General features: G+C 66.9%; 221 protein-coding genes, 4 tRNA genes and 5 pseudogenes (2 of these 230 running past the window's edge). 74 read left to right on the top strand and 156 right to left on the bottom strand.

The genetic code is table 11. The annotated features are described in order from the left end of the window. Together AC1U2B_RS14800 and AC1U2B_RS14805 are read right to left on the bottom strand one after the other, a co-directional pair. Positions 1-298, bottom strand: the beginning of a protein-coding gene (locus tag AC1U2B_RS14800) for an S-(hydroxymethyl)mycothiol dehydrogenase (RefSeq protein ID WP_043986999.1). 788 nt of this gene lie to the left of the window's left edge; the window shows 298 of its 1,086 coding nt (coding positions 1-298); its start codon is at positions 296-298; its stop codon lies off the left edge, out of view. A gap of 35 nt (positions 299-333) precedes the next feature. Next, the gene (locus AC1U2B_RS14805; protein WP_480217390.1) at positions 334-2,382 is read right to left on the bottom strand and encodes an oxidoreductase; all 2,049 of its coding nucleotides are present in this window, start codon (positions 2,380-2,382) and stop codon (positions 334-336) included. A 164-nt stretch (positions 2,383-2,546) separates the two neighbouring features. Here AC1U2B_RS14805 and AC1U2B_RS14810 point away from each other — a divergent pair, with 164 nt between their 5' ends. Together AC1U2B_RS14810 and AC1U2B_RS14815 are read left to right on the top strand one after the other, a co-directional pair. Continuing rightward, positions 2,547-3,944, top strand: a complete 1,398-nt coding sequence (locus tag AC1U2B_RS14810) for an L-serine ammonia-lyase (protein ID WP_480217391.1) — start codon at positions 2,547-2,549, stop codon at positions 3,942-3,944. Between the two features lie 27 nt (positions 3,945-3,971). Next, a complete protein-coding gene (locus AC1U2B_RS14815; RefSeq protein ID WP_260937575.1) occupies positions 3,972-4,211 on the top strand; it encodes a hypothetical protein in 240 nt (79 codons plus the stop codon). 24 nt (positions 4,212-4,235) lie between these two features. Here AC1U2B_RS14815 and glmM read toward each other — a convergent pair whose 3' ends face one another. The 14 genes and pseudogenes from glmM to eccCb form a co-directional block, all read right to left on the bottom strand. Then, positions 4,236-5,573 (bottom strand): phosphoglucosamine mutase, encoded by a 1,338-nt coding sequence (gene glmM, locus AC1U2B_RS14820; protein ID WP_480217392.1) that lies wholly within the window; start codon positions 5,571-5,573, stop codon positions 4,236-4,238. An 88-nt stretch (positions 5,574-5,661) separates the two neighbouring features. Continuing rightward, a complete protein-coding gene (gene rpsI / locus AC1U2B_RS14825; RefSeq protein ID WP_377042051.1) occupies positions 5,662-6,117 on the bottom strand; it encodes a 30S ribosomal protein S9 in 456 nt (151 codons plus the stop codon). Positions 6,118-6,161: 44 nt separating this feature from the next. After that, positions 6,162-6,605, bottom strand: coding sequence for a 50S ribosomal protein L13 (gene rplM, locus AC1U2B_RS14830; RefSeq protein ID WP_064859820.1), 444 nt, complete (start codon positions 6,603-6,605; stop codon positions 6,162-6,164). Positions 6,606-6,781: 176 nt separating this feature from the next. Further along, entirely contained in the window at positions 6,782-8,002 is a 1,221-nt protein-coding gene (locus AC1U2B_RS14835) for an HAD family hydrolase (RefSeq protein WP_480217742.1), read from the bottom strand. A 70-nt stretch (positions 8,003-8,072) separates the two neighbouring features. Continuing rightward, the gene (eutC, locus tag AC1U2B_RS14840; protein ID WP_260937567.1) at positions 8,073-8,855 is read right to left on the bottom strand and encodes an ethanolamine ammonia-lyase subunit EutC; all 783 of its coding nucleotides are present in this window, start codon (positions 8,853-8,855) and stop codon (positions 8,073-8,075) included. A gap of 1 nt (position 8,856) precedes the next feature. Continuing rightward, positions 8,857-10,266, bottom strand: coding sequence for an ethanolamine ammonia-lyase subunit EutB (locus AC1U2B_RS14845; protein WP_043986993.1), 1,410 nt, complete (start codon positions 10,264-10,266; stop codon positions 8,857-8,859). Further along, the gene (gene eat / locus AC1U2B_RS14850; RefSeq protein ID WP_051955298.1) at positions 10,263-11,708 is read right to left on the bottom strand and encodes an ethanolamine permease; all 1,446 of its coding nucleotides are present in this window, start codon (positions 11,706-11,708) and stop codon (positions 10,263-10,265) included. Before eat ends, AC1U2B_RS14845 begins: the two co-directional genes overlap by 4 nt. 140 nt (positions 11,709-11,848) lie before the next feature. Then, positions 11,849-13,330 (bottom strand): annotated as a pseudogene (gene adh / locus AC1U2B_RS14855) (aldehyde dehydrogenase); the annotation flags it as partial. 114 nt (positions 13,331-13,444) lie between these two features. Beyond that, positions 13,445-14,737: a GAF domain-containing protein gene (locus AC1U2B_RS14860; protein WP_043401943.1), complete on the bottom strand. Its 1,293-nt coding sequence runs from the start codon at positions 14,735-14,737 to the stop codon at positions 13,445-13,447. Between the two features lie 125 nt (positions 14,738-14,862). Then, positions 14,863-15,138 (bottom strand): hypothetical protein, encoded by a 276-nt coding sequence (locus AC1U2B_RS14865; RefSeq protein WP_480217393.1) that lies wholly within the window; start codon positions 15,136-15,138, stop codon positions 14,863-14,865. Positions 15,139-15,513: 375 nt separating this feature from the next. Continuing rightward, entirely contained in the window at positions 15,514-15,810 is a 297-nt protein-coding gene (locus AC1U2B_RS14870) for a WXG100 family type VII secretion target (RefSeq protein ID WP_480217394.1), read from the bottom strand. A gap of 13 nt (positions 15,811-15,823) precedes the next feature. Beyond that, positions 15,824-16,147 (bottom strand): WXG100 family type VII secretion target, encoded by a 324-nt coding sequence (locus AC1U2B_RS14875; protein WP_480217395.1) that lies wholly within the window; start codon positions 16,145-16,147, stop codon positions 15,824-15,826. A 74-nt stretch (positions 16,148-16,221) separates the two neighbouring features. Continuing rightward, positions 16,222-17,361: a type VII secretion-associated protein gene (locus tag AC1U2B_RS14880; RefSeq protein ID WP_480217396.1), complete on the bottom strand. Its 1,140-nt coding sequence runs from the start codon at positions 17,359-17,361 to the stop codon at positions 16,222-16,224. Beyond that, positions 17,358-20,897 carry a type VII secretion protein EccCb gene (gene eccCb / locus AC1U2B_RS14885; RefSeq protein WP_480217397.1) on the bottom strand — a complete coding sequence of 1,180 codons (3,540 nt, stop codon included), beginning with the start codon at positions 20,895-20,897 and terminating at the stop codon, positions 17,358-17,360. The genes AC1U2B_RS14880 and eccCb overlap by 4 nt, the downstream gene beginning before the upstream one ends. Positions 20,898-21,006: 109 nt before the next feature. On the opposite strand from eccCb, the gene eccD reads away from it, so the two are divergent. Both eccD and mycP read left to right on the top strand, forming a co-directional pair. After that, on the top strand, positions 21,007-22,278 hold the full coding sequence (gene eccD, locus AC1U2B_RS14890; protein ID WP_480217398.1) for a type VII secretion integral membrane protein EccD: 1,272 nt from the start codon (positions 21,007-21,009) through the stop codon (positions 22,276-22,278). Next, positions 22,275-23,579, top strand: a complete 1,305-nt coding sequence (gene mycP, locus AC1U2B_RS14895) for a type VII secretion-associated serine protease mycosin (RefSeq protein WP_480217399.1) — start codon at positions 22,275-22,277, stop codon at positions 23,577-23,579. Before eccD ends, mycP begins: the two co-directional genes overlap by 4 nt. 223 nt (positions 23,580-23,802) lie before the next feature. Here the strand turns inward: mycP and AC1U2B_RS14900 are convergent, their stop codons facing one another. The 6 genes from AC1U2B_RS14900 to AC1U2B_RS14925 all read right to left on the bottom strand — a co-directional run bounded on the left by AC1U2B_RS14900 (position 23,803) and on the right by AC1U2B_RS14925 (position 30,163). Then, positions 23,803-24,243 (bottom strand): DUF4265 domain-containing protein, encoded by a 441-nt coding sequence (locus AC1U2B_RS14900; protein ID WP_480217400.1) that lies wholly within the window; start codon positions 24,241-24,243, stop codon positions 23,803-23,805. A gap of 318 nt (positions 24,244-24,561) precedes the next feature. Continuing rightward, positions 24,562-24,897 carry an Imm51 family immunity protein gene (locus AC1U2B_RS14905; protein ID WP_480217401.1) on the bottom strand — a complete coding sequence of 112 codons (336 nt, stop codon included), beginning with the start codon at positions 24,895-24,897 and terminating at the stop codon, positions 24,562-24,564. 32 nt (positions 24,898-24,929) lie between these two features. Continuing rightward, positions 24,930-25,871, bottom strand: a complete 942-nt coding sequence (locus AC1U2B_RS14910; protein WP_480217402.1) for a leucine-rich repeat domain-containing protein — start codon at positions 25,869-25,871, stop codon at positions 24,930-24,932. Positions 25,872-26,565: 694 nt separating this feature from the next. Further along, a complete protein-coding gene (locus AC1U2B_RS14915; protein WP_480217403.1) occupies positions 26,566-26,988 on the bottom strand; it encodes a hypothetical protein in 423 nt (140 codons plus the stop codon). A gap of 43 nt (positions 26,989-27,031) precedes the next feature. After that, positions 27,032-28,693 carry a NucA/NucB deoxyribonuclease domain-containing protein gene (locus AC1U2B_RS14920; protein WP_480217404.1) on the bottom strand — a complete coding sequence of 554 codons (1,662 nt, stop codon included), beginning with the start codon at positions 28,691-28,693 and terminating at the stop codon, positions 27,032-27,034. A 738-nt stretch (positions 28,694-29,431) separates the two neighbouring features. Further along, entirely contained in the window at positions 29,432-30,163 is a 732-nt protein-coding gene (locus tag AC1U2B_RS14925) for a Type 1 glutamine amidotransferase-like domain-containing protein (RefSeq protein WP_480217405.1), read from the bottom strand. A 164-nt stretch (positions 30,164-30,327) separates the two neighbouring features. Here AC1U2B_RS14925 and AC1U2B_RS14930 point away from each other — a divergent pair. Continuing rightward, a pseudogene (locus tag AC1U2B_RS14930) lies at positions 30,328-30,735 on the top strand (S8 family serine peptidase); the annotation flags it as partial. Positions 30,736-30,863: 128 nt separating this feature from the next. On the opposite strand, the gene AC1U2B_RS14935 reads toward AC1U2B_RS14930, so the two are convergent. Both AC1U2B_RS14935 and AC1U2B_RS14940 read right to left on the bottom strand, forming a co-directional pair. Beyond that, a complete protein-coding gene (locus AC1U2B_RS14935) occupies positions 30,864-32,336 on the bottom strand; it encodes an APC family permease (protein WP_480217406.1) in 1,473 nt (490 codons plus the stop codon). Between the two features lie 688 nt (positions 32,337-33,024). Continuing rightward, a complete protein-coding gene (locus tag AC1U2B_RS14940) occupies positions 33,025-34,521 on the bottom strand; it encodes a gamma-aminobutyraldehyde dehydrogenase (RefSeq protein ID WP_480217407.1) in 1,497 nt (498 codons plus the stop codon). A gap of 114 nt (positions 34,522-34,635) precedes the next feature. Between AC1U2B_RS14940 and AC1U2B_RS14945 the strand changes: the two genes are divergently transcribed. Continuing rightward, on the top strand, positions 34,636-35,157 hold the full coding sequence (locus AC1U2B_RS14945) for an Lrp/AsnC family transcriptional regulator (protein WP_043401886.1): 522 nt from the start codon (positions 34,636-34,638) through the stop codon (positions 35,155-35,157). Then, positions 35,154-36,539 carry an aspartate aminotransferase family protein gene (locus tag AC1U2B_RS14950; RefSeq protein ID WP_480217408.1) on the top strand — a complete coding sequence of 462 codons (1,386 nt, stop codon included), beginning with the start codon at positions 35,154-35,156 and terminating at the stop codon, positions 36,537-36,539. The genes AC1U2B_RS14945 and AC1U2B_RS14950 overlap by 4 nt, the downstream gene beginning before the upstream one ends. A gap of 45 nt (positions 36,540-36,584) precedes the next feature. Here AC1U2B_RS14950 and eccB read toward each other — a convergent pair whose 3' ends face one another. The 3 genes from eccB to AC1U2B_RS14965 all read right to left on the bottom strand — a co-directional run bounded on the left by eccB (position 36,585) and on the right by AC1U2B_RS14965 (position 40,237). Beyond that, complete coding sequence (gene eccB, locus AC1U2B_RS14955; RefSeq protein WP_480217409.1) at positions 36,585-37,934, bottom strand: type VII secretion protein EccB; 1,350 nt, start codon at positions 37,932-37,934, stop codon at positions 36,585-36,587. A gap of 115 nt (positions 37,935-38,049) precedes the next feature. Then, a complete protein-coding gene (glpK, locus tag AC1U2B_RS14960; protein WP_480217410.1) occupies positions 38,050-39,567 on the bottom strand; it encodes a glycerol kinase GlpK in 1,518 nt (505 codons plus the stop codon). Between the two features lie 115 nt (positions 39,568-39,682). Continuing rightward, entirely contained in the window at positions 39,683-40,237 is a 555-nt protein-coding gene (locus AC1U2B_RS14965; RefSeq protein ID WP_480217411.1) for a CGNR zinc finger domain-containing protein, read from the bottom strand. 120 nt (positions 40,238-40,357) lie between these two features. On the opposite strand from AC1U2B_RS14965, the gene AC1U2B_RS14970 reads away from it, so the two are divergent. From AC1U2B_RS14970 to AC1U2B_RS14990, 5 genes are all read left to right on the top strand, one after another. Next, entirely contained in the window at positions 40,358-41,335 is a 978-nt protein-coding gene (locus AC1U2B_RS14970) for an EamA family transporter (protein ID WP_480217743.1), read from the top strand. A 15-nt stretch (positions 41,336-41,350) separates the two neighbouring features. Then, positions 41,351-42,019, top strand: a complete 669-nt coding sequence (locus AC1U2B_RS14975; RefSeq protein ID WP_480217412.1) for a cutinase family protein — start codon at positions 41,351-41,353, stop codon at positions 42,017-42,019. Between the two features lie 56 nt (positions 42,020-42,075). Further along, positions 42,076-42,741 carry a cutinase family protein gene (locus AC1U2B_RS14980; protein WP_081936855.1) on the top strand — a complete coding sequence of 222 codons (666 nt, stop codon included), beginning with the start codon at positions 42,076-42,078 and terminating at the stop codon, positions 42,739-42,741. Between the two features lie 114 nt (positions 42,742-42,855). After that, positions 42,856-43,461: a cutinase family protein gene (locus AC1U2B_RS14985; protein ID WP_480217744.1), complete on the top strand. Its 606-nt coding sequence runs from the start codon at positions 42,856-42,858 to the stop codon at positions 43,459-43,461. A gap of 20 nt (positions 43,462-43,481) precedes the next feature. Then, positions 43,482-44,219: a cutinase family protein gene (locus tag AC1U2B_RS14990; RefSeq protein WP_480217413.1), complete on the top strand. Its 738-nt coding sequence runs from the start codon at positions 43,482-43,484 to the stop codon at positions 44,217-44,219. A gap of 9 nt (positions 44,220-44,228) precedes the next feature. Here AC1U2B_RS14990 and truA read toward each other — a convergent pair whose 3' ends face one another. The 8 genes from truA to infA form a co-directional block, all read right to left on the bottom strand. Further along, a complete protein-coding gene (gene truA / locus AC1U2B_RS14995; RefSeq protein ID WP_480217414.1) occupies positions 44,229-45,092 on the bottom strand; it encodes a tRNA pseudouridine(38-40) synthase TruA in 864 nt (287 codons plus the stop codon). A gap of 16 nt (positions 45,093-45,108) precedes the next feature. Then, a complete protein-coding gene (rplQ, locus tag AC1U2B_RS15000; protein WP_480217415.1) occupies positions 45,109-45,660 on the bottom strand; it encodes a 50S ribosomal protein L17 in 552 nt (183 codons plus the stop codon). Between the two features lie 63 nt (positions 45,661-45,723). Continuing rightward, the gene (locus AC1U2B_RS15005) at positions 45,724-46,776 is read right to left on the bottom strand and encodes a DNA-directed RNA polymerase subunit alpha (RefSeq protein ID WP_020101463.1); all 1,053 of its coding nucleotides are present in this window, start codon (positions 46,774-46,776) and stop codon (positions 45,724-45,726) included. A gap of 84 nt (positions 46,777-46,860) precedes the next feature. Next, a complete protein-coding gene (gene rpsD / locus AC1U2B_RS15010; protein WP_043401870.1) occupies positions 46,861-47,466 on the bottom strand; it encodes a 30S ribosomal protein S4 in 606 nt (201 codons plus the stop codon). A 14-nt stretch (positions 47,467-47,480) separates the two neighbouring features. Beyond that, positions 47,481-47,897 carry a 30S ribosomal protein S11 gene (gene rpsK, locus AC1U2B_RS15015; protein ID WP_020101461.1) on the bottom strand — a complete coding sequence of 139 codons (417 nt, stop codon included), beginning with the start codon at positions 47,895-47,897 and terminating at the stop codon, positions 47,481-47,483. Between the two features lie 4 nt (positions 47,898-47,901). Next, on the bottom strand, positions 47,902-48,276 hold the full coding sequence (rpsM, locus tag AC1U2B_RS15020; protein WP_043401867.1) for a 30S ribosomal protein S13: 375 nt from the start codon (positions 48,274-48,276) through the stop codon (positions 47,902-47,904). Positions 48,277-48,434: 158 nt separating this feature from the next. Beyond that, positions 48,435-48,548 (bottom strand): 50S ribosomal protein L36, encoded by a 114-nt coding sequence (gene rpmJ, locus AC1U2B_RS15025; protein ID WP_003879483.1) that lies wholly within the window; start codon positions 48,546-48,548, stop codon positions 48,435-48,437. A gap of 97 nt (positions 48,549-48,645) precedes the next feature. Then, a complete protein-coding gene (gene infA / locus AC1U2B_RS15030; RefSeq protein WP_003886926.1) occupies positions 48,646-48,867 on the bottom strand; it encodes a translation initiation factor IF-1 in 222 nt (73 codons plus the stop codon). Between the two features lie 265 nt (positions 48,868-49,132). Between infA and AC1U2B_RS15035 the strand changes: the two genes are divergently transcribed. Genes AC1U2B_RS15035 through AC1U2B_RS15050 form a run of 4 tightly spaced genes read left to right on the top strand, consistent with a single transcriptional unit; the run spans position 49,133 to position 54,070 of the window. Then, positions 49,133-50,833, top strand: a complete 1,701-nt coding sequence (locus tag AC1U2B_RS15035; RefSeq protein WP_043401863.1) for an NAD(P)/FAD-dependent oxidoreductase — start codon at positions 49,133-49,135, stop codon at positions 50,831-50,833. 12 nt (positions 50,834-50,845) lie between these two features. Next, a complete protein-coding gene (locus tag AC1U2B_RS15040) occupies positions 50,846-52,318 on the top strand; it encodes an ATP-binding protein (protein WP_043401861.1) in 1,473 nt (490 codons plus the stop codon). Positions 52,319-52,375: 57 nt separating this feature from the next. Further along, complete coding sequence (locus AC1U2B_RS15045; protein ID WP_480217416.1) at positions 52,376-53,206, top strand: LLM class F420-dependent oxidoreductase; 831 nt, start codon at positions 52,376-52,378, stop codon at positions 53,204-53,206. Positions 53,207-53,221: 15 nt separating this feature from the next. Next, positions 53,222-54,070 carry an LLM class F420-dependent oxidoreductase gene (locus tag AC1U2B_RS15050; RefSeq protein WP_480217417.1) on the top strand — a complete coding sequence of 283 codons (849 nt, stop codon included), beginning with the start codon at positions 53,222-53,224 and terminating at the stop codon, positions 54,068-54,070. 13 nt (positions 54,071-54,083) lie between these two features. Here AC1U2B_RS15050 and AC1U2B_RS15055 read toward each other — a convergent pair whose 3' ends face one another. The 3 genes from AC1U2B_RS15055 to AC1U2B_RS15065 all read right to left on the bottom strand — a co-directional run bounded on the left by AC1U2B_RS15055 (position 54,084) and on the right by AC1U2B_RS15065 (position 56,650). Further along, positions 54,084-54,644 carry a hypothetical protein gene (locus tag AC1U2B_RS15055; RefSeq protein WP_480217418.1) on the bottom strand — a complete coding sequence of 187 codons (561 nt, stop codon included), beginning with the start codon at positions 54,642-54,644 and terminating at the stop codon, positions 54,084-54,086. A 120-nt stretch (positions 54,645-54,764) separates the two neighbouring features. Next, on the bottom strand, positions 54,765-56,216 hold the full coding sequence (locus AC1U2B_RS15060; protein ID WP_480217419.1) for an RNA polymerase sigma factor: 1,452 nt from the start codon (positions 56,214-56,216) through the stop codon (positions 54,765-54,767). A 179-nt stretch (positions 56,217-56,395) separates the two neighbouring features. After that, entirely contained in the window at positions 56,396-56,650 is a 255-nt protein-coding gene (locus tag AC1U2B_RS15065; RefSeq protein ID WP_480217420.1) for a hypothetical protein, read from the bottom strand. Between the two features lie 154 nt (positions 56,651-56,804). Here AC1U2B_RS15065 and AC1U2B_RS15070 point away from each other — a divergent pair, with 154 nt between their 5' ends. Then, positions 56,805-57,524: a hypothetical protein gene (locus AC1U2B_RS15070; RefSeq protein ID WP_480217421.1), complete on the top strand. Its 720-nt coding sequence runs from the start codon at positions 56,805-56,807 to the stop codon at positions 57,522-57,524. 316 nt (positions 57,525-57,840) lie between these two features. Here the strand turns inward: AC1U2B_RS15070 and AC1U2B_RS15075 are convergent, their stop codons facing one another. Next, the gene (locus AC1U2B_RS15075; RefSeq protein WP_480217422.1) at positions 57,841-59,172 is read right to left on the bottom strand and encodes an RNA polymerase sigma factor; all 1,332 of its coding nucleotides are present in this window, start codon (positions 59,170-59,172) and stop codon (positions 57,841-57,843) included. A gap of 19 nt (positions 59,173-59,191) precedes the next feature. Further along, a complete protein-coding gene (locus AC1U2B_RS15080; RefSeq protein ID WP_131630669.1) occupies positions 59,192-59,518 on the bottom strand; it encodes a hypothetical protein in 327 nt (108 codons plus the stop codon). A gap of 269 nt (positions 59,519-59,787) precedes the next feature. On the opposite strand from AC1U2B_RS15080, the gene AC1U2B_RS15085 reads away from it, so the two are divergent. The 4 genes from AC1U2B_RS15085 to AC1U2B_RS15100 all read left to right on the top strand — a co-directional run bounded on the left by AC1U2B_RS15085 (position 59,788) and on the right by AC1U2B_RS15100 (position 64,462). Next, positions 59,788-61,308, top strand: a complete 1,521-nt coding sequence (locus AC1U2B_RS15085; protein WP_260937499.1) for a CoA-acylating methylmalonate-semialdehyde dehydrogenase — start codon at positions 59,788-59,790, stop codon at positions 61,306-61,308. Between the two features lie 15 nt (positions 61,309-61,323). Continuing rightward, complete coding sequence (locus AC1U2B_RS15090; RefSeq protein WP_480217745.1) at positions 61,324-62,490, top strand: acyl-CoA dehydrogenase family protein; 1,167 nt, start codon at positions 61,324-61,326, stop codon at positions 62,488-62,490. Positions 62,491-62,515: 25 nt separating this feature from the next. After that, positions 62,516-63,388 carry a 3-hydroxyisobutyrate dehydrogenase gene (mmsB, locus tag AC1U2B_RS15095; RefSeq protein ID WP_480217423.1) on the top strand — a complete coding sequence of 291 codons (873 nt, stop codon included), beginning with the start codon at positions 62,516-62,518 and terminating at the stop codon, positions 63,386-63,388. 162 nt (positions 63,389-63,550) lie between these two features. After that, positions 63,551-64,462 carry a hypothetical protein gene (locus AC1U2B_RS15100; RefSeq protein WP_480217424.1) on the top strand — a complete coding sequence of 304 codons (912 nt, stop codon included), beginning with the start codon at positions 63,551-63,553 and terminating at the stop codon, positions 64,460-64,462. 65 nt (positions 64,463-64,527) lie between these two features. Here AC1U2B_RS15100 and AC1U2B_RS15105 read toward each other — a convergent pair whose 3' ends face one another. Further along, positions 64,528-65,298 carry an HAD family hydrolase gene (locus tag AC1U2B_RS15105; protein WP_480217425.1) on the bottom strand — a complete coding sequence of 257 codons (771 nt, stop codon included), beginning with the start codon at positions 65,296-65,298 and terminating at the stop codon, positions 64,528-64,530. Between the two features lie 176 nt (positions 65,299-65,474). Here AC1U2B_RS15105 and AC1U2B_RS15110 point away from each other — a divergent pair, with 176 nt between their 5' ends. From AC1U2B_RS15110 to AC1U2B_RS15120, 3 genes are all read left to right on the top strand, one after another. Further along, complete coding sequence (locus AC1U2B_RS15110; RefSeq protein ID WP_043401826.1) at positions 65,475-66,152, top strand: response regulator; 678 nt, start codon at positions 65,475-65,477, stop codon at positions 66,150-66,152. Then, positions 66,149-67,345: a GAF domain-containing sensor histidine kinase gene (locus tag AC1U2B_RS15115; RefSeq protein ID WP_260937489.1), complete on the top strand. Its 1,197-nt coding sequence runs from the start codon at positions 66,149-66,151 to the stop codon at positions 67,343-67,345. The genes AC1U2B_RS15110 and AC1U2B_RS15115 overlap by 4 nt, the downstream gene beginning before the upstream one ends. Positions 67,346-67,467: 122 nt before the next feature. Continuing rightward, on the top strand, positions 67,468-69,789 hold the full coding sequence (locus tag AC1U2B_RS15120) for a putative bifunctional diguanylate cyclase/phosphodiesterase (RefSeq protein ID WP_480217426.1): 2,322 nt from the start codon (positions 67,468-67,470) through the stop codon (positions 69,787-69,789). 5 nt (positions 69,790-69,794) lie between these two features. Here AC1U2B_RS15120 and AC1U2B_RS15125 read toward each other — a convergent pair whose 3' ends face one another. The 10 genes from AC1U2B_RS15125 to secY all read right to left on the bottom strand — a co-directional run bounded on the left by AC1U2B_RS15125 (position 69,795) and on the right by secY (position 78,838). After that, positions 69,795-70,283 (bottom strand): MarR family winged helix-turn-helix transcriptional regulator, encoded by a 489-nt coding sequence (locus AC1U2B_RS15125; RefSeq protein WP_260971239.1) that lies wholly within the window; start codon positions 70,281-70,283, stop codon positions 69,795-69,797. Between the two features lie 69 nt (positions 70,284-70,352). Beyond that, positions 70,353-71,396: a pyridoxal phosphate-dependent aminotransferase gene (locus tag AC1U2B_RS15130; protein ID WP_480217427.1), complete on the bottom strand. Its 1,044-nt coding sequence runs from the start codon at positions 71,394-71,396 to the stop codon at positions 70,353-70,355. Then, positions 71,393-72,412 carry a 3-oxoacyl-ACP synthase III family protein gene (locus AC1U2B_RS15135; RefSeq protein ID WP_110788949.1) on the bottom strand — a complete coding sequence of 340 codons (1,020 nt, stop codon included), beginning with the start codon at positions 72,410-72,412 and terminating at the stop codon, positions 71,393-71,395. The genes AC1U2B_RS15130 and AC1U2B_RS15135 overlap by 4 nt, the downstream gene beginning before the upstream one ends. Positions 72,413-72,420: 8 nt before the next feature. Continuing rightward, positions 72,421-73,068 (bottom strand): DUF8713 domain-containing protein, encoded by a 648-nt coding sequence (locus AC1U2B_RS15140; protein WP_260937481.1) that lies wholly within the window; start codon positions 73,066-73,068, stop codon positions 72,421-72,423. Beyond that, positions 73,049-74,764 (bottom strand): thiamine pyrophosphate-binding protein, encoded by a 1,716-nt coding sequence (locus tag AC1U2B_RS15145; RefSeq protein ID WP_480217428.1) that lies wholly within the window; start codon positions 74,762-74,764, stop codon positions 73,049-73,051. The genes AC1U2B_RS15140 and AC1U2B_RS15145 overlap by 20 nt, the downstream gene beginning before the upstream one ends. Positions 74,765-74,837: 73 nt before the next feature. Then, the gene (locus tag AC1U2B_RS15150; protein WP_260937478.1) at positions 74,838-75,566 is read right to left on the bottom strand and encodes an anti-sigma factor family protein; all 729 of its coding nucleotides are present in this window, start codon (positions 75,564-75,566) and stop codon (positions 74,838-74,840) included. Beyond that, complete coding sequence (locus AC1U2B_RS15155; protein ID WP_043401806.1) at positions 75,563-76,087, bottom strand: sigma-70 family RNA polymerase sigma factor; 525 nt, start codon at positions 76,085-76,087, stop codon at positions 75,563-75,565. The genes AC1U2B_RS15150 and AC1U2B_RS15155 overlap by 4 nt, the downstream gene beginning before the upstream one ends. 51 nt (positions 76,088-76,138) lie before the next feature. After that, positions 76,139-76,942, bottom strand: a complete 804-nt coding sequence (gene map / locus AC1U2B_RS15160) for a type I methionyl aminopeptidase (protein ID WP_043984461.1) — start codon at positions 76,940-76,942, stop codon at positions 76,139-76,141. Between the two features lie 28 nt (positions 76,943-76,970). Further along, positions 76,971-77,516, bottom strand: a complete 546-nt coding sequence (locus tag AC1U2B_RS15165) for an adenylate kinase (protein WP_043401800.1) — start codon at positions 77,514-77,516, stop codon at positions 76,971-76,973. Beyond that, complete coding sequence (secY, locus tag AC1U2B_RS15170) at positions 77,513-78,838, bottom strand: preprotein translocase subunit SecY (RefSeq protein WP_260937474.1); 1,326 nt, start codon at positions 78,836-78,838, stop codon at positions 77,513-77,515. Before secY ends, AC1U2B_RS15165 begins: the two co-directional genes overlap by 4 nt. Before the next feature lie 328 nt (positions 78,839-79,166). On the opposite strand from secY, the gene AC1U2B_RS15175 reads away from it, so the two are divergent. From AC1U2B_RS15175 to AC1U2B_RS15190, 4 genes are read left to right on the top strand one after another with little or no spacing between them, the layout of a single operon-like run. Next, positions 79,167-80,096 (top strand): class I SAM-dependent methyltransferase, encoded by a 930-nt coding sequence (locus AC1U2B_RS15175; protein ID WP_480217429.1) that lies wholly within the window; start codon positions 79,167-79,169, stop codon positions 80,094-80,096. Between the two features lie 21 nt (positions 80,097-80,117). Beyond that, positions 80,118-81,020 (top strand): class I SAM-dependent methyltransferase, encoded by a 903-nt coding sequence (locus tag AC1U2B_RS15180; protein WP_260971233.1) that lies wholly within the window; start codon positions 80,118-80,120, stop codon positions 81,018-81,020. Between the two features lie 14 nt (positions 81,021-81,034). Continuing rightward, positions 81,035-81,946, top strand: coding sequence for a class I SAM-dependent methyltransferase (locus AC1U2B_RS15185; protein WP_480217430.1), 912 nt, complete (start codon positions 81,035-81,037; stop codon positions 81,944-81,946). Positions 81,947-81,951: 5 nt separating this feature from the next. Next, positions 81,952-82,872 (top strand): class I SAM-dependent methyltransferase, encoded by a 921-nt coding sequence (locus tag AC1U2B_RS15190; RefSeq protein WP_480217431.1) that lies wholly within the window; start codon positions 81,952-81,954, stop codon positions 82,870-82,872. Between the two features lie 9 nt (positions 82,873-82,881). Here AC1U2B_RS15190 and sppA read toward each other — a convergent pair whose 3' ends face one another. Further along, entirely contained in the window at positions 82,882-84,669 is a 1,788-nt protein-coding gene (gene sppA, locus AC1U2B_RS15195; protein WP_418005012.1) for a signal peptide peptidase SppA, read from the bottom strand. A gap of 107 nt (positions 84,670-84,776) precedes the next feature. Here sppA and AC1U2B_RS15200 point away from each other — a divergent pair, with 107 nt between their 5' ends. After that, positions 84,777-86,003, top strand: coding sequence for a serine hydrolase domain-containing protein (locus tag AC1U2B_RS15200; RefSeq protein WP_480217432.1), 1,227 nt, complete (start codon positions 84,777-84,779; stop codon positions 86,001-86,003). A 121-nt stretch (positions 86,004-86,124) separates the two neighbouring features. On the opposite strand, the gene rplO is transcribed toward AC1U2B_RS15200, so the two are convergent. From rplO to AC1U2B_RS15265, 13 genes are all read right to left on the bottom strand, one after another. Then, the gene (gene rplO / locus AC1U2B_RS15205; protein ID WP_043401780.1) at positions 86,125-86,568 is read right to left on the bottom strand and encodes a 50S ribosomal protein L15; all 444 of its coding nucleotides are present in this window, start codon (positions 86,566-86,568) and stop codon (positions 86,125-86,127) included. After that, positions 86,568-86,747 carry a 50S ribosomal protein L30 gene (gene rpmD / locus AC1U2B_RS15210; RefSeq protein ID WP_020101428.1) on the bottom strand — a complete coding sequence of 60 codons (180 nt, stop codon included), beginning with the start codon at positions 86,745-86,747 and terminating at the stop codon, positions 86,568-86,570. Before rpmD ends, rplO begins: the two co-directional genes overlap by 1 nt. Positions 86,748-86,749: 2 nt before the next feature. Then, positions 86,750-87,418: a 30S ribosomal protein S5 gene (rpsE, locus tag AC1U2B_RS15215; RefSeq protein WP_043401777.1), complete on the bottom strand. Its 669-nt coding sequence runs from the start codon at positions 87,416-87,418 to the stop codon at positions 86,750-86,752. A 34-nt stretch (positions 87,419-87,452) separates the two neighbouring features. Beyond that, on the bottom strand, positions 87,453-87,854 hold the full coding sequence (gene rplR / locus AC1U2B_RS15220; protein WP_043401775.1) for a 50S ribosomal protein L18: 402 nt from the start codon (positions 87,852-87,854) through the stop codon (positions 87,453-87,455). Positions 87,855-87,856: 2 nt separating this feature from the next. Then, positions 87,857-88,396 carry a 50S ribosomal protein L6 gene (gene rplF, locus AC1U2B_RS15225; protein ID WP_043401772.1) on the bottom strand — a complete coding sequence of 180 codons (540 nt, stop codon included), beginning with the start codon at positions 88,394-88,396 and terminating at the stop codon, positions 87,857-87,859. Between the two features lie 12 nt (positions 88,397-88,408). Then, positions 88,409-88,807: a 30S ribosomal protein S8 gene (gene rpsH, locus AC1U2B_RS15230; RefSeq protein ID WP_043401769.1), complete on the bottom strand. Its 399-nt coding sequence runs from the start codon at positions 88,805-88,807 to the stop codon at positions 88,409-88,411. Positions 88,808-89,209: 402 nt separating this feature from the next. Continuing rightward, positions 89,210-89,395, bottom strand: a complete 186-nt coding sequence (locus AC1U2B_RS15235; RefSeq protein WP_005197641.1) for a type Z 30S ribosomal protein S14 — start codon at positions 89,393-89,395, stop codon at positions 89,210-89,212. Between the two features lie 2 nt (positions 89,396-89,397). Beyond that, entirely contained in the window at positions 89,398-89,961 is a 564-nt protein-coding gene (gene rplE, locus AC1U2B_RS15240) for a 50S ribosomal protein L5 (RefSeq protein WP_133759585.1), read from the bottom strand. A 1-nt stretch (position 89,962) separates the two neighbouring features. After that, positions 89,963-90,280 carry a 50S ribosomal protein L24 gene (gene rplX / locus AC1U2B_RS15245; RefSeq protein ID WP_043401761.1) on the bottom strand — a complete coding sequence of 106 codons (318 nt, stop codon included), beginning with the start codon at positions 90,278-90,280 and terminating at the stop codon, positions 89,963-89,965. Further along, on the bottom strand, positions 90,280-90,648 hold the full coding sequence (gene rplN / locus AC1U2B_RS15250) for a 50S ribosomal protein L14 (protein WP_020101420.1): 369 nt from the start codon (positions 90,646-90,648) through the stop codon (positions 90,280-90,282). Before rplN ends, rplX begins: the two co-directional genes overlap by 1 nt. A gap of 232 nt (positions 90,649-90,880) precedes the next feature. Then, positions 90,881-92,020 carry a YeiH family protein gene (locus tag AC1U2B_RS15255; RefSeq protein ID WP_480217433.1) on the bottom strand — a complete coding sequence of 380 codons (1,140 nt, stop codon included), beginning with the start codon at positions 92,018-92,020 and terminating at the stop codon, positions 90,881-90,883. Positions 92,021-92,024: 4 nt separating this feature from the next. Next, the gene (locus AC1U2B_RS15260) at positions 92,025-92,150 is read right to left on the bottom strand and encodes a hypothetical protein (protein ID WP_260937446.1); all 126 of its coding nucleotides are present in this window, start codon (positions 92,148-92,150) and stop codon (positions 92,025-92,027) included. Positions 92,151-92,269: 119 nt separating this feature from the next. After that, positions 92,270-92,860 carry a TetR/AcrR family transcriptional regulator gene (locus AC1U2B_RS15265; RefSeq protein WP_480217434.1) on the bottom strand — a complete coding sequence of 197 codons (591 nt, stop codon included), beginning with the start codon at positions 92,858-92,860 and terminating at the stop codon, positions 92,270-92,272. 99 nt (positions 92,861-92,959) lie between these two features. Between AC1U2B_RS15265 and AC1U2B_RS15270 the strand changes: the two genes are divergently transcribed. Then, positions 92,960-93,613, top strand: a complete 654-nt coding sequence (locus tag AC1U2B_RS15270; protein WP_480217435.1) for an FMN-dependent NADH-azoreductase — start codon at positions 92,960-92,962, stop codon at positions 93,611-93,613. Further along, on the top strand, positions 93,610-93,930 hold the full coding sequence (locus AC1U2B_RS15275) for a DMT family transporter (RefSeq protein WP_480217436.1): 321 nt from the start codon (positions 93,610-93,612) through the stop codon (positions 93,928-93,930). Before AC1U2B_RS15270 ends, AC1U2B_RS15275 begins: the two co-directional genes overlap by 4 nt. Before the next feature lie 13 nt (positions 93,931-93,943). Here the strand turns inward: AC1U2B_RS15275 and AC1U2B_RS15280 are convergent, their stop codons facing one another. The 16 genes and pseudogenes from AC1U2B_RS15280 to rpsJ all read right to left on the bottom strand — a co-directional run bounded on the left by AC1U2B_RS15280 (position 93,944) and on the right by rpsJ (position 105,023). Continuing rightward, positions 93,944-94,657 carry a hypothetical protein gene (locus tag AC1U2B_RS15280; protein WP_480217437.1) on the bottom strand — a complete coding sequence of 238 codons (714 nt, stop codon included), beginning with the start codon at positions 94,655-94,657 and terminating at the stop codon, positions 93,944-93,946. A gap of 10 nt (positions 94,658-94,667) precedes the next feature. Then, complete coding sequence (locus tag AC1U2B_RS15285; protein WP_480217438.1) at positions 94,668-97,019, bottom strand: arylsulfatase; 2,352 nt, start codon at positions 97,017-97,019, stop codon at positions 94,668-94,670. Between the two features lie 117 nt (positions 97,020-97,136). Further along, positions 97,137-97,823, bottom strand: a complete 687-nt coding sequence (locus AC1U2B_RS15290; protein WP_480217439.1) for an anti-sigma factor — start codon at positions 97,821-97,823, stop codon at positions 97,137-97,139. Continuing rightward, positions 97,820-98,383, bottom strand: a complete 564-nt coding sequence (locus AC1U2B_RS15295; protein ID WP_480217440.1) for a sigma-70 family RNA polymerase sigma factor — start codon at positions 98,381-98,383, stop codon at positions 97,820-97,822. The genes AC1U2B_RS15290 and AC1U2B_RS15295 overlap by 4 nt, the downstream gene beginning before the upstream one ends. Before the next feature lie 30 nt (positions 98,384-98,413). Beyond that, positions 98,414-99,586: pseudogene (locus AC1U2B_RS15300) on the bottom strand (cytochrome c biogenesis protein/redoxin); the annotation flags it as partial. A 119-nt stretch (positions 99,587-99,705) separates the two neighbouring features. Beyond that, complete coding sequence (rpsQ, locus tag AC1U2B_RS15305; protein WP_043401747.1) at positions 99,706-100,002, bottom strand: 30S ribosomal protein S17; 297 nt, start codon at positions 100,000-100,002, stop codon at positions 99,706-99,708. A 2-nt stretch (positions 100,003-100,004) separates the two neighbouring features. Continuing rightward, positions 100,005-100,235 carry a 50S ribosomal protein L29 gene (rpmC, locus tag AC1U2B_RS15310; RefSeq protein ID WP_043401744.1) on the bottom strand — a complete coding sequence of 77 codons (231 nt, stop codon included), beginning with the start codon at positions 100,233-100,235 and terminating at the stop codon, positions 100,005-100,007. After that, positions 100,235-100,651 (bottom strand): 50S ribosomal protein L16, encoded by a 417-nt coding sequence (rplP, locus tag AC1U2B_RS15315; protein ID WP_020101406.1) that lies wholly within the window; start codon positions 100,649-100,651, stop codon positions 100,235-100,237. The genes rpmC and rplP overlap by 1 nt, the downstream gene beginning before the upstream one ends. A 2-nt stretch (positions 100,652-100,653) precedes the next feature. Continuing rightward, entirely contained in the window at positions 100,654-101,469 is an 816-nt protein-coding gene (gene rpsC / locus AC1U2B_RS15320; RefSeq protein WP_133759579.1) for a 30S ribosomal protein S3, read from the bottom strand. Further along, positions 101,469-101,933, bottom strand: a complete 465-nt coding sequence (rplV, locus tag AC1U2B_RS15325) for a 50S ribosomal protein L22 (RefSeq protein ID WP_043401738.1) — start codon at positions 101,931-101,933, stop codon at positions 101,469-101,471. Before rplV ends, rpsC begins: the two co-directional genes overlap by 1 nt. Beyond that, complete coding sequence (gene rpsS / locus AC1U2B_RS15330; RefSeq protein WP_043401734.1) at positions 101,933-102,214, bottom strand: 30S ribosomal protein S19; 282 nt, start codon at positions 102,212-102,214, stop codon at positions 101,933-101,935. Before rpsS ends, rplV begins: the two co-directional genes overlap by 1 nt. Positions 102,215-102,232: 18 nt before the next feature. Then, positions 102,233-103,072, bottom strand: coding sequence for a 50S ribosomal protein L2 (gene rplB / locus AC1U2B_RS15335; RefSeq protein ID WP_043401731.1), 840 nt, complete (start codon positions 103,070-103,072; stop codon positions 102,233-102,235). 29 nt (positions 103,073-103,101) lie between these two features. After that, on the bottom strand, positions 103,102-103,404 hold the full coding sequence (rplW, locus tag AC1U2B_RS15340; RefSeq protein ID WP_043401728.1) for a 50S ribosomal protein L23: 303 nt from the start codon (positions 103,402-103,404) through the stop codon (positions 103,102-103,104). Then, a complete protein-coding gene (rplD, locus tag AC1U2B_RS15345; RefSeq protein ID WP_043401726.1) occupies positions 103,404-104,051 on the bottom strand; it encodes a 50S ribosomal protein L4 in 648 nt (215 codons plus the stop codon). The genes rplW and rplD overlap by 1 nt, the downstream gene beginning before the upstream one ends. Then, positions 104,051-104,704, bottom strand: a complete 654-nt coding sequence (gene rplC, locus AC1U2B_RS15350) for a 50S ribosomal protein L3 (protein ID WP_043401723.1) — start codon at positions 104,702-104,704, stop codon at positions 104,051-104,053. The genes rplD and rplC overlap by 1 nt, the downstream gene beginning before the upstream one ends. 13 nt (positions 104,705-104,717) lie before the next feature. Continuing rightward, on the bottom strand, positions 104,718-105,023 hold the full coding sequence (gene rpsJ / locus AC1U2B_RS15355; RefSeq protein ID WP_003883485.1) for a 30S ribosomal protein S10: 306 nt from the start codon (positions 105,021-105,023) through the stop codon (positions 104,718-104,720). Between the two features lie 594 nt (positions 105,024-105,617). Between rpsJ and AC1U2B_RS15360 the strand changes: the two genes are divergently transcribed. Beyond that, complete coding sequence (locus tag AC1U2B_RS15360; RefSeq protein WP_260937391.1) at positions 105,618-106,091, top strand: hotdog fold domain-containing protein; 474 nt, start codon at positions 105,618-105,620, stop codon at positions 106,089-106,091. Between the two features lie 59 nt (positions 106,092-106,150). Here AC1U2B_RS15360 and AC1U2B_RS15365 read toward each other — a convergent pair whose 3' ends face one another. Together AC1U2B_RS15365 and AC1U2B_RS15370 are read right to left on the bottom strand one after the other, a co-directional pair. Further along, complete coding sequence (locus AC1U2B_RS15365) at positions 106,151-106,504, bottom strand: nuclear transport factor 2 family protein (RefSeq protein WP_480217441.1); 354 nt, start codon at positions 106,502-106,504, stop codon at positions 106,151-106,153. 59 nt (positions 106,505-106,563) lie between these two features. After that, positions 106,564-108,201: a carboxylesterase/lipase family protein gene (locus tag AC1U2B_RS15370; RefSeq protein WP_480217442.1), complete on the bottom strand. Its 1,638-nt coding sequence runs from the start codon at positions 108,199-108,201 to the stop codon at positions 106,564-106,566. A 124-nt stretch (positions 108,202-108,325) separates the two neighbouring features. Here AC1U2B_RS15370 and AC1U2B_RS15375 point away from each other — a divergent pair, with 124 nt between their 5' ends. Next, on the top strand, positions 108,326-109,576 hold the full coding sequence (locus tag AC1U2B_RS15375; protein ID WP_480217443.1) for a cytochrome P450: 1,251 nt from the start codon (positions 108,326-108,328) through the stop codon (positions 109,574-109,576). Here the strand turns inward: AC1U2B_RS15375 and AC1U2B_RS15380 are convergent. Continuing rightward, entirely contained in the window at positions 109,542-110,183 is a 642-nt protein-coding gene (locus tag AC1U2B_RS15380; protein WP_480217444.1) for a TetR/AcrR family transcriptional regulator, read from the bottom strand. The genes AC1U2B_RS15375 and AC1U2B_RS15380 overlap by 35 nt on opposite strands. Positions 110,184-110,266: 83 nt before the next feature. On the opposite strand from AC1U2B_RS15380, the gene AC1U2B_RS15385 reads away from it, so the two are divergent. Next, positions 110,267-111,823, top strand: a complete 1,557-nt coding sequence (locus tag AC1U2B_RS15385) for an MFS transporter (RefSeq protein ID WP_480217445.1) — start codon at positions 110,267-110,269, stop codon at positions 111,821-111,823. Here the strand turns inward: AC1U2B_RS15385 and mftG are convergent. The 7 genes from mftG to mftA form a co-directional block, all read right to left on the bottom strand. Continuing rightward, complete coding sequence (gene mftG / locus AC1U2B_RS15390) at positions 111,820-113,226, bottom strand: mycofactocin dehydrogenase MftG (RefSeq protein WP_480217446.1); 1,407 nt, start codon at positions 113,224-113,226, stop codon at positions 111,820-111,822. The genes AC1U2B_RS15385 and mftG overlap by 4 nt on opposite strands. Next, positions 113,223-114,641: a mycofactocin biosynthesis glycosyltransferase MftF gene (mftF, locus tag AC1U2B_RS15395; protein WP_480217447.1), complete on the bottom strand. Its 1,419-nt coding sequence runs from the start codon at positions 114,639-114,641 to the stop codon at positions 113,223-113,225. The genes mftG and mftF overlap by 4 nt, the downstream gene beginning before the upstream one ends. A gap of 13 nt (positions 114,642-114,654) precedes the next feature. Next, positions 114,655-115,425, bottom strand: coding sequence for a mycofactocin biosynthesis peptidyl-dipeptidase MftE (mftE, locus tag AC1U2B_RS15400; protein ID WP_480217746.1), 771 nt, complete (start codon positions 115,423-115,425; stop codon positions 114,655-114,657). 138 nt (positions 115,426-115,563) lie between these two features. Then, entirely contained in the window at positions 115,564-116,739 is a 1,176-nt protein-coding gene (gene mftD, locus AC1U2B_RS15405) for a pre-mycofactocin synthase MftD (RefSeq protein WP_480217448.1), read from the bottom strand. A gap of 3 nt (positions 116,740-116,742) precedes the next feature. After that, positions 116,743-117,933, bottom strand: a complete 1,191-nt coding sequence (gene mftC, locus AC1U2B_RS15410; protein WP_480217449.1) for a mycofactocin radical SAM maturase — start codon at positions 117,931-117,933, stop codon at positions 116,743-116,745. Then, complete coding sequence (gene mftB, locus AC1U2B_RS15415; RefSeq protein WP_480217450.1) at positions 117,930-118,310, bottom strand: mycofactocin biosynthesis chaperone MftB; 381 nt, start codon at positions 118,308-118,310, stop codon at positions 117,930-117,932. The genes mftC and mftB overlap by 4 nt, the downstream gene beginning before the upstream one ends. Further along, positions 118,295-118,390 (bottom strand): mycofactocin precursor MftA, encoded by a 96-nt coding sequence (gene mftA, locus AC1U2B_RS15420; protein WP_071287456.1) that lies wholly within the window; start codon positions 118,388-118,390, stop codon positions 118,295-118,297. The genes mftB and mftA overlap by 16 nt, the downstream gene beginning before the upstream one ends. 101 nt (positions 118,391-118,491) lie before the next feature. On the opposite strand from mftA, the gene mftR reads away from it, so the two are divergent. Genes mftR through AC1U2B_RS15435 form a run of 3 tightly spaced genes read left to right on the top strand, consistent with a single transcriptional unit; the run spans position 118,492 to position 120,962 of the window. Continuing rightward, the gene (gene mftR, locus AC1U2B_RS15425; RefSeq protein ID WP_480217451.1) at positions 118,492-119,124 is read left to right on the top strand and encodes a mycofactocin system transcriptional regulator MftR; all 633 of its coding nucleotides are present in this window, start codon (positions 118,492-118,494) and stop codon (positions 119,122-119,124) included. Positions 119,125-119,172: 48 nt separating this feature from the next. Then, entirely contained in the window at positions 119,173-119,688 is a 516-nt protein-coding gene (locus tag AC1U2B_RS15430) for an RNA polymerase sigma factor (RefSeq protein ID WP_480217452.1), read from the top strand. A gap of 2 nt (positions 119,689-119,690) precedes the next feature. Then, positions 119,691-120,962 (top strand): VOC family protein, encoded by a 1,272-nt coding sequence (locus AC1U2B_RS15435; RefSeq protein WP_480217747.1) that lies wholly within the window; start codon positions 119,691-119,693, stop codon positions 120,960-120,962. Here the strand turns inward: AC1U2B_RS15435 and AC1U2B_RS15440 are convergent. The 3 genes and pseudogenes from AC1U2B_RS15440 to AC1U2B_RS15450 form a co-directional block, all read right to left on the bottom strand. Then, positions 120,912-121,881: pseudogene (locus AC1U2B_RS15440) on the bottom strand (type IV toxin-antitoxin system AbiEi family antitoxin domain-containing protein). The gene AC1U2B_RS15435 and the pseudogene AC1U2B_RS15440 sit on opposite strands and share 51 nt — an antisense overlap. Positions 121,882-121,970: 89 nt before the next feature. Then, complete coding sequence (locus tag AC1U2B_RS15445) at positions 121,971-123,146, bottom strand: NAD(P)/FAD-dependent oxidoreductase (RefSeq protein WP_480217453.1); 1,176 nt, start codon at positions 123,144-123,146, stop codon at positions 121,971-121,973. 89 nt (positions 123,147-123,235) lie between these two features. Continuing rightward, the gene (locus AC1U2B_RS15450; RefSeq protein WP_260971222.1) at positions 123,236-123,700 is read right to left on the bottom strand and encodes an Rv2324 family transcriptional regulator; all 465 of its coding nucleotides are present in this window, start codon (positions 123,698-123,700) and stop codon (positions 123,236-123,238) included. Between the two features lie 121 nt (positions 123,701-123,821). Here AC1U2B_RS15450 and ddaH point away from each other — a divergent pair, with 121 nt between their 5' ends. The 3 genes from ddaH to AC1U2B_RS15465 are packed head-to-tail and all read left to right on the top strand — an operon-like array spanning position 123,822 to position 126,727. After that, positions 123,822-124,700, top strand: coding sequence for a dimethylargininase (gene ddaH, locus AC1U2B_RS15455; RefSeq protein WP_480217454.1), 879 nt, complete (start codon positions 123,822-123,824; stop codon positions 124,698-124,700). Beyond that, positions 124,694-125,941, top strand: coding sequence for an ornithine--oxo-acid transaminase (gene rocD, locus AC1U2B_RS15460; protein ID WP_480217455.1), 1,248 nt, complete (start codon positions 124,694-124,696; stop codon positions 125,939-125,941). The genes ddaH and rocD overlap by 7 nt, the downstream gene beginning before the upstream one ends. A 9-nt stretch (positions 125,942-125,950) precedes the next feature. After that, a complete protein-coding gene (locus tag AC1U2B_RS15465) occupies positions 125,951-126,727 on the top strand; it encodes a hypothetical protein (RefSeq protein WP_480217456.1) in 777 nt (258 codons plus the stop codon). Between the two features lies 1 nt (position 126,728). Here AC1U2B_RS15465 and AC1U2B_RS15470 read toward each other — a convergent pair whose 3' ends face one another. The 9 genes from AC1U2B_RS15470 to AC1U2B_RS15510 form a co-directional block, all read right to left on the bottom strand. After that, complete coding sequence (locus AC1U2B_RS15470; protein ID WP_043402174.1) at positions 126,729-127,580, bottom strand: mycofactocin-coupled SDR family oxidoreductase; 852 nt, start codon at positions 127,578-127,580, stop codon at positions 126,729-126,731. Positions 127,581-127,670: 90 nt separating this feature from the next. Next, entirely contained in the window at positions 127,671-128,498 is an 828-nt protein-coding gene (locus AC1U2B_RS15475; protein WP_480217457.1) for an SHOCT domain-containing protein, read from the bottom strand. A gap of 53 nt (positions 128,499-128,551) precedes the next feature. Further along, positions 128,552-129,271 carry a PP2C family protein-serine/threonine phosphatase gene (locus tag AC1U2B_RS15480; protein ID WP_480217458.1) on the bottom strand — a complete coding sequence of 240 codons (720 nt, stop codon included), beginning with the start codon at positions 129,269-129,271 and terminating at the stop codon, positions 128,552-128,554. A gap of 226 nt (positions 129,272-129,497) precedes the next feature. Next, the gene (gene tuf, locus AC1U2B_RS15485; protein ID WP_043401684.1) at positions 129,498-130,688 is read right to left on the bottom strand and encodes an elongation factor Tu; all 1,191 of its coding nucleotides are present in this window, start codon (positions 130,686-130,688) and stop codon (positions 129,498-129,500) included. Between the two features lie 89 nt (positions 130,689-130,777). Then, positions 130,778-132,880 carry an elongation factor G gene (fusA, locus tag AC1U2B_RS15490; RefSeq protein ID WP_043401682.1) on the bottom strand — a complete coding sequence of 701 codons (2,103 nt, stop codon included), beginning with the start codon at positions 132,878-132,880 and terminating at the stop codon, positions 130,778-130,780. A gap of 133 nt (positions 132,881-133,013) precedes the next feature. After that, positions 133,014-133,484, bottom strand: a complete 471-nt coding sequence (gene rpsG, locus AC1U2B_RS15495) for a 30S ribosomal protein S7 (RefSeq protein WP_020101372.1) — start codon at positions 133,482-133,484, stop codon at positions 133,014-133,016. Continuing rightward, on the bottom strand, positions 133,484-133,858 hold the full coding sequence (gene rpsL / locus AC1U2B_RS15500; RefSeq protein WP_020101371.1) for a 30S ribosomal protein S12: 375 nt from the start codon (positions 133,856-133,858) through the stop codon (positions 133,484-133,486). The genes rpsG and rpsL overlap by 1 nt, the downstream gene beginning before the upstream one ends. A 299-nt stretch (positions 133,859-134,157) precedes the next feature. Further along, on the bottom strand, positions 134,158-135,339 hold the full coding sequence (locus AC1U2B_RS15505; RefSeq protein ID WP_480217459.1) for a SecDF P1 head subdomain-containing protein: 1,182 nt from the start codon (positions 135,337-135,339) through the stop codon (positions 134,158-134,160). 15 nt (positions 135,340-135,354) lie between these two features. Further along, positions 135,355-135,996: a TetR/AcrR family transcriptional regulator gene (locus AC1U2B_RS15510; protein WP_043402168.1), complete on the bottom strand. Its 642-nt coding sequence runs from the start codon at positions 135,994-135,996 to the stop codon at positions 135,355-135,357. 241 nt (positions 135,997-136,237) lie between these two features. Between AC1U2B_RS15510 and AC1U2B_RS15515 the strand changes: the two genes are divergently transcribed. Both AC1U2B_RS15515 and AC1U2B_RS15520 read left to right on the top strand, forming a co-directional pair. Beyond that, a complete protein-coding gene (locus AC1U2B_RS15515) occupies positions 136,238-136,606 on the top strand; it encodes a DUF3060 domain-containing protein (protein WP_237162731.1) in 369 nt (122 codons plus the stop codon). 48 nt (positions 136,607-136,654) lie between these two features. After that, a complete protein-coding gene (locus AC1U2B_RS15520) occupies positions 136,655-137,089 on the top strand; it encodes a DUF3060 domain-containing protein (protein WP_418004983.1) in 435 nt (144 codons plus the stop codon). Between the two features lie 7 nt (positions 137,090-137,096). Here the strand turns inward: AC1U2B_RS15520 and AC1U2B_RS15525 are convergent, their stop codons facing one another. The 4 genes from AC1U2B_RS15525 to AC1U2B_RS15540 form a co-directional block, all read right to left on the bottom strand. Further along, positions 137,097-137,861, bottom strand: coding sequence for a crotonase/enoyl-CoA hydratase family protein (locus AC1U2B_RS15525; RefSeq protein WP_480217460.1), 765 nt, complete (start codon positions 137,859-137,861; stop codon positions 137,097-137,099). Continuing rightward, entirely contained in the window at positions 137,858-138,574 is a 717-nt protein-coding gene (locus tag AC1U2B_RS15530; protein WP_480217748.1) for a PaaX family transcriptional regulator C-terminal domain-containing protein, read from the bottom strand. Before AC1U2B_RS15530 ends, AC1U2B_RS15525 begins: the two co-directional genes overlap by 4 nt. Before the next feature lie 14 nt (positions 138,575-138,588). Further along, positions 138,589-139,506, bottom strand: coding sequence for a crotonase/enoyl-CoA hydratase family protein (locus AC1U2B_RS15535; RefSeq protein ID WP_480217749.1), 918 nt, complete (start codon positions 139,504-139,506; stop codon positions 138,589-138,591). 102 nt (positions 139,507-139,608) lie between these two features. After that, a complete protein-coding gene (locus AC1U2B_RS15540; RefSeq protein ID WP_480217461.1) occupies positions 139,609-141,231 on the bottom strand; it encodes an acyl-CoA dehydrogenase family protein in 1,623 nt (540 codons plus the stop codon). Between the two features lie 161 nt (positions 141,232-141,392). On the opposite strand from AC1U2B_RS15540, the gene AC1U2B_RS15545 reads away from it, so the two are divergent. Further along, the gene (locus AC1U2B_RS15545; RefSeq protein WP_480217462.1) at positions 141,393-142,187 is read left to right on the top strand and encodes an MBL fold metallo-hydrolase; all 795 of its coding nucleotides are present in this window, start codon (positions 141,393-141,395) and stop codon (positions 142,185-142,187) included. A gap of 27 nt (positions 142,188-142,214) precedes the next feature. Here the strand turns inward: AC1U2B_RS15545 and AC1U2B_RS15550 are convergent, their stop codons facing one another. Further along, positions 142,215-143,627 (bottom strand): amino acid permease, encoded by a 1,413-nt coding sequence (locus AC1U2B_RS15550; RefSeq protein WP_480217463.1) that lies wholly within the window; start codon positions 143,625-143,627, stop codon positions 142,215-142,217. 31 nt (positions 143,628-143,658) lie between these two features. Further along, positions 143,659-144,408: a deoxyribonuclease IV gene (locus AC1U2B_RS15555; RefSeq protein ID WP_480217464.1), complete on the bottom strand. Its 750-nt coding sequence runs from the start codon at positions 144,406-144,408 to the stop codon at positions 143,659-143,661. 78 nt (positions 144,409-144,486) lie between these two features. On the opposite strand from AC1U2B_RS15555, the gene AC1U2B_RS15560 reads away from it, so the two are divergent. From AC1U2B_RS15560 to AC1U2B_RS15570, 3 genes are read left to right on the top strand one after another with little or no spacing between them, the layout of a single operon-like run. Then, positions 144,487-145,545, top strand: coding sequence for a type III polyketide synthase (locus AC1U2B_RS15560; protein WP_480217465.1), 1,059 nt, complete (start codon positions 144,487-144,489; stop codon positions 145,543-145,545). Positions 145,546-145,549: 4 nt separating this feature from the next. After that, positions 145,550-146,059, top strand: coding sequence for an isoprenylcysteine carboxyl methyltransferase family protein (locus tag AC1U2B_RS15565; protein WP_480217466.1), 510 nt, complete (start codon positions 145,550-145,552; stop codon positions 146,057-146,059). Further along, complete coding sequence (locus AC1U2B_RS15570; RefSeq protein ID WP_480217467.1) at positions 146,056-147,072, top strand: NAD(P)/FAD-dependent oxidoreductase; 1,017 nt, start codon at positions 146,056-146,058, stop codon at positions 147,070-147,072. The genes AC1U2B_RS15565 and AC1U2B_RS15570 overlap by 4 nt, the downstream gene beginning before the upstream one ends. Before the next feature lie 74 nt (positions 147,073-147,146). Here the strand turns inward: AC1U2B_RS15570 and AC1U2B_RS15575 are convergent, their stop codons facing one another. From AC1U2B_RS15575 to AC1U2B_RS15610, 8 genes are all read right to left on the bottom strand, one after another. Next, positions 147,147-151,097 carry a DNA-directed RNA polymerase subunit beta' gene (locus AC1U2B_RS15575; RefSeq protein WP_480217468.1) on the bottom strand — a complete coding sequence of 1,317 codons (3,951 nt, stop codon included), beginning with the start codon at positions 151,095-151,097 and terminating at the stop codon, positions 147,147-147,149. Between the two features lie 59 nt (positions 151,098-151,156). Continuing rightward, a complete protein-coding gene (rpoB, locus tag AC1U2B_RS15580; RefSeq protein WP_260937337.1) occupies positions 151,157-154,660 on the bottom strand; it encodes a DNA-directed RNA polymerase subunit beta in 3,504 nt (1,167 codons plus the stop codon). Positions 154,661-155,267: 607 nt separating this feature from the next. Continuing rightward, positions 155,268-156,290 carry an ABC transporter ATP-binding protein gene (locus AC1U2B_RS15585; RefSeq protein WP_480217469.1) on the bottom strand — a complete coding sequence of 341 codons (1,023 nt, stop codon included), beginning with the start codon at positions 156,288-156,290 and terminating at the stop codon, positions 155,268-155,270. Between the two features lie 259 nt (positions 156,291-156,549). Then, entirely contained in the window at positions 156,550-156,936 is a 387-nt protein-coding gene (gene rplL / locus AC1U2B_RS15590) for a 50S ribosomal protein L7/L12 (protein WP_043401646.1), read from the bottom strand. Positions 156,937-156,984: 48 nt separating this feature from the next. Further along, positions 156,985-157,512: a 50S ribosomal protein L10 gene (rplJ, locus tag AC1U2B_RS15595; protein WP_043401643.1), complete on the bottom strand. Its 528-nt coding sequence runs from the start codon at positions 157,510-157,512 to the stop codon at positions 156,985-156,987. Between the two features lie 280 nt (positions 157,513-157,792). Beyond that, positions 157,793-158,704, bottom strand: coding sequence for an ATP-grasp fold amidoligase family protein (locus AC1U2B_RS15600; RefSeq protein WP_480217470.1), 912 nt, complete (start codon positions 158,702-158,704; stop codon positions 157,793-157,795). Positions 158,705-158,708: 4 nt separating this feature from the next. Beyond that, on the bottom strand, positions 158,709-159,647 hold the full coding sequence (locus AC1U2B_RS15605) for a methionyl-tRNA formyltransferase (protein ID WP_480217471.1): 939 nt from the start codon (positions 159,645-159,647) through the stop codon (positions 158,709-158,711). Between the two features lie 130 nt (positions 159,648-159,777). Further along, entirely contained in the window at positions 159,778-160,215 is a 438-nt protein-coding gene (locus AC1U2B_RS15610; protein WP_480217472.1) for an anthrone oxygenase family protein, read from the bottom strand. Between the two features lie 78 nt (positions 160,216-160,293). Between AC1U2B_RS15610 and AC1U2B_RS15615 the strand changes: the two genes are divergently transcribed. Then, positions 160,294-160,722, top strand: coding sequence for a winged helix-turn-helix transcriptional regulator (locus tag AC1U2B_RS15615; RefSeq protein WP_133759533.1), 429 nt, complete (start codon positions 160,294-160,296; stop codon positions 160,720-160,722). Here the strand turns inward: AC1U2B_RS15615 and AC1U2B_RS15620 are convergent. Genes AC1U2B_RS15620 through AC1U2B_RS15635 form a run of 4 tightly spaced genes read right to left on the bottom strand, consistent with a single transcriptional unit; the run spans position 160,623 to position 167,346 of the window. Continuing rightward, positions 160,623-161,531 (bottom strand): ROK family protein, encoded by a 909-nt coding sequence (locus AC1U2B_RS15620; RefSeq protein WP_480217750.1) that lies wholly within the window; start codon positions 161,529-161,531, stop codon positions 160,623-160,625. The genes AC1U2B_RS15615 and AC1U2B_RS15620 overlap by 100 nt on opposite strands. 7 nt (positions 161,532-161,538) lie before the next feature. Next, positions 161,539-162,150: a DUF7158 domain-containing protein gene (locus AC1U2B_RS15625; RefSeq protein WP_480217473.1), complete on the bottom strand. Its 612-nt coding sequence runs from the start codon at positions 162,148-162,150 to the stop codon at positions 161,539-161,541. Further along, complete coding sequence (locus tag AC1U2B_RS15630) at positions 162,147-166,343, bottom strand: glycoside hydrolase family 38 N-terminal domain-containing protein (RefSeq protein ID WP_480217751.1); 4,197 nt, start codon at positions 166,341-166,343, stop codon at positions 162,147-162,149. The genes AC1U2B_RS15625 and AC1U2B_RS15630 overlap by 4 nt, the downstream gene beginning before the upstream one ends. Positions 166,344-166,386: 43 nt before the next feature. After that, positions 166,387-167,346, bottom strand: coding sequence for a helix-turn-helix transcriptional regulator (locus AC1U2B_RS15635; protein WP_480217474.1), 960 nt, complete (start codon positions 167,344-167,346; stop codon positions 166,387-166,389). 61 nt (positions 167,347-167,407) lie between these two features. Here AC1U2B_RS15635 and AC1U2B_RS15640 point away from each other — a divergent pair, with 61 nt between their 5' ends. Then, positions 167,408-167,923, top strand: a complete 516-nt coding sequence (locus AC1U2B_RS15640; protein ID WP_480217475.1) for a DinB family protein — start codon at positions 167,408-167,410, stop codon at positions 167,921-167,923. A gap of 2 nt (positions 167,924-167,925) precedes the next feature. Continuing rightward, positions 167,926-168,525: a DinB family protein gene (locus tag AC1U2B_RS15645; RefSeq protein ID WP_480217476.1), complete on the top strand. Its 600-nt coding sequence runs from the start codon at positions 167,926-167,928 to the stop codon at positions 168,523-168,525. Between the two features lie 49 nt (positions 168,526-168,574). Here the strand turns inward: AC1U2B_RS15645 and AC1U2B_RS15650 are convergent, their stop codons facing one another. Next, entirely contained in the window at positions 168,575-169,177 is a 603-nt protein-coding gene (locus tag AC1U2B_RS15650) for a TetR/AcrR family transcriptional regulator (RefSeq protein WP_043401625.1), read from the bottom strand. Positions 169,178-169,251: 74 nt separating this feature from the next. Between AC1U2B_RS15650 and AC1U2B_RS15655 the strand changes: the two genes are divergently transcribed. The 4 genes from AC1U2B_RS15655 to AC1U2B_RS15670 all read left to right on the top strand — a co-directional run bounded on the left by AC1U2B_RS15655 (position 169,252) and on the right by AC1U2B_RS15670 (position 173,810). Further along, positions 169,252-170,250, top strand: a complete 999-nt coding sequence (locus tag AC1U2B_RS15655) for an oxygenase MpaB family protein (protein ID WP_480217477.1) — start codon at positions 169,252-169,254, stop codon at positions 170,248-170,250. Between the two features lie 73 nt (positions 170,251-170,323). Further along, on the top strand, positions 170,324-171,688 hold the full coding sequence (locus tag AC1U2B_RS15660; RefSeq protein ID WP_260937315.1) for an ABC1 kinase family protein: 1,365 nt from the start codon (positions 170,324-170,326) through the stop codon (positions 171,686-171,688). 87 nt (positions 171,689-171,775) lie between these two features. Further along, positions 171,776-172,702 (top strand): alpha/beta fold hydrolase, encoded by a 927-nt coding sequence (locus AC1U2B_RS15665; protein ID WP_480217478.1) that lies wholly within the window; start codon positions 171,776-171,778, stop codon positions 172,700-172,702. A gap of 211 nt (positions 172,703-172,913) precedes the next feature. Continuing rightward, positions 172,914-173,810, top strand: coding sequence for a cyclopropane mycolic acid synthase family methyltransferase (locus AC1U2B_RS15670; RefSeq protein WP_418004963.1), 897 nt, complete (start codon positions 172,914-172,916; stop codon positions 173,808-173,810). Between the two features lie 67 nt (positions 173,811-173,877). Here the strand turns inward: AC1U2B_RS15670 and AC1U2B_RS15675 are convergent, their stop codons facing one another. Beyond that, complete coding sequence (locus tag AC1U2B_RS15675) at positions 173,878-175,518, bottom strand: cellulase family glycosylhydrolase (RefSeq protein ID WP_480217479.1); 1,641 nt, start codon at positions 175,516-175,518, stop codon at positions 173,878-173,880. Here AC1U2B_RS15675 and AC1U2B_RS15680 point away from each other — a divergent pair. Both AC1U2B_RS15680 and AC1U2B_RS15685 read left to right on the top strand, forming a co-directional pair. Then, on the top strand, positions 175,517-175,759 hold the full coding sequence (locus tag AC1U2B_RS15680) for a hypothetical protein (protein ID WP_480217480.1): 243 nt from the start codon (positions 175,517-175,519) through the stop codon (positions 175,757-175,759). The genes AC1U2B_RS15675 and AC1U2B_RS15680 overlap by 2 nt on opposite strands. A gap of 212 nt (positions 175,760-175,971) precedes the next feature. Continuing rightward, positions 175,972-176,913, top strand: coding sequence for an endonuclease/exonuclease/phosphatase family protein (locus tag AC1U2B_RS15685; protein ID WP_480217481.1), 942 nt, complete (start codon positions 175,972-175,974; stop codon positions 176,911-176,913). A gap of 1 nt (position 176,914) precedes the next feature. Here AC1U2B_RS15685 and AC1U2B_RS15690 read toward each other — a convergent pair whose 3' ends face one another. Both AC1U2B_RS15690 and AC1U2B_RS15695 read right to left on the bottom strand, forming a co-directional pair. Then, entirely contained in the window at positions 176,915-177,577 is a 663-nt protein-coding gene (locus tag AC1U2B_RS15690; protein ID WP_480217482.1) for a M15 family metallopeptidase, read from the bottom strand. 80 nt (positions 177,578-177,657) lie between these two features. Continuing rightward, positions 177,658-178,377, bottom strand: coding sequence for a TetR/AcrR family transcriptional regulator (locus tag AC1U2B_RS15695; RefSeq protein WP_480217483.1), 720 nt, complete (start codon positions 178,375-178,377; stop codon positions 177,658-177,660). 188 nt (positions 178,378-178,565) lie between these two features. Between AC1U2B_RS15695 and AC1U2B_RS15700 the strand changes: the two genes are divergently transcribed. From AC1U2B_RS15700 to AC1U2B_RS15720, 5 genes are read left to right on the top strand one after another with little or no spacing between them, the layout of a single operon-like run. Next, positions 178,566-179,423, top strand: a complete 858-nt coding sequence (locus AC1U2B_RS15700) for an SDR family NAD(P)-dependent oxidoreductase (protein ID WP_071285812.1) — start codon at positions 178,566-178,568, stop codon at positions 179,421-179,423. Continuing rightward, positions 179,420-180,283: an SDR family NAD(P)-dependent oxidoreductase gene (locus AC1U2B_RS15705; protein WP_480217484.1), complete on the top strand. Its 864-nt coding sequence runs from the start codon at positions 179,420-179,422 to the stop codon at positions 180,281-180,283. Before AC1U2B_RS15700 ends, AC1U2B_RS15705 begins: the two co-directional genes overlap by 4 nt. Before the next feature lie 5 nt (positions 180,284-180,288). Beyond that, the gene (locus tag AC1U2B_RS15710) at positions 180,289-181,815 is read left to right on the top strand and encodes a flavin-containing monooxygenase (RefSeq protein WP_480217485.1); all 1,527 of its coding nucleotides are present in this window, start codon (positions 180,289-180,291) and stop codon (positions 181,813-181,815) included. Then, the gene (locus tag AC1U2B_RS15715; RefSeq protein WP_480217486.1) at positions 181,812-183,341 is read left to right on the top strand and encodes a flavin-containing monooxygenase; all 1,530 of its coding nucleotides are present in this window, start codon (positions 181,812-181,814) and stop codon (positions 183,339-183,341) included. Before AC1U2B_RS15710 ends, AC1U2B_RS15715 begins: the two co-directional genes overlap by 4 nt. Next, positions 183,338-184,366 (top strand): alpha/beta hydrolase, encoded by a 1,029-nt coding sequence (locus AC1U2B_RS15720; RefSeq protein WP_480217487.1) that lies wholly within the window; start codon positions 183,338-183,340, stop codon positions 184,364-184,366. The genes AC1U2B_RS15715 and AC1U2B_RS15720 overlap by 4 nt, the downstream gene beginning before the upstream one ends. Positions 184,367-184,718: 352 nt before the next feature. Here AC1U2B_RS15720 and rplA read toward each other — a convergent pair whose 3' ends face one another. From rplA to AC1U2B_RS15775, 11 genes are all read right to left on the bottom strand, one after another. Further along, positions 184,719-185,429: a 50S ribosomal protein L1 gene (rplA, locus tag AC1U2B_RS15725; protein WP_043401608.1), complete on the bottom strand. Its 711-nt coding sequence runs from the start codon at positions 185,427-185,429 to the stop codon at positions 184,719-184,721. A gap of 85 nt (positions 185,430-185,514) precedes the next feature. Further along, positions 185,515-185,946, bottom strand: coding sequence for a 50S ribosomal protein L11 (rplK, locus tag AC1U2B_RS15730; RefSeq protein ID WP_043401604.1), 432 nt, complete (start codon positions 185,944-185,946; stop codon positions 185,515-185,517). 71 nt (positions 185,947-186,017) lie between these two features. Next, positions 186,018-186,836, bottom strand: a complete 819-nt coding sequence (gene nusG, locus AC1U2B_RS15735) for a transcription termination/antitermination protein NusG (RefSeq protein ID WP_480217488.1) — start codon at positions 186,834-186,836, stop codon at positions 186,018-186,020. A gap of 52 nt (positions 186,837-186,888) precedes the next feature. Next, entirely contained in the window at positions 186,889-187,347 is a 459-nt protein-coding gene (gene secE / locus AC1U2B_RS15740; protein ID WP_071285743.1) for a preprotein translocase subunit SecE, read from the bottom strand. A gap of 63 nt (positions 187,348-187,410) precedes the next feature. Further along, positions 187,411-187,483 (bottom strand) — tRNA-Trp (locus tag AC1U2B_RS15745). Positions 187,484-187,627: 144 nt separating this feature from the next. Continuing rightward, positions 187,628-188,140, bottom strand: a complete 513-nt coding sequence (gene hadC, locus AC1U2B_RS15750) for a (3R)-hydroxyacyl-ACP dehydratase subunit HadC (protein WP_071285744.1) — start codon at positions 188,138-188,140, stop codon at positions 187,628-187,630. Between the two features lie 3 nt (positions 188,141-188,143). Further along, positions 188,144-188,572 carry a (3R)-hydroxyacyl-ACP dehydratase subunit HadB gene (gene hadB, locus AC1U2B_RS15755; protein ID WP_071285745.1) on the bottom strand — a complete coding sequence of 143 codons (429 nt, stop codon included), beginning with the start codon at positions 188,570-188,572 and terminating at the stop codon, positions 188,144-188,146. Continuing rightward, positions 188,559-189,038: a (3R)-hydroxyacyl-ACP dehydratase subunit HadA gene (hadA, locus tag AC1U2B_RS15760; RefSeq protein ID WP_043401587.1), complete on the bottom strand. Its 480-nt coding sequence runs from the start codon at positions 189,036-189,038 to the stop codon at positions 188,559-188,561. The genes hadB and hadA overlap by 14 nt, the downstream gene beginning before the upstream one ends. A 9-nt stretch (positions 189,039-189,047) precedes the next feature. Then, positions 189,048-189,215 (bottom strand): 50S ribosomal protein L33, encoded by a 168-nt coding sequence (rpmG, locus tag AC1U2B_RS15765; protein ID WP_003881823.1) that lies wholly within the window; start codon positions 189,213-189,215, stop codon positions 189,048-189,050. Between the two features lie 37 nt (positions 189,216-189,252). Then, a tRNA-Met gene (locus tag AC1U2B_RS15770) sits at positions 189,253-189,329 on the bottom strand. A 67-nt stretch (positions 189,330-189,396) separates the two neighbouring features. Beyond that, a tRNA-Thr gene (locus tag AC1U2B_RS15775) sits at positions 189,397-189,469 on the bottom strand. A 251-nt stretch (positions 189,470-189,720) separates the two neighbouring features. On the opposite strand from AC1U2B_RS15775, the gene AC1U2B_RS15780 reads away from it, so the two are divergent. The 6 genes from AC1U2B_RS15780 (at position 189,721) to recD (ending at position 200,608) form a co-directional block, all read left to right on the top strand. After that, entirely contained in the window at positions 189,721-190,434 is a 714-nt protein-coding gene (locus AC1U2B_RS15780) for an MBL fold metallo-hydrolase (protein WP_480217489.1), read from the top strand. 121 nt (positions 190,435-190,555) lie between these two features. Further along, positions 190,556-191,392 (top strand): DUF8453 domain-containing protein, encoded by an 837-nt coding sequence (locus AC1U2B_RS15785; protein WP_480217490.1) that lies wholly within the window; start codon positions 190,556-190,558, stop codon positions 191,390-191,392. Between the two features lie 77 nt (positions 191,393-191,469). Beyond that, positions 191,470-192,168 (top strand): crotonase/enoyl-CoA hydratase family protein, encoded by a 699-nt coding sequence (locus tag AC1U2B_RS15790; RefSeq protein WP_480217491.1) that lies wholly within the window; start codon positions 191,470-191,472, stop codon positions 192,166-192,168. Between the two features lie 72 nt (positions 192,169-192,240). Then, positions 192,241-195,537 carry an exodeoxyribonuclease V subunit gamma gene (gene recC / locus AC1U2B_RS15795; RefSeq protein WP_480217492.1) on the top strand — a complete coding sequence of 1,099 codons (3,297 nt, stop codon included), beginning with the start codon at positions 192,241-192,243 and terminating at the stop codon, positions 195,535-195,537. After that, positions 195,537-198,848, top strand: a complete 3,312-nt coding sequence (locus AC1U2B_RS15800) for a UvrD-helicase domain-containing protein (RefSeq protein WP_480217493.1) — start codon at positions 195,537-195,539, stop codon at positions 198,846-198,848. Before recC ends, AC1U2B_RS15800 begins: the two co-directional genes overlap by 1 nt. A 41-nt stretch (positions 198,849-198,889) precedes the next feature. After that, entirely contained in the window at positions 198,890-200,608 is a 1,719-nt protein-coding gene (gene recD / locus AC1U2B_RS15805) for an exodeoxyribonuclease V subunit alpha (RefSeq protein WP_480217752.1), read from the top strand. Here the strand turns inward: recD and AC1U2B_RS15810 are convergent. Then, positions 200,605-201,075, bottom strand: a complete 471-nt coding sequence (locus tag AC1U2B_RS15810; RefSeq protein ID WP_071285751.1) for a carboxymuconolactone decarboxylase family protein — start codon at positions 201,073-201,075, stop codon at positions 200,605-200,607. The genes recD and AC1U2B_RS15810 overlap by 4 nt on opposite strands. Before the next feature lie 83 nt (positions 201,076-201,158). On the opposite strand from AC1U2B_RS15810, the pseudogene AC1U2B_RS15815 reads away from it, so the two are divergent. Further along, positions 201,159-202,124 (top strand): annotated as a pseudogene (locus AC1U2B_RS15815) (pirin family protein); the annotation flags it as partial. An 18-nt stretch (positions 202,125-202,142) separates the two neighbouring features. Continuing rightward, positions 202,143-202,472 (top strand): GNAT family N-acetyltransferase, encoded by a 330-nt coding sequence (locus tag AC1U2B_RS15820; protein WP_480217753.1) that lies wholly within the window; start codon positions 202,143-202,145, stop codon positions 202,470-202,472. A gap of 12 nt (positions 202,473-202,484) precedes the next feature. On the opposite strand, the gene usfY is transcribed toward AC1U2B_RS15820, so the two are convergent. From usfY to AC1U2B_RS15850, 6 genes are all read right to left on the bottom strand, one after another. Further along, on the bottom strand, positions 202,485-202,790 hold the full coding sequence (usfY, locus tag AC1U2B_RS15825; protein ID WP_133759506.1) for a protein UsfY: 306 nt from the start codon (positions 202,788-202,790) through the stop codon (positions 202,485-202,487). Positions 202,791-202,890: 100 nt separating this feature from the next. After that, positions 202,891-204,207, bottom strand: a complete 1,317-nt coding sequence (locus AC1U2B_RS15830) for a L,D-transpeptidase (RefSeq protein WP_480217494.1) — start codon at positions 204,205-204,207, stop codon at positions 202,891-202,893. Between the two features lie 58 nt (positions 204,208-204,265). After that, the gene (locus AC1U2B_RS15835) at positions 204,266-204,481 is read right to left on the bottom strand and encodes a hypothetical protein (protein WP_480217495.1); all 216 of its coding nucleotides are present in this window, start codon (positions 204,479-204,481) and stop codon (positions 204,266-204,268) included. A gap of 52 nt (positions 204,482-204,533) precedes the next feature. Next, a complete protein-coding gene (locus tag AC1U2B_RS15840; RefSeq protein WP_480217496.1) occupies positions 204,534-205,586 on the bottom strand; it encodes a hypothetical protein in 1,053 nt (350 codons plus the stop codon). A gap of 120 nt (positions 205,587-205,706) precedes the next feature. Continuing rightward, positions 205,707-206,177: a cyanase gene (gene cynS, locus AC1U2B_RS15845; RefSeq protein ID WP_260937216.1), complete on the bottom strand. Its 471-nt coding sequence runs from the start codon at positions 206,175-206,177 to the stop codon at positions 205,707-205,709. Between the two features lie 57 nt (positions 206,178-206,234). Then, the gene (locus AC1U2B_RS15850; RefSeq protein WP_480217497.1) at positions 206,235-206,462 is read right to left on the bottom strand and encodes a hypothetical protein; all 228 of its coding nucleotides are present in this window, start codon (positions 206,460-206,462) and stop codon (positions 206,235-206,237) included. A gap of 104 nt (positions 206,463-206,566) precedes the next feature. On the opposite strand from AC1U2B_RS15850, the gene cynR reads away from it, so the two are divergent. Further along, a complete protein-coding gene (cynR, locus tag AC1U2B_RS15855) occupies positions 206,567-207,475 on the top strand; it encodes a transcriptional regulator CynR (protein WP_480217498.1) in 909 nt (302 codons plus the stop codon). Between the two features lie 184 nt (positions 207,476-207,659). After that, positions 207,660-208,088: an NAD(+)--rifampin ADP-ribosyltransferase gene (arr, locus tag AC1U2B_RS15860; RefSeq protein ID WP_480217499.1), complete on the top strand. Its 429-nt coding sequence runs from the start codon at positions 207,660-207,662 to the stop codon at positions 208,086-208,088. Between the two features lie 52 nt (positions 208,089-208,140). Here the strand turns inward: arr and AC1U2B_RS15865 are convergent, their stop codons facing one another. Continuing rightward, a complete protein-coding gene (locus AC1U2B_RS15865) occupies positions 208,141-210,486 on the bottom strand; it encodes a cellulase family glycosylhydrolase (RefSeq protein WP_480217500.1) in 2,346 nt (781 codons plus the stop codon). Between the two features lie 722 nt (positions 210,487-211,208). Between AC1U2B_RS15865 and AC1U2B_RS15870 the strand changes: the two genes are divergently transcribed. After that, entirely contained in the window at positions 211,209-211,790 is a 582-nt protein-coding gene (locus AC1U2B_RS15870; RefSeq protein ID WP_480217501.1) for a TetR/AcrR family transcriptional regulator C-terminal domain-containing protein, read from the top strand. A 71-nt stretch (positions 211,791-211,861) separates the two neighbouring features. On the opposite strand, the gene AC1U2B_RS15875 is transcribed toward AC1U2B_RS15870, so the two are convergent. From AC1U2B_RS15875 to AC1U2B_RS15885, 3 genes are all read right to left on the bottom strand, one after another. Beyond that, positions 211,862-213,052 carry a permease gene (locus tag AC1U2B_RS15875; protein ID WP_480217502.1) on the bottom strand — a complete coding sequence of 397 codons (1,191 nt, stop codon included), beginning with the start codon at positions 213,050-213,052 and terminating at the stop codon, positions 211,862-211,864. 120 nt (positions 213,053-213,172) lie between these two features. Further along, the gene (locus AC1U2B_RS15880; RefSeq protein WP_480217503.1) at positions 213,173-214,090 is read right to left on the bottom strand and encodes an alpha/beta fold hydrolase; all 918 of its coding nucleotides are present in this window, start codon (positions 214,088-214,090) and stop codon (positions 213,173-213,175) included. 103 nt (positions 214,091-214,193) lie between these two features. Further along, positions 214,194-214,276 (bottom strand) — tRNA-Tyr (locus tag AC1U2B_RS15885). A gap of 114 nt (positions 214,277-214,390) precedes the next feature. Between AC1U2B_RS15885 and AC1U2B_RS15890 the strand changes: the two genes are divergently transcribed. After that, the gene (locus AC1U2B_RS15890; protein ID WP_043401524.1) at positions 214,391-214,882 is read left to right on the top strand and encodes a YajQ family cyclic di-GMP-binding protein; all 492 of its coding nucleotides are present in this window, start codon (positions 214,391-214,393) and stop codon (positions 214,880-214,882) included. A gap of 3 nt (positions 214,883-214,885) precedes the next feature. Here the strand turns inward: AC1U2B_RS15890 and AC1U2B_RS15895 are convergent, their stop codons facing one another. Further along, entirely contained in the window at positions 214,886-215,290 is a 405-nt protein-coding gene (locus AC1U2B_RS15895; RefSeq protein ID WP_480217504.1) for a lipoprotein LppJ family protein, read from the bottom strand. 109 nt (positions 215,291-215,399) lie between these two features. Continuing rightward, positions 215,400-217,253 (bottom strand): alpha/beta hydrolase, encoded by a 1,854-nt coding sequence (locus AC1U2B_RS15900; protein WP_480217505.1) that lies wholly within the window; start codon positions 217,251-217,253, stop codon positions 215,400-215,402. A 115-nt stretch (positions 217,254-217,368) separates the two neighbouring features. Between AC1U2B_RS15900 and AC1U2B_RS15905 the strand changes: the two genes are divergently transcribed. After that, a complete protein-coding gene (locus AC1U2B_RS15905) occupies positions 217,369-218,394 on the top strand; it encodes an NAD(P)H-dependent glycerol-3-phosphate dehydrogenase (protein WP_043401519.1) in 1,026 nt (341 codons plus the stop codon). A 24-nt stretch (positions 218,395-218,418) separates the two neighbouring features. On the opposite strand, the gene AC1U2B_RS15910 is transcribed toward AC1U2B_RS15905, so the two are convergent. The 4 genes from AC1U2B_RS15910 to AC1U2B_RS15925 all read right to left on the bottom strand — a co-directional run bounded on the left by AC1U2B_RS15910 (position 218,419) and on the right by AC1U2B_RS15925 (position 221,835). Beyond that, complete coding sequence (locus tag AC1U2B_RS15910) at positions 218,419-218,976, bottom strand: hypothetical protein (RefSeq protein WP_231575692.1); 558 nt, start codon at positions 218,974-218,976, stop codon at positions 218,419-218,421. A 49-nt stretch (positions 218,977-219,025) separates the two neighbouring features. Then, on the bottom strand, positions 219,026-219,322 hold the full coding sequence (locus AC1U2B_RS15915) for a hypothetical protein (protein ID WP_480217506.1): 297 nt from the start codon (positions 219,320-219,322) through the stop codon (positions 219,026-219,028). A 139-nt stretch (positions 219,323-219,461) separates the two neighbouring features. Continuing rightward, positions 219,462-221,033: a sensor histidine kinase gene (locus tag AC1U2B_RS15920; protein ID WP_234711383.1), complete on the bottom strand. Its 1,572-nt coding sequence runs from the start codon at positions 221,031-221,033 to the stop codon at positions 219,462-219,464. A gap of 19 nt (positions 221,034-221,052) precedes the next feature. Beyond that, on the bottom strand, positions 221,053-221,835 hold the full coding sequence (locus AC1U2B_RS15925) for a response regulator transcription factor (protein WP_043984926.1): 783 nt from the start codon (positions 221,833-221,835) through the stop codon (positions 221,053-221,055). 464 nt (positions 221,836-222,299) lie between these two features. Between AC1U2B_RS15925 and AC1U2B_RS15930 the strand changes: the two genes are divergently transcribed. Next, positions 222,300-224,477, top strand: coding sequence for a SulP family inorganic anion transporter (locus AC1U2B_RS15930; protein ID WP_480217507.1), 2,178 nt, complete (start codon positions 222,300-222,302; stop codon positions 224,475-224,477). Between the two features lie 95 nt (positions 224,478-224,572). Here AC1U2B_RS15930 and AC1U2B_RS15935 read toward each other — a convergent pair whose 3' ends face one another. The 3 genes from AC1U2B_RS15935 to grcC1 form a co-directional block, all read right to left on the bottom strand. Then, positions 224,573-225,283 carry a DUF1326 domain-containing protein gene (locus tag AC1U2B_RS15935; RefSeq protein ID WP_480217754.1) on the bottom strand — a complete coding sequence of 237 codons (711 nt, stop codon included), beginning with the start codon at positions 225,281-225,283 and terminating at the stop codon, positions 224,573-224,575. Between the two features lie 287 nt (positions 225,284-225,570). Continuing rightward, on the bottom strand, positions 225,571-226,434 hold the full coding sequence (gene htpX, locus AC1U2B_RS15940) for a zinc metalloprotease HtpX (RefSeq protein WP_043401512.1): 864 nt from the start codon (positions 226,432-226,434) through the stop codon (positions 225,571-225,573). Positions 226,435-226,534: 100 nt separating this feature from the next. After that, positions 226,535-227,412, bottom strand: the 3' portion of a protein-coding gene (grcC1, locus tag AC1U2B_RS15945; protein ID WP_480217508.1) for a nonaprenyl/(2E,6E)-farnesyl/geranylgeranyl diphosphat synthase. The gene runs 130 nt beyond the window's last position; only the last 878 of its 1,008 coding nucleotides appear in the window; the start codon falls outside the window, past its right edge — the gene reads right to left on this strand; the stop codon is at positions 226,535-226,537.

The raw sequence follows: 227,412 nt of genomic DNA on the forward strand, positions 1-227,412 counted from the left end.
TGCACGCCCGGCACTGGCCGCACACCGCGCGCCAGTTGAGGATCACGAAGTCGCCGACCGCCACCGATTCGACGCCGGGGCCGACCTCTTCGACGATGCCGGCCGCCTCATGCCCGAGCAAGAAGGGGTACTCGTCGTTGATGCCGCCCTCGCGGTAGGTCAGGTCGGTGTGGCAGACGCCGCACGCCTGGATCTTCACCACCACCTCACCGGGGCCTGGGTCCGGAATCACGATGGTGGTGACTTCGACCGGGGCGCCCTTGGAGCGAGCGATGACGCCTCGAACGTGTTGCGGCATAGGGATACTCCTTGTTTGTCAGGGGATGGTGGTGGTCAGAGAACCAGGCAGAGCCGGAACGCGTCGTAGATCGCCGCGTGGATGTTGCGGCTGGCGACGGCGTCACCGATTCGGAAGAGCTGGTAGCCGCCGCCGGGGTTGCGGACGACGTCTTGCGGTTGCAGGTTGAGCAGAGCCTGCTGGTCGACCTCACCGAGATTGGTGGAACCCGCGACCAGCCCGAAGTACAACTCGTCCGACGGCAGGGTGCCGTGTTCGACGACGACGTGGTCGACCATGCGCTGCCGGGTGGCGTGCGCGTATTCGTTGTACAGGTCCACTTCGAGCCGACCGTCCTTGCGACGCACTGCAGTCAGCCGCTCGTTGAGCGTGACGTGCACGTCGTGCTCGGCGAACACCTTGAAGTAGCCGGGGTAGTTCACGCCACCGACGTCAGGCGCCAAAGTCCGCTCCGGCGTGACGAATTCGACGGCGACGCCGCTGCGGGCCAGCACCTCGGCGGCATCCAACCCGGGGTGGCCACCGTTGTCGTCGTAGAGCATGACCTCGCCGCGCGGATGCACCGCACCGCAGAGCACATCCCAGCCGTCGGTCACCAGATTGGCGCCCTCGGTGAGGAATTCGGTGTTCGGCACTCCCCCGGTGGCGACCACGACGATGTCGGGATTCTCTGCCAGCACTTCGTCGGTATCGACGTAGCGGTTGGTGCGGATGTCGACCCCGAGCAGCTTGCACTCGTCCAGCCGCCACTCGATGATGCTGATGAGATCACGCCGGCGTGGTGACGACGCCGCGATCCGGACCTGTCCGCCTGCCGCGTCGGCGGCCTCGAACACGACGACCCGGTGGCCCCGCTCGCCGAGCACCCGCGCGGCTTCCAGTCCTGCCGGTCCTGCCCCGATGACCACCGCGGTCCGCGCCGGCCCGGTCGCCTTGGACACGTGATGCGGTAGCCGATCCTCGCGGCCGGTGGACGGGTTGTGCACACACTTGGCGTCGCGATTCTGGTAGATCTCGTCGAGGCAGTAGGTCGCGCCGACGCAGGGACGAATCCGATCCTCCTCGCCCGCTTGGATTTTCGCGACGATGTGCGGGTCGGCGATATGCGCGCGCGTCATGCCGACGAGGTCGAGGAGGCCGTCGCGGATCGCATGCCGGGCGGTGGCCACGTCGTTGATCCGGGCAGCGTGCATGACCGGGATGCCGAGTTCCTTCTTGACCTGCCCGGCGAACGACAGGTGCGGCGCGACCGGGGTACCCATCGGCGGGATGACGCGCGACAGCGCCTCGTCACTGGCCATGTAGCCCTTGATCACGCTGATGAAGTCGATGCCCTCGGGCACCAGGCGTTTGGCGATCTCGATACCGTCCTCGTACTGCAACCCGCCGGGCAGGTCCTCGTCGAGTGACATCCGGATTCCGACCGCGAAGTCCGGTCCGGCGGCCTCGCGGACGGCGCGAATCACCCTCAGCGGGAAGCGAAGTCGATCCTCCATGCTCCCCATGCCGTACTCGTCGTCGCGGTGGTTGGTCAGCGGCGACCAGAACGCGTCGAGCAGATGTGTGTAGGCCTCGAGTTCGATGCCGTCCAGGCCGGCCGCGCGGCACCGTGCGGTGGCGTCGGCGTAGGCCTTGACGATGCGGTCCATGTCCCACTCCTCGGCCACCTTGGGGAAGGACCGGTGGGCGGGCTCGCGGATGGCGGACGGGTACACGACGGGCAGCCAGTCGCCGTCGTAATTGCTGGTCCGGCGGCCCAGGTGGGTGATCTGGCACATGACGGCGGCGCCGTGCTCGTGGACGCCGTACGCCAGCTCGCTCAGCCACGGCACGATCTCGTCTTTGTAGACGTGCAGATTGCCGAAGGCAGACGGGCTGTCCGGCGCGACGACGGCCGAGCCACCCATCATGGTCAGCGAGATGCCGCCCTTGGCCTTCTCCTCGTGGTAGAGGCGGTAGCGGCGCTTGGGCATGCCGTCCTCGGTGTAGGACGGTTCGTGCGACGTGCTCACCACGCGATTGCGCAGGTTCATGTTCTTCAGCTGGAAAGGCTGCAGGAGCGGATCGATGAGCTGATGCGCCATGGGCGAGTCCGTTTCTTTCTGATGGTTCGGACGTGCTTCACACGTCGTCTTCAACCCCACAAGTACCCCTTGACCAGCGACGAATGCTGATCTACCGTATGTGAGATAACTAATATATCACTCGTCTATCAACCCGTCTACGGACTTCAAAGGGGGAGATTCCGATGACCATCAGCGTGTTCGACCTCTTCTCGGTGGGCATCGGTCCGTCGAGTTCACACACCGTCGGACCGATGCGGGCAGCCGCCCGATTCGTCGACGATCTGCACACCCTCGGAGCCTTCGAGGGTGCCACCGGAGTCGCGGCCGTCCGTGTCGATCTCTACGGCTCATTGGCCGCCACCGGCGCCGGCCACGGCACCATGACGGCGATCCTGCTCGGACTCGAAGGCAACCGTCCCGAGGAACTCAGGACCGATGTCATGGAACAGCGCGTCGAGGAGATCCGGGCCGGCGGCCACATCATGCTCGGCGGCCTGCGCCCGATCCCGCTCACCGAGGCCGACATGACCCTGCGCCCGTTGACGGTGCTGCCCTTCCATCCCAACGGCATGACACTGACCGCGCTCGATGCCCACGGTGCCGAGTTGCACCTGCAGACCTACTTCTCCATCGGCGGCGGATTCGTCGTCACCGAAGCGGAGAGCCTGGAACCGGCCGCGCGGACCGCCGCGACCCACACCCTGTCCTTCAACTCGGCCAAGGAGATGCTGGAACTCTGCCACCAACGTGGTTGCAGCATCAGCGATCTCATGCTCGCCGTCGAATGCGAGACCCGAACCGCCGATGAGGTCCGGGCCCGGCTATTGCATATCCGCGACGTGATGGTCGAATGCGAACAGCGCGGTATCGCCCGCGACGGCTACCTGCCCGGGTCGATGCGAGTGCGCCGCCGGGCGAAAGACTGGTACGAACGTCTCAATGCCGAGGATTGGAACAAACAGCCCGAATTCGCCGAGGACTGGGTCAATCTCGTCGCGCTGGCCGTCAATGAGGAGAACGCGTCCGGCGGCCGGGTCGTCACCGCGCCCACCAACGGCGCGGCCGGCATCGTGCCCGCGGTCATGCACTACGCCGTGCACTACACCCGGGCCGGCCGCCGGGACCCGGACGGCACCGCGGTCCGTTTCCTGCTGACGGCCGGGGCCATCGGTTCGCTCTACAAGGAGCGGGCATCCATCTCCGGCGCCGAGGTCGGGTGCCAGGGCGAGGTCGGCTCGGCCGCGTCGATGGCCGCGGGTGCACTCGCCGAAATCCTCGGCGGCACAACCGAACAGGTCGAGAACGCCGCCGAGATCGCCATGGAGCACAGCCTCGGGCTCACCTGCGATCCCATCCAGGGCCTCGTCCAGGTGCCGTGCATCGAGCGCAACGCCATCTCGGCCGGTAAGGCCATCAACGCGGCGCGGATGGCACTGCGCGGCGACGGCGCCCATTACGTCTCCCTGGATCAGGTCATCGAGACCATGCGGACCACGGGTGCCGACATGCTGTCCAAGTACAAAGAAACGTCCACCGGCGGCCTCGCGGTCAACGTGCCGGTGAACTACGTCGAATGCTGAATGTTGGTGTAGGAGAGGGAGACAACCATGCACCTCGACTGGTACGACCGGGGCATCCTCGCCTTTGTGCTGGGTTGCGCGTCGGGTTCAGGACCATCCGACGACGCGTCCCTGGCACAGTTCGGGATCACCACGCCCCGGGTGATGCGCCGCTTCGACGCTGTCCTCGACACCGTCAGATCACACCAGATCCCGCTCGATGACGCTGACCTGACGCTCGTCCGTCAGGCCGTCGACTATCGAGACCACATGCCGCGCACGGGGTAACCCGGCCACTCCCGCAAAAACGCGCTAGGGCTGGTCGCTGACCGACTCCGCGACGCGGAACGCCACCATCCGCGCGGTGTCCTCGTCGGCGGCTTCCACCATGACCCGGACCACCTGTTCGGTTCCGGAGGGCCGCAACAGGATTCGGCCGGTATCGCCGAGTTCGGCCTCGGCCTCGGCGACCGCGGTCTGCACTGCCGGCGCCTGCGCGACCGTGGTCTTGTCGGCCACCTCGACGTTGATCAGCACCTGCGGCAACGTCTTCATGGGCGCACACAGCTGAGCCAGGGACTCCCCCGTCTGCGCCATGCGCGACATCAGCCGCAGTCCGGTGACGATGCCGTCACCGGTGGTGCCGAGCTCGGGCATCACGATGTGGCCCGACTGTTCGCCGCCGAGGGCGAACCGGCCGGCGCGCAGCTCCTCGAGCACGTACCGGTCCCCCACGCCCGTGGTGCGAACCTCGATGCCGGCTTCGCGCATGGCCAGGTGCAGACCGAGGTTGCTCATCACGGTGGCCACCAACGTGTTCGAGACCAGCTCGCCCGCATCGCGCATGGCCAGCGCCAGCACCACCATGATCGCGTCACCGTCGACCAGCGCGCCCGACGCATCGACGGCCAGACAGCGGTCGGCGTCGCCGTCATGGGCCAGGCCCAGGTCGGCCCCGTGCTCGATGACGGCCTGCTGCAGCTGCGCCATGTGGGTGGAACCGCAGCCGTCATTGATGTTGAGTCCGGTCGGCTCGGCGCTGATCGCGATGACGGTCGCGCCCGCGGCCCGGTACGCCTGCGGGGCCGCGGCCGAGGCGGCGCCATTGGCGCAGTCGACGACCACTTTCAGCCCGGCCAGCGGCGCAACCGCGGCCTTGGCGGCGTGGGTGAGGTAGCGGTCCAGCGCGTCGGCGGCGTCGAGAACGCGTCCGATGCCGGCGCCCGTCGGCCGGGTACCCGGACCGGCAGCGACCAGTTCGGCGATGCGGTCCTCGGTGTCGTCGTCGAGCTTGTGCCCGCCGGCGCCGAAAATCTTGATGCCGTTGTCCGGCATGGGGTTGTGCGAGGCGGAGATCATCACGCCGAGTTGCGCGTCATAGGAGGCGGTCAGATACGCCACCGCGGGGGTCGGCAGCACGCCGGCCCGCAGCACGTCGACGCCCTCGCTGGTGATGCCGGCGATGACCGCGGCCTCCAGCATCTCGCCGCTGGCCCGGGGATCTCGTCCGACCACCGCGACGCAACGGCCGGCTCCCGAGGTCGAGCACAGCCGTCGGGCGGCGGCCGAACCCAGCGCCAGCGCCAACTCAGCCGTCAGATCACGGTTTGCGACGCCACGTACGCCATCGGTGCCGAACAGCCGACTCATAGACCCGCTTTCCTCCAGAGATGTCCTCATGAAACGCCGAAGGCGGGCGTGTCCAGACTGCGACACGCCCGCCCACGAGCAGAAACGATCAGCGCTTGCTGTACTGAGGCGCCTTACGGGCCTTCTTGAGGCCGTACTTCTTGCGCTCGATGGCACGCGGGTCACGGGTCAGGAACCCGGCCTTCTTCAGTGCCGGACGATCCTCAGGCTGAACAATGATCAGCGCACGGGCGATGGCCAGACGCAGCGCGCCGGCCTGGCCCGAGGGGCCGCCACCGTCGAGGTGGGCGTAGATGTCCACCGTCTCGACGCGGTCGACGGTCACCAGCGGGGCCTTGATCAGCTGCTGGTGCACCTTGTTCGGGAAGTAGTCCTCGAGCGAACGGCCGTCCAGGTTGAACTTGCCGGTGCCGGGCACCAGGCGAACGCGGACGACGGCTTCCTTGCGGCGACCGACGGTCTGGATCGGACGGTCGATGTACACGGGCTCGCGGGGGGCCGACTCTTCGGCCGCCTCGAACTCGGGCGCTTCGGGCGCTTCAATCGCTTCTTCGGTCACTTCGGTCACTTCAGTCACGTCAACTTCAGTCACTGGGCCACCTGCTTGATCTCGAAAGGAATCGGCTGCTGAGCGGCGTGCGGATGGTCAGGACCCGCGTACACCTTCAGCTTCTTCTGCACCTGGCGCGACAGCTTGTTGTGCGGGAGCATGCCGACGATCGCGTTCTCAACGGTGCGGGTCGGGTGCTTCACCAGCTGTTCGCCAATGGAGCGCTTGCTCAGACCGCCCGGGAAACCCGAGTGACGGTAAGCAAACTTGTCGGTGAGCTTCTTGCCCGACAGGGCAATCTTCTCGGCGTTGATGATGATGACGAAGTCACCCTCATCGGAGTTCGGCGTGAACGTCGGCTTGTGCTTGCCGCGGAGCAGCTTGGCTGCTTCGACGGCGAGCCGGCCGAGCACCACGTCTTGGGCGTCGATGACGTACCACTTACGTGTGGTGTCACCCGCCTTCGGCGTGAATGTAGGCACAGCTATACCTCTTCTTCTCGGGTTGAGTCCCGGTGCTATCCGGGTGTCGGTCAAGTGCGCGACCTGGTATTTCCCGGCGACCGACGGTGACCCGGGAACCACTGGCCTGACGGCCTGCAGCGCACCAACGTGGGAGCTTACCCGCGGGCGTCACCGCAGGTCAAAACGCGCAGCGGTCAGTACACCCGGTCCTGCTGGTCAGGCACGACGCTGCCGTCCGGCCGGTGCAGCGGCCCCTTGGCGCCCGTCGGCTCGATGTAGCCCTTCGTCGCGCAGGCGTACGGCTCGCTCTGCTTCTTGGGGTCGATGAACATCGGGTTGACCAGCCAGTTTCCGCCCGCGTTGTCGTACGCCGTGCACATCAACTCGGTCTTGTTCCGGTTGAGTACCAGCCGCAGGGCAGTGGCGTCGGTCAGGAACGTGACGTCGGTGTCGGAGTCGCCGGCGGCGAACGCCGCGCGCTTGGGCTCGGGCTGTTGGGTGAACGCGGCCGGGCCGCTGACCCCGAACACCTCTTCATTGACCCGGCAGCGCTTGCCCTCGATATAGGTGATAGCGGTTTCGCCGCCGCAGGGCACCAGCCGCGGCGTCAGCACATCGCCGTCGCGTTCGGTCCGCACACCCATCACGTGATCGGCGGGGATACCGAGTTCTTCGGCCCACACCCGGGCAATCAGTTCAGGCGAGGCCGAGATGACCCGCACGTCGAATCCGTTGGCGTGCAAGGTTTCCACGAGGTCGCGCATCTGCGGGTAGTAGCGCACCCAGGCGGTCTCCACCCCACTGCCGATCTTCTGCTCGGCGCCGACCGGGGCATCGAGGTTCTCCGTGCGGGCCGCCTTCGCGAATTCGGCCAGCTCGGATTCCGACCAGCCGGCGAGCATCTGCGCGTTCCAGGCGTAGGCCGGCTCGACTCGGCGGGCGTTGAACCCGGCGAATGCGGGTTCGCCGGCTTTCGTCTCGCTGCCGGTGTAGACCGAGATGATCTCGTCGGCGCATGCGGTATCGGTGTCGGTCGCCATCGGCTGGCCCGGCTTGGCCGCGGCGCAGGCCCGGCCGAGGGCCGAGACGGCCTGCGGAGTCAGGAACGTGCTGGTGGACGCCCAATTGCCGTCGGCCGGTGCCCGCAGCTTGCCGTTGCGCACCATCCAGAAGAACGTGGCGTCGCCGATGTCGTTCTTGACCAGGGTGTTGTCCCAGTCGAACAACGCCAGGGGCGCACCCGCGTTCACCGAACCGGTCGCGCCGCACGTGCCCAGCTTGGCGAGCATGGCGTCGATCCGGTCGCGGTTGTCGCCGTACCAGGCCGCGCTCTCCGCCAGCGTCCGGCACGACGCCTTGCTGGTGGCCGGCGATTGCGCCGCCGGGGTGCTGTCGTGGCTGCTGCAGCCGGACATGGCGAGGAGGCCGGCCAGGGCAGCGGCACCGGCCAGTCGGGTCAAGCGGGTCACGGTTCTCCTGGTGGTGTCAGGTCAGTTCGGCGGCGCTGGGCGCCTCGAGCGAGGTGTCACGTGAGGTGTCCTTGAGGTCGACGCCGGACCGGCCCAAGGCGCGGGCACCGGACACCAACCCCGCGGCGACCCTCGCGGCCTCGGTGTAGCCGAGGCCCTCGGGCGGATGGATGTTCGAGATGCAGTTGCGGTCGGCGTCGGTACGCCCCGGGATGGGCAGATGCGTCAGGTAGATGCCCAGGCTGTCGGCGACGGACAGGCCCGGCCGCTCCCCGATGATCACCAACAAGGTCCGCACTTTCGCCGCCGCGCCGATGTGGTCGCCGAGGGCGACGCGGGCCTGGGTGGCGATCACCGGCGGCGCCAGCGTGTAGTCGTCACGCAGGGTGGCCACCAGTTCGGCGAGCAACGCCGGGCCGTGTTTGGCCAGGGCGTAGGGCGAGAGCCCGTCGGCCAGCACGAAGCCGATGTCGGCCGGGGTCTCGGGGACGTCCATGGGCTCGGCCGGGATCCGGCCCAGGTCGGGACGGCGCAGGTATTCGCTGCGGGACTCGGCCTGGCTGCGGACCACCGCGGGTTCACCGAGGCCGATGTCCCGGACCCGGGCCGCAAGGGTGTCGACGTCGAGCGGCTCGTGCACGGCGTCCCGGGCAGCGGCATGGGCCGCCGCCAGTTCGAGCACCTCGCGGGTGGGCAGCGCGTTGCCGGCGCGGCCCAGCCCGATGCGGGCCTGGGTGGTCTTGCGGAGCTCGTCCCAAAACTGTTGGACGGCAACGGCTTCAGAGTTCTCCGAGGTCATGTCAGCCCGCCGCCGTCAGCGCACGCAGCGCCGAGCGCTGCAGATCGAAGTTGGTGAGCTTGCCGGCGTCGTCGGTCATGCCGACCTTCTTCAGCCAGGCCTCGAACTCGGGCGCGGGCTTCAATCCCAAGGTGCGACGGACCGCCACGACGTCGTGGAAGGACAGGCTCTGGTAGCCGAGCATGACGTCGTCGGCGCCGGGCACCGTGATCACGAAGGCGCAGCCCGCCGCGGCGAGCAGGGTGAGCAGGGTGTCCATGTCGTTCTGGTCGGCTTCGGCGTGGTTGGTGTAGCAGACGTCGACGCCCATCGGCAGGCCGAGCAGCTTGCCGCAGAAGTGATCTTCGAGCCCGGCGCGGATGATCTGCCGGCCGTCGTAGAGGTACTCGGGGCCGATGAAGCCGACGACGGTGTTGACCAGCAGCGGGTCCAGGGCGCGGGCGACGCCGTAGGCGCGGGTTTCCAGGGTCTGCTGATCGACGGGCCGGCCGCCGGTGCCGAGGTGGGCACCAGAGCTCAGAGCCGAGCCCTGCCCCGTCTCCAGGTACATGACGTTGTTGCCGACAGTGCCGCGGTTCAGGGACCGGCCGGCCTCGTTGCCTTCCCGCAGCAGCGCCATGTCGACACCGAAGGCCTTGTTCGCGCCCTCGGTTCCGGCGACGGACTGGAACACCAGGTCCACCGGAGCGCCGGCCTCGATGAGACCGATCGTGGTGGTGATGTGGGACAGCACGCAGGACTGCGCCGGGATGTCGTAACGGCTGCGGATGTTGTCGAGCAGGTGCAGCAGGTCGGCGGTGGCCTGCGGCGAGTCGGTGGCCGGGTTGATGCCGATGACGGCGTCGCCGCAACCCATCAGGAGACCGTCGAGCACCGCGGCGGCGATGCCGCGGGGGTCGTCGGTCGGGTGGTTGGGTTGCAGCCGGGTGGCCAGGGTGCCCGGCAGCCCGATGGTGCTGCGGAAGGCCGCGTGCACCTGGGTGGCCGCGGTGACGGCGATCAGGTCCTGGTTGCGCATGATCTTGCTGACCGCGGCAGCCATCTCCGGCGTGATGCCGGGTGCGACGGCCGCGATCCGGCCTGCGGCGTCGTCGCCGGCCACCGCGTCCAGCAGCCAGTCCCGGAACGCTCCCACCGTCAGGTGGGAGATTTCCGAAAATGCCTGCTGGTCATGGGAATCCATGATCAGACGGGTGACCTCGTCGGTCTCGTAGGGCACCACCGCGTCATTGAGGAAGGTGTCCAGCGGAAGCTCGGCCAGCGCCCACGCCGCGGCGGCCCGCTCGGCGTCGCTGTGGGCCGCGCACCCGGCGAGTTCGTCACCGGAGCGCAGCGGCGTGGCCTTGGCCATCAAGTCGACAAGCCCGTCGAAGGTGTAATTCACCCCCGAAATCCGCTGGTGGTACTTCATTTCAGCTCGTCCTCGGCTTCTGCGAGCATCGCGAACTCTTCATCAGGAGAGTTTGCCACCAAACGGTGCCGGCTGTAGAGCGCGAAGTACAACATGAACGCGCAGAACACCAGGAGGCACAGACCGGCGGCGACCGGGTTCACCAGGAAGGTCGCGATAACTGCGACAACCGCGATCACGAGAGCGAACGACGTGGTCACGATGCCACCCGGGGTGCGGTACGGCCGCGGCATGTTCGGCTCGCGACGACGCAGCACGATGTGGCTGACCATCATCAGGACGTAGCTCACCGCAGCGCCGAAGACGGCCATGTTCAGCAGCAGGTCACCCTTGCCGGTCAGCGACAACAGGAAGCCGATGACGCCGGGGACGATGAGCGCGAGCGTCGGCGCCTTGCGCGAGTTGGTCACCGACAGCTGGGTCGGCAGGTAGCCCGCCCGGGACAGGGCGAACAGCTGGCGCGAGTAGGCGTAGATGATCGAGAAGAAGCTCGCGATGAGGCCGGCCAGGCCGATGTAGTTGACCAGCTTGGCTCCGGCGCCGGAACCGAGTGCCTCGACGAGCGGGTTGCCCGAGCCCGACATCTGTTGGGCCCCACCGACACCCGTGGTGAGGATCAGCACGACGGCACAGGTGACCAGCAGGACCGTCATTGCCGCGATGATGCCGCGCGGCACGTTCTTCTCCGGGTTGGCGGTCTCTTCGGCGGCCAGCGGCACACCTTCGATGGCCAGGAAGAACCAGATGGCGAACGGGATGGCGGCCCAGATGCCGAGGTATCCGTGCGGCAGGATGTCGGAAGCGCCGGCCGCTCCCGTGTCGACGGCGATGGTGGTCAGGTTCGAGATGTCGAACTGCCCGATGGCACAGACCGCGAAGATCACCAGGCCCAGCAGCGCGATGGCGGTGATCACGAACATCACCTTGAGCGCCTCACCGACGCCGGACAGGTGGATGCCGATGAAGAAGGCATAGGCCGCGAGATACACCCACCAGCCGTTGTGAATCCCGAAGAGTCCCAACGATTCCACGTAGGCGCCGATGAACGTCGCGATGGCGGCCGGGGCGATCGAGTATTCGATCAGGATCGCGGTGCCGGTGGCGAAACCACCCCATGGCCCCAGGGCGCGGCGGGCGAAGGTGTAGCCGCCGCCCGCGGCGGGCAGCGCCGAGGACAGCTCGGCCATGCCCAGCACCAGGGCCAGGTACATGCCGGCGATGATGACGGCCGCGATGGCGAGGCCACCGAAACCGCCTTGCGCCAGACCGAAATTCCAGCCGGAGTAGTCGCCGGACACCACGTAGCTGACACCGAGGCCGGCGAGCAGCAGCCAGCCCGCCGTGCCCTTCTTCAGCTGACGTTTCGCGAGGTATTCGTTGCTCTCGACGTGTTCTTCGACGCCGTGAGCGGAGTGCTCACTGGGTGGATTGGTGATGGACACTGCAAACTCCTGAGGGGGATGGCGGGATGCCGAGGCGGCCTGCCCCCAGGAGCTATCTGGTGCCGGCCGGAATCATTTTGTCGCCGTACGCATTTGAGATGCGCCGACCGAGCCCGAAGCGAGCGCCCGCGTATTCGGGGGTTACGCGTCTGCTGGTAGTGGTCCAGCATCATCTTGTGGTTCTCCCGGCCGATGCCGGACTGCTTGTAGCCGCCGAACGCGGCGTGCGCGGGGTACATGTGGTAGCAGTTGGTCCACACGCGACCGGCCTTGATGTCCCGGCCGGCCCGGTAGGCGACGTTGCCGTTGCGCGACCAGACTCCGGCACCCAGGCCGTACAGGGTGTTGTTGGCGATGGAGATGGCGTCGTCATAGTCCTTGAACGACGTGACCGACAGGACCGGCCCGAAGATCTCCTCCTGGAAGATGCGCATGCCGTTGTGACCGGAGAAGACCGTCGGCGTCACGTAGTAACCGCCGCTGAGGTCGCCGCCGAGCTCGGCCCGCTCACCACCGGTGATCAGCTGGGCGCCTTCGGATTTGCCGATCTCGATGTACGACAGGATCTTCTCGAGCTGGTCGTTGGAGGCCTGCGCGCCGATCATGGTCTCGGTGTCCAGCGGGTCGCCCTGGCGGACGGCCTTGGTGCGGATCGCGGCCAGCGCCAGGAACTCGTCGAAGATGTCGGCCTGGATGAGGCTGCGCGACGGGCAGGTGCAGACCTCGCCCTGGTTCAGCGCGAACATGGTGAAGCCTTCCAGGGCCTTGTCCTGGAAATCGTCGTTGGCGGCCATGATGTCGCTGAAGAAGATGTTCGGGCTCTTGCCGCCCAGCTCCAGGGTGACCGGGATCAGGTTCTGGCTGGCGTACTGCATGATCAGCCGGCCGGTGGTGGTCTCACCGGTGAAGGCGATCTTGGCGATGCGGTTGCTCGACGCCAGCGGCTTGCCGGCCTCGACGCCAAAACCGTTGACCACGTTGACAACACCCGGCGGCAGCAGGTCGCCGATGAGCGAGAACAGGAACATGATCGAGGCCGGGGTCTGCTCGGCGGGCTTGAGCACGATGGCGTTGCCGGCGGCGAGCGCGGGGGCCAGCTTCCAGACGGCCATCAGGATCGGGAAGTTCCAGGGGATGATCTGGCCGACGACGCCGAGGGGCTCGTGGAAGTGGTAGGCGACGGTGTCGTCGTCGATCTCGGAGAGCGAGCCTTCCTGGGCCCGCAGCACGCCCGCGAAGTAGCGGAAGTGGTCGACTGCCAACGGGATATCGGCATTGAGGGTCTCGCGCACCGGCTTGCCGTTGTCCCAGGACTCGGCGACGGCGATGGCCTCGAGGTTCTGCTCCATGCGGTCGGCGATCAGGTTGAGCACCCGGGCGCGGGCGGCCGGCGCGGTCTTGCCCCAGGCAGGAGCGGCGGCGTGCGCGGCGTCCAGCGCCTTCTCGATGTCGGATTCGTCCGAGCGGGCGATCTCACAGAACACCTGGCCCGTCACCGGGGTACGGTTCTCGAAGTAGCGTCCGGCAGCGGGTGCCACCCACTCGCCGCCGATGAAGTTGTCGTAGCGGGCCGGGTAGGTCATCACCGAACCCTCGGCACCGGGACGCGCGTAAACAGTCATGGGTTCACTCCTCGCAATGGGTGACAAACACAGATGTGCTGCTGATCACTTACGGTACGCAGAAGTGGGTTGCAACACAGTTGCATCGTTCAACGCGGTCGAACCGGGACCGCGTCAGCCGAGGTCGGCGTCCAGTCCCGCCAGATGTCCAACGGCCTGCGCGCGCACGACCGGGTCGGCCGACGGGTGGTTGCGCAGCAGTTGCCAGCCGTGCCGGTCGTCGCGCCCGTCGGGCAGGGCCAGCCAGCGGCGCAACAGTCCGACGTGTCCGGCCGCGGACGCCGACAGCACCGCGGTGCGCAGGCTCTCCCCCAACTCGGTGCGCAGCCGGGCGATCGCCGGCGACACCGACTGCGGCAGCAGCGCACCCGAGTAGTGCGACAGGGCCGCGTCGACGTCGCCGCGGTGCAGCGCGGCGAAGACCTCGGCGACGTCGCTCTCGATCGGGGTGAGCAGCCGGTAGGGCCGCGACGCCACGTACTGCGCGCCGATCACGCGGCGCAGGCGGGACATCTCGACGCGGATGGTGACCGAGTCAAGATCGTTGTCGTCCAACAACATTGCGAGATGGTCGGCGCTCAGGCCCTCGGGATGGCGGCTCAGCAGGACCAGGATGTCGGCGTGCCGGCCGCTGAGGGTGTGCTGGTGGGGTTGTCCGTCATCGCCGGTGGCGATCCAGCGCGGACGGTCGCCGCCCAGCACCGTCAGGCGGGCCGCGGTCACCGGGTTCGCGGCCGGCTGGAGCAGCCGTTGCAGGGCCAGGTGGTTCTCGATGGCCATCACCGTGGCGCGCACCAGTCCCAGGGTCTGCGCGGAGGCGATCTGGCTGTCCCCGGTCAGGTCGACGCAGCCGATGAGTTCGCCCGTCGTCGGGTCGTGCACCGGCACCGCCGTGCAGGTCCACGGCTGCACCAGCCGGGCGAAGTGCTCCGAGCCGTGGATCTGCAGTTCCCGGTCCAGGGCCAGCGCGGTGCCCGGGGCGTTGGTGCCGGCACTGCTCTCGCTCCAGTTGGCGCCGGGGACGAAGTTCATGGCCTCGCCCTTGCTCAGGGCCGTCGGGTCGCCTTCCACCCAGAGCAGGGTGCCGTCGGCGGCGGCGACCGCGACCATGACGCCGCTGTCCTTGGCGTCCTCGACCAGCAGCTTGCGGATCACCGGCAATGCGGCGGAGATGGGCTGGTCGGCGCGGATCTGATCCAGGGTCTTCGGCACGACGGGCGTGAACTGCGCACCGCCGCGGTCCGGGTCGACGCCCGTGGCCAAGCTCCGGCGCCAGCTGTCGGCGATGACGGGCCGGACCGCTGCGGGGTCCAGGTGCTGGGCGTCGATCTCACCGGTGACGAACCGCTGGTGTACCGCGCGCAGCACTGAGCCGGCCGGCGACCCCTTGGTGCGGCTGGTTCCCACGACACTCACACTCCTCGCAGGTCGGATACACACCTGCGTGGCCGCCAGGGTAGTCGACCTGGGTGTTCTACGACACGATCTTGCCCTCGGGCGGTCGGTTTGGCGACGGCCCACTCAACCGGCTGCTAGGCGGCGCTGCCTGCCGAGCGCTGCTCGATGCGTTTGAGCGCCGCCCCGACCAGCACTCGTAAATCGGTACGCGGATTGAACCCAAGCTGTTCGAATGCGTTGCGCACACTACGAACAACGTCTGCCGACAGCACGACCTGCTGCTGGTCTGCGAGGGCAATGGCATCCATGAGCGCGCCATCCGGATCGCCGCTGTCGCGCTGATCAACTACTCCGCGACTCAACTTCACGCCTGCCGCGGCGAGGGCATCGAGGGCCTCAATCATCGCCACCATCCCAGTTTAACAATCCGTCCAGGTCAAACGGTCGATCTCGACGGAGACCTTCGAGGTTGACGCCGACTCCGTCGCCGTTGACCGGAAAGATCGTGATCGGATTGCCGCGACGATCCAAAACGACTTGAACGACCATCGAGCAGCGTCGAATACTGACCATCCGCCCTTTACGGCTGCGCCAACGAAGTACTGGTAATCCCATTCATCAAGCGACGCGACATCGGCGGGTCCAAATGGGATTTCGCTGCCATCGGGCAACTTGGGGAACTGGGCTGTCATCGATTCGGCCCGTCAAGAAGACCGGGGATGACTGTGTGGCCCCGCCCCCGGCTCTCCATTCCAGGGGCAGGACCACACAGAGCTTCTGGTGGGCTAGAAAACCCAGTCGCCGGCCGCGCGCCGGTCGGTGGCCGCAATGTCGTCGGCGCCGTCCCGGACGGCGTTGCCGAGGCTGTGCAGAATCTCGTTGAGGGCGGCCGCCGACTGGTTCCAGCGGGCCTGCTCGGCCTGGAACGCCTCGGCGGCTTCGCGGGTCCACGTCTGTTGCAGTGGCGCGACCAATTGCCGAAGTTGTTCCAGGGACGTGTTCATCCGTGCCGACGTGGCGTGGATTTGTTGGCGGACGGTGAATTCGATCTCGCCGAAGTGGTAGGACAGCGCCGATTGCATGTGCTGTGTCCCGTCAGATCGTGTGGCTGGTAGCGCCGATGCGCTGGGCGTGCGTGTCGGCCGCCTGACTCAGCACCGTGGCATTCGATCGGATGGTTTCGGCGATACGTTGAAGCGACGCGTGCAGTTTCATCGACTCGCCGTTCCACCGGTTCACCACGTCCTGGAATCGGGTCGCCGCGACACCGCCCCACACCGTCGGTGGGATGGCCGTCATCTGGCCGATGAAGTTGCCGAGCATGGCCCTGATCTCCTCGTTCCGGACCTCGACCTTGCCTGCGATACCCGTCATCAGGTCGAAATCCGTAGTCAGGGTGCCACTTTGCGGAGCTGTCATGATTTCCTCTCCATTGGGTTTGATTGTTTAGACGTTTCCGGGGAACGTTCGGTTCCATTGCCGCCCAAGTTTTTTCAATCGGTTCGGCGGGCAGAGCGGATGGCGGTGTCACAGGCTGCGCGGACCGCAGCGCCCTGGCATCCCACGGCGATGCGCACCGGGCCATCGAGCACCACCGTCCACTCGACGACCCGCCTGCCCCGCACCTCGCGGTACCGCACGGCCGCGCGTCCGGCACTGACACCGACGTCCTCGAAGTCGACGATGACTCCGCCCGGCAGCTTCGTCGCCGCCGCTCGCAACGACCGCGCGGCCACGTCCAGCGTCTGGTCCGGCGCCACCACCGATTGGGTGAGGTGAATGATCTGGCCGCGATCATCGGGCGAAATGATCTGCAGCCGAGCCGATCCCGTGCCCGTCAGGGTCCGCTCGACCGGCCAGCGTGCCGGGACCTGTACCGCGATACGGCCTTCCACGAGCCACGTGAGGTCCGGATCTACGGCGGTGACGACTGCCGCCGGGGTGTCCCGGCTCGACAGCCCCAGTCCCACGGCGCAGACAACCGCGACGGCGGCCATGGCGACAATTGCGATGCGACCCCGCACAGAGCGCGATCCGGCTGCAGCGGGAGTGCCGTCCGGATCGCGATGGTCGAGCAAGTCGTCGCAACTCAAGATCTGAGCGGTGACGCCTTGATCCTGCAGCAGCGCCCGTATTTCAGCGGCCAGGGCCGCGGCACCGGGGACGCCGATCGGCGCGTCGATCACCACAGGTGTGCCCCACGCAGTTCGGGCAATGACGGCCTCTGCGGTGGCGCCGTCGGTGCGTCGCACGACGGACGAGGCGGTTCCTGGCCGGGAGATCGTCACGAGGTCCTCCCCCAGTTCGACCACCGCGCAATCGGATTCGCCGGTGGCCGCACGGAGCGCCTCGGTCCGGTGCTGGATGACGACGCGCGAGCCGCCGGCGTGGGCAGCGGTGCGTATCCGGTCGACCCTCGACGCCGACCACCAGATCGGGCACACCACCGTGACGGCTGGTGCGGCACCGATCGCCGTGGTCATCGCTTCGTGCCAGATGCGTTCGGCGGGCAGGACTGCCGCGTCCAGGAGACCCAATTGCTCGTCGATGCACTCCAATGCGGACGCAACAAGTTCGGCGTCGATATCTCCCGGTCCGATGATGGTCGCCGGCCCCACCACCACAACCGTCATGGCGGATCGGTCCAACCGATTTGGACCAGCTGATCGGGCCGCCCACGACGCGTCACGACGGCCCGGCCGGGCGGAAGCGTCATCGGGCGCGCGGTGCCCAGCAGCGGCCCATCCTCGGGACTGGTGCTCATGATGATGCCGGTGGCGCCCAGGTCACGCATGCGCGACAGGAGCGGGTCGAACATGGCGCGCGCGGCCCCGCTGGAGCGGCGTGCGACCACCACGTGGAGTCCGATGTCCGATGCGTGCGGCAGCAGGTCGAGCAAGGGGCTCAACGGATTTCCCGCCGCACTCGCAACCAGGTCGTAGTCGTCGACTACGACGTGGATTTCGGGACCCGACCACCAGGATCGGTCCCGCAGTTGCTGCTGAGTGATGCCGGGTCCCGGCAGCCGGGCGGTGAGCAGTGACAGCGCAGCCGCCAATTCTGCGGCCGCCGTGACAGTCGACATCGCATAGCCGAACAGATGCGGCGGCTCCACCACGCCCAGCAGCGATCGCCGGAAGTCCACGATCAGCAGCTGGGCCCGATCCGGATCCGTCTGTCCGATGATCGCGTGGCACAGCGTCCGCAGCGCGGATGTCTTGCCGCAACCTGTGTCGCCCAACAGGATCAGATACGGATCGTCGTCCAAATCGAGTGCGAACGGTTGCAGTTCCTCCTCGGCCACTCCGACGACGTACCGCGGCGGCGCTTCCGCGTCGGCCACCAGCTCCGCGTAGTCGACATGCGATGGAAGCAGTTCGATGACCGGCGCGGGACCCGAGGGATCGGTCGACATCCGGTCGCGCTGTGGCAGCGCGACCACGAACTCCTTCCCGTCTCTGGTGAGGCCGCGACCGGGTGGGCACGTGCTGAGCAGCTGGGCACGACGACGGTCCATTTCGGACTCCGTCGGGTCACCGAGCCGCAACTCGATCCGGGTGCCTATGTGGTCTTTCAGCATGGGGCGCAGCTCAGCCCACCGACTGGCCGTGAGCACCACGTGGACGCCGACCGACAGCCCCTGCGCCACCACTGCGGTGATGGTGTCCTCGAGCGCATCGAAGTCGCGGCGCAGCACGGCCCAGCCGTCCACCGCCAACACGACCTCACCGTAGTCATCCGGAAAAGGCACCCCAGGTCCGTGCTGCTGCCGAAAGTCCTGGCGACGGCGGCACAGGGTGAAAAGTTGAGACGCGATGCGCCGCAGTAATTCTGGCTCGTTCCGGCCGGCGACGGCGCCGACCCGAGGATGCCGCCGCAACGCCGTGAGCGCACCGTCACCCAGATCCAATCCGTAGACGCTGAGCCGTGGCGTTGTTGCGGACAAGCCGAGCACCAGTGTCTGCAACGCAGTCGATTTTCCGGAGCGCGGGCCGCCGACGATCGCCACATGTCCACCGGAGCCACTGAGGTCGACGATCAGCGGGTCGCGGCGCTGCTGAAATGGGTTGTCCACCAAACCGATCGGAACACGCAACGGATGGTCCGTGCCGGCCGCCAGCAACTCGGACAATGCGGGCGAACCCGTCAGCGGTGGCAGCCAGACCTGATGGGCTTTCGCGCCGAGCCCGGTCAGCCGGTCCAAGGTCGTGTCCATCAGGGTCGGGCCGGCCGACGGCTCCGGCGGCACCGCCGGGACTCCGACGGTGAACAGTCCGGGCACCGGATCGTCGTTCTCGCTCGATGGGGCCGGCCCGGAGACGAACGCGGACTGAAATCGCAACAACTTTCCGTCCGCGGTCCGCAGCAAGCCGGCACCCGGCGTACCGGGCAACTCATGCGCGTCGGTGACCCCGACGACCGTACGGGACTCGGCCGCCGAGAAGGTCTTGAGGCAGACCCGATACGAGAGGTGGGTGTCCAATCCACGCAGGCGGCCTTCGTCCAGTCGCTGGCTGGCCAGCAGCAGATGAATGCCCAGTGATCGGCCGAGTCGTCCGATGGCGACGAACAACTCCGCGAAATCCGGATGCTGGCTGAGCAATTCGGAGAACTCGTCGACCACGATGAACAATGCGGGCAGCGGTGCCAGGTCGGCACCCGCCGCGCGGGCCCGGCGGTAGTCGCCGATGCCGGACAGGTTCCCGGCCGCCCGCAACAGCCCTTGGCGCCGGGTCAGCTCGCCGGCGAGGGCGTCGTGCATCCGGGCGACCAGATGTGCCTCTTGCGCCAGGTTGGTGATGACCGCCGCGACGTGGTTCACCTTCTCAAAACCGAGAAACGTTGCGCCGCCTTTGAAGTCGACGAGGATCAGGTTCAGCTCGTCGGGCGAGTGTGTGCTGATCAGCCCCAACGTCAGCGTCCGCAAGAGCTCGGATTTCCCGGAACCTGTTGCGCCGATGCACAAACCGTGCGGACCCATGCCGTGCTCGGCCGGCTCTTTGAGGTCGAGTTCGACCGTCGCTCCGGTGTCGTCGGTGCCGATCGGCACGCGCAGACGTTGCCGGGCCGGCCGGGACGACCAAGATGGCGCCCAATCATGTTGCCGCCGCGCAATGTCCGCGCTGCCGGCCAGTTTGTAGCGCGCCAGTCTGCGCGCACAGGTCTCCGCTTGTGCTGCCGTCAGCGTGTCGGCGGTCGAGCAGGGCGGGAGCGTCGACGCTGAATCCCGGCCACCGACCACCAGCAGCGTCACCGCCGCCGTGTCCTCGAACCGCACGGCCAGGGCGGCGTCCACCAGCACCACCAGGTGGCAACCGGCGATGGCAGACACGGCGCCGAGTTGCGGGAAGCGCAGCGGCACCCCACCGAGGACGCCCGAACGGTAATGGTGCGGTAGCCATTTCAGCCAGTCCCACTCGCCTGATCGGGTGACTACGGCGATCTTCACCTGATCCGGTCCGTGCCACAACGCCAGTTGGCAGACCATGGCGCGTACCCGTCCCGGGGCATCGCCGCCGCCGATGTCGATACGGCGATACCGGTTCACGGCGACGGTCACCGGGACATCGGGCACTGTGGCGGCGGTGCGCAGCAGCCGATCGAGTGCCGAGGTGGTCAGCGGGTCGGCGACCCCGTCATTGGCGGCTGGTGTCGGGACCAGCGTGGTGCGGAGCGGGCGCTCGCCGATGCCGACGCGGATCTCGGTGAAATCGGCGTCGTTCCAACCGCGTTGCCACATCCGTTTGGTGCCGGCCACGGTCCACAGCGCGCCGGGCGGTGGATGCTTGTGATGCAGCCAACGATGCTGTTCGGCGGCAGTGCGGCCCGCGCATTCACCGATCGCGTCCAGATACAGCAGGTACTCACGACGATCGGCGTCGATCTCACCGGCCCGAAGCGCACCGCGCGACCCGAGAACGGCGCTACCGATCATCGACAGCACCATCATGGCCGGGAAGAGCAGGAACATCGGGTTCCGTCCCGCCACCGAACCCGACCGGAAGTAGAACACCATCATCCCGGCCATTGCCAACAGCATCAGCACGGGTGCGAGGCGGGTGACGACGTTGCCCGACGACAGCCGCGGCACCTGTGGTGGCGTGCGGACCTCGATGTCTCCTTCAGCCGGTTCGGCTGCGGGAGATCGCGCGACTCTGATGAATTCCATCGAACTATCAGACGCACACGGAGGTCGTTCGGTTCCATCGATTTTCGTGTCGGGCAGGGGTTCGACGGGCGGTTACCGTGAGATCGGGCATGTCGATCCGGGGGGTGCGATGTCCGAGTCTCTTTGTCGGCTTTCGGTGCGATTCCACGGCGAACGCACCAGCGAGACGACCGATCTGGTCTTGCCAGCGGGTGCCGCGGTGGACTCGCTACTACCTGACATCGTGGCGCTGGCTCATCCGCAGGAGTCGCCCGATGGCGTGAGCTGGTGCCTGGACCGGGCTGCCGGCGACCCGATCGACGGCTCATTGTCGTTGAGACAAAACGGCGTTCACGACGGCGACGTGCTGCAACTGCTGCGCAGCACGACCCCGGAACTCGGCGTGCTGCGGACGCACACGGCGAAGATGGCCGCCGACCACGCCCCTGCTGGTCCGACCGCTCATCTGGTCGGGCCCGTACTCGGGGTGTGGGCAGTGAGCGTCGCCGCCGTGATCTTGATCTGGTCCGCCATGCACGGTGATCAACCCACAGCAGCCGTGGTCAGCTGTGGTGGCGCGCTGGCCGCGCTGACGGTGGCGTGGCGGTCCGGCCATGGGCAGTGGCCGGTCGCTGCCGTGATACTCGCTTTCGCGGCCGGGTTCTCGGCCGTTCCGGACGGACCGGCGGCCTCGAATGTCCTCCTCGGTTCCGCGGCGGCATTCGCGGTGGCCTTCGTCCTGCTGCGGATCGGCGCATATCACGTATCTATTGCGGCCGCTTCGTTTTCGGCGCCGATTATCGTGGCGACGGCGGCGGCGAGCGTCTGGTCGCTACCGATGACCAGTACCGGCGTGGCCGTGACCGCGGTGGCTTTGTTAGCGCTGTCGGCCGCACCGCGGAGCGCTGTCACCGTCGCCGGACTCACGCCGCCTTCGGCTACGGTCGCGGACGGCGACGCTGAGCGGGTCGCACGTGCGCATCTGGTGCTCACGGCGTTGGTGATCGGCGCGGCTGCGGCCGCGGCGATCGGCGCGATCGTGGTGGCGGTGGCCGCCGTGCACCGGCCCAGCACCGCGACGTTGGTGTTCAGCTGGGTGGTGGCCGCAGCGATCGCATTGCGAGCGCCGTCCTACCAGCTTCCGGCACGCCGATGGAGTGTCCTGATCGCGGGAATGATCTGCACCACTGGGGCTTTGGTCGTCACTGTGATGGTGTTTCTCAGCTCGGCGGCCTGGCTCGGGGGCGGCGTCATGGCGGTGGTTCTGGGTGCCCAGCGGATCGGGCCGGTGAGCGCCACGACGGGCCGGCGCCTGGTGTATCTCGAATACGCGGCGCTGGTCGCGATGGCTCCGTCGGCGCTCTGGGCCGCAGACGTTTTCAGATTCGTACGCGGCGGATGAGACACCGCGATCAGGTGATCGCCGTCGCGTTGACGGTCGCGATGACATCCGCGGCTCCGTGCGCATATGCCATTGCCCCGAAGCCGGTTGATCACAGTCAACTACCCGGACCTGCGGCACCGGCACCGCCCGGCAGAACCGAACAGTCTGACCGGTGCTCGACGGCGAAGTCGGTCGACGCACGCCCCGCAGGGCAGCTCGACATGCTCAATCTTGCTGCGGTGTGGCCGCTTTCCCGCGGCAACGGACAGACGGTAGCGGTGATCGATACTGGCGTCGCCCGGCACCGATTGCTACCGCACCTGGTCGCGGGCGGTGATTACGTCTCTTCCGGTGACGGTACTGAGGACTGCGACGGCCACGGCACCGCAATCGCCGGCCTGATCGGCGCCACGGCCACCGAACCTGGCACCTTCAGCGGTGTGGCGCCCGATGTGGCCATCATGACGATTCGCCAGTCCAGCAACAAATTCCGGCTTTCCGACGATCATGAGGTATCCGGTGTCGGCGATGTCGAGACACTCGCCCGCGCCGTCCGCTCGGCAGCCGACGCGGGCGCCACCGTCATCAACATCTCGTCCGTGGCCTGCATGCCCGCCGCAGACCCGCTCGACGACCGGTCGCTGGGTGCCGCACTGGCCTACGCCGTAGATGTCCGCAATGTCGTGGTGGTCGCCGCAGCCGGCAACGCCAGTGGTGAATGCGCACAACAGAATCCACTGTCCGATCCCAAACGTCCGGGCACGCCGGACTGGGACACCGTGCACACCGTGGTCAGCCCGGCGTGGTACGACGACTACGTGCTGACCGTCGGTTCCGTCGGCCCGACCGGTGCGCCATCACCATTCAGCCTGGCGGGGCCCTGGGTCGACGTCGCCGCGCCGGGCGAATCGGTGGTGTCACTGAGCGCGCAGGGCGACGGTCTCGTCGACAGCCGGCCAGACTCCCGCCCGCTGTCCGGGACCAGCTACGCCGCACCCGTCGTCAGTGGTGTTGTCGCACTGATCCGTTCGCGACTGCCACAACTTTCTGCCCGACAAGTGATGGCCCGCATCAAGGACACCGCACGCCATCCCGCCGACGGCTGGAACGCACAGGTCGGACGCGGTGTTGTCGACCCGTTGGCCGCGGTAAGCGGCGGTACGCCGGCACCTGCCCCCGCGCGGGTCGCCGCCGCACAGGCACCACCTGCGTCCGGTCCCGACCATCGGCCGTCGCGCCGAATCGCCTTCCTCGGCACCGCCATCTGCATCGCGGTCGCCGCCGGCGCCGTGACCGGGCGCCGGCGATCATCGCGATAACTCATCGAAAGTGGCGTTCTCTGTGGTCAATTCAGAGATGATGTCGGCGACCTCCTTGCCGCGGCGCCAGGCCCAGCGTAGCCGGATGGCCCCGTTGCCCTACTTCGCCACCAACGTCGAACTCCTACAGGCGTTGCGAATCGGTGACCGCAATGCACGGGAAGACTTGAATGGTTAAGCGCCAGTTTCGGTAGGTGAGGCAACCAGCCGAGGCCTTTTGGCGTCAACGTAGGAAGCTGTCAGGCAGACATGCTTCCTCAAGTTCTAAGGCACCGCTAAGCGCTTTACCCGTCAGATAAGCATGTGCTCGCTCGACGACTTCGCCGTCGGAAATATCAACTGCAATGATCTGACGCAATCTCTCATAAGAGCATCCCATATCACTCAGTGTTGAAAGGATTTCATCCTCGTCCGAAAAAACGACAATTCGTACAGTTGAACGTCCCGACCATTCCAGGCGACTAGAAAACCAAACTAAATCGCTACTGGGATCTGATCGCTGACCTCGGACGATATCGTTTACAGCGAGCGGCTTGACGAAGAACGGGATATTGTCGACGCGGTATCGATCCTTGCCAAGCGCTTCTACCCACATGGTTTCAACCGCGTATGGAGGCCAGGGGTGGTCAGGATCATCGTCTTCTACGGGCAAGTGGAAAGCCATTCGTCGGTACCGATTTCCATGGAGCACCGTTGGTTCATGCTCTGCACTTTGCCGATCCATCAATATTCACTTCCCTCCAGAGACCGAACCATCGCCTCAGTTGGCATAGGTGCGCTGACTCGATAGCTTCGTTTGTCCGCTCCTAGATTGGCGTCGATGCACTCAAGGGACAGATGGCCTGCGAACACGGTGAACGCCTCGGGTTGCAGGGTGTCACTTTGCCAACCACACATATCGCAGAGCGGGCGCTTGCGCGAGCGGACACAGATCATCGAGCACCTTGAGGTCGACCTGAAGCACTTTGAGATTCGTTTGTTCCTAGCCGTCGAATTCGTGGCCAGCCGCGGTGGCAGTAGAGATGAGCGCTCCGATCGCATCGGAGTCGGTCACCGCAGGGCGCATCAGGTCGGCCAGTGCCAGCAGCTGGTCACGATTACCGTACGCGGCGAATGTTCCTGCCTCTGGGTCGAATTCGAACACATCGGACAGATCTGGGCGGTAGTTGCTGATCAGGTATTCGGCGACCCCTGTCCAGAAGTCGCCGTTGGGTGTATGGCCGTGCGCTTCCACGGCCGTGTCTACGGTCAGATCGCCCGTGCTCAGCAGCAGGGCCACGGATGCGGGGTCTTCGTCGTCGAGGAAGAACGGGTCCACTGGCGAAACCTCTGATTCTCGTTGTGTGTGTTTTATTGTTCGCCGCTGATGCGGGCGGCGAGTTCGTGTTTAAACGCCCTCTGGTAGTACGGGTTGGTGGCGTCGCGGTCCAGATCGAGCATCTGGTTGACCTGGTAGCTGAGCTTGTCCGTGCGCAGGTTCGCGTCGATCACCTCCAAGGTGGGGTGGCCCGCCAGCACCATGAAATCTTCTGGCTGCAGGGTTTTGCTTTGCGCCCGCAGATACCGCAGGTGCGGGGCGCGTGCGATCGGGGTGAGATCATCGAGACCTTTGAGTTTCTCGACTTCCATCGAAATCAACTCGCGGAGGTCGCGCAGGTCGGGCAACACCCCGACCGGTAGCGATTCCAGAAACACGTGCACAAGGGAAGTGCATTCCCCGATCGGGGCCAGATCTGTGATTTTCGTGCGATATATGACCAACGACATCAGGTGTGGCAGACGTGTCAGTGCAGACAGATCACTGACACGCCCCAACGTGATGGCCACCCATCTCAAAGATGTTGCACCGGTGAGGAATTCCAAATCGTCGCGTTTGACGCTGGTCAAGCTCACCGACCGCAGCCCGCGAATCCGGCCGAGAACATCGACCTCGGGGGAATGATCAGTGATCGACACATCCGTCAACTGAGGTAGTTCGATCAGCACCTCCAGCGATACCCGCCGCTTCGTCGGCCCCAAATCCAGCGATTCCAACTGTCGTAGACGCCGCAAGCCCTCCACCGACTGCAGAGCCATGCATTCCACGGTCAGTGTTTTCAGCCATCCGAACTCGGCAAGGAAGTCCAGGTTGGTTACCTCGTCGCCGAAGATACTCACGAACAGGCCCAGGTGAGGGTGCCGCGACATGTAGTCCGCCAGCAGTTGCCAGTCAGCGGCCGACGGTGTGTCGCCGGTATCTCGGACGATGATCCGGCGGAATTCTGGGTGTTCGGGCAATTGGTCCGTGGTCACCGGGCACCGCACAGAATGGGATACCGGCGGCCGCGCCTTCGGGACTGCCGGAGGTTGATTGGAACTCATCTCGTTTCCCGCCTTGGTGTGCATATTCCCCGGTCGGCGATGCTACCGCCGACCGGGGAATATTCGCCGCTCTCGTTTGCCCTACGGATGGTTATGATGCGACTTACTCTTACGCCGTTTCGGCTTCTGTCTGCCCTTCGAGCTCTTGCCTTCCGTATGGCCGGATGCCGATGAGCCGCTCTGGGATTCTCCCCGGCGGGACTCGTTGGCTCCGTGCGCCGATCCCACGGCCTCGGACCGCTGCTGGTCCGCGCTGGCCTGCGAGCGGGTTCGCTGATCCAGACGCTGCCGCGGCGCCGGAGGGCTTGTCGGTGTAAACCCGGTCCTCGTCCACGCCGGCGCCGGTGAGCACCGTCAGTTGCGTGTCGAGGCCTTGGCCGATGGTGCTGCCAAGGGCGTACCCCAGGATCGTCGCCATACCTGGTGACTGCCTCATTGCCTACGACAGCGGGGATGTGAGGCACGCGGTGTGAGACAAGAAAATGAGACACCACGACCTGGGCCGATGAACGGCGACGAATAGGCCCGTTGCCGTGTCTCGTTTCTCTAGTAACGAGACACAGACCTGGTGCTCAAGTGCCCCGACGAAGAGCGCGAACTTCCGCTGCATCTCCCTAGGTTTCAACTACGTCGTGTCGTTGATCAAAATGTTGAGATCTGTTGGATCAGGGAATACTTCTGGAATGGTGTTGCGCCAGTAGACCTGTAGCCGAACGGGGCCGGTCCGATTGATGGCCACGTGATGGTGGTCTTCGACGTCGATGAGGATTTCACCCACGGCCAGATTGGGCTCTGAAAATGTCAGAGTGCCGTCGAACGCGAGTTCACCCAGCCCTGTGGGGTCGGTCCCTCGGTACACCCGAACGGCGACGTTTCGGCCCAGTTCATCAGCCATGTCGGCGGACATCGTGATCACCATCAGGGTGTGATCACTGGCGGTGGCCATGTTGACCCCCCATGTTGGTACATCATCTGGCACCACGATCTCACCGGCGTCCCCGATTAGGACGCTGCCGTGATCAGGGAAGACGTCGAATTCGGCGAGCAACTCGTTAGGGGATGTCATTCGCTCACGAACCTTTCGGCGGAGGTCATTTTTGGCCTTTGCGGTGCTTCTTGTTGGTGCTTTGTTTCTTGTTTTTCTTGCCGCCGTTCTTCTTGCCGCCGTTCTTCGAACCACGCGAGTTGTTGCGGTTTCCGCCATGACGGCTGGTGGCGTCTTGAGTGTTGTTGGTGACATTGGTTTGTGAGGCACTGCGCTGAGTGGATGTCGACGGACTGGCCGTGCCCTGTTCCCGGACGTTGGCCTGGGCCCGTGCGTGTGCGGCTTCTGCGGCGGCGTCCTGCCCGTTGCGACGGTCGATTGCACACGGTGCACACCGTACTTGGCCGTCATCGCCTCGGAAGACCCGATCATAGGGATCGCCGTCGCCAATCTTTTGATCTCTATAGGTTCTTTGGAGTTGGTTGCCCTCCCGGTCGCCCTCCCATTTGGGGGTGTAGGTCAGGCGAGCTCCTTGCCCACCTTCTTTGGTGGAGGCGGGGTTGTCTTCTTCGAGCACATAATCCCTTCCCCCCTTGGGAACGCCGTCTTGTGCAGCGCGCCGATTCCGATCAATCTGCCCCTTGTCGGTCTCTCGGTGCACGGTCGCTGATGACTGACCGTTTTCGATACCTGACAGCTTGTTGTCGTAGGTCTCCGGTGTCCATTCTTGGCTGTAGATGGTGGCGGGGTTCTCGCAGGTGTGGGCGCAGTCATTCCGAGTGCCGGCAGGCTGCGACACACTCGGCGGCTTGTAGTCAGTCGGAGGCTTGACCGGGCCAAAAGGTGGGGGCTCCAACGGGATACGATCATCGGCCGAGCGCAGCGGCCCTGCCGGAGGTCCGGTAGGCACTGCCGGAGTGCCCACGCCCGGCTTGGGCGTCAGGGCGCCGGCGATGTCGTTGGCCAGTTGCGGTGACGGAGTCGGGGTGACCGGTTTGGCCGCCGCAACATCACGCAGGGCACCTTCGGCGACATCGTCGCCGAGTTTCTGCGCGCCTCGTTCGACGATCGCAGTCAGACCTTTTTGCACGCTGCGAGCGGGGCTGATGTAGTTGGTAACTTCCAGAGCGTCGCCGGCGGCGGCCAGGACCTGGTTTGTCGGATCAGCGGCAGCGGCTTTCTGCACCAGGCCGGTGGTGCCCGAGAGCACCAGGCTGGCGCCGAACCCGGTCCCCACACCGGTGACCATGAGCACCGACCCGCCGACGATCTCGGCGGACTCCAGCGGGTTGTTCTTCACGAACGTCCCCACAGCTTTGGCGCCGACCACCGTGGCATCGGCGACCGTGTGGGCTGCGGATACGACGCTGTCGACCATGCAGGAAAAGCAGGGGTCGGCGTACACCGGCCATGCCGTGGCGGCGTCGGGGTGGATCACTTGCACCAGCAGATACAGACCTGGCCGGATCTGTTGGGTCACAAAGGCACTCGGCACAACGCGGCCTTGACTGTCGCGAGCCTGCGGGGCGGCGATCGTCGCAATGGTGGTTGCCGCCGGCATGGCCTGATTGACGGTGATGACGCCGTCGGTGTGGGCCAGCATCACCGTGTGCGCAGGGGTGCGCAGGAACATCGGCACCATCGGCAGCACCTGCCCGTCAGCGCTGGTTACCGCCGCCGAGGAGCCCGGCGCTGGCGCAGTGCTGGTCACTGGTTGGGGGATGCGGGTGATGGTGCGCCCACCTTGGCCCTGGTTCTCGGCGATCACACTGAAACCCGCGCCGCGGTCGGGGTACACGACCTGGCCGGTCGGGGTGTGCTCGGCGGCCCCCAGGCCGGCGGGCAGGACCAGTTGGGCGCTGCGACCGTCGGCGGTGGGCAGATCCCAGCCAGCCACCGGATCAGATGGGATGTTCGCCGAGCGCGCCGCAGCGCTGAGCGTGCCATCGGAGGCCAGGGCAGTCCCGGCGAACGCAGCGGACGCCGTAGCAGCCACTGCCTGTGCATCCGAGGGCGCACGATCGCCAGCGGTGGTGGGCTCGGCGGGGGTCAACAGGTGCACCCCGCCGACCACCAAAGCCAGCGTGGCCACCAACGTGATGGCTAACTGTGCCCAGCGTCGAGCACCCCACAACGGCCGGTCGCCCGGCAAAAAATCCCCCACGACCAATCCCCCCTACTTACAACAGAATCCGGCGTTCGGCAGCAATGACGAACTCTTGTAAGGGGTAGTCGGAGACAACGCCTGGGACCGAATGTCAGCGAACAGTGATCTCCCACACACTGAGCGAAGCGACCTGGCACGCCACGTGCGCCCACGCCGCAACCAACGACGAATTAGCCGCAGCCCTGACGTCACGCGTACCCCGACCCGCTTTTCACGTCGGTGAGCTGTCGGCGCGCTCGTTGAATCTGAGCGCGCCGAAGCAGCAATTCGCCCGCCGCCTGGCCGCTCCCCATGTGCGGAACCGAAGACCGAACCATTTTGACGAGACTGATCGAGGTGTCAGTGGTGCAGCCGTCGGACGTCGAGGGCGGTTTCCGTGACTGCTGTGCCACGTCGTTCGACGAAATATGCTCCCGCTGCGGAGTTTTCGGCGACGGCCTCCACGAAATGAGTGCCGTGGTAAACGAGGCCGGCACCGTCATCGGTGGCAAACGCGGATGGCAGAACTCCGGTACCAACCAGGTCATGCAATAGCGGCCGGCGCTGCGCTTCGGAGTCGTAGTGAACGCCGTTGGCGTAAGGCAGGAACCCCAGTCCGTTGGTGACAGGCCGTAGTCGTGGGCCGAACGAATCGGTGGTGCCGCCGGCGTGCCAGCAGATCGAGCCGGCAGAGATGCCAGTCAGTACTACCCCGGCCTGCCATGCAGTGCGGAGTGCTTCACCCACGCCGTGCAGTCGCCACATCGCCAGTAGTCCCGCGACGCTTCCACCGAACACCCAGACGACATCCTGCGCCAGCAGATGCGCGGTGACATCGTCGACCGTGGGCATCGGGAACAACGCCAGGTGCGACGGGATGAAGCCACGGACCTGCGCCGCCTCTGTGAGGGAATGCAGTAAGGCCTTATCGTCACCCATCGCCGTTGCCAGGAGGCAGACGCGCGGCGGCCGCCCGGTGACACCGGAAAGCTCGACCGCGTAGTCGGTCATGGCGGTGAACTCGAACCGCGTGCGCTGACCTGTGCCTATTCCGCCGCTGGTCGCGAGAATTGTGGGTGTGTCTGCTGGCATAGCCTCGACGGTAGGCGGCCCGTCCGCTGGCGGACAATCAAGTTTTGGTTGACATGGCGGCGGCATCACCATCGGGAGTCGCCATCATCAGTTGTTGTTGTGACATTGCGTGAGATCTGGAGTTACTTGTGACATCGGTGTGACATCCGTTTTGAGAACGGACAGTGGTCGCCGCAGCCGGTAACGCCAACGGTGAATGCGCACAACAGAATCCACTGTCCGATCCTAAACGCCCAGGCACGCCGGACTGGGACACCGTGCACACCGTGGTCAGCCCGGCGTGGTACGACGACTACGTACTGACCGTCGGCTCGGTCAGCACTGCCGGTGCGCCATCACCATGCAGCCTGGCCGGACCCTGGGTCGACGTCGCCGCGCCAGGCGAATCGGTGGTGTCACTGAGCGCACAGGCCGACGGTCTCGTCGACAGCCGGCCAGACTCCCGCCCACTGTCCGGCACCAGCTACGCCACGCCCGTCGTCAGTGGTGTTGTCGCACTGGTACATTCGAGACTGCCGCAACTGTCCGACCGGCAGGTGATGGCCCGCACCAAGGACACCGCGCGCCATCCCGCCGACGCCCGGTCCCGACCATCGGCCGTCGCGCCGAATTACCTTCCCGGCTCCGCCATCTGCATCGCGGTGGCCGCCGTCGCCGTGACCGGGCGCCGGCGATCACGGCGCTAGCTGGTCGAACACCGTCACCTCGCGGGCTCGGGCGCCGGCTCCGCGGCCAACGACGATTCGCGGGTCTGCCTGCGGGCGATGCGGGCTGGTCCTGCGACATACCACGCGGCCGCGGCGAGCAGCACGGCCAGGAAAATCCATGGGATCACGTCTGCTGGCCAGTCCGGGATCGGATACACGTTGCGGTAAAAGACGTACGCAAGGCAGGCCGTGACGGTCAGCCCGATGATGGCGGCGACGCCAACGCTGGTCTGTGGCGCCAAGCGCCGCACCAGAATCGGGATACCCAGACCCATCAGCATGTAGGCAATCATGTAGCCGAAGGTTCCCATGGTTCCGGTGTAGGAATACACATCGAGCTCGTTGATTCCGCTGACTCCCAAGCCGAGTGCCGCGATCAGTGCGGCCGCACTGAGCAAGATGATCGCAACATGCGGGGTCTTACGGGTGGGATGCGTCGCGGCGAGCTTGCTGTGCACCAACTGCGACTCACCCATCGATCGCAGTACCCGACTGGCCGCTGTCAGTGAGCCGGCCACACAGGCGAAGTTGGAGGCCACCGCACCCAGATCGATGGCCAGACCGAGCCAGTGCACGCCAAGGCCGTCGGCCAATGTGTTCAAAGGCGTTGCGTCGGCAACCAGATTGTCGGCACCACCGAATCCGACGATCTGCGCGTAAGACCCATACAGGTAGAGCGCACCGGCCAGTAGCGCACTGCCCGTGACTGCCCGCGGGATTGTCCGTTGTGGGTCTTTCGCCTCGACGGACAAACAAGCGGCAGACTCGAACCCGACGAAACCCAGGGTTGCCAGTACCATGCCGCTGACCACCTGTTGCATCGTGATTCCGGTGGGCATCAGCGGCGCGAGACTGAACCCGTGCCGAAGCAAAACCATGGTGAGCACCACCAGAATTGCTCCGATAGAGAGCACCTCGAGCACCACACCGGTCCATGCGGAGATCCGGACGCCGCGGATCATCATCCAAGCCGCGCAGAGCACACACACGATTTCCAAGACCACTGTGACCGAAATCGAAGTAGCGGGCACTCCGGCGCTCGCCGGTGGAGCCACTCCGAGAAGGGGTTTGGCGTACTGCGAGAATTGGGCGACGCAGCCGACGGAGATGAGCAGGTACCCGAAGGCGAGGCCGGTCGACCCGACGAACCCGACCGCTCTACCGAACGCGGCGGTGATATGTGAGAGCAGGTCTTCGCCCGGCCGCAACCTCGCGGCCCGGGATACGCACCAGCCCACCAAGAGCAGCACACACAAGGAGATGGCGTAGGAATACAAGGTTCCTGCGCTCGCACTGGCAGCCACAAGGGTTGCGCCAGACACCATTACGGCGCTTGGTGCGATGCCGGCGGTCGACTGTGCGACAAGCTCGACACCGCTCATACTGGCGGCCGCAAGTCCGGTATCTGCATTCTGCTGAGAATCTCTGAGTTCCTCGAGCCGCTCGACATTGGATATTGACGGCATTGATCGGCCTCCTCAATGGTGATTTGGTCGGTCCACGAACACGGCGCGGACCGCATGCCGGCTACGGTGCCGACGGCTGATGTGTGTACAGGGCGAAGTGACCCAGCAGGACAACCGCTTTCGCTCTACTACTACCCTCCGACAACTTTAGGGTCGGGTTGTTACTAATAGTTACGACGAGTGTTAAATGTGCTAACAAGACCGCTCTGTTATTCGTGGCATTCGTCACAGAAGTCGGTCATGGTTGGCCATCGTTGAGCGCGTTCGTGATTACCTTCGCCCGCCGCATGTCGGGAAGCGAAACAACCTAGCCGAAGATTCCGCTCATATCGTTATTCCGACGCTGGGTCGAGCAGAATTGGACATCCGAGATCGGTGTCGAGTAGATATGTGTCCGCGGCGAGACGGCGCACGTGTCCCAGAATATCGACAAGGCGCCCATCGCCCAGTTCTGGATTCAGCGAGCTGGCTGTCGATGAGGGACTGTAGGGCGGAATAGTGTTGCGGCGCATCGATATCCGGACGCGACGCGTCGACTTCTGCACCTTCGGAAACACTTCATGACAGGCGGGCCGGGCGAGACGTTGTTGACGTTAATTCCGCGCACTCCGAATTCCTCGGGCGCTGCACGAGTGAAGTGCTCCGCAAGGCTTTCGACGCCTCGGGTTGGCGTCGACGATCGCGCGGGCTACGACCTCTTGGCGAAGATAATTCGGTGCCAGTCCTTTTCGGCAGCCGAGGTGATGTCGCTCATCACGTGTTTGATGGTCAGGTATTCCTCGAATGAATACGCGCTCATATCTTTGCCGAACCCGGAAGCACCGAAACCGCCATGTGGCATTTCGGAAATGATCGGGATGTGATCATTGATCCACACACAGCCGGCCTGGATTTCGCGCGCTGCCCGCTGGGCCCGGTATACGTCGCGAGTCCATGCCGAGGCCGCGAGCCCGTACTCGGTGTCGTTGGCCTGCCGCAGTGCGTCATCGTCGTCGATGAAGGGCCGCACGGTCAGCACAGGACCGAAAATCTCATCGCGGTAGATCTCGGAGTCTTCCGCGACATCGGCAATCAGTGTCGGCGGGTAGAACGTGCCGGAACCCTCGGGCATTGTTCCGCCCGTCACGATCCGCCCGCCTTGCCGCTGCGCCCGCTCCACCATGCCGGCGATCTTGGTCCGGTGTGGCGTCGAGATCACCGGCCCCAGATCGGTATTCGGGTCATGCGGGTCTCCGGTGACGACCTTGCCGAACAGTTCGGCAACTCCGGCCACGAAGTCGTCGTACAACGGTTGCGCCACGATGGCGCGGGTCGCCGCGGTGCAATCCTGGCCGGTGTTGATCAGGGATGCCGCCACCGCGCCATGGATCGCGGCGTCCAAGTCCGCGTCATCGAAGACCACGAACGGAGCCTTGCCGCCGAGTTCGAGTTGAGTGCGGTGGCCGTGGACGGCCGCCGCTGTCATCACCCGTCGCCCGACCGCCGTCGAGCCGGTGAACGTCACCATGTCAACGTCACGATGCCCGGCAAGGGCTGCGCCGACGTCCGCGCCCAGCCCCGTCACAACATTGAACACACCTTCGGGCAGTCCCGCTTCGCCGGCCAATCGGGCCAGCGTGAGCGTGGTCAGCGGGGTGATCTCAGCAGGCTTGATCACCACGGCACAACCAGCTGCCAACGCGGGCAATACCTTCCAGACCGCCATCTGCAGCGGGTAGTTCCACGGCGTGATGGTGGCGACCACTCCGACCGCCTCACGTCGGATGCTCGACGTGTGATCAGCCGAGTACTCGGCAGTGGCCTTGCCTTCAAGGTGTCGCGCGGCACCGGCGAAGAAGTCGATGTTGTCGATGCTGCCGGGGACGTCGAAGTTTGCCGCCAGCCGGACCGGTTTACCGGTCTGGCTGACCTCCTGAGCCACGAGTTCGTCAGCGTTCTCGGCGGCCAGTCGGGCCAACCGCGCCAGAACCGTGGCTCGCTCGGCCGGAGTTGCCCGGGCCCAGCTCGGCTGCGCGGCGCGAGCCGCGGCCACTGCAGCGTCCACATCGGCGGGCGTCGCCAGCGCATATGACGCCACGACAGCACCCGTCGCCGGATTGATGATCTCGAACGGTCTCCCGGCCGTTGTCACGATCTTTCCGTTGATGAAGCTACCTGCGATGACCTGGCCTCCACCTGCGCTCACGATCCCGAACGCTACCCCAACATAGCTGCGGATTCCACTCGAAATCACGTGACATTCGACTGATTCCGTCGAACATATTGTGCTGAACGACGGAATCCGTGCACAATTGACGCCATGGCCATCCCAGATGCACCGCCCGATGCCGCTGCGATGACTGCGCGCAGTAGCCAACCGAGGGGCGGCACCGCATTCCAGCTCGACGAACTCTCGAAAGAGATCATCGAGCAACTGCAGCAGGATGGCAGGCAGTCCTACGCCGCCATCGGTAAAGCGGTCGAGCTGTCGGAAGCAGCTGTGCGCCAACGGGTCCAGCGCATGATCGACTGCGGCGTCATGCAGATCGTCGCCGTGACGGACCCTGTTCAAATGGGCTTCGGACGCCAGGCCTTGATCGGCGTTCGCTGCACCGGCGATACCACCAAGGTCGCCGACCAACTTGCCGCCATCGCGTCCGTCGACTACGTCGTGCTGACCGCCGGCACCTTCGACATCATCATCGAAGTCGTCTGCGAAGACGACAGCCACCTGCTCGACCTGCTCAACAGCAAGATTCGAGCGGTACCCGGGGTGCTGTCCACCGAAACGCTCGTCTATCTCAAGCTCGTCAAACAGCAATACAACTGGGGCACGCGATGACAACAATCAATGCAGCACAAGCACTTTCAACCGACCTGGCGGCCAAGGCCAAGCGGCATCTGTGGGGCCATTTCGCCCGTCATGGCACCGACATCGCCCCGCCCATCATCACCCGGGGCGAGGGCGTCACCATCTTCGATGACCGGGGCAAGAGCTATATCGACGGACTTTCGGGCCTGTTCGTCGTGCAGGTCGGGCACGGCCGCGAGGAGCTCGCGGCGGCAGCTGCCCGCCAGGCCGAGCAACTGTCCTTCTTCCCGTTGTGGTCCTACGCAACGCCGCCCGCGATCGAACTGGCCGAGCGCATCGCCAACTATGCGCCGGGCGACCTGAACCGGGTCTTCTTCACCACCGGCGGCGGCGAAGCGGTGGAGAGTGCCTGGAAGCTGGCCAAGCAGTTCTTCAAGCTGACCGGAAAACCCGGCAAGCACAAGGTCATTTCGCGTTCCATCGCGTATCACGGAACCCCTCAGGGCGCCCTGGCGATCACCGGGATCCCGGCATTCAAGGCGCCATTCGAACCGCTCACCCCCGGCGGCTTTCGCGCACCGAACACCAACTTCTACCGGGCGCTCGATGCCTACGCACACGACCAGGAGGCATTCGGTCGGTACTGCGCCGACCGCATCGCCGAGGCCATCGAATTCGAGGGTCCCGATACCGTTGCCGCCGTATTTCTAGAGCCGGTGCAGAACGCGGGCGGCTGCTTCCCACCACCACCTGGGTACTTTCAGCGAGTCCGTGAGATCTGCGACCGGTACGACGTACTCCTGGTGTCCGACGAGGTGATCTGCGCCTACGGCCGCATCGGCTCGATGTTCGCCTGCGACGATTTCGGCTACATCCCCGACATCATCACCAGCGCAAAGGGTTTGACATCCGGCTACTCCCCCATCGGCGCGATGATCGCCAGCGACCGCCTGTTCGAACCGTTCAACGACGGCAAGACGATGTTCGCCCACGGCTATACCTTCGGCGGACACCCGGTGTCGTCCGCGGTGGCGCTGGCCAACCTCGACATCTTCGAGCGCGAGGGCATCAATACTCATGTGAAAGCGAACGCCCCGATATTCAGGGCAACGCTAGAGAAGCTGTACGACCTTCCCATCGTCGGCGATGTCCGCGGTGAGGGATTCTTCTACGGCATCGAACTCGTAAAAGACAAGGCCACCAGGGAGACGTTCAACGCCGAAGAGTCCGAGCGCCTGCTGCGCGGCTTCCTGACCCCCGCACTGTGGGAGGCGGGTCTGTACTGCCGCGCGGACGATCGTGGCGATCCGGTGATCCAGCTGGCTCCGCCGCTGATCAGCGGCCAAAAGGAGTTCGACGAGATCTACAGCATCCTGCACAACGTCCTCGACGAAGCGGGGCGCCGGCTCTAGATCCTTGAGGCGGGCCGAGACCGGATTTCGCGGGATCATCGGCCGCTACGGCGCCAGTCCGTCCCGCAACACTTCAGCCGCCGGCACGCTCAGCTCAGGTCCTCCGGGCAGCCGGGCCAGCAGCGGCCAGGGTGCCGGCAGCGGCTCACCCTCCACACCAAGGTATTTCGCCGTATCGGCGTCGTGGAGGCCGAACCGGACGCCGGTATCCGCCACCAGGTACAGCGGGCCGGTCACCGATCCACCGGTAACCCCGGTGGCATGCACGTACGCGTACCGTCCCGGCGGTATTGCCACCGCATCGATGTTCGGACCGTCGCCGTCGGCTTGCACCAGCGCCACCTCACGCGCTGCCGGTTTCCCCGGTACGACAGCGGTATTCACGCGACCCGAATCCGATTGCCATTGTGCGCACACCGGAACCTCGCTCGGCAGAGGCGCAAGGGCCTGCTCCGGGAAGGTCGACACCGCAAGGTCGTGGACCGCCGGGATGGCGGCAATGTCCGCCGGTCGCACGGTCCGAAGGTCGCCGTCAGCCACGCCGTGGGCGAACCGGATGACGTCGGCCGCAACGTCGCCGACGCGTTGCAGACCGCCCGCGAGAACCACATGGTGCTCCGCGGCGTCGGCGCGGTTGACTCGAAGTACCTGTCCGACAAGGAAACCGCCGGGCCCCGTTGTACCAAGACCCGGGATGCCTGGCGCCCCAATGGCGGGGACTTCGGGCAACAGGTCGAGAAAGGACCGCGACAGCGGCCGGGGCGTGACGCCGTCGAGTCGCAGTGCCCGGACCACAGCGAGATCCCGTAGGTCGACTTCGGCCCGCCTGCCGTCGTACACCAGATACGTCGTCGCATGGTGCTCGCCCGCTGCCGTCGCCAGGATCGGCCGCGCCCGCTCGTGCCCGCCGGTGTCCTGGCCGGCGAGCAGTACTGTCCGGCCGCTATCGCAGACCTGCCACGCTGCCGCGGTGAGCGGTCGGCCCAATTCGGCTGGGGCACCGGGTATTCCGACGAGCGGCCCGCGCGGCGCGGCGGCGATCGCGTCAGCATTGACCGGCACCGGGTTGACCGCGGACTTGGCGACGAGCCGCGCCGACGCGAGATTGAGCGCTGGATGCCACGTCGAGCCGATGCGCACGTACAGCGCGCCGGTGTCCCGGACCATGACGATCGGCGCCTCCCCCAGTCCGCCGGCCGGTGACGCGATCGCGATGACAGCGCACACCGCGACCGCCAGCAGTCCGGCGAGCCATCCCGACGCATACGAAATCGATTGCGCGCGAATCGGTTCATCGACCATCGCGGTATCACCACGCACCAGTGCGTGGATCAGTCGACGCATCTGAAAGCGCCGGCCGCTGGCCTCTAGTTGCGCACCCTGCCCCCGAGCCATGTCAATCCCCCGGCTAGCAGCCTAACCGCGGGCGGACACACGTCCCGACGCCAATTCTCCCCGGTGATTTATGCACGATTTTCCGCGCTCGCCGCGGAAAATCGTGCACAAATCGCTAGGAGACGTCGACCCAGTCCAGGGTACGGCCGACGGCCTTCTGCCAGCCGGCGTATCCGGCCGCGCGCTGGCCGTCGTTCCACGACGGTGCCCAGCGTTTGTGCTCCAGCCAGTTGGCACGCAGCTCGTCGGGGTTCGACCAGAACCCGACCCCGAGCCCGGCCGCGTAGGCCGCACCGAGCGCAGTGGTCTCGGCGACAACGGGTTTCACCACCTCGACGCCCAGCACGTCGGCCTGAATCTGCATGCACAGTTCGTTGGCGGTGATGCCGCCGTCGACCTTGAGCACCTCCAGGTGCACGCCGGAATCCGCGGCCATGGCGTCGACCACGTCGCGGCTCTGATAGCAGATGGCCTCCAGCGTGGCCCGGGCCAGGTGGGCGTTGGTGTTGAACCGCGACAGCCCGACGATGGCCCCGCGCGCATCCGAACGCCAGTACGGCGCAAAGAGTCCCGAGAACGCCGGCACGAAGTACACGCCGCCGTTGTCCTCGACCTGGCGGGCCAGCGTCTCACTGTCGGAGGCACCGGCGATGATGCCCAGCTGGTCCCGCAGCCACTGCACGGCCGAACCGGTGACGGCGATCGAACCCTCCAGTGCGTAAACGGGTTTCGCGTCACCGAAGCGGTAGCACACCGTGGTCAGCAGCCCGTGCTCCGAGCGCACGATCTTCTCGCCGGTGTTGAGCAGCAGGAAATTGCCTGTGCCGTAGGTGTTCTTGGCTTCCCCCGCCGACAGACACACCTGCCCCACCATGGCGGCCTGCTGGTCGCCGAGGATGCCGGTGACCGGCACCGGCGCGCCCAGCGGACCGTCGGCCGCGGTCAGACCGTAGGGCTCGGACACCGACGACGACGCGATGGTCGGCAGCATCTGGCGCGGAATCCCGAAGAACGACAACAGTTCGTCGTCCCAGTCGAGGGTCTCCAGGTTCATCAGCATGGTGCGGCTGGCGTTGGTGACGTCGGTGACGTGCACGCCGCCGCGGGTGCCGCCGGTCAGGTTCCACAGCACCCAGGTGTCACAGGTGCCGAAGATCGCGTCACCGCGTTCGGCGGCTTCGCGCACACCGTCGGCGTTCTCGAGGATCCACTGAATCTTGCCGCCGGAGAAGTACGTCGCCGGCGGCAGACCGGCCTTGCGGCGGATGACATCGCCATGGCCCTCGCGTTCCAGCGCTGAGGCGATGCGGTCGGTGCGGGTGTCCTGCCACACGATCGCGTGGTAGTACGGGCGCCCGGTGTGCTTGTCCCACACCATCGTCGTCTCACGCTGATTGGTGATCCCGAGCGCGACCAGATCGGACGCCGCCAGCCGCGTCTTGTTCAGCGCGGTCTGCAGCACCGAGCCGGTGCGCTCCCAAATCTCGACGGGATTGTGCTCGACCCAGCCGGCCCGCGGCAGGATCTGCTCGTGTTCGAGCTGGTGGCGTCCGACCTCACGACCTGAGTGATCGAAGATCATCGCCCGGGTGCTGGTGGTGCCCTGGTCGATGGCCGCTACGAATTCGGCCAATGGCCCGTCCTTCCGCTCAAACACTGCATCCGCTGTCGGTCATCACGGTAGGAGACGGACGCGCGTGACGCGATGCATTGCCGCAACCAAGACGGGCGCGTCGGACGGCCGGGCGTCAGTTCTCGCGCGCGCGGCGTTCGCGGTACGCCGCGACGTGCTGGCGGTTTCCGCAGTTGCCGGTGTCGCAGAAGATGCGGGATCGGTTGCGCGACATGTCGATCAGCACGGCGGTGCAGTCCGCTGCCGTGCACGTCTTGAGCCGGCGCAGTTCACCGGCCCGGATGAGGTCGGCGAGGGCCATCGCCATCTCGGCGCCCATGCGCTGCACGAGTGGGTCCTGGTCGGCCGCCAGGTGCAGATGCCATTCCGGCATCTCCGGGTGCCGCGTCAGCCAGGGCATGGCGCGATTGTCGCTGAGCAGGGCATTGACCTGACCGACCACCGCCTCCTCGTCGCCTGACGCGGCCCACAGCAAGCCGAGGCGCGCGCGCAGACCGTGTACCGCCGCCAGCTCGTCGGCGTCGCGGTCGCGCCGCCCGGTCCAGCCGAACTCGTTCAGATACCCGTCGAGGGCCGCCAGATCGGCCAGCTGATCACCGTCGACGCGGTCACTGTTGACCAATACACATGCCGCGCGCAGCGTGAGCTCCGTGTCATGACTGAAATTCATTTGACTCGTTACACCCACCCTCCGTAGCGTCATGACCAATCTCAACTTCACTCATTACACCATCGGAGGTGGCCCGTGACTGCGTCGAACGGCACCGCAGCCGGTCACTTCCGGACCGGCATGATCTTCGCGGTCACGTCCGCCTTCACCTTCGGGATGGCGGGCGCCCTCGGCAAGTCCCTGATCGAGGCCGGCTGGAGCCCTACCGCGGCAGTGGTCGCCCGGCTGACCGGCGGCGCGCTGGTCATGGCCGTGGTCGCGACCGTCCTGCGCCGCGGCTGGGTGCGCGAAGCCCTGAGCCACAAAGGGACGGTCATCGCCTACGGCGCCGTCCCGATCGCGGGCGCCCAGCTGTGCTACTTCAACGCCGTCACCTACCTGCCGGTCGGCGTGGCGCTGCTGCTCGAGTACGCCGCACCCTTGCTGGTGGTGGGTTGGGTATGGGCGACGACCCGTCGCCGCCCCAGCACCCTGACCCTGGCCGGCGTCGCGATCGCCATCGCCGGCATCACCCTGGTGCTCGGGCTGATCGGACCCGGCAGTCACGCCGGAGCCCAGATCAGCCTCGCCGGCATCGCCTGGGGCATGGGCGCCGCCGTCTGCGCCGCCTGCTACTTCGTCATGTCCGACAAGGCCAGCGCCGACGGCACCGGCCTGCACTCCATCACCCTGGCCACCGGCGGCCTGATCGTCGGCGCGGTGACGGTCGCACTCCTCGGCGTCTCCGGCATCATGCCGCTCGCCTTCACCGCCCACGACACCACGCTGGCGGGCCTGACCACCTCCTGGCTGGTCCCCGTGATCGCGCTGGCCATCGTGCCGACCGCGATGGCGTACACCTTCGGCATCATGGGCATCGCCCGCCTGCAGCCGAGGTTCGCGTCCCTGGTCGGCCTGTCCGAGGTGATGTTCGCCGTGCTGTCCGCCTGGGCATTGCTGGGCGAGGCCATCACCGGGATCCAATTGCTGGGCGGTGCGGTGGTGCTGGCGGGCCTGGCGCTCGCCCGCCAGGGTGACCGCGGTGAGGCCAGCTGGCACGACGACTGGCCGGACAGCCCGGAGGGTTTGCCAGCAGGGCAAACGATTGGCCGTAGCTGAGCGCGATATGTGAAGATGGCCCGCGTGACCTTGCTCAGCACGTCGGTCCGCGTGGCCGCGATCGCCGCCGCCGTCATCTCCAGTTCCGCGCTGCTGCCGTCGGCACCGGCCAAGGCAGACCCCTGCCCGAACATCGAGGTGATCTTCGCGCGCGGCACGCACGACGACCCCGGCATGGGCCGCGTCGGCTCGGTACTGGTCGACGCGCTGCAGCCCCTGGTCGGGAGCCGCACCGTCACTGGCTACGCCGTCGACTACCCGGCGTCCTATGACTTCCTCACCGCGCAGGACGGCGCCACAGACGCACAGAACCGCATCGCCCTGATGGCGCAGCAATGCCCCAGTACCAAGATCGTGCTGGGTGGTTACTCGCAGGGCGCCGCAGTGGTCGACATGCTGGCGGGCATTCCGCCGCTCGGCGACCGGATCGGCGAAGTCGGCTCGGCACCGCCGCTGCCCGCCGGCCTCGCGAGCCGAGTCGCGGCCGCCGCGGTATTCGGCAATCCGTCAGCCAAGTTCAGCCACCCGCTGGATTCAATGGGACTGTTCTCCAACCGCTCGGTCGATCTGTGCCTGTTGGGCGACCCGATCTGCTCGCGCGGCCGCAACCCGTTCGCACACTCGCGCTACGAGACGTCCGAGTACATCGGGCAGGCCGCACAGTTCATCGCATCCCGCCTCTGACCGGCGGCTAAGCGTCTGGCGCGGAACCGCATCCGGAACCGCGGTTAAGATTCGGTGTGATCATCAGTGCACTGCGCCGCGTCTTCGCCGGCACCGCAACCACCGTAGTCATCGCCGGCGTCACCGTGCTGACACCGCCATCCCTGGGTGCCGTCGGCGTCGCCGCTGCCGCTAACTGCCCCGACATCGAGGTGACCTTCGCGCGCGGCACGTCCGAAGACCCCGGCCTGGGCAGGGTCGGCGGAGCGTTCGTCAACCAGTTGCGCAACAAGGTCGGCGGCCGGTCCGTCGGGTCCTACGCCGTCGTCTACCCGGCGTCGTACGACTTCCTGGCTGCCGCTGACGGCGCCAACGACGCCAGCGCCCACATCCAGTGGATGGCCGACAACTGCCCGGGCACCCGACAGGTGCTCGGCGGCTACTCGCAGGGCGCGGCCGTGATGGACGTCATCGGCGCCATCCCGGTTCCGGGCGTCGGCTTCAACAACCCGCTGCCGCCCGAGGCCGCCGGTCACGTCGCCGCGATCGCGGTGTTCGGCAATCCGTCTGCCAAGCTGGGCCTGCCGTTGACGGCCAGCCCGGTGTGGGGCGGCAAGGTCATCGACCTGTGCAACGCGGGTGACCCGATCTGCCAGACCGACGGTCAGGTCGTAGACGCGCACAAGACGTACGCGGGTGGCGCGACCAACGCCGCGGCCAATTTCGTCGCCGGATTGTTGTAAGGCTGGCATCTTTTCTCGACGAGACCGTCAATTCGTCGAGATACCATCGGATTTGTGATTGGCCGCCGTACGTCTGCTGTGCTGATCACCGCTCTGACTGTCGGCGCCGCACCAATGTCCGTGTTACTCACGGACATTGGTGTGGCGAACGCCGCCGCCAATTGCGCACCAGCGGAAGTCGTGTTCGCCCGGGGCCGGATGGAACCGCCCGGCCCCGGACAGGTCGGGGCCGCGTTCGTCACCGCGCTGCGCCAGCTCCGCGGCCCGAATATCACTCTGTACTCGGTGAATTACCCGGCGGACACCCAGGTCGACATGGGCGCCAATGACATGAGCCGGCGCGTGCAATGGCTTGCCCGCAACTGCCCCGCTACCAAGATCGTGCTCGGCGGTTACTCATTGGGCGCTGCCGCCACGGATCTGGTTATCGCGGTGCCCATTTCGGCGTTCACCTACAACAGCCCGTTGCCCCGCGGCACCGATCAGCACATCGCGGCGGTGGCCCTGTTCGGCAACGGCGTCAACTGGGCAGCTCCCATCACGGCATTCAGTTCGACGTACCAGAACCGCACCATCGACCTCTGCCATTCCGATGACCCGGTCTGCAATCCGAGCAGCCCCTCCAGGTGGCGTGCCGAGTGGCAGGACCACCTCGCGCCCGGGTACATCAAGTCCGGCATGGTGAACCAGGCCGCGAAGTTCGTAGCGGCGCGATTGTGACGCGCGGCTAGACTCCAGCCATGGTCCCCCGCTCCGTCCTGAATTCCGTTCGGTCTGCCGTCGCCGTGGTTGGCGCGGCAGCGTCCGTCGCCACTGCGCTGGTGGTGTCGACGACCGCCGCGCCGTCGGTATTCATCGGCGCCGCGTCGGCCGACCCCTGCCCGCAGGTGGAGGTGGTCTTCGCCCGCGGCCGCAATGAACGCCCCGGCATCGGCCGGGTGGGAACCGCCTTCGTCGACGCGTTGCGCGCCAAAACACCGCTGAATGTCGGGGTCTATGCGGTGAACTACCCGGCCAATATCGAAATCCCGCAGGGCGCCAACGACATCAGCTCACGCATTCAGGACATGGCGTCGCGGTGTCCCGACACCAGGCTGGTGATCGGCGGATACTCGCTGGGCGCGGCGTCCGCAACCATGGCGTTGTCCTCGGACAACAAGGGATTCGGGTTCGACAGGCCGTTGCCGCCCGGGATGGACTCTCACATCGCCGCGGTGGCGCTGTTCGGCAACTTCACCCACCGCATGGGTGGCGGCAACATCAGCCCGGCCTACGGGGATCGGACCATCGACCAGTGCAATGGCACCGATCCCGTCTGTATGGACGGACTTCCCCAGACCATCACGCAACTGCAGGCCGATTGGTCAAATCACTTGCAGGACGGGTACATCGGGTCCGGCATGGTCGCCCAGGCGGCCGACTTCGTCGCGGCCCGATTGGCACCACCGCCGGCCCCACCGGCTCCTCCGGCCCCTTAGCCGCGACGGTCAGTCGAGCGTGCGCAGGTCGCGGGTGACGTTGATGCGCGACGCCAATTGATCGTCGGGCGGGTAGTCCACCGACACCAGTGTCAGGCCCCGCGCCGGGGCGGCGGTGTACTCGCTGGACCGGCTGTCGGCCGCCAAAAGGCCTGCGATCCAACCGGGTTCACGACGACCCACCCCCACCGCGAGCAGCGCACCGACCAGCGAGCGCACCATGTTCCAGCAGAAGGCGTCGGCCGTCACGTAGGCGGTGACCAGGTCACCCGAGCGCTGCCATTCCAGCCGTTGCAGGTCCCGGATGGTCGTCGCCCCCTCCCGGAATCGGCAGAAGCCCGCAAAATCCTGCAGCCCCAACAACTCCTGCGAAGCCGCCGTCATCGCGTCCAGATCCAACGGTCGCGGCCATGGCGTGATGAAGCGGGTCTGCTGCGGCTCTACCCCATACGGCGCCAACGACAGCCGGTATTCGTAGTGTCGCCGCAACGCGGAGAACCGGGCGTCGAAACCGGGTGCCGCACGGACGATCTGGCGTACCCGTACATCGGCGGGCAGGAACCGCGCGAGCCGGCGCACCAGCGGCAGAAACTCGGGGTCACCATCGCGACGGGTGCGCGGATAGGCGAAACCCAGTGCGGCAGACGGCACATCGACGTGCGCGACCTGACCAGTCGCATGAACTCCGGTGTCGGTACGACCGGCAGTGACCAACCGCACCGGCTCGCGGAACACCGTCGACAGCGTCTCCTCGATGACACCGGCGACCGTGCGCTGCCCGGCCTGCGGTGCCCAGCCGGCGAATTCGGTGCCGTCGTACGAGATATCCAGGCGTAAACGAACATGCCCGCCATCGGATTCGATGGCGGGCATGTCGTTCACAACCTGATTAGGACTTGGCCTCATCCTCGGTCGCCTCAGCCTCGGCCTCAGCGGTCTGAGCATCGGCGATGCCCTCGTCGGCAGCCTCGACCTCGGCAACCGGAGCTTCGGCAGCGGCTTCCTCAGCCGGAGCCTCGACCGGAGCGGCAGCAGCCTGAGCGGCGGCGGCGCGACGGGCGCGGTCGGCCTCGGAGGCGACGGTCTTCTCCCGGACCAGCTCGATCACGGCCATGGGGGCGTTGTCGCCCTTGCGGTTCTCGACCTTGATGATGCGGGTGTAGCCGCCCTCGCGGTCCGCGAAGTGCGGTGCGATCTCGGCGAACAGGGTGTGCACCACGTCCTTGTCGCGGATCTTCTTCATCACCTCGCGCCGGTTGTGCAGCGCGCCCTTCTTGGCGTGGGTGATGAGCTTCTCGGCGTACGGACGCAACGCCCGGGCCTTGGCATCGGTGGTCTTGATGCGGCCGTGCTCGAACAGCGAGGTGGCCAGGTTGGCCAGGATCGCCTTCTGGTGTGACGACGACCCGCCGAGGCGAGCACCCTTTGTGGGCTTAGGCATTGCAACTTCTCCTAATTGGGGCCGGCCCCCGTATCAGGTAGGGCCGGGACGGAACTTCTCTGTTTAAAGCTGTTCGGTTTCGGCGTAGTCCTGGTCGGCGTCCAGGTCGTAGCTGGCATCGCTGTTCCAGGTGCCGGTGGCCACGTCGTAGCCGGCGACCTGCGACGGGTCGAACGTGGCCGGGCTGTCCTTGAGCGACAGACCCAGCTGGTGCAGCTTGATCTTGACCTCGTCGATGGACTTCTGACCGAAGTTACGGATGTCCAGCAGGTCCGACTCGGTACGCGAGACCAGCTCGCCGACGGTGTGCACACCCTCGCGCTTGAGGCAGTTGTACGACCGCACGGTCAGCTCCAGGTCGTCGATCGGCAGCGCGAACGAGGCGATGTGGTCTGCCTCGGCCGGCGACGGGCCGATCTCGATGCCCTCGGCCTCGACGTTGAGCTCGCGGGCCAGACCGAACAGCTCGACCAACGTCTTGCCGGCCGAAGCCAGGGCGTCACGCGGGGCGATCGAGTTCTTGGTCTCGACATCGAGGATCAGCTTGTCGAAGTCGGTGCGCTGCTCGACGCGGGTGGCCTCCACCTTGTAGGTGACCTTCAGCACCGGCGAGTAGATCGAGTCGACCGGGATACGGCCGATCTCGGCACCCGAAGCCTTGTTCTGCACGGCCGGGACGTAACCGCGACCGCGCTCGACGACGAGCTCGACCTCCAGCTTGCCCTTGTCGTTGAGGGTGGCGATGTGCATGTCCGGGTTGTGCACCGTCACACCGGCCGGGGGCACGATGTCACCGGCGGTGACGGCGCCCGGGCCCTGCTTGCGCAGGTACATGGTGACCGGCTCGTCCTCTTCCGAGGAAACGACCAGGCCCTTGAGGTTCAGGATGATGTCGGTGACGTCTTCCTTGACCCCGGGGACGGTGGTGAACTCGTGCAGCACACCATCGATGCGGATGCTGGTGACCGCTGCGCCCGGGATGGACGACAGCAGCGTGCGCCGCAGCGAGTTGCCCAGGGTGTAACCGAAGCCAGGCTCCAGCGGTTCGATGGTGAACCGCGACCGGTTTTCGGCCAGCACGTCCTCGGACAGGGTGGGACGCTGAGAAATCAGCATTTTCTATCTCCTTCTCGGCACCCGCTATTTGATGCCGGTTTGGTTGGTGCCCGACCGGGATTGGCCGGGCACCATGACCTCGAATTACTTCGAGTAGAACTCGACGATCAGCTGCTCGGTGAGCGGCACGACGATCTGGGCGCGCTCGGGCAGCTGGTGCACGAGGATGCGCTGACGCTCGCCGACAACCTGCAGCCACGACGGCACCGGACGATCGCCGGCGACCTCGCGAGCGATCTGGAACGGCAGGGTGTTCAGCGACTTCGACTTGATGTCGATGATGTCGTACTGCGACACCCGGTAGCTCGGGATGTTCACCTTGACACCGTTGACGGTGAAGTGACCGTGGCTGACCAGCTGGCGGGCCATGCGGCGGGTACGGGCCAGACCGGCGCGGTACACGACGTTGTCCAGACGGCTTTCGAGGATCTGCAGCAGGTTCTCACCAGTCTTGCCAGCCTTGCGGTTGGCTTCCTCGTAGTACTTGCGGAACTGCTTCTCCATGACGCCGTAGGTGAAGCGAGCCTTCTGCTTCTCCTGCAGCTGGGTGCGGTATTCGCTCTCCTTGATCCGCGCGCGGCCGTGCTGGCCGGGCGGGTAGGGGCGCTTTTCGAACGACTGATCGTCACCGACGAGGTCGACGCCGAGACGGCGCGACTTGCGGGTGGCGGGTCCGGTATAACGAGCCATTTTTCAGATCCTCCCTAGACCCGGCGCCGCTTGGGCGGACGGCAGCCGTTGTGCGGCTGCGGCGTGACGTCAGAAATCGCGCCAACCTCGAGGCCGGCAGCCTGCAGCGAACGGATCGCGGTCTCGCGGCCCGAACCCGGACCCTTCACGAAGACGTCGACCTTCTTGACACCGTGCTCCTGCGCCTTGCGGGCAGCGTTCTCGGCGGCGAGCTGCGCGGCGAACGGGGTGCTCTTGCGCGAACCCTTGAAGCCGACGTGACCCGACGAGGCCCAGGCAATGACGTTGCCCTGGGGATCGGTGATCGAGACGATGGTGTTGTTGAACGTGCTCTTGATGTGAGCGGCGCCGTGCGGGACGTTCTTCTTTTCCCGGCGACGAGTGGGCTTGCCGCGCTTCGAAGCAGCGCCGGCTTTCTTGGTGGGTGCCATTTACTTACCTGGCCTTCTTCTTGCCGGCGATGGTGCGCTTCGGGCCCTTGCGGGTACGCGCGTTGGTCTTGGTGCGCTGGCCACGCACGGGCAGGCCACGACGGTGGCGCAGGCCCTGGTAGCAACCGATCTCGATCTTGCGACGGATGTCGGCCTGCACCTCGCGGCGCAGGTCACCCTCGACCTTGAGGTTGCCTTCGATGTAGTCGCGCAGCTGGGTCACCTGGTCGTCGGTGAGATCCTTGGTGCGCAGGTCCCGGTCGATGCTGGTGGCGGCCAGGATTTCCTGGCTGCGGGTACGGCCGATGCCGTAGATGTAGGTCAGCGCGATCTCCATGCGCTTGTCGCGCGGGAGATCAACGCCCATGAGACGTGCCATCAGGCAGTGTTCCTTTTCGTTGCGGAGGTCTGATCCCAGTCCGTTCCCCGTCTTGTTCGGGGTCCGGCCTCCGTGCCGGACGTGGTTGAGCGACCTATTCGCTCAGTGGTACTGGGAGGTCTGCATTCAGTTTTGGGTGGTGCCTACTGCTTCGGGGACTAGCCCTGCCGCTGCTTGTGGCGCGGGTCGGAGCAGATGACCATGACCCGCCCGTGCCGGCGGATCACCCTGCACTTGTCGCAGATCGGCTTGACGCTCGGGTTCACCTTCACGACTTAGCGATCCTTTTCTCTGTTCTGAATTGGTAGTGCTTTGGAGGTGCGGGGCGCGTTGCTGTACCCGCCGGTAGTGACTCGCTGACGCTCGTCGCTACTTGTAGCGGTAAACGATGCGGCCACGGGACAGGTCGTACGGAGACAGCTCCACTACGACACGGTCCTCCGGCAGGATGCGGATGTAGTGCTGCCGCATCTTGCCGCTGATATGGGCGAGCACCTTGTGACCGTTCTCCAGCTCAATGCGGAACATCGCATTGGGCAGGGGCTCGATCACGCGACCCTCGACCTCGATGGCGCCATCTTTCTTGGCCATACTCTTTGGTAATCCTCTGGTTCTTCGGTTTCGTATCTCATACGCCCGTGCTTGGCGCAGACCCCACCCCGGCTACAAGAACGTGGACTTAATGCCAGGAAATTCCGGGGAACTTCAGAACAGAGCACGCAAAGAGCCGGCGCAGAAGCTGCACCGTTGGTCCACGATACCCGCTCTGACCCCAGGTACCAAAATCAGCGAAGCCCCTCGGCCAACCCCAGGTGCACCCATCGTCTTCGCAAGTCAGGGCGCATAATGAACAGCGATGACTGGACCCGCTTCCCCGGCTCGCAATCCGGTGATTCTCACCGTTGACGATGATCCGGCAGTGTCCCGGGCGGTAGCCCGCGACCTGCGTAAACACTACGGCGCACGCTATCGGATCGTGCGCGCCGAATCAGGACAGGACGCGCTGGTCGCGATCAACGAGCTACAGCTACGGGGCGACACCGTGGCGATGTTCATCGCCGACTACCAGATGCCGGAGATGAGCGGCATCGACTTCCTGGAACTGGCCATGGACGTGTTCCCGCTGGCCCGGCGCGTGCTGCTGACCGCGTACGCGGACACCCACGCCGCGATCAACGCCATCAACCTGGTCGACCTCGACCACTACCTGCTCAAGCCGTGGGACCCGCCCGAGGAGAAGCTGTACCCGATCATCGACGGCCTGCTGGAGGCGTGGCACGAGGTCGGCGACCGCGCGGTTCCGCACACGAAGGTGATCGGCCACCGGTGGAATCCCCGCTCGTGGGAGGTCCGCCAGTTCCTGGCCCGCAACCAGCACTACTACCGCGCGTATTCGTCGGACGAGGCCAAGGGCAAGCAGCTGCTGACCGCGGCGGGGCTGGACGGCCTCGAGCTGCCCGTGGTGATCTCCGAGCAGGGCGAGACGCTGGTCCAGCCGACGGACGTGCAGCTGGCCGAGATGCTTGGCCTGGCCACCACACCGTCGCTGGACATGTACGACCTGGCCGTCATCGGCGGTGGCCCCGCCGGCCTGGCGGCCGCGGTGTACGGCGCGTCCGAGGGTCTGCGCACGGTCCTGATCGAGCGCACCACCACCGGCGGCCAGGCGGGCCGCAGCTCGCGGATCGAGAACTACCTGGGCTTCGAGACCGGGATCTCGGGCGCCGAGCTGACGACGTCGGCCCGCCGGCAGGCCGAGCGCTTCGCCGCCGAGGTCATCACCACCCGCGAGGTCGTCGGGCTGGACGTCTCGGCGCTGGCCAGCAAGACGCTGACCTTCGACGACGGCCAGAGCATCACCGCCCGGTCCGTCATCCTGGCCACCGGCGTCGACTACCGGCACCTACAGGTGAGCGGGTGCTGGGACAACCCCGAGGACGTCGGCAACAGCTACGTCGGCAACGGCGTCTTCTACGGCGCCTCCGTGTCGCAGGCCTCCGAATGCGCCGGCGAGGACGTCTACATCGTGGGCGGCGCGAACTCGGCCGGCCAGGCCGCGATGTTCATGTCCCAGCAGGCCAAGTCGGTGACGCTGCTGGTACGCGGACCGTCGCTGGAGGCGTCGATGTCCTACTACCTGATCCAGCAGATCGAGAACACGCCCAACATCAGCGTCCGCACCTGTACCGAGGTGGTCGACACCTGCGGCGAGGACGGGCACCTGACCGGGCTGTGGCTGGTCGACAACAAGACCGACGAGCGGGAGAAGGTCGACTGCTCACGGCTGTGTTGTTTCATCGGCGCCACCCCGCGAACCCAATGGCTGGAGAACGCCGGCATCGCCCGCGACGACCACGGCTTCATCCTCACCGGACCGGACCTCAAGGACGTGTGCGGCTGGAACCTGGACCGGCCGCCGCACCACTTGGAAACAAGTGTGCCCGGTGTGTTTGTTGCAGGAGATGTCCGCGCTGAATCGGCCAAACGGGTCGCAGCCGCGGTTGGCGAAGGCTCGATGGCAGTGATGCTGGTGCACCGGTATCTGGCCGAAACGTAGGAGGAGACCGGTATGGGCGAAACGTGCGCGCGTAGTGAACTGAAGACGCTGTTCCTGTTCGAGGCGTTGACCGACGAGCAGTTGGACACGCTGTGCGCCAACGGTCACATCGCGACGTTCGAGCCCGGCCCGGTGTGCACCGAGGGTGAACCGGCCACCTGCTTCTACGTGATGCTCGACGGCGAGCTGGTGATGTCGATGAAGTCCGGCGGCATCGACATCGAGACCAACCGCACGTCCATGCGTGGCGTCTATTGCGGCGCGTGGTCCGCCTACATTCCGGACGAACAACCGGTCTATGAGGCGTCGGTGCGGGTGACCAAGCCGTCGCGGTTCTTCGTCCTGGACGCCAACGCCTACGCCGACTTCATGCGCAAGGAATTCCCCATGGCGGTGCACTTGCTGGAGGGGCACAAGGTCGGCGGCCGGCGCGGCCGGCAGATCGTCGGCCAGCGCGAAAAGCTCCTCGCCCTGGGCCAGCTCTCGGCCGGGCTCACCCATCAGCTGAACAATCCGGCGGCCGCGACCGCCCGCGCCGTCGCCGACCTGCACGACCGGATCGGCAAGATGCGGCACAAGCTGGCCATGCTGGCCGACGGACAGGTCAGCCCGCAGTCGCTGCGGGTCCTGGTCGGCATCCAGGAAGGCATCGCCGATCAGGTGCTCAAGGCCAGAAACCAAGAGCTGTCCGCCATCGAGGCTTCCGACCGCGAAGACGCGATCGGCGAATGGCTGGAGGATCACGACATCGCATCCGCCTGGGACTACGCACCCACCTTTGTCGACGCCGGTCTGGATGTCGCTTGGCTGGAAGGCATTTCGTCATCCATCGGGTGCGCCGACTCGTCGGCGACGCTGCAGGGCGCACTGGGCTGGCTGAAGTACACCATCGACACCGAGCTGCTGATGTGCGAGATTTCCGAAGCGAGCAAACGGATTTCGACCCTGCTCGCCGGTGCCAAGCAGTACTCCCAGATGGACCGGGCCCCGTACCAGAACGCCAACGTGCACGAGCTGCTGCGCAGCACGCTCATGATGTTCGGCGACCGCATCGGCAAGGACGGCACCACCTGCGTCAAGGTGGTCAAGGAATACGACCCGGCCCTGCCCGAATTGCAGTGCTACCCAGCCGATCTCAATCAGGTCTGGACCAACATCATCGACAACGCACTGCAGGCCATGAAGGGCTGCGGAGTGCTGACGATCCGCACCAGGCGCGTCGGCGACACCGTCCGGATCGAGATCAACGACAACGGCCCGGGCATTCCGGCCGACGTCATCGAGCGCATCTTCACCCCGTTCTTCACGACCAAACCGTTCGGCGAAGGCACGGGGCTCGGGCTGGACCTGGCGTGGCGCATCATCTGCGAAAAGCACCACGGGAACATCTACGTCGAGTCCAAACCGGGTGACACCACGTTCATCGTCACGTTGCCCCTGCACGCACCGGCGCCAGAAGAGTTTCCGGCCGCGACATTGGGATAGTTCTGCTCACCGAGCGCCGAACGGAATAGCCGCCCGCGCCCGGGAGTTGCCGCAGAGGTGACCAAACCAGACCTCGGGCGCTACGGCGTATTCGGACGCGGCGCGACGCCGCAACAGGCGACAGAAATCGAAGCGCTGGGCTACGGCGCCATCTGGGTCGGTGGTTCACCGCCCGCGGCACTGGACTGGGTCGAGCCACTGCTCGGCGCGACCGAGCGGCTGAAGGTCGCGACGGGCATCGTCAACATCTGGACGGCGGCGGCCGGACCGGTGGCCGAGTCGTTCCACCGCATCAACACCGCCTATCCCGGCCGGTTCCTGCTCGGCATCGGCGTCGGCCATCCCGAGGCCCACACGGAGTACCGCAAGCCCATCGACGCGCTCACCGAATACCTCGACAAGCTCGACGAGTACGGGGTGCCGAAAGAACACCGGGTGGTGGCCGCGCTCGGCCCGCAGGTACTCAAGCTCTCGGCGCGCCGCAGCGCGGGTGCGCACCCGTACCTGACCACTCCGGAGCACACCGCGCAGGCGCGTGAACTGATCGGGCCGGACGCGTTCCTGGCGCCCGAGCACAAGGCGATCCTGACGACGGACGCGGACAAGGCGCGCGCGGTCGGGCGCAAGGCCCTGGAGATTTACCTCAATCTGAACAATTACCTCAACAGCTGGAAGCGGTTGGGGTTCACTGACTCTGACGTCGCCAAGCCCGGCAGTGACCGGCTCGTCGACGCGGTGGTCGCCTACGGCACGGTCGACGCCATCGCCGCCCGACTCAAGCAGCATCTCGACGCCGGCGCCGACCACGTGCCGGTCCAGGTGCTGACGTCACCGGAGAACTTGGTGCCCGCACTGACCGAACTCGCCGGCCCGCTGGGCCTGCGGTAACTGGAGGGATCACGCATGAGCCAGCTGAACCTGGGCCGCTTCGGGGTGTGGACATTCGGGGCCCCGCAACCCGAGCAGGCGGCCGAGATCGAGAAACTGGGGTACGGCGCGGTGTGGCCGGGCGGCTCCCCCGCCGGCGACCTGGCGTTCGTCGAGCCGCTGTTGGCCGCGACGGAGAAGCTGCAGGTGGCCACCGGCATCGTCAACGTGTGGACCGCGCCCGCGGCGCAGGTCGCCGAGTCGTATCACCGCATCGAAGCCGCGTATCCGGGGCGGTTCGTTTTGGGTGTCGGCATCGGCCATCCCGAACACACCAAGGAGTACCGCAAGCCGTACGACGTCCTCGTCGAATACCTCGACGAACTGGATGCCGCGGGCGTTCCGGTGGCGCGCCGGGTGGTGGCGGCCCTCGGCCCTAAGGTGTTGCGGCTGGCGGCCGATCGCAGCGCCGGCGCACACCCGTACCTGACCACCCCCGAGCACACCGCCGAGGCGCGCACGCTCATCGGACCGGACGCATTCCTCGCACCCGAGCACAAGGTGGTGCTGACCGACGGTTCTGCCGCGGCCGCCGAAGAGGCCCGGGCCATCGGCCGCCAGACCGTCGACTTCTACCTGAATCTCAGTAATTACCTGAACAATTGGCGCCGGCTCGGCTTTTCCGAGGACGACATCGCCAAGCCGGGTAGTGATGCGTTGATCGACGCGGTGGTCGCGCACGGCACGCCCGACGCCATCGCCGCCCGTCTCACCGAGCATCTCGACGCCGGCGCCGACCACCTGACCATCCAGGTGCTGGGCGGTTGGGACAAGCTGCTGCCGACGTTGACGGCACTGGCGGGCCCGCTGGGCTTGCGGGGGTAAAAACCCCAGGCGCTCAGCGCTTTTGGTCTTGGTGGTCGTCGTGGTGCTGCTGCAGGATGCGGCGCAGCCAGGTCCAGTGCGGCCGCTGCTGCGTCGGGGTCTCGGCGACGGGCGGCGCGGCAATCGGCTGCGCGGGAGCGACCGCTTTCGGCGGTGCGACGACCGGAGCGGTGACGACATTGACGACCGGCACCGGTGCCGGGGCAGCCACGTGATTGACGGTCGGCATCGGGGCCGGCGCCGGCGCCACGTACGGGGCCGATCGGGTGTGGTCGACGACGGCCAACGGCGTCGACGGTGAATCGTCGGCGCCGAGCGCAATCGCACCGAGTGCGGCAACGACGGTGACCCCGCCGAACAACATCGCGACGAGCGCCACCCGCCTGGTTCGCTGCGTTCTCGTCGATGCGACGGGGGCGGCCGGGAGCGGGCGCTGGACCACGGGTTCTTCCGGTTCGGCCAGTGACCAGGCGAGCGCACCGAATGGCATCGTCGGCGCCCCGTGCAGGGTGCCGCTGGTTGTGTCAGACGAGAACTCCAGGTTCGGGAATGTGGCGGTCATGGCGGTGGACATGGCGTGCTCCTGTGTCGTTCGTGCCGGCCCGATTGGGCTGCGCTTACTGGTAGGAGCCGCACGGCACCCACATCGGGACAACTTTTGGCGAGTTTTTTCGGCGGTTCGAGATCAGCCGGGTCAATAGATCACTGGAGGCGGCGGCGTCGTCGTCACCGGCTCGACCGGGCCCACGTCGATCGGGGGCAGCGGCCGCGGTGGCCGATGCGTCGTCGGCGGCGGGGTTGGCGACGGCGACGGCTCGGTGACCACGGGCGGCTGTTGGCTCGGCGGCGACGGTTCTTCGCTGACGACGGGCGGCCGCGGACGTCGGGGCGGCGGCACCGGCCGTGTCGACGGCGGAGGTGTCACGACCGGCGCGGCCGGCGGTAGCGGGACCGGTGTCTGCTGCGGCGGCGGCACCACCGGGGGCGGACGGACCGCTGTCGGCTCGGCCGGGGCGGTCACGACGGCGGTCGGCGTCGATGGCGGCGCGGGGGCGACGGTCGTCGTCGCCGAATTTTCGGGCGTGGAGCTGGGCGACGAGGTCACCGAGGTAGTGACCCCTTTCGGGGTGACGGGGGCGTTGGTTTCGTACCGCCAGGCGATCGTCAACGCCAGCACGATCAGCGGAATGCCGATCAACAGCGACATCGTCAGCATCACGCGGCTCGGTGGCTGGGTGGCTGCGGGTTCCCCGTCGGCCCCGTCGACCGCGGCGAATTGCTCGGTCGGCGCATCCGGCAACGAACCCTGCGCCTGGGTGAGCGCGCCAGTCAGATCCGTGTTGGCTGCGGTCAGCTGAATGCGATTCAGCGTGCGGTCGCGCAGCCACGTCGGCGCGGGGATGAACAGCGGCGTGCCACCGAGCAGCGCGACCGGGTTGACCATCCGGCGACGGTCCTGATCGCACGTCGGGCAGCTTTCGATGTGACGGGCGATCCGCTTGCGCATCAGGATGGTGAAGGTCCCGTCCCACCCCGCGAGGATCGCGCCCAACTCAGCGCAGTTGTTTCCTTGTTGGCCGCGGCGCGCAACCAGCAGTGCGCCCAGCGAGCGTTCCATGGTGTCGCGCAGCCGCTGCATGATCTTCTTGGCGCTGGCGGTGCTGACGCCCAGCGCCTCGGCGAGCTCGGGCCCGTCCAGTCCGTGGCGGTAACCCAGCTCCAGCACCGCGCGGTCCCGGTCGGACAGCCCACCGGCCGCCTCGGCGACCAGGTTGGCCAGTTCGTTTCGGGCCGCCATCGTGTCCGGTCCGGCATCGTCGGACGCCTCGTCGGGCAGGTCTTCGGACGGTTCTTCGCGACGCCGCTGCCGAATCCGGCGCAGCGCCTCGTTCCGGGCGATCGCGTACAGCCAGGGGCGCAGTTTGTCGGGCTCCCGCAGCTTGTCCAAAGCCGTTGCCGCGGTGCAGAACACGTCCTGGACGCAGTCAGCGGCGGCATCACGGTCGCGGACCATGCCGACGCAGAAGTCGTGCAGCCGATCGGCGTAGCGGTCATAGATGCCGGCAAACGCCATGCGGTCCCCGGAGAGCGCGGCGCCGACCAAGTCGGCGTCGCTGACGATGTCCCAATCTGGCACTGCGGTCATGAGACGTGCTCCCATTGGCGATCGAACGCCGGTATGCACTGATGCTAATCCGGCGAAGGCAAACTGATTTGCCGAATCGATATGCGTCGGCGTCGGGTTCATACGTTGGGAACGAGGGCAGCGCGGACCCGGTTCAATACCGCGCCCGGCTGCGCCTCGAATCCAGAAGCCACGGACAGTCAGTGCTTCTTGTCGTGGTGCTTCCAGTCCCAGTTGTGCCAGTCCCAGTAGTAGTGGCAGTGCTCCCAGTCCCACCATGCCCACGAGCAGTACTGGTAGCCCCAGGTCTGCGGTACCGGGGCGGATGGCTGCGCCTGCGCGGTACCCGCCGTCAGACCCAAACCGGCCAGGGCAATGCTGCCGGACAGCAGTGCCGCGGTGGCGGCCCGCTTCGCGAACGACGGCCGCTTGGCCGGGGTGTGGTTGTTGCTCATTTCGTGCTCCTTGTGTGGTGGTGCAGGCGCCCTGTGCGGGCTCTGTCATAGGTAGGAGCGCGACCCCCGGACAGCGGGGACACTTTTTTCGGCACAGATCCAAATCGCCGCGGAAAACTTGTCAGACTCGGCTGCCGGTACTGCTCATACCTGCATGAGCGACTATTCGAATACCCCGTGGAACCCCGACACTGACAACACCATCGCCGCCGACGTCGTCGACGCCGGCCCGCGTTCGGTGGCCTTCTCCAGGCTCGCGTACAGCGACGATCCCGATATGCCCGATGTGGTTGAGGACGACGCCATCGCTGCCGACACCATCGACGACGGCCGCTGGGCCCGACGCCGCGTGGCACTCGCCTTGGGTGGCGCGGCCAGTGTGATCGTGGCATCGGCCGCCGTGGCACTCGCCGCAATCAACTCGGTCGACACCAGCACCTCGGTGAGCGCCGCCGGCGGCTCGGCTGCCATGCCCGCGGCCGCTCCGGTCGTTCGAGTGGAGCCCCCCGCAGCACTTCCGGCACCCTCCACCGCACAGATCACGGTGGAGCCGGTCGCCCCGAACGTTCCCGACTACGTCCCCGTGGCCGCGCCGCAGCGGCCGCCAGCACCCCTCGTCACCGCGGCGCCCGCGGCGGCTCCCGCCCCCGAGATGGCACCACCTGCTCCCGCACCGGAGGAGGTACCGGCCCCGCCCGCACAGCCGTTGCCGAGTTTCCCGCCGATCATCATCAATCTGCCGGTTCCGCCGGCGGCGCCGCCGAAGCCGCCGGCACCCAAACCCGATGGGCCGGTGCTGAAGGGGCCGCTCGCGATTCCGAGCCCCGAGAAAACCCCGCCGGTCAATCCGAACCTGTCCCTGGATGCCGGCTGACATCCCTCAGTCCAAGCTGAACAAACCGAGGAGAGCGGCACCGCCACTGTGGCGGTGCCGGTGCGAGTGGCGTGCGCCGTCACGTCAGGGTCAACGATCCCGTGCGCCGAAGTCGAGTTGATCCTGCATCCAGGGCGCAGTTGTCCGAGTGGCGTACGCCGTCACGTCAAGGTCAACGGGTCCCTGCGCCGAAGTCGAGTTGACCCTGCATCCAGGGCGCAGTTGTTCGAGTGCGGTGCGCCGTCACGTCAGGGTCAACGGTTCCGTGCGCTGAAGTCGTTGACCCGGGCGCCGCCGAGGCGGGCCACAGCCCGCTTCATCTCCGGCCTGAATTACCCGGGTCACCGGTGGGCGGCGGCGGCGCTTCGAACGAGGGCGGCGCAACCGACATCGGGGGACGCGTCACCGGTCCGGGTCTGCTGACCGTGCGCTCCGGCGATGGCGGTGGCGGCGACTGTGGCGGTTCGGCAGCCGGCCAATTCTGTTGTGGCTGCGGTTGCAGACTCGTGGCCACCGGCGGCGGTGGGGCGGATTTGGTCGATACCCCGGGCACAAGTGGCCCAGGTGCGCTGGACGGTGACGACGCGCTCCGCGGCGTGCTCGGCGGAGCTGAAAGCGGCGTCGTGGCAGGCGTTTCCAGGGGAACCGTGATGCCGCTATCGGCCGGTTCACGGTCCTGGCGACCGGGCCCGGCGAACGTCCAGATTAGAGCGCCCAACAGCAGCACCAGCGCACCAACGGCCAGGCTGATCGGCCGCACGGGACGGCGGCGCCGCTCCTCCACCGGCGCGGTGTCAGCGCCCGCCGGGGCCGCATCGGCGCCGCCGGCCAAATCCGTTGTCAGGCAGACTAACTGAATGTCCGCGAGCGTGGCATCCCGAAGTTCCTTCGGGGCCGGAATGAAGGGCACCGCACCAAGTAGCGCCGCTGGGCTCACCCGGCGGCACCGTTCGGATTCACACTCGGGACACGATTCGATGTGCCGGGCGATGCGCTTGCGCATCAAGACCGTCATCGTTCCGTCCCAACCATCAAGCACTGCAGCAAGATCCGGGCATCGCGCCGGATCCTGCCGCGTCTGCCGCGCCACCAACAGCGCACCGAGCGAGCGGCCGACCATTTCCCGTGCCCGATGCGTCAGGGTGTTGGCGGTCGCCGGGCTGACGCCGAGCGCCTTGCCGAGTTCCGGTCCGTCGAGGCCGTGCCGATAACTCAATTCGATGACCTCACGGTCCCGCTCCGACAGGCCGCCACAGGCCTCCCGGATCAATTGGGCCAGGTCGTCCTGCTCAGCGAGGGCATCTGGACCGGCCTCGCCCGAGGCGCCATCCAGGTACTCGTCGTCGGCCGGTTGCTCGAACTTGCGGCGCTGAATGTGCCGCAATGCCTGCGACCGCGACACCGCATACAACCACGGCCGCAGCTTCTCGGGCTGACGGAGCTTCGACAGCCCGGTCGCCGCGGTGCAGAACGCCTCATGCACACAGTCGGCGGCGGCGTCACTGTCGCGGACCATGCGCACGACAAAGTCGTTGAGCCGGTCCGCGTAGCGGTCGTAGATCGCGGCGAACGCCGCGCGGTCGCCCGAGGCGGCCGCGCGGGCAAGGTCCTCGTCGGGCGCTTCGTCCCAGTCGACAAGCGCGCTCATTGGCGCGGTTCTCCCATGCTCAGTAGTAGTAGCCCGGGTAAATACCGGTGTCGCCGTTGTCGCAGTTGACGTTGATGTCCCAGAACCTGTTGAGCGGAACACCCGGAACGAAGAAGCCTGCCTCGCCGGCTGAATTCTGGTAGGCCCTGGTGGTGAACCAGTCCGAGGTGTAGGTGCACCAGGTACCCCCGCTGCCGCCGCTCCAACCGATCCAGATGCCGCCGTAGTGCGGCACCGGATTCACGCCCAACGGGTTCGCGTGCGCGGTACCGGCACCCGCCAGAGCTGCTGGAATTGCTACTGCCGCGGCAATTCCAGCAACCAATCGATTCAACTTCGCAGCCATTGTGCTCCGCCTTTCCTACGCTCGGCCCGGTTGGCCTCGCCTGTATGTAGGAGCATCTCGCCGCATCAATCCTGACAAGTTTTTCGGCAATTGGTCAGGCAACCGCAAAGAAGTCGGGTAATTCGGATCTCCCCCTGAGCAACCACAGCGGGCTACCGCGTTCGAGGCCATGCCGCTACCCCCTTGCCAACACCCACTCCAAATTACTAGGATATGCAAGTATCTCGGCGCGTGAGTCGAGGAACCCGAACTCTCTTTGGACGGATGTCATGACCACCCAGATTCCGCACTTCATCAACGGCCAGCGCACCACCGGCGAATCCACCCGCACCGCCGACGTGCTCAACCCCAGCACCGGCCAGACCCAGGCCCAGGTGCTGCTGGCATCGGTAGCCGACGTCGACACCGCGGTGGCGGGTGCCGTTGTCGCGCAACGGGAATGGGCTTCCTGGAACCCGCAGCGCCGCTCGCGGGTGCTGATGAAGTTCATCGACCTGGTCAACCAGAACAGGGACGAGCTGGCCCGCCTGCTGTCCCTGGAGCACGGCAAGACCTTCGAGGATTCGCTCGGCGACATCCAGCGCGGCGTCGAGGTGATCGAGTTCGCCGTCGGCATCCCACACCTGATGAAGGGCGAGTTCACCGAGGGCGCCGGTTCCGGCATCGACGTGTACTCGATGCGCCAGCCCCTCGGCGTCGTCGCCGGCATCACCCCGTTCAACTTCCCGGCCATGATCCCGCTCTGGAAGGCCGGCCCGGCGCTGGCCTGCGGCAACGCCATCATCATCAAGCCGTCCGAGCGCGACCCCTCGGTGCCGCTGCGCCTGGCCGAGTTGTTCATCGAGGCGGGCCTGCCCGCCGGCGTCCTGCAGGTCGTCAACGGCGACAAGGAGGCCGTCGACGCCATCCTGCAGCACCCGGACGTCAAGGCCGTCGGCTTCGTCGGCAGCACCGACATCGCGCAGTACATCTACTCGAACGCCGCCGCCAACGGTAAGCGCGCACAGTGCTTCGGTGGCGCCAAGAACCACATGATCGTGATGCCCGACGCCGACCTGGACCAGGCCGTCGACGCGTTGATCGGCGCCGGCTACGGCAGCGCCGGTGAGCGCTGCATGGCCATCAGCGTCGCGGTGCCCGTTGGCGAGGAGACCGCAAACCGGTTGCGCAACAAGCTCGTTGAGCGTGTCAACCAGCTGCGCGTCGGCCACAGCCTGGACCCGAAGGCCGACTACGGCCCACTGGTCACCGGCGCGGCGCTGGAGCGGGTGCGCAACTACATCGGCCAGGGCGTGGACGCCGGCGCCGAGTTGGTGGTCGACGGCCGCGAACGCGCCAGCGACGACCTGACGTTCGACGATGCCGACCTGTCCGGCGGCTTCTTCATGGGCCCCACCCTGTTCGACCACGTCACCCCCGACATGTCGATCTACACCGACGAAATCTTCGGCCCGGTCCTGGTCATCGTGCGCGCCCACGACTACGAGGAGGCGCTGCGCCTGCCGTCGGAGCACGAGTACGGCAACGGCGTCGCGGTGTTCACCCGCGACGGCGACACCGCCCGCGACTTCGTCTCGCGCGTGCAGGTCGGCATGGTCGGCGTCAACGTGCCGATCCCGGTTCCGGTGTCCTACCACAGCTTTGGCGGCTGGAAGCGCTCCGGCTTCGGCGACCTCAACCAGTACGGGACGGCGTCGATCCAGTTCTACACCAAGGTCAAGACCGTCACCGAGCGCTGGCCGTCGGGCATCAAGGACGGGGCCGAGTTCTCGATCCCGACCTTCAAGTAAGGCCCGGCGTTGAGCATCGATCTTTTCGGACTGGACGACGACGAACGCGTGATCGCCGAGACGGCGGCCGCGTTCGCCGAAAAACGGCTGGCACCAAACGCTTTGGCGTGGGATGCCGACGATCATTTCCCCACCGATGTGCTGCGGGAAGCGGCCGAGCTCGGCATGGCGGCCATCTACTGCAGTGACGACGTGGGCGGCAGCGGGCTGCGACGGTTGGACGGGGTGCGGATCTTCGAGCAGCTCGCCACCGCCGACCCGACCATCGCGGCGTTCCTGTCGATCCACAACATGTGCGCCTGGATGGTGGACAGCTACGGCACGCCGGAACAGCGCAAGACCTGGCTGCCGAAGCTGGCCTCGATGGAGGCCATCGCCAGCTACTGCCTGACCGAGCCGGGCGCCGGCAGCGACGCGGCGGCCTTGCGCACCAAGGCCGTTCGCGACGGCGACTACTACGTGCTGGACGGGGTCAAGCAGTTCATCTCCGGTGCGGGCGTCTCCGACGTCTACGTCGTGATGGCCCGGACGGGTGCGGACGGACCGCGCGGCATCTCCGCGTTCATCATCGAAAAGGACACACCCGGACTGAGTTTCGGCGCCAACGAGGAGAAGATGGGCTGGCATGCGCAGCCCACCGCCCAGGTGATCCTGGAAGGTGTGCGGGTGCCCGCCGAAGCCATGCTCGGCGGTTCGGACGGCGAGGGCACCGGCTTCTCCATCGCGATGAACGGCCTCAACGGCGGCCGCATCAACATCGCCGCCTGCTCGCTGGGCGGCGCGCAGGCGGCCTACGACAAGGCGCTCGGCTACCTGGCCTCGCGCGAGGCGTTCGGTGCGGCGCTGATCGACGAGCCGACCATCCGGTTCACCCTCGCCGATATGGCGACGACCTTGGAAACCTCGCGAAACATGTTGTGGCGGGCGGCAACTGCGCTCGACACCAACAATCCGCGCAAGGTGGAACTGTGCGCCATGGCCAAACTGCACGTCACCGAGGCCTGCTACACGGTGGCCGACCAGGCGTTGCAGTTGCACGGCGGCTACGGCTACCTGCGCGAGTACGGGTTGGAGAAGATCGTCCGCGATCTCCGGGTGCACCGCATCCTGGAGGGGACGAACGAGATCATGCGCGTGGTCATCGGGCGGGCTGCCTCAGCCAGTGCCCGGAAACCGGTTTAGACAGAAGACTAGGGAGGACCATCCGATGGCGACGATTGCATTCCTGGGCCTGGGCCACATGGGCGGCCCGATGGCGGCGAACCTGATCGCGGCCGGGCACACCGTGCACGGCTTCGACCCGGTCCCGGCGGCGGCACAGGCAGCGCGGGACCACGGCGCGACCACCTTCGACAGCGGCCCGGAGGCGGTGGCCGGCGCCGACGTCGTCATCACCATGCTGCCCAACGGCGACCTGGTGAAGAGCTGCTACGCCGACGTCATGCCGGCGGCCGCCCCCGGCACGCTGTTCATCGACTCCTCCACCATCTCGGTCGACGATGCCCGCGAGGTGCACCGGCTGGCCCTGGAGCACGGCTTCGCCCAACTGGACGCCCCGGTGTCCGGCGGGGTGAAGGGCGCGACGGCCGGCACCCTGGCGTTCATGGTCGGCGGCGAGCCCGAGGCCGTCGAGCGCGGACGCACGGTCCTCGAGCCCATGGCCGGCAAGATCATCCACTGTGGCGCGTCCGGCGCGGGCCAGGCCGCCAAGGTGTGCAACAACATGGTGCTCGCCGTCCAGCAGATCGCGATCGGTGAGGCGTTCGTGCTCGCCGAGCACCTCGGCCTGGACAAGCAGTCGCTGTTCGACGTGATCACCGGGGCGACCGGCAACTGCTGGGCCGTCCAGGTGAACTGCCCGGTGCCCGGGCCGGTGCCCACCTCCCCCGCGAACAACGATTTCCAGCCCGGCTTCGCCACCGCACTGATGAACAAGGACCTCGGTCTGGCGATGGCTGCGGTGCGCTCGACAGGATCGTCGGCACCCCTCGGCAGCCATGCCGCGGACATCTACGCGAAGTTTGCCGCCGAGCATGCCGATCTTGACTTCAGTGCGGTAATCAATCTGCTCCGTCAATGACGCCGCCCCACCATCACCGCACGTCACAGTGGTGTTCGTTAGTTAACTGTGACACCGCGCGCATTAGGGCATAGGATGCGTGGGTCGCACAGGGAGGATTCGCGCCGCATGACTTTCAAATTTTCCGCCAAGGGGGCAACGGCCTCGGCTACGGCGATTGCTGTGGCGTTTTTCGGAGCCGGCATCGCCATCGCATCGCCCGGTCCGGTGAACCCGAACAACCCGGGTACCGACCCGTCACAGCCGACGCAGACCCAGCAGGCCAGCAAGAACAACGAGTCGGCCACCACCCCTTCGGGTGACCTCGGCACGGCCAGCAGCAAGACCGTCTCCAGCTCGACCTCGAGCTCGGGCGGCGGTCTGACCGGCAAGACGGCGCGCAACAACGACAACGGCCTGGACTGGGGCGACGACTGGAGCCTGGGCGGCTTCCCGCCCATCAACCTGTCGAGCATGCAGCCACCTGAGGCCACCGTCGCGATTCCGCTGTCGCTCGGCCTGCCCGGCCTGAGCCTGCCCAGCCTGGTGATCGACGCCGGTCTCGGTGGCCTGGTCACCGGCCTCGGTGGCCTGCTGCTGAACGCCGCTGCTGCCGGGGTGCCCGCTGCGGCGGTGCCCACCGCCGCGTCCGCCGTGGCACCGGCCGCAACCGCCGCCACCTTCGGCACCCTGTCCGCCGTCGGCGACATCGCGAAGGTCTCCTCCGCCGCCGCTGCGCCGGCTCTCGCGGTTCCCGCCATGGCCGCTCCGGCGGTGGCTGCCCCCAGCCTCGGCGGTCTGCCGGCCATCGGCGCACCGGCCATCGGTTCGCTCGGTGCGCTCGCCGCGCCGAAGCTGCCCGGTATCGGCCTGCCGAAGCTGCCGAATGCCGGCCTGCCGGAAATGCCGGACTTCACCAAGTTGGGTGCCCCCAAGCTCCCCAAGCCGGAAGACCTGCCGCACCCGGAGATCGGCTTGCCGAAGGCGCCGAAGATCGGCATGCCGGACATCCCGCACCCGCAGATCGGCTTCCCGCCGCACCCGCGGATCTTCCCGAAGATCGGCCTGCCGAAGATCAGCCTGCCGTGGTTCTGAACCACTGAAAGAGGCGGGGCATGAAGCCCCGCCTCGACAATTGAAAAGTTGTGACGAACTGGTGGTCAGCCCTGGGCTGACCACCAGTTCTTGTGTAGGCGCTCGCATCCGGCGGCCATCAGACCGTCGTACTCCGCGCGCACCTGGACCGCCCCGGGGAATTCGTGGCCGGTCGAATAGCCGGTCGTGATCACCAGCGTGGCCAGCTTGGCGGCCCGTGCCGCGCGGAAACCGCGGGCGCCGCCCGCCACCGCCAGCGCGCTCTCCGGCCCCAGACCCAGCTCCCACAACGCGTGGCCGTGCAGATCGGGGTCACGGGTCGGATGCGGCAGATCGTCGGGCGTCACGATGGTTTCGGCGATGCCGGCGCCCAGCAGCTGCCGGACCAGCGGCTCCACCCACGAGCGCGTACCGGTGCTCACCACTGCGACAGCGATCCCGGCGCCGAACAGCCCGGCCGCCAGATCAGCGAGGCCGTCGCGCGGGCTCACGTCGCCGTCGAGCACCGACGCCTCGAACAGGTCGGTCTTGGTGCGGTACACGTGGGCCGCGATCTCGGTGCTGACCCGCCCGTAGCCGCGCCGGCGCAGTGCCGAGGCGATGCGGCGCTGTTCGTCGGCGATGCGGACCAGCCGGCCGTATTCGGCGACCGACCAGGAGATATCCAGCCCGTGCTCGGCGAATGCGGCGTTGAACGCCACCCGGTGTGCATCGCGCTCGACATCGGCCAGCGCACCGTCCAGGTCGAAGATCACCGCACGCAGCGGATCGATCACGGCATGGGCCGGGCGCGCCACATCCCACCAGAACGTGCGCTCCACACAACTCACCGACATGGCTACCAGGGTGTCCTACATCACATATCCCGGGCCTCCCCCCAATGGGGGATTGGGCGGGCCAGATTCAGGACGAACTTCTCCGGCAGTCCACAGCCGGTCCTCCCGACCAGCGCCGAATCACCGCTCTAAGGTGATGCCATGAGCACCAGCGAGAAGCCGCAGGCGGATCGCGCATGACGGCCGAACCCGAAGCCGACGCTGCGCCGGTTCGGCTGATCCTGGTCGACGACCACGAAATGGTCATCGAGGGACTCAAGGCCATGCTGGCCGCTTTCAGCGACCGGGTACGGGTGGTCGGCCAGGCCGTCGGGGCCGAACGCGCCGCTGCCGTGGTCGACGAACTGCAGCCCGACATCGTGCTGTGCGACGTCCGGATGCAGGGCGCCAGCGGTCTGGACCTGTGCCGTGAACTGCGGGAACGCGATCCGGAACGCAAGGTGGTCATGCTGTCGGTGTACGACGACGAGCAGTACCTGTACCAGGCACTTCGGGTCGGCGCGTCGGGGTATCTGCTCAAGAGCATCAGCAGTGACGACCTGGTCCGTCAGCTCGAGCTGGTGCACGGCGGCGCGACCGCCATCGACCCGAGCATGGCCGCGCGCGCTGCCGACACCGCCGCCCGCATGCAGCGTGACGAGTTCTGGCCCGGTGCCCGGCAGGGCCTCACCCAGCGCGAAAGCGAGATCCTGTCGTTCGTCGTCGACGGCCTGTCCAACCGCGGCATCGCGACGCGGCTGGTGATCGGCGAGGAGACCGTCAAGAGTCACCTGCGCGCGATCTATCGCAAGCTCGACGTCAGCGACCGGGCGGGCGCGGTGGCCACCGCGCTGCGGGAGGGCATCTACCGATGACGCCGCGCAATGAGGTCTTGACCGCCGACCGCGAACTGGCCCTGTTGCGCGAACTGATCCAGGCCGCCTCGAGCGGTCCCGGCGTCGAGCCGCTGGCCGCGGCGGCCGCCCGGATGATCACCGCGGCCACCGGCACCGACGTCTGCTTCGTCCACGTGCTCGACGACACCGAACGGTCGCTGACCCTGACGGGCGCCACGCCGCCGTTCGATCAGGAGGTCGGCAAGATTCGGCTACCGCTGGGCGAAGGCGTCTCGGGATGGGTGGCCAGCAATCGCGAACCCGTGGTGATCAGCCACGACAAGGAATCCGACCCGCGCTACCGGCCGTTCGAATCGCTGCGCGGCAGTGACTTCGCGTCCATGGTGTCGGTGCCGATGGAGACCGACCCGGGTGGGCTGGTCGGCGTGCTCAACGTGCACACCGTCGAACGCCGGGAGTTCAGCGCCCGCGACGTGGAGCTGCTGCTGGTCATCGGCCGGCTGATCGCCGGGGCCATGCATCAGGCCCGGCTGCACCGCCAGCTGGTGGCCCGCGAACGCGCCCACGAGAATTTCGTCGAGCAGGTCATCGAAGCCCAGGAGATCGAGCGCCGCCGACTGGCCGGCGACATCCACGACGGCATTTCGCAGCGGCTGGTGACCCTGTCCTACCGGCTCGACGCGGCCAGCCGGGCGGTCGGCTCGGACACCGCCGTCGCGGCCGAGCAGCTGACGCTGGCCCGCGAACTCGTGGATCTGACCCTCGGTGAGGCCCGGGCCGCCATCGGGAACCTGCGCCCACCGGTCCTCGACGACCTGGGGCTGGCCGGCGGGCTGGCGAGCCTGGCACGGTCCATCGGCCAGCTCGACGTCGACGTGGAACTGACCGACGTCCGGCTGCCCGACCACATCGAGCTGGCGTTGTACCGAATCGCCCAGGAGTGCCTGCAGAACGTCGTGAAGCACGCCCACGCCAGCAACGCGCTGCTGAAGTTCGCGGCCGACGCCGAACATGCGCGGCTCGAGATCATCGACAACGGCATCGGTTTCGACACCTTCGAGCGCCCGCTGGGCGCCGACGAGACGGGCGGCTACGGGTTGTTGTCGATGGCCGAACGCGCCGAGATCGTCGGCGGCCGGCTGAACATCCGCTCCCGGCCCGGCTCGGGGACCATCGTCACCGCCACCATCCCGCTGCCATCAGGTAGCTGAAGGCGGCGCCAACGAGACGGGATCGTTGCTAGATTTCGCTCGCCGCGTGACGTGCTGTCCGCCCGGCAATTTTGACAATGCCCGGTTGATGACGAATTATCAGCGCTGACACGGGGGTATCGGTGCTCAGACGCAATACGAACGCCGCCATCGGCGGCACTGCGGTCGTCTTTGCTGTATTCGCCTACTTGGTGATCTCGGGTGGGCGCGGCACGGTCGCTGCAAAGCTCACCTACGACATCGGATTGGCGGTGTTCAGCGCATTCGCCTGCCTGACCGCAGTCGCCGCGAGCCGAGTCAACAAGGGCCGGCGCCGGCGCGTGTGGATGGCGTTGGCCATCGGCATGGCGGGCTGGGTCGTCGGCAACCTGATCCTGTTCTATTACCACGCTGTACTCGGATCGCCGCCGCCCTTTCCGTCGGTCGCCGACGCCGCCTTCCTGGTGCTGCCCTGCACCGTGGTGATCGCTTCCATCTGGACGGTGACGGCCGATCGCATGTCAGCACTGCGGCCGGTGCTGGACGGTGTCATCGTCGCCGCGGCGTTGTTCCTCGTGTGCTGGGTGCTGATTCTGGAGGACCTGTTCGCATCGGCGAATTCCAGCTGGATGGCGACGGCGGTATCAGTCGCGTTCCCGATCTCGGACGTCGTGATGATCACGCTGGCGGTACTGACGGTGAGTTCGGCAGCACCGGGTCAAAGGCAGTCTGTCATTCTGGTCTGCGCCGGACTGACCATCGTCGCCGTGGCGGACAGCATCTGGATATATGTGCTGGCGCAATCGAATTCGACCAGCCCCGTCGCCATCATCGGCTGGGCCACCGGTCTGGTGCTGTTCAGCGCAGGCGGCCTGGTAGAAGCGCGCCAACCGCCGCGGGCCGCCAAGAATCGACGCCGCCTTGCGGACCCCTTGCTCTGGCTGCCCTATGCGCCGCTGGTGTCGGCAGTGGTCGTCGGCCTCATCGACTTGTGGCCGATGACCAGCGACAAGCCTGTGCTGGTCGCCGCCGCCGTGCTGGTGATGGCCGCGCTGATCCGGCAACTGATCGTCCTCATCCAGAATCGGCGACTGTTGTTCGATCTGGCCGAGCAGACCAGACGCGATCCGCTGACGGGGCTCGGCAACCGGTTGATGTTCAACGACCACCTCGACGCAGCCATGCAATCACGTGCGCACGACCGGCTTCCCGTGGCAGTGCTGGCGCTCGACCTGGATGACTTCAAGATGGTCAACGACAATCTCGGGCACCCCAGCGGCGACGAACTCCTGATCGACGTGGCGAATCGACTCCAGAGCAGTGTGCCGGCCGGACATCCCGTCGCTCGACTCGGCGGTGACGAGTTCGCAGTTCTCATCCAATCGACGGCGCTCTCGGCCACGACCATCGCCGAGCGCGTCATCGAGGCGTTCGACGCGCCTTTCGCGCTCAGCAGCGAGAAAGTGTTCATCCATCCGAGCGTCGGATTGGCCATCACCCACGCCGACGAAGCCGACACCACCGCCGATGATCTGATGCAACGCGCCGACGTCGCGCTGTACGCCGCCAAGCGGACCGGCATCGGCGGAGTGCAGACCTTCACCGCCGACATGCGGCAGGTTTCGGCGCTGGACCTGCCGCAACGGTGGAGCGACAGCGGCCGCGTACAGCTGCCGGCCAACGTCGGGGTACAGCTACTCGGGCAACTACGCCGCGCCATCACCGACTCCGAGTTGAGGCTGGTCTACCAGCCGAAAGTGTCGCTGGCCACCGGCGACATCGTCGGCGTCGAGGCCCTGCTCCGGTGGCCACACCCCGAGCTCGGTCTGCTGACGCCTGCCGAGTTCCTGCCGTTGATCCGGCGCAACGGATTGATCGGCTCGGTCACCGACACGGTGCTCGAGCAGGCTGTCCGCGACGCATCGACGTGGTTCGGCACCGGCCATCGCAATGTGCCCGTTGCGATCAATCTCTTTGCACCGTCCCTGACCGACGTCGACCTGGCCGACCGGATCGGGGCCATCCTCGCCCGCAACTCACTGCCGGCGCGCGCGCTCACGGTGGAGATCACCGAGCAGATGCTGCTGTCCAACATGAGCCGCACCGAGGTGGTGATCGACCGGCTGCGGAAGTCGGGACTGCGGGTTTCGATCGACGACTTCGGGTCCGGCTACTCGACCATGAGCTACCTGCGGGACCTCCCTGTCGACGAGCTCAAGCTGGACCGCGAGTTTGTCCTGCCGATGATGCAGAGCACCCGCGCTGCCGCCATCGTGCAGTCGGTGATCAACCTGACTCACGCGCTGAACATCGTCAGTGTCGCCGAGGGCGTCGAAGACGCGGCGACCGCCCAACGGCTCACCGACTACGAGTGCGATATCGGGCAGGGGTTCTACTTCGCCAAACCGATGTTCGCCGAATCACTTCGGACACTGATCGAATCGCGGCAGCCACTGCAGCCCTGAGCCGCTCAGAAGTCGCCGGCGTTGCGGCGCAGCGTCTCGATGGCTGTCACCAGCGCCTCCGACTGCCTGTCGGACATTCCGACGTCGGCGAACACTTCCTTGTTCAGCGTGACCGTGGCGTCCTCGACCGTCGAGCGGCCCACCTCGGTCAGTTGCACCAACGTGGTCCGGCCGTCCGTCGGGTGCGGCACCCGCTCGACGAGGCCGTCGGCTTCCAGCCGCCGGATCGCGTGGGTGACGCTGGTGACGTGTACCTGCAGCCGGTCCGATGCCTTGGTGATCGGCAGTGCGCCGCTGCCGCTGAATGCCAGCAGCCGCAGCAGTTCGTAGCGGGAAAAGCTCAGGTCATAGGGCCGCAGCGCGGTCTCGACGCGGGCCAGCAGGATCTGGTGGGCGCGCATCACGGACGTCACCGCGACCATGCCGTCGGCGACGTCGCCCCAGCCGGCCCGCTCCCAGTTGGCCCGGGCCCGGGCGATGGGGTCACTGCTCACGCCTCATTCTTACCGCACCGCATACGCGGCGGCGCTGCGCTCGCCCAGTTGGCCACAGATGCGATGCGGTCAGCCCCCGACGCTCGTCCCGTCCACCGCTTTCCGGATGGCCGCGAGCACTGCGCGCGACGACCTGCGGTCCCCGACAGTGATCCGCACGCCGCCATCGGCGTAGCTGCGCACGCGCGGGCCGTCATCGCCGAAGGTCCAGGCCCGCGCCCCACTCGGCAGGTAGACGAAGTTGGCGTGGCTGTCCGTGCAGTACACCCCCATCGACCGCAACCGCGCCCGCAGAAATGCCCCCTCCGCGGAGATCATCTGGATACGTTGCTGCAGTTGATCTTCCGCGTCGTAGGACGCGGCGACCGCCACCAACCCGGTGATGCCGATGCCGAACGGCAGCTGCATCCCCCACAGCTGACGGGCCAGCGGCGGGGCACACACGCCGTAGCCGATGCGCAGCCCGGCCAGCCCGTAGGCCTTCGAAAAGGTGCGTACCACAACCAAATTGGGGTACCGCTCCACGAGCGAGGGGATGTCCAGGCACAGGTCGGGCGCCAAGAACTCCACATACGCCTCGTCCAGCAGGACCACCGTGCCGGACGGCACCCGATCCAGGAACCGGTATAGGTCAGCGGGCGACTCGACGGTCCCGGTCGGGTTGTGTGGCCGGCACACCACCACGACCCGCGCTCGTGCCGCAGCATCTGCCATGACATCGAGATCGTGGTGACCATGCCGGTCCAGCGGCACCGTCACCGACCGCAATCGCGCCATCTGCGCGAAGATCGGGTAGCCGTCGAACGTCGGCGTTGCCGTCACCATCACGTCACCGGGCTTGGTGACGGCCTGCAGCACCTGCATGATGACGCCGGTGGCGCCGGCGCCGACCACCACCTGTTCGTCGGCCACGCCGACGCGCCCGGCGATCAGCGATCGCAACCGCTGCGGCAGGAACTCCGGGTACCGGTTCACCACCTCGATCGACGCGGTCAGCGCGGCGCGCACCCCAGGCAGCGGGGGGAACGGATTCTCGTTGAGCGACAATGCCAACGGGTCGACCGCGGCAGGCAGCGAATCGACCGCGTCGGTCAACGCGCAGGTGGGCGTCATCGCTGTCCGCCCCACCGCACCGCGGCCGCGCCGGCGAAGTCACCGGCGTGCGCGAAGGCCGCCATCATCACGATGTCGCCCTTCTTGACCTGTCCGTCATCGATCGCCCGGTCCAGGTTGATCGGCACGCCCGCGGCGAACAGGTTGCCGCACTCTTCAAACGTGTCCCGGTGCCGCTCGGCGGGCAGCTCCAGCGCCTCACGCCAGTTCCGCAGGAACACCCGGTTCGGCTGGTTGGTGACCAGCAGGCCGATGTCCTTGGGCGCCAGCCCGATCCGGTCGCACACCGCATATGCCACCTCGGGAACCTGACGGTTACCGCGGGCCAGCACCTTGGTGATCTTGCTTTCGGTGAAGCCGATGCAGCCCTCCCCCGGCCCCGCCTGCCACCATTTGCGCGGCGGATCGACGGCCATGGTCATGTCACCGGCGTACTCGCCGTAGGTGCGGCATTCGACGTCGAGGATCGGCGAAACATCCGACAGTGCAACCAGTCCCACGGCGGCACCGTCACCGGGTACGGACGCCTGTGCCTTGGGCCGGATGGTGGCCTGGTCGAAGACCTGACCCGCCGCGTTCTGTGCCACCGCCACCAGCGCCGTACGCCCCTCGCCGGACGCGAGCAACTGCCGGGCCAGCTTCAGGCCCAGGATGAAGGCCGCACACCCACCGTTGTGCAGGTCGATCACCCAGTTCGGTTTCATGCCAAGACGATTCGCCATACCGCCGCCACCGCCGTAGAACGGCATGTCGGGCAGCTGGGTGTGGGTGATCAGCACGTCGACATTGGCCAGGACATCAGACCCGTGCCGGTCCACGATGCCCGCGGCGGCGCGTTCGACCATGTCGATGGCGGTCTCGTCGGGCGCCACGTGGTGCCGGAACTTCGGCGCCCGGAACATCAGGTTGTCCCGCAGGTCGTCGGAACCGGCGAATTGCGCGTAGTAGTCGGCACCGATCGGCTCGCCCGGGAGATAGGTCGAGACATCCAGAAGGCTGACGGCAGGCTGCTGCATCTTTTCGCTCACTTCATCCAGGCCGGGGTGATCGGCAGACCGTTGCGGTGCCGGTATTCGGCGATTGCCTTGAGGTTGTCCAGTTCCAGGCGGTGGCCCGCCCCGAACATGTCCCAGAAATCCCCGACCCACACGGGCCGCTGCGCGGGCGCCGCCTCCGGGTACGGGTTCTTGTCGTAGAACGGGTGGTGGCAGTTGGTCCACAGCACCACCGAGCCGGGCTTGTTCAGCACGGTCTGCGCGTCGACGACGCGCATCAGGTAGATCATCCAGAGGTGCTGACCCTGGTCCCACGCGCAGTGGTAGTCGACGGTCATCGCGTCACGGTTCGACACGGTGCGCGTGTAGATTTCGGTCTCCGAGCCCAGCCGGTCGTAGGCCAACCAGAGGCCGGGTTCGGTGGTCTCGGTGAACCCGCGCAGGCTGTAGGTCCACTCCTCCAGGCTGCGGGTGTCCGACAGGTACTCGAACAATTCCTCCGGCGGGCAGTCGATGTAATCGTTGACGGTGCAGTACTCACCGAAGACCACGTCGTGCGGGTACACCGACCGCATCATCTCCATGATGATCGGGGTGGCCTTCTCCCGGGGCGCGTTCTCGATGCGGGTGATCCCGTCGATCGGTAGGGCGATGTCTTCAAGCGCGGGCAGCGACATGCTGGGAGCTCTCTTTCTGCGTCTGTTGGGTGACTGAATCGAGAAATGGTGCGAATGTGGGGATTTCGTCAGCGGAACATTCGACGCTGACCACCGATGGTCCGTGCCGGCTGAGCGCTTCGGTCAGCGCGCCGGCCAGCTGCGGCAGCTCGGTGACGTCGGTTGCGTGCAGGCCGGGGAACATCGCGGCCAGACCGGCGCCGAGCCGCGCCGGCGTGAAGCGGTTGTAGCTGTAACGGTCGCCATAGAACAACTGCTCGCGGGTGACGCACATGGCGTGGGCGTTGTTGTTGAACAGCACAAAGGTGATCGGGAGCCGGTACTGCACCGCGGTGTGCACTTCCATGCCGTGCATGAAGAAGGAGCCGTCACCGGCCACCACCACGGTCCGGTATTGCGGCCCAGCGGTTTTCGCCCGGGCAAAGCACATGCCGATGGCGGCGCCGAAACTGTATCCCATGCCGCCCATCCCGAGCGCCACCACGAAGCGCCCGGCCCGGCGCACCGGCAGCCCGTGCACCGTCGAAGCGCCGGTGTTGCCGGCGTCGACGACGATGTCGGCGCCATCGGGCACCAGCTCGTCGAGCAGCGTGACGGTATCGCGGTACCGGATGCCGGGCCCCTCGTGCACTGGTGGCTGAAGTTCGTTGTGCGGCAACGGATCCAGGACCCGAAGGCCATGGGCACGGCCGGCACCTGTCAGCGACCGGGTCAGCGCTGTCAATGACGCCCGCAGGTTGGTCGAATTCACGTGTGTTGTCGGGACATACGGCCGCTGCGCCCCGAGCGAGACGGCCTGCACCCCGGCCAGGGCGCTGTCAAGACCAGCGCGGGCCGTCACCGACAGGCGCGTCCCGACCACCAGGCACACCGCGCTGCGGGAGATCGCGTCGACCACCCGCGGATGGCCCATCACGCCGGTGACTCCCAGCCACGACGACTGGCCCAAGCCTGGAGAGCCGCTGACATCCTTGGCATCGGGAACCGTGGCGACCCAGGCCCGCAGCACCGACCGCAGCTCCTCGAGTTCACGGCGGGCATCGTCGCGGGCCACCTGCTCGCCGGCGATGATGGTGACCGGCCCCAGGGCCCGGCGCAGCACCTCGGCGATCGGCCCGGGATCGGCCAGCAGCGAATCCTGAACCGCAGCAACTGGATTGACCATATCGATCATCGCCTGCTGGACGTCCTTCGGCAGTAGCAGCACAGCCGGACCGCCACTGTCGGCCGCCGCCAGCGCCTCCGCCAGCGCCGGCACGATGTCCTCGGGTGCCGTCACGCGACGGCAGTACACCGACACCGCGGAGAACAGCGCTTCCGCATCGAGTGACCCGGAGCGCCCACTGGTGTCCTGAAAGCTGCCTCGGCCGTCCAAACCGGTCGGCGCCTGCCCCACCAACGCCAGTACCGGTACTCGGCTGGCCAGTGATTCGCCCAGTCCCGCAACCAGATTCAGCGATCCGCCACCCGATGTCGCGGCCACCACCCCGACCCGGGACACCGCACGGCTGTAGCCGTCGGCCATCGTGGCCGCCGAGAACTCGTGCTTCGCCAGGATCGCGGTGATGTCGTCACTCAGGAACGCCGCGTCGAACAGGTCCTCGATGTTTGCCCCGTCGACACCGAAGAAATATTCGATGCCGGACGCCGCAAGTTGCGTGATGATGTGATCCACCACCCGATGCCTGCCGACCATCTGCCACCTGCTTCCGCTCGTCTAACCAAGACACGAAGCGGAGCGCCGGATGGTTCAACGCCGCCGGGAAAATCTACAAATTGCGCTCGAGCAGCACCTTGCCGCTGTCAGCGGAAACCAGTTGTACCGCAGCAATTTCCGAAACCTGCATCGGCGTGTTACCGCTCGGCAACGCAGTGGCACCGGACATGCCGAACCACGTGGCGATCTGCGCGCGGCTGCCGTCGCGGCCCACCACGACCATACCCAGGTTGGTCGGCGGGGCTGCTGGTCCGCTGGACCAGTCGCCGTAGCTGCACGCCATGTCGATCCGGGTGCCCCAACCGAAGCTGCTCAGCGCGATGGTGGCGTTGAACGGAGTGGGTGCCACGTGCTGCATGGGCAGCTGCTGCGCCTGCTCCTGAGCCTGGCCGCCGCCGAAGAACTCCGGCTGGACCACGGCCACCGCACCGACTGCCAGTACCGCCGCGGCCAGGCCGGCCACTGCCGTCGTCACCCAGCGGGTCCGCCGCCGGCGCCACCGCACCTTGGCCAACACTGAATCGAGCACCTCGGGGCGCAACGGCGGTTCCGGTTGCTCCGCACTGATCTCCTGCACATCGGCCAACTGCAGTAGCCCGAGTAGGGCCGGCATGCCACTGATCTCAGAGACCGCATCGCGGCACCGCGCGCAGGTGTGCAGGTGCGCCTCGTACTCGCGGCGTTCCGCGCTGGACAGCGAGCCCAGCACGTAGGCGGCATCCCAGGTTTCGTACCGGTCGCCGTCAAAGGGTCCGATGGACTCGATCAGGTGTGCGCTCACCGAGTCACCCCCATTTCCTGCAGATTCAGGCGCAGCGCCCGGACCGCGTAATGCAGCCTCGACTTCACTGTGCCCTCGGCGATCTGAAGCTCCGCCGCTATCTGCGCGACGCTCAACTGCCGGTAGTACGCGCGCTCGATCACGGCGCGATGGTCGACGGAGAGCTGACTCAGGGCGCCCCCGAGCAACATCCGATCCAAGGTGATATCCACTTCATCGGTAGCCTTCGGGTCCGTCCGATCCTCGGCCTCCACCACCTCCGACGAGGTGGTCTCGTGCCGGCGCCGGGCGCTGCGCTGCTCATCGATGATCAGGTTGCGGGCGACGGTGTAGAGCCAGGCCCGCGGGGACTGGTCGGTGTCGGATACGACGTCGGGATGCCGCCACGCCCGCAGCAATGTCTCCTGCACGACGTCCTCGGCACGCGCCGAGTCCTGCGTCAGTCTCAGGGCATAACGCCAAAGGGCGCCAGCGTGCTCGTCATAAAGCACCCGCATCATGGCGGCCTCCGGATCGCTCATGCACCAACCTCCGTCATTGACACGAGATCAGGGGCGATCCGGTTCACCGAATCAGTCGCGCAGGAGGGTCAGAATTCTGGGTCCGTCCTCGGTGACCGCAACGGTGTGTTCCCAGTGTGCGGCACGGGAGCCGTCCTTGGTGACCACAGTCCATTCGTCTTCGAGGATGACCGTCTTGGAGCTGCCCAAGGTCAGCATCGGTTCGATCGCCAGCACCGAGCCGGGTTCCAGGAACGGGCCCCGACCGGGCGATCCCTCGTTCGGCAGGAACGGGTCCATGTGCATCTCTTGGCCGATGCCGTGGCCGCCGTAGCCTGCGACGATGCCGAACTTGCGGTCATAGCGGGCGGATGCGGCGCGGGTGGCCACCTCGATGGCGTGCGAGACGTCGGTCAGCCGGTTGCCGGGCACCATGGCGGCGATACCCGCCTCCATGGACTCGCGGGTGGCGTCGGACAGCTTCTGGTCGGCGTCGATCAGCGGACCGACGCCGAACGTCACCGCCGAGTCGCCGTGCCAGTCGTTCAGGATGGCGCCGCAGTCGATGGACACCAGATCACCGCTGGCGAGCACCTCGTCGGCGGTCGGAATCCCGTGCACCACGCGGTCGTTGACCGACGCGCAGATGGTCGCCGGGAAACCGTGATAGCCCAGGAAGGACGGGATGCCGCCGCCATCGCGGATGACGGACTCGGCGATCTGGTCCAGGTCGAGGGTGGACACCCCGGGCGCGGCGGCCTCACGAACCGCTTTCAGCGCGGCCGCCACCAGGGAGCCGGCAGCCGCCATGGCGTCCAGTTCACCGGGAGTCCGCTGCGGGACGACCTTGCGGCCGCGTCGGGGTAGACCAATCATCGATAACTACTTCAGCCGGATTGGCGGCTTAGCCGCCGAGCGCCTGCAGGGCGCGGGCGAAAACCTCGTCCAGGCTGCCCACGGCGTCGACCGACACGAGCTCGTCCTGGTAGTAGTCGAGCAGCGGGGCGGTCTCGTCCCGGTACACCTTCATGCGGTTGAGGATGACCTCTTCGGTGTCGTCGGCGCGGCCGCGGCTCTTCAGCCGGGTCAGCAGCTCGGACTCCGACACGCGGAACTCCAGCACCGCGTCCAGCTTCAGGCTGCGCTTGGCCAGCATCTCGCGCAGCGCCACGGCCTGCTCGACCGAGCGGGGGAAGCCGTCGAGGATGAACCCGGCGGCGGTGTCGTCGGCGTCGAGACGGTCGTCGACCAGCGCGTTGGTCAGCTCTGCCGGGACCAGGTCACCGGCGTCGAGGTACTTCTTGGCCTCGACACCGAGCGGGGTGCCCTTGCTGATGTTGCTACGGAACAGGTCACCCGTGGAGATCTGCGGGATGCCGAACTTCTCGGCCAGCTTCTCGGCCTGAGTGCCCTTGCCTGCTCCCGGCGGTCCCAGCAGAACCATTCTCATTTGAGGAACCCTTCGTAGTTGCGCTGCATGAGCTGGCTCTCGATCTGCTTGACCGTGTCCAGACCCACGCCAATCATGATCAGCACGGCCGTACCGCCGAACGGCAAGTTCTGCACGCTACCGGAGTTGCCCATCTCGAGGAACAGATTGGGCAGGACGGCGATGACACCGAGGTAGATCGAGCCAGGCAGCGTGATCCGGCTCAGGACGTACCGCAGGTAGTCCGCCGTCGGCTTGCCCGGCCGGATGCCCGGGATGAAGCCACCGAACTTCTTCATCTCGTCCGCCCGCTCATCAGGGTTGAACGTGATGGACACGTAGAAGTACGTGAAGAAGATGATCAGGCCGAAGTAGATCGCGATGTAGACCGGGTCGGCCGGGTTGGTCAGGTACTTGGCGATCGCCTTGGACCACCAGCCGTTGGACGCGTTCGGATCGCCCGCGGTGACCAGCTGGGTGATCAGGTGCGGGATGTAGATCAGCGACGAGGCGAAGATGACGGGGATGACGCCGGCCTGGTTGACCTTCAGCGGCAGGTAGGTAGAAGTGCCGCCGTACATGCGACGACCCACCATGCGCTTGGCGTACTGCACCGGGATACGACGCTGGCCCTGCTCGACGAAGACCACACCGACGATGATGATCAGCGTCGCGGCCAGGACGGACGCGAAGACCACGCCGCCGCGGCTCTCCAGGATGGACTGGCCTTCGGACGGGATACGGGCCGCGATACCGGCGAAGATCATCAGCGACATGCCGTTGCCGATGCCACGTTCGGTGACCAGCTCGCCCATCCACATGACCAGGGCGGCGCCCGCGGTCATGACCAGCACGATCACCACGAGGGTGAAGATGCTCTGGTCCTGGATGATGTTCAGCGTGCAGCCCTGCAGCAGGTTGCCGCTGGCGGCCATCGCGACGATCGAGGTGCCCTGCAGAACGGCCAGCGCGATCGCGAGATAACGCGTGTACTGCGTCATCTTGGCCTGACCGGACTGACCTTCCTTCTGGAGCTGTTCGAAACGCGGGATGACCACGACCAGCAGCTGCACGATGATGCTCGCGGTGATGTATGGCATCACGCCGACCGCCAGCACCGATAGATGCAGTAGCGCACCGCCGGAGAACAGGTTGATCAGCGAGTAGACCTGCGCTGCGTCACCGCCACTGACCTGCTCGATGCACTTCTGCACGTTCGGGTAGTTCACCCCGGGGGACGGCAATGCAGCACCGGCCCGATACAGGATGACTACACCCAGCGTGAAGAGGATCTTGCGTCGCAGATCGGCCGTCCGCAGGGACGAGATAAAAGCCGAAAGCACTCTTCCTCCTGCGCAGCCGAGCTCGGGCCGCGGCGTGCTGATGGGGCTGGTCAGGTCCAGCGTTTGGTTAATTCCGTGCGCGACCAACAGCAGGTACCCGACCTGTCTGGACGCGCCGTCAAATCAGTCTCCGAGAATAACAGTTGCCGTCCCCCCGACCTGCATCCGCACGGCGCCGGACCCTTCCCAGCCAGCCCGGACCGGTCGAAACCTGCCGCCACCCGGCATTTCTGCCGCGTTCAGGAAGGGCGCGTACAGTCGCCGACAGGTTGTTACATGAGCTAACTACCGGCCCCTTCACCGGGTAACACACGACAGGAATGACGCGATGGCACGCACTGACAACGACACCTGGGACCTGGCATCGAGCGTAGGAGCGACCGCGACCCTGGTGGCCGCCGCTCGCGCCCTCGCCACCCACTCCGAGGATCCGATCATCGACGATCCGTTCGCCGCTCCCCTGGTCCGCGCCGTCGGGGTCGAGTTCTTCACCAAGTTGGTCGACGGCGCCACCGATCCGGCCCAGTTCGGCGCCGGCTACGGCCCGACCATGGCGCAGCTGACCAATGGAATGGCGGCCCGCACCCGATTCTTCGACGACTTCTTCCGCGACGCCGGCAAGGCCGGCATCCGGCAGGCCGTCATCCTGGCAGCCGGCCTCGACGCCCGGGCCTACCGCTTGGCCTGGCCGGCAGGCACAGTCGTCTACGAACTGGACCAGCCCGACGTCATCGAGTTCAAGACCAGAACCCTGTCCGAACTGAACGCTGGGCCGACCACCGAGCGGCGCGCAGTGGCGATCGACCTGCGCGACGACTGGCCGACCGCGCTGCAGGCCGCGGGTTTCGACCCGACCAAGCCGACGGCCTGGATCGCCGAGGGATTGTTCGGCTACCTGCCGCCGGAGGCCCAGGACCGCTTGCTGGACCAGATCTCCGAGCTGTCCGCACCGGGTAGCCGGATGGGCGCCGAAGGCGTACCGGCCACGCCGGACCTCGACGAGGACGCCGTGCGGGAACGCATGAAATCGGCCTCGGAGCACTGGCGCGAGCAGGGCTTCGACCTGGACTTCAGCGATCTGGTCTATCTGGGCGACCGGGCCGATGTGGCCACCTACCTGCAGGGCCATGGCTGGCAGACGACCGCCATCACCGCCAATGACCTGCTGATCCGCAACGGCCTGGCCCCGGTCGAGGTCGACCCCGACAGCGACCACCCCACGATGGGCGAGGTCAACTACGTCACCGCGCTGCGCTGATCCCCTGATAGGAGTGAACCGATGACCCGGACCGACAGCGACACCTGGGATCTGGCCTCGAGCGTGGGCGCGACCGCGACCATGGTGGCCACCGCCCGCGCCCTGGCCACCAAGGAAGCGGAGCCGCTCATCAGCGATCCGTACGCCGACCCGCTGGTGCGGGCCGTCGGCGTCGAGTTCTTCATCAATCTGCTCGACGGGCAGATCGACCTCACCGGCGAGGTCGGGACGGCCGCCGCCATGATGACCAACCTGATGGCGGTGCGGACGAAGTTCTTCGACGACTTCTTTACTTCTGCGACTGCAGCCGGCATCCGGCAGGCCGTCATCCTCGCCGCCGGCCTCGACTCGCGGGCCTACCGGCTGGACTGGCCGGCCGGCACCGTCGTCTACGAGATCGACCAGCCCGAGGTGATCGCCGCCAAGACCGGGACCATGGCTCAGATCGGGGCCACACCCACCTGCGAACGCCGCACGGTCGCGATCGATCTGCGCGAGGACTGGCCCGCCGCACTGCGCGCCGCCGGGTTCGATTCTTCGGCGCCGACGGCCTGGATCGCCGAGGGACTGCTGATCTACCTGCCGCCCGAGGCACAGGACAAACTCTTCGACAACATCACCGCGCTGTCGGCGCCCGGCAGCCGGCTGGCCACCGAGTTCCACACCGACCACGGCGCGGGCATGCGTGAGCGCGGCGCGGCCATGAGCGAGCGGTGGCGCGGCGCCGGCCTTGACCTCAACCTGACCGACCTCTGGTACCAGGGCGACCGGACCTCGGTCGTCGAGCACCTGGATGCCAGTGGCTGGCACACCACGGCCCGCCCGCGACTCGAAGTGTTCGCCGAGTACGGCCGCCCCCTCGCCGAGACCGAAGACACTGCGGCACTGCGTAATTCACTTTCCGTGACGGCCATCAAGAACTAGGAGCTGGGAGAAAAATGACACGAACTGACGGAGATTCCTGGGACCTGGCCTCCAGCGTCGGGGCCACCGCCACCATGGTCGCGGGGCAGCGTGCCCTCGCCCACCGCGAGCAACTGATCGACGACCCGTACGCCGAGCCGCTGGTCCGGGCCGTCGGACTGGACTTCTTCACCAAGGCGCTGGACGGCGAGATCGACTTCGGTGACGTGAACCCGGCCTTCACCCCGCGCCGCGCCGCGGAGGGCATGACGGTGCGCACCCGCTGGTTCGACCAGTTGTTCCTCGATGCGGCCGCCGCCGGCGTCCGGCAGGCGGTGATCCTGGCTGCCGGTCTGGATGCGCGCGCCTACCGGCTGCCGTGGCCCGACGGCACCGTCGTCTTCGAGGTGGACCAGCCCGAGGTCATCGAGTTCAAGTCCACGACCCTGGCCGACCTGGGCGCCGCCCCCACCGCCACCCGGCGCGCCGTCGCCGTCGATCTGCGCGACGACTGGATGCAGGCACTGCGGGACAACGGTTTTGACCCCGCGGCACCCACCGCGTGGATCGCCGAAGGGCTGCTGATCTACCTGCCGCCGGAGGCCCAGGACCGGCTGTTCGACAGCATCACCGCGCTGTCGGCACCCGGCAGCTTCGTGGCCGCCGAGCAGGTCGGCGACCTGAGCAGCGCGTTCGACGACGAGCGGATGCAGGCGATGCGTGAGCGGATGAAGGCGCTCGGTTCGAACATCGAGATCGCCGACCTGATCTACCAGGGCGACCGCAACCACGTCACCGACTACCTGACCGGACTCGGCTGGGACGTCACCGCGCGGTCGGTCGAAGAGGCGCACACCGACAACGGTTTCCAGTACCCGGACGACGAACTGTCCCGGGCCTGGACGCAGCTGAAGTACGTCCGCGCAGTCCTGGACCGGAAGGCGTAACCGCGATGGCACGGACACACGGGGACAGCTGGGATCTGGCGTCGAGCGTGGGCGCGACGGCCACCCTGGTCGCGACCGGGCGGGCGATTGCCAGCACCCACCCACACGGTTTGATCAACGATCCGTTCGCGGCGCCGCTGGTGCGCGCCGTCGGGATCGAGGCGTTCACCAACATGGTCGACGGGGTACTGGACCTCGCCGCTCTCGAGGCCTTCGCGCCCGATGCCGCGGTCCGGGCCCGAGCCAACATCGACGAAATGGCCGTTCGTACCCGGTTTTTCGACGACTACCTCCTGACGGCGACCGACGGCGGCATCCGGCAGGCCGTCATCCTGGCCTCCGGGCTGGACTCCCGCGCCTACCGGCTGCCCTGGCCCGACGGCACCGTGGTCTACGAGATCGACCAGCCGGACGTCATCGAATTCAAGACACAGACCCTGGCCGGCCTCGGCGCGGCGCCGACAGCGCAGCGGCAGACCGTCGCGATCGATCTGCGCGAGGACTGGCCGGCGGCGTTGCAGGCAGCCGGTTTCGATCCCAGCCGGCCGACGGCATGGTTGGCCGAAGGTCTGCTGATCTACCTGCCACCGGAGGCCCAGGACAAGCTGTTCGACAACATTCACGAGCTCAGCGCACCCGGTAGCGCCGTGGCCACGGAATTCGTGCCCGGGCTGAAGGATTTCGATGCCGACAAGGCTCGTGAAGCCGCCGCGGGGTTCGCACAGCTCGGCTTGAACATGGACATGCCGTCGCTGGTCTACCACGGCGAAAGGCATTCCGCCGCAGACTATCTGGCAGCCAAGGGCTGGCAGATGACCGGCGTCGGCCGGTCCGACCTGTACGCCAGGTACGGGCTGGCCGCAGCAGATCTCGGCGGCGACGATCCCATGCGCGAGATCATCTACATCAGCGGCACTCTCGGCTGAGCCCGCTGCCTAGAAGCGGTAGTCACCCAGCCAGAGCGCGCTGACCCCGGTCAGCGATCGCTCGGCCGCACCGAGCGCGCCGACGAGTGAACGGCCGAGCAGTGCCGCCACCGCGTCCGGCAACGACGCCGCCGCGGGTTGCGATGAGGCCTTGGGCCGCACGTGGTCCAGCAGCGACGAGCCCGGGTAGTTGACGACCTTGGCGGTCGCGTCGGGATCGAGTCCGGCCAGCACCTTGGCGCGCCGCACAGCGGTCCGCAGGCCGCCGAGTTCGTCGACCAGGCCGTGTTCCAGCGCGTCGGCGCCGGTCCAGATGCGGCCGCGCGCCACCTGCTCGACGGCCTCGACCGGCAGGTTGCGGCCGTCGGCGACGCGTTCGACGAAGTCGGTGTAGAACAGGTCGGCCTCGGCCACCACGTGCGCGTGCTGGGCCTCGGTGAAGGGCTGGTTCGCGGACCAGGCGTCGGCATTCTCGTTGGTACGCACGGCATCCGAACCGACACCGAGCCGTTCCTTGAGGCCCTTCGTGACGAGCTTGCCCGTCACCACGCCGATGGATCCCGTGATGGTGCCGGCGTTGGCGACGATGTGGTCGGCCGCCATCGACACGTAGTAGCCGCCCGACGCGGCGACCGCACCCATCGACGCGACGACAGGCGTGCCGGCCTCGCGCAGCCGCACCACCTCACGCCAGATGGTTTCCGAACCGGTGACCGCGCCACCGGGGCTGTCCACGCGCAGCACGACAGCTGCGACGTCGTCATCGGCGGCGGCTTCGCGCAGGGCCGCGGCGATGGTGTCGCCACCGACGCTCGACGGGCCGGGCGGGAACGCGCTCGGGCCGCCGCGACCGCTGACGATCGGCCCGGCCATGGTGACGACGGCGATGGTCGGCTTGTGCTTGATGCCCGGCAGCGGCGGCACCTCGGGCAGGGTATGTCCGGCCGTGGCCTTGGCGTACCGGGACAGGAACAACCGCGGCGGCGCGTCCTTGCCATCGGCTTCGGCTGTGCCGCCGATCAATTCACCGACCCGGGCATACGCCTCGTCCCGGAAGCCGATGCGGTCCACGAGCTTGGCTGCCAGCGCGTCGTCGCGCAGCAGCGGCGCCCGGTCGACCAGGGTGTCGAGTTCGTCGGCGTCGACGTCGCGGGATGCGGCGATGGCGGCCAGCACCTGGGCGTGCAGGCTCTCGATGAGCCGGCCGTCGGCCTCGCGGTGCGGCTCGGTGTAGCGGTCCTGCGTGAACATGTTGGCCGCCGACTTGTACTCACCGCGCGCCACGAACTGTGCCTCGATGCCCGCCTTGTCGAAAGCGTCGCGCAGGAACAGCGCGTTGGTGGCGAAACCCACCAGCCCGACCGTGCCCGACGGCTGCATCCACACCTCGCGGAACGCCGAGGCCAGGTAGTACGACATGGTGCCGGGGTAGGTCTCGGCCCAGGCCACGGACGGTTTGACGGCGCTGAACGCGGCGATGGCGTCGCGCAGTTCCTGCACCGGACCGGCTGCGGCAGCGGGCAATTGGACCCGGGCGATCAGCCCGGCCACGCGCTTGTCGTCGGCCGCGCGGTGGATGGCGGCGACGGCGTCGCGCAGCACCAGGGGCCGGGAGTTGCCCATGACGAAGGCGATGGGGTCGAAGCCGGCGGTCTCCGGCGGCACGGCCTGCAGGTCGAGTTCCAGCACGCAGCCGTTCGGCACGCCGTGGTGACGCGCGGTGTCGACCTTGCGGACAAGAGCACGCAACTCATCGGGGCCGGGAAGACCGGGCAGGCTGGGCCGGAAAGCAAACATCTTCCGAGCCTACCGACTCGCCGCCGAGTGCCGAGCAGACGCAAATGTCCCGCGAATGCCGCCGATTCGGGGACATTTGCGTCTGCTCACGGGAGAGGATCAGGGCCATGGTGCTGAAAGTCTCTGTCTCCCCCGACCTGGTCCACGGCGATGCCGACGACGGCTACGGCAAGGTCGCCGACGCGTTCCGGGCCAACTTCGCGGCGGGCAACGAGGTGGGCGCGGCGCTGTGCGTCTACCGCGACGGCCGCAAGGTGGTCGACATGTGGGGCGGCTACCGCGACGGGGTCAGCAAGACGCCATGGCAGGCCGACACCATGGTCAACATGTTCTCGTCGACGAAAGGTGTTGCGGCCCTTGCCGTTGCACACGCGGCGTCGAAGGGACTGTTCGACTACGACAAGCGGGTGGCCGAGTACTGGCCCGAGTTCGCCGCACAGGGCAAGGACGAGGTCACCGTGCGTCAGCTGCTGGCCCACCAGGCCGGGTTGTGTGTCCTGACCCCGAATCCGCTGCTGTCCGACATCGCCGATCCGGTGCGACTCTCCGCCATCCTGGCTGCCCAGAAACCGGCATGGACACCGGGCACCCGGCACGGGTATCACGCCATCACCATCGGTTGGTACGAGTCCGAGCTGATCCGTCGCACCGACGGCCGTACCCTCGGCCGCTACCTCGCCGAGGAGATCACCGGGCCGTTGGGCCTCGACCTGTACATCGGCCTGCCCGACTCTGTCGATCGGGGCCGGCTTGCCACGTTGCACCATTGGCAGCGCTACGAATCGCTCAAGCATCTGAATGTCATGCCGGCGGGGTTCCTGCTCGGCAGCCTGAACCCGCGGGGGCTGTTGGCCAGGACCGCGGCGATCCCGGCCGACATCGACCCGTACGCCGGCGACTACAACACCGACCGGGTGCGCCGCGTCGAGATTCCGTCGGCCAACGGCACCGGGACCGCCCGCGCGCTGGCCGGCCTCTACGGTGCCGCGGCGGTCGGCGGGACCGAAATAGGTTTCACCCCAGAGACTTTCGACGCCTTGGCCGCGCCGCCGAGAGACCCGTCAGGTGGGACGCGGGACAAGGTGATGCGTGCCGAGATCGCGTATGCGCTCGGCTTCTGCAAACCCATCCCGACCTTCGACTTCGGCTCCTCGGGTAAGGCCTTCGGCACGCCCGGGTTCGGCGGCTCGTTCGGCTTCGCCGACCCGGACACCGGCGTCGGGTTCGGCTACGTGATGAACCGGCTGGGTTTCCATCTGGTCAGCGATCCCCGTGAACTCGCGGTGCGCCAGGCGCTCTTCCGCGACGTCCTCGGCGCCCGGGTGCAGACCTAGTCCCGTCGACGTCGATCCTGTACCGAGGGCGCAAAAGTCCGAGTGGCGCCCGCCCTCAGGACAGGATCAACACAAAGAAGAAGGGCCCCCGCCGAAGCGAGGGCCCTTCTCTGTGGAGCAATTACAGCTCGGTCGCGCTACCACCGGCAGCGGTGATCGCCTCACGGGCGCTACCGCTGAACTTGTTGGCGGTGACGTCGAGCTTGACGGCCAGCTTGCCGTCGCCGAGGACCTTGACCAGGTTGTTCTTGCGAACCAGGCCAGCGGCCACCAGCTCGTCCACGCCGACGGTGCCGCCCTGCGGGAACGCCTTGGCGAGATCGCCGACGTTCACCACCGCGTACTCCGTGCGGAAGCGGTTGCGGAAGCCCTTGAGCTTCGGCAGACGCATGTGGATCGGCATCTGGCCACCCTCGAACGTCACGGGGACGTTCTTGCGGGCCTTGGTGCCCTTGGTACCACGGCCAGCGGTCTTACCCTTGGAGCCCTCACCACGACCGACGCGAGTCTTGGCCTTCTTCGACCCCTTGGCCGGCTTCAGGTCGTGCAGCTTGATGACACTCATTACGCCTCCTCGACGGTGACGAGGTGGTTGACCACCGCGAGCAGACCACGGGTCTGCGCGTTGTCCTCGCGAACGACGGACTGGCGGATCTTGCGCAGTCCCAGCGTCCGCAGGCTCTCGCGCTGCTTCCACCGGGCACCCACGGTGCCACGCACCTGGGTGATCTTCAGTTCAGCCATGATTATGCCGATCCTTCACGCGCTGCCGATGCGGCCAGCGCTTCTGCCTCACGCCGGGCCCGCAGCATGCCGGCCGGCGCAACATCTTCGATGGGCAGGCCACGACGGGCCGCCACTTCCTCGGGACGCTGAATCATCTTCAACGCGGCAACGGTGGCGTGCACCACGTTGATCGCGTTGTCGCTGCCCAGCGACTTGGCCAGGACGTCGTGCACGCCGGCGCATTCCAGCACCGCGCGGCAAGCGCCACCGGCGATGACACCGGTACCCGGGCTGGCCGGACGCAGCATCACGACACCGGCAGCGGCCTCGCCCTGAACCGGGTGCACGATGGTGGCGCCGATCAGCGGGACCCGGAAGAAGCTCTTGCGAGCCTCCTCGACACCCTTGGCAATGGCGGCCGGAACTTCCTTGGCCTTGCCGTAGCCGACGCCCACCATGCCGTGGCCGTCACCGACGATCACCAGGGCGGTGAAGCTGAAGCGCCGACCACCCTTGACCACCTTCGAAACGCGGTTGATGGTGACAACGCGCTCGATGTAGTTGCTCTTCTCACCACGGTCGTCGCCGCGACCACGGCCACCGCGGTCATCGCGGCGACCGCGGCCGTCACGGTCACCACGACCGCCACGGTTGTCCTGCGCCGAAGCGGCGCCAGCCTGCTCGGCCATTATGCAGTCCTTCCGGTCTTCTTGAAGTAAGTCATTAGAACGTCAACCCGCCTTCACGAGCGGCGTCGGCGAGAGCGGCGATCCGGCCGCCGTAGGTGTATCCACCACGGTCGAACACCACCTCGGAGATGCCGGCTGCCTTGGCGCGCTCGGCGATCAGCTGACCCACCCGGGTGCTGACGGCCTTCTTGTCGCCGTCGACGGCACGCACGTCGGCCTCGATGGACGACGCGGCGGCCAGCGTGGTGCCGGTCAGGTCGTCGATCACCTGGACGTGGATGTGCCGCGAAGAGCGGTTGACCATCAGGCGCGGACGCTCGGACGTGCCGGCGACCTTCTTGCGCAGACGGGCGTGACGACGCAGACGCGCCACCCGACGGGTCTCAGAGATGTTCTGGCCCAACGGCTTACGCTTGTCAGTCTCAGTGTTGGCCATTGCTACTTACCTGTCTTTCCGACCTTGCGGCGGATCTGCTCACCCTCGTAGCGAATGCCCTTGCCCTTGTACGGGTCGGGGCGACGCAGGCGGCGGATGACTGCCGAGATCTGGCCGACTTTCTGCTTGTCGATGCCGGACACCGAGAACTTCGTCGGGGTCTCGACTGCGAACGTGATGCCCTCTGGGGCCTCGATCAGCACCGGGTGGCTGTAGCCGAGCGCGAACTCCAGGTTCGAGCCCTTGGCCTGCACGCGGTAACCAACGCCGAAGATTTCCATCTTGGTGGTGTAGCCCTGCGTCACACCGGTCACCAGGTTGGCGATCAGCGTGCGGGACAGTCCGTGCAGCGAGCGGTTACGACGCTCGTCGTTCGGACGGGAGACCACAACGGCACCTTCGTCGTTACGCGACACCTCGATGGGCTCGGCAACGTCGAGCGCCAGGGTGCCCTTGGGGCCCTTCACGGCGATGCTCTGGCCTTCGATGGTCACATCGACACCGGCCGGAATGAGAACCGGCTGCTTTCCAATACGCGACATGTTTTCTGCCCCCTACCAGACGTAAGCGAGGACTTCGCCGCCCACGCCTTGTCGAGCTGCCTGGCGGTCGGTGAGCAGGCCAGAGGACGTGGAGATGATCGCCACGCCAAGGCCACCCAGAACCCGCGGCAGGTTGGTGGATTTCGCGTACACCCGCAGACCGGGCTTGGACACCCGGCGGAGGCCGGCGATGCTGCGCTCGCGGCTGGGGCCGTACTTGAGGGACACAATGAGGCTCTTGCCCACGCGGGCGTCCTCTGTGCGGTAGTCGGTAATGTAACCCTCCTTCTTGAGGATCTCGGCGATGTTCGCCTTGATCTTCGAGTGGGGCAGGGTCACCTCGTCGTGGTACGCCGAGTTGGCGTTGCGCAGACGTGTCAAGAAGTCTGCGATCGGATCCGTCATTGTCATGACAGCGTTGATCAACCTTTCTCGCTGCGGTTCCCATGCATCACGCCCGTGTCGGTCCCACCTTGCGGTGGCTCGGCACGTCACATCGTGGGCCTGCTACGAAGTGTTTTCCCGTATCTGACCGAGGTCGGTCAGGGGCCGTGCATCGGTAGTGCAATCCAGTTTCAGAAGGCACATGCCGATCGGCCATTGGGCTGAAAAGCCCATGGCAACCTGCCCAGTGTAGACAATCCGCAGCTCAGGGCCAAATCCGTGCGAATCGGCGCCGAGCGTGGGGGTTGACGCGGATTTCCGACCGGATTTCCGCGCAATCCCCCACTCTCGACGCAGAAAAAACCGCCCCGGTCACGAGGACCGGGGCGGCTTTCTACAGCTTTCTACAGCGTCATGAGACGGGCAGAGTCACCAGCTGGACTTCTGCACACCGGGCAGCTCGCCGGCGTGGGCCATCTCCCGCAGGCAGATTCGGCACAGGCCGAACTTGCGGAACACCGAGTGCGGGCGACCGCACTTGTTGCAGCGGGTGTAGCCACGCACCGCGAACTTCGGCTTCTTGTTGGCCTTGTTGACCAGAGCCTTCTTTGCCATTGTCAGTTCTCCTTGAACGGGAAGCCCAGGGCCCGCAGCAACGCACGGCCTTCGTCGTCAGTGGTGGCCGAGGTGACGACCGTGATGTCCATGCCGCGGGGGCGGTCGATCGAGTCGACGTCGATCTCGTGGAACATCGACTGCTCGTTGAGGCCGAAGGTGTAGTTGCCGCTGCCGTCGAACTGCTTGGCCGACAGACCGCGGAAGTCGCGGATACGGGGCAGTGCGATCGAGATCAGGCGGTCCAGGAACTCCCACATGCGGTCGCCACGCAGGGTGACGCGGCAGCCGATGGGCATGCCCTCACGCAGCTTGAACTGCGCGATGGACTTGCGGGCCTTGCGGATTTCCGGCTTCTGGCCGGTGATCAGCGTCAGGTCGCTGACCGCGCCGTTGATCAGCTTGGCGTCGCGGGCGGCGTCACCGACACCCATGTTGACGACAACCTTGACCACGCCGGGGATCTGCATGACGTTGGCGTAGTTGAATTCATTGCTGAGCGCGTCGCGGATCTCTTCGCGGTAGCGCGTCTTCAGCCGGGGCTGAGTCTTTTCCACTGTGGTCATCTCAGATGTCCTTGCCGTTGCGCTTCGAGATACGGACCTTCTTGCCGTTCTCCTCATCGACGCGGTAGCCGATGCGGGTGGCGTTGCCGTCGGAGTCGACCACCATCACGTTCGAAACGTGGATCGGCGCCTCCTGGGTGACGATGCCACCCGACGATGCACCGCGCTCGTTCTGAGACTGCGCAGTGTGCTTCTTGATCCGGTTGACGCCCTCAACGAGCACTTTGTTGCGGGTCGGGTAGGCCTCGATGACCTTGCCCTTGGCACCCTTGTCCTTGCCGGCGATAACCAGCACGGTGTCGCCCTTGTGCACCTTCATCACAAAACCTCCGGGGCCAGCGAGACGATCTTCATGAACTTCTTCTCGCGCAGTTCGCGACCGACCGGCCCGAAGATGCGGGTACCGCGGGGGTCATTGTCGTTCTTGATGATGACGGCGGCGTTCTCGTCGAACTTGATGTAGCTGCCGTCCGGCCGGCGGCGCTCCTTGACGGTGCGCACGACGACGGCCTTGACCACGTCACCACGCTTGACGTTGCCGCCCGGGATGGCGTCCTTGACGGTCGCCACGATGATGTCGCCGATGCCGGCGTAGCGCCGCGACGAGCCACCGAGCACGCGGATGCAAAGGATTTCCTTTGCGCCCGTGTTGTCGGCGACCTTGAGTCGCGATTCCTGCTGAATCACTCGATCTCCTGACCTGGATTTTGTATGCACGCCAGATACCGACCTGGACGTGCGCGGTCTTGTTGTCCAAAGGCACGCGAAGTCACGTGATGACCGGGGTCTGCCCTGGGCAACCCCTACATACTAGGCGAGCAGCCATAACGCTCCAAATCGCTGCCCAATCCACCCAGAAGCAGGCGAAATGGCCGCTGCCATTCGATGGCAACGACCAGTTCGTCGATCTCGCGGTCGGTCAGCCGACGACACCCCAGCCCAGCACCCGCGACGTCAGCAGCACCAACACCAGCGACACCGTCGCCACCACGACCAGACCGATCACCGCGACGACGAGCGGGCGCCAGCCGGTACGCGCGATCTGCCGGAAGTCGGTGGACAGCCCCACCCCGGCGAAGGTGAGCAGGAACGCCCATTTGGACACCGCGGCCAGGTTCGCGACCTGCCCCTTGCTCAGCAGCCCGGCGGTGACGACGGCCGATACCGCCAGAAAGCCGAGCACGAACTTCGGGAACTTCTGCCAGATGAACGCCGCCTTGGCTCGCACTCCGGGGGCGACGGCGTCGGCCTCGCCCCGGGCGGCCCAGTAGATGGCGAACCCGAGGACCACGAAACCGATCAGCGCGTTGCGCACCGACTTCACCAGGACGGCGGTCTTGCCGGCCTCGTCGGAGAAGAGGTACCCGGTGGCCGTGGTCTCGGCAGTGTTGTCCACCGCGAGGCCGGCCCACAGCCCGAACTCGTGATCGGTCAGGCCGATGGCGTGGCCCAGCGGCGGCAGCACGAACAGGGCGACGGCGCCGAGCGCCAGGATCGACGCGATCGCGTAGCTGACTTCGGAATTGCGGGCCCGGATGGCGCCCTTGGCCGCGATGATCGCCGACACCCCGCAGATCGACGTCCCGATCGCCAGTAGCGAGCCGAGCTTGCCCGACAGCCCGAACCACCGGGCCGCGGCGATGATGATCGCACCCGCGACCGTCATGTCGATGAGAATCTGCAGCAGGCTGGTGGCACCGAGCTTGAGGACGTCGCCGAGCACGAACCGCGCGCCCAGCAGGACGATGCCGACCTTGAGCCAGAACTCGTAGGTGCCGACGCCCGGGCGGAAGATCCGGTGCAGGCCAACGGTGTTGGTGATCACCAGTCCGAAAACGATGGCCCACAAGACGTATTCGATGTCGGGCACGCGCCAGTGCTCGTGCTTGGCCAATGCCAGCCAGCCGATTTGGGCGTACTTGCCCGCCAGGCCCACCGCCACCAACAGCAGCAGGCCGGGCAGGTAATCGACGAATCGACGGGCGCCTGTGTGCTGTTCGAGGTCGACCTCAGCTGCCGGCTCGACCTGGTCGGCCGCGCCGGCCGTGTCCACACTCATCGCGTCACCAGCCGATCTTCGGCAGCACGCCCGCCACCGCGAGCGCGGTCACGGCGAGGCCCAGAATCGTTGCCCACCAATCGGTCCCGACGCGGCTCACCCAGCCGCGCGTCGTCTCGGACTCAGTCATCACGCCTCTCCCATCACCCGATGTCGGCTCATCGTGGCGTGCGCCGCGTCCACTGCACAGGGATCCGATCGCGCTGAATCTGAAACCTCGACGAAGATGTCCTCGCCGCGCGATGGCGCTCAGCCGAGAATCGCGTGCGCCAACCGGGTCAGCGCGCCGCCGATCTGCGCGACGGACAGACCACGGTCGCGCTGGTGCTGGAAGTTCTCAGCGGCCAACGGCGCCAACAGAATGTCCACCAGCGGATCAGGCTCGGCGACATCGGCCTGTACCAGGAGGGCGCGAACGTGGGCGGCCCAGAAGCCGTAGGCCCCGGTGCGAAAGCGTTCGCCGCCCCCTTCGGCACCGAGCGCCAGGTCCACATGCCGGTCGAGGAGCTCGAGCATGGCGGCGTAGAACGCCGAAAGCCGTTCGGCTGGAGCAGCTCCCGGCCCGAGCGGCGGGCTACCGGAGATCAGCTCTCGCTGCAACGCGCGTTCGTGTTCGTCGAGCAGCGCGACGGCAATGGCCGCGGTGTTGGGATAGCGCCGGTACAGGGTGCCGCGTCCGACGCCGGCCGCCGTGGCGATGTGTTCCATCGTGACGCTGCGTGGGTCGCGGCCGGCGAAGACTGCCGCGGCCGCGGCGAGGATCCGGGCCCGATTGCGCGCGGCGTCGGCACGCTCGGTGCCGGCGTCGTCACCACCGAGCAGGTCCACGCCGATGTCCATCTCCGCACAATAACCCACATCCGGAATAAGTGGACACGTCGTCCGGTTAACCCTCATGATCACAACCGGACACAACGTCCACTTAATCGGAGGATGGTCATGACCACGTTGCTTCACCTGGATGCCAGTGCCCGCAACCCCTCGATCAGCAGGCAGGTCAGCGCCGAGTTCGCGCAGGCCTGGCGCGCGGCGGCGCCCGCCGGCAGCTACCGCTACCGCGACGTGGCGGCCCATCCGGTGCCGTTCATCGACGCCGGCTGGACCGAGGTCTGCGATGCGGCGCTCGCCGCCGGCGTCACCGACCTCGACGAGCTGGCCACCCTGGCGCGCACGCCGGCCCAACTCGCGGCCTGGGCCACCGTCGCGCCGTTGCTTGCCGAGCTACGTTCCGCCGACGTCGTGCTGATCGGCACGCCGATGTACAACTATTCGATTCCGGCGTCGCTCAAGGCCTGGCTGGACCAGGTGACATTTCCTCGAATGTCGTTGGCACCCAGACGATTCGTGGTCGCCACCGCACGCGGCGGCGCCTATTCACCGGGCGCACCGAAGGCAGCCTTCGACTACCAGGAGCGGTTCCTGCGCGACTTCTTCGCCGGGCACTTCGCCGTCACCGACACCGTGTTCATCAATGCCGAATTGGCCAACTCCCGGCTCGATCCCGCGCTCGCGCAGTTCCGGGCCGGACATGACGCATCCCTGGCGGCCGCGCTCGGCGCTGCCCGCGCCTTGGCGGTGGAGTACGCGAAATGAACTGGCTGATCCTCGCTTTGGCCGGCGCGGTGGAGATCGCCTGGTCACAGAGCATCAAACCGACCGACGGGTTCACCCGCCTGCTGCCGACGATCGTCTGCGTGCTGGTCGGCGCGTTGTCGGTGTACCTGTTGTCGCTGGCGATGCGGGCCTTGCCGGTCGGCACCGCGTACGCGGTGTTCACCGGCATCGGCGCGGTCGGGGCCATCGCCATCGGGGTGCTGGTCCACAAGGATCCGCTGAGCACCGGCCGCGCAGTGGCCTTATCGATGATCGTCGGTGGAATTGTGTTGGCCCGCATGACCAATCCCGAGTAATGCGCGCCAGCGCTCAGCTCATCCGAATACCGAAGTCCCCCAGCAGGACCGGCTTGGCCACATCGAGGCCCTTCGACCCGGTCGGCCCCTGCAGTTGCAGCGCGACGAGGTAGTCCCCGTTGTTGGTCCACACGTGCACGATGCGGTCGACGTAGTCGCTGCCGGAGCCGGGCTTGTCCGCGAGGACGCCCATCAGTTTCTGGCCGCTGTACCCACACAGCTCGTCGGGCAGCACGCTGACGCTGTTGAATTCGTGGCCCGCGGTGCGTGCGTCGGTGTACTGCTGGAACGCGGCGGCCGCGTCCTGGGTGGTCGGGGTGATCCGCACGGTGCCGGTCAGGCCGTCCGGTCCGGTCAGATTCAGCGCGACGTCGCCGGACGCCGGTGCCCCCGGGGTGAATCCGTCGGGCACCGCGACGATGACGGTCGGCGAACCGGGGGCTCCGGTGGTAGCCGTCATGGTCTGCGCGGGCGCGGCGGGCGCGTCGCAGGTCTGCTCCCCCGCCGCGAGGGCGCGCTTGGTGGTCTCGACCACGCCGTACGTCGGTAGGTCCGGCATCTTCGACGACGACGCCGCCGTGGACGACGGAGCCGACGAACTGACGGTCGTGCTCGCCGGAGGGTTGGATGTCGTTGTGCTGGTCGACTTCTCGCCGCCGTTGCCACAGCCGGCCAGCAGCACCACCGCGGACACCGCGGTGGCACAACGGATGATCCTTGTACTCATCAGCAGTCCCCTAATCCTTCGAAAATGCCTGGGCCAGTTCTTGTTCGACATCGAGGTACGGCGTACCGGAGATGTCGACGACAACCTTGGCGATGGTGCCACCGACGAACGGGTACGGCGCCCGGTAGCGGTTCGACACCGGCTGGCCCGCGTTGCGCCCGACCGCCACGCCACCACCGGCGAGTCCGAAGGTGCCCGGGTGGGCGCGGATGTCCGGGCGGTTCGCCACCACCGCGTCGTCGATGCGCAGTTCGACGACACCGAGTGGGGTGTGGCTGCCTTCCACCGTGCCGGTCCGGTCATATCGGACACCGAAGACGTGCCGCCCCAGAGGCAGCGGGTCGAGGGCGGACACCCACTGCTCGTCCTCGCCCATGAAGTTGTAGACGTACTGCAGCCGGCCGTCCTGCACGAACAAAACGTGCCCGCCGTGCCCGGCGCCCTGTTTGAACAGCACCCCTTCGGCGCCAGCTGATTCGACGTCGACCTCGGCCAAGACGGAGAACGACTGCCCCCGCAATTCGACGCCGGCACCGATGCCCACCTCTGCGGTGCCCGGGTAGTACGTGAAGGTCTGCCGGTCGCGCATGAGGTAGGGGCGGTCCCGCAGCAACGTCTCGAATACGTTGAGGTCAGCCAGCGGCAGACCGTTGTACTTCGCCGCCTCGGAGAACCAGAGCTCTTGGAGTTCAGCGAGTTTCGCCGGCTCGCCGGCGGCGAGGTCACGGCACTGGCTGCGGTCGGATTCGATGTGGAACAGCTCCCAGCGGTCCTTGTCGAAGTGCGACCAGCCTGACGGCGTGGCGGCGTGCACGGTATTGGCGAACCAGCCGTTGTGCCAGATGCCACGGGTACCCAGCATCGCGTAGAACTGCGTCGTCTTGCCGGTGTCAGCGGCCGAATCTTCCAGCGCCGCTTTGAAACTCACACCCTCCAGCGGTCGCTGCGGGATGCCTCTGACCTCGGCGGGCGGCTCGATGTCCAGCAGATCGTAGACCGTCGGCGTGATGTCCGCGACGTTGACATAATTGTCCCGCACCTCGCCGTGCGCGGCGATTCCATTGGGCCAGCTGATGATTGCGGTGTCGGCGATGCCACCCTCGTGGGAGGCGTAGCGCTTGAACAGCTTGTAGGGCGTGTTGAAGGCCATCGCCCAGCCGATCGGATAGTGATTGTAGGTATCCGGCGACCCCAGGGTGTCGAAGTACCGCATGCTCTCTTCGACGGTGTCGATGTAGCCGTTGAAGAACTTGTTCTCGTTGACCGAACCGTTCGGGCCACCTTCGCCGCTGGCGCCGTTGTCGGAGATGACGACGATGAGGGTGTTGTCGAGCTGGCCTGACTCCTCCAGGTAGTCGAGAATCCGCCCGATCTGCGCGTCGGTGTACGACAGGAAGCCGGCGAACACCTCGGCCATCCGGGCGAACAGCCGCTTCTCGTCGTCGGTGAGCCCATCCCAGGGGCGCACCGTGTCCTGCAGCGGCCATGGCTCACCGTTCGGACCCTTGACGTCCAGATACGGGTTCATGGGCGAGAGTTCGGTGTCCGGCGGCACGATGCCCAGCCGCTTCTGGTTTTCCAGCACCAGGTCGCGATAGGCCTCGTAGCCCATGTCGAACTTGCCGGCGTACTTGTCGGCCCACTCTTTGAACACGTGATGCGGCGCATGCCCGGCACCGGGGCAGACATAGGAGAACCACGGCTTCTCCGGGGCGATCACCTTGGCATCCCGGATGAACTCGATGGCCTTGTCCGCCAGGTCTTTTGACAGGTGGTATCCCTCTTCGGGGGTGGCCGGCGGCGCGACGGGATGGTTGTCGTACACCAACTCCGGGTACCACTGGTCGGTCTCGCCGCCCATGAAGCCGTAGAACCGTTCGAAGCCCCGTGACAGCGGCCAGTGCCGCTTCGTGGACGCGAGGTTCGATTCCTCCAGCGGCGTCAGGTGCCACTTGCCGACGCAATAGGTGTTCCAGCCCCGCTCTGCCAGCACCTCGGACAGCAGTGCCGTCTCAAAAGGTATGCGGCCGTGGCAGTTCGGGAAGCCGTCGGTGAATTCCTCGATGGTCGCCATGCCGACCGAGGTGGCATTGCGGCCGGTCAGCAGCGAGGCCCGGGTCGGCGAACACAGCGCGGTGGTGTGGAACTGGGACAGCCGCACACCCTTGTCCGCGATCCGGCGCATGGCCGGCATGTCGACCAGGCCCCCGAAGCAGTCCCAGGTGGCGATGCCGGTGTCGTCCCACACCAGGTAGAGCACATTGGGCGCGTCGGGCGGGGCCGTCGGTGCCGCGTACGGGCCCCAGTCGGCCTCGGAGTCGCGGATGTCGAGTTTGATCTTGCCCTGGAATTCAGTTGCCATGACGCCTCGTCCCGGTCAGTATTCGCCGATATCGGCGGCCCGCCCGGAGATTACACCCGCCGGCAGGCCCGCGACCCGGATATTGACGGCCGCGCACGCGGCGCGCGGCCTGCCGCGTCACGGCAGCACTACCCGCCCCACCATGTCACCGGATGGCGCATCCGCTGTGCGGCCCAGCGGCTCCACAGTCAGACCCAACGCCGATGCTCGTCCGATGTTCGTGACCATGACGGTGCGCGGATCCCGGATCGCCGGACCCGACGGGACGGGGACACCGTCTTGCATCAACCACACTTGGTAGGCCATGCCCGGCGGCGGCGCGGCAGCACCGTCGAACACCACCATCCCGTCGCCGCGTGTCCGCGAGTACACGAAGGTCGCCGTGCCCCCGGAGCGCAGGGCGGTGGAAACAGTGCGTACGTCAGGAGCCGTCATCACCTGCTCGGCGACCGGCGGCGCGGCCGGCGGACGCAACATCCAGCCTGCCACGAAGGCGCCGCCCCCGACCGCGACGACGGCCGCCGCCGCCAGAACCGCATTGCGCCAACGGTGTTCGCGAACCAGGCGCCGATTGCCTTGCAGGACCCGAGCTCTCAGCGCCGCCGGCGGCGGCACCGCGGTGCCGGCCGACAGGGCCCCAAGGGTCTCGCGGGTTTCGGCCACCTGATTCCGAAACGCCTCGGCGACCGGCCCCGGCGCCTCGACCAGGTGCCGCTCGATCTCGGCACGCTCGGCATCGGAGACGGCATCGAGCGCGTACGGCACTGCCAACTCCAGCAGTTCGAATTCCGACGGATCGCTCATGACTCCCCCAGACAATCACGGAGCTTGCGCAAGCCGTCCCGCATCCGCGATTTCACCGTGCCGAGACTCGTGGCCAGCCGCTCGGAAACCTGCACGTAGGTCAGGCCGCCGTAATAGGCCAACTCGATCGCCTGACGCTGGGTGTCGGTCAGGATGCCGAGGCAACCCACGACGCGGCGACGGTCATCGCCCAGGACCACCGCTTCGGCCACCACATCCGAATCGGTATCGACATGTGTTGTGCCGTAAGTCCATTCACGATGACTGTGCGCAACCTCCGCGCGCACCCGATCAACAGCCCGGCGGTGTGCCAGCGTCATCACCCAGGCCAGCGCCGACCCCTTGGCGGGATCGAAACCGGCTGCCGACCTCCACACCTGGGCGTACACCTCCTGCGTTGTCTCCTCGCTGTAGCCGGTATCCCGCAGCACCCGCAGAATCAGGCCGAAGACCCGGGCACAGGTCGCGTCATAGAACGATGCGAACGCGTCGGTATCCCCGCCGGCGACACGATGCAGCAAGGCACCGAGATCGGGGGTGGGCTCAGACGACGAGGGCATCGTCTGAGCAGCCTAGCCGCACCGTCAGTGCTTCGACTGAGCCAGGAGTTCCCGGATCATCCCTTCGGTGACGTCGTAGTCGCCCTCTCCGAACTTGAGGTGCCGAACCACACCGTCGGCGTCGATCAGGTAGCTCGCCGGCCAGTACTGGTTCTGGTAGTTGTGCCAGGTGTCGTACGAGTTGTCCAGCGCGACGGGGTATTTGATGTGCAGGTCGGCCGCCCCTTTGATGACGCCGGCGCGGTCGTGCTCGAATTGGTACTCCGGCGTGTGCACACCGATCACAATGAAGCCCTGGTCCTTGTACCGGTCGTACCAACCGGCGACGTGCTCGATCGCGCGCTGACAGTTGATGCAGGTGTAGGTCCAGAAGTCGACGAGAACCACCTTGCCGCGCAAGGACTTCAGGTCCAGCGGCGCGTCTCCCGGAGTGTTGAACCAGCTGTCGATACCGACGATGTCCGGAGCGGTGCCGCAGTCCTGCAGCCGACTCGCGCCCTCCACGCAGCTCGACAGGCCGCCGCCGGCCGGTGCGATGCGGGCCTGCAACGTCGCGGTGTAGTCGGGGATCTTCCGTTGCACCGTGGCGGGCAGGTTCAGTGCCAACGCCACCGCGGCCACGAGCATGACCACCCCGGCGGCGACCCGAATCTGCCGTTGCCGGTTCTGAAACGCCTTGATGCGCTCGGCAACTCGCTGCCCGCCGATGGCAAACAGCAGTAGCGGCAGGGCGGTGCCGACCGCGAATGACACGGTCAGCGCGACGGTGTCCAGGCCGATATGGCCCGTCGCTCCGGCCACCACGATGGCTGCCAGCACCGGTCCCGCACACGGCGCATACAGCACGCCCAGCGCCAGTCCGAGGCCGAATCCCTTACGGCTGCCGGCGATGTCCCGTTGCGGTATGCGCGCGAACGGCGCGTCGAGCAGTCGCTCGATGCGCGGGAAGATCAGCCCGGCGCCGATGGCGGTGAGTGCCAGCAGGCCGATCCAGCGGACGACGCCTGCCGGCAAGTGCAACTGCTGGAGCACCACCGTCCCCACCAGCGTCACCAGGCTGAAGCTGAGCACCAACCCCGCGATCACCCGGTAAGGTGCGCGGCCGGCGCTGGAGAACAGCACCACGGGCAGCACCGGCAGGACGCATGGCGAGATGGCGGTGATGAGTCCGCCCAGAAATCCGATGAGCACGAATGTGTACATGCCAGGTCTTCGGAGCCGGCCCCGATCCGGATTGGTGAGATTCCGCCGAATACAAAACTGCCCCTCTTCCGAAGAAGAGGGGCAGTTCTATGTCTGCTCGCGCAGTGGAAGTGCGAAGGCTACTTGGCCTTCTCGAGCACCTCGACCAGACGCCAGCGCTTGGTCGCCGACAGCGGACGGGTCTCCATCAGCGAGACGCGGTCACCGATACCGGCATCGCCGTTCTCGTCGTGCGCCTTGACCTTGGTGGTGGTCCGGATGATCTTCCCGTAGAGCGGGTGGCTCTTGCGGGACTCCAGCTCGACCACGATGGTCTTTTCCATCTTGTCCGACACCACGTAACCGATGGCGGTCTTGCGACGGCCGCGCTCGGTCTCAGTGGCCGGCGTGTGCTTGGGGCCCTTGGTTTCTGCCATGACTAATCCTTACCAACCGGCCCGGATGCCAGGCCCAACTCGCGTTCACGCAGGACGGTGTAGACCCGCGCGATCTCCTGCCGCACGGTACGCAGCCGGCGGTTGTTCGACAGCTGACCGGTCGCCATCTGGAAGCGAAGGTTGAACAGCTCTTCCTTCGACTCGCGCAGACGCGTGGTCAGCTCTTCCTCGGTGAGCTCACGCAGTTCACCAGGCGAAACTCCAACTGCCATCAGAACTGCTCCTCTCGAGTCACGATGCGTGCCTTGATCGGCAGCTTGTGGATGGCGCGGGTGAGCGCCTCCCGGGCGATCTTCTCGTCGGGGTAGCTGAGCTCGAAGAGCACGCGACCCGGCTTGACGTTGGCGACCCACCACTCCGGCGAACCCTTACCGGAACCCATGCGGGTTTCGGCAGGCTTCTTGGTCAGCGGGCGGTCCGGGAAGATGTTGATCCAGACCTTGCCGCCACGCTTGATGTGCCGGTTGATGGCGATACGAGCGGACTCGATCTGCCGGTTGGTGATGTAGGCGTGGCCCAGGGCCTGGATGCCGTAGTCACCGAAGCTGACCGAGGTGCCGCCGCTGGCGATACCGCGCTGCTCGGGGTGGTGCTGCTTGCGGTGCTTGACCTTGCGGGGAATCAGCATGACTAGCTCTCCGTTGCTTCCGTCGGCGCATCGCCGGCGGGGGTCTCAACAGCAACATCCACGGCGCGGCCGGCCTCGGTGCTCGTCGCGGTGGTACCCGACGAACCGCTGCGACGCGGACGGGTACCGGACGGACGATCCCGACGGGGACGGTCGGCGGCGGGAGCGGCGGCGGACAGCTCACGCTTGCCACCGACGATGTCGCCCTTGTAGATCCACACCTTCACGCCGATACGGCCGAATGTGGTCTTGGCCTCGTACAGGCCGTAATCGATGTCGGCGCGCAGCGTGTGAAGCGGCACGCGACCTTCGCGGTAGAACTCCGAACGGCTCATCTCAGCACCGCCGAGGCGGCCCGAGCACTGCACCCGGATGCCCTTGACGTTGGGCTGGCGCATGGCCGACTGGATGGCCTTGCGCATGGCACGACGGAACGCGACACGGTTGCTCAGCTGCTCGGCAACGCCCTGCGCCACCAGCTGCGCGACGCCCTCGGGGCTCTTGACCTCGAGGATGTTCAGCTGAACCTGCTTGCCGGTCAGCTTCTCCAGGTCGGCGCGGATGCGGTCGGCCTCGGTGCCACGGCGACCGATGACGATGCCCGGACGTGCGGTGTGGATGTCCACCCGGACGCGGTCACGCGTGCGCTCGATCTGCACGTCGGCGATGCCGGCGCGCTCCAGGCCGGTGGCCAGCAGCTTACGGATCGCGACGTCTTCCTTGACGTAGTCCGCGTACTGCTTGTCGGCGTACCAACGGGACTTCCATTCGGTGGTGATACCGAGGCGGAAGCCGTGGGGGTTGATTTTCTGGCCCACTACTCCGAGCCTCCCTTCGTCTCGGTCTTGGCCGCGGCGGCCTTGCTGCCCTGCGCACGACGAGCGCGAGCGGCACCGGCCGTAGCGCCCTTCGAGCCCTTGTCCTTGGCGGGACGGCTCTCGACGACCACGGTGATGTGACTGGTGCGCTTGCGGATTCGGTACGCACGCCCCTGGGCGCGCGGCCGGATGCGCTTGGCGGTCGGACCCTCATCGGCGTGGATGGTCGCAACCACCAGCGTCGTCGGGTCCAGGCCCTCGTTGTTCTGCGCGTTGGCGGCAGCGCTCGCGATCACCTTGGCGACCGGCTCGCTGGCACCCTGCGGCGCCCACCGCAGGATGTCGAGCGCCTCTTCGACGCTCTTGCCACGGACCAGGTCGATGACCCGGCGGGCCTTGCTCGCCGACACACGCACGAAGCGCGCAGTGGCGCTCGCGGACGGGTATTCAGTAACGGTAGTCATTAGCGGCGCTTGCTCTTCCGGTCGTCCTTGATGTGACCCTTGAAGGTCCGCGTCGGGGCGAACTCGCCGAGCTTGTGCCCGACCATCGCCTCACTGACGAACACCGGCACGTGCTTGCGGCCGTCGTGGACGGCGAAGGTGTGACCGATGAAGTCGGGGATGATGGTCGACCGACGGGACCAGGTCTTGATGACCTGTTTGGTGTTCTTCTCGTTCTGAACGTCGACCTTCTTGAGCAGATGGTCGTCGACGAACGGACCCTTTTTGAGGCTACGAGGCATCGTCTATTCCTTTCCGGCCTAGCGCTTGTTCTTGCCGGTGCGCCGGCGGCGGACGATGAGCTTGTCGCTCGGCTTGTTCGGCTTGCGGGTACGGCCCTCAGGCTTGCCCCACGGGCTGACCGGGTGGCGACCACCGGAGGTCTTACCCTCACCACCACCGTGCGGGTGGTCGACCGGGTTCATCACGACACCACGGACGGTCGGGCGCTTGCCCTTCCACCGCATACGGCCGGCCTTACCCCAGTTGATGTTCGCCTGCTCGGCGTTGCCGACCTCGCCGACGGTGGCGCGGCAGCGCACGTCGACGCGACGGATTTCACCGGACGGCATACGCAGCGTGGCGTAAGCGCCTTCCTTACCGAGCAGCTGGATGCTGACACCGGCCGAGCGGGCCAGCTTGGCACCGCCGCCCGGACGCAGCTCCACAGCGTGGATGACGGTACCGGCCGGGATGTTGCGCATCGGCAGGTTGTTACCCGGCTTGATGTCGGCGTTCGGCCCCTGCTCGATGACGTCGCCCTGCTTCAGATCCTTGGGGGCGAGGATGTAGCGCTTCTCGCCGTCCACGAAATGCAGCAGCGCGATGTTCGCGGTGCGGTTGGGGTCGTACTCGATGTGCGCGACCTTGGCGTTGACGCCGTCCTTGTCATGGCGACGGAAGTCGATGACGCGGTAGGCACGCTTGTGACCGCCACCCTTGTGACGAGTCGTGATGCGGCCATGCGCGTTACGACCACCAGTGCCGTGCAGCGGACGGATCAGCGACTTCTCCGGAGTCGAACGAGTGATCTCGGCGAAGTCGGAGACGCTCGAACCGCGACGACCCGGGGTCGTCGGCTTGTACTTGCGAATTCCCATTATCAGTTAATCCCTTAACTCCCGGCCGATCAGGCCGGAGCTCCGAACAGTTCGATCGGCTTGCTGCCGGCGGACAGGGTCACGATCGCGCGCTTGGTGCTCTTGCGCTGGCCGAAACCGGTGCGGGTGCGCTTGCGCTTGCCCTTCCGGTTCGCGGTGTTCACCGAGTCGACCTTCACGTCGAAGATCTTCTCGATAGCGATCTTGATCTGCGTCTTGTTGGACTCCGGTGCCACGATGAACGTGTACGTGTTGTCCTCGATGAGTCCGTAGGACTTCTCCGAGATGACCGGGGCCAGGATGATGTCGCGAGGATCAGTCACGGTAGCCATCAGGCCGACACCTCCTCTTTCGTGTTGGCGGTGATGTAGGCGTTGAGCGCCTCCACCGAGAACACCAGATCGTCGGCGTTCAGCACGTCGTAGGTGTTCAGCTGATCCGGCGAGATCACATGCACGCCAGGCAGGTTGCGGACGCTCTTGGCGCTGACCACATCGCTGCGGCCGATCACGACGAGCACCTTCTTGTTGTCGGTCAGCGACGACAGGAACGACTTGGCGCTCTTGGTCGACGGGCTCTGACCGGCCACCAGCTCGGTGATCGCGTGGATGCGCTCGTTGCGGGCCCGGTCCGACAGCGCGCTGCGCAGGGCAGCAGCGATCATCTTCTTCGGGGTCCGCTGGCTGTAGTCACGCGGCTGCGGGCCGTGGACAACGCCACCACCGGTGAACTGCGGGGCGCGGGTCGAACCCTGACGGGCGCGGCCGGTGCCCTTCTGGCGGTACGGCTTCTTGCCACCACCGGACACCATGGCCCGGGTCTTGGTGGCGTGGGTGCCCTGGCGAGCGGCGGCCAGCTGGGCCGTCACCACCTGGTGCATCAGCGCGATGTTGGGCTCGACGTCGAACAGCTCGGCGGGCAGCTCGACAGAGCCGTCCTTCTTGCCCTCGGGGGTCTTGACGTCAATCTTGAGAGTCATTACTTCTCGCCTCGCTTAACTGCGGTGCGGACAACCACCAGTCCACCATTGCGGCCCGGGATGGCGCCCTTGATGAGCAGCACACCGTTCTCGGCGTCGACCTTGTGAACCTTCAGGTTCTGGGTGGTGACGCGGTCGCTACCCATCCGGCCGGACATGCGGGTGCCCTTGAAGACACGGCCCGGGGTGGCGCAGCCACCGATCGAACCGGGACGACGGTGCACAGCCTGGGCACCGTGCGAGGCGCCCTGACCCTTGAAGCCGTGGCGCTTCATGGTGCCGGCGAAGCCCTTGCCCTTGCTGGTGCCGGTCACGTCGACGTACGCGCCGTCGGCGAAGATCTCGGCGGTCAGTTCCTGACCGACCTCGTACTCGGCGACCGCGGCCTCGTCTTCGAGACGAAGCTCGGCCAGGTGCCGACGCGGGTTGACGCCTGCAGCGGCGAACTGACCGGTAACCGGCTTGTTCACCTTGCGCGGGCTGATCTCACCGTAGGCGAGCTGCACGGCGCTGTAGCCGTCGCGCTCGGGGGTGCGGATGCGGGTCACCACGTTGGGGCCGGCCTTCACGACCGTGACCGGGACGACTTTGTTGTTCTCGTCGAACACCTGCGTCATGCCCAGCTTGGTGCCCAAAATGCCTTTGCGTGCCATTTTTCTGGGTCTCCTACTGGATGTTGACGTCGACGCTCGCCGGCAGATCGATGCGCATCAAGGCGTCAACGGTCTTCGGCGTGGGGTCGAGGATGTCGATAAGGCGCTTGTGGGTACGCATTTCGAAATGCTCCCGCGAGTCCTTGTACTTATGGGGAGACCGGATAACGCAGTACACGTTCTTCTCGGTCGGCAGCGGCACCGGGCCGACCACGCTTGCTCCCGTACGGGTGACCGTCTCAACGATCTTGCGCGCCGAGGCGTCAATCGCCTCGTGGTCGTAGGCCTTGAGCCTGATGCGGATCTTCTGTCCCGCCACGCTTCTCCTACCTAACTGTCACGGGCCCGTGCTCGGGCCTGGTCTTCAATACGCACGTCCCGGGACACCCGATGACGCGCGCTGGCTATGCCGCCGCTCTTTACGTTTCTGTGGTTCACCGACCCCCGCGCTCGGGCGTGTCGCCTTTGCACACAGTCGTCCGCGCTGGAAATTCCATCTCGGGCGATGCTGGGACCGGATGCGCCCGTGATGGGCGCCGGTCGTCTGCCCGCGGCGGGCGAACCCGGCGCAAGGCAACCCGAACAGTATGCCCCAGATCCGGGCTTGCTCCAAATCCGCTGCGGAGCCATCCGCCGCGCCCGGGTTTCACCGCCGGTCCTGCACTGATTCCACGGCGAGGGCGAGGATGTTCGAGTGGCTGCCGCCCTGGTTACAGAGTCAATAGCGGGGTCCCGTTGATCCTGCACTTGCGGCGCAAAAGTGCGAGTGGCGGGAACCCTGGGTTCAGGGTCAACGCCTGCCCGGCCGGCTTTCGCGTTGACCCGGTATCCACGGCTGAAAATCGCGAGTGGTTAGCGCCGCGGTTCCAGAGTCTGCGGACATACCGAACTTACTTTTGAGTAAGATAGTGACATGTCGACACTCAGCCCCACCTACCGCGCCTGGAAGCAACTCTCCGGACGGCCCGGCGGCAGCCTGATGTTCTCCGCCGCCGCGATGGTGCGAGTGCCGTACTTCGCGTCGGTCCTGCCCCGAGTGGTGACGATGGAGCCGGGCTACGCCGAGGTGGCGGTGCCGAAGTGGTTCTTCGTCTACAACCATCTGCACACCGTGCACGCGATCGCGTCGTGCAACGCCGCGGAGGCCGCCATGGGCATGGCGATGGAAGCGACCGTGCCGACAACCCACCGCTGGATACCCAAAGCCATGAACGTCCAGTACCTCGCCAAGGCCACCACCTCGCTTCGGGCGCACGCCCGCGTCGACATCCCCGACTTCGAGACCCTGACCAAGGGCACCGACGTCGTCGTATCGGTCTCGGTGGTCGACGCCGCCGGCGAGGAGGTCGTGCACGCCGACATCACGACGTGGGTGACGCCCGCATAGCCTGACGACGATCAAGCGGCGAGGCACGAGCCGCGATGAGGAGTCGGGTAAATCGGACCTCAGTCGAGATAGGTGCCGTGACCTTCGCGCACCAGATCGCCGTCGAAGATCAGCACCTCGTTGACCAATTGCCCGCGGTGGTTCCGGTAGTTGATGACGAGAGCCTGCGTCCCTACATAGGTGGCCACGATCTCGAAGTGCAGTTCGGGCAGCGCCGCCAGCGCGGTGGTCCAATACCGCCGGAGCGCGTCCTTACCCCGCACCACTCCCCCGGACTCCGGCACGACGCGCGCCGCGACCGGTGAGGTGAAGACGACGTCGTCGTGGAAATGGGCGAGCACCGCCTCGACGTCGTGGGCGTTCCACGCCTGGCACCAGTCGCGGGCAAAGGCCTCGGCATCGGGAACCGTCATGCCGCCCTATCGAAGTCGACGCGCGCCTGGGCAGGCAAGCCATTTTCGGGCGCGAGACGTCAGTGCTGCAGACTCGCCCAGAACGCGCACTGATGCACCTGGTCGTAGTCGGTGACCAAACGGCTGCCGTCGGGGCGCAGCGACATCCTGCTGTCGTGGTCACCGCCGGTCAGCTGCGGCCATTCCGGTGCCCCGTCAGCACTGGGCCGGCCGTCGCGGACGAACGAACTCCAGTAGTCGATCATCTGATCCGACAAGGCGACCTGCTCCGGCGCAGGCGGCGGCGCTCCGCCCATGTTGAAGATGTAGCGCAGATCCAGCGAATGGCTCGCACCGACCGGGAAAGGCAAGTGGCGCAGCGGATCCGGCGTCGGCGGCGCCGGATCGGCGAATTCGTACCCATATACCGGGGCGTCCGCGACCAACGCGTCGCCGATGCGGTCGGCCACACACGCGAAAGCACCGTCGGTGACCGCGGTCGAATAGGCGATCGCCGCGCTGCCGCCGTAGCGGTTCAGCGGGTAGCGCTCTGCCACCGCGGCGGCGTCGGCGCCGAACGTGGACTGCAGCAGGTGCGGGTAGCCGTCGGCATGGAAGCGCTTGCCCGCACGCAGATACTGCATGGCCACGAAGAGGGTGAACTCGTCGCGGGTGGTGCCGATCATCACCGGGACCCGAGCGGCATCGCCGGTTCCGATGGCCCGCATCGGATCGACCGGCAGCAACGTCGTCCCCGAGACCGGCCCACTGAGCATGTTCTCGCCGATTCCGTAGTACCACACCGGCTTTCGCAATTTGTCCACCGGCAGACCGCGCAGACAGTCTGCAGCGACCGCCGGATCGCCACATCCCGCGGCACTGGCGTAGGCGAGGCTGGACCGCGTGGCCTCGGGTAGCGCACCCTGGGCCTGGCATGGCCCACTGGCGATGATGGCACCCCGGAACAGGCCGGCCGACTCCGGCGCGACGAGGTGGTCGCACACCGACATCCCGCCGGCCGACTCACCGGCGATGGTCACCTTGCCGGGATCGCCGCCGAACGCGGCGATGTTGTCGCGCACCCAGCGCAGCGCCGCCTGCTGGTCGGCGAGTCCGTAGTTGCCGACGTCGGGGCCGGCGCCCAATGCGGGGTGAGCCAGGAATCCCAGTGCACCGAGCCGATAATTGACCGTCACCACCACGATGTCGCCGCGGGTGGTCAGCCGCGTCGAGTTGTAGATGCCGCTGGAGCCGTTGATGAACCCACCGCCGTGCAACCACACCAACACGGGTCGGCGCTCGCGGGAGGCCTGCACCGGTGGCGTCCAGACGTTGAGGGTCAGGCAATCCTCGCTGCTGTTGCGGCCCATCTCCAGGTCGCCCTTGGGGTCCTGGATGCAGCGCGCGCCAGGCTTCGTACCGTCGCGCGCCCCGTCCCACGTCACCGCGGGAGCCGGCGGACGGAACCGAAGCGGACCCAATGGCGGTGCCGCATAAGGGATTCCACCGAAGAAGCGCAGATCTGGATTGACCGTGCCGCGGACGGTCCCCGTCGCGGTGTGCACCAGCGCCGGATCAGCTGTCACCGCATCGGGCGCCACGGCGGTGGCACCATCACTGTGCGAGTCCAGGCCGCAGCCGGCCACCAGCAGCACTGCCCCAGCCACTGCTGCAGCGCGCTGCAGCAGTCTGCGTAGGTGGGCGGACGACACGAGCACCCAGCGTACTGAACTCGGCCGAACGCGGCCGATAAATATTTGCGGCTACCCCCTCCCCACGGCGCATCGAACGACCTAGACTCCGCTTGACAGCTGTCAAGTACGCGCCTGTGTGAGGAGTTCAATGAGTGCACCCACCACCGACGAGGCCGCCAAGGTTCTCGCCGACCCCACCGCCTACGCCGACGACAATCGGCTACACACGGCACTCACTCGGCTGCGAGCTACCAATCCCGTTGCCTGGGTGGATAATCCGCCGTATCGGCCGTTCTGGGCGATCACGAAGCACGCCGACATCATGGCCATCGAGCGCGACAACAACCTGTTCATCAGCGAGCCCCGCCCGCTGCTCATGAAGGCCGACGACGAAGACCTACTGAAGGCACAGGCCGACGCCGGCATGGGGTTGCGCACGCTCATCCACATGGACGATCCGCACCATCGCAAGATCCGGGCGATCGGCGCCGACTGGTTCCGGCCGAAGGCGATGCGCGACCTCAAGGTCCGCGTCGACGAACTGGCCAAGCGGCACGTCGACCGGATGCGCGACGCCGGACCGGAATGCGACTTCGTCGAAGAGATCGCGATCCAGTTCCCGCTCTACGTCATCATGTCGCTACTCGGCCTGCCCGAGGAGGACTACGACCGCATGCACACCCTGACGCAGCAGCTGTTCGGCGGCGACGACGACGAGTACAGCCGCGGCCAGTCCCCCGAAGAACTGTTCAGCGTGCTGCTCGACTTCTTCGGGTACTTCGCCACGCTGACCGCGTCGCGGCGGGCCAACCCCACCGAGGACCTGGCGTCGGCGATCGCCAACGGCCGCATCGACGGCGAACCGCTCAGCGACATGGACACCGCGTCCTACTACGTGATCGTCGCCACCGCCGGACACGACACCACGAAGGACGCCATCTCCGGCGGGTTGCATGCGCTGATCGAGAATCCCGGCGAGCTGGCCCGGCTGAAGGCGAACCCGGACCTGATGCCGACCGCGGTCGAAGAGATGATCCGGTGGAGCACGCCGGTGAAGGAATTCATGCGCACCGCGACCGCCGACACCGTCGTGCGCGGCGTGCCGATCGCCGAAGGTGAATCCGTCTATCTCGCTTACGTTTCCGGTAACCGTGACGAAGAAGTGTTCACCGATCCGTTCCGCTTCGACGTCGGGCGCGAGCCGAACAAGCATCTGGCGTTCGGCTACGGCGTGCACTTCTGTCTGGGTGCGGCACTGGCCCGCATGGAGATGAACAGCCTGTTCACCGAGCTGCTGTCCCGGCTGGATTCGATCGAATTGGCCGGTACCCCGGAGCTCTCCGCGACCACGTTCGTCGGCGGCTTCAAGCACCTGCCGATTCGGTACTCACTGCGGTGATCCGGTGGGTCGCCAGAAATCCGTCGACAGCGGCAATGGCGATCTGCCGGTAGTCGAAATTCGGCAGCGTGCTGAGCTTGCCCAGCACGATCGGGCCGAGGAGCAGGACCGTGGCTCGCAGCCGGTCGACGTCACCGAGTTCGGCGACAGCCGCGGGACTGGAGAGCACCGATTCGAACGGCACGGCATACTGCTCGGCCACTCGCTCCCGTAGGTTGCGGACCTCGGTGCTCTCAGTCCCCGCCGCCCCAGAGGGCAGGTGTTCGAGGTTGCCGCCGAGCGCCAGCCACGACATGGCGGTCAGGCTGACGGGCGCTTCGGCGATCAGTTCCGCCTGCGCATGCACGAGCGCGATCAACCGCTCGCGCAGGTCGCCCTCCGCAAGCGGCACCGGGGCCGGCGGGATGAGCGCGTGAAATGCTGCCGCCAGCAGGTCATTTCCGCTGGGATAGTGGCGATAGAGGGTGGCCCGGGCCACGTTGGACGCGCGGATCACCGCGTCGACCGTGACGGCGCTCGGGCCACCCGAGCGCAGCAGGGTGGTCGCAGCTTCCAACAAGCGGGCCCGCGAGCGTGCCGGCCGAGGATCACCGTGTTCGCTGGACACCGCCGAATCACCTCCGGATAACAAACGAGACTGTTAGTCTCGCTTCAAGACCATCGGTCTTGAAGCTACCGGAAGGTCTGCGAATGGTCGACAAGGCGCGCACGGTGAGTCCCGACGTGGAAATCCTCCCGGCGCCACCCACCTCCCGTCGCCGAACCTGGACCCTATGCGTGGCGTGTTGCGCTGTGCTGCTGGTGATTTCGTCGATGGTGGCGCTCAATACCGCGCTCGGCGACATCGCGATGGCCACGTCAGCGAACCAGACCCAGCTCACCTGGATCATCGACAGCTACACCTTGACGTTGGCCTGTCTACTGCTGCCCGCCGGCGCTATCGGCGACCGCTACGGCCGGCGCGGCGCCCTGCTGTTCGGCCTCACCGTCTTCGCGCTGGCCTCGATCGTTCCGGCGCTGAGCACCCATCCCCTGCACATCGTCGTCGCCCGCGCAGTGGCCGGAGTGGGCGCCGCGTTCATCATGCCTGCAACGCTGTCCCTGATCACCGCGTCCTACCCGGCGGACCAACGCACCAAAGCGGTGGGCATCTGGGCCGGAATCGCCGGCTGCGGTGCAGTGGTCGGCATGCTGGGATCCGGTGTGCTGCTGCACTTCTGGCCGTGGCAGTCGATCTTCTGGGCCTTTGCCGTCTCGAGCTTCACCCTCGTCGTCCTGGCCATGACCATCACGAGCTCCCGTGACCCGGAAGCCAAGCCGTTGGACGTCACCGGCGCCGTCGTCATCGCGGCGGCAGTGGCGTCCCTGGTATACGCCATCCTGGCGGCGCCCGATCTCGGCTGGACACATCCGGTCGTGCTGGGCGGCATCGCCGGCGGGCTGATCCTGACAGTCGCGTTCGCAGTCATCGAGCTGCGTGCCCCATACCCACTGCTGGATGTCCGACTGTTTCTCGATCGGCAGTTCGGCACCGGGGCCGCCGCCATCACCGTGCTGTTCATGGTGTTGTTCGGCTTCTTCTACTTGTCGATGCAATTCATGCAGCTGGTCATGGGCTACAGCCCGATCGGCACTGCACTGGCGCTGTCCCCGCTCGCCGTCCCATTGCTGATCCTGTCCCCGCTGTCGTCCTGGTATCTGCCCAAGGTGGGGCTACGCCTGGTGGTGTTCACCGGCTTGTGGCTGCTGTCGGCCGGTCTGTTGCTCATGGGTCACGTGCGGATCGACTCGTCGTACTGGGACTTGGCGTGGCCCCTGCTCGTGATCAGCACGGGCGTCGGATTGTTCACCGCACCAACGACTTCGGCAATCATGACGTCGGTGTCCGATGACAAGCAAGGCGTCGCGTCAGCGGTCAACGACACCACGCGGGAAGTAGGTGCCGCCCTCGGTATCGCGCTCACCGGGTCCCTCCTGGCCGCCGGATATACGAAGCACATCGGATCCGCGGTGGCCGGTTTCCCACATCCGGCGCAGGACGCCGCGCACGGCTCGCTGGCCGGCGCAGTGGCCGCCGCGCCGCATCTGGGACCGGTCGGCGGTCAACTCGTGGCCGTGGCCCGGGTGGCGTTCCTGCATGCCATGCAGACGTCACTGGTGGTGCTGGCATCGATCACCGCGGTCGCCGGCGTGCTGATCGCGTTCTGGGCGCCCGGTCGCGAGCACACACCACCGAATGGCCGCTAGGACACGATGAATTGGGCCGCCCGGTGCGCCAGCATGACGACCGTCGCGTGCGGGCCCCGTCCGGTGATGCCGGGCAGTGCGGCACCGTCGGCCACCCACAGCCCGTCGATGCCGCGCACCCGGCAGCGGGGATCGAGGACGGCGCGCTCGTCGCCGTCCGCTCCGATCGGCGCCGTGGCCGACAGATGCTGCGCGGTGGACCAGGCGGGTTCGCCGTCGACGACGGCATCGCCGAACAGGTCCCGACACAATTCATGACCGACTTGCAGCGCGGCGGCATCAGCCGGGTCGGAGTCGTAGCGGTGCTCGATGGTGGGCCGCACGTCCGGGTCGTCCGATACCAACAGGACCCTGCCCTGCGCGCGCGGCCGCATCAGCGAGATACCGAGGTGCACCGGATCCGACCCCCCGGCGGCACCGCCGGTCATGGCCGCGAATCCCCAGGTATATGGCCGGATTTCCAGCTGTTCGGTGGTGAGCAGCAATTCGAGCGGCGGACGGCCGGGAGCCGCGGGCCAGGTGGTGGGCACGACCCATTCCGGATGATCGGCGCACGCGACGCCCACCGGCAGGTCGGCCACCACCGGCACGCCGACTCCCCGCAATTGCGCGGCCGGGCCGATCCCGGACAGCATCAACAGATGCGCCGATTCAATTGCCCCGGCGCACAACACAATCCGATCGGCATACCGATCCACCGGACCATCGGGACCCAGGCATCGCACTCCCACCGCGCGGGCACCGTCGAACAACAGCCGCAGCGCGCGCGTCCCGGTGAACACCGTCAGGTTGTCCCGGCCGCGCGCGGCCGCCAGATAGACCTCACCCGGACCGTGCCGGTGACCGGTCTCATCGATGTTCAGCGGCACCGCACCGAGGCCGGGCCGCATCCCGGCCGCGGCATTGAGATCATCGACCCACGGGTACCGAGCACCGGCCGCGTCACGGAAAGCCTGTGAGGACGCTGCGAATTCGCTGATACGGCGCACCGGCACCGGACCGGCCGAACCGTGCTCGGCACCGCCACAATCGTGGTCCGTCTCGATGGCGCGATAGTGCGGCAGCACGTCGGACCACGCCCAGCCCGGCACCGCCCAGGCGTCGAAATCCGACGGCCAGGCCCGGCAGAAATAGCCGCCGTTGATCGCCCCGGACCCGCCCAGCACCCGTCCCCGCACGATGTCCGCGGACCGCGCCGGATTCTGCGTCAGCGTCGTCCGGTGCTGTCGCGTGACGGTGCTGTCGACGCCGATGGGCAGCACCCAGCCCGGCTCCGGACGGACGGTGCCGCCGGTCTCGAGCAGTGTCACGTGACAGGCGGGATCGGCCGAAAGACGCTCGGCCAGAACACAGCCGGCACTGCCGGCCCCGACGATCAGGACGTCATCGCCGCGCGGGATCAAGTCCGGATCTGCGGCTTGAGCGCACCCAGATGCCGCTCGCGCACCACGCCGCCCCACAGTCCGAGACCGTAGGCGATGTCATCGAGGCGCTTGAGCAGCAGGTAGGCCAGCAGGCCCACGCGCTGGGTGTTGTCGTCCACCGTGTGATGGCGGCGGGCCCAGTCCACGACGCCGTCCACGATCGCGGCGATCAGCACCACTTGCCGCCAGCGCCGGAAACACACCGCCAGCACCAGCGCCACCGGCCAGTAATGCCGGCACAGCGCCGCGGCGAGTTGCAGGGCCGCAGCCCACAGTCCCTGCGCGGCCACGGCGGCGACTTCCCGCGGTTCGGTGTCGATCGATCGCAGTGAGTTGGCGATGCGCCGGCCGGTGATCGCGGCGGCGATGGTCGAGGCGAGGTAGCCCACCCCGGACCCCATGCCCAGCAGCACCCAGACCACCAGGGTCCAGCCGGAGATCACCAACGGCGCGGTCTTGCCCGGGTGTCGCACCGACAGCGGCGCGGCCGAGGAACCGTAAAAGGCCTTGCGGGCGAACCACTCTCCCAACGCGGTGCGGTGATCGTGGCCGACCAGCGCGATCGGTTCGTACCGCAGCCGGGCCCCGGCCTCGATGAACCGCCAGCACAGGTCCACGTCCTCACCGGACTGCAGCGACTCGTCGAAACCGCCCACCTGGTCGAGCGACGCGCGCCGGCAGACGATGGCCGCGCTCGGCACATAGGCCACCATGCCGTACGGCACCACCGGCGCTTCCCGCATGCCGAGATCCAGTGACGAGCGGACGGCCTCGTAGCGCGCAATCAGATTGTCGGGCTCGTGCAGACCCACGATGCGCGGCGCGACCAACGCGACGGCCGGGTCGCAAAAGTGCCCCAGCAGCGCTTCCAGCCATCCGCGACGCGGCACCACGTCCGAGTCCAGGAACGCCACGAAATCCGTCTCGCAGGCGGCCAGCCCGGTGTTGCGGGCCGCCGCGGGTCCGCGGCTGATGTCGTGCCGGAGCACGCGGACGTCGCAGTGGCCGGCCAGGTCGCAGAAGTCCGCGGCCTGCAGCGGCACCACAGAGCCGTCGTCGACGACCACCACGCGCATGCCGCGCAGGGACCGCACCAGCCGGGCGACGCCAACTGCGTTGTCGCGTACCGGAACAACGACGGTGACGTCGAGGTGCGACGGCCCGGTCGCCGGCCGCGGGTGGGCGACCGTGGCGTCGAGCAGGGTGCGGGCCAGCTGCGCGCTCTGCGCGTCGTGGACCTCCAGCCGGCCGCGGTCCAGCATGGTCTGCGCCGCCGGAGCCAGACGCAACAATCGCGTCGGCGATCCACCGAGCAGTGCGGCGCCCTCCCCCAGCACCTTGACCCGACGATCCACTTGGACGGCAAAGCCGTCGGGCAGCCTCGGCCCCGTCACTGTCCCACCCCCGTCACGCGAGCATTCCCCCCGGGCCGGGCTGCCACGTGCCGATCCCGCGCACACAGCTCCCGACCATTTCTGCAAAGATACGGGACCCCTCGTCCGCGGTGGCAGTCGTCGGATCGCCCAGCACCCCCACCGGGCTGACCGCGGCCACTCCGCCACTGCGCAATGCCGGCAGCAGCTCCGGCAACGGCGCGGTGTTGCCGACGACGCTCTCGTCGACCCAGACGTCCGCCGGTGAAAGATGCAGCAGTACAGACGTTTCGGTATGGCCGGCGTGGGCGTCGGCACCGACTGCCGTACACGGGCACCAGGCCACATCGCGCCCCTCGGCCCGCAACAGCGTGGTCGCCGCCGTCAACCCCGCCACATTGCCGCCGTGACCGTTGACGAACACGATCCGGCCGGCCCAGTTGCAGGCCGACCGGCCGAACTCGACCAGCAAATGCTCCAGCGCGGCCAGGCCGATCGAGATGGTGCCGGGAAAACTCTCGTGCTCACCGCTCGCGCCGTAGCTGATGGCAGACGCCACCAGCCACGTGGGCTGATCGACGCCGGGCGTCGTCTCACGCAGCTGCGCGGCCACGGACCGCGACACCGCCTCAGCGATCCGGGTGTCGGTATCCAGCGGCAGGTGCGGCCCATGCTGCTCGGTGGAACCAAGCGGGACGATCAACGAAGGCCGCATGGATTGCAACTGCCTCGACGTCGAGTTCCCGAGCTCGCTGGGGAAAGGCACCCGCCGATGGTAAGCCGAATTTGCCCGCTGTGCGCCAATTGTTGCCGTATACGCAACAATTCGTAGCGGATGGTCAAGTTGTCGCGGTTGTCAAGACCCCATTGACCATCACGGCAGCCACGTCAGCACCGCACGTATCAGCGGACCCGTCGAATCAGGCGCCGGCGCCCAGCGGCGTTAGCCGCCCAGCCGCCGGATGAAGCCCTCCGGCACCAGGATGTCGTCCGGCCCGAGGTCGTGAATCGAGCCCTTGCCCAGACCACGCAGCGCCGAGTCGATACCGCCGTGCATGATGTCGAGCACGTTCTCGACGCCGGCCTGTCCCTCGGCCGCCAGCCCCCACAGGTAGGCCCGGCCGAGCATCACCGCACGGGCACCGAGCGCCAGCGCCTTGACCACGTCGCTGCCTCGGCGGATACCGCCGTCCAGCAAAACCTCGATCTGGTCGCCGACGGCCTCGGCGATGGCCGGCAGCGCCCGGATCGACGCCGGGGTGCTGTCCAGGTTGTTACCGCCGTGATTGGACACCGAGATCGCCGAAACACCCGCGTCCACAGCACGTTTGGCGTCGTCGATGCGCATGACGCCCTTGAGCATGAACGGCCCGCCCCACAGCTCACGCAGCCAGGCGATGTCCTCCCAGGTCGGCGCCGGGGTACCCATCCACTCGCCATAGGCGTCGAAGAACGGCGGCGGGGCCTGGCCGTTGATGGCCTGATTGGGCACCGACAGCTCGGGCGGACGCAGGGTCTTGCCCCAGGTCCACATGTAGCGCGGCTTGGTGATGACCTCAGGGCTCATCTTGATGATGGTCTTGAGATCCATCTTTTCCGGAATCTTGGGACTGCCCCAGTCCCGGCCGTGGCTGAAGCTCCAGTCGGTGGTGACGATCAGGCCCTTGGCGCCGGCCGCGCGGGCCCGCTCGGCCCGGGCCGCGATGTCGTCGCGGCTGCCCAGCCAGTAGATCTGGAAGAACGTCTTGGGGTTCGCCGCGATGACCTCTTCCATCGGCTTGCTGGCGAACGACGACAGGCCCATCGCGGTGCCACGGGCCGCGGCGGCGCGGGCGACGGCGACCTCGCCGTCGGGGTTGATCGCCTGCACGCCGGTCGGAGAAATAATCACGGGCAGTGAAATCTCCTGACCCATAACCGTTGTCGCCATCTCGCGCTTGTCCAGCGCGCCGATGACGTGCGGCGCGAAGCCGAGCTCGCCGAACGCCGCGACGTTGTCGGCGACAGTCAAACCCTTCTCACTCGCCGAGATCAGCGAGGAGTAGGCGGACTTGGGCAGCCGCTTCTTCGCGCGCTCCTGCGCGATGGCGACGGTTTCGAACCAGGTATCACGAGCCATGATCTAGACAGGACTTTCGTTACAGAATTTTTGCGGAGCCTTGGCCGGCATGGCCAGGAGCTTGAGCGGGACGGGTCCTTTGCGACCCCCGCTGCGGGAGTGGTCGAGGTGCGACTTGGGCTTGTCGCGGTCGAGTGCCAGCGCGGGCTCGCCGAAGCCCTGCACGCACTCGGGGTCCGGGCCGTCCATGGGCAGACCCGTGAAGAACTTGGCCGCCATGCAGCCGCCACGGCAGCTGTCGTAGTGCCCGCAGCTGCCGCAGGCACCGGCCGACTGCGGTTCCCGCAGTTCACGGAACAGCGGGGCGTCCTGCCAGACATGCTGGAAACCGTTATCGCTCAGGATGTTTCCGGCCAGGAAGCGCTCATGGATGGCGAACGGGCAGGCGTACACATCGCCAACGGGGTCGATCAGGCACACGACACGACCGGCGCCGCAGAGGTTCAGGCCGGCCAGCGCGCCGGGCTCGCCGAGGCCCGACAGGTGGAAGAACGAGTCACCGGTGAGCACCCGCTCACCCTTGGCGACCAGCCAGTTGTAGAGCTGGACCTGCTGCTCGGCGGTGGGGTGCAGGTCGTCCCACACGTCGGCGCCGCGGCCGGACGGGCGCAGCCGCGTGATGCGCAGGGTGGCGCCGTAGTTGTCGGCGAGGGCCTTGAAATCGTCGAGCTGGTCGACGTTGTGGCGGGTCACGACGACGGAGATCTTGGCGTCCTTGAAGCCCGCGTTCTTCAGGTTTTCCAGCGCCCGAATGGCCATGGCGAACGAACCCGGTCCGCGCACCGCGTCGTTGATCTCCGCGGTGGCGCCGTCGAGCGAAATCTGAACGTCCACATAGTCACTCGCGGCGAGCTTCGCAGCGACGGCCTCGTCGATGCGCACACCGTTGGTGGAGAACTTGACGCCGACGTGATGCTCGGTGGCGTAGTCGACGAGCTCCCAGAAATCCGACCGCACCGTCGGCTCGCCGCCGCCGATGTTCACGTAGAACACCTGCATGCGCTCGAGCTCGTCGATGATGTCCTTGCACTGCTGGGTGCTCAGCTCGCGCGGGTCGCGCTTGCCCGACGACGACAGGCAGTGCACGCAGGACAGGTTGCAGGCGTAGGTGAGTTCCCAGGTGAGGCAGATGGGCGCGTCGAGGCCATGCTCGAACTGCTCGATCAGCCGGGGCACGGGTGCCGTTGCGGTCATGAAGCGGTGGATCCTTCTGGGCTGTGCTGGTCTGCCGGGATCAGCATCTTGGACTGGACCAGCACGCCGAACGCGTGCAGGTACGGCCCCTGCTGGTCATCGTCGATGCCGGCGGCGCGGCAGGCGCTGCGCACGTCCGGATGGTCGGCCAGCGTGTTGACGATCTCGACGATGATGCGGTTCTTCAGGAACGAAAGTTTGCGTGTACCAAAGTGATACAGCAGCGCGCCGAATGGTTCGGGGCGGACGGCGACCTGGTGGTGCAGGCGCCAGCCGCGGTCCGGATCGAAGGCCAGCGCCGGCGGAGCCGGCAATCCGGCCCCTGCTGGCCCGGTCCGGGCCGCGGCTGGTGCAGACACGGTCAGTAGACCCCGCACATACCGTCGATCGAGACCTCTTCGACCAGAGTCTCGGTGACCAATTCGGTGCCGGTCTCAACCTGCTGATTCGAGTCCATGGATCGCCCCTTTCGCTACCGTGGCAGTTGCCGGTACTCGACAACTGTGATCCAAGTCGCAAGAATATGGCATCGAGTGCCGAAAAGGAAGGGCGGGTCTGATGCGGACCGAATCGGAGCCTCCCGAGCGCGACGCCGGGGCCGTTCCACAGCACGGGCGGGTGGGCCGGCGCCGCTCCACCACGCGCGACCACATCACCCATGTGGCGCTCGAGCTGTTCGCCACCCGCGGCTTCGACGACGTCAGCGTCGACGACGTCGCCCATGCCGCCGGCATCTCCCGGCGCACCCTGTTCCGCTACTTCTCGTCGAAGAATGCCATCCCGTGGGCCGACTTCGACGCGAGTCTGACCAATCTGCGGGACCTGCTCAACGCCGTCCCCCATGACGTGCCGCTGGACGCCGCGCTGCGGTCAGCGCTGTTGGAATTCAACAGCTTTGACGAATCCGAGACACCCCGGCACCGCCGCCGGATGCAGGTGATCCTGCAGACCGACGCGCTGCAGGCCTACTCGATGACGATGTACGCGGGCTGGCGCGGCGTGATCGCGGCCTTCGTCGCGCGCCGCTTGGACGTCAAACCGACCGAACTCGTGCCCCAGACCGTGGCCTGGACGGTGCTCGGCGTGGCGCTGACCGCCTACGAACAGTGGCTGGCCGACGAGACCGTCTCGCTGCCCGATGCCTTGGGCCAAGCCTTCGACATCGTCCGCGAAGGACTGATTTCCATCTAATTTCGGCGAGGGCGTCGGAAAACGGCCGCCCGACGCGACGATAAGGGTGTGAGGGGCGAATCAGACGGTGATGCTCCGCAGACGCTGTTGGCGCTGTACGACTCGGCGCTGCCCGTGGTCTACGGGTACTTCGTGCGGCGCTGCGGTGATCGGGGCACCGCGGAAGACCTGACGTCGGAGACGTTTCTGGCGGCGATGGACGCTGCCCGTCGTACGGCGCCGCCGGTGATCTCGGTGCCGTGGCTGATCGGCGTCGCCCGGCACAAGCTGGCCGATCACTACCGCCGCAGGCACGACCGCTTCACCGTATCCGTACCCGAAACACCCGAGCCCGCAGAGCCTTTCGACGACTGGGACGCCGAGCTGGACCGGCTGGTCGCCGAGGCCGCGCTGGCCCGGTTGCCCGAACAGCACCGCATGGTGCTGACGCTGCGATATCTGGATGACCGCCCCGTGCCCGAATGCGCCGAGTTGATCGGACGCACCGTGCACGCCACCGAAGCCCTGCTGGTGCGGGCCAAGCGGGCATTCCGAACCGAATACCAGGACGGAGGTGCGTCATGACCCTGCACAACAGTCACGACCCGCTGACGGTCCTGACCGGCGGTGAACTCCCCGTGCAGCCCGACCCGGCCTTCGCGGCCCGCCTGCGGGCGCGCTTGGAGGCCGCCATCAGCCTCCCGAAAGGAATTGTCATGAGTGGAACCGACACCGCCATCGCCGACTTGAACGCACCCGCCACCGCCGCGGCCCCGGTGCCCCGGCCGGCGGCCCTGCCCTACCTGGCCGTCGCCGACGCGCGCGCCGCCATCGCCTGGTACGTCGACGCCCTGGGCGCCGTCGTCGTCGGCGAACCGATCGTCATGGACGACGGCCGGATCGGCCACGCCGAGCTGGCGCTGGCCGGCGGCGTGCTCTACCTGGCCGACGAGTTCCCGGAGCTCGGACTGAAAGCACCGTCACCCCAATCGGTTTCGGTGAGCCTGATGCTGGCGGTGCCGGATACCGACGCCGCCCTCGCACAGGCCAGGCAAGGCGGCGCGCAGGTGCAGCGGGAACCGTACGATGCCCACGGCGCGCGGACCGCGGTGGTGATCGACCCATTCGGTCACCGCTGGATGCTCACCGGTCCTGACCCCGGCGCCGTCGTCCCGATCCGGCACGGCGACATCGGCTACATATCGGTACAGACGCCGGACGCCGAGCGGGCAGCCGCCTTCTACGGCCACGTGCTGGGCTGGACCTACGACCCGGACACGCGCAAGGTGACCAGCAACCGAATGCACACCGGCATCTTCGAGACCACCGGCCCGCAGACGGTGTTCTGCTGCTACGCGGTCGCCGATCTCGACGCGGCGCGGCAGGCCATCCTGGCCGCGGGCGGACAGGTGGGCACGCCGGAGAACCACGACTGGGGGGCGACCCTGGACGCCACCGACGTGCTCGGCACTGATTTCGCGGTGTTCCAGCCGACGCCGGACATTCCCCGGCCCGAGCTCAACGGTGCAGGGCCAGGCGAACTTTCGTACCTGACCCACGAAGTGGCCGACTCAGCGGCATTCAAGGACTTCTACGGACAGGTGCTGTCCTGGACATTCGAGCCCGGCCGCGTCGATGACGGGTGGGCGGTGCAGGAGTGCCAGCCGATGTCCGGGCTGGCCGGCGGCGCCGCGCAGACCGTCGCCGTCCCGATGTGGACGGTGCCCGATGTCGACGCCGCGGTGGCGCGGGTCCGCGAGGCCGGGGGCACCGTCATCGACGAACCGTCGCGCCAGCCGTACGGGATGTCAGCGCTGTGCGCCGACGACCAGGGCGCCCGGTTCTACCTCGGCGCCTGAGGGATTTGCGCACGACTGGTAACGCTGGGCGTTACTGAACGTGCACAAGTCGCAGGGCGCGACTGAGCGTTGCGAGCACCTGATCCGGGTATTGCGTCAGGTCCAACCAAGTGAAGCGGAGAACTTGCCAGTTCATCAACACCAGGTCGTTCTGCCGTCACCGGTCCGTCTGGAACACCTCAGCAGTGGAATGCACTGCCAAGCCGTCGATTTCGACGACAACGGTGTTGTCGGGAAAGGCAAAATCGGCACGGTACTTGCCAATCCGGTAATTGGTCCGCCACCCGGTGATCCCGGCGTCCTCCAAGAGTTTCTGGAACAACCGCTCAGCCGCCGAACGTGTGCCACCGTCGGCAGCCTGCAACACGATCCGGGCGGCCGGCGAACCGTGTCGACCCTTGTGCCGCGTATGCACACGCCACAACTCGCTCAGGTCCACAAGCTGGCGCTGCATCGCCGAGTCCAGCACGCGCATCCCGCCGCCACGGCGGGCCGCCGCCTCCACCACTGTCAGGGACAACGTCGTCACTCGAAGCCCGCGCAGCTCGACGACGTCGTGCTCACCCAGATCCCGGCGACGCGGCTTCGTGCCCTCATATCGCGGGTGATTGGTCACCTTCGGCACCGTGACCTCAACCGTCGACGGAGCGAACGTCGCCAGGCCGTGCCACCAGGCTGCCGCAAGCCCACTCGCTGACCCCCGAACCCCGTAAGCCCAGACGGCAGCACGGATGCGTGCCTCATCGCTGAATGGCCGATCAGCTACGAAGTAGACACCCGGCGAACATCGTTGCCACAGGCCAGATTTGACCCGCCGGTGAACAGCCTGGCGACTCAGCCCTGCCGTCGCCGCCTGATCCAGAGTGATGACGCCGTCGTGATAGCAGAGAAGATTGTTGAGCCGGGCGTCGTCGCGCATGCTGATTTAGACGCGCGCCACAGCCGTCCGGTTCCATATCGCATCTTGTGCACGTTCTGTCTCGGTCAGCGTGACAGAACGTGCACAAATCACTGCAGGACGTCGGCGATCGGCACCGCGGCCGCGACCTTGGCCCGGTTCTTCATGACCTTGCCCGGCATGCCGCCGCCGACGACGCCGCTGACCGCACCGTCGCGCTCGTAGAACGCCAGGAACTTGCGGCCGTCGTCCTCGACGATGTGCACGGTGTCGCCGGCCTTGGGCTCACCCAGGCACTGGATCTTGACGTCGTACTGGTCGCTCCAGAAGTACGGCACCACGACCGCGGCGGTGGCATCCTGGCCCAGCATCGCCGGCACGATGACCCGCGCCTGCTCGGCCACGTTGCTCCAATGCTCCACCCGCACTTGATGTCCCGCGCCGTCGCGCCAGGAGGCGACGTCACCGATGGCCCACACATTGGGGGCGCTGGTGCGGCCGGCGGCGTCGCACACCACGCCGTTGTCGACCGCGATACCGCTGCCCTCGAGCCAGTCGGTCGACGGGCGCGAACCGATCCCGACGACGACGACGTCGGCGTCCAGTTCAGAACCGTCCGCCAGCTGCACCTTCTCGACGTGGCCGGTGCCGGTCACGCCGGTGACCCCGACGCCGCACCGCACGTCGACGCCCTCGGCACGGTGCAGCCGCGCCACCAGTTCGCCGATCTCGGTACCGAGCACCGACGCCAGCGGCGTGGGCTGCGGCTCGACGATGGTCACCTCGACGCCCAACTTGCGCAGGCTGGCCGCCACCTCACACCCGATGAACCCGGCGCCGATCACCACAGCACGCTTGGCCGCACCGGCGTGCTCGCGCAGTGCCAGCGACTCGTCGTAGGTACGCAGCACCCGGATGCCGTCGAGAGCCGGCAGCGACGGGATGGTCCTGGGCACCAGGCCCGTGGCGATGACCAGCTCCTCATAGCCGACGACCTCACCGTTCGCGAGAGTCACCGTCTGGGCGCCGGTGTCGAGCTTGGCCGCACCCGAGCCCAGCAGCAGCGTGATGTTGTTCTCGTCGTAGAACTCGGCCGGCTTGAGCGTCGTGTCGTCGACCTCGGCCCGCAGCACATCCTTGGACAGCGGCGGCCGGTCGTACGGCAGATGGACCTCATCGCTGATCAGCGTGATCGGCCCGGCGTACTCGGCCTTGCGCAGTTGCTCGGCGGTGCGCGCGGCGGCCAGACCGCCACCGACAATGACGATGCCTCCGTTTGTAGTCACGTGGGCTTTCTTACACGATGCTGCCGGTGCCAGGTAGGCCACCCTGTGCTTGGTTGCTCAGCAGACCACCAGGCGGCGCCGACTCGGGGTCAGCCCCGCTCCCAGCTCCCCCGCACCCCGCGCTCCACGATGTTGGACAGCACCACGATGCTTTCGCTGCGCTCGATCGCCGCACTGCCGCGGATGCGCTCCAGCACCGCCTCCAGATGTCTCATGTCCCGGGTCAGGAGATGCAGGATGGCGTCGGACGTGCCGGTCACCGTGGCGGCCGAGACCACCTCGGGGATGCCCTCCCAAGCCTCGCGCAGCTGGGCCGGCGTGATGGTGCCCTGGCAGTACACCTGGACGTATGCCTCTGTCCCCCAACCGATCACGTTCCGGTCGACGACCGTGGTGAAGCCGCGGATGACGCCGGTGGCGAGCAGTCGGTCGACCCGCCGCTTGACCGCGGGGGCCGACAGGCCCACCCGCTCACCGATCTCGGCGAACGTGGCGCGCGCGTTGTCCGCCAATTCGGCCAGGATGCGCTCGTCCGTCTCGTCGACGCTTTCCACCGGCCGCACACCTCCCTCACGCAATAGATTGCCGAATCGCGAGTGATCACACAATAGATCTGTTACACACGCGCAACAAGCATCGATTGCTTGCGTGCACAAGTGCTCCTACCATCGAATTATGACGATTACTGATGTCGTCAAGATGGCGACACCAAATTCAGGTTGGCGACCAGACCGGGTAGCCCGCCCCAGGCACTATGTGATGACCCGGCCGACGCATTTCGCCGTCGAATATGCGATCAACCCCTGGATGGACACCTCCGCCAGCGTCGACACCGCACTGGCGGTGCGCCAGTGGGAGCACCTGGTCCAGACCTACCGGAGCCTCGGGCACACCGTCCAGCTGGTCGACCCGATCCCGGGACTGCCCGACATGGTGTACGCCGCCAACGGCGGGCTGGTCCTCGACGACGGCTTCGAGAAGGTCGCCATCATCGCCCGCTTCACCTACCCCCAGCGGACCGGAGAATCGGTGGCCTACGCCGGGTGGCTGCTCGACCACGGCTACTGCCCGCTGTACACCGAGCACACCAACGAGGGCCAGGGCGACCTGCTGATCATCGGCTCAAAGATATTGGCCGGCTATGGCTTCCGCACCGACCGCCAGTCGCACGACGAGGTCGCCAAGCTGTCCGGCCTGCCGTTGACCAGCCTGCAGCTGGTCAACCCCCGCTTCTACCACCTCGATACCGCACTCGCCGTGCTCGATGACGACACCATCGCGTTCTATCCCCCGGCGTTCGGCGCCACATCGGTGGCGTTGCTGCGCAAGATGTTTCCGGGCGCCATCGAGGTCGCCGATGCCGACGCCCACGTGCTCGGCCTGAACGCGGTATCGGACGGGCTGAACGTCGTGCACCCGGCCGCAGCCACCGGCTTCGCCGCGCAACTCTCCGCCGCCGGTTTCCGGCCGGTCGGCGTGGAGCTGTCCGAGTTGCTCAAGGGCGGCGGCTCGGTGAAATGCTGCACGCTGGAGGTGTACCCGACGTCATGCTGAAAGCCGTTGCGGGAACACCGGAAACATCCGGAAGCACGGCTGAGCTGATCGACCTCGACAACCGCTACGCCGCGCACAATTACGCGCCGCTGCCGGTGGTCGCCGTGTCCGCCGACGGGGTGTGGATCACCGACCCCGAGGGACGCAGATACCTGGACTGCCTGGCGGCGTATTCGGCCGTGAACTTCGGCCACCGCAATCCCGAGATCCTCGCGACCGCCCACGCCCAGCTGGACACGGTGACCCTGGTGAGTCGCGCGTTCCACTCCGACCGCCTGGGCCCGTTCTGCGCCGCCCTCGCCCAGCTGTGCGGCAAGGACCTGGTGCTGCCCATGAACAGCGGCGCCGAGGCCGTCGAGAGCGCGATCAAGGTCGCGCGCAAGTGGAGTCGGGATGTCAAAGGGCTGACGGATCCGAACATCGTTGTGGCGCACAACAACTTCCACGGCCGCACCACGACGATCATCAGCTTCTCCGATGACGAGACGGCCCGGCGGGGCTTCGGCCCGTACACACCAGGCTTCCGCTCGGTGCCGTTCGGCGACGCCGATGCACTCGCGGCGGCCATCGACCACAACACCGCCGCGGTGCTGATCGAGCCGATCCAGGGCGAGGCCGGCATCATCGTGCCGCCCGATGACTATCTGCCGCGCGTACGCGCACTGTGCACCGAACACAACGTGCTGATGATCGCCGACGAAATCCAGTCCGGCCTGGCCCGCACCGGCCACACCTTCGCGTGCGACCACTGGGACGTCGTGCCCGACGTCTACCTGCTGGGCAAGGCACTGGGTGGGGGCATCGTGCCGCTTTCGGCGGTGGTGGCCGACCACGATGTGCTCGGCGTGCTGCACCCCGGCGAGCACGGGTCGACGTTCGGCGGCAATCCGCTGGCCGCCGCGATCGGCGCCACGGTGGTCGGCATGCTACAGCGCGGCGAATTCCAGTCCAGATCAACCGAACTCGGCCGGCACCTGCACGCCCGTCTGACAGAGATGATCGGGCACGGCGTGACCGCCGTGCGTGGGCTGGGCCTGTGGGCGGGCGTCGACCTCGACCCGGCGGTCGGCACCGGACGGGAGGTCAGCCTGCGACTGGCAGAACGCGGCGTGCTGGCCAAGGACACCCACGGCCCGACCCTGCGGTTCGCCCCACCACTGGTGATCACCGCGGCCGAAATCGATTGGGCGATGGACCGATTCGCCGAGGCACTGGCCACGCCACCGACGGTGCGGTGGTAAACCCATAGGATGCGCTTCAATCCGCCGCCCAACTGGCCGCCGTTTCCACCGGATTGGCGACCGGGCCCGGACTGGCAGCCGGATCCGTCCTGGCCCCCGCCACCACCGGGCTGGGCGCTCTGGGTGGACGACCAACAACGCTACGCCCCAACAGAACCGGGGCCGCCGCATCGGTCCAGCGCGCGGAAATGGTGGATCATCGGCGGTGCGGTGCTGGCGGTAACAGCTCTGGTCGCGGGCGGCACGGTCGTCGCCACCAAACTCTCGCGCGGCGACGGTGCGGCCCACGGCGAGCCGACGACACCGTTCAGCGGCCTGACCATCGTGCCGACACACCCGCCGGAGCCGACGAACTTCAACACCTGGACCCGCGTCGGCGGCGTCGACGCCACCTTCACCAACGACGGCCGCGCGGTGCGCCTCGACCCGCACGACGCCGTCGACACCCCGAAGCCGGCGTGGGCGGGCCTGATCCAACCCGGTGATCCGGCATGCTCACTGCGGTTCACCGGACGCGTTCGCAGCGCGACGGGCGGCTACGCCCTCGGCCTCACCGCTGCCGCCAGTCCCCCCGATACGGACTCGGGCCCGATCCCGACACCGCTCGACAACGACTGGCACGTAATCGATGTGACGATCACCAAGACCGGCGAAGTATCGGTCGATGTCGACGGAAAATCCGCAGTGCGCCGCACGCTGGCACCCGGCTGCGGCCGGCCCGCGATCAGAGTGTCAGGCGGCGCAACGGAATTCGCCGACGTGCTGGTCGGGCAGGTGGCTCCGTAACTCAGTACTTCATGACGCCGCGGTCGACGGCGATCTGAGAACCGGAGATGGTCCCCGCGCCCGGCCCGGCCAACCAGGTCACCACGTCGGTGACCTCTTCCGGCGTCATGAATTCCTGCAGACCGGCCTTGCCGTCGTGTGCGACGGGCTTGTACGGCATCGGCGCGAAGCTGTGCAGGTAGTTCGGGTACTTGGAGAAGATCGCGCCCATGGCCTCCGGCTCGATCATCGGCGTCATGATCGAGTAGGGATGGATCGAGTTGACCCGGATGCCGAACTCGCCCACCTCGAGGGCCAGTGCGTTGGTCAGACCGACGAGGCCGAACTTGGAGGCCGCGTAGTGACCGTTGCCCGGCGTCGCCTTGAGGCCCGCCGAGGAGCTCACGATGATGATCGACCCGCCGTTGCCCGCCTCGATCATCGCGGGCACCACGGCCCGGATGGTGCGCCAGGTGCCGGACAGGTTGACGTTGACGACGCTGTCCCACTGGTCCTCGTCCATCTCGAACAGACGTCCCCAGCTCAGCACGCCGGCATTGGCGACCAAGATGTCGAGCCGACCGAACTGCTCGACCGCGTCGGCGACGACCTGCTGCTGGGCAGCCAGGTCGCGGATGTCGACCTCGCGGGCGAGGACCTTGCGGCCCTCGGCTTCGACCAGTCGCGCGGTCTCCGCGAGATCGTCCGACGTCGGCATCGGGTAGGTGATGGTGTGCGAGACGGGACCGCAGATGTCGATGGCGACGATGTCGGCGCCCTCACGTGCCATCCGGATGGCATGCGCCCGGCCCTGCCCACGGGCAGCCCCGGTAATGAACGCCACCTTGCCTTCGAGTGCTCCGCCTGCCGTCATTGCCAGTCCCTTCATCACGCCGGAATCCACCGCCACGCTAGCAGCAAAACTAGAACGCGTTCTAGTGCCTCCCCGAAGGCGGCCCGCCGGCTACAACTCGGCGATGATCTGGGCGCGCTTGGCGGTGTACTCGGCCTCGCTGATGGTGCCCATCGCGCGCAGCGTCTCGATCTCCTGCAGCCGCTGCGCAGTCGATGGCGCCGGCTGTGGCGCAACGGGCTGCGCCGGCGCAGCCGGCGCAGGTGCTGGCGTACGCTCGGCGGCCGTGGCCCGTCGAACCACGTCCATCACCTGTTGGCGCACCGCCGGATTCGACCGCAGGTCGGCGATCCCGCTGAGCGCCACCCCGTTGGACTTGAGGATCTGCAGGATGTCCATGATCGGACCCGAGCGGCCGGTCAGGTCATAGGTGCGGCCGTCCTGCTCCGAGGTCAACCGGACCGGCATCATGCCCGACACCAATGCGCTTCGCTCCCAGTCGATGTGGAACTTGTTGGTGGCCGGGTTGACCATCACGACGAGCTTGCGGGCCGTGATCATCGGCAACCGGCTCACCGACGCCAGCACCTTGTCCTGCGCTTCGAACGGAGCCAGCTGCGGCCCGGTGATGTGCAGATTCAGTTTCACCAGTGGCTGGTCATTGACCCGGGTACCGGTCTCCCCGATCCCGATGACCTCGGCCAGCCCCAGCACGCCGCTGGCCTCGAGCTCCTCGCGCTCCGCCGACCGCATCTCGCCGAAGCCTGCCAACCCCAGCGCGACGAGTACGTCGATCGCCGTGACCAGCAGACCGGTCCAGAACATCCACTTCATCAGTTCGTCCTGGCCGGAGAAGAAGTACACCGCCAGGAAGATCGGGCCGACCAATCCACCACACAGCAGCACCAGGGCCTGTGCCTTGAGGTAACGCACCAACATTCGAGCCACGCTCCTTGATCAGCTGAACCGCTGCGAGAGACTCTAGTGTCGCGTCAGTCGGCGAGGACGTCCAACAGGACGAACGAGAAATTGTCGGCGGCACCGTTGGCCCGGGCCGTCCCGATGATGATGGCCGAACCGTCGCCCCGGTCGTTGCACGCCGTGGCCGCCTGCAGATCGTGATGCTCCATCTGACCGTGCACCCCGTCCGAGCACATCAGGTAGCTACCCGGCTGCAGCGGCGTCGCGGTCAGGTGGGCAGCGATGGGCACGCCCTGGCCGAGTGACTGGGTGATGATGTTGGTGGGCCGGCCCGCCGCGTCGAGGACGGCGTCGTCGACCGACACCTGCGTCAGCGTCTCACCGGCGACCGAATACACCCGGCTGTCCCCGACGTTGAAGACGATCGCCTCGTCGGCCGTCAGGCAGACGCCGGCGATGGTGGTGCCCATCCCGGCCAGCTCGGTGTCGCGGCCCATGTCGTACAGCCAGTCACTGACGTACGACAGCGACGACGTGATGTCGTCGCCGCCGGTCCAGCCCGGCGACATGGTCGCGATCATGCTCAGCGCCGTCCGGCTCGCGACATCGCCGCCGACGTGCCCGCCCATGCCGTCGCACACCGCGCAGACGAACGGGGACCCCGGCTGCATCCGCATGTCCACCAGAACACCGTTGTGCGTCTGGCTGACCCAGCCGCCGACCATCACCGCATCTTCGTTGCGCTTCCGACGTAGTCCGGTGTCGGTGAATGCCCGCACGTTCACCCGCACGACAGGCCACCCCTCATCGCGTTCCCCTCCATCGCGAACGATCCTGCCATCTTGCCCGCAACTATCGAGCGCCGACACCGCTTTCTCGCCGGTGAGACTGCGCCGGCGGCGCTCCGGACTCACCGTGGCGCGCCGTAGCCGCCGAGTCGACGCGGGCGATGCGGACTCAAAAGCGAAGCGCCGCCCACCCTTTCGGGTGAGCGGCGCTCCGCTTGGAAAAACTAGATCACTTGATGATCTTGGTAACGCGACCCGCGCCGACGGTACGACCGCCCTCACGGATGGCGAAACGCAGACCCTCGTCCATGGCGACCGGCTGGATCAGCACGACGGAGATGTCGGTGTTGTCACCGGGCATAACCATCTCGGTGCCCTCGGGCAGGGTAACCACGCCGGTCACGTCCGTGGTACGGAAGTAGAACTGCGGGCGGTAGTTGTTGAAGAACGGCGTGTGGCGGCCGCCCTCGTCCTTGGACAGGATGTAGACGCTGCCCTCGAACTCGGTGTGCGGGGTGGTGGTGCCGGGCTTGACCACAACCTGGCCACGCTCGACGTCCTCGCGCTTGATGCCACGAACCAGCAGACCGACGTTGTCGCCGGCCTGGCCCTGGTCGAGCAGCTTGCGGAACATTTCCACACCGGTGACGGTGGTCTTGGTCGTGGTCGGGCGGATGCCGACGATCTCGACCTCTTCGTTGACGTTGATCACGCCACGCTCGACACGACCGGTCACCACGGTGCCACGACCGGTGATGGTGAAGACGTCCTCAACGGGCATCAGGAACGGCTTGTCGGTCTCGCGAACCGGGTCCGGGATGGACTCGTCGACGGCCTCCATGAGCTCCTCGACCGACTTCACCCAGGTGGCGTCGCCCTCGAGCGCCTTCAGCGCCGAGACGCGGACCACGGGGGCGTCCTCGTCGAAGTCCTGAGCGGCCAGCAGTTCGCGGACCTCGAGCTCGACGAGCTCCAGGAGCTCCTCGTCCTCGACCATGTCGGACTTGTTCAGTGCGACCAGGATGTAGGGCACGCCGACCTGGCGAGCGAGCAGCACGTGCTCACGGGTCTGCGGCATCGGGCCGTCGGTGGCGGCGACCACGAGGATTGCGCCGTCCATCTGAGCAGCACCGGTGATCATGTTCTTGATGTAGTCAGCGTGACCGGGGGCGTCCACGTGGGCGTAGTGGCGCTTCTCGGTCTGGTACTCAACATGCGAGATGTTGATGGTGATACCGCGCTGACGCTCCTCGGGCGCATTGTCGATCTGGTCGAACGCACGCGATTCGTTCAAATCGGGGTACTTGTCGTGCAGAACCTTGGTGATTGCTGCAGTCAGCGTGGTCTTGCCGTGGTCAACGTGACCGATGGTCCCGATGTTGACGTGCGGCTTCGTCCGCTCGAACTTCGCCTTCGCCACTGTGGTGTCCTCCTGGACTTGTTGGTGCTTGGTTAAGCAGTGTTGATGTGTTCAGTTGTGTCGTCCGCCGCGGCGGAACGGGTCAGAGACTACTGGCCCGTCGCCTTGGCGATGATCTCCTTCGACACGTTCGCCGGAACTTCGGCGTACGAGTCGAACACCATGGAGTAGTTTGCCCGGCCCTGGGTCTTCGACCGGAGGTCGCCGACGTAGCCGAACATTTCAGACAGCGGAACCTGTGCCTTGACGACACGTGCACCGCTGCGCTCCTCCATGGCCTGGATCTGGCCACGGCGGGAGTTCAGGTCGCCGATCACGTCGCCCATGTAGTCCTCGGGCGTGGTGACCTCGACCGCCATGATCGGCTCCAGGATGACGGGCTGCGCCGCAGACGCAGCCTTCTTCAGTGCCTGCGAACCGGCGACCTTGAAGGCCATTTCCGACGAGTCGACGTCGTGGTAGGCACCGTCGAGCAGCGTCAGCTTCAGGTTCACCAGCGGGTAGCCGGCCAAGATGCCGTACTGCATGGCGTCCTGCGCACCGGCATCCACCGACGGGATGTACTCACGCGGGATGCGGCCACCGGTGACCTTGTTCTCGAACTCGTAGGTCGCACCATCTTCGCCGACGAACGGCTCGATGCTGATGATGACCTTCGCGAACTGGCCCGAGCCACCGGTCTGCTTCTTGTGGGTGAATTCCACGTTCTGCACGGCCTTGCGGATGGTCTCGCGGTAGGCGACCTGCGGCTTGCCGACGTTGGCCTCGACCTTGAACTCGCGACGCATGCGGTCCACCAGGATGTCCAGGTGGAGCTCGCCCATGCCGCCGATGACGGTCTGGCCGGTCTCCTGGTCCAGGTGCACCTTGAAGGTCGGGTCTTCTTCGGCGAGCTTCTGGATCGCCGTACCCAGCTTCTCCTGGTCGCTCTTGGTCTTGGGCTCGATGGCCACCTCGATAACCGGGTCCGGGAAGGTCATGGACTCCAGCACGATCTGGTTGCTCGGGTCGCACAGGGTGTCACCGGTGGTGGTGTCCTTGAGGCCGATGACCGCGTAGATGTGGCCGGCGGCAGCCGAGTCGACCGGGTTCTCCTTGTTGGAGTGCATCTGGAACAGCTTGCCCAGACGCTCCTTCTTGCCCTTGGTCGAGTTGATGACCTGAGCACCGGAGTCGACCTTGCCCGAGTAGACGCGGACGTAGGTCAGCTTGCCGAAGAACGGGTGCGTCGCAACCTTGAACGCCAGGCCGGAGAACGGCTCGTCGGCGGACGGCTTGCGCGAGATGATCTCGTCTTCCTTGCCCGGGACGTGGCCTTCGGCGGCCGCGACGTCCAGCGGGGTCGGCAGGTAGTCGATGACCGCGTCGAGCATGGGCTGCACACCCTTGTTCTTGAACGCGGAACCACACAGCACCGGGTAGGCGGCGCTGGTGACGGTCAGCTTGCGCAGACCGGCCTTGATCTCATCGATCGTCAGCTCTTCGCCACCCAGGTACTTCTCCATGAGCTCGTCGTCGGTCTCGGCGACGGCCTCGATCATGGCGAGACGGTACTCGTCGGCCTTCTCCTGAAGGTCGGCCGGGATGTCGATGGTCTCGTACTTCTCACCGAGCTTGGTCTCGCCGCGCCAGACCTTGGCCTTCATCTCGACCAGGTCGACGATGCCCTCGAAGTCGCCCTCGGAGCCGATCGGCAGCTGGATCGGGATGACGTTCGCGCCCAGGCGGTCCTTCATGGTCTGGACCGAGAAGTAGAAGTCCGCGCCCAGCTTGTCCATCTTGTTGACGAAACAGATGCGGGGGACGTCGTACTTGTCGGCCTGGCGCCACACCTGCTCGGACTGCGGCTCCACACCTTCTTTGCCGTCGAACACGGCAACGGCACCGTCGAGCACGCGCAGCGAACGCTCCACCTCGACGGTGAAGTCGACGTGGCCCGGGGTGTCGATGATGTTGATCTGGTTGTCGTTCCAGAAGCAGGTGGTGGCAGCGGACGTGATGGTGATACCACGCTCCTGCTCCTGCTCCATCCAGTCCATCGTGGCGGCGCCGTCGTGGACCTCACCGATCTTGTACGAGATACCGGTGTAGAAGAGGATGCGCTCGGTCGTCGTCGTCTTACCGGCGTCGATGTGCGCCATGATGCCGATGTTGCGGACCTTGTTCAGATCGGTCAGCACGTCCTGTGCCACGGCTAGGTTCCCACTCTTTCAGTTGCTTTGGTGCATCCGCTTTGTCCGGCAGGACATTCGGTTGCGAGCCCGGGAGGGCGGTCAGTTGTGAATCAGATGCGCCGGCCGCCGGCATTGGCGGCCGGCGATTGAGTCACCAGCGGTAGTGCGCGAAGGCCCGGTTCGCCTCGGCCATCTTGTGGGTGTCCTCACGTCGCTTGACGGCGGCACCCAGGCCATTGCTGGCGTCCAGGATTTCGTTGGCCAGGCGCTCGACCATGGTCTTCTCGCGGCGAGCCTTCGAGAAGCTGACCAGCCAGCGCAGCGCCAGGGTGGTCGAACGGTCCGGACGGACCTCAACCGGCACCTGGTAGGTCGCGCCACCGACACGGCGGCTGCGGACCTCGAGGGACGGCTTGACGTTGTCCATGGCGCGCTTCAGCGTCACGACGGGGTCGGTGCCGGTCTTCTCGCGAGCCTGCTCAAGGGCGCCGTAGACGATGCGCTCGGCCAGCGACTTCTTGCCGTCCAGCAGCACCTTGTTGACGAGCTGGGTAACCAGCTGCGAACCGTAGACCGGGTCGTTGACCAGCGGCCGCTTCGGCGCGGGGCCCTTGCGTGGCATTAGCTCTTCTCCTTCTTGGCGCCGTAGCGGCTGCGTGCTTGCTTGCGGTTCTTCACACCCTGGGTGTCCAGCGAGCCGCGGATGATCTTGTAACGCACACCGGGGAGGTCCTTCACACGACCGCCACGCACGAGCACCATCGAGTGCTCCTGCAGGTTGTGGCCTTCACCCGGGATGTAGGCCGTGACCTCAACCTGGCTCGTCAGCTTCACGCGGGCGACCTTGCGCAGAGCCGAGTTCGGCTTCTTGGGGGTGGTGGTGTACACGCGGGTGCACACACCACGGCGCTGCGGGCTGCCCTTGAGCGCCGCGGTCTTGACCTTGGCGGTCTTGTCGTGGCGACCCTTGCGGACCAGCTGGTTGATGGTTGGCATCTATCGGCTTTCTCTATTGCGTGTCGTACTGCGGTTTAAGACTCTGTACTGCTGTTTTCGTCCGATCGCATACCCCGCGTCCGGGCGTGTCGCACGAGGCCAGGTACAAACCTTGCGGTGCACCACGGACATGCGAATTGGCCCGGCGTGCAGGCTTGCCTACAAACACAATGAATGCAAGCGCCCAGTCGGCCAGGCACGAACCACCACGATACCAGTACGGACCGCCACGATCCAAACTCGCCCAGAGGACTCAAACCGCAGGTCAGGGCGGTGCGGCCGGGACGGTGACCAACACCTTATCCCTGGCGGAACGCCCGTCGGCTCATCAGAACGACTCCGAGGATGACCGCAAAGATCACCACCACCCCGCCGCCGAGAACCGCGATCCGAGGCACCGACCAGAACGATGGGGCGATCTGTTTCGTCTGCACCGACTGCACCGATACCGGCAACGGCAGGGCCCCGCCGGCCACCACCGCGGCAAACGACTTCGCCGAATCGGCGGTGAACTGCCCATGGATCTGGGTGCGTCCGGTCGTCATGGGCTCCAGCAGCGCCGGCGCGCTGACCACCTGGGTGTCGACGGCGAAGGCGGCCCGGGCACCGATGTTGGCGCTGGTGAACGTCGACCAGATATCGGCGGCCTTGTCGTCGAAGGTCACGAAGACGACGTAGTCGCCGCGCTGCCCGCTCTGGCGGGCCGAGGCGTCCTTGATCTGGTCGCCGCCGATGATCGACTTGTCCAGCAGATACACCTGTTTGTGGTCGTCGGAGCAGGTGATCAGCGGCAGATTCGGGTCGTCGTGGTCGGCCAGCTGATCCGGCTGATCGCAGCGGGTCGCCTGGAACTGCAGCGCCAGCAGCTGGATCTGTGGCTGCGCACTCTGCCGTAGTGCCTTCTCGTCAGCGATGCGCCGGCTGTCGGCCACCTGCGGGGTCTGCGGCGACGGCGATGGGTACGTCGGGTCGGGCTGCGCCGGGATCGCGTGGATCACCGGCCTTATATAGAGGCGGCCCGTGGCGGTGACGCCCCGCAACTGGGCTTCGGTCACGTCGGTCGCGGTGACCTTGAGAATGTTCCCGTCCAGCCCGACGGCGACGTCGCGCCCGCCGAGGTGCCCGAGCCGCGATTCGACGACCTTGCGCGTCTGTGCCAGTGCGTCCGGGGTCGGTGCCGTTCCCGGCTGCTGCTGAATCTGCAACGACGCCTGGACGACGGGGCGGGGTTCGCCGGCGCGCCAGATGTCCTTGGTGAAGAACACCGTCGCGCCATAACTCAGTACCAGCACCGCCAAGACCAGGGCGACCAGCCAGCGGGGTACGCCGGACTGCGCGGCGACGGGTTGCGGCGGCCATGGGGGCACCATCCCCGGCGGCAGGTAGCCCGGCGGGGGTGCGGGCGGCGGCAGGAAGCCCGGCGTCGTTTCCGGTGACTGAGGCGGTGGCGGTGGTTGCCACCCGCTGTGGTCGTCAGACATCACGCGCTCCCCTGATCAAGCCGAGTCGCGCTCGTTCATCCCTCGCGCCAGTCGCACGACCATGTCGGTGAACACCGCGTCGGTGTCGACGCCGTCCATCACACCCGTCATCTCCAGCAGCACGAAACCGTGCAGTGCCGACCAGAACTCCAGCGCCGCATAGAAGGCGTTCTCGCCGTCGAGTCCGTATGACGCCAGGACCGCGATCACCGGCCCGGCCGCCGCGTGCGTGGCCGCGGTGTACTCCGGGTCGTCGCCGCCCAGCGGCATCCGGGTGAATGCCGAGTACCGGCCCGGATGGTGATGGGCATAGCTGCGGTAGGCACTGGCCATCGCCATCACCGCATCGTCGCGGCTGCGGCCCTCGCCGACGGTGTTGAGCATGCCGATGATGTCGTCGATGACGCGCATCCGGACTGTGCGGCGCAGGTCATCGAGGCTCTGCACGTGGTTGTACAGCGACGGGCCCTTGGTGCCCAGCTGGTTGGCCAGGGCATTGATGGTCAGCGAATCCCAGCCCTCGCGATCGAGGAACGTCAGGGCCGCGGCCACGATCGAGTCCCGGCTGAGCTTGGTGGTGCGTGCAGTCGCCCGCGACCGTGCCGGCGCAGCCGGTCGGGCATCCCCAACCGCTTGCGACTCTGGCCGAGGTGCCATCTGCCCGATCCTCCGGTGTTCGATCTTGGGTTCCATCGGCCGCGGCGCGGCCAGTTAACTAATGACTCTAACCTCTAGACGCTGCGGATACGTGGCCAATTCGGCGAATCTTGTAACCGCGTCTCATCGGGAGTCCCACAGAACGGACGAACCTACTCCGCAGCACGTACCCCGCAACGTAGGCTCCCAGATACCGAACCACGGCGCACATCATCGCCAGACCAGAACGAAGGGAACCATCGTGAGTCGCAAAGCGTGGGGAACCGCATTGGTTGCCGGACTGCTGACGGTCCCCTTCACGGTCGGCGCACCGAACGCCGCTGCGGTCAACGACGACACCCACATCGTCGGTCAGGGCATCAACCAGACCATCGACTGCCACGGTGGCACCCTCATCGTCAACGGCAGCGGCAACACCATCAACGCTTTCGGCACCTGCTGGGCAGTGACCGTCCAGGGCTCGTCCAACACGATCATCGCCGACACGATCGTCAATGACGTCACCGCTTACGGGTTCAATCAGACGGTCATATTCCACAATGGGGATCCGGCACTCATCGACATCGGGCGCCAACTCGGTTTGGGAAATCGGCTGAACAAGATTCCCTGACCGGGGCCCGCACCAGGTGCCGGTAACGCCGACAGGGAGGGACACCCCATGAACCCCAACCGAATCGCAATCGCGGCGGGCGTCGTCGCCGCTGCCGCGCTGGTGCTGACCGGCTGCGGATCGCAGGACAACAAGACCGGTGGCACCGGCTCGAGCGCCGCCGGCACGGCAGGCACCTCAGCGGCGGCGCCGACCACGGCGCAGGTCGAGGTCGGCAACACCATCAACTACAGCGCGGTGGGCACCACCCGCGAAATCGATTGCGCCAACGGCAAATCGCTGACAGTGGGCGGCGCCAACAACACGCTGACCGTCAAGGGCACCTGCGCGAAGGCGAACATCGGCGGCACCGACAACAAGGTGACCTTCGAAAAGGTCGACCAGGAGCTCGACGTCGTCGGCATGCACGCCACCGTCACCTACAAGGACGGGGCACCGAAGGTCAACAACACCGGTACCGGCAACACCGTCAGCAAGGGCTAGCGAAGCCCTACGCTGTGGCGCCGTGCCGGCCCGCTCCCCCGGCGAACCGCTGCGCGCCCGCGATCGACTCCTCGGCCACCTGAGCCAGGCTGGCGAACTCGAATTCCATTGCGGATTCCTCGGATTCGCCCCACTGCCACAACGCGGACAGCCGGTCGGCGCGCAGACACAACTGCGGCAGCGCGGCCAATTGATGGGCCAGTTCTTCGGCCTTCTCGCGGGCCTGCCCGTGCGGCACGACCCGGTTGGCCAGACCGATCTGCAGCGCCTCGGCGGCGTCGACGGCGCGGCCGGTGAGGATCAGGTCCATGGCGCGGCTGTGCCCGATCAGCCGCGGCAACCGGACCGTGCCGCCGTCGATGAGCGGAACACCCCAGCGCCGGCAGAACACGCCGAAGGTGGCGTCCTCCTCCACCACGCGCAGGTCGCACCACAACGCCAGCTCCAGTCCGCCGGCGACGGCATAGCCGCTGACCGCGGCGATCACCGGCTTGGACAGCATCATCCGGCTCGGGCCCATCGGACCCGGCCCGGTCCGGTGCGTCTGGTTCATCTCCGGGGTGCCGAACGCCTTGAGATCGGCTCCGGCACAGAAGGTTCCGTGGTCTCCCCACAGCACCGCGACCGCCGCGGCATCGTCGCGGTCGAAATCGTCGAACGCCTGGTACAGCGCCGCCGCCGTCGGCCCGTTGACGGCGTTGCGGGCGCCGGGCCGGTCGATGATGACCGTCGTCACCGGCCCGTTCTTCTCGACCCGCACTGGTTCGGTCATATTGCCTCCATCGGTTCGTCGCGCCGCCCGGTCAATTCGGCGGCGAAGTCTGAGTAGGCCTGCCGCAGCTGCATACCCGGCCAGTCGTCCGGGAGCAGTTCGGCGGGCAGCACCGGGTCGGCCAGCAGGTGCCGCACGATCGCGGCCGCCGCCACGAACCGGCCGGGTACATCTGGTGCCGAGCCGATTTCGTCGAGCAGTTGACGTGCGGTGGTGATCCAGGCGGGCAGATCCCACAGCGCGGCAGCCAGCCCAGCGGGGTCGTCGTCCCGGCTGGTCAGCACCCGGGCATTCGCCGTGACCTCTGCCGGGAGGTCACCGGCGAGATTGGCCGGGCGCAGCCACACGCCCTCGCGGAGTTCGGCGAACCTGTTCTGCAACAGGTCGTTTCGCAGGTCGGCGCGAGTCCGAGCATCGGCGCCGACCGTGGTGATGACGACGGTCACCCAGTCGCCGTGCCATGGGCGGGTCTTGGGGTCGATGGCGGCGTCCTGCCGTCGTTGCCGTGCCAGCAGGCGGTCGGCGAGCCGGTAACCGTCGGCCGAACGCACCAGGTCACCGGCGCTGACCATCCTGGTCAGCGCCACCCGCAGCGTCTGCTCCTTGATGTCGAAATCCGAAGTGAGCCGGACCAACTCGGCCGCGGACGCCCACGCCGGATGAGCGCCCAGCAGCACGCTGAGCACCACCGACCGCGCGGTCATCCGCTTCAGATCAGCCATGGCTGTCAGACCCCGGAGGCAACCCGGCCCGCATCCCCGTATGGATCGTCGCGGTGCCGCACCGCCTGCCGGAACCCGTGCTCGACGGCGTCGGCGACAAACGCATGACCTTCGGGCGTATGCCGGGCGATGCCGTCGAACACCGTGCTGACCATCCGGCTGGTCGCAACCCCCTGCTGCAGCAACGAGGTGTTGCACGCCAGCTTCGCCATGATCAGCTGGTTGACCGGCATGGCCGCAATGCGTGCGACGAGGCGCTCGGTGCGTTCGTCGAGTTCTTCGGGCTCCGGCGCCTCGACAGCCAAGCCCCACTCGGCGGCCTGCGCCCCGGTGATGCAATCCCCGGTGAACAGCAGACGTTTCGCGCGCTGGTCGCCCAGTCGGTGCGCCCACAGCCCGCCGGCGGGCACGCCCCACACCCGCATCGGCGGGTAGCCGATCTTCGCGTCGGACGCCGCGATGACCTGGTCGGCGTGCAGCGCGATGTCGGTGCCGCCGGCCACGCAGTAGCCGTGGATCTTCACGACGGTCGGCTTGTCGCAGTGCATCAGGCTCGAGAAGCCACGGACGAACCGGCTCATCATCTGGTAGTCGATCATCGGATCCCAGGGCTGATTCGGCAGATGGTTGACGGCCTGGGTGTGGCCGTCGAGCACGGTGCCCTGGTGTTCCGAACCGCCGGCGGCTCCCGTGCCGTCGGCGTAGGCGCTCAAGTCGAAACCGGCACAAAACCCTTCGCCCCGGCCCGACACCAGGATCACGTGCACGCTCGGATCGAGGTCGGCCCGCTCGACGCAGGCCGCCAATTCCAGCGGGGTATCCGCGACGATCGAGTTGCCCTTCTCGGGACGATTGAACGTGATCCGGGCGACCCGGTCGGTGACCTCGTAGGTCATGGTCTTCAGGTTGTCGAAATCCACCAGCTCAGCCTTCCCGCGAGCAGACGCAAAACTGTCCAAAACGGGCGTTTTGGGACAGTTTTGTTGGGGGTACCTCCCTCTGGGGGACTGCTCGGCAGTAGAAATTCAGCCCTTGACCAGGGCCCGTTCGATGATCGGCGCCAGGTCGAGGCCGGTGGGCAGCGTGCCGAAGGCGCCACCCCACTGGCGGTCCAGGCGGCTGACGAGGAATGCCTCGGCCACCGCGGGGTGACCGTGCCGCACCAGCAGCGCGCCCTGCAGGGCCAGCGAAATGTCCTCGGCCACTTTGCGTCCGCGGTATTCCATGGTCTGCGGATCGGTGAGCTGCGCCTTGAGCGCGCTGACATGCGCGTCCAGGCGGGGGTCCTGCGCCTGCGCCAACTCGTCGAACAGCACGTCGACGCACTCGGGCTTGGTCACCATGGCGCGGAGGGTGTCCAGCGCGCTGACATTGCCCGAACCTTCCCAGATGCCCATCAGCGGGGCCTCGCGGTAGAGCCGCGGCATGCCGGATTCCTCGGCGTAGCCGTTGCCTCCGAAGCACTCCATGGCCTCCGCGGCGTGCGGCGTCGCGCGCTTGCACACCCAGTACTTGGCCGCGGCCAAACCGATTCGGCGGAACAGGCTTTCGCGCTCGTCACCGCGGACGGCCCGGTCGGTGGCGCCGGCCATCCGCATCGCCAGCATGGTGGCGGCCTCGGCTTCGACCGCCATGTCGGCCAGCACGTTACGCATCAGCGGCTGATCGATCAGGTAGGCGCCGAAGGCCTTGCGGTGCTGGGCGTGGTGCACGGCCTGGGTCAGGCCCGTGCGCATGCTGGTGGCGCTGCCCAGTGTGCAGTCCAAGCGGGTCAGGTTGACCATCTCGATGATGGTCGGGACGCCGCGGCCCTCCTCGCCGACCAGCCAGACCGTCGCACCGTCGTACTCGATCTCGCTGGAGGCATTGGCGTGGTTGCCGAGCTTGTCCTTGAGCCGCTGGATGAACATGCGGTTGCGCGTGCCGTCGGGCAGCACCCGGGGCAGGAAGAAGCAGGACAGCCCGCCGGGCGCCTGGGCCAGCACCAGGAACATGTCGCCCATCGGCGCCGAGGTGAACCATTTGTGGCCGCGCAGCGAGTAGGTGCCGTCGCCGTTGGGGGTGGCCTGGGTGGTGCCTGCGCGGACGTCGGAGCCGCCCTGCTTCTCGGTCATCGACATGCCCGCGGTGATACCCGCTTTGGTGGCAGGTACTTTCAGCTCGGGGTCGTACACGCGGCTGGTCAGCAGCGGCTCGTAGACCTTGGACAGTTCGGGGTTGAACCGCAGCGCCGGGACGACGGCGTAGGTCATCGAGATCGGGCAGACGTGGCCCGGTTCGGGGGTCCAGGCCGACATCTTCGCCGCGCGGACGACGTGTGCGCCGGGACGGTCGTCGGCCCACGGGGCCCCGTGCAGGCCGTGCTTCACCGCCGCGGTCATCAGCTGGTGGTAGGCGGGGTCGTATTCGACCTCGTCGACGCGGTGCCCGTAGCGATCGTGCGTGTGCAGGATCGGGACGTTGCGGTCCGCCAGTTCACCCCAGCGCTGCGCGACCCGGCTGCCGCCGAGTTCGCCGACAGCGTGCACCTCGTCGACGCCCCACTCCCCGCCTTCGCGGATCAGGGCCTCGGCCAGCGCCGGGAAGGTGGCGGGGTTGTAGTCCTGCAGCGGCGGAACCTGATTGGTGACGACATGCGTATCAGCCATGTCCCCACTATTACACTTTTCCGACAGTCGCACAAGAACTGTATATATGAATAGCGGAACGCGGTCGGGCGATCAACTGGAAAGAATCTCAATACACTCGCGACGGAGCTGACCGATGAGTGCCGGCGGTCAGCAGACACGCAACTCCCAGGAGCCCCACCATGCCTCTGGCCCAACAAGGTTGTGCTGCATTGGTTGTCGGCGGCCCGACCACCGTGCTCGATCTCGGCGGACTACGCATCGTCAGCGACCCGACCTTCGACGCCCCCGGGCCACAGGGGTACTTGACGAAAACCCAAGGCCCGGCCGTCGCAGAGGAACAAATCGGCGCCGTCGACGTCGTCCTCGTCAGCCACGACAACCACGCTGACAACTTCGACGAGCGCGGCCGCGCCTTCGCCAAGAACGCGCCGTTGCTGCTCACCACCATGGGCGGAGCCAGACGCCTAGGCAGCCCAGCCGTTGGATTGCGACCGTGGAGCACCTACACCCTCACCCGGCCCGATACCGGCGAGTTCAACGTCACCGCCGTCCCTGCCGTCCACGGTCCCGAAGACGGTGACCGGGACCCCGACGGGTACGTCAACTGCGAAGTCATCGGGTTCGTGCTTTCCGGCAGCACGGTGCCCACCGTCTACATCAGCGGCGACAACGCCTCCCTTCGCACTGTCGCCGAGATCGCACGTCGCGTCGGCACCATCGACGCAGCCATCCTGCACGCCGGCGCCGCCCGCGTGCCCGGAAAGTTCCGGCATCGAGCGGTCAGTCTCGACAGCATCCGAACCGCGGCCGCCGCCGCGGTTCTGGGCGCCCCGGTCAACATCCCGGTCCACTACGACGGTTGGGCACACTTCACCGAAGGCCGCGACGACATCGCACGCGCCTTCGACGACGCCGGTATCACCGCCGCCCTGCGCATCGCCAACCACGGCACCTGGCTGTCGTTGCAGCCATAGGCGGTGCCGCGTCGGGGCTGCGATTCGCTAGTGCCGCGTCACGACCTCGGTGGCGCGATCGCCGCGGTGCACGAAGTACCCCAGCGTCACGATGACGAACCAGATGGCACCCACCAGAATCGCGGTCCGGCCGTCATCGGTGAAGAACAGCAGCACGACCACGAGCGCCAGGAACCCGAGCGCCAGGAACGTCGTGTACGGCGCCCCCGGCAGGCGGTAGTCCGACGCCGGCAGCACGCCGGCGGCCACCCGCTGGCGATAGATCAAGTGCGACACCAGGATCGAGCCCCACACGAAGATGATGCCGATGGTCGACACCGAGGTGATGTAGGCGAACGCCTTGTCCGGCGACAGGTAGTTCACCAGGACGCCGACGCCCATGGTGAGGACCGAGAAGCAGATGGCCAGCATCGGCACATGCCGGCTGCTCAGCGCCTGCAGACCGGCGGGCGCGTCACCGCGCTGCGCCAGGCTGCGCACCATGCGGCCCGTCGAATAGATACCCGAGTTGCACGACGACAGCGCCGCCGTCAGCAGGATGAAGTTCACGATGCCCGCGGCCGCCGGGATGTTCAAGTACTGGAACACCGCGACGAACGGGCTCTGCCCGGCGTGGTAGTTCCGCCAGCCCTGCACCGACAGGATGACGATCAGCGCGCCGACGTAGAACAGGCCGATGCGGAACGGCAGCGTGTTGATGGCCTTGCGCAGCGTCACCTTCGGGTTCTCGGCCTCGCCCGCGGTGACACCGACCAGCTCCACACCGACGTAGGCGAACACCACGATCTGCAGGCTCAGCAACGCCGAGCTGAAGCCCGTCGGGAAGAAGCCGCCGTCGTTCCACAGGTTGCTCAGGCTCGGGCCGGTGACCGGGCCGAAACCGGCGATGGGCAGCAGCACCCCGATGCCGATGAGGATCATGCCGATGATCGCGGTCACCTTGATCATCGAGAACCAGAACTCGGCCTCGCCGAAGATCTTCACCGAGATCAGGTTCGCGGTGAACAGCACCAGCAGGACGACCAGCGCCGTCACCCACTGCGGGATGTCGTGTCCAAACGGCCAGTACTGCACGTACTTGCCGGCGACGGTGATCTCGGCCATGCACGTCGTGGCCCACACCGCCCAGTACGTCCACCCGTTCGCGAAGCCGGCGAAGCGGCCCATGAACTCCTCGGCGTACTCCGAGATGCTGCCCGACACCGGGCGGTAGACCAGCAGCTCACCGAGCGCCCGCATGATGACGAACACGGCCAGACCCGCGGTGAGGTAGGCCAGGATCAGCGCCGGACCGGCCTTCTCGATGGCCCCGCCCGCGCCGTAGAACAGGCCGGTACCGATGGCCCCGCCGATCGCGATCATCTGCACGGTTCTGGCGGACAGGCCACGCTCGTAGCCGGCGTCGGGTGTCTCTGTTACCTCAGTGTTGGCGTCTTGCACCCGACGGGTTTATCACAATTGTCGGTGCTGACTAAACGTTCTCGCGGAGGAACACGATGTCGTCCTTGCGGCCGTCCTCGGACGTCTCGCAGATGACGGGAGCGTCCGCAGCGCGGACCACCGCTGCCAGCAACTGCGGGTCGATCTGGCCCGAACCGAAGTTCGCGTGCCGGTCGGCCCCGGAACCGGCGGCGTCGCGGGAGTCGTTGCAGTGCACCAGATCGATGCGGCCGGTGATGGTCTTGATCCGTTCGACCGCGTCGACCAACGCCTCCCCCGCCGCCCAGGCATGGCAGGTATCCAGACAGAAACCGATGCCCTTGTCCCCGATGCGGTCCCACAGCCGGGCGATGGTGTCGAAGTGCCGCGCCATGGCGTGCTCACCGCCGGCGGTGTTCTCCAGGTACACCGGCATGTCGGTCTTGAGCGCGTCGAGCGCCTTCACCCAGCGCTCGAAGCCGGCATCCATGTCGTTGTCGTCGGCGTGCCCGCCGTGCACGATCACGGCCGTCGCGCCGATCTCGGACGCGGCATCGCAGGTGTCCTGGAGGATCTTGCGCGACGGGATGCGCACCTTGTTGTTGGCCGACGCGACGTTGATCAGGTACGGCGCGTGGACGTACAGCGGCACTGTGGACGCCCGCAGCACTTCTGCATCCTCGCGGGGCGCGGGCTTCTTCCAGCTCTGCGGGTTCCCCAGGAAGAACTGCACCACATCGGCGCCGTCGGCAGCGGCCGCGGCCAGAGGATCGGTGTTGTCGACGTGCGAACCAATCAGCATGTGGCCCAGCCTAGTTGTCTCGCGAGCCGGGATGAACCCGTCCGGCCCCGATCTCGTGATCTAGGTATAGGAGGGATGATGAGCGTAATCGCAAGTGTCCGTAGCGAACTGCCGCCCCACCGATACACCCAGGAACAAATCACCGATGCGCTGCTGGAGCTTCCCGGCTACGCCGCGCACGAGGACGCGATCCGCAAACTGCACCGCAGTGCCAGAGTCGAAACCCGGCACACGGTCCTGCCGCTCGCGGACTATCCGGGCCTGACCGACTTCGGCCGCGCCAACGACGTCTTCATCGAGCACGCGGTGGCCCTCGGGTGCGCCGCGATCCGGGGTGCTCTCGACGATGCCGGCCTGAAACCCGCCGACGTCGACGTCATCTACACCACCACCGTCACCGGGGTGGCGGTGCCGACGCTGGACGCCCGCATCGCCGGTCTGATCGGCCTGCGTCCCGATATCCGACGGGTGCCGCTGTTCGGGCTGGGTTGTGTCGCCGGGGCCGCCGGAGTGGCACGGGTCAACGACTACCTGCGCGGAGCGCCCGACGACGTCGCGGTGCTGCTGGCGGTGGAGCTGTGCTCCCTGATGCCGAAAGCCGAACCGTCGATGGCGACCGTCGTCGGCTCCAGCTTGTTCGGCGACGGAGCCGGCGCCGTCGTCATGGTCGGCGACCGCCGCGCCACGACCGTCGACGCCGCCGGGCCGGAAGTGCTCGACTCGCGCAGCCACCTCTACCCCGACTCCGAACGCACGATGGGCTGGGACATCGATTCGAGCGGCTTCCGCCTGGTGCTCTCCCCCGACGTGCCGAAGGTCATCGAGACCTACCTCGGCGACGACGTCACCAATTTCCTTGCCGCACATGGCCTCGAGACCGCAGACATCCGCACGTGGGTCAGCCACCCGGGCGGGCCCAAGGTGATCGAGGCGATCACCGCGACGCTGGGTCTGCCCGACGATGCGCTCGAGCTGACGTGGCGATCGCTGGCTGAAGTGGGCAACCTGTCGTCGGCGTCGGTGCTGCACGTCCTGCACGACACCATCGCCAAACGTCCGCCCGCGGGCAGCCTCGGCCTGATGATGGCCATGGGCCCGGGCTTCTGCTCCGAGCTGGTCCTGCTGCGGTGGCGCTGATCCGGTGGCTTGGTACCTGACGCTGATCGCGGCCGTCGCAGTCGAACGGCTCGTCGAGTTGGTGGTCTCCAAGCGCAACCTCGCCTGGTCGCTGGCGCGCGGCGGCACCGAGTACGGCTTCGGCCACTACCCGTTCATGGTCGTGCTGCACATCGGGTTGCTGGTGGCGTGCGTACTCGAACCGCTGCTGCTCGATCGGCCGTTCATCCCCGCGCTGGGCTGGCCGATGCTGGCCGCGGTGCTCGCGGCGCAGGCGCTGCGGTGGTGGTGCATCGGCACACTCGGGCCGCAGTGGAACACGCGCGTCATCGTCATCCCTGGCGCGTCGCGGGTGGTCGCCGGCCCGTACCGGTGGCTACCGCACCCCAACTACGCCGCAGTGGTGATCGAGGGGTTCGCGCTGCCGCTGGTCCACACCGCGTGGCTGACGGCCACGGTGTTCACGGTGCTCAACGCGCTGCTGCTGCGCACCCGGCTGCGCGTCGAGAACGCCGCGCTGGCGAGCCTGTCGTGATCGACCTGCTGGTGGTCGGCGGCGGCCCGGCGGGGCTCGCGACGTCGCTCTACGCGGCGCGCGCCGGACTGGAGGCGGTTGTCGTCGAGCGCCGTCCCGGCACGTTGGACAAGGCCTGCGGTGAAGGGATGATGCCGCACTCCCTCGCGCATCTCGACCGGCTGGGTGTGGTGGCGCCCGGCCGGACGCTGCGCGGCATCAGCTATCACGCGGGTGCGACGCGGGTCGAGGCCGCGTTCCGTGGCGGGGTGGGCCGCGGGGTGCGCCGGACGACGCTGCACGCCGCGATGTCCGACGCGGCGCGGGCGGCCGGGGTGAAGTTCGTCCAGGGTGCGGCCGGTGCGATCACCCAGGATGCCGACGGTGTTCGCGCCGGCGAGCTCCGGGCCCGCTATCTGGTGGCGGCCGACGGGCTGCACTCCCCGATCCGTCGCGACCTCGGGTTGGCACGGCCGGCCGCCGGCCCGCGCCGCTGGGGTATCCGCCGGCATATACAGCTGGCGCCGTGGACCCACAACGTCGAGGTGCACTGGAGTCGCGAGACCGAGGCGTACGTGACACCGGTGGCCGACGACTGCGTCGGCATCGCGATCCTGTCCGCGGGTCGTGGAGGTTTCGACACGAAGTTCGCGGCGTTCGACGAACTGCGCCAGCGCGTCGAGGGACATGAATTCGGGCCCGACCTCGCGGCCGGCCCGTTGCGGCAGCACGTACGCACCCGGGTCGCGGGCCGGGTGCTCCTGGTCGGCGACGCCGCCGGCTACGTCGACGCCCTGACCGGTGAAGGTCTGGGGTTGGCGTTCAGCGCAGCCGAGGCGCTGGTCGACTGCGTCGTCCGCGACCGGGTCGACGAATACGACCGTCGCTGGCGGAACCTCACCCGCCGCTACCGGCTGCTGACCGAGGCGCTGGTCCGGGCCGCGGCCGTTCCTGCCGTGCGGTCCCGCATCGTCCCGGCCGCAGCCGCCCTGCCCAAAGTGTTCACCGGCGCGGTCAACCTGCTCGCCAACTGACTGCCGAACAGACGCGAAAACCCCCAAAACCCGAAGGTTTTGGGGGTTTCCACGTCTGCTCGCGCAGCTACGCGCTAGCGGTAATCGCTGTAGCCGTAGTCATCCAGCGGCACGGCAGCACCAGTGGCCTGGCCGAAGTCCGGGCTGTAGTACTGATCCTCGTAGGACGGGATCGTGTACGCCGCTGCGCGGGCTTCCTCGGTCGGCTGGACCTGGATGTTGCGGTACCGGTTGATGCCCGTACCAGCCGGGATCAACTTACCGATGATCACGTTCTCCTTCAGACCCTGCAGCTTGTCGCTACGGCAGTTGATTGCCGCATCGGTCAGCACGCGAGTGGTCTCCTGGAACGACGCCGCCGACAGCCACGAGTCCGTGGCCAGCGATGCCTTCGTGATACCCATCAGCACCGGACGTCCGGCCGCGGGCTCGTTGCCCTCGGCCACGACGCGGCGGTTCTCCGACTCGAACTCGCTGCGCTCGGTCAGCGAGCCGGGCAGGAACTCCGTCGAACCCGAGTCGATGATCGTCACGCGACGCAGCATCTGCCGGACGATGACCTCGATGTGCTTGTCGTGGATCGACACACCCTGAGCGCGGTAGACCTCCTGGACCTCCTTGACGAGGTGAATCTGCACCTCGCGGGGGCCCTGGACGCGTAGCACCTCGTGGGGGTTCGCCGAACCCTCCATGAGCTGCTGGCCGACCTCGACGTGGTCACCATCGGCCAACAGGCGCTCCGAACCGTCCTCGTGCTTGAACACCTTCAAGCGGCGGTTACGACGCGGCAGCTTGTCGTAGACGACTTCCTCGCCACCATCGTCGGGAACGATGGTGATCTTGTAGAACTTGTCGTCTTCTTCCAGGCGAATCCGGCCGGCCACGTCGGCGATCGGAGCGACGTTGCGAGGCACGCGGGCCTCGAACAGCTCCTGGACGCGCGGCAGACCACCGGTGATGTCGTCACCGACGCCACCCTGGTGGAAGGTACGCATGGTCAGCTGGGTACCGGGCTCACCGATGGACTGGGCGGCGACGATGCCGACGGCCTCGCCGATGTCGACCAGCTTGCCGGTGGCCATCGAGCGGCCGTAGCACTTGGCGCAAACACCGGTGCCGGTGGCACAGGTCAGCACCGAACGCACCTTGACCTGCGAGATACCCGCAGCCAGCAGTGCCTCGATCGCCGGGTCACCGAGATCGTGGCCACGCTCGACGACAACGTTGCCGTTGGCGTCGACCGCATCGGTGGCCAGGGTCCGCGCGTACGCGGAGGTCTCGATGTGGGCGTCACGCACCAGCGAACCGTCGGCCTGAGCCTCGGCCAGCGTCACCATCACGCCGCGTTCGGTCTCACAGTCGGTCTCGCGGACGATGACGTCCTGCGACACGTCGACCAGACGACGGGTCAGGTAACCCGAGTCGGCGGTACGCAGAGCGGTATCGGCCAGACCCTTACGAGCACCGTGGGTGTTGATGAAGTACTCCAACACCGTCAGGCCCTCGCGGAACGAGGACTTGATGGGCCGCGGGATGAACTCACCCTTCGGGTTCGTCACCAGACCCTTCATGCCCGCCAGGGTGCGGGTCTGGGTGAGGTTACCGGTGGCGCCCGACTTCACGATCGTGATGATCGGGTTGTCCTCCGGGTAGTAGGCCTCCAGGGCCTTACCGACCTCTTCCGTGGCCTGCTGCCAGATCTTGACCAGTTCACCGTTGCGCTCGTCGTGGTTCAGACCACCGCGCTGGTACTTCTTCTCGATCGCGTCGGCCTGGCCCTCGTAGCGCTCCAGGATCTCCGCCTTCTGCGGCGGCACCAGAACGTCGGCCATCGAGACCGTCACGCCCGAGCGGGTCGCCCAGTGGAAACCGGCATCCTTCAGCTTGTCGACGGTCTGCGCCACGACGATCATCGGGTACCGCTCGGCGAGATCGTTGATGATCGCCGCCTGCACCTTCTTGTGCATCTGCTTGTCGACGAACGCGTAGCCCTTCGGCAGCAGCTCGTTGAACAGCACGCGGCCCAGCGTGGTCTCCGCGGTCCAGGCGTCGCCCGGCTTCCAGCCGTTCTCGAACAGCTGAGCCTCGATCTCGGCCGGCGGACGCAGGTGCGTCAACCGAATCTTGATCTTCGCGCGCACCGACAGCGCACCACGGTCCATGGCCATGATGGCCTCGGCCGGGCTGCTGTAGACGCCCTGCTCGGCACCGTCCTTGCTGGCCGGCACGAACTCGCCGGTGTCACCCTCGATGAGGGTGGTCAGGAAGTACAGACCGGTCACCATGTCCAGACGCGGCATGGCCAGCGGGCGGCCCGACGCGGGAGACAGGATGTTGTTCGACGACAGCATCAGGATGCGTGCCTCGGCCTGCGCCTCGGCGGACAGCGGCAGGTGGACTGCCATCTGGTCACCGTCGAAGTCGGCGTTGAACGCCTCACACACCAGCGGGTGCAGCTGGATGGCCTTGCCTTCCACCAGCTGCGGCTCGAAGGCCTGGATACCCAGGCGGTGCAGCGTAGGTGCACGGTTCAGCAGCACCGGGTGCTCTGCGATGACCTCTTCGAGGACATCCCACACCTGGGGACGCTGACGCTCGACCATGCGCTTGGCGCTCTTGATGTTCTGCGCGTGGTTCAGGTCGACCAGACGCTTCATCACGAACGGCTTGAACAGCTCGAGGGCCATCAGCTTCGGCAGACCACACTGGTGCAGCTTGAGCTGCGGGCCGACGACGATGACCGAACGGCCCGAGTAGTCGACGCGCTTGCCCAGCAGGTTCTGACGGAAGCGGCCCTGCTTGCCCTTGAGCAGGTCGGACAGCGACTTGAGCGGACGGTTGCCCGGACCGGTGACCGGCCGGCCACGACGGCCGTTGTCGAACAGCGCGTCCACAGACTCCTGCAGCATGCGCTTCTCGTTGTTGACGATGATCTCGGGCGCGCCGAGGTCGATCAGTCGCTTCAACCGGTTGTTGCGGTTGATGACGCGGCGGTACAGGTCGTTCAGGTCGGAGGTCGCGAAGCGGCCACCGTCGAGCTGAACCATCGGGCGCAGCTCCGGCGGGATCACCGGAACGGCGTCCAGCACCATGCCCATGGGCGAGTTGCGGTTCGTCTGGAACGCGGCGACAACCTTCAGACGCTTGAGGGCGCGAAGCTTCTTCTGGCCCTTGCCGTTCTTGATGGTGTCGCGCAGCGACTCGGCCTCGGCGTCGATGTCGAAGGTCTCGATGAGCTTCTTGATCGACTCGGCACCCATGGCGCCCTGGAAGTACTCGCCGTAGCGGTCCTGCAGCTCGCGGTAGAGCACCTCGTCGACGATGAGCTGCTTCGGCGCCAGCTTGCTGAAGGTGGTCCAGATCTCGTCGAGCCGGTCCAGCTCACGCTGGGCCCGGTCGCGGAGCTGACGCATCTCGCGCTCGCCACCGTCGCGCACCTTGCGGCGCACGTCGGACTTGGCGCCATCGCGCTCCAGCTCGGCGAGGTCGGCCTCGAGCTTCTGCGAACGCTCGGCGAGATCGAGGTCCCGCTGATCTTCCACAGCCTTCTTCTCGACGACCATCTCGGCCTCGAGCGTGGACAGCTCGTTGTGCCGCATCTCGGTGTCGACCGCGGTGATCACGTAGGCCGCGAAGTAGATGATCTTTTCCAGATCCTTCGGGGCCAGGTCCAGCAGGTAGCCCAAGCGCGACGGAACGCCCTTGAAGTACCAGATGTGGGTGACCGGAGCCGCCAGCTCGATGTGGCCCATGCGCTCACGACGCACCTTGGCGCGAGTCACCTCGACGCCACAGCGCTCGCAGACGATGCCCTTGAAGCGGACGCGCTTGTACTTGCCGCAGTAGCACTCCCAGTCGCGAGTCGGTCCGAAGATCTTCTCGCAGAACAGGCCGTCCTTTTCGGGCTTGAGCGTGCGGTAGTTGATGGTCTCCGGCTTCTTGACCTCGCCGAAGGACCAATTACGGATGTCTTCCGCGGTGGCCAGGCCGATGCGGAGTTCATCGAAGAAGTTGACGTCTAGCACGTAACTCCCTTTCCCCTTGCGGGTGTATGAATCAGAAAAAGCTGACTACGGACGGTTGACTAGGCGAGGTCTTCAACAGACGCGGACTCGTTCCGCGACAGGTTGATACCCAAATTCGCGGCGGTGCGCTCCAGGTCCTCGTCATCGCTGTCGCGCATCTCGATCGCGGCGCCGTCCGAAGACAGCACCTCGACGTTGAGGCACAGCGACTGGAGTTCCTTGAGCAGAACCTTGAACGACTCCGGGATACCCGGCTCCGGGATGTTCTCGCCCTTGACGATCGCCTCGTAGACCTTCACGCGCCCGACGGTGTCGTCGGACTTGATGGTCAGCAGCTCCTGCAGCGTGTAGGCCGCGCCGTAGGCCTGCATGGCCCAGCACTCCATCTCACCGAACCGCTGGCCACCGAACTGCGCCTTACCACCGAGCGGCTGCTGGGTGATCATCGAGTACGGGCCGGTCGAACGCGCGTGAATCTTGTCGTCGACCAAGTGGTGCAGCTTCAGGATGTACATGTAGCCGACCGTCACCGGGTACGGGAACGGCTCACCCGACCGACCGTCGAACAGCATCGACTTGCCCTCGGCGTTGACCATGACGTCGCCGTCACGGTTCGGCAGCGTCGAGCCCAGCAGGCCCTCCAACTCGCCTTCGCGGGCACCGTCGAACACCGGGGTGGCGACGATGCTGTCGCGCGGGGCGCTGTGCATGCCTTCGGGCAGGTTCGCTGCCCACTCCGGCTCGCCTTCGATGTTCCAGCCGGCCTTGGCGACCCACCCGAGGTGGGTTTCCAAGATCTGGCCGATGTTCATACGACGCGGCACACCGTGGGTGTTCAGGATGATGTCCACCGGGGTGCCGTCAGGCATGAACGGCATGTCCTCCTGCGGGAGGATCTTGCCGATGACGCCCTTGTTGCCGTGGCGGCCGGCGAGCTTGTCACCGTCGGAGATCTTGCGCTTCTGGGCCACGTAGACGCGGACCAGCTCGTTGACACCGGCGGGCAGATCGTCGTCGTCCTCGCGCGAGAACACGCGGACGCCGATGACCTTTCCGGACTCACCGTGCGGCACCTTCAGCGAGGTGTCGCGGACCTCACGGGCCTTCTCACCGAAGATGGCACGCAGCAGACGCTCTTCCGGGGTCAGCTCGGTCTCACCCTTCGGGGTGACCTTGCCGACCAGGATGTCGCCGTCGCGGACCTCGGCGCCGATGCGGACGATGCCGCGCTCGTCGAGGTCAGCCAGCACCTCGTCGGAGACGTTCGGGATGTCCCGGGTGATCTCCTCGGCGCCCAGCTTGGTGTCGCGGGCATCGATCTCGTGCTCCTCGATGTGGATCGAGGTGAGCACGTCCTGCTCCACGAGCCGCTGGCTCAGGATGATGGCGTCCTCGTAGTTGTGGCCTTCCCACGGCATGATCGCCACGAGCAGGTTCTTACCGAGGGCCATCTCACCGTTCTCGGTGCAAGGACCGTCGGCGATGACCTGGCCGGCCTCGACGCGCTGCCCCGAGTCCACGATCGGGCGCTGGTTGGCGCACGTGCCGTGGTTGGAGCGGTTGAACTTGCGCATCCGGTAGGTGTGCCGCGAGCCGTCGTCAGCCATGACGGTGACGTAGTCGGCGGAGACCTCTTCGATGACACCCGACTTGTCGGCGACGACGACGTCACCGGCGTCGATGGCGGCACGCAGCTCCATACCGGTACCGACCAGCGGGGCCTCGCTGCGCACCAGCGGAACCGCCTGGCGCTGCATGTTGGCACCCATCAGGGCGCGGTTGGCGTCGTCGTGCTCCAGGAACGGGATCATCGCGGTTGCGACGGACACCATCTGGCGCGGCGAGACGTCCATGTAGTCGACGTCGTTGGCCGTCACGAACTCGACCTCTCCACCCTTACGGCGGACGAGGATCTTGTCCTCGGTGAAGCGGCCGGCATCGTCCAGCGGCGAGTTGGCCTGCGCCACGACGTGGCGGTCCTCCTCGTCGGCGGTCAGGTAGTCGATCTGGTCGGTGACCACGCCCTCGACGACCTTGCGGTACGGGGTCTCGATGAAGCCGAACGGGTTCACCCGTGCGTACACCGACAGCGAACCGATCAGACCGATGTTCGGGCCTTCAGGGGTCTCGATCGGGCACATGCGGCCGTAGTGCGACGAGTGGACGTCGCGGACCTCGAGGCCGGCACGCTCACGGGACAGACCACCGGGGCCCAGCGCCGACAGACGGCGCTTGTGGGTCAGACCCGACAGCGGGTTGTTCTGGTCCATGAACTGCGACAGCTGGCTGGTTCCGAAGAACTCCTTGATCGCCGCCACGACGGGACGGATGTTGATCAGGGTCTGCGGAGTGATCGCCTCGACGTCCTGGGTGGTCATGCGCTCACGCACGACGCGCTCCATACGCGACAGGCCGACCCGGATCTGGTTCTGGATCAGCTCGCCCACGGTACGCAGACGACGGTTGCCGAAGTGGTCGATGTCGTCGACCTCGACGGGGACCTCGACGCCGCCGGGGGCGGTCATCTTGGTGTCACCGTCGTGCAGGCGCACCAGGTACTCGATGGTGGCGACGATGTCCTCTTCGGTCAGCGTCGTCGCGGTCACCTGAGCCGGGTTGCCGTCGTGCAGGCCCAGCTTCTTGTTGACCTTGTACCGGCCCACGCGGGCCAGGTCGTAACGCTTCTCCTTGAAGAACAGGTTCTCCAGCAGGGTCTGCGCCGACTCCTTGGTCGGCGGCTCGCCCGGGCGCAGCTTCCGGTAGATATCCAGCAGGGCCTCGTCGGGACCGGCGGTCGGGTCCTTCTCGAGGGTGCCCATCATGATCTCGGAGAAGCCGAAGCGCTCGCGGATCTGCTCGCTGGTCCAGCCGAGCGCCTTCAGCAGCACGGTGACCGGCTGGCGACGCTTGCGGTCGATGCGGACACCGACGGTGTCGCGCTTGTCGACGTCGAACTCCAGCCAGGCGCCACGGCCCGGGATGACCTTGACGCTGTGCAGGGTCTTCTCGGTGGCCTTGTCGATGGACTCATCGAAGTACACACCGGGCGAACGGACGAGCTGCGAGACGACGACGCGCTCGGTGCCGTTGATGATGAAGGTGCCCTTTTCGGTCATCATCGGGAAGTCGCCCATGAAGACCGTCTGGCTCTTGATCTCGCCAGTGGTGTTGTTGATGAACTCAGCCGTGACGAACAGCGGGGCCGCGTACGTCTGATCCTTTTCCTTGCACTCGTCGACCGGGGCCTTGACCTCGTCGAAGCGCGGGTCGGAGAAGCTCAGCGACAGAGTGCCGGCGAAGTCCTCGATCGGCGACAGCTCGGCGAGGACCTCTTCGAGGCCACCGACGGGGTTGATGTCGCCACGATCGACTGCCTTCGCGCGCCAGCGGTCGGAACCGATCAGCCACTCGAAAGAATCCGTCTGCACGTCGAGCAAGCCCGGAACCTCGAGCGGTTCGCGCAGCTTGGCGAACGAGACTCGGTTCGGCGCTCCTGGGACGGAGTTGTTGGAATCTACTGACTTGCTCTCGCGAGAGACTGCCAAGATGCGTCCTTCCAGCACCTGATGCGACTGTTCCGGTGCCGGTCGAAACCGGTCCGAAGTGCCGCTCTATCTGTGTCGGTCCGGCTGGCGTTCTCACAGTCCGGGCCTTACAAGACACAGGGCACGCGACTAGATCACTAAGCAGGGCTCAGGCTAGAAGGTGTCAGGTGCGGGTGAGGTGGGCAGGATGCAGCCAGCGCAACGTCCAACATTAGCGTAGGACGGCGCATTCCTCAACCACGGCATGTTTGGAGAGGGTTTTAACGGATAACGCTGGCTGGCGTCTGGACCCATCAACAAAACCCTTGAATACATGCTGCCCAACAGATTGGCCCGTTTGCGGGCCTCAGTCAAGAGTTGCCACGGTGTTTGGTGTGGAGTTTTACCGGCAAATTGCGATCCGGGCCGCTGACATCGTGACCCAGCGGGCTCCGCGGCGCCACTCGCACGCCGCCGCCGACGGACCTGCCGTGACCAAGATCACCGGCGTTGCCGCCCTCGCAACACGCTCGAGCGTGCGCTCAGCGCGCCCCGGGGGGAGATTTCGCGATCTGTCTGCACCCTCGCCGACAGAAATCGCGCCCGGGCTGAGGCAGCCCGGGCGCGATTTTCGACGTTCTGCGGATCAGGCCCGCGGAATCTGAGCCGTCACCGGGTCATCGGAGCGACCGCTCCTGTTGAGGTCTTCGAGGATGGCGGCCTGCGCGGCGGGCGGCAGGGTGTGCAGGATCGAACGCACCCGAGCCTGACGACGAGCCACGGCCTGACGGACCGGCATGCCCGGGGTCACCTCGATCTGCGGCGGCACACCCTCGATCTCTTCGACACCACCATCGGAGTGACCGGCATCGATCGCGGCCTGCTCGGCAGCGGCGGTCGCGGCGTCCTTCTCCTCGGACATACCGATGGGGCCGATACGACGACCGTTGAGGAACTGCTTGACCGCCGGCTCCTCACTGGTCAGCAGCACCTCGCGGGGGCCGAACATGACCAGGTGCTTGCGGTAGAGCATGCCGATGTTGTCCGGCACCGTACGCACGATGTTGATGTTGTGCGTCACGATCAGCACCGTGGCGTCGATCTGCGCGTTGATGTCGATCAGCAGCTGCGACAGGTAGGCGGTACGGACGGGGTCCAGACCGGAGTCCGGCTCGTCGACCAGGATGATCTTGGGGTCGAGCACCAGGGCGCGGGCCAGGCCGGCACGCTTGCGCATACCACCGGAGATTTCGCCCGGGAACTTGTGACCGTCGTTGGGCATACCCACGACGTCCAGCTTCTCCATGACGATCTTGCGGATCTCGGACTCGGACTTCTTGGTGTGCTCGCGCAGCGGGAAGGCCGTGTTGTCGTAGATGTTCATCGAGCCGAACAGCGCGCCGTCCTGGAACAGCACACCGAACAGGGTGCGGATCTCGTAGAGCTCCTTGGCCGAGCACTCGATGATGTTGGTGCCATCGATGACGATGGAGCCACGCTCGGGGCGCAGCAGGCCGATCAGCGACTTCAGGAACACCGACTTACCGGTACCGGACGGGCCCAGCATGACGCTGACCTCGCCGGCGGGGATGGTCAAAGTGACGTCTTCCCAGATCTTCGACGACCCAAAGGACTTGCTCAGTCCTGTCACGTCGATTTGGACGCCCATGTGAGATCCCTTCCGCCAGCGCTCGCGCGCCATTTGCTGCCCTGCCTGTGGCTTGAGTCACTGTAGCGCATCGATCGCGAGCTGATGCACCTTGTTCCAACTATCGGACGGCCCGCCCAGAAGTCACTCCGATGGGCACTGAGCCAACTACCCCATGGTCCCCGACGGGGTCGGAAATACCCCGATTTATAACCCCTGAAAAGCGAAATCCCCCGGAGTCCGCAATGGACTCCGGGGGAAAACGTCAGTTCTGGCGAACTTACTTGACGGACACCGAAGCGCCGGCGGCCTCGAGCTTGGCCTTGGCGTCCTCGGCGGCCTCCTTCGAGACCTTCTCCAGCAGCGGCTTGGGGGCGCCGTCGACCAGGTCCTTGGCTTCCTTCAGGCCCAGGCCGGAAACGATCTCGCGGACGACCTTGATGACGCCGATCTTCTTGTCGCCGGCACCCTCGAGGATGACGTCGAACTCGGACTGCTCTTCAGCAGCCTCGGCGGGAGCAGCAGCGCCACCAGCGGCGGCAACGGCGACCGGAGCAGCGGCGGTGACGTCGAAGGTCTCCTCGAACTGCTTCACGAACTCCGAGAGCTCCAGCAGGGTCATTTCCTTGAACGCGTCGAGCAGTTCTTCAGTGGACAGCTTGGCCATGTGAATGGTCCTTCCTTGGTTTTTCTTGTTTTGGTTGGTCTAGATGGATCAGGCAGCCGACTCGGCGGCCTTCTTGTCCTGCAGAGCGGCGGCCAGGCGGGCAACCTGGGACGCGGGCGCAACGAACAGCGCCGCGGCCTGGGACTGCTTCGCCTTGAGGGCGCCGGCCAGCTTGGACAGCAGCACTTCGCGCGACTCGAGGTCGGCGATCTTCTCGACCTGGGCCACAGACAGCGCAGCGCCGTCCATGTAGCCGCCCTTGATGACGAGCTGCTTGTGATCCTTCGCGAACTTCTTGATTGCCTTCGCGGCATCGACCGGCTCGCCGGTGATGAACGCGATGGCGGTCGGACCTGCGAACAGGTCGTCGAGGCCTTCGATCCCGGCCTCCGAGGCAGCGCGCTTGACCAGGGTGTTCTTGGCGACCGTGTAGGTCGTCGAGGCACCAAGGGAGCGACGCAGCTCGGCGAGATTGGCAACCGTCAGACCGCGGTACTCGGTCACGACAGTGGCCGTCGAGGCCTTGAACTGTTCGGCAATGTCAGCGACCGCAGTGGCTTTGTCAGCCTTGGCCATACATGCCTCCTTGTGGTGTATTCATCGGCCCACTGGAGACTGCCGGAGATTCGGCTTCGATCGAGGTCAGAAATGCAAAGCGCCCCGACACAGAAAGGTCGGGGCGCGCAGAATCAAAACTCTGAAAACCTCGTCCTCCTGCGTGGGCCGCCAGGCAGTGCCTGGGCCTTCAACCGATTGCTCGGTGACCGACGGTCTTCGGTGGAACTGGATCAGAGTAGCCGATGGCCTGCCGATCAGCCAAAACGGCCCGAGACGGCAGTGCCGCGGACTCAGCCGCCTATGGCTGTCCGCGGCGCACCTGGTCGGCGGTCGGCAGCCGCCACTGCCGGCCCTGCTCGAGGTCGAAGCTCATCGGCTCGTAGCGCAGCATGCCGGTGCCCGGGTACGGGGTGTACTCCCCGAACCACACGTCGCCGTCGACGGCATAGAGGTCGACGCGGATGAAGTCCCAGTCCGCACCCAGGGTGCGGGCGATCTCGAGCATCTTGTCCAGCTCCACCGGCCGCTCTTCGGCGGCCACCGGGTGGATGCGCCAGCGCACGGGTAGCCGGCGCCAGTCGGCGTCCAGGAAAGTCGTGGTCTGGCTCTTGCCGAACCGGCCCCGATTCACCTGGATGAGCTCCACGCGGCCGTCGAACACGAAGAACTTGTAGTCGACCGGCGGCTGACCGTCCGGCGTGGGGATGCGTTCCTCGATCAGGAGCAGCGGGCGGGCTTCGCTGTAGCCCCACTCGCCGAGCTCCAGTGGCGTCTCCTGGAACCAGCTGCTGGTCTGGTCCTGCAGGCGGGCCAGATCGGTCTGCGGATCAGGACCGAACAGCGCCTGACCACTGCTGGCATTGGGCTTGAGCACCCACGGCGGCAGTGTCGTCAGGTCCCCCGCGTCCCGCAGATCGGTACCCGACCAGTACGTGGCGGGGATGCGGAGATCGGCGCCCGGATACGCCGCCCGGGCCATCTCTTTCATCCACATCTTGTCGCAGGCCTTGATGATCCGTTCCCGGCGATCGTTGAAGATGCGCCAGTTCACCTTCTCGTTGAAGGTCTGCGGCTCGTCGAAGTTGCCCCGCTTGCGGATCATCAAGAGATAGAGGACGTGCCGCAGGAACCGGACCGGAATCAGCGCGAGCATCCGGCGGCGGATGGACATGAGCCACGACGGCGTCGCGATGTATGTCAGCAGCGGCACGGGTTCAGGCCTCGCTGGTCAGGTAACCGCCGCGACGGAAGAACTCCGCTCCGCCGTGTTCCACGCCGTCGGCCGTGCGGAGTCGGGTGATGACCAGGCCGAGGTTCCCACCGCGGTAGGCGTTCGGGCCGCAGACCACGGCGCCGCCGCCCTCCTGCACGATCACGCGGCCCGGGGTGCCGCCGTAGCGGATTTCGGAGACCTTCGCCGCCAGCACCTCGATCCGTTCACCGAGGTAGCAGGTGAAGGCGGGCGGGTACGGCGCCGACAGCGCGCGCACCAGTCGTTCCAGGTCCTCGGCCGGCCAAGTCCAGTCGATGAGGCTGTCGCGTTCTGACCGCTTGTGGAAGTAGGTGCGGGTCGCCTTGTTCTGCGGCCGCCACTGCGGATTGCCTGATTCGAGGGCCGCAAACGCTTCCTTCAGCGCGCCGGGGATCAGGGCGATGCCACGCTCGACCAGTTCGGTGCCGGTGTCGTGCGGGCCGATGGGCAGCGAATGCTGAACGAGGATGTCCCCGGTGTCGAGGTCCTCGTCCATCCGGTGCACCGTCAGGCCGATCTGAGCCTCGCCGCTGATCAGCGACCAGATGACCGGGGAGAAGCCGGTCCCCTTCGGCAGCAGGGAGTCGTGCAGGTTCAGCGTCCCGTACGGCGGCAGGTCATACAGCTCGTCCGTCATCCGCGTGTACCAGCTGTTGACGACGATGACGTCGGGTTCTGAACGCTTGACCAGGTCGATCGTCTCGTGGTCGGCCCGCATGGTCAGGTGCACCGGGATGTCGTGCGACTGGGCGAGTTCCTCGACCGAATCCGAGAAGATCGCCTTGTACGACTCTGTGCTGGTCGGATGCGTGACCACCATCGGCACGTCGTGTCCCAGATCGATCAACGCCTGCAGCGTCTTGACCCCCCACGTCTGGAAACCGAAGAAGACGACGCGCATGCCACTACCTCACTAAGTCTGATTCAACTGGGCGAGTGAAGAGATGTTCACGCACCGTTAACAAGATCAACTTAGCTTAGTCTTACCTAAATCACAGGCCTACCTCATGTCCGGCCAGCGGACACCGGCCTCACCGGGGCAGCGCCACCAGGACGAACGCCACCAACAGGAGCGCCACTCGCAACCAGTGCAGCCGGTCCCAGCGGTGGGCCAGCGCACGGTTCGTCGGCGCCTCGTCAGGACCGGCGCCCGCCCACGCCGCGACCCGGTTGTTGATCGGCACCAGCGTGGTCAGGGTCAGGACCATCACCACCCCCATCACCACCACGGCGGCAATGGCCAGCGGCGCCCGCCCGAGCACCGCATCCCCGACCAGCAGTGCGGCCGCGGCGATGTACCAGAACGGCATCACCGTCCCGAGGAGCCGGCTGCCGGTCGCGCGCGCCTGGCGGTAGGCGTCGTCGGGCAGCCGTTCCAAGATCGGATTCATGAACGCGGCCACGCCGAACTCGACACCGACCAGCGTGCCGACGACGATCACGGTGAGTAGTTGCGCAATGTGTTCCATGACATCGAGCCTGGTCACTATGCTGACAAATAACAAGGTACTGACAAATTAGTCAGCATGATGACCAGGAGGTGCACCGTGGCGGTATCGAAGAAAGAGATCGGCGAGTGCCCGATCGACGCCGCCCTCTCCGTCGTCGACGGCCGCTGGAAGGGCACCATCCTGTGGCGGCTCGCGGACGGTCCGATGCGCACCGCCGAACTCCGGCGCAGCATCCCCGACATCACCGAGCGGATGCTCATCCGGCACCTGCACGAGCTGGTGGCCGACGGCATCATCGACCGCCACGATGCCGGCACGGTGCCGCCGTGCGTGCACTACTCGATCTCCGAGTACGGCAAGACGCTTGGCCCCGTGCTGTGGGCCCTGTGCGATTGGGGCCGAAAGCACATGGAGCGCAACGCTTCTCAAGAACGAAACAGGGCCGCCGCGCCGACCAGGCCGGCGTCGCCGCCGAGCGCGGCGGGCACCACCCGCAGGCCGCGCAGGAAGCTCAACCCCGCATAACGGGGCAGCGCCGCCCGCAACGGGGCGAACAACACCTCCCCCGCGTTCGCCACACCTCCACCGAGCACCGCCAGATCCAGATCGCAGACCGCCGCCGCCGACGCGATGGCGACCGCGATCGCATCGGCACCGCGCGCGAACGCCTGCACCGCAACCGGATCCCCCCGGCCGGCAGCGTCTGCCAGCGCCTTCGCGTCGGCATCCGCCGGCGCGTCCCAGCCGTGCTCGTGCGCCCAGCGCGCCAGGTGCGGACCCGAGGCCACCGCCTCCACGCAACCCTGACCACCGCACGCGCAGCGCGGGCCGTCGGGGTCCACCACGACGTGCCCGATGTGCCCGGCATTGCCGGTGCGACCGAGGTACGGCGCGCCATCGAGCACCAACCCGCCGCCGATACCGGTCGACACCACCATGCCGAGCAGGAACTGCGCCCCCTGACCGGCCCCGCGCCATTGCTCACCCATGGCCAGGCATACGACGTCACCGGCCAGCCGTACCGGCAGGCCGGTACGCTCGGTGAGTCGCTGCACCAACGGAAACTGTTGCCAGACAGAGATATTCAGCGGACTCACGGTGCCCGCCGAGACGTCGATGGGACCGGCGGAGCCGACGCCCACACCGCGCAGCGGGCGCCCGCCGGCCGCACCGAGAGCGGCGCCGACCAGGGCGTCGACGGTTGCCCACACCTGCTCGCGGTCCGCGTGCGGCGTGGGCAGCTGCGCGCGGTGCACGAGCGCGCCATCCGGGTCGACGAGCGCCGCGGCGATCTTGGTGCCGCCGACGTCGAGAGCGAGGGTCAGTTCGGGCATCGTGGCCTCAATGCCGGTGCACATGGTCGGGCTGGCGTGGGTCGCCGGGGTGTTCATATCCAGGTGCCAGGCGCACCGACTCGGCCCGGCGGGCGTCGAGCCAATGCCGGAAGGCGCGTCGGCGCGCCGACCCCAGCAGATGTGCGGTGATCTGCGGCCGCACCTGATCCAGTGGCGGGGCTGCGGTCGGCGCGGTGGACCAGCCGCCGAGACCAGGGACGGGCGGGGCGAACCGCAGGGGGTTGCGGGCGTGGTAGCGCTCGACCTCGTCGCCCGCGAGCCGGACGTCGGCGGTCACGCGGACGAACAGCGCCCGCGCCAGCGGCTGTTCGAGGGCCGCCGCGGCGACGCTGCCGAGCTCCATCCTGGCGGCGGCGTCGGGCAGCAGATCTGCTTCGGTAGGTGCGTCGCGGTCGTCGACACCGAGTTCGCCGGCTGCCACGCGCACCAGCTCGTCGGTGACCAGCAACTGGGCCAGCCAGCGCCGCAGCTGGCGGCCTTCACTGGTCCCGGGCACCGGCAGCGACGGCGCCAATGCGCTTGCCCGCAAACGTGATTCACGGTCGTCGAGGTCGCTCACCGGAATGGCCCGCCCGGCGACGGTGGCGACGTGGCTCATCGGACCCGCACCGATACCGCCGGGGTGTAGAGCACCCGCCCGGCGGCCGCGATCCGGATCAGTGCCCACCACTGCCCCGGTCCGACCCACAGCGGCGGCGCCACATCGAAGTCCAGCGCGACGGTGCCGCCGGCTGGGACGTCTGCGCCGAGCACGCCCGGCCCCAGCCATTCCCAGGTGCCCCAAGGGCTGATCAAGTGTGCTTCCAGGCTCAGCGGTGCGCCGGCGGCAGAGCCGACGGTGACGCTCAGGTCCGCGTGTCCACCCGCGACGACGTCGACCGGTTCGGGCTCGGCGACCAGAGTGAGCAGCCGTGCGTCAACGGGTTCGCCGACGGTGACGACACAGACGTCCTCCACCGTCTGGCGCCAGGCAGCCGGAATCTGGGTGTGCTTGGCGCCACCGGTGACCGCGAGTTCGACCCGTACCGGGTACCGGCCGACGGGGACCGCGACCGGAAGTTCCAGTTGCACTTCGGTTTCCAGGTAACCACCCGGAGGCAGCACGAAGGGCAGCTCGTCCGGGGTGGCCGACCAGCCGTCGGGGCACAGCACTCGCACCCGGCCGTGCAGCGCGGCGTCGGTGCAGTCGCTGGCGGCGGTCACGCGCAAATGCACGGGCGCACCCGGTTCGCCGGGTGTTTCAGTGGGGTGCACGTGGGCCACTGCCGGCAAACCGCCCAGCGGGGCCGGGCCGCGGTTGTGCAGCCAGTACCGGGCGTAAACCGGTTGGGCGACTTCGGCATCCGGCGCCAAGGTGGCGTGGTCGCCATTGAGCACATGGGGCAGCTCGAGCCGTGCCCGCACGGTGGCGATCTCGAAACCGTGCAGCCGCAGGTCTTCCCCGTCGCCGGCCACGGGTTGTTCGAGGAGGTCCAGCCGTGCCACGTCCTCGAGGTGCCGGATTCCCGAGGTGATGCTGACCTCGGTCGGCCTTCCCGAGGTCTGCACCAGGCGCAGGGTGATGCCCGATCTCGGGTCGACGGGTGCGCTGCTGCCGGTGGCGATCGGGTTGCCGGTGGCCTTCAGCGCGGCGAGCGTCACGTCGGACGCGGGTTCGACGCCCAACAGTGAACCGGTGCTGGGCAATCCGCCGGCTACGGCCGGATGGTCGGTGTGCACCGCGAGCAACGGCTCGGAGTACTCGGCGCTGCGGCCCGCAATGCCCGCGGCGCGCCAGTCACCGTCACCGGCCGCGACGGCGTAGTCGAAAGTGTGGGTCCAGTGCTGGAGCTGGAAATTCGAGCCATCGGGTGCGGTCCGGCGGGGCGGGTCGATCCAGGTGCCCGACGGCCAGCCGGTGCACGACCGCATCAACGAGGTGTGCAGGACGCCGTCCGGTTCGACGGCGAAACCCGGTACGCCCCGGTTCAATACGGCCACGGTCCGGGCGTCGAAGGGCCCGATGCCGGCCGCGGCGTCCTGCTCGACCGTGATCTCGGCGGCGGCGAGGGCGGCGATGAGGTCCTCGGTGGCGCCGGGTCCGGCGACGATCAGCACCGGCAGCGCCCGCACCCCCGTCAGGTCGGCGCCGGGAATCCAGCGCTGCACGAGGTCGGCGTCGGCGGGCACCCAGAGCCGGACGTTGCCGGCGGCGAGACGGCGCCGCAGTTCCGCGCCGTAGCACGGGTCGGCTGCCGCCAATACCGCTGCGGTGAAACGGTTCTCGTCGGGCCCGCCGAGCGCGATGCGGGCGTCGGGCAGGTTGGAGTCGACGGCGAGGTCGCCGTAGCGCGGTTTGTCGGCGCTGCTGCAGGTGGCCGTCACCCCGGCCCGGACCAAGGCGACCATCAGCTCCCGGGTCGGTGTCTGCGGGTCGGCGGCGTTCGGCACCACGACCTCGGCGACCGACACCGCCCGCACGTGTACATCGTGCGCGTCGCGTACCCGGACCTGCACCGCCGACGACAGTCCGAACCACCCGTAGGCGGGGTTGTCCAAGGTGTAGGGGTGGTCCGCGGTGTCGACAGCCTCGTGCGAATTCCGTTGGTGCAGTAGCCCGAAGCCGCGCCCAATCACCGCGTCGCCGACCTCACTGACCGGCATCGCGCCCGGCACCGGGCAGGGCCAGCGCAGCCGCAGCAGCTTGTCGGCGCCGGTGAATTCGTCGATCACGGTGCGACAGTCGACGCGGTCAACGCCGTGCCACAGGGTGATGGTCTGGGTGTAGCGCAGCACGTCGCCGATCCGGCCGGTGACCACCAACCGCTCCCCCAGCGCGCTGCGATAAGCCTGCACCGAATCGGCAGGGCGTTCGGCCGAGCCCACCACCGGCCCCTTGGGCAGCAGATGCCAGGGCCCTTCGTGTTCGGTGGGGTGCGCGGAATGTTCGTCGTAGACCGCGATCTCGTTGCCGACCTGGCCCGTGCCGATCAGTTCGACGCCCTCGCGGAACAGCGAAGACACCGCCCCACCGCGGCCGGGATCGACGGTGCAGCCGTAGCGGTCGTTGCTGATGGTGGTACCGGACGTGGGTTCCCACGAGGCCGGTTTCCGCACCGATCGCAGCGTGTCTCCGCCGAGCGTGTATCCCCGCCAGCCGAGGGACGGCACGTCGCGGGCCAGCCAGGTGACGGTGTGGCCGTCGTCTTCGATCAGGACCGGGACCGGCGTGCCGTCCGCGTCGAAGACCGAGCCTGCCAACGGTTCGTCGAGGTGCACGGTGACGATGTCGGTTCGGCTGTGCGCCAATGGGTTCCACACCACGATGTCGCCGTCGACGGCGCGCGACAGCAGCGCCACCGCGTTGTCGCGCGCGGTCCGGCCGAGTTCCCAGGCGTCGCGCCAGCCGGTGAGCAGATCGAGGTACACCTGGTCGGATTCCGATCCGGTGATGGCGTCGTGGTGTGCGCCGTAGGCCAGCTGAACCCACGCTTTGGCCAGAGCCGCTTGTGGGTAGGTGGCGCCGGTGAGCAATCCGGCGAACACCGCGAACCGTTCAGCTGCCAGCACGACGTTCTCGGCGGCGCGGTTGGCCTGTTTGGTGTCGATGTACGACACATCTTTGCCCGTGTAGATCGGGTTCATGTCGCGGGTCTGCGGCGACGGCTGGGTGCCATCGGCCGCGAGTTCGTCACGCACCGCGGCGAAGAACTCCCGCGGCAGCGCACACACGAAGCGGGGCCAGGTGTAGCGGGCGGCCCAGTCGCGGTGAATCTCGGTCACCCACTTGTTCGGCGGGGTGTAGTCGGTACCGACCGGCAGGAGCACATTGCGGGTCAGCGCAACCTTTTTCAGTTTGGTGAACGTCTCGTAGGTGGCGTTCTCGGCCTCCTGCAACGACGCCGACGAATCCATCCACCACCCGGCGGCGTAGTGCGCCGGCATGTAGTGGGTCAGCAGCCCACGGCCCGACGGTGCGATCCAGTCGAATTCGCTGGCGAACTGCATGCGCTCGGGATCGCCGTCACGGTGCATCGGCCCCCACTGGTGATGTGGGCCGCGGGCCCACGAACTGGAGGTCAGCCCGGCGTCGGCCGCCATCCCCGGGAACTGCGGATCGTGACCGAACACGTCCAATTGCCAGGCCGTCGCCGGATCGGCGCCCATGACGTCGCGCTGAAAACCGATGCCGTGCACGAAGTTCCGGATCGCGGTCTCGGGACTGGTCAGGTTGGTGTTCGGCTCGTTGTAGGTGCCGCCCATGATCTCGACCCGGCCCTCGGCCAGCAACGCACGCAGCTGGGCGCGTTGCTCCGGATGGGTGTCCCAGTAGGGTTTGAGGTAGTCGACCTCGGCCAGCACGAACTTGTATTCCGGTTCCCGCCTTGCCATTTCGAGGTGTGCGGTGACGAGCTCGAAGCCGTTGGTCTGCCGGCACCGGCCGGGCGGGTCCTCGGTCCAGACGCTGGTGTACGCGGCCTGGGTGTTCCACCACACCGGGTCGTAGTGGAAGTGGCTGATCATGTGCATGGTCCAGCCGGGCTCGGCGACGACGAACTCGAACGCGGTCCGCGCGCCGTCGATCTCCAGATGCGCGGGCCGGAGCTGACCCGGCTGCCCGTCCTGCACCACCACCGGAATCTCCACCGCGCCGTCACCCGGCTGCGCCACGGCCTGGCCGGTCACGCCGTCCCCGACGACCCTGACCTCGGTGGGCTGTGCGCATCCGGTGTAGTCCACCCGCACGATCTGCCACGGCTCATCGGCCGGGCCGACGAACAACTCGGTGGAAACTACCGCCGTCACCTGCAGGGGTCGTCCCGTCGACACCCCTGCACCATACGGTCAATCCCCTTCAGCCGGGCGGCATTGCGGCACGCAGCCGGTCGGCGACCGCGCGCGTCGCGGCAACCACCTCGGGCGGCTCGAGCACCTCGAACCGGTAGCCCGGCATCGCCAGATGCAGCACGATGCGCTCCGGGTCGTCGCCCCCGGCGGTCACGATGCAGCGGTCCGGCCCGTCCGCCTCGATCTGCGCCGAGGACGCGGAAAACACCTGTGCCAGTTGATTTTCCGAAGCCTCGAAGCGCACCCGCGCGACGTAGCGGTACGGCGACGCCGTGATGGCCCGGCGCACGTAGTCGGCCGCGTCGGGCGCCGGGCGCGGGGCGAACGTCGTACCCGCGGCCCTGACGTCGACCATCCGGTCCAGCCGCAGCGTGCGCCAGTCCGCCTTGTCGCGGTCGTAGGCCAGCAGGTACCAGCGGCGTCCGGTGGTGACAAGTTGATAGGGCTCCAGCCGCCGCTCGGTGCTGTTGCCGCGGATATCGGTGTAGCCGAGCCTGATGTGTTCGTGATCCCGGCAGGCGCGGGCCAGCGTCATCAGGTCGTCGGGCGATACCGCTTCCACCGAGCTGCCGCCGGTCAACGTCACCGTCGCGTCGTGCACCGCGGACACCTGCGACCGGAGCCGGGACGGCATCACCTGGTCGAGTTTGGACAGTGCCCGCAGCGCCGACTCACCGACGCCCGCAACGCTGCCACCGGCCGCCAGCCGCAGACATACCGCCATCGCGACGGCCTCGTCGGGATCGAGCAGTAGCGGAGGCAACGCGGCACCGGCACCCAGCTGATAGCCGCCGTCGCGCCCCTTACTGGCGTGCACTGGATAACCGAGGTCGCGCAGCCGCTCGATATCGCGCCGGACGCTGCGCCCCGTGACACCGAGCCGATCCGCCAGCTCCTGCCCGGTCCACACCCGGCGCGCCTGCAACAGGCCGAGCAGTTGGAGGACCCGGCTCGTCGTTTCGGACATGACAACACTCTGCCGCACTCATAGGACAGAAACAGTCCTAATTGGATGTCAGGCTTTCCTCGTGACCGAAGAACTGGCCGACCAACTCGACTGGCACTGGCAACACCAACTACGCCCCCGTCTCGAGGGACTGACCGACGACGAATACTTCTGGCAGCCGGTCCCCGGCTGCTGGACCCTCCACCCCGACGGGTCCATCGACTTCAGCTATCCCCCACCGCAACCCGAGCCATTCACCACCATCGCCTGGCGATTGGCGCACGTCATCGTCGGCGTCCTGGCCATGCGGAACCATTCGCATTTCGGCGGGCCGCCGGCCGACTACCAGTCGTGGCCCTACGCCCTCGATGCGCACACCGCGCTGGAGCAGCTCGACGCCGCCTACGCGAACTGGATCGCCGGGGTCCGCGGGCTCGACGACGCCGCACTGGCCCAGCCGTGCGGGCCGGCAGAAGGCCCCTACGCTGACTTCTCAATGGCCACCCTGGTGCTGCACATCAATCGCGAAGTCATTCACCACGGAGCGGAAATCGCCTGCATCCGTGACCTTTACATCCACACCGAGAAAGAGAACTGAGCATGCCCGGACTGCCCGCACCCGCCGCCGACGAACGCCAGACCCTGATCAATTTCATCGCATTCCAGCAGGATGCCTTCGCGGCCGTCGCCTACGGACTCACCGAAGAGCAGGCCCGCTCCACCCCGTCGGTCAGTGCGCTGTCGGTCGGCGGCCTGATCAAGCACGTCACCGCCATGCAAGCCGGCTGGGTCGAGCGGGCGGTGGCCGCCCCCGACTTTCCGCCGCCGGACCCGCGGCCGATGGCGGAAATCATGGCCGAGTACGCCGACCAGTACGTCGTGGGCGACGACGAAACCCTCGACGACTTGCTGGCCGCATTGCGCGAGCAGAACACGGCGACCTTGAAGGCGTTCGCCGAGCTCGATCTCGGCACTCTGGTGCCGGTCCCGCATGAGGTGCCGTGGTTCCCGGCCGATATCGACCACTGGACGGTGCGCTGGGTCGGGATGCACATCATCGAAGAGCTGTCCCGGCACGCCGGCCACGCCGACATCATCCGCGAGTCCATCGACCGCGCCACCATGTACGAACTGCTGGCCGCGGCAGAGGAATGGCCGGAGACGGATTACCTCAAGCGCTGGCGACCCGTCGCCCAGTAACTCGAGATCGACGAAATGGCTGCTCCCGCTCACCGGGGCAGCCATTTCGTCACTCTCGGGGCAGCACCAACGTCAGGGCCGCGTCGACCACCACATCCAGGTCCGTGCCCAGCGAACCGGACAGCCACTGCTGGGCCAGTTCGGCCATCGCGCCGGTGTACATGGCCGCACCGACGCGCGCGGCGACGGGATCCGAGCCGGGATGCAGTCGGCCGCCCTCGGCCAGGACGGCATCGAGCAGCAGGTCCTGAGTGACGGCCCGGCGCGCGGCCAGCACGGGGTTGGCGCGTGCTTCGGTGAACAGCACCCGTCCGCGTCGCGGATCGGCGGAACCGAAGCCCAGTACCGCGGCGGTACCGGCGCGGGTCCGCTCCCGCACCGAGTCGCCGGCGACGGTGATCGCCGCGTCGACCACCGTGGCCAGCTCGATGCTCACCTTGTCGTAGACGGCGCCCAGCAGGTCGTCGATGCCGTCGAAACTCTCGTAGAAGTACCGGGTGTTGAGCCCGCACTCGCGGCACACCGAACGGACCGACAAGGCCGTCTCGCCGCCGGAGCCGAACAATTCGAATGCGGCGTCGACCAGGAGGCCGCGCCGCTCGGCGCGGCGGTCGTCGAGCGGAATCCCCGCCCACCTGGTCGGTGTCGACATCCCTACAGCCTAGGTCTGGTCACACCCGTCACCAAATACTATTCTGGTTACGACCGTGACCAGAAGGGGTTGACGTGTACCTGCCGCACCAGTTCATCGAGCACCAGCTTCAGCACCGCTTCGACGAGACCATCCGGCGGAACTATTTCCGCGGCATGGACTTCTCGGGCCCGGCCGGCGACCCGGGCTGGTTCGGCCCCGGCAGCGCCGTCTGGCATGTGCACTCACACACCGAGGCCCTGGTCTTCGGCCTGCAGTGCGCCGCGTTCATCGAGCGCCTCGACCCGTCGATCTACTGGATGGGCATGCACCACTCTCGCCTGGTCCAGCGCGACGAGAACGGAGTCGCCAGCCCGGTGATCGATCCGAAGGGCGCGGCCGTCCGCCTGGGTCATTCCATCGCGTTCTTCATCGGCACCGCGTATGGCAGCACCGAGACCGCCGAGAACCTGGCCCGGACCGTGCGCGCCATGCACCACACCATCAAGGGCGTCCGGCCTGATGGCGCCGCCTACGACGCCGACGACCCGGACTGGCTGCGCTGGAACTACGCGACGGTCGTCTGGGGCCTGGCCACAGCGCACGAGCTCTACCATCCAAACCCGTTGCGCGGCAAGAAGCTCGACCGCTACTACGGCGAGTTCGTCCGGGTCGGTCACGCCCTCGGCGGCACCGATCTGCCGACGACGAAGGCCGAGACCCTGGACTGCCTGCAGTCCTACCTCCCGAAGCTGGCGCTGACCTACGGCGCGGCCATGGCCACCGGCCCGAACCTGCCGATGCCGCAGAGCGCGGTCGACTGGGCGGTCCGCGACACCATGCCCAAATGGGCCAAGCAGCTGCTCGGGCACACCGACCCGAACCCCATCGAGCGCACCGCCCGCCGCGCCGTGGTGTGGTCGATCATCAACGGCCTGCACACCGCCGCCGGACCGTTCCCCGAATTCCGGCAGGCCAAGGCCCGGGTCAAAGGCGGCATCGATCCGGAGCTGGCTCCGCACACCGTCCCGACGTACGTGCCCGGCAGCGACCCGGCCCGCAGCCGCGCCGATATCGAGAGCGTCTTCGTCTGACCCGAGCACCGCCGAAGGAGTGATGCAGGGCACACCTTTTTGGCGGTACCCGCGGTTTTGAGACACTTCAACAATGAGTTCAACGCGGAAGACCCCCCACCGCGAGGGTGCCCGGCTGGACCGGGTGCCGTTGCCCGTCGAAGCCGCCCGCATCGGGGCCACCGGCTGGCAGCTCGCACGGACCGGCGTACGCATCGTCGGCGGTGCCTTCTCCAAGGGCAGCCTGCAGCACAAGGTGCTCAAACAAGTCCCGAAAACGTTCTCCGACCTGGGGCCGACGTACGTCAAGCTGGGCCAGATCATCGCGTCGAGCCCCGGCGCCTTCGGTGAGCCCCTGAGCCGCGAGTTCCGCAGTCTGCTGGACCGGGTCCCGCCCGCCGACAAGGACCAGGTCCACAAGCTGCTGCGCGAAGAACTCGGCGGCGATCCCGCCGACCTCTTCGCCAGCTTCGACGACGAGCCCTTCGCCTCCGCCTCCATCGCCCAGGTGCACTACGCCACGCTGCACTCCGGCGAAGAGGTCGTGGTCAAGATTCAGCGCCCCGGCATCCGCCGACGGGTGGCCGCCGACCTGCAGATCCTCAAGCGCGGCGCGCAGGTCGCCGAGATGGCCAAGCTGGGCCAGCGGCTGTCCGCGCAGGACGTGGTCGCCGATTTCGCCGACAACCTCGCCGAGGAACTCGACTTCCGGCTCGAGGCGCAGTCGATGGACGCCTGGGTGGCACACATGCACTCCTCGCCGCTGGGACAGAACATCCGGGTGGCCCAGGTCTACTGGGATCTGACCAGCGAGCGCGTGCTGACCATGGAGCGCGTCGAGGGCATCCGCATCGACGATGCCGCCGCCATCCGCAAGGCCGGGTTCGACGGCGAGGAGCTGGTCAAGGCGCTGGTGTTCAGCGTCTTCGAGGGTGGCCTCAAGCACGGCCTGTTCCACGGCGACCTGCACGCCGGCAACCTGCACGTCGACAAGGACGGCAAGATCGTCTTCTTCGACTTCGGGATCATGGGTCGCATCGACCCGCGGACCCGGTGGCTGCTGCGCGAGTTGGTGTACGCGCTGCTGGTCTCGAAGGATCACGCGGCGGCCGGCCGGATCGTGGTGATGATGGGCGCCGTGGGCACGGTCAAACCGGAGGGCCAGGCGGCCAAGGACCTGGAGGCCTTCACCACGCCGCTCACCATGACTTCGCTGGGCGACCTGTCCTACGCCGAGATCGGCAAGCAGCTCTCCACCCTCGCGGACGCGTATGACGTGAAGCTGCCCCGCGAGCTGGTGCTGATCGGTAAACAGTTCCTCTACGTCGAGCGGTACATGAAGCTGCTGGCGCCGAGGTGGCAGATGATGAGCGACCCCCAGCTGAAGGGTTACTTCGCCAACTTCATGGTGGACATCAGCCGCGACCACAAGAACGCCAACGGGAAATCCGAGGAGTAGGCCGGAGGCCGAATCCGACCAGACAAATCCGAGGAGTAGGCCGCAAGCCGAATCCCACCACGAACGCCGACTGAGATACGAGTAGCCATGCAGCCTGAACGAGACACCACCGCCGAGGTCCGGACCGGCTTCGCCCGCTCGGGTGACCTGGACATCGCCTACGAGGACATGGGCAATCCGGATGATCCGGCGGTCCTGCTCATCATGGGCCTCGGGGCACAGCTGCTGTTGTGGCGCAAAGGCTTCTGCGACAAGCTCGTCGAGAAGGGCTACCGGGTGATCCGGTTCGACAACCGCGATGTGGGCCTATCCACCAAGATCGAGGGCAAGCACTCCGGTTCCGGGCTGCTGCCGCGGATGCTCCGGTCGTACGCCGGCCTGCGTAGCGATGCGGTCTACACGTTGGAGGACATGGCCGACGACGCCGCCGCGCTGCTGGACCACCTGAAGATCGAGCAGGCGCACATCGTCGGCGGGTCGATGGGCGGCATGATCGCGCAGGTGTTCGCGGCGCGCTACCAGCACCGGACCAAGACGCTCGGCGTCATCTTCTCCAGCAACAACCAGCCGCTGCTGCCGCCGCCCGGCCCGAAGCAACTCAAGGCCATCACGACCCGGCCGCAGGACACCTCACGCGCGGGCGTCATCGCCAACGCGGTCAACGTCGGCCGCATCATCGGTAGCCCTGGCTATCCGACGCCGCTCGACCAGGCCGAGGCCGACGCCGCCGAGAGCTACGACCGCTCGTACTACCCCGTCGGCGTCGCCCGGCACTTCGGGGCCATCCTGGGCAGCGGCAGCCTGCGGCGCTACAACGCGTTGATCACCGCACCGACGGTCGTCATCCACGGTCGAGCCGATAAACTGATGAGGCCGAGCGGTGGCCGCGCAGTAGCCAAGGCCATCCGACGCGCCCGGTTGGTGTTGTTCGACGGCATGGGTCATGACCTGCCCGCGCCTCTCTGGGACAAGATCGCCGGCGAATTGGTCACGACGTTTGCCGAAGTTCGTTAGACATCTCGGTCCGGTCACAGACCCCGCCACGCAGGGGGAATGAACATGGCACACGACATATCGGGGGCTACGTTTGCTGTTGAAGCTGACCGTGACGACGCGTCACACCAACGTCAAGGAACCGGTTGGCAGCCAGGTATTGTGCGGTCACAATTGTGATTTAGTGACCGGCATCACCAGCGAGTGAGGAAGGTCAAGTTAGGTGTTAGAGATGATTCAGGATTCGACTGGGGCCAAGGACATGCGGCCGCATTTCGAGGACATCCAGGCCCATTACGACCTGTCTGACGATTTCTTCGGGTTGTTCCAAGACGACACCCGCAAGTACAGCTGCGCCTACTTCACCGGACCGACCGTCACGATGGAAGAGGCCCAGCTCGCCAATGTCGATCAGCACCTCGAACAGCTGGATCTCAAGCCCGGCATGACGCTGCTGGAGATCGGCTGCGGTTGGGGCCTGACCATGCAGCGCGCCATGGAGAAGTACGACGTCAACGTCATCGGCCTGACGCTGAGCAAGAACCAGCAGGCGTTCTGCACGGAACTGCTGAGCAGCACCGAGTCGGACCGCACGCACCGGGTGCTGCTGAAGGGCTGGGAAGAGTTCCACGAGCCGGTGGACCGCATCGTGTCCATCGAGGCGTTCGAGCACTTCGGTTTCGAGCGCTACGACGACTTCTTCAAGAACTGCTACGAGATCATGCCCGCCGACGGCCGGATGACCATCCAGAGCAGCGTGAGCTACCACCCGTTCGACATGTCTGCCCGCGGTAAAAAGGTGACGTTCGAGATGGCCCGGTTCATCAAGTTCATGGCGACCGACATCTTCCCCGGCGGCCGGCTGCCCAGCACGCAGATGATGATCGATCACGGCGAGAAGGCCGGTTTCAACGTCCCGGAGCCGGTGTCGCTGCGCAACCACTACATCAAGACGCTCGGCGTCTGGGCTGCCAACCTGGAGCACCACAAGGAACAGGCCATCGCGATCTCGGGTCAGGTGAACTACGACCGGTACATGAAGTATCTGACCGGTTGCCAGTACTACTTCCTCGATGAGGTCCTCGACGTCAGCCTGGTCACCTACACCAAGACCAAGGAAGCCGCGTAACACCAGTCGGCTTTCGTCAGTAGCGCCCCCSGCCKGAGGCCGGGGGCGCTACTGCGTTTCCGGCGGGTCAGTGGTCGGACGCCGACGAGGTCGAGCTCGAACTCGTGTCACTGTGACGGTGCGAACGCTTGTCGACGACCACCGGCGTCGTGCCGGACGTCTCATCGGCCGACGTGTCGGACGTGGCCGCCGTGCCGTGCGCGCCCTTCAGGTGCGACGTCGATCCGTCGCCCTTGCGGGACTTGGACTTGTCCCGCGACTTGCCCGACGAGTCGGCTGTCGCACCGGCATCCGGATCAGACACCTTGTCGGTGGACGACGCCGTCGTGCTCGCGGGCGTCGTCGAACTGGTCGACCCACTGCCACCGGTGGTCGACTTCGCCCGCTTCTTCACCGTGGTTGCCTTCAGCGCCGCCCCCGCCGACGCCCCTGTGGACGCGGTCCCGGTCGAGGCCTCCGCGGTGGTGGTGACGGCGGTGGTCTGCACCGCGGCCGCCTTCGCCGCCAACGGGCTGGCCGTCGGCAGGGTTCCGCTCAGCTTGGCACTGACCGCGGCAGCCCAGGCGTTGATGGCCTTCCCCAGCTGCTGGAACTCGCCCTGAATCGCCAGGCCGATCGACTTCAGCAGGCTCGCGAGGGACTGGGCGATCGCGGTGACGCCCGAGACGACGCCGCCGACGGTCGAGCCGACGCCACCGGCCACGCCACTGGCGTACTGCTTGATCGCCTGCTCGATCACGGCGACGGCCAGCTTCGGCGTCCAGTCGGCGTTGTAGATGCCGTAGCCGTCGGCACCGGCGACGCCGTCCTGCGCCGTGTAGATGAACACCGGACCGGCGTAGGCCAGGGTCTGCCAGGTGTCGATGAGGTTCTTGATCAGGTCGGCCTGGGTCTGCTCGCTCACATCGGTGGTCGAGGCGCCGAACTCGCTGATCCAGATCTTGAGGTTGCCCTCGCCGTACTGTTGCAGCAGCTGGTAGATCGAATTCAGTTGAGTCAGTGGAGAATTCGCGACACCGGCACCCGACGAGAAAGGTAGCGATTCCTGGTACGGGTGGAATGACAGCGCGTCGAAGTAGCCGGCGGCGCCGGCGGCCAGCATCTGCTTGACGAACGTCACCGGGTCCAGCGTGACGCTGCCGAAGCTGATGACGCTGCCGAGCGCGCCGGCCACCACGGTGGCGGTGGGGTCGACCGCCTTGATCGCCGGGTAGGCCGCCTTGAGCAGCGCCGCGTAGGCGGTGGCGTCGATCGGGTCCGAAGACAGCACGTAGTTCGGCTCGTTCCAGATCTCGTACGCCGAGATGGTCGAGCCGTAGCGCTTGGCCACCTGGGTCACGAACGAGGCATAGTCAGCGGGGGTCGGCGTACCGGCTCCGGTGATCGCGGTGGACGAACCCTCCCACGTCGGCGTGCTGGCGATCTCCGCCATGACGCCCATGTTCCGCGCCGCGGCGGCCTGCATGACCATGTCCATATAGGACCAGTTGTAGGTGCCCTGCGTGGGCTCGACAAAAATCCACGGGACGAAGACCCGGATGTCCTGGACCCCGATCGACTGCAGGGTGTCGAGTGTCTGGTCGATCTGAGCCTGGGTCTGGCCGTACAGCCCCGAGTCGGCGATCCCGATGGTCGACGGCGCGGACACGATCTCCGCGGTGTTCTCGATCTGTGCCGTCGTCAGATTCGACGACACAGTCGACGGCATGGCGTACGCACAAACCATCGCCAGCGGAAGTATTGCGATAACGCCACGAAACATGCAGGCACGGAGTGATCCGCGCAGCGACGAGTACATGCGAGCCTCCTTACTCAAGCTCGACCACCCAGCGAATTATTACGAGGCCGTCGATGAATGGCGCAGACATTACCGCGAATTGTCTTCAAGAATCGACCGAACCGATACAAAAATAAACATACCTATGGTCAACAACCAGCTAGAACGCTGACAGCTGCTCACAGCCTGCTGATAGACTCCTTACAGAGGATTCCAATAATCGGACCTGACTGCATTACATAGCACACGTAATTACCCGATTCAGCAAATACGAATTACCGTTGCCAAACTCACCATGGCGAGTCCAAACATACGTCCGGTACATTTTTCGGAATGGCTTGACGTGCACCGGCGCACAAGAAGGACGGAGGGCGAATCATCGCGATGTGGCAGTCAGTTCTGACGTACACCGGCGCTATCGCGCTGGGCGCAGCCATCGCCGGTCTCGCGGTGCGCTGGATTCCGATCGTCAACAGGTTGTTGTTGGCGCTGGCCGCCGGCGTGCCGTACCTGGTTCTCGGCGCTCCGGTGGCTGCCGTGCTGTTCGGCGCCGCAGGAGACTGGCCGCTGGCGGCGGTCGCCGTCGCGACCACCGTCGCCGCGGCCGTCCTGCAGGTACCGCTGTTCCGGCGCGCGAAGGCACCGTCGGGCACTGCGCTGCGGTTCCTTTCGGCCAATCTGCGCTACGGGCGAGCCGAGGCCGAACCCATCGTCCGCTACGCCGAGGAGAGCGCGGACATCGTTGCGCTGCAAGAACTTACGCCTGCCGCGCTGGCACGGCTGGCGGCGGCCGGCCTGGACCGGATGTTCCCGTACCGCGCCCTGCGCGAGATGGACGAGCCAGGCGGGGTGGGCATCTGGAGTCGCTACCCGATCACCGACATCCGCATCGACGACGGCTTCTGGCTCGGCATGCTGGCCGTCGGCGTCCAGCTCCCCGAGGCGCCTGTCGCCAGAGTGATGACCGTCCACCTGTCCGCGCCGTGGCCGGATCCCTTGCAGGGCTGGCGCGATGACCTGGCTCGGCTCGCCGACACGTTGCTGAAGGCAGCCCAGGCAAGCTCCGGCCCGGTGCTGCTGGCTGGTGACCTCAATGCCACCCCGGACATGCGCGAGTTCCGGCGGCTGCTGCGGCAGGGCTATCAGGATGCCGGCGCGCAGGCCGGCGCCGGGGTGGTCCGCACGCATCCGGCCGACATCGTCGCTCCGCCGGTCTTCGCCGTCGACCACATCCTGACGCGCGGCTACGTGGCCACCTCGGTGCGGACGCTGCAGGTGCCCGGCTCCGATCACCGGGCGCTACTGGCCCAGTTGGTCGCCGGCTGACTCAGTTCACCGGCACGTCGAGGATCGGGCGCGGCTCGGCCGCCCCCGGGCCGTTGAAGTGCCACCACTCCCCCGGATACACGCTCAGACCACCGGCGACCATGGCGTCCCGCAGCCGGGCGCGGTTGGCCTGCTGTGCAGGGGTGACGCCGGTGGTCGCGTAGGCCGTCGCGCGCGGGCTGAAGTCGTCGAAATCGGTTCCCATGTCGACGCCGGTGATGGTCACGTCCACCGACAGACCGGACTCGTGGCTGCGCGCGAACTGGCTGGGTTTGGCGACCCAGTTCGGGTCCGGTACAGCCTGGAACATCCGGACCTGCACCTCATGCGGGCGGTAGCAGTCCCAGAACGTCAGCACCTCGCCGTGCGCGCGCAGAATCCGGGCGGCGGTGGCCAGCCCCGGCGCCATCGATTCGTGGATCAGGCACCGCGCGTCGGCCGGGTACAGCGGTACCCCGACGAAATTGTTGGCAGTGGCGTACCGCAGGTCGATCACCGCGTCGGGGACGACGGTCCGGACGTCGATCAGCCCGGCCGCCGCGGCCTGCGGCGATACTGGCGGCGGCGCGGGTTGCGGTGCCGCCGAGGCCATGCCGAGGTCTGAGCCGAAATTTCCGACGGCCAGCAGAGCGCCCAAGGTGACGGCGAGTGTTCGCACGAACATGTGTCGAGGTTGCCAGATCCCGGCGCCGAATCACCACGGGATCGCAGGATGTCGCTTGCGGCCATCTGGTGGTGCGCAGCTCAGCGTCTGGGCGATGCCTTCTTTGCGCGCGGAGCCTTTGCAGCTTTCCCTCCGCGTGCCGGCTTCGTCTTCGACGGCACCGGCTCATCATCTGCTGCCTGTGGTGTGGCCAGCCTGTCCATCCACATTCGCAGCGTGGTCACCAACACCGCCGCACTCTGATCCGCATCCGTCATCCCGATGGCTTGAGAAATCGCCAATCCACTTCCGGTGGCGACGATGGCCTCGATCGCTTCGTCGACGCGCGGGTCCGCCGGATCAACGCTCTCCGGTACCAGGTCCTGGACCATCACCCTGACCGATTCCCGGAACCGATCGATGGTTTCCCTGGTCCCCGCGGTCTGATCAGGATCCGCCAAAGTACTCAACACATACTCTGAGCTCAGCACGGTGAGCGCGATGTCCGAGGACAGCCGGGACCACCAGACCGCCAGTAGATCGAACCGGGTCTCCATCGAATCCGATTCACCGACAAGCATTTCCAGCAGTTTGGTGACTTCCGCCAGATAGCGCGTCCGGAGAACTTCGAGGCAGAGCTCCTCTTTGCCCGCAAAATTGCTGTAGACGGCACCAATGGTGCGTCCGGCGTCGGCCGCGATGGCCGCGATGGACGTGCCGTGATAGCCGTTCGCGTGAAACAGCCGCGCCGCCGAATCGAGCACATCCTGGCGCGTTTGAGCCTGGCTCTCCGCGCGGGTCAACACCTTCCGAGTCGCCACTGTGTCCTCCGCACGTACGCCAACCATTCGCCGACGAGGCGCAAGACTACCGCTTCGGTGCGCTCAAATTTGGGATTGCACCATTCTTTGAATATGGCTAATATCCGAAATGCATCGTGCAGCCGACAGAGGAGTCGATCCATGACCGTTACGCGCACATCGACCAGCACGGCCGAAGGGCATCGATCATGGCGGTGACGGTGGTAACGGGCGCAGGCAGCGGCATCGGGCGCGCGACGGCCTTGCGGTTCGCGCGCAACGGCTCCGCGGTCGTCGTGGCCGATATCAACGAACAGACCGGCCACGAAACGGTCGGGCTGATCGAGAACGCCGGTGGCAGTGCGGTGTTCCGCCGGCTCGACGTCGCCGACCTCGCCGACTGGGAAGACTTCACCGACTGGGTATGCACCGAGCACGGCGTGCCAGATGTCGTGGTCAACAACGCGGGCATCCTGATCGGCGGTGGATTCCTGGAGCAGACGAACGCGGACTGGCGGCGGATGATCCAGATCAACATGATGAGCCCCCTGATCGGGTCTCGATTGTTCGTGCAGCGCATGACCGACTCCGGCGTGCGCGGTCACATCGTCAACGTGTGCTCGGTCGGAGCCTTCCTGCCTACGTCCATCGCCCCCTCGTATGTGGTCGCCAAAGCCGGCGCATGGTTCGGCACGCAGGCACTACGTGCCGAGTTCGGGGACAAGGGCATCGGTGTCAGCGCGATCTGCCCCGGACTGATCCGAACAAGCCTGGCAGCCAACGGAACTCGTGGTGGCGTGAGCGACTCTGACAGTTCGGATTGGGCATCGAAGCTCGCCGCCGGCCATCGCTACATCGGCCGTTCCCCGGATCGCGTGGCGGGTGCGATCGAACGCGCGGTGCGCTGGAATCTGTCGACCGTCCCCGTCGGGATCGAAGCATGGGCCGGCTGGTACCTGTACCGACTGTCACCGAGTGCGGCCCGCGGTTTCTACGGACTGTTCACGATGTCACTCGTGGACAAGGCTGTTGCCCTGTCCGGCAAGGTCTTCGGAGGGAAGCGATGAAAAACGTCATCATCACCGGCGCGGGCGCGGGAATCGGGCGGGAGACGGCAAAGTTGTTCGCCGCCAAGGGCAGTCGAGTCATCGTCGCCGACATCAACTTGCCCGCCGCGAAGGAGACGGTCGAGCAGATCCTCACCGCCGGCGGCCAAGCCGTGGCCTACCGACTGGACGTGTCCAGCGAGGACGAGTGGGAATCATTCGGCGCGTGGATGTTCGCCCACTTCGGCGCACCGCATGTGCTGATCAACAACGCGGGCGTCATGGACCTCGGCGGTTTCGTCGAGATGAGTGCCGCACAGTGGCAGCGCGAGATCGACATCGATCTGATGAGCGTCATCTACGGGTCTCGGGTGTTCGCGCAGCAGATGATCGACGACGGGATTCGCGGGCAGATCGTCAACCTGTCGTCAGCAGCCGCGTACTTTCCGTCCAAGCTCGAGCCGGCGTATGGGGTCGCGAAGTCAGCGGTCCTGATGGCCTCGCAGTCGTTGCGAGTGGAGTTGCGTAGCAAGGGGATCGGCGTCACGGCCATCTGCCCGGGCGCGATCCGCACCAATCTGCTCGCCAACGGTGAGCGGGCCGGGCTCACCGCAGAGCAGCAGGCCGCGTGGCGCGAGAGCGCAGGTGGAATACAGCGCTATGCCTACACCTCGCCGCAGAAGGTGGCCAGGGCGATCGAACGGGCAGTGCGGTGGGATTCGGCCATTGTGCCGGTCGCTCCGGAAGCATGGCTGCTGTACGGGCTGTTCCGGCTCTCGCCCAGTCTCACCCGCGAAATACTCGCGCGCGCGTCGTTCGATCGCATCGAGTCCGTGATCCCCGTGGCCGGCAAGGCCCTCGCCCGGCTGACCGGGAAGTAGGAGGTATGGCAATGACATCCACCCCTGAGTTCGAGGTTGTGGTCATCGGTGCGGGTTTCGGTGGCATCAATGCCGGCGTCCGGCTCCGGCAAGCCGGGATCGAGAACTTCGTCATTCTCGACAAATGGAACAAGGTCGGTGGGACGTGGAACGCCAACCACTACCCCGGTGTCGCCGTCGATATTCCGTCGTTCATCTATCAGTTCAGCTATCACCAAAAGGGTGACTGGTCACGGCTGTTCGCGCCGGGCCACGAAATCCAGGCGTATGCGGAGGAGGTCGTGGACGCCCACGGCCTGCGGCCAAAACTGCGCTTGGGCACCACGGTCACCGGATGCCGGTTCGATGAGGCGAGCGACATCTGGCACGTCAGCACCGACTCCCGCGAGTTCACAGCCCGGTTCATCATCGCGGGCATCGGCGGCCTGGAGGTGCCGAACCTGCCTGATATCGCAGGCATCGACAGCTTCGGCGGGACGGTGTTGCACACCGCCGCCTGGGATCACAGTGTCGATCTGCGGGGCAAGCGGGTCGGGGTGATCGGCACGGGAGCCAGTGCGCTGCAACTGATTCCGGAGGTCGCCAAAGTCGCCTCACACCTGACGGTGTTCCAGCGCACGCCGATCTGGGTGGCACCCAAGCCGGATTGGCATACCGGGCCCGTCACCAAAGCGGTACTGGGCACTCCGCTGCTGCGCCGGCCGCTGCGCGCCGTCGGCCTGGCCGGCGTCGAGGTCGGAATCGGCGCAGGCATGCTGCACGGCAGGCGGCTGATGCCGCTGATCCGCGGCGCCGAGGCCGCGTTGAAACTATGGATGCGCACCCAGGTCAAGGATCCGGTGACGCGGGAGAAGCTCACCCCCAAGTACCTGCTGGGCTGCAAGCGGCCATCGATGCACAACGAGTACTTCAAGACCTACAACCTGCCGCATGTCGACCTGGTGACCGACCCGATCGAAAAGGTCACCCCCGATGCGGTGGTCACCGGAGACGGCGCGGCGCACGAGATCGACGTGTTGGTCTGCGCCACCGGCTTCAAGGTGATGGCCAAGGGCAGCACCCCACCGTTCCCGACCCTCGGCCGTGACGGGGTGGACCTCAACGAGTTCTGGGAAGCCAACCGCTACCAGGCCTACCAGGGCGTCTCTGCACCGAAGTTCCCCAACGCCTTCCTCGTCATCGGCCCGTACGCCTATGCGCCGGGCTCGTATCTGGTGTTGATCGAGTCGACCGGTGACCACGCCGTGCGCGTGATCACCGAGGCGCGACAGCGCGGAGCCACCCGGGTTGAGGTCCAGCAGGAGCCTCACGACCGCTTCTTCGAGGACATGCAGAAGCGCGTTGCCCGCACCCCATTGATGACCCCGGCATGCGGTGGCTCCAATACCTACTACCTGAATCATCACGGAGATGCCGCGGCGTTCCGCCCGACCACGGTCCTGGAGATGCGTTGGGCGAACAAGCATTTCCCGCTGTCGGACTACCGGTTCACTCGGAACACGGTGCAATTGAACGAAGGTGTGAGCGTATGAGCTCGACACCTCAATTCGAAGTGGCCGTCATCGGCGCCGGACCCGGCGGCATCGCGGCAGGTGTGAAACTCCGCAAGGCCGGCATCGACGACTTCGTCATTCTCGAGCGCGCAGACGATGTCGGCGGCAGCTGGCACGAGAACCACTACCCCGGTCTCGGCGTGGACATTCCGACCATTGCCTATCAGTACTCATTCGAGCGCAACGCGAACTGGGATCGTTTCTTCGCCAAGGGCGCGGAGGTCAAGCAGTACCACGTCGACGTCGCCCGGAAATACGAGCTGTACCCGCGTATTCGGTTCAACACCAACGTCGAACGCGAAGAGTGGGACGACACCGGCAGCTTCTGGAAGCTGCACACCGCCGACGGCTCCGTCGTCACAGCACGGTTCGCGATCAGCGCGGTGGGTGCGTTCGTCCGGCCCAAGGAGGACATCGGGATCGCGGGGGCGAAGTCGTTCAACGGCAAGGTGCAGCGCCCGTCCAACTGGGACGACGACTACGACATGGCAGGCAAGAAGGTCGGCATCATCGGCACCGGAGCCAGTGCGGTGCAGATCATTCCGGCGATCGCCCCGCAGGTCGGCCAGCTGACGGTATTCCAGCGCACCCCGGTGTGGTCGATTCCCAAGCCGGACTTCCAAGTGCCCACGGCCATGAAGAAACTGCTGGCGATCCCCGGTGTGCAGGCCACCATCCACGGGGGCGTGCTGGTCGTGATCGACCTGATTCTTCGTGGGGCACTGAGGACGTCGCATTCCACACTCGATCGTGCCGATGCCTTCTGCATCCGCGGCTACCGCAGGTATGTGGCCAGCACAGTGCACGACCCGGAGACGAGCGCGAAGCTGACGCCGAACTTCGGTCTGCTCGCCAAGCGGCCGACGATGTCCAACGGCTACCTGCAGGCCTACAACCGCGCCAACGTATCGCTGGTCACCGATCCGATCGAAAAGATCACTCCGACCGGTATCCGAACCCGCGACGGCGTGCACCACAAGTTCGATGTGCTGATCCTGGCCACCGGATACGAGGTGTTCTCTGATCCGGAAACGTATCGCCCGGGAACTATCATGGGCCGCAACGGTTTCGACCTCGCCAAGTTCTACAACGAGGAGGGGCTGCAAGCATACGAAAGCGTCTCGGTGCCCGGGCTACCCAACCGGTGGACGCTGTGCGGCCCGTACTCGTGGACTGGGTCGGGCTGGCACGCCTTCGTGGAAATGACCGCCGACCACGCCGTCCGCGCCATCACCGAGACCCGGCGTCGCAACGCGCACATATGCGAGGTCCGCAAAGAAGCTGCCGACGCCTACCACCGCGCGATCTACCAGCGAGCCGGACTGCTGCGCTACTACCTGGCGGACCTCAACGGACATGTCCCCACCTATTACCGCAATTCGCAGGGCGACACCACCTACATCCGACCCTCAGGCTTTTTCGAAGCGAGCCGCGGCAACCGCAAGTTCCCGCTTGACGACTACCGCTACGAAATCGCGACCGCTATCGAGCAAGTCCCGGCATGAGCGGGCTCGAGTCCGTGACCATCGAGTTGCCCAGCCGTGCGAGCCTGTCGCTACGCGTCGCCGATGCGTTGGGCCGCAGAATGATTCGGCCCTCGTTGGACGCGATCGCGCGGTTGGCTTGGCGCGGCCCGCTGCGCGGCACCCCCGCTTTCCGCATCGCGAACCTCGCCGACCTGCTCACCGTCCCGCTGCGGGCGCCCCGCGGCACGCGCCGCCGTGCGCTGCGTTTCGCCGACTTCCGCGCGGAATGGCTGTGGCACAAGACGATCGCGGGCCCAGCCGATGTCATGGGCGGTGCGATCCTCTACTTCCACGGCGGCGGCTTCGTCACCGGCGGGCTGCACAGCCATCGCCGGATCGCGGGACGCATCACCCGCGCCGCGGGCCTCCCGCTCTTGAACGTGGACTACCGCCAGCTGCCGGCAGCCCACATCACGGAAACCGTCGCCGACGCGCTCCACGCGTACCAGCACCTGCTCGGCCGCGGCTTCGACCCCGAAAAGATCGTGTTCGCCGGTGATTCCGCGGGCGGCGGCCTGACCTTCGCCACGGCGCTGGCGGCACGTGAGCGCGGATTTCCGATGCCAGGCGGCATCGCCGCCATCGCGCCGTGGGCCGATCTCGATCCGGCCCACAGGCTTGCCCACCCCAACGATCGGACGGACGCCGTACTGTCGGCCTTCACGCTCTCGGTCCCGGCCCTGGTCGGTTTCGCGGCCGGAGGCGATCTGGATCCGCGGTGGTCTCCGGTGAACCACGACTTCACCGGACTCCCACCGGTTTTCATCCAGGTCGGCTCAACCGAAGTACTGCTGGCCGACGCCGAACAGTTGGCTCAGCGCTGTCGTGAGGCGGGAGTCCGCTGCACCGTGCAGATCTGGGATCGCGCACTGCACGTCTTCCAGGCCGGCGCCGACGTCCTCCCGGGTGCCCGGGCCGCCATCGCGGACATGGGTCGCACCATCCGCGCGTTCGTCGAGGCCGATGCTGCGTCGCTCCCCACCGGCCACGGCACGGCGGCGTGATCCTTACGCCCCGACCGGTATTCAGACAGCGGTCTCGTCGGCCACCGGTCGGGGTGCGGTCGCGCGGAACCAACTCTGCCACTGGCTCACTGACGAGTCGGTGCGAAAGCGCCCGCAACCCCCTGGCTTGCAGAGCGCGCAGTCCGAACCCGCACGGCAGTGCTGGTGGGCGGCACGATCGTGGCCGCACAGACAGTTGCTCATGGATTCGATGGTTGGCGACGCACCTGTGACAGCCGCTAAACGAACCTGAACCGCATCTGAGAACGCAGTCATTGTGAGATATGCAACGAACCCCCGCACGACCGGAGTCGTACGGGGGTTCGTAGTAAAAGCGGATGTGGCCTGGGGCCTACGCCTCTTCGGTGAAGTTCCGGGTGACCGACGGGTCGACCGGGATGCCCGGGCCGGTGGTCGTCGAGAGGACGACCTTCTTCAGGTAACGGCCCTTCGATGACGACGGCTTGGCGCGCAGCACCTCGTCCAGCGCGGCACCGTAGTTCTCGGCCAGCTTGACCTCGTCGAACGACGCCTTGCCGATGATCAGGTGCAGGTTGGCCTGCTTGTCGACACGGAAGTTGATCTTGCCGCCCTTGATGTCGGACACGGCCTTGGCCACGTCCGGGGTGACGGTGCCGGTCTTCGGGTTCGGCATCAGACCACGCGGGCCGAGGACGCGGGCGATCTTACCGACCTTGGCCATCTGGTCCGGCGTCGCGATCGCGGCGTCGAAGTCGGTCCACCCACCCTGGATACGCTCGATCAGGTCATCGCTACCGACGGCATCGGCGCCGGCGGCCACAGCGGCCTCGGCCTTCTCACCAACCGCGAACACCACTACGCGGGCGGTCTTACCGGTGCCGTGCGGCAGGTTGACGGTGCCACGCACCATCTGGTCTGCCTTACGAGGATCAACACCCAGCCGGATCGCAACCTCGACGGTCGCGTCCTGCTTCTTCGAGGACGTCTCCTTGGCCAGCTTCACGGCCTGGAGCGGGGTGTACAGGTTGTCGCGGTCCACCTTCTCGGCAGCTTCGCGGTATGCCTTGCTGTTCTTGCTCATTTGAATCTCCAGTTCAGAGGTGTGGTTAGCGAGCCGAAGCGGGCTCTTCCACGGGTGGATTCACGCAGCTGCGCGAATCCGGGGATTACTCGACCGTGATACCCATCGACCGGGCAGTGCCGGCGATGATCTTGGCAGCGGCGTCGATGTCGTTCGCGTTGAGATCTTCCTTCTTGGTCTCGGCGATTTCGCGGACCTGGTCCCAGCTGATCTTGGCGACCTTGGTCTTGTGCGGCTCGGCCGAACCCTTCTGGATACCCGCAGCCTTGAGCAGCAGACGCGCTGCCGGCGGGGTCTTCAGAACGAACGTGAAGGTGCGGTCTTCGTAGACGCTGATCTCCACGGGGATGACGTTTCCGCGCTGGCTTTCTGTCGCAGCGTTGTACGCCTTGCAGAATTCCATGATGTTGACGCCGTGCTGGCCGAGCGCCGGACCCACGGGCGGGGCGGGGTTGGCCGCGCCGGCCTGGATCTGCAGCTTGATCAGCCCGACGACCTTTTTCTTCTTCGGGGCCATTGGTGTGGTGTTCCTTTCTAGGTAGCCGCGGTGCGACTACATCCTGCTAATCGCGAGTTGGCAGTCCGCGATTAAATCTTGCTGACCTGTGTGAAGGTCAATTCGACCGGCGTCTCACGTCCGAAGATGGACACCAGCACCTTGAGCTTCTGCTGCTCGGCGTTGACCTCGCTGATCGACGCGGGCAGCGTCGCGAACGGGCCATCCATGACGGTGACGGACTCGCCGACCTCGAAGTCGACCAGAATCTCCGGACGCGCCAGGCTGGCTTCGCTGTCGGCACCCGACGCGGCGGCAGCCGAGGTCGCCTTGGCGGGCTTCTTCGCGGCGCCCTGCGGCAGCAGGAACTTGACGACGTCGTCGAGCGACAGGGCCGACGGCTTCGAGGTCGCACCGACGAACCCGGTCACACCCGGCGTGTTGCGCACGGCGCCCCACGACTCGTCGTTCAGATCCATGCGCACCAGGATGTAGCCCGGCAGCACCTTGCGGTTGACCTGCTTGCGCTGGCCGTTCTTGATCTCGGTGACCTCTTCGGTCGGTACCTCGACCTGGAAGATGTAGTCGCCGACGTCCAGGTTCTGGACGCGGGTCTCGAGGTTGGCCTTCACCTTGTTCTCGTAACCGGCGTACGAGTGGATGACGTACCACTCGCCGGCCTGACGCCGCAGCTGTTTCTTCAGCGCGACCGCGGGATCCTCGTCCTCGTCCTCGGGCTCCTCGGCGACGGCCTCCACCGTCTCGTCGACAACCACTTCGGTCGCCTCGGGCGCGTCGGCAACATCCGCGGTCTCCGAAGTTTCCGCGGTGTCGTCCAAGGTCTCCACCGACTCGACTGCCTCGGCGGTCACGTCGGACTCATCCGAAGGTGTCTCGCCATCGAAAGTCACGGTAGTCAGTCCTCTCTTACGTTCTTGAGCTCGTCACGGCGGGCGGACGGCGTCAGCCGAACACCCACATGACGAGCTTGGCGAGACCGAAGTCGACCCCACCGATCAGCGCCACCATGAAGACCAGGAACACCAGCACGACGGTCGTGTAGCCGATCATCTGCTTGCGGTTCGGCCAGATGACCTTCCGCAGCTCGGCGACGACCTGCTTGAGGAAGTTCCAGACGAACACGAAGGGGTTCCGAGTGGGGCCCGTCTTCTTGGACTTTTCAGCCTTCTTCGGCTTGGCCTTCTTGCCGGCGTCGGCCGCGCTGTCCTCGGCGTCAGAATCCGCCTCGACGGTGTCCGACCCGGACTCGTCGACCTCGACGGCCCGCCGGGCCCGCTTTCCGGTCGGACGCGCCGGGCGCGTCACAACTGCGGTCTGGCCCTGCGACTCGCTTTCGCCCGCGTCGGTGCCCGCATCAGTACCGGCGCCTGCGGAGCCGGCACTATCGCGCTCGTCGCTCACCGCATGCCTTTCGTCTGTTCCAGGTGGTCACAATTCCAGTGTCCACATCGGTATTCAGTTGAGCAGGGGCGACAGGACTTGAACCTGCAACCTGCGGTTTTGGAGACCGCTGCTCTGCCAATTGAGCTACGCCCCTTCAGCACCGACCAGGTCGGCGCTTCCGGCTGGGTCCTCACACAATTCGCGCGCTCCCCGATCGGTCGATCTGTAACCGACGGACAGCGCGCTGAAAAGGGTGGATCCCCGAGGACCGAGTGTACATCGGCCCCAGTCTGAGTTACTAATCCGCTCCGGCGGCCGAGCGGAGCACCTGCCCGGTCTCGCGGTCGTAGCGCACCGACACCGAATTGTCGCCTTCGTGGCCCATCAACGTGGTGAAGGCCTCCATGATGACGCCACCGTCGTCATCGGTGAGGGTGTTGCGGGTCAACACGATGTCGGCACCGAACCGGTGCTCGATCGACGCGATCTCGACGGTCGCGTGCAGCCGGTCCCCGACCTTGACCGGGCGGTGGTAGACGAATTTCTGGTCGACCTGGATGATCTGCATGGTCTCCATGCCGACGTCGACGGCGCGGAAGAAATCCTGCTGAACCAGCAGCGCGACGATCGACACGAACGTCGGACCGGCGATCAGGGTGTCGTGGCCCAATTCGGCCGCGGCGGCTTCATCCATCGACACGGGGTGGTCGGACTTGACTGCCTTGGCGTACTGCCGGACCTGCTCGCGCCCCACCGTGAACACCTGGGGGTACTTGTGAACCATCCCCAAGATGTCGGGATTCACCGGCATGGGCTAGGCCAACTTCGCGGTCGCGACAGCGCGACCGAAGATCTTCTTGCCGCCGGTGGTGGCGGAAAGCGCGATGGTGACCGACTTGGATTCCTCGTCGACCGACTTGACGCGGCCGGTGAAGATCAGCTCGGCGCCGATGCCGTCGTTGGGGACCGGGACGACCGAAGTGAAACGGACGTTGTACTCGGTGACGGCAGCCGGGTCACCGACCCAGTTGGTCACGAAGCCGCCGCCGAGACCCATGGTCAGCATGCCGTGGGCGATGGCGGTGTCCAGACCGACCTGCTTGGCGATCTCGTCGTCCCAGTGGATGGGGTTCAGGTCGCCGGAAACACCGGCGTAGTTGACCAGGTCCTGCCGGGTCAGCTTGATGGTCTTCTCGGGCAACTCGTCACCGACCTTGACCGAGCTGAATTCACGAAGCGCCATCTGAGAATCCCTTCTGTCCGTCCTCACCCGAACGACCCGCAAGGGTCGTGTAGGCCTCTTGAACGACATCACCACGATCGTTCGTGATGATGTTCTTGGTCACGATGATGTCGGTGCCGTGCGCCTGCCGAAACGAGTCGACATAGACGTCGTAGAAGAGCTTGTCGCCGGCCTTGATCGGCGCGAAGAACTTCAGCTCCTGATCGACGTGAATGATCTGGGCATCCGAGATGACGACACCAGCGTCCTCGAACATGGCCAACTGCGCCTGGTAGCCGAAGATGCTGATGAACGTCAGAGGCGCCAGCAGCGCGTCGTGCCCGAGTTCAGCCGCAGCCGACTCCTGGTGAAAGCATGCGTCATCGTTCTGGACGGCGATCGCGTGCTCACGAATCTTCTCGCGACCGACCTCGTAGCACTCAGGATGCCGGTAGTGATACCCGACAATTTCCGCCGACAGGCCCACGACGAGTGGCTAACGCGACTCTTTGTGCGGCTGATGTGTACCGCAGTTCGGGCAGAACTTCTTGATCTCAAGACGATCCGGGTCGTTACGACGGTTCTTCTTGGTGATGTAGTTACGGTGCTTGCACACCTCGCAGGCCAAGGTGATCTTCGGCCGTACGTCGGTACTCGACGCCACGTCTCTGCCTCTTTCGCTTCGTAAATCCCTGTTGTGCTGGTAGCGGTGGGGAGGCTCGATCTCCCGACCTCACGATTATGAGTCGTGCGCTCTAACCAGCTGAGCTACACCGCCCCGACAGACACAGGCGGCGCAGCGGCGGATTCTTACTTCCGTCGCTCCGCTCGCCATATGTCCACCGAGCCCCCTAACGGAATCGAACCGTTGACCTTTTCCTTACCATGGAAACGCTCTACCGACTGAGCTAAGGGGGCCTGACCCTCGGTTTCGAACTGTCGGTTACGACCGTCTGCCCCGTGGGCCTTAAAGAGGTTACCGTCTCGCTGAATCAGCTGCCAAAACGGCAGCGTAACCGCCCTATTTTGACTCCCCCGGGGGTTCCTGTCGCCGGTTTGCCCGATCTCGTCTCGCAGTTGTCCCAGGCTTCAACGATCGCGGGCTTCGAAACGTCCCGATTGACGCCACGCACTTCATCGCGGGCCGACCACCCTCCTAGGCTGTCCGCATGCCTGATGACCGCCTGTATTTCCGTCAGTTGCTCGCCGGCCGCGACTTCGCGGCGACCGACCCGATCGCCGCGCAGATGCGCAACTTCGCCTACCTGATCGGCGACCGGGAGACCGGCGACTGCGTGGTCGTCGACCCGGCTTACGCCGCGGGCGATCTGGTCGACGCCCTGGAGGCCGACGGCATGCACCTGTCCGGCGTGCTCGTCACCCACCATCACCCCGACCATGTCGGCGGCTCGATGATGGGCTTCGAGCTCAAGGGCCTGGCCGAACTGCTGGAGCGGGTCAGCGTGCCGGTGCACGTCAACGCCCACGAGGCCGACTGGGTGTCCCGGGTCACCGGCATCGCGCCGTCGGAGCTGACGTCGCACCAGCACGGCGACATCGTGGAGGTGGGGGCCGTGCCGATCGAGCTGTTGCACACCCCCGGACACACTCCCGGCAGCCAGTGTTTCCTGCTCGACGGCCGGTTGGTCGCCGGCGACACCCTGTTCCTGGAGGGCTGCGGCCGCACCGATTTCCCGGGCGGGAACGTCGATGACATGTTCCACAGCCTGCAGGCGCTGGCCGCGCTGCCCGGCGATCCGACGGTCTTCCCCGGGCACTGGTACTCGGCCGAACCCAGCGCGCCGCTCGACGACGTCCGTCGCTCCAACTACGTCTACCGGGCCAGCAACCTGGACCAGTGGCGCATGCTGATGGGCGGCTAGCGGCACAGTCGCCTGGTCATGAGCGCGCAGCTACGAACTTTCCTCCGTTGTACAAGTCAACCAGCGAATATTAGTCTCGGTGTCGGATTACCGATCGGTGAAATGACGACTGGGTGGCGCGGTGGACTGGATATCTCAACGCTGGAATGACCTGACGGGCCTGGGGTCGGGCAGCTGGCTGGCCATCGCGGCCTGGGCCGCGCTGGCGTTCGGCATCGTCGTGCTGATCGCGGTGAATCGTCAGCTGTCCAAGAATCGCCAGCTCAAGCGGGATCAGGTGCGTCCGCAGGTGACCATGTACATGGAGCCGCACGCATCCGACTGGCACCTGATCGAGCTGGTGGTCCGCAATTTCGGGCAGACCGCGGCGCACAACATCTCGTTCGAGTTCACCAATCATCCGACCGTCGCCATCTATGAGGATTCCGACCACGACGGCGAGCTCGACGTCACTGAGCTGCGGCTGCCCAGCGAACTCTCGGTCCTGGCCCCGGGGCAAGAGTGGCGAACCATCTGGGACTCGGCGATCAGCCGGGAGGAGCTGGGCGGGTCGATCCGGTCCCGGTTCGAGGGGACGCTCACCTACTACGACCTGGCGGCCCCCGCGCCCGGCAAGAAGTCCCGATTCGCGCCGAAGCCCCGCGAGTACGAGTCGAAGGTGGTGCTCGACTGGGCCGCGCTGCAGCCGGTGCAGCGGCTGGAGCTGATGACGACGCATGACCTCGCCAAGCGGGAGAAGCAGAAGCTCGAGCTGCTCCGCAGCGTGCTGACGTACTTCCACTACGCCTCGAAGGAGACGCAGCCCGACGTCTTCCGCGCGGAGATCGACCGCATGAATCGGGCGGTCCGGGAAACCCAGGACCGCTGGCGCAGCCGCGAGGCCGACGAGACCACCGAACTGGAAATCCAGTGGGTCGACGAGGGTCCGAAGGGCCGGCACCGCAACGGCGTCCACTGACGGCGGCCGCCTCCGCGGGCCCGTCTAGCATCGGCTCAAACCCGTTCCCGGCCCGGGAACCGACCGAGGGAGAACCGATGAGCACCGTCACCTACTCCGTGACCGATGCAGTCGCCACGATCACGCTGGACGACGGCAAGGTCAACGTCCTGAGCCCGACGATGCAGCAGAACATCAACGCCGCGCTCGATCAGGCCGAGCAGGCCGACGAAGTCAAGGCGATCGTGCTCGCCGGCAACAACCGGGTGCTGAGCGCCGGGTTCGACCTCGCGATCTTCGGCTCGGGTGACGCGGCGGCCGGGCTGGCCATGCTGCGCGGCGGCATCGAACTGAACGTCCGGCTCCTGCGTTTCCCCGTCCCCGTGGTGATCGCCGCCACCGGCCACGCGATCGCCGGCGGCTCGTTCCTGCTGGAGTCCGGCGACCACCGGGTCGGCTCTCCCACGATGCGGTGTCAGGCCAACGAGGTGGCCATCGGCATGACGGTGCCCCAGGCGTGCGTCGAGATCCTGCGCATGCGATTGACCAAGGCGGCCTTCCAGCGGGCGGTCGGCCTGGCCGCGACGTTCACCGGTGAGGAAGCGCGGGCGGCCGGCTGGGTGGACGAGATCGTCGAGCCGGAGAACGTGTTGAGCCGTGCTCAGGAGGTGGCCGCCGGCTTCGCCGCGACGCTGCACACCAAGCATCACCTGGCCAGCAAGCTCAAGGCCCGCGCCGAATCGCTGGCCGCGATCCAGGCCGGCATCGACGGTTTGGCCGCCGAGTTCGGCGGGTAACGCCCCGCTTCGACAAAGCTGTCGGCGGCCCGCGTCGGCCGAAATGTCGGTGTCCCGACCTAGGGTGGTCCGATGGCGCTACACCTGCACCGAGCCGAGGACACCGGCGCGCTGGCCGCCGGGCTGGGTGCGCTGCTCGCTCAACCGCCGGCGGATCCGTTCGCCGCCGAGCTGGTGCTGGTGTCCGCGCGTGGCATGGAACGCTGGCTCAGCCAGCAGCTGTCCCATGTGCTCGGCCAGGGCGCGGCCGCCGACGGCGTGTGCGCGGGCATCGAATTCCGCTCCCCCACATCACTTCTCGCGGAGATCACCGGCACAGTCGACAGCAACCCGTGGGACCCCGACGCCATGGTGTGGCCGCTGCTGGAGGAGCTCGACGACCTCGGCACGACCCACCCCGATTGGGCGCACACCCTCGCGGCACACCTGGGCTACGCCGAACTGGGCAGTCCCGAGGAGACCCAGCTGCGGCAGGGCCGCCGGTACGCGGTGGCCCGGCGGCTGGCGGGTTTGTTCGACACCTACGCCAAAGCCCGGCCGGCGATGCTCGCCGATTGGTGCGACGGTGGCAGCTCCGACGGCGCGGGCGGCCGGCTGGACGACGACCTGCTCTGGCAACCACACCTGTGGCGGGCGACCGCCGCCCGCATCGACGCCGACCCACCCTCGGTACGGCAGGCGAAAACCATTGCCCGCCTGACCGATTCACCGTCGGCGCTGCCGGCCCGGCTGTCCCTGTTCGGGCATACCCGGCTGCCCGCGGCCGACCTCGAACTACTCGGGGCGTTGGCCACCCATCACGATCTGCACCTGTGGCTGCCGCATCCCAGCGACCCGTTGTGGCAGACGCTGTCCGATCTGCGCGGTCAGGAGCCCCGGCGCGGGGACACCAGCCGGCTCCGCGTGAGCCATCCGCTGCTGCAGACCCTCGGCCGCGATCTGCGGGAGCTGCAACGCGGCCTGCCCGCCGCGCAGACCGATCAGTTCCATCCCCGTAGCGGGTTTCCGGACACGTTGTTGGGCTGGCTGCAGTCCGACATCTCGGCCGACGAGGTGCGGCCCGGCCCGCGGCGTCAGCTGCTGAAGGACGACCGGTCCGTCCAGATCCATCGCTGTCACGGTGCGGCCCGGCAGATCGACGTCCTGCGCGACGTGCTGCTGGGCCTGCTCGACGACGACGAGACCCTGCAGCCACGCGACATCCTGGTGATGTGCCCGGACATCGACACCTACGCACCGCTGATCACCGCAGCGTTCGGCGCGGGTGAGCATGCCGACCGGGGCCACCCGGCCCAGGGCCTGCGGGTCCGGTTGGCCGACCGCGCGCTGACCCAGACCAATCCCCTGCTGGGGGTATTGGCCGAACTGCTCGACATCGCGGACGGCCGGGCCACCGCCAGCGCGGTGCTCAGCCTGGCGCACAGCGATCCGGTGCGCCGGCGCTTCGCACTCAGCGACGACGACCTGGTGGACATCACCGAATGGGTTGGCGCAGCAGGTATTAGGTGGGGTTTCGACGCGGCGCACCGCACCCCGTACGAACTGCAGCGGTACCCGCAGAACACGTGGCAGTTCGGGGTCGACAGGCTGCTCGTTGGCGCCGCGATGTCCGACGACTCGCAGGCCTGGCTGGGCACCGCCTTGCCGCTCGACGACGTCGACTCGAACCGCGTCGAATTGGCAGGCCGGTTGGCGGAGTACGTGCAGCGACTGCGCGGCGTCGTCGACCGCCTCACCGGCGCGCAGCCGCTGGACGGCTGGGTCGAGGTGTTGCGGGACGGCATCGCGCAGCTCACGCGGGTCGGTGCCGACGACCAGTGGCAGCAGGGGCAACTCGACCGCGAACTGGCGAAAGTGCTGACCCGCGCGGGATCTCGGTCCGGCACGACGCTGCGGCTGCCCGATGTCCGGTCCCTGCTGCGACGGCAACTGGCCGGCCGCCCGACGCGCGCCAACTTCCGCACCGGCACCCTGACGGTGTGCACCATGGTCCCGATGCGTTCGGTGCCGCACCGGGTGGTGTGTCTGGTCGGGCTCGACGACGGCGTCTTCCCGCGCACCAGCATCGCCGACGGCGACGACGTCCTGGCCCGTCATCCGCTCACCGGCGAACGCGACATCCGCTCCGAGGACCGGCAGTTGCTGCTCGATGCCATCTGCTCGGCCACCGACACCCTGGTCATCACCTACACCGGCACCGACGAGCACTCCGGTGAGCACCGGCCACCGGCCGTCCCGGTGCAGGAGCTGCTCGACGCGCTCGACCGCACCACCGGCGAGCCGGTGCGCCGCCGCATCGTGGCCGATCACCCGTTGCAGCCCTTCGATATTCGCACCGTCGCCCGCGACGGGTTGGTGCCCGACCGGCCGTTCACCTACGACCCGGCGGCGTTGCGCGGGGCCAGGGCCGTCCTCGGGGAACGCCGGCCGAAGCCACGGTTGATCGATGGCCCGCTGGACGAATCACCGTGCGGCGACGTCGAACTGGCCGAGCTGCTGAGGTTCTTCGCGAACCCGGTCAAGGGCTTCTTCCGGGCGCTGGACTACACGCTGCCGTGGGACGCCGACGAACTGTCCGATGCCATCCCGGTCGCCATCGACGGTCTCGGCAAGTGGGCGGTCGGGGAACGCATGCTCGACGACCTGAAGATAGGCCGGGATCCCGACTTCGTCATCGGCGCCGAGTGGCGGCGCGGCACGCTGCCGCCGGGACACCTCGGCTGGCGTCAGGCCCGCGAAATCCGCGGCGAGGCCATCGAACTGGCGACGGCCGCGCGGACGCTGCAGCGGGGCGAGGCCGGTGCGTTGGATATCGATGTGGACCTGGGCGCCGCGCGCAGGCTCACCGGCACCGTCGCCCCACTGTGGCAGGACCGGACGGTGACGGTCACCTATTCGAAGCTGGGCGCCAAGCACCGACTGCAGGCCTGGGTCACCCTGGTGGCGCTGGCCGCGGGCGCACCGGAGCGGGAGTGGGAGGCGTACTGCATCGGCCGTGGTCCGCGGAACACCATGCAGGCCATGGCGTACCAGCCTCCGGAGCAACCGCTTTCGGTGCTGCGCGACCTGGTCGCGATCTACGACGCGGGCCGGCGCGAACCGCTGCCACTGCCGTTGAAGACGTCGTTGGAATGGGCGCGGGCGCGGCAGTTCGACGACCCCGTACCCGAGCGGGGTGCCGACTCGGAGTGGCGCTGGGAGAAGGACGGCGCCGAGTATGTCGAAGTGTGGGGACCGGCCGCGCCGTTGGCGGTGCTCCTCGACGCGCCGCGGCCCGACGAGGTCGCCGTGCCGGGTGAGAACACGCGCCTGGGGGCCTACGCGTCCCGGCTGTGGCGGCCGCTGCTCGATGCGGAACGGCGGGTCTGATGGACGCCTTCGATCTACTCGGCCCGCTGCCGGAACCGGCGACGACGACGGTGCTGGAAGCCAGCGCCGGTACCGGCAAGACCTATGCCCTCGCCGGCCTGGTGACCCGGTACGTCGCCGAGGGCGCCGCCACGCTGGACCAGATGCTGCTGATCACGTTCAGCCGGGCGGCCACCCGGGAACTGCGGGAACGGGTGCGGGCCCAGTTGGTGAAGACCGTTGCCGCGCTGGATGATCCGCCCGCCGATGCGGACGACCTGATCCGCCACCTGGCCGCCGCGGCGCCCGACGAACTGGTCCTGCGCCGCGCCCGCCTGCGCGCCGCACTGTCGGATTTCGACGCCGCGACCATCGCCACCACGCACGAGTTCTGCGGGCTGGTGCTGCGTTCCCTCGGCATCGCCGGTGACACCGATTCGGGTGCCCAGTTGGTGGAGAGCCTCGACGAGCTGGTGGAAGAGATCGTCTCCGACCTGTACCTGACGACCTACGGAGACCAGCGCGACGAGCCCGCACTGAGCTTCGCCGATGCGCTGGACCTGGCCAAGCGGGTCGTCGGCGATCCCAGCGCACAGCTGCGGCCCGCGACCGCCGACCCTGACAGCGTTGCGGCACAACGCTTGTCATTCGCCGCGGGAGTGCTCGAAGAACTCGAACGCCGCAAACGCCGGCAGGGGATGCTGAGCTTCGACGACCTGCTGAGCCGGCTGGCCACCGCATTGGAGGAGTCCGACGCACCGGCCCGCGACCGGATGCGCCGCCGCTGGCCGATCGTCATGGTCGACGAGTTCCAGGACACCGACCCGGTGCAGTGGCAGGTGATCTCGCGGGCCTTCGTCGGGCACAGCGCCGTCGTCCTGATCGGCGACCCCAAGCAGGCCATCTACGCGTTCCGTGGCGGCGACATCGTCACCTATCTGGATGCCGCCCGCAGCGCCGACCAGCGGCTGACCCTGGCCGAGAACTGGCGCAGCGACAAGGTTCTGGTGGACCGGCTGCAGACGGTGCTCAAGGGTGCGGCCCTCGGCGACGAGGACATCGTGGTGCATCCCGTCGAGGCACGCACCGACCGTCACCGGCTCACCGGGGCGCCGCGCAACGATCCGTTCCGGCTGCGGGTGGTGGCGCGCACGGAGTTCGGGACGCCGCAGCGCAGGATGGTCCCGATCGGCCAGTTGCGGCCGTACATCGCCAAGGATCTCGCCGCGGACATCTCGGTGCTGCTGGCCAGCGGCGCACAGTTCGATGGCCGGCCGCTGACCGCCGGCGACATCGCGGTGATCGTCGACAGCGGCCTGGACGCCGTACCGTGCCGGGACGCGTTGCTGGACTTGGGTATTCCGGTGGTGTATTCGGGTGACACCGATGTGTTCGCCTCGGCTGCGGCGGCCGAGTGGCTGCGGCTGCTCGATGCCTTCGACACCCCCAATCGCAGCGGCGTGGCGCGGGCCGCCGCGACCACCATGTTCTTCGGCCACCGCGCGGCGGATCTGGCTGCCGGCGGCGACGAGTTGACCGACCAGATCACCACCACCATCCGGCACTGGGCGGGCCTGGCCAGGGATCGCGGTATCGCGGCGGTGTTCGAGGCCGCGGTATCGCTGGGCCTGCCCGAACGGGTCCTCGGGCATCGAGGCGGCGAGCGGCACATGACCGACCTGGCGCACGTCAGCCAACTTCTGCACGAAACCGCGCACCGCGAGCGCTATCACCTGCCCGCCCTGCGAGATTGGCTGCGCCGCCAGCTGAAGGACCGCGGCGGCCCGGCCGAACGCAACCGCCGTCTGGACAGTGACGCCGCGGCGGTGCAGATCATGACGGTGTGGCGCAGCAAGGGCCTGCAGTTCCCGGTGGTGTATCTGCCGTTCGGGTTCAACCGGTTCGTCAAGGCGGACACCGTGCTGCGGTTCCACGACTCCGACGGCACGCGCTGTCTGCATCTCGGTGGCGCCGGGGCCACCGACCGCGCCGCGGCGGAGCAGGCCGGCCTGGCCGAGATCGCCGGGGACAACGTCCGGCTCACCTATGTGGCGCTCACCCGGGCGCAGTCGCAGGTGGTGGCGTGGTGGGCGCCGTCGCGGGACGAGCAGAACGGCGGTCTGTCGCGGCTGCTGCGGGGCCGCCGGCCCGGTGCCACCGCCGTACCGGACAGCCTTGTCCCACAGACGGTTTCGGATGACGACGCGATGGCCTGTTTCACCGCGTGGGAGCACGCGGGCGGCCCCGTGGTCGAGGCGGCCGAGCCCGTGACGCCGATGTCTCCGCCGGCACCGTCGGCGCCCCTGGATCTGGATGTGCGGCATTTTCATCGCAGCATCGACACTCATTGGCGCCGGACGTCGTATTCGGCTCTGGTCCGGGTCGTGCACGACGACGGGCAGGCCGTGAGCAGCGAACCGGACACGACGCTGCGGGACGACGAATCAGCGGACGTCGTCACCGAGGCACCGCCGGGTCCACTGCCCGGCGATCTGCCGTCGCCGATGGCGCAGTTGCCGGCCGGTGCTGCCTTCGGTTCGTTGGTGCACGCCGTGCTCGAACGGGCCGATCCGCTGTCCGACGATCTCACCGCCGAGCTGGCCGCCCGCATCGACGAGCAGTCCGGGCTGTGGAACGTCGAGGTGCCGACCGGCGAGCTCGCCACGGCCCTGGTGCCGATGCACGACACCCCGCTGGGCCCGCTGGCGCCGGGTTTCACGCTGCGGCAGATCGGATTGCGGGATCGGTTGCGGGAACTCGATTTCGAGATGCCGCTGGGTGGCGGCCAGGATCGGCCCGACGCGGCGCGGGACATCCGGCTCGGCGACGTCGGCGCGCTGGTGAGCGCGCTGCTGCCGGCGTCGGATCCGTTGTCCGCCTATGGTGCCCGGCTGCAGGCCGAACCGCTGGGGCACCAACGGTTGCACGGCTACCTGTCCGGTTCCATCGACGCGGTGCTGCGGGTGCCGGGCGAAGGAGGCCACAAGTATCTGGTGGTCGATTACAAGACCAACCGGCTGGGCGACTTCGGCACCGAGAACACGGCGGCGGACTACACCGCGCCGCGGCTCGCCGAGGCCATGATGCACTCCGATTACCCCTTGCAGGCGTTGTTGTATTCGGTTGTGCTGCACCGGTTCCTGCGGTGGCGATTGCCCGACTACGCGCCCGAACAGCATCTGGGCGGCGTGGCGTACCTGTTCGTCCGCGGCATGTGCGGACCGGCGACCCCCGTGGTCGACGGTCACCCGTGCGGGGTGTTCAGCTGGCAGCCCCCGGTCGAGCTGGTGAGCGGGCTGTCCGACCTGTTGGATCGAGGACGCGAATCATGACCGCACCGCTGCAGGCGACACCGGACCGGTTGCCCGACCCCATGGACTGGCGCCAGGTACCCGCGGCCACCGGTCTGCTGGCGACGTTCAATGCCGCCGGAGTACTGAACGCGGCCGATATCCATGTGGCCCAGAGATGTTGCGCGCTGGCGGACGAGGCCGGCGAGGTCGTCGCGCTCGCGGTCGCGCTGACGGTCCGGGCGCTGCGGGAAGGCTCGGTGTGCGTCGACCTCACCACCGTCGCCGAGGACGTCGGCAGCGGGGCCGACGGCGACCTGCCGTGGCCGGCTCCCGACGAACTGATCGCCGCGGTCGCGGGCGGTCCGTTGACGGGCACCGCCATCCGGCTGGACCACGAGCGACTGCTGTACCTCGACCGCTACTGGCGCGAGGAACAGCAGGTGTGCACCGACCTGCTGGCGCTGTCGGCACAGGGATCGCAGTCCGTCACCGATATCGAGCTCGAACGACTTTTCCCGCCAACGGGTTTCGCGGAGCAGCGGGCCGCGGCGCAACTCGCGCTGACGCAACCGGTGACGGTGCTGACCGGCGGCCCCGGCACCGGCAAGACCACCACCGTGGCCCGGCTGCTCGCGCTCCTGGCGCAGGCCGCGCACCCAGGCCGGCTGCGCATCGCACTCGCGGCGCCGACCGGGAAGGCGGCCGCCCGGCTGCAGGAAGCGGTCTCGGCAGAGGTGGCCAAGCTGGATACCGCGGACCAGGAACGGCTCAGTGGGCTGCGGGCCGTCACGCTGCACCGCTTGCTCGGCGGGCGCCCCGACAGCGCCTCGCGGTTCAAGCACCACCGCGGCAACCGRTTGCCGCACGACGTCATCGTCGTCGACGAAACCTCCATGGTGTCGCTGACGCTCATGGCCCGGCTGCTCGAGGCCGTCCGGCCCGACGCCCGGCTGCTGCTCGTCGGCGACCCCGACCAGTTGACCTCGGTGCAGGCGGGCGCCGTGCTCGCCGATCTGGTCGACGGGCTCGCCGACCACCCGTCCATCCAGATCGCTGCGCTGCGCACCACGCACCGGTTCGGCGCGGCGATCGGCGGGCTGGCCGAAGCGATCCGGTCCGGTGCCGCCGATCAGGTGCTGGCCCTGCTGCGGGCCGGGGATCCGGCGATCGAATTCGTCGAGGATCCCGACCCGGCCGCGGTGTTGCGCCCGGCTCTGGTGGGCCACGCACTGAGAGTTCGCGAATGCGCGCTACTGGGCGCCGGCGACGACGGTCTCGCGGCCATGGACGAACACCGCCTGCTGTGCGCGCACCGCGACGGGCCCTATGGGGTTCGGCACTGGAACCGTCAGGTGGAGCGCTGGATCACCGACGAGACCGGGCAGGCCACCTGGTCGCCGTGGTACCCCGGCCGCCCGCTGCTGGTCACCGCCAACGATTACGCACTGGGCATCTACAACGGCGACACCGGCCTGGTCGCCGCCGGGCCGGACGGCGTCCAGGTGTACATCGCGGGTGCGACTGCGACGCAACAGTTCTCGCCCAGCCGCATCGTCGACGTCGAGACCATGTACGCGCTGACCATCCACAAGAGCCAGGGCTCGCAAGCCGGCGAGGTGACGGTGATCCTGCCGCCCGCCGACTCCCGGCTGCTGACCCGCGAGCTGTTCTACACCGCCGTCACTCGTGCGAAGAAGAAGGTGCGCATCGTCGGGTCGGCCGACGAGGTGCGGGCGGCGGTCGAACGTCAGGCACTGCGCGCGTCGGGTCTGCGGGACCGGCTGCGGGCCAGTACCTAGGGCCGCACCGGATGCCGGCTCAGGATCGACACCCGGTTGAAGGCGTTGATCGCGGTGGCCACCCAGATGACCGCGGAGAGCTCGTCGTCGCTCAGTACCGCTCGTGCCCTTGCGTATTCGCGTTCGGCGGTGTCGTGGTCGGGCAGCGTCGTGGTGATCTCGGCCAGCCGCAGCGCGGCCCGTTCCTGCTCGGAGAACAGTTCGGTGTCACGCCACGCACGCAGTGTCGCCAGCTGCTTTTCGGTGACGCCCGCCTTCACCGCGCGCCGGTGATGAATCTCCAGGCACGACGGGCAGCCGTTGATCAGCGACACCCGCGTGTTGATCAGTTCCACCAGCGCGGGTGGCAATCCGGCCTCGGCGGCGGTCTTGCCGACCGCGGTCGCCACCGCCACCAGCGCCCGGTAGGCGTGGGGCGACTGTTTGTCGATGTGCACGTGCGGGAGGCCCGGTTCGGTGGTGTCCATTGCCTACTTCCAGGTTGCGGTCAGGACGGCGCGGGTATGGTCTGAGCGAACGCGACGATGGTACGCAGCCGGGAAGGCGAATCGTGAGCAATCTTGAGGCAGACCCCATCGAATACGACTGTGCCGCCGGGCCTCCCAACCGCATCGAGATTCTGGAGCCGCGTGAGGTGCCGCTGGGCGGGCCGCGCGCGATGATGGTCCGTCGCACCTTGCCGCAACGTGAGCGCTCGCTGGTCGGCGCGTGGTGTTTCGCCGACCACTACGGCCCGGAAGACGTACGCACCAAGGCCGGGATGGACGTCCCGCCGCATCCGCACACCGGTCTGCAGGCGGTCAGCTGGTTGTTCAGCGGCGAGATCGAGCACCGCGATTCGCATGGCGTCCACGAAATGGTGCGGCCCGGCGAGCTCAACCTCATGACGGCCGGCGCCGGCATCTGCCACTCGGAGGTCTCCACCCCGGCAACGACCATCCTGCACGGTGTCCAGTTGTGGGTCGCGCTGCCCGACGCCGCACGCCACGGTCCCCGCAATTTCGATCACTATGCGCCACAGCCGGTTTCCTTCGGCGGCGCCACGGTGTCGGTCTTTCTCGGGGCACTGGCCGGGCAACAGTCGCCGGTGCACACGCACACTCCGCTGCTCGGCGCCCAGGTCGATCTGCCGGCGGGCGCCACCGTCGAGTTCGAGGTCGACCCCACCTTCGAGCACGCCGTGCTGCTCGATCAGGGGACGCTGACCGTCGCGGGCACGCCGGTACAGCCGTACGAATTGGCTTATCAGGGCGTCGGATCCACGCGCCTGACCCTCGCCAACACCGGTGCCGAACCGGCACGCGCCGTCGTCCTCGGTGGCACGCCGTTCACCGAAGAACTGCTGATGTGGTGGAACTTCGTCGGGCGCACGCACGACGAGATCGTCGAGTACCGCAATCAGTGGCAGGCCGAATCCGAACAGTTCGGCGAAGTCATCGGCTACCAGGGTGCGCCGGCACGGTTGCCCGCTCCCCCGCTACCGACCACCCGCCTGGTCCCGCGGAAACCACCCACCGGAGGAAAGGCCCCAGTAATGCTCACCGACAAGAACGGCGAACCCGTCGAGGTGACCCAGGAAGCCGACCGGTTCTGCATCGCGGTCGAGGGAAAGTCCGTGGGGCTCACCGCTTTCATCGAGCATGGCGAGCAGCGGGTTTTCTACCACACGGAGATCGACCCGGCGTTCGGCGGGCGCGGGCTGGCCAGCGTGCTGATCGCCCAGGCGTTGACGACCACCCGGGAGCAGGGCAAGCGCATCGTGGCGATCTGCCCCATGGTCAAGGCGTACGTCGAGAAGCACCACGACTTCGACGACATCCTCGATCCGCGGACGCCGGAGATTCTGCGGCTGCTGCCGCGCTAGACCACCGGGCGGTCAGCCTGCGTGCAGGCGCCGTTCAGGATGGTCGGCAAGCCACCGCTGCTCGACTCGCTTGACCCGCAGATGCTCGAACGTGATGATGAGCGCCCCTGCGGTGACCAGCGCGCCGGCGATGAGGCCGAGCGGTAGCTCGAGCCCCGTGTGACCGAACGCGGTTGCGAAGACGAAGCCTGCGATGGTGACGATGCCGAGTGCGATCAGGCCCAGGCCAGGCAGCCACAGGGTGTCGATGAAGGATTCACCGGCGTGCGGTTGCGTAGTTCGGGAATGGTCCACCGGATCGTGATACGCGCCCTTCATTCGCATCTCCCTCCTTGCCGAAGATGCCCTAAGGCTACGCCGAAATACGGGCCATAGTGAGATAGTTCACACTTGGCCCGACCGGTCCCGCGAGGGGTGACTAGCGCGGCGGCAGCGGCGCGGCGACGGGTGCGACGGGAACAGGCGGCGGCGGCAGCGCGGAGCCGCGCACCCACTGGTCCCACGGCATGCTCCAGTCGCCGTTCTGGCTCAGCTTCTGCGGCTCGCCGCCGGTGAACTTCACCTCGACGATGTCGCCCGGCACGGAGAAGTCATAGAACCACTTGGCGTTCTCGCTGTTGAGGTTCAGGCAGCCGTGCGAGGTGTTCTGCTTGCCCTGCGCCCAGATGGTCGAGTTCAACTGGTGCAGGTAGATGCCGTCGTGACTGATCCGGGTCGCCCACGGGATGGTCTCCTTGTAGCCCAGGCGACTGCCGACCGGCAACCCGAACGTCGAGGAATCCATGATCACCGGGTTGGCCTTGTCCATCACGGTGTAGACGCCGGGCGGCGTCCAGAACGAGATGACGGTGTTGCCGACGGACTCGGTGCCGCCCATGCCCATGGAGGTCGGCATGGTGCGCACCAGCTTGCCGTTGTCGAAGACGCTGACCTGGTGAGTGTGGTCGTCGGCGACGGAAACGTGGGCATTGCCGATCCGGAACGAAACGTGCTCGTCCTGCTGACCGTAGGTGCCGGCGCCGAGCCTGAGGCCATAGATCTTCGCCGCGACCGTGACGGTCGTGTTCGGCGCGTAGTACTTCTCCGGGCGCCAGTGCGCGTTGGCGTCGTCGACCCAGTGCCACGAACCGGGAACCGGCGGGTTAGTGGTGACGACGAGGTTGCGCTCGGCGGCGGCCTTGTCCTCGATCTTCTCGTCGAAGTGCGCGGTGACCACGACGCCGACGCCGTAGGTCCCACCCTCCTGCAGCGAAGCGCCGGACACGGTGTTGAGGTACACCGCCGTCTGGTAGGTGGGGTCCAGCGTGGTGAAGCTCGACGTCTGCCGCGACGGCATGCCCGAGGGACCGCGCGCCTCGATGGTCATCGTGTACTTGCGGCCATAGCCGAGCTGCTCGGCGGGCGCCCAGGTCTTGCCGTCGGGTCCGAGGGTCCCGGGAATCTCTTTTCCGGCGCCGTTGACCATCGTCACCACGGTGATGGTGCCGCTGGCGGCCGTGACGTTGACGGGCGCGGCCGGGCTGACGTCCTTCGCCCCACCGGCCGGCGTGACGCGCAGCGCGGCGGGCTCGGGCGCGGCCGGCTGCGAGACGGACAGGTCGCGCGATGCAGCGACGACCTTGCAGCCCTCCTGGCAGCGCGACGTCGACGACACCACTGTCCCACCGAGCACGGCAAGGACGGCCAGCGCAGCAGCCAGCCAGGCGCCACGAACACGGCGGGATGACGTCAACACAGCTCCAAAGTTCGGCGTCGGCCAGGGATTGTCTGATTTGTGTACTCGAGGTACCGCATCAGAGTAAGCGGTCGGCCGGGTTCTCTGCACGTCGGATGGAGCTCGCTCCGATTTCGCCACAGCGTCGCTTCGGCGTGTCGGCTGGCAAACGCCCGTCGACGTGTGGTAGATGCTGATTTCGCGGCATTTCACCGACCTCGGGCAGCGTCGCGCTGACCAGCGCGTTCAGCCAAAGGTACTGCACACCAACACCTTTGAGCAACGTCAGCGCCACGACGATCAAATACCTTCAGCCGCAAAGCAATTCACGACAAAAGGAGGGCCGGCTACTGACTCGCGAATCGCGTGAGGGTGCCCCCGTGCATCGCGCGGCCGGCACGGGCCTGGCGGAAGCCGATCAGCCCACCCGCCCCGGTCAGCACCAGTAGGCCGGTGAAACCGGGAACCGCGACGGCGGCGACCTCACCGAGGCCGGCCGCGCGGAGGTCGTCCGAGTACCCGGCCCGATACGGCGCCGCCACCACGACGGCGTTGTCGGCCGCGAAGACCCGATCCGCCGGTGCGGGTCCGCGCACCGGCAGTTCCCCGGCGGCGCCGGTGTGGCCGGCAAAGCGTGAATTGGACTGCGCCCCACCGGATGCCGGTGGCCCGGTGCGGGCCCCGAAGTCACGGCCGAAGGAGACGGCCTGCGGCACGCCGGACGGCGGCGTGATGGCGGCCGACGTCAGCGACGCCGCTGCCGCGGCCAACCCGTCGACCACCGGCAGAGCCTGCGCCACAGCAAATCCGGGCAGCGCAGCCACGCTCTGGATCGGCTCACCCACGAATGCGGGCAGCGGACCCGTCAACGCCGTCACCGGCGCCGTCGGTGCGTCTGCCACAACGACCGCTACCTGACCGGCCGCCACGCTCGCCTGGACCAGCGGAGCCGAGACCGACTGGACAGACGGTGTGGCGGTGAGAGTTTCGGCAATGTTGTCTGATTCGCTGGCAGCCGCGCTCCCGGTCGTGCCGACGACACCCGACGGCAAGCCGGTCGATGCATTCGAGGACGAGTTCGTGGACGAAACGTTGGTGCCGTTGCGTCCGTCGCCGAACTTGGGCGTCAGTTGCTGGCCGACCGACGGCGCGACACCGAAGCCGCTGAGCGCGCCGGTTCCGGCCGTGGTCGCGGCGGTGGTCAGGCCGCCGAACACCTTGTGCAGATCGCCGATGGACGACAGTCCCGGACGCGAAGGGCTCGAACTGTCCCCACCTGTCTCAGCTGAAACACCCGGCGAAAGCGGCACGTCATGGGGCGCGGCATTCGCCACGCCGGCACCGAAGACCGGTGCGGCGACCAGCCAGGTCACCGCCGCCATGCGCAGGTGCGTCGCCACGCTGAGTCCACCCTCTCGAAGCCGGCCGTCAGCGGCCTTCGTCTAGTTTGCCACAAGAATTTGCCGTTGCGAAAATTTCTGTGGCCGACTACATCATATTAGGGCAGTCGGCACCAGATATCAGAACGGCACGGTGGGCAGGTACTTGCCGTCGAGGGTGATGACGGCACGTTCGCCACCATCGGGATCAGCAACCTTCTTCACGTCCAGTCGGAAGTTGATGGCGGAGATGATGCCGTCACCGAACTGCTCATGAACCAGTGCCTTGAGGGTGGTGCCGTAGACCTGCAGCATCTCGTAGAAGCGGTAGATGGTCGGGTCGGTGGGCACGCCGCCGGGGATGGAGCCGCGGGTCGGGATGGTCTGCAGCAACCGCACCGCGTCGTCGTCCAGGCCCAGCAGGGCACCGACGGCCTTCGCCGATTCCGCCGGGAGCGCGTGCTGACCGAGAACGGCAGCCGTCGTGAAGGCCACCGACAGACCGGCGGCGTCGGCGATCTGCTGCCAAGACAGGTCCTTACGGGTCTTGGCCTCGACAGCCGCGGCGGCGAGGAGCTGACGGGCGGTGGGGTCGAACTGGGCGTGAATCATGGCTGGTGCGTCCTTCCGGAGGTGGGTCGATGGTTCTGACGGGATGTCAGTGCTGGATCAATGCTGCGCCCACGTGCCGTAGGGCACCATCGGGTTGGTTCCGAACGGCACGTAGGGGTTGGCTCCGCCGATGAAGGTGTCCTGCGCGTACACCGGAACCGGCCCGGGCAGCGCCACCGTCCCGCCGTTGTCCGCCAGCGCCGGCGTGGCCAGTCCGATGCCGACCGCGGCGAGAGCTCCGGCGACCAGTCCGATTGTCGCGGCGGCGAGGTTGTTCGTGTTCATGATGATGCTTCCTTTCTTGCTGAATTCACCATGCATGAACAGCGTGTATAACGTCCAATAGCCAGTTTTCATGCCTCCTATAGACAACCTCTATAGTTGGTCTCATGGCCGGACTCGAGCTTCGTCACCTGCGGTATCTGCTCGCTGTCGCCGAACACGGCAACTTTTCCCGCGCCGCCGAAGAGCTATATGTGTCGCAACCCACGCTCTCCCAGCAGATCAAACAGCTGGAAAACACACTCGGAGTCCAGCTGCTCGACCGCAGCGGCCGCACCGTCCGGCTGACGGACGCGGGCACCGCCTTCGCCGACCGCGCCCGAAGCGCGCTCCGTGAACTGGCCGCGGCCGAACGCGCCATCGAGGACGTGCGCGACCTCAGCCGCGGTCACCTGCGCCTGGGCTTCACCCCGACGTTCACGAGTTACTTCGTCGCCCCGCTCATTGCCGAGTTGCACGCCCGCCATCCCGGGATCAGCCTGACGGTGGCCGAGATGTCCCAGGACAGCATCGAAGCGGCGCTGCTCGCCGACGACCTCGACGTCGGCATAGCCTTCATCGGCTCCCCCGCCCCTGGCATCGACGCCGCCGCGCTGTTCACCGAGCACCTCGGCCTGGTCACCAGTGGCCCACGGGCCGAGGCCCTGCCCAACCCATTGCCCGTCCGCGCGCTGGCTGAGGTCCACCTGGCCCTGCTGAGCAGCGATTTCCTCACCCGTACCCATATCGATACGTACTTCGCGGAGCACCACGTCGACCCGAGGATCACCGTCGAGGCCAACTCCGTCCAGGCCCTCACCGAGATCGTGCAACGGACGCCGCTCGCAACGGTCCTGCCGGACGCCGTCACCCACGACCATCCGCATCTGACGCCGGTCCCGCTGGACCCGCCCATGCCGACTCGGACCGTCGCGCTCCTGCGCCGCGACGGCGGCTACCACAGCGCGGCCGCCTCCGCCTTCGTGCAACTCACCCACGAACTCGTCGCGACCCGGGGTTATGCGCCTGCTGGGTGATGGACCCGGGGACCTCGGCTGAACATGGTGCCGCGCCGGCGGTTTCATCGAATCGGCGGCGCCCCGGAATGCGAACGCGGGAGAACTCCCACTCTCAATTTATGGCAGACACCGGGGCTTGCCGCAAGGCCCCGGTGGTGCCGCACAATCGTCCGACCAAACGGTGAGACGACTGGGGGATGTCATGACGAACACACCGAAACCTTTTGAAGTGCACGAGTCGGGTGCGCTGCTGCACGGCACCAAAGCCGATCTCTCGGTCGGCGATCTGCTGCTGCCCGGACGTGCGTCGAACTACGAGACGGGCCGGGTCTCGAACCACGTCTACGTCACGCGAACACTGGACGCTGCGGCATGGGGCGCCGAACTCGCGGCCGGCGACGGCCCGTGCCGGATATACGTCGTCGAGCCCGTCGGCGAGTTGGAGGACGACCCCAACGTGACGGACAAGAAGCTGCCGGGAAATCCGACCCACTCGTACCGCACCCGTGAGCCGGTGCGAATCGTCGGCGAACTCACCGACTGGGTCGGGCACTCGCCCGAGCAGCTCCAGGCGATGCGCGACGGTCTGGCCGACCTGCAACGGCGCGGCCTCGCCGTCATCTACGACTGACGGGCTCCCCCTTCGGCAGCTGGGGACTTCCAAGGGGGGCCCGTCAGCTCGATCACGTCGCCGCGTTGGGTCCGGTTCCGGCGGGGGCGGCAGTCACGACGACTCTGACCGTGGCTGCGCCGTCATCCGACGCGATCACGAGTTGAGGTGCGTTGGGCGCCGACACAACGTGCCCGCCAGTGACGGTCACCTGGTAGCCGCTCGGGAACTCCACGGTTGGCGTCGAGATGATCGTCTGTGCGCCGGCGGCGAAGCTGCCTGTGCCGTCGGCTTTTTGGGTGGCGTAGCTGAACTGGAAGGTGCCGTTGGCATAGGACCAGGACTGGGGTGTGCCGGAGATCGCCTGCGGGTAGGGCTGGGCGAGGATTGCCAGCTTGGTGGCATCGACGTTGTCGCCGACGGGCGGCAGGCTGGGGTCCTTCACCAACCACTCGGTGCCCGGTGAACCGGTGATGTCGCTTTGGCCGGTGTAGGCCCAGTCCGACCAACCGATCGCATGCTGGTTTGCGCTGTTCATCGGGGGGAAGAGTGTTGAGTAATTGGTCGTGGATCCGATCGTGCCGAACTCGGTCACCATCGCCGGAATTCCATGCGCACGCGCATAGGCCATAGCCATGTTCGTGATTCCGGCGACGTCCGGGATGGAGCCCCCACCGAATGTCGCCAGGGAATAGGGGTGATACGAGAAGACGGTGTGGTTGGCATCCACGGTGCCCAGGTGGGTGCGTACACCGAAGTCGAACAGTGCGTTCGGCTCGAAGTACACCGGTGTGTTCGGGTCGACTGCCCGGATCGCCGATGCCACCTGGTTGTAGAACGGAGTCAACGACTCGCGGTCGAAGTGCGAGCCGCCGAGCATGCTCAGCAGCGAGTCCCCTGCGGTCGGGTACGGCTCGTTCATGATCTCGTAGCCGGCCACATTGGGGTCGCCCTTGAAGTAGTTCGCGACGTGTTCCCACATCTGCGCGTAATGGTCCTCCAGCCCCATCCCACCCGATACTCGGCTGTTCGCCCAGAATGCGCCGATGGCGTACTGCGCGGCAGGATCGAGCAGCGAGGTGATCGGGAAGCCGCCCACCTGGATGTTGGGCAGCCCGCCGGTTTTCGACGCCCACGCCGGCGCGCCTTCGCCCCCGAACTCGCTGCTGTAGCCGTCCTGGTGCATATCGAGGATGGTGTAGATGCCGTGGCTGGCCAACATCTGGACGGTCTGGTTGACGGAGTCGAGGTAGGCAGTGTTGTAGACGCCGGGCTCGGGCTCCACGGCGGCCCAGATAACGCCAAGCCGCACTTGGTTGAAACCGTTGGCCTGCAGGAATGCTGCGTCGTCCTCGCTGAACCCGCCAGCGGACGGGTCGTATGGCGCGAGCTTGTAGACCTGGTTGACCCCATGCAGGATCACGACCTGCCCGTCACCGTTGGTAATCCAGTTGCCGGTGGTCGACAGAGGCCGCCCTGAGGCGTCGACGCTGGTCCCGGTGAGCGTGGCCCCGGTGCCGAAGTGGCCGACGGCGCCGTGCGTACCGAACAGGCCCGCGTTGCCGCCGGCCCCGCCGAGCGCAGGCAACCCCGTCGAGGCGCCGCCCACGCCACTGTTTCCGGCGTCACCGCCGTTGCCGCCGAATCCCCAGATGAATGACCCCGAGCCACCGGTGCCGCCTCGGCCACCGTCAGCCCCGTCGCCGCCATGGCCGCCGGTGCCGCCGACACCGAACAGCAGCCCGACTCCCGCACCGCCACGACCGCCGGCTCCGCCGGTGCCACCGGGCAAGGTTCCGCCAGCGCCGCCGCTACCGCCGATGCCCAAGAGGAACCCGCCGGCACCGCCCGCACCACCGGCGGCTCCCGCACCGCCGGCACCGCCGCGTCCACCATCGCCCAACAATCCACCGCGACCGCCGCCGCCACCAGCAACACCCGCTTCGGTGCTGTCCCAACCTGCGCCGCCATTGCCTGCCAACCATCCACCGGCACCGCCGGCATGGTGTGCCGCGGTGCCGGCTGCGCCGTTCCCTATGACATACGAGCCGGCCAGCCGATTGATGACGAAGTCCACCTGCCGGCCGATGTCACTGCTGATCCAGCGCTCAATGGCAGCGTGGATCTGGATGTAGACCAGCCGCTGCACGGACATGGGCGGTGTCGTTGAGGTGACCGCAGCAGTAGACCCGGGTGTGGTATCGGGGGTGGCGCCCGCGGCCGACAGCGTCGAGACGAGCGCGGTGGTGTCCACGGGCGCGGCCGGTGCGTTGCGCGAAGTGCCTCCTGCAACCGGTGGTGCCGAGGCGGTCGATTTGGCCAGCGCCACCGCGGTGATGGTTGCGGTGGACTTGGGTGCCGTTCCGGAGCCTTCTCGGCGGGCGGCAGCGAGCAGCATCGAGACCAGCGGGGGATCCACGGGCGTGGTCGGCGTTTTGCCTGCGCCAGCCGGTATTGCCGAGGCCGTGGCGAGGGGTTGAGTCGCCGCACTTGCTGTGACTGACGATGGAGACGGTGCTGTCGCACTGCTGGGCGCCTTCTTCGCCGAAGCCTTGGCCGTAGCGCGTGCGCTTGGCTTGGTGGTTCGCGGGCTCGTTGCGCCGCCGTCGCCATCACCGGCCGCGGATGGGTTTTCCGAACTCGCCGCGGCCGACGCTGTCGCCTTGCCGGGTGTCTTCTTCGCCGAACCCGTGGACGTGCCCCTCACACCTCCGCTGGCTGAGGTGGCCTCGGAATGGCTCGACGGTGATGCGCCTGTATCCGCCGACGCCACCCCGTTTCCCCAGCTCACAGCAGCGCCGATCCCCAGCGCGACTGCCAAACCCCCGACCCGGCCGATGTATGCAGATGCTTTCATGCGTCTTGGTATACGGGACGGGAGCCGGCCGCAGCGTCGATTTCGCCAATTTTTTTCCGGATGGCTGAAAATTAGTACAACAGGGCCGAGACAGCCGGTCGGCGCCTGTGAGGTCGCTGCCAACGGGGTCCTCGCCGCGAGAACCTAAGCTGTCGAGTGTGGGCGGTGACGGTGGCGGTAAGGACGCAGACACCACCTCAAGAAGTCGGCGCGGACGTCCGGCGCAGATCAGTCGCGACCAAATAGTTGCTGCCGCTCTCAGGGTGGTACCGGAGCCTGTGACCATGAAGGCCGTAGCCGACGCCCTGGGCGTCGAGCGCAAGTCGCTCAACTATCACGTCCGCGATCGCGAAACTCTGCTGCGACTGATGGCGGCCGAGGTGTTCAAGTCCGAATTCTCGCGCGTTCCCCCACCGCCGCAGGATGATTGGCGTGATGTCCTGCGCTGGTTCGGAGAAACGATCCGCCGCGCCATACTCATGTTCGGAATCCACGACACCTTCCCAATCGAGGGCGCCCTCGGCCTCGACTCATTGCGCAAGGCCGAGTACCTGCTCGAAACACTCGTGCACGCCGGCTTCGAAGTGGAGCAGGCGGGCCGTGCGACCAATGTCGTCATCGAACTCGCACTGACTTCTGCGCGAGATTCCCTGCTCCGCACTGGGCAGCGCAATCACCCGCAGCGCGAAGAGGCCATCGAGGCCATCAGCAGCGCCGGCGAAACCGACTTCACCCTGCTGCATCGGAACCTGGTGGCGCGGAGAGCAGATCCCGACGAGGACTCCCAGTGGGATTTCAATCTCAGCGTTGTCTTCGCAGGGCTCACCACGCTGCTGGGCCAAAACCGGCCACAACCTGATCGGTAGGAAAGGCCTCACGCCTCGAACTCGGTGCATCCGCCACGGACTGCTGGCGGGGTTCGGGTGTTCAAGATCGTCTAGTGCGCGTGGCCGGCGTGGTGATCGTGGCTGCCGTCGTGCCCCGTGTCAGGTGAGCCGCCCATCATGCGCAGCATCGGGATGCCACCGGTGCGGACGAAGCGGACCACCAGCAGCGCGGCCAGCAGCAGGAAGACGATGTTGAGCCAGGTGGTGTAGTTCCACGAGATACCGCTGTCCATCACCATGGCGTTGCGCTGGGCGGGGATGAGACCGGTTGCGCCGAAAAGCAATTCGACGAGGTAGCCCGCCGCGACCATCGAGATGTAGAAGGTGGCCAGCAGCGTCAGCATCATCCGGGTGCCGTAGTACTTCCGGTAGATGTTGAGGATCGGCAGGATCAGCAGGTCGGCGAAGATGAAGGCGATCACGCCGCCGAAGCTGATGCCGCCGTTCCACAGCACCGCCGCCAGCGGCACGTTGCCGATGGAGCAGACGAACGACACGATGGCCACGACCGGGCCGACGATCGGCCCCCAGATCGCCGACCAGGTGGGGTCGTCGGCGAGGAAGAAGTTCTCCCAGAACGCATTCGGCACCCACGCGCCGATCGCTCCGGCGATCAGCAGGCCGAGGATCAGGTCGCGCAGGATCGCAGCCCATTCCATGACGAACACATGCGACACCGAGGTGAACCCCGGCGCCGAGAACAGGCGCTTGGCGAACGAGCCCTCCCCCTGCACCGACATGTCCATCGCGGCATGCCCCTCCATCGAGCCCGCGCGGCCGTAGTCCGCCTGCACGCGGGCTTCGTCGATGAGGCGACTCCGGACGAACAACCGGAACAGCACCGCCAGCACGACGATCATGATCGGGCCGCCGATGAATTCCGCGGCGGTGAACTGCCAGCCCATCAGCAGGGCCAGGATGATGCCGAGTTCGACGACGAGGTTGGTGGAGCCGATCTCGAACGCCATCGCGGCGGTGAAGTTGGCGCCCTTGCGAAACAGCGAGCGGGCCAACGCCACTGCGGCGTACGAGCACGACGACGATGCCGCGCCGAGTCCCGCCGCCACGGCGAGGGTTTTCGGTTTGTCGTCACCGAGGAGCCGCACGATCGTCGACTTCCGGACGACGGCCTGCACCACCGCCGACAGCGCGAACCCGAGGATCAGCGCCCAGAGAATCTCCCACGTCATCGAGCCGGCCAGGGCCAGCGCGTGACCGATCGCAGCGATTGCGGCGTCCACGGGGCTGACGTTAGTCCCGGCAGCCGATGCTCGCCGCCGATGCGGCGCCTTTCATCGAGCGTGGGGGTTTACGCAGAATGCCGGCCGGATCTCCTCGTCATCCCCCACTGTCGACGGCCGCTAGGCCGGGCTACCGATGAACTCGATGCCGGCGGTGATCGCCGGGCGGTGCCGCAGCATCCGGTAGTGCGCCAGCTTTCCGAGGCCCTTGGTGGTCAACAGCTGGGCGCCGGGCCACGACGCGGCGAGCTTCTCGCTCGACGAGTAGGGGCTGTCTGGGTCATCGGGGTCGTGGATGAGCAGCAGCGGTGGGTGGTTGGCCCGGGCACCGAGGTTGACCATGTTGGTGTCGGCCAGCGACATGCCGATGCGGCGCACCAGTCGCCGTTGCAGGCCCGCGCGGATCCGACGGCCGAAGTTGTGCCGCGCGCCGAACAGGTCCAGGTACATCGGGTAGTCGCCCATCGGCGCGAGCAGCACCAACCGCCCGACCTTCGCGCCATGAACCGCCGCCGCCATGGTGGCCGAATTGGCCCCGAGCGAATGGGCAACGACCGCGTGGGCCGGCCCGTGCTCGCGGATGACCGCCGCGACCGCGGCGGCGCATTCGATGGCGGTGGTGCGTCCCGGCTTGAGCGCGCCCGGCTCGGACTCGTTGTGGCTGGGCAGGTCGAACGCGATGACCCGATACCCGGCGGCCACGAGCGGTTTGACGAACATGCCCAGGTGCGGGCGGCGGCCGCCCCAGCCGTGCACCAGGTACACCGGCGGCCCGTCGCCCCAGGACTCACCGGCGATGCGGTGGCCGTCCCAGTGCGCTTCCAGCGGTGCGCCGGGTGCGACGCCGGGCGGCATGCGCAGGCTCTGCTCGATGATCGGTGGCGTGCACCACAGCTCGGTGGCCCATCGGGATCCGATGGCGGGCGCAAATCGTTCCAGCTGCGCGAATCTCGCACGAATCTTCGGGTCGACCGGTGGTTGCACACCGGATCCCTCGACGTCGAGCACGACGTCACGATCTGTTGGGGACTCGACCATGGGTGAAATCCTAACGACCGCCCTCGATTCGGCTGCCGGCGATCGGCAGCCGATCAACTCGTGAAACGAAATCAGGCCCCCTCGAAAGGGGGCCTGATCAGTGTGGCAGGTACAGGATTCGAACCTGTGTAGGCTTTCGCCGACGGATTTACAGTCCGCTCCCATTGGCCGCTCGGGCAACCTGCCGGGTTTGTCGCCTTCCGGGGTACCGGGTTTGGCGCGAGTAGCAGAGTACAACGAAGATGTACCGAACACGAAAACGGGACCCCCACCAGGGGCGCAGATACGGAGGGCAATCCAATGGCGGATTCATCGTTCGACATCGTCAGCAAGGTCGACCGGCAGGAAGTCGACAATGCCCTCAACCAGGCCGCCAAGGAGCTGTCCACCCGCTTCGACTTCCGTGGCACCGACACCACCATCGCCTGGAAGGGCGACGAGGTCATCGAGCTGGTCAGCTCGACCGAGGAGCGCGTCAAGGCCGCGGTCGACGTGTTCAAGGAGAAGCTGGTCCGCCGCGACATCTCGATGAAGGCGTTCGACGCCGGCGACCCGCAGCCCAGCGGCAAGACCTACCGCGTCTCGGGCACGCTGCAGCAGGGCATCACCAGCGAGCAGGCCAAGAAGATCACCAAGATCATCCGCGACGAGGGCCCCAAGGGAGTCAAGGCGCAGATTCAGGGCGACGAGATCCGGGTCTCCAGCAAGAAGCGCGACGACCTGCAGGCCATCATCGCCCTGCTCAAGGGCGCCGACCTGGACGTGGCGCTGCAGTTCGTCAATTACCGGTAGCGCTCAGCCGTCGCTGTTCAGCTCTTTGGTCAAGTTGGTGCCGTTGTTCTTGCTGTCACCATGATGGTTGGTCATGTTGCGGCATTCGCCGTAAATCTTGAACGCGAGCCGACTTTCGCCCTGGTAGTACTCGATGTTGACCGCGACGCCGTCCCGGTTGATGGTGCCGCCGTACATGTGTTGGGAGGGCAGCTTGTCTGACCATCCCGACGCCAGCATGGCGGCCTTCACCTGCGCGGCGTAGTCCTGGCCGCTGACGCCCGACGGCAGCAACGCACTCATCTCGAGGTAGCCCTTGTTCGGCGGATCGCCATCGTCATTGCAGAACGCGAGATAGCCGCCACCGCTAACGTCATGCAGCCCAGCCACTTTCCGCAATTGACGACCCGCATTGATGACCTGGGCCATGGACTCTTCATCGGTCATGGGGTGCACTGGACGATCGCTATGGGGAAGCAAGCCACATCCTCCTAACATCAGGGCACATACGAAAGCCGCTGTGCCGACGCGATATCGACTACCTGTAATCATGGTCGTTCTTCACCGTCTCACCTGGGCGATTGGATTCGGGATCCGAATATGCCGGGGTCCCGGGTATGGGGATGTCCACATGCGGCACCGGCACCTCGACACCGAACGGCAGGTTGACGTGGTCGGGTGTCGAGAAGGTCGGCCGGTGCCGGTCCTCGGCCAGTAGTCCGTCGGTCGCAAGGCGTTCGCTGTGCCCGCTGGCGATGTCGGTCATCGCGCGCAACGACTCACTGCCCATGTCGTAGTACTTCGAGTGATCATGGAAACTCCAGCCGGTCTCGCCGGCCACCTCGGCCCGGAACCGGGTGGCGCCGAAGCCCTCTGCCGACGGGTCGGTCCCCAGACCGGCGACCGGCCCCAGCGGATTACCGAGCTCCGCGTTCAGCCATTGCGCCGCCCCCGGACCGCCCGTACCGAGCCGGGCGACGGGATCGGTCGACGCCGCCCCGACGTACACCTGGCCACCATTGACGTGGAAGTCCGCCGCGCTGTGCGCCAAATCTGTTCCAGGACAACCGATCAACACGACATCGTTGACTTTCATGCCGCTGCCCGCACACGCATCGGCGACGGTGGTGGACCCGTAGGAGTGCCCCATCACCGTCACATGGGAGGTGCCCAAGTGCGTGGCCGCCAGGCCATTGACGTCGGCAGCCAGCAGGTCGCCGCCCTGCCGAGCCAGGGTCGGGTTCGCGATCCGCGGATCGGTGAAGCTGTCGGGTGCGTCGTACCCCATCCACATCATCACCGCGGTCGAGCTATTCGGGTCGGCCAGCTTCGCCTGGTCGTACACGTGGATGGCGTCGTCGTGACCGTCCGCCAACCAGCCGTCGTGGACACTGCTCCCGGTGCCCGGCACGATGACCGTGGTGTTGTTGGCAGTGTCCGGGTTGCCGAGGCAGATGGCTGCCCGCCCCTGCCCGCCGTCCGCCTCCGGTTGGTAGGCCCAGAGCATGACCGGACGTGACCTGTTCGGGTCCGTGTTCGATCCGCGCTGGTGCGCCAGCCCCTCGCTGGTCCGCCGCGCGTTGTAGAACCGGGTGGCGTCGGTCTGTGTCAGCCCGTACCGGCCGGGGTCCTTGAGGACGTCGTCCTCGGAGACATGGTTGCGGTTGGCGACGTCGCGCACCCGGTTCAGGTCGTCGTTCATCACCTGCTGATTGACCGCGTCCCGAGCACTCGCCGGGACGCCGTTGAGGTTGCCCAATTCGGGTGGGTGCCGGGCGATCAGCTGCTGCCGCTGCTCCGGAGTCAGTGCGGTCCACCATTTTTCGACGTCCTCGGGGTTGGTTCCCGGAGGCGGAATCTGGATGTCCTGCCCGCCGATGTTCACCGGCGCCGAGGGCTTCTGGCCTTGCACCGCCTGGTCGATAGCCGTCGCGGTGAGCGTGTCAGTGGTGTCGAAGGCCTTCAACTGTTCCTGGATGGACGTGGTGAAGAACTCCGCCGCCTTCTTGAGGGGCCCCAAGTCCCCGATCAGCCACTGCTGCGGTGTGACCACGCCATCGTCGCTGACCGAAAACCCGAGTTGGATCGCGGTGTCGACGAATTCCAGCAGGGTGCTGCGCAGAGACGTCAGCTGATTTCCGCCGTCGGTCAGCGCCTTGGTCAGCTGGTCCAGCCTGCCGCGGTAGGCCTCCTGCTCATCGATCAGCTGCTGCGCCTTGGCGACTGCGGCGTCGGCGGCCTGCCCGTGCCAGTTCGCTTTCACGTTCGCCAGCTGGCCGCGCTCGACGCCGATGACGATCTCCAGCGCGGCTGACGTGGTCCGTACCTCATCCGCGGCGTCGAGCAGTGCCTCGGGCTTGGCCGCGCGAACGCGCGACACCGTCACCGTCACTGCTGCCGCACCCCCTCGGCGATCCCTCATCCGATCGTCGCACAGGTCGCAGGTACCAACCGACACAACATTCAAACCGCACCACCGACCGGACACTCCGACATAACCTGTCGCCATGGCACCAGCGCAGCGCGTACCGACCGTCGTCGTCCTCGGTGGCGGATCCTGGGGCACCACGGTGGCCTCGATCTGCGCGCGACGGGGACCGACGCTGCAGTGGGTGCGGTCCGCGGAGACGGCGGCCGACATCAACGAAAAGCACTGCAACAGCCGCTATCTGGGCGACGGGGTGGCGCTGCCCGAATCACTGCGGGCGACCACCGACTTCTCCGAGGCAGCCAACTGCGCCGACGTCATCGTGATGGGTGTGCCGTCGCACGGCTTCCGCAACGTGCTGGGCGAACTGGCCAAGGAACTGCGACCTTGGGTCCCGGTGGTGTCGTTGGTCAAGGGCCTGGAGCAGGGCACCAACATGCGCATGAGCCAGATCGTCGACGAGGTGCTGCCCGGGCATCCGGCCGGGATCCTGGCCGGACCAAACATCGCCCGCGAGGTCGCCGAGGGCTATGCCGCCGCCGCCGTGCTGGCCATGCCGGACCAGCACCTGGCCGCCAATATCGCGGGCCTGTTCCGCACCAGGCGCTTTCGCACCTACACGACCGACGACGTGATCGGCGTCGAGATGGCCGGGGCGCTCAAGAACGTGTACGCCATCTCCGTCGGCATGGGGTACTCATTGGGCATCGGCGAGAACACCCGAGCGATGGTGATGGCGCGCGCGGTGGCCGAGATGTCCAAGCTGGGCGTGGCGATGGGCGGCAACCGGGACACGTTCGCGGGCCTGGCCGGCATGGGCGACCTGATCGTCACCTGTACCAGCCAGCGCAGCCGCAACCGGCACGTCGGCGAACAGCTGGGTCAGGGCAAGAGCATCGAGGAGATCATCTCGTCGATGAACCAGGTCGCCGAGGGGGTCAAGGCCGCCAGCGTGATCATGGAGTTCGCCGAGACGCACGGGCTCAGCATGCCGATCGCCCGCGAGGTGGATCGGGTGATCAACCACGGCTGCACGGTGGCGGACGCCTATGCCGGCCTGATGCTCGAGAAGCCCGGGCACGAAGTACACGGCTCGGGCTTCTGAGTTCCGCGCTCGCGCGCGCTGCGATCAGTTCGCGTAGGGGCTGCGGTCTTTCGGCCTGTCCAGCAACGGATTCGACTCGTTGACGATGAAGCTGCCCGACGGGCTGACCACGAAACCGGACTGGTCGAAGCCGTTGACGCACGCCGTCATGGTGCCGTCGGTGCCGCAGGTGATGTTGCGGTAGCTGATCCGCGAACCGGCAGGCAATGTCTGCACCGCGCCGGGCATCTCGCCGAGGTACTTCGGGCCGTTCAGGATGTTGAACGCCGGCGCACCGAACTGACCGCCGACGACCACGTTGGAGCCTTCCGGCGCGCCCGGCAGCGGGCCGCTACAGCCGTACTCGCCTTCGTTGCGGCGCATCACGCAGGTCAGGCCGCCGGGCGCCTGGAACATGTAGAAGGAGCCGTCCTTGCTGGCGAAATTCGACGGACTGACGGGCTTGAATCCGTTGAGGTTCGGCGCAGCGGGTCCCGGTGGCGGGGGCACCGGCTCCGGCGGCGGATCGGCCGCGGCAACGCCCGGCACCAACGAGATCGCCCAAGTGGCCGCGACCGCACCGATCAGGAATCTGCTCAACACCTGCTCAGAGTAGAACCCCGTCGCCATAGCTCGCAGCGCCAGCGTCAAATCACTTGCAGCCGAGGTCGACGTAAACCGTGGTGCTCTGGCCGCGCAGCTTGCCTTCCTGACTCGACAGCTCGCGGCCGTGCCGGACCGCGGTGACGGTGCATTTGTCGAGAGATCCGCTGCCGACCCGCGACTCGATCACCCGGAAGCCCTCGGTCTGCAGCCGGTGGATCGTCTGCGTCGCGGATTCCCCGGGGCCGGGCGGCACGACCGGACGAGCCGCGGCCGGTACGGCCAGCGCGACCATCAAGGCCAGGACGATTCCGGTTCCGACTGGGATCTTCGTGGGATTGTTCATGTTTTTCCCTCTCCCGCATTCAGCGCAGATTGCACTGAATCAATAACTTCGACAGTAGCCGCGGAATTGATCGAGAAACGCATTCTCAGGTCGAACGCATACCGATACCCGCATGGATCATGCGGAATTCAGGCGAAACTCAAATAGTCGTCTCGACGGTGTGCGGGGTGTACGACTCACTCATCGTCACGTACTCGCCGACGTCCCGCAGCATCGGCAACCGGACCCGGAAAGTCGTTCCCGCAGTGTTTGATTCGACTTTCACCCGGCCGCCGTGCGCTTTGACGATCGTCGACACGATCGCCAGACCGAGGCCGGTGCTTCCGAGCGCGCGAGAACGCGATTTGTCGGCAACCACAAATCTGTCGAACAAATTCGGCAACAATTCTTCGGGAATTCCCGGACCGTCGTCGGCGACGGTCAGTTCCACATATCCGGGGCCCGGGGTCAAGGTCGCCGTGACCGCCGTTCCCGCCGGCGTGTGCACCCGCGCATTGGCCAGCAGGTTGCCGATCACCTGATGCAACCGCGCCGGGTCACCGCGTACCCACACCGACACGTCAGGCAGGCGCGAGCGCCAGCGATGCACGGGCGACGACACCGCGGCGTCGTTGACCGCGTTGATCACCAGATCGCACAGATCGACATCATCGGTCTCGAGGTCCTGATGCTCCTCCAGACGCGATATCAACAGCAGGTCCTCCACCAGACCGGACATCCGCTGCGCCTCGGACTCGATGCGGGCCAGCGCGTATTCGGTGGTCTCGGGCAGTGCCGCGCTGTCCTGTCGGGTCAGCTCGGCGTACCCGCGGATGGCGGCCAGCGGGGTCCGCAACTCGTGGCTGGCATCGGTGAGGAACTGCCGCGTCCGACGGTGGGAGGCGGCGAGTTCGGCCAGCGCGCTGTCGACGTTGTCCAGCAGTTTGTTGAGGGTGTCCCCCACGATGCCGACCTCGGTACGCGGATCGGTGTCCTCGGGCCGGACCCGTTCTGTGATGCGGTGGTCCTCACTGCCGAACTGTCGGGTCGCCACCTTGGCCGCCGTCGAGGCCACGCGGCTCAGCGGCCGCAGCGCATAGTTCACCACCGCGATGGTGCCGACAGCCGTCAGCGCGATGGCCAGCAGCGTCATGACCGCGACCGCGACGGTCTTGCGCGCCACCACGCTGTTGGCCTCTTCCATGGACACCCCGGAGACCAGCACGTCACCGCCGCCGGCGTCCTGGCCCGCCAATCGGTACCAGCCGAGTTTCGGCAGCTTCACCGTGCGCGGTCCGAGATTCGTCCACTGCTGCCCACTGACAGCCTTGATGACGTCGGGCTGGACCGGCTTCGGTTCCCCGTCCGGGAACACCGCGGACTGCACGACGACGCCCTTGTGCACGACGGCGATGAGATTGCCCGGGGCCTGGCCACCGAAGGCCGTCAGGCCGTCTTCCCCGGCGTCGATGGGATGTGCCGGGTCACCGCGCTTGATCTCCAAGCGGTCATACGAATGACCGAGAGCATCGAGCGAACGGTCCAATTCCGCGTCGCTCATCGCGGACACATAGCTGTGCAGGCTGTACACCGACAGCACCCCGACCGCCAGCAGCACCACGGTGACCAGAGAGGTGACGCCGAGCACGAGACGCCGGCGCAGGGTCCGCGGACGCCACCACGGCACCCGAGCCGGATTTCGGGCCAGCACTCGAGTCGGGACCCGGGTCACGCGTGTCACCTCGGGCAGATTAGTCCTCCGCGTCGGCAGGGCGCAGCATGTAGCCCACGCCGCGCACTGTGTGGATCATCGGTTCACGATCGGTGTCGATCTTCTTGCGCAGATACGAGATGTAGAGATCGACGATGCTCGACTTGCCGCCGAACCCGTAGTTCCACACCCGGTCGAGAATCTCCGCGCGGGCGATGGCCCGTCGCGGGTTACGCATCAGGTACCGGAGCAGTTCGAACTCGGTGACGGTCAACGAGATCAGTTCACCGGCGCGGGTCACTTCCCGGCTGGCGCCGTTGAGCACCATGTCGCCGACCTTGAGCACCTCGTCGGACTCGGGCGCCAGGTGGCTGGACCGGCGCAGCAGTCCACGCAGCCGCGCCACGAGCTCTTCGAGGCTGAACGGCTTGGTCATGTAGTCGTCGGCACCGGCGGTCAACCCGGTGACCCGGTCCATCACGGAGTCCCGCGCGGTGAGAAACAGGGTCGGCGTGTAGCCCTCCGCCGAGCGCACCCGCTGCAGCAACTGCAGGCCGTCGGTGTCGGGCAGCATGATGTCGAGCACCACGAGGTCGGGTTCCATCTCGCCGAATTTGGTCACCGCATCGCGGCCGTTGTGCGCGACCTCGACAACCCAGCCCTCGTAGTGCAGCGCCATCTTGACCAGGTTGGTCAGCGCCGGCTCATCATCGACCAGCAACACCCGGATGGGGGATCCGTCGGCACGTTCCATGCGCGGCAGCTGGCCGAGCACGGCGGCCCGGGGGTGACGCTCGCGAGGTGGTACCGACATCGTTGTCATTCTTCCATTGTGTTGAGTGCACCGATAATTGTCACTGCGTTCATACCGAGTTCAAATATTAGTCCTCGATATGACTCACGTCACTTACACAGTCCGATGTGATGCGCGAGAATCGTTGCAATACAGCCATTTTGACTGGTCGGACCACTAATCGCCAGCATACCGGCCGCGCCGATTCCACCCGGTAGCGCAGGATTGCGAATTACTCAACCAACTGGCGCGACAAGAAGATTTGCGTTCTCTATGGGAAGTCCCCTTCGCCTTGCGACCCCGTCTGGCGATAAATACTCTCGCACTTAGCAATTGGCGCAGACTCTCATCGGCGACCGCCAAATCAGAATGAAACATGTTGTTGCACAACATGTTTGATCGACAATGACGTCGGCGGGCGCGCGGGCCACCACTCACGCCGCGCATCTGCACATGTGTCCATCGGACAACTAACGGAGAACGGAAACCTAGGCATGCTAGAAACCGCCCCGCCGGCAAAGGGACTACGCGCGATACTGCGCTACGACCTGCCGGCGTCACTCGTCGTATTCCTGGTGGCACTGCCACTGTCACTCGGCATCGCCGTCGCCTCCAACGCTCCGATCCTGGCGGGCATCATCGCCGCCGTCGTCGGTGGCATCGTCGCCGGCGCGCTCGGCGGCTCGCCGCTGCAGGTGAGCGGGCCGGCCGCCGGCCTGACCGTCGTCGTCGCCGGCCTGATCGCCGAATTCGGCTGGGGCGTCACGTGCGCCATCACCGTCGGCGCCGGCATTCTGCAGATTCTGTTCGGCCTGAGCCGCGTGGCCCGGGCCGCGCTGGCGATCTCGCCGGTCGTCGTGCACGCCATGCTGGCCGGCATCGGTGTCACCATCGCGCTGCAGCAGCTGCACGTGCTGCTGGGTGGCAAGTCCAACAGCTCCGCGTGGGAGAACATCCACGAACTGCCCGCCCAGCTGACGAACATCCAGGGCGCCGGGTTCCTGCTCGGCATGCTGGTCATCGTCACGCTCGTCGCGTGGCGCTGGGTACCGGCGCCGATCAACCGGATCCCCGGTCCCCTGGTCGCCATCGTCGGCGTCACCGCGCTGTCCGTCGCGCTGCCGTTCGACGTCAAACGCATTCAGATCAACGGCTCGCTGCTGGACTCGCTGACGCTGCCGACCCTGCCCACGGGCGACTGGGACGGCATCATCGCCGGCGTGCTGACCGTCGCGCTGATCGCCAGCGTCGAGAGTCTGCTGTCCGCGGTGTCGGTGGATCGCATGCACAACGGTCCCCGCACCAACTTCGATCGTGAGCTGATCGGCCAGGGCGCGGCCAACGCCGTCTCCGGCGCCATCGGCGGCCTGCCCGTCACCGGCGTGATCGTGCGCAGCTCGACCAACGTCACCGCCGGCGCCAAGACCCGGGCGTCCGCCATCCTGCACGGTTTCTGGATCCTGTTGTTCGCGGTGCCGTTCGCCGGCCTGGCACAGCTGATCCCGACGTCGGCGCTGGCCGGCCTGCTGATCGTCATCGGCTGCCAGTTGGTCAAGAAGGCGCACATCGAAACCGCCCGGCGCACAGGCGATATCGCGGTCTACGTGATCACGATTCTCGGCGTCGTCTTCCTCAATCTGCTCGAGGGTGTGCTGATCGGCCTCGCCCTGGCGGTCGCGCTGACCGTCTGGCGCGTGATCCGGGCCAAGATCGTCACCGAGCACATCGCCGGTAACGACTGGCGCATCGTGATCGAGGGCTCCGTCAGCTTCCTGTCGCTGCCGCGCCTGACCTCGGCGCTGGCGTCGCTGCCGACCGGCTCCGACGTCACGATCGACCTGTCGGTGGACTTCATCGACCACGCCGCCCACGAAACCATCGATGAGTGGAAGCGCCAGCACGTGGCCGGCGGTGGCTCTGTCGAGATCCACGAGCACGGCACCGTCGAAATGCACAGCGCGACTTCCGGCCCGCCCGCGCGCAGCTTCAACCCGTTCGACAAGCGGTCCGGCGTCGTCCCGTGGAAGTCGCAGACCCAGACCAACTCCGTCATGGAAGGCCTGGAGACCTACCACCGCCGCACCGCACCCGTGCTGCGTCCGCACATGGAAGAGCTGGCCCACGCCCAGAAGCCCGAGACGCTGTTCATCACCTGCGTCGACTCGCGGGTCGTGCCCAACCTCATCACCAGCAGTGGCCCTGGCGACCTGCTGACGGTGCGCAACGTCGGCAACCTGATCCCGGAGGGACGGACCGACGCGTCGATCGAGGCGGCCATCGCATTCGCCGTCGACGTCCTGCAGGTCTCCTCGATCGTGGTGTGCGGCCACTCCAGCTGCGGCGCCATGACCGCGGTGCTGAGCAAGGATCAGGGCCAGGACGAACACCTGCACACCTGGCTGGAGCACGGTGACGCGACGTTGCGCGCCTTCGACGAGGGCCGCCATCCCGTGGCACTGGCCGCGGCCGAGGAAGGCTTCGGCGTCATCGACCAGTTGTCGATCGTCAACGTCGCGCTCCAGGTGCAGACCCTCGCCGCCCACCCGCTGGTCCGGTCCCGGCACCGCGCGGGCGAGCTCGAGGTGATCGGGCTGTTCTACGACATCGGCAGCGCGGCCGCCCTGCGGGTGACGCCGATCGGCGTGGATCGCCTGGTCGAGGTTGCCGAGTAGTACCTGATTGATCCTGCGCCCAGGGCCGTAAACCGCGAGAGCGGCGGGCCCTGGGCGCAGTGTCATTTCCGGGTCGCTTTCAGATCGTCGTCAGGTCAGTTGCAGCAGCAGGTACCGGACGGCTCGACCACTCGCGACACCTCGACGTTCGGCAGTTCGCCGTCGGGCCGCCAGTCGAACGGGAAATGCTTGCTCGAGGCGCCGAGGTACTCGTGGGAGAAGTCGAATCCGACGGCGTCGGCCTTCTTCACCACGCCCCACGTCGCCACCTGTCCCGGCCCCACTTCGGCGCCCGGGGCGTTGACGGTCGTCACGCGGCGGTTCGGGTCGGCCGTCGGTCCCGTCAGCGCTTCGACCCGCACATCGACCTTGCCCGGAATCTCCGCCCGCCAGTAGCCGAGGTCGTCAGCCGCCGCGAAGTTGATCGGCGCGTACTCGATGCCCCGCAGCTCGCTGATCAGACTGCCGAACTCCCCCGGCCAGCCGCCCTCGTCGCCGCGGAAGATCCGCTCCAGTGCCTGCCGCTGGTCGGCGTCGGCCTTCTCGTCGATGTAGAACATCAGCTTCATGGTGGCGTCCGGGTCACCCACCCACATGTTGCCGGCGAACTCACCCAGGGCCACCACCCCGAGGCCACTCAAATCGTTTGTGCCGTAATGCCCTTCGTGCACCTGCCAGACGAGCGTGAACAGGCAGTCGCCGTGCGTGGGCTCCTGCGCGAAGCTGCACGGGCAGGGCAGCTTGCAGCTGCACACATCGAACCACTCGCCGCGTAGATGCCAATCGGTCTTCGGGGTTACCGCCACCGTCATCGCTGAATCCCTTCTCGTTTTATACCCCCTGGGGGTACCTGACACAGACGACGTTACGCAGGCGTCGCGGCGTCCGTCAAGTACCCCCATGGGGTATATTTGATATGAATTTGGCGAGGACGCGCGGATGCCCGTTGACCCTGAAGCCAGGGCGCAAAAGTGCGAGTAGCCAACGCCCCCAAGGCAGAATCAACGCGGGGTGTTCGTTGACCCTGCGGCTGCGGCGCAAAAGAGCGAGTAGCGACGACCCTCAGTGCGGAGTCAACGGGAGAGGCCGGGCGCTATCGCCCAGCCATGCGCTCCAGGCGCGCGATCCGGTCCTCGATGGGTGGATGGGTCGAGAACAGCTTGCCGATCTTCTCGCCGGCCCGGAACGGGTTCGCGATCATCAGGTGGGCCTGGTCGGCCAGTTGCGGCTCCGGGGGCAGCGGGGCCTGCTGCACGCCGTCGCTGATCTTGCGCAGTGCGCTGGCCAGCGCCAGCGGGTCGCCCGTCAGCTCGGCGCCCGACTGGTCGGCCTGGTACTCACGCGAGCGCGACACCGCCAGCCGGATGATCGTCGCGGCCAACGGGCCGACGATCGAAAGAACCAGCAGGACAAAGGGATTGGGGCGGTCGTCACGGTCGCCACCGAACATGCCGATGAAGTAGGCGACGTTGACCAGTGCGGTCACCACCGATGCCATGGCGCCCGCCACGCAGGAGATCAGGATGTCGCGGTTGTAGACATGCGACAGCTCATGCCCCAGCACGGCGCGCAGTTCGCGCTCACTGAGGAGGTTCAGGATGCCCGTGGTGCAGCACACCGCGGCGTTGCGGGGATTGCGTCCGGTGGCGAAGGCATTGGGCGCGGCGGTGTCACTGATGTACAGCTGCGGCATCGGCTGCCGCGCCGTGGTGGCCAGTTCGCGGACGATCCGGTACATCGCCGGCGCCTGCATCTCGCTCACGGGCTGCGCGTGCATGGCCCGCAGCGCCATCTTGGCGCTGTTGAAGTAGACGTAGGCGTTCATGCCGATGGCGAACAGCACCGCCAGGTACATGATGTTCTTGCCGAACAGCGAGCCGATCAGCACGATGAGCGTCGAGAAGCCCGCCAGCAGCGCGAACGTCTTCGCGGTGTTCGCGTGCGGATTCCACGTCATCAGCTAGCTCCTCCAAGCGCAGTCGATGCTCGGCGCAATCAACTCACTGAATTGAACGCACGGCAGCTGGTGCCTGGTTCCGCGGTGTCCCGATCGACGGTCAGCCGTGGCGGTCAGCGGTGTACTCGACCAGGTTGAGCAGCGCCAGCCGGCCGGGCAGGTCCGGCAGGATGTTCAGCTCTGCGCGGGCGTCCGCGGCGAAGCGCTGCACGGTGCGCTTGGCCTCGACCATGCCCTCCGACGCCCGGAGCAACGCCAGCGCCTCCGCGAGGTCGGCGTCGTTGTCGATGGGCTTGGCCAGCAGCACCCGCAGCCGGTCGGCGTCGGCCCCGGTGTCGCGCAGCGCGTACAGCACCGGCAGGGTGTGCACGCCTTCGCGCAGGTCGGTGCCCGGCACCTTGCCCGACTCGTCGGGATCGCTGTCGATGTCGATGATGTCGTCGGAAATCTGGAAGACGGTGCCGACGATGCCGCCGAGCCGGCTGAGCCGCTCGATCTGCTCCTCGTCGGCGCCCGAGAACGTCGCGCCGAACCGGCCGGAGGCCGCGATCAGGCACGCGGTCTTCTCGTAGACGACCTTCAGGTAGTGCTCGACGGGATCGGCACCTTCGACGGCGCCGCGGGTCTCGCGCATCTGGCCCGTCACCAGCTGGGCGAAGGTATCGGCGATGACGCGGACCGCGTCGGGCCCCAGCCGGGACACCAGACGCGAGGCGGTGGCGAACAGGTAGTCGCCGGCCAGGATCGCGATGTTGTTGCCCCAGCGGGCGTTGGCGCTGTCCGCGCCGCGTCGCACCTGGGCCTCGTCCATGACGTCGTCGTGGTACAGCGTCGCCAGGTGCACCAGCTCGATCACGGCACCGGCGATGGAGACGTCGTCGTTGTCGGGGTTCGGCCCCAGCGATGCCGAGAGCACGGTGAACAGCGGACGGAACCGCTTGCCACCAGCCTGGAACAGGTGCTGGACCGCCTCGGCCA

This window comes from Mycolicibacterium sp. P4_G11, assembly GCF_056555145.1.

Coding starts and splice junctions, on each gene's coding strand:
- AC1U2B_RS14805 (WP_480217390.1), bottom strand. CDS start 2,382: ATGGCGCATCAGCTCATCGATCCGCTCCTGCAGCCTTTCCAGCTGAAG.
- AC1U2B_RS14810 (WP_480217391.1), top strand. CDS start 2,547: ATGACCATCAGCGTGTTCGACCTCTTCTCGGTGGGCATCGGTCCGTCG.
- AC1U2B_RS14815 (WP_260937575.1), top strand. CDS start 3,972: ATGCACCTCGACTGGTACGACCGGGGCATCCTCGCCTTTGTGCTGGGT.
- glmM (WP_480217392.1), bottom strand. CDS start 5,573: ATGAGTCGGCTGTTCGGCACCGATGGCGTACGTGGCGTCGCAAACCGT.
- AC1U2B_RS14835 (WP_480217742.1), bottom strand. CDS start 8,002: ATGTCCGGCTGCAGCAGCCACGACAGCACCCCGGCGGCGCAATCGCCG.
- eutC (WP_260937567.1), bottom strand. CDS start 8,855: ATGACCTCGGAGAACTCTGAAGCCGTTGCCGTCCAACAGTTTTGGGAC.
- AC1U2B_RS14845 (WP_043986993.1), bottom strand. CDS start 10,266: ATGAAGTACCACCAGCGGATTTCGGGGGTGAATTACACCTTCGACGGG.
- AC1U2B_RS14870 (WP_480217394.1), bottom strand. CDS start 15,810: ATGCAATCGGCGCTGTCCTACCACTTCGGCGAGATCGAATTCACCGTC.
- AC1U2B_RS14875 (WP_480217395.1), bottom strand. CDS start 16,147: ATGACAGCTCCGCAAAGTGGCACCCTGACTACGGATTTCGACCTGATG.
- AC1U2B_RS14880 (WP_480217396.1), bottom strand. CDS start 17,361: ATGACGGTTGTGGTGGTGGGGCCGGCGACCATCATCGGACCGGGAGAT.
- eccCb (WP_480217397.1), bottom strand. CDS start 20,897: ATGGAATTCATCAGAGTCGCGCGATCTCCCGCAGCCGAACCGGCTGAA.
- eccD (WP_480217398.1), top strand. CDS start 21,007: ATGTCCGAGTCTCTTTGTCGGCTTTCGGTGCGATTCCACGGCGAACGC.
- mycP (WP_480217399.1), top strand. CDS start 22,275: ATGAGACACCGCGATCAGGTGATCGCCGTCGCGTTGACGGTCGCGATG.
- AC1U2B_RS14900 (WP_480217400.1), bottom strand. CDS start 24,243: ATGGCTTTCCACTTGCCCGTAGAAGACGATGATCCTGACCACCCCTGG.
- AC1U2B_RS14925 (WP_480217405.1), bottom strand. CDS start 30,163: ATGCCAGCAGACACACCCACAATTCTCGCGACCAGCGGCGGAATAGGC.
- AC1U2B_RS14935 (WP_480217406.1), bottom strand. CDS start 32,336: ATGCCGTCAATATCCAATGTCGAGCGGCTCGAGGAACTCAGAGATTCT.
- AC1U2B_RS14945 (WP_043401886.1), top strand. CDS start 34,636: ATGGCCATCCCAGATGCACCGCCCGATGCCGCTGCGATGACTGCGCGC.
- AC1U2B_RS14950 (WP_480217408.1), top strand. CDS start 35,154: ATGACAACAATCAATGCAGCACAAGCACTTTCAACCGACCTGGCGGCC.
- eccB (WP_480217409.1), bottom strand. CDS start 37,934: ATGGCTCGGGGGCAGGGTGCGCAACTAGAGGCCAGCGGCCGGCGCTTT.
- AC1U2B_RS14965 (WP_480217411.1), bottom strand. CDS start 40,237: ATGAATTTCAGTCATGACACGGAGCTCACGCTGCGCGCGGCATGTGTA.
- AC1U2B_RS14970 (WP_480217743.1), top strand. CDS start 40,358: ATGATCTTCGCGGTCACGTCCGCCTTCACCTTCGGGATGGCGGGCGCC.
- AC1U2B_RS14975 (WP_480217412.1), top strand. CDS start 41,351: ATGGCCCGCGTGACCTTGCTCAGCACGTCGGTCCGCGTGGCCGCGATC.
- AC1U2B_RS14985 (WP_480217744.1), top strand. CDS start 42,856: ATGTCCGTGTTACTCACGGACATTGGTGTGGCGAACGCCGCCGCCAAT.
- AC1U2B_RS14990 (WP_480217413.1), top strand. CDS start 43,482: ATGGTCCCCCGCTCCGTCCTGAATTCCGTTCGGTCTGCCGTCGCCGTG.
- truA (WP_480217414.1), bottom strand. CDS start 45,092: ATGCCCGCCATCGAATCCGATGGCGGGCATGTTCGTTTACGCCTGGAT.
- rplQ (WP_480217415.1), bottom strand. CDS start 45,660: ATGCCTAAGCCCACAAAGGGTGCTCGCCTCGGCGGGTCGTCGTCACAC.
- AC1U2B_RS15005 (WP_020101463.1), bottom strand. CDS start 46,776: ATGCTGATTTCTCAGCGTCCCACCCTGTCCGAGGACGTGCTGGCCGAA.
- rpsD (WP_043401870.1), bottom strand. CDS start 47,466: ATGGCTCGTTATACCGGACCCGCCACCCGCAAGTCGCGCCGTCTCGGC.
- rpsK (WP_020101461.1), bottom strand. CDS start 47,897: ATGGCACCCACCAAGAAAGCCGGCGCTGCTTCGAAGCGCGGCAAGCCC.
- rpsM (WP_043401867.1), bottom strand. CDS start 48,276: ATGGCACGTCTCATGGGCGTTGATCTCCCGCGCGACAAGCGCATGGAG.
- infA (WP_003886926.1), bottom strand. CDS start 48,867: ATGGCCAAGAAAGATGGCGCCATCGAGGTCGAGGGTCGCGTGATCGAG.
- AC1U2B_RS15035 (WP_043401863.1), top strand. CDS start 49,133: ATGACTGGACCCGCTTCCCCGGCTCGCAATCCGGTGATTCTCACCGTT.
- AC1U2B_RS15040 (WP_043401861.1), top strand. CDS start 50,846: ATGGGCGAAACGTGCGCGCGTAGTGAACTGAAGACGCTGTTCCTGTTC.
- AC1U2B_RS15050 (WP_480217417.1), top strand. CDS start 53,222: ATGAGCCAGCTGAACCTGGGCCGCTTCGGGGTGTGGACATTCGGGGCC.
- AC1U2B_RS15055 (WP_480217418.1), bottom strand. CDS start 54,644: ATGTCCACCGCCATGACCGCCACATTCCCGAACCTGGAGTTCTCGTCT.
- AC1U2B_RS15060 (WP_480217419.1), bottom strand. CDS start 56,216: ATGACCGCAGTGCCAGATTGGGACATCGTCAGCGACGCCGACTTGGTC.
- AC1U2B_RS15065 (WP_480217420.1), bottom strand. CDS start 56,650: ATGAGCAACAACCACACCCCGGCCAAGCGGCCGTCGTTCGCGAAGCGG.
- AC1U2B_RS15070 (WP_480217421.1), top strand. CDS start 56,805: ATGAGCGACTATTCGAATACCCCGTGGAACCCCGACACTGACAACACC.
- AC1U2B_RS15075 (WP_480217422.1), bottom strand. CDS start 59,172: ATGAGCGCGCTTGTCGACTGGGACGAAGCGCCCGACGAGGACCTTGCC.
- AC1U2B_RS15080 (WP_131630669.1), bottom strand. CDS start 59,518: ATGGCTGCGAAGTTGAATCGATTGGTTGCTGGAATTGCCGCGGCAGTA.
- AC1U2B_RS15085 (WP_260937499.1), top strand. CDS start 59,788: ATGACCACCCAGATTCCGCACTTCATCAACGGCCAGCGCACCACCGGC.
- mmsB (WP_480217423.1), top strand. CDS start 62,516: ATGGCGACGATTGCATTCCTGGGCCTGGGCCACATGGGCGGCCCGATG.
- AC1U2B_RS15105 (WP_480217425.1), bottom strand. CDS start 65,298: ATGTCGGTGAGTTGTGTGGAGCGCACGTTCTGGTGGGATGTGGCGCGC.
- AC1U2B_RS15110 (WP_043401826.1), top strand. CDS start 65,475: ATGACGGCCGAACCCGAAGCCGACGCTGCGCCGGTTCGGCTGATCCTG.
- AC1U2B_RS15115 (WP_260937489.1), top strand. CDS start 66,149: ATGACGCCGCGCAATGAGGTCTTGACCGCCGACCGCGAACTGGCCCTG.
- AC1U2B_RS15130 (WP_480217427.1), bottom strand. CDS start 71,396: ATGACGCCCACCTGCGCGTTGACCGACGCGGTCGATTCGCTGCCTGCC.
- AC1U2B_RS15135 (WP_110788949.1), bottom strand. CDS start 72,412: ATGCAGCAGCCTGCCGTCAGCCTTCTGGATGTCTCGACCTATCTCCCG.
- AC1U2B_RS15140 (WP_260937481.1), bottom strand. CDS start 73,068: ATGTCGCTGCCCGCGCTTGAAGACATCGCCCTACCGATCGACGGGATC.
- AC1U2B_RS15145 (WP_480217428.1), bottom strand. CDS start 74,764: ATGGTCGGCAGGCATCGGGTGGTGGATCACATCATCACGCAACTTGCG.
- AC1U2B_RS15155 (WP_043401806.1), bottom strand. CDS start 76,087: ATGAGCGATCCGGAGGCCGCCATGATGCGGGTGCTTTATGACGAGCAC.
- map (WP_043984461.1), bottom strand. CDS start 76,942: ATGATTGGTCTACCCCGACGCGGCCGCAAGGTCGTCCCGCAGCGGACT.
- AC1U2B_RS15165 (WP_043401800.1), bottom strand. CDS start 77,516: ATGAGAATGGTTCTGCTGGGACCGCCGGGAGCAGGCAAGGGCACTCAG.
- AC1U2B_RS15175 (WP_480217429.1), top strand. CDS start 79,167: ATGGCACGCACTGACAACGACACCTGGGACCTGGCATCGAGCGTAGGA.
- AC1U2B_RS15180 (WP_260971233.1), top strand. CDS start 80,118: ATGACCCGGACCGACAGCGACACCTGGGATCTGGCCTCGAGCGTGGGC.
- AC1U2B_RS15185 (WP_480217430.1), top strand. CDS start 81,035: ATGACACGAACTGACGGAGATTCCTGGGACCTGGCCTCCAGCGTCGGG.
- AC1U2B_RS15190 (WP_480217431.1), top strand. CDS start 81,952: ATGGCACGGACACACGGGGACAGCTGGGATCTGGCGTCGAGCGTGGGC.
- sppA (WP_418005012.1), bottom strand. CDS start 84,669: ATGTTTGCTTTCCGGCCCAGCCTGCCCGGTCTTCCCGGCCCCGATGAG.
- AC1U2B_RS15200 (WP_480217432.1), top strand. CDS start 84,777: ATGGTGCTGAAAGTCTCTGTCTCCCCCGACCTGGTCCACGGCGATGCC.
- rplO (WP_043401780.1), bottom strand. CDS start 86,568: ATGAGTGTCATCAAGCTGCACGACCTGAAGCCGGCCAAGGGGTCGAAG.
- rpmD (WP_020101428.1), bottom strand. CDS start 86,747: ATGGCTGAACTGAAGATCACCCAGGTGCGTGGCACCGTGGGTGCCCGG.
- rpsE (WP_043401777.1), bottom strand. CDS start 87,418: ATGGCCGAGCAGGCTGGCGCCGCTTCGGCGCAGGACAACCGTGGCGGT.
- rplR (WP_043401775.1), bottom strand. CDS start 87,854: ATGGCCAACACTGAGACTGACAAGCGTAAGCCGTTGGGCCAGAACATC.
- rplF (WP_043401772.1), bottom strand. CDS start 88,396: ATGTCGCGTATTGGAAAGCAGCCGGTTCTCATTCCGGCCGGTGTCGAT.
- rpsH (WP_043401769.1), bottom strand. CDS start 88,807: ATGACAATGACGGATCCGATCGCAGACTTCTTGACACGTCTGCGCAAC.
- AC1U2B_RS15235 (WP_005197641.1), bottom strand. CDS start 89,395: ATGGCAAAGAAGGCTCTGGTCAACAAGGCCAACAAGAAGCCGAAGTTC.
- rplE (WP_133759585.1), bottom strand. CDS start 89,961: ATGACCACAGTGGAAAAGACTCAGCCCCGGCTGAAGACGCGCTACCGC.
- rplX (WP_043401761.1), bottom strand. CDS start 90,280: ATGAAGGTGCACAAGGGCGACACCGTGCTGGTTATCGCCGGCAAGGAC.
- AC1U2B_RS15255 (WP_480217433.1), bottom strand. CDS start 92,020: ATGAGTGTGGACACGGCCGGCGCGGCCGACCAGGTCGAGCCGGCAGCT.
- AC1U2B_RS15260 (WP_260937446.1), bottom strand. CDS start 92,150: ATGACTGAGTCCGAGACGACGCGCGGCTGGGTGAGCCGCGTCGGGACC.
- AC1U2B_RS15265 (WP_480217434.1), bottom strand. CDS start 92,860: ATGGACATCGGCGTGGACCTGCTCGGTGGTGACGACGCCGGCACCGAG.
- AC1U2B_RS15270 (WP_480217435.1), top strand. CDS start 92,960: ATGACCACGTTGCTTCACCTGGATGCCAGTGCCCGCAACCCCTCGATC.
- AC1U2B_RS15275 (WP_480217436.1), top strand. CDS start 93,610: ATGAACTGGCTGATCCTCGCTTTGGCCGGCGCGGTGGAGATCGCCTGG.
- AC1U2B_RS15280 (WP_480217437.1), bottom strand. CDS start 94,657: ATGAGTACAAGGATCATCCGTTGTGCCACCGCGGTGTCCGCGGTGGTG.
- AC1U2B_RS15285 (WP_480217438.1), bottom strand. CDS start 97,019: ATGGCAACTGAATTCCAGGGCAAGATCAAACTCGACATCCGCGACTCC.
- AC1U2B_RS15290 (WP_480217439.1), bottom strand. CDS start 97,823: ATGAGCGATCCGTCGGAATTCGAACTGCTGGAGTTGGCAGTGCCGTAC.
- AC1U2B_RS15295 (WP_480217440.1), bottom strand. CDS start 98,383: ATGCCCTCGTCGTCTGAGCCCACCCCCGATCTCGGTGCCTTGCTGCAT.
- rpsQ (WP_043401747.1), bottom strand. CDS start 100,002: ATGGCAGAAACCAAGGGCCCCAAGCACACGCCGGCCACTGAGACCGAG.
- rpmC (WP_043401744.1), bottom strand. CDS start 100,235: ATGGCAGTTGGAGTTTCGCCTGGTGAACTGCGTGAGCTCACCGAGGAA.
- rplP (WP_020101406.1), bottom strand. CDS start 100,651: ATGCTGATTCCCCGCAAGGTCAAGCACCGCAAGCAGCACCACCCCGAG.
- rplV (WP_043401738.1), bottom strand. CDS start 101,933: ATGACTACCGTTACTGAATACCCGTCCGCGAGCGCCACTGCGCGCTTC.
- rpsS (WP_043401734.1), bottom strand. CDS start 102,214: ATGCCTCGTAGCCTCAAAAAGGGTCCGTTCGTCGACGACCATCTGCTC.
- rplB (WP_043401731.1), bottom strand. CDS start 103,072: ATGGGAATTCGCAAGTACAAGCCGACGACCCCGGGTCGTCGCGGTTCG.
- rplW (WP_043401728.1), bottom strand. CDS start 103,404: ATGGCTACCGTGACTGATCCTCGCGACATCATCCTGGCCCCGGTCATC.
- rplD (WP_043401726.1), bottom strand. CDS start 104,051: ATGACTCTCAAGATTGACGTCAAGACCCCCGAGGGCAAGAAGGACGGC.
- rplC (WP_043401723.1), bottom strand. CDS start 104,704: ATGGCACGCAAAGGCATTTTGGGCACCAAGCTGGGCATGACGCAGGTG.
- AC1U2B_RS15360 (WP_260937391.1), top strand. CDS start 105,618: ATGTCGACACTCAGCCCCACCTACCGCGCCTGGAAGCAACTCTCCGGA.
- AC1U2B_RS15365 (WP_480217441.1), bottom strand. CDS start 106,504: ATGACGGTTCCCGATGCCGAGGCCTTTGCCCGCGACTGGTGCCAGGCG.
- AC1U2B_RS15375 (WP_480217443.1), top strand. CDS start 108,326: ATGAGTGCACCCACCACCGACGAGGCCGCCAAGGTTCTCGCCGACCCC.
- AC1U2B_RS15385 (WP_480217445.1), top strand. CDS start 110,267: ATGGTCGACAAGGCGCGCACGGTGAGTCCCGACGTGGAAATCCTCCCG.
- mftD (WP_480217448.1), bottom strand. CDS start 116,739: ATGGCTCGTGATACCTGGTTCGAAACCGTCGCCATCGCGCAGGAGCGC.
- mftC (WP_480217449.1), bottom strand. CDS start 117,933: ATGACCGCAACGGCACCCGTGCCCCGGCTGATCGAGCAGTTCGAGCAT.
- mftA (WP_071287456.1), bottom strand. CDS start 118,390: ATGGACTCGAATCAGCAGGTTGAGACCGGCACCGAATTGGTCACCGAG.
- mftR (WP_480217451.1), top strand. CDS start 118,492: ATGCGGACCGAATCGGAGCCTCCCGAGCGCGACGCCGGGGCCGTTCCA.
- ddaH (WP_480217454.1), top strand. CDS start 123,822: ATGACGATTACTGATGTCGTCAAGATGGCGACACCAAATTCAGGTTGG.
- rocD (WP_480217455.1), top strand. CDS start 124,694: ATGCTGAAAGCCGTTGCGGGAACACCGGAAACATCCGGAAGCACGGCT.
- AC1U2B_RS15465 (WP_480217456.1), top strand. CDS start 125,951: ATGCGCTTCAATCCGCCGCCCAACTGGCCGCCGTTTCCACCGGATTGG.
- AC1U2B_RS15470 (WP_043402174.1), bottom strand. CDS start 127,580: ATGACGGCAGGCGGAGCACTCGAAGGCAAGGTGGCGTTCATTACCGGG.
- AC1U2B_RS15475 (WP_480217457.1), bottom strand. CDS start 128,498: ATGTTGGTGCGTTACCTCAAGGCACAGGCCCTGGTGCTGCTGTGTGGT.
- rpsG (WP_020101372.1), bottom strand. CDS start 133,484: ATGCCACGCAAGGGCCCCGCGCCGAAGCGGCCGCTGGTCAACGACCCG.
- rpsL (WP_020101371.1), bottom strand. CDS start 133,858: ATGCCAACCATCAACCAGCTGGTCCGCAAGGGTCGCCACGACAAGACC.
- AC1U2B_RS15505 (WP_480217459.1), bottom strand. CDS start 135,339: ATGTCTGACGACCACAGCGGGTGGCAACCACCGCCACCGCCTCAGTCA.
- AC1U2B_RS15510 (WP_043402168.1), bottom strand. CDS start 135,996: ATGGCACCTCGGCCAGAGTCGCAAGCGGTTGGGGATGCCCGACCGGCT.
- AC1U2B_RS15520 (WP_418004983.1), top strand. CDS start 136,655: ATGAACCCCAACCGAATCGCAATCGCGGCGGGCGTCGTCGCCGCTGCC.
- AC1U2B_RS15525 (WP_480217460.1), bottom strand. CDS start 137,861: ATGACCGAACCAGTGCGGGTCGAGAAGAACGGGCCGGTGACGACGGTC.
- AC1U2B_RS15540 (WP_480217461.1), bottom strand. CDS start 141,231: ATGGCTGATACGCATGTCGTCACCAATCAGGTTCCGCCGCTGCAGGAC.
- AC1U2B_RS15545 (WP_480217462.1), top strand. CDS start 141,393: ATGCCTCTGGCCCAACAAGGTTGTGCTGCATTGGTTGTCGGCGGCCCG.
- AC1U2B_RS15555 (WP_480217464.1), bottom strand. CDS start 144,408: ATGCTGATTGGTTCGCACGTCGACAACACCGATCCTCTGGCCGCGGCC.
- AC1U2B_RS15560 (WP_480217465.1), top strand. CDS start 144,487: ATGAGCGTAATCGCAAGTGTCCGTAGCGAACTGCCGCCCCACCGATAC.
- AC1U2B_RS15585 (WP_480217469.1), bottom strand. CDS start 156,290: ATGGGCGTCCAAATCGACGTGACAGGACTGAGCAAGTCCTTTGGGTCG.
- rplL (WP_043401646.1), bottom strand. CDS start 156,936: ATGGCCAAGCTGTCCACTGAAGAACTGCTCGACGCGTTCAAGGAAATG.
- rplJ (WP_043401643.1), bottom strand. CDS start 157,512: ATGGCCAAGGCTGACAAAGCCACTGCGGTCGCTGACATTGCCGAACAG.
- AC1U2B_RS15605 (WP_480217471.1), bottom strand. CDS start 159,647: ATGCGCGTCGTCTTCTTCGGTTTCCAGACGTGGGGGGTCAAGACGCTG.
- AC1U2B_RS15610 (WP_480217472.1), bottom strand. CDS start 160,215: ATGGAACACATTGCGCAACTACTCACCGTGATCGTCGTCGGCACGCTG.
- AC1U2B_RS15620 (WP_480217750.1), bottom strand. CDS start 161,531: ATGCCCGAACTGACCCTCGCTCTCGACGTCGGCGGCACCAAGATCGCC.
- AC1U2B_RS15625 (WP_480217473.1), bottom strand. CDS start 162,150: ATGAGCCACGTCGCCACCGTCGCCGGGCGGGCCATTCCGGTGAGCGAC.
- AC1U2B_RS15635 (WP_480217474.1), bottom strand. CDS start 167,346: ATGTCCGAAACGACGAGCCGGGTCCTCCAACTGCTCGGCCTGTTGCAG.
- AC1U2B_RS15645 (WP_480217476.1), top strand. CDS start 167,926: ATGCCCGGACTGCCCGCACCCGCCGCCGACGAACGCCAGACCCTGATC.
- AC1U2B_RS15650 (WP_043401625.1), bottom strand. CDS start 169,177: ATGTCGACACCGACCAGGTGGGCGGGGATTCCGCTCGACGACCGCCGC.
- AC1U2B_RS15660 (WP_260937315.1), top strand. CDS start 170,324: ATGAGTTCAACGCGGAAGACCCCCCACCGCGAGGGTGCCCGGCTGGAC.
- AC1U2B_RS15665 (WP_480217478.1), top strand. CDS start 171,776: ATGCAGCCTGAACGAGACACCACCGCCGAGGTCCGGACCGGCTTCGCC.
- AC1U2B_RS15670 (WP_418004963.1), top strand. CDS start 172,914: ATGATTCAGGATTCGACTGGGGCCAAGGACATGCGGCCGCATTTCGAG.
- AC1U2B_RS15680 (WP_480217480.1), top strand. CDS start 175,517: ATGGCGTACGCACAAACCATCGCCAGCGGAAGTATTGCGATAACGCCA.
- AC1U2B_RS15675 (WP_480217479.1), bottom strand. CDS start 175,518: ATGCCGTCGACTGTGTCGTCGAATCTGACGACGGCACAGATCGAGAAC.
- AC1U2B_RS15685 (WP_480217481.1), top strand. CDS start 175,972: ATGTGGCAGTCAGTTCTGACGTACACCGGCGCTATCGCGCTGGGCGCA.
- AC1U2B_RS15690 (WP_480217482.1), bottom strand. CDS start 177,577: ATGTTCGTGCGAACACTCGCCGTCACCTTGGGCGCTCTGCTGGCCGTC.
- AC1U2B_RS15700 (WP_071285812.1), top strand. CDS start 178,566: ATGGCGGTGACGGTGGTAACGGGCGCAGGCAGCGGCATCGGGCGCGCG.
- AC1U2B_RS15705 (WP_480217484.1), top strand. CDS start 179,420: ATGAAAAACGTCATCATCACCGGCGCGGGCGCGGGAATCGGGCGGGAG.
- AC1U2B_RS15710 (WP_480217485.1), top strand. CDS start 180,289: ATGGCAATGACATCCACCCCTGAGTTCGAGGTTGTGGTCATCGGTGCG.
- AC1U2B_RS15715 (WP_480217486.1), top strand. CDS start 181,812: ATGAGCTCGACACCTCAATTCGAAGTGGCCGTCATCGGCGCCGGACCC.
- AC1U2B_RS15720 (WP_480217487.1), top strand. CDS start 183,338: ATGAGCGGGCTCGAGTCCGTGACCATCGAGTTGCCCAGCCGTGCGAGC.
- rplA (WP_043401608.1), bottom strand. CDS start 185,429: ATGAGCAAGAACAGCAAGGCATACCGCGAAGCTGCCGAGAAGGTGGAC.
- rplK (WP_043401604.1), bottom strand. CDS start 185,946: ATGGCCCCGAAGAAGAAAAAGGTCGTCGGGCTGATCAAGCTGCAGATC.
- hadC (WP_071285744.1), bottom strand. CDS start 188,140: ATGCCGGTGAATCCCGACATCTTGGGGATGGTTCACAAGTACCCCCAG.
- hadB (WP_071285745.1), bottom strand. CDS start 188,572: ATGGCGCTTCGTGAATTCAGCTCGGTCAAGGTCGGTGACGAGTTGCCC.
- AC1U2B_RS15780 (WP_480217489.1), top strand. CDS start 189,721: ATGCCTGATGACCGCCTGTATTTCCGTCAGTTGCTCGCCGGCCGCGAC.
- AC1U2B_RS15790 (WP_480217491.1), top strand. CDS start 191,470: ATGAGCACCGTCACCTACTCCGTGACCGATGCAGTCGCCACGATCACG.
- recC (WP_480217492.1), top strand. CDS start 192,241: ATGGCGCTACACCTGCACCGAGCCGAGGACACCGGCGCGCTGGCCGCC.
- AC1U2B_RS15800 (WP_480217493.1), top strand. CDS start 195,537: ATGGACGCCTTCGATCTACTCGGCCCGCTGCCGGAACCGGCGACGACG.
- AC1U2B_RS15810 (WP_071285751.1), bottom strand. CDS start 201,075: ATGGACACCACCGAACCGGGCCTCCCGCACGTGCACATCGACAAACAG.
- AC1U2B_RS15820 (WP_480217753.1), top strand. CDS start 202,143: ATGCTCACCGACAAGAACGGCGAACCCGTCGAGGTGACCCAGGAAGCC.
- usfY (WP_133759506.1), bottom strand. CDS start 202,790: ATGAAGGGCGCGTATCACGATCCGGTGGACCATTCCCGAACTACGCAA.
- cynS (WP_260937216.1), bottom strand. CDS start 206,177: ATGATTCACGCCCAGTTCGACCCCACCGCCCGTCAGCTCCTCGCCGCC.
- AC1U2B_RS15850 (WP_480217497.1), bottom strand. CDS start 206,462: ATGAACACGAACAACCTCGCCGCCGCGACAATCGGACTGGTCGCCGGA.
- cynR (WP_480217498.1), top strand. CDS start 206,567: ATGGCCGGACTCGAGCTTCGTCACCTGCGGTATCTGCTCGCTGTCGCC.
- arr (WP_480217499.1), top strand. CDS start 207,660: ATGACGAACACACCGAAACCTTTTGAAGTGCACGAGTCGGGTGCGCTG.
- AC1U2B_RS15870 (WP_480217501.1), top strand. CDS start 211,209: ATGAAGGCCGTAGCCGACGCCCTGGGCGTCGAGCGCAAGTCGCTCAAC.
- AC1U2B_RS15880 (WP_480217503.1), bottom strand. CDS start 214,090: ATGGTCGAGTCCCCAACAGATCGTGACGTCGTGCTCGACGTCGAGGGA.
- AC1U2B_RS15890 (WP_043401524.1), top strand. CDS start 214,391: ATGGCGGATTCATCGTTCGACATCGTCAGCAAGGTCGACCGGCAGGAA.
- AC1U2B_RS15895 (WP_480217504.1), bottom strand. CDS start 215,290: ATGGCCCAGGTCATCAATGCGGGTCGTCAATTGCGGAAAGTGGCTGGG.
- AC1U2B_RS15905 (WP_043401519.1), top strand. CDS start 217,369: ATGGCACCAGCGCAGCGCGTACCGACCGTCGTCGTCCTCGGTGGCGGA.
- AC1U2B_RS15915 (WP_480217506.1), bottom strand. CDS start 219,322: ATGAACAATCCCACGAAGATCCCAGTCGGAACCGGAATCGTCCTGGCC.
- AC1U2B_RS15925 (WP_043984926.1), bottom strand. CDS start 221,835: ATGACAACGATGTCGGTACCACCTCGCGAGCGTCACCCCCGGGCCGCC.
- AC1U2B_RS15930 (WP_480217507.1), top strand. CDS start 222,300: ATGCTAGAAACCGCCCCGCCGGCAAAGGGACTACGCGCGATACTGCGC.
- htpX (WP_043401512.1), bottom strand. CDS start 226,434: ATGACGTGGAATCCGCACGCGAACACCGCGAAGACGTTCGCGCTGCTG.